Raw genomic sequence first — 199,357 nt, 5'->3', positions numbered from 1 at the left:
CAAGCAGCCCCCGAAGATTCGGGGGGAGGTGCAGAAGCCGTGGCAAAGGGCCGTAAGGAGAGGGTGCTGATACTCCGCCCTCTTTACGCAACCCTTCTCACACTCACCGCTTTCGGCTTTGCCGCGGATGCCCCGCCTGCCAAGCCCGTGCTCAAGATCACGCCGGGGAAGGTCATCGTGCCTTTTGACAAGATGCAGCGCCCCTGGGGAGAACTGATCAGCCTCGATCCCGTGACACGCACGGGGAAGTTCCGTCGCGAGAGCACTGACGAGATCGTGAGCTTCACGGTCATGCCTTATGCGGAGCTTCTGCATCACGCGACGTATGGCGATCTGCAGGACTTCCGAGTCGGCGAGCGTGCCATCTTCCGCCTGCATGAGAATGAGAAGGGCGAGTGGGTCTGGCTCACCTACATCCAGGACCAGATGAACATGATGAACGGCCACAAGGAGTACTTCTATGTGGATAGCATCGATCCCTCGAAAGGCGTGCTGACTTGCACGCAGGCAAACTTCGACAAGAGCTTCATCCGCGAGAAAGGCATCCTCATCTCCACGGATGCCGAGACACGCTACTGGAAGGATGGTCAGCCCGCGAAATTCAGCGACGTCCATGTCGGCGACAAGATCCGCACGAAGACCCACGGCATCGGCAAGGGCAAGGTGCAGATGTGCTGGGAGGTCTTTCTGGATGATGCCAGCCTGCAGAAATTCCAAGCCGAACAAAAAGCAGTGCATGAAGAGCGCATGCGCCAGGACGGAGCACCGGGTTACATCGATGAAGCCAAGGACGGCAAGGTGACCCTCACGCTCTTCCAGGAAGGTGAGATCGTGATCAAGCAGCTCAAGGCTGGCGGTAAGGCCTTCATCGCCCCGGCAGGTGTGGATCGCAAAGCCACCGCAGAGGTCATTGAAGCCAAAGTGAATGCCGTGAAGATGACCGGAAAGCTTTGTCAGGTCATCTTGAACACCAGCGCCTCCATCTCTGGATTCAAGCCGACGGGACTAGTCAGGCTTTGGGCGCATTATCCCTCTCATTCCGTTATCTCGACGAAGTGAGACAAAGGAGAGGCAGGCACCTCCCCCGAATCCTCGGGGGATCGATCCTGATAGGAAGAGGCGCGGCACGGCTTAGTCTGTGTTGTCCAATGCGTTTCCTTCCTGCCTATCTCAGCATCCCTGCCCTAGCTGCACTCACGCTCGGCACCTTTCACGGTGCTGTGGCTGCCGCGCCGGGATCAGCAGCGGACATGAACAAGCTGGTGAAACCCTTCTTTGCCGAGCACTGCACGAACTGCCATGGCGAGAAGAAGCAGAAGGGCGATCTGCGTGTGGATGATCTGGTGGTGAACTTCAAGTCGCCAAAGATCATGATGCACTGGGAGGAGATTATGAACCGCATCAACAGCGGCGACATGCCCCCGGATGACGAGCCGCGTCCGAAGCCCGAGGAGATCTCAAAGGTGGCGGATTGGATCGCGGACCAACTTCACGAAGCCGAAGCCGCGAAACAGTCCTCCGGCAGTGATCGTGTAAGCTTTCATAAACTCACGCGCGAAGAGTATGCAAACACCGTCCGCGATCTGCTCGGTGTAACCTTTGATGTCAGCTCACCTTCTGGCCTTCCCGAAGACCCGGATTGGAAAGGCTTTGAGCGCATCGGCTCCGTGCTCACGCTGTCACCCGCGCATGTGGAAAAGTATCTCGCCGCCGCAGATGCCATCCTCGATGAGGCCTTGTCCATCCGTCCCGAGCCAAAGCGTGAGGTGATTCACTGGGGTCCTTACGACATGCGCTGGAAAGGTTTCAAAGAGGAGTATGAGGCGCGTGGCATCGCCGATCAGGTGCGCATTGAGATCGTGCCTAACAACTACACAACCGACACCTGGAACGTCGATATCAAGACCACGGGTGACTACCTGCTGCGCGTGAAGCTCAGCGGGCTGCGCCCGGAAGGCGGCCGGCCTCCGCGCCTGAAGATGTACATGTCCAGCATCAACGAGACGCTGATCGAGCAGGATGTGGATGCACCCGAGGACCAACCCATCATCATCGAGAAGCGTGTGCATCTCATCGCGGGCAAGTATCCCATCCGAGTCATTAATTCCGTGCCTGGGCCGAATCCGGAAGGACGTCGATCACGTCACAGCGGCACACCGAACGCCTTCACCACCATGAAGAGCCGTGTGCCCTGGCAGATCAAGCTCACGGACGATGACTTCAAGCCCATCCAGCCCACGCTGATCATTGACTCCATCGACTGGGACGGCCCCATCGTGGACTCCTGGCCCACAGGTGCACACAAGCGCATCTTTGCCAGCAAGGATGCGAAAGAGATCGTGGCACAGTTTGCCGAGCGCGCCTGGCGTCGCCCGGTGCAGCCAGGCGAGCTGACAGCCTTGATGAAGCCTTTCGAGCAATCGCAGAAGCTCGGCGACAGCTTTGAACTCTCCGTCAAAAGCTCGCTGGTGGCCGTGATGTGCGCGAAGAGCTTTCTGTATCTTGAAGAAGGCAAGGCCAAGCAATCTGAGGCGCGACTCAGTGATTATGAGCTCGCTTCACGCCTCTCCTACTTCCTCTGGAGCAGCATGCCGGATCAGCGGCTAATGGATCTCGCACGCGATGGCAAGCTGCATGAAAGTGCCACGCTGCGAGCGGAGGTCAGTCGCATGCTGAAGGATGATAAGGCTGCTGCCTTTGCCGAAAGCTTCCCGCGTCAGTGGTTGCAACTGCGCAAGGTCGGCATGTTCCCACCAGACAAGGAATTGTATCCTGAATACGATGAGAACCTCGAGCAAAGCATGGTGGCGGAAACCGTGGGCTTCTTCCGCGAGGTCTTGAAGACCAACGGCAGCATCAGCGAGTTCCTGAACTCTGACTGGACCATGGTAAATGAGCGTCTGGCCATGCACTATGGCATGACAGGCATCATTGGCGATCATGTGCAGCGTGTGTCTTTGAAGCCGGAAGATCATCGTGGAGGTCTGCTCACCCAGGCATCCATCCTTTCCCTCACTTCCGATGGCACACGGCATCGCCCGGTGCATCGCGGTGTGTGGATGCTGGAGTCCATCATCGGCAAGCCGCCACCTCCGCCGCCGGCGAATGTGCCTGCGCTAAGCACCCCCGATGCCAAGGCGAAGAAGACCACCGTGCGCGAGAAGCTTGAGCAACATCGCTCCGATCCGAACTGCACCGCCTGCCACAACAAGATCGACCCCCTCGGCATCGCCTTTGACAACTACGATGCCATCGGCCGCTGGCGCCTCGTCGAAACCATCAAGGACGGCACGGGTGACAATCCCGCCCTCGATCCAAGTGGCAAGCTGCCCGATGGACGCGCCTTCAAAGACAGCCAGGAACTGCGCCACCTTCTGCAAGACGACACGGACAAATTCGCCACCGCCTTCACCGAAAAGCTCGCCACCTACGCGCTACGTCGTGGCATGACCTTCGTGGATCGTGAAGAACTGAAAATCATCACGGAGAACTCGAAGAAGGATCACTATCGCCTCCCTGCCTTGATCGAAGCCCTGGTCACATCACCGTTGTTTCAGAAACGCTAACTGCACTCATCATGTCCAACATCCAATCCCAACGCTGGCTTCTCAACCGCCGTCACTTCCTGCGGGGTCTCGGCACCACCATGGCGCTGCCGTTTCTGGATGCGATGATGCCGCTGCATGTGCGTGCGGCTGCCGCGGCAGCTTCCAAGCCACGACGCAGTGTGTTTGTCTACATCCCAAACGGGGTGAACGGCATGACCTGGCAGTGCAAGAACTCGGGGCGTGACTATGAGCTGTCCCCTTCCCTACAGCCGCTGGCAAAGCATCGCGATGATTTTACCGTTTTCAGCGGCCTGCATCATCCAAACGGACTCGGTCAGGCGCATGTGTGCGCGGACACCTGGCTCACGGGCGCGAAGATCGATGCGCAAAGCGGGCGCAAGTATGAGAACAGTGTGTCGTGTGATCAGTTGATGGCGGAGGTGGTGGGACAGCAGACACGCTTTTCCTCCCTGGAGCTGTCCATCTCGGCGGGCACAGGACATCCCTTCGGCGCGAGCACGCTGGCCTTCTCGCGCGATGGCGTGCCGCTGCCTGCGGAGGACAACCCGAAAACCATTTTCAATCGTTTGTTCGGCGAAGAGGCGGTTGGTGTCGCTGCGCAACGCGCACGCCTCACGAAGCGCCGCAGCGTGCTGGATGCGGTGTTTGATGATGCGAAGTCGCTCCGCCGTGATCTCGGCAATGATGACCGCACCAAGCTGGACGAGTATCTGCATGCCGTGCGGGATGTGGAGCAACGCGCGGAGCGTCTGGATGCCTGGCTGGATGTGCCGAAGCCTGAGGTGGATCCCAAGCTGGCCGCGCCCTTCCAGCGGGATGTGCCGAAGGCTCAGGCGGGTGAATACTGGCGAACCATGTTTGACATCATTGTGCTGGCACTGCGCACGGACATGACGCGCGTGGTGACCTACATGAACGGCAGCGAGGGCAATGGCCTGGCCATTCCGGAGATCGGCATCACCCAGGCACGGCATAATCTTTCTCATCACAATGGCGATCAACTCATCCTCGATCGTCTGGCGAAGAGCGATGAGTTTATCATGCAGCAGTTCGCGCATTTTCTGGATGAGCTTCGCGGCATCAAGGATGGCGAGGAAGCGCTGCTGGACCGCACGATGGTCATGTTTGGCAGCGGCATGAGCTACGGCCACAGCCACTGCAACAGCAACCTGCCCATCCTGCTCGCTGGGGGCAAGGGACTCGGCCTCAAGCACGGCCAGCACATCGACTACAACCGTCCGCATCTCAAAGAGGACTACACGCTGAGCTATGATGAGTGGCGCAGCCTCTGCGGCAAGCCGAAAGACGGCAACGCCCGCCTGAACAACGTGCTGCTGACCATGATGCAAAAGATGGAAGTGAATGCCGAAACCTTCGTGGACAGTCTTGGGCCTGTCAGTGAACTGATTTGAACGAGATGAATGCCACTATGATCACCAACTTGCTCTTCCGCCATATCCGAATTCTCCTGCCAATCTCGCTGAGCATAGGCAGCGCCACGGCTGCTGACATCGAGATCAGCGAGACATTGCAGCTTCCGGAGTGTCATAGCATCGGGTGGGTGCGGGCGAATGCGGGGGTGAAGGGGCAGCATCAGGGGACGGACATCATTCTCGATGAAGCGAAGTGGGGTACGCCGAAGGCGGGTCAGGCGGTGGAACAGCATTGGGACTGGAAGCTCACGGATGCGCAGTGGGCCGAGGCGGTGAAGCTGAAGGGCGAGGGCAAGAAGGAGGAGGTGAAGTTTGACCTGTGGATGCCGGATGGCATCGACACCGCGCGTGGCATTGTAGTGATGTCCGGTCATGGCAGTGGCGAGGGGCTGTACAAGCATGTGGAGCTGCGGAAGATCGCCCGGGAGCTGAAGCTGGCGCTCTTCAAGTTTGTCGGGAACCCGATGCAGCGAGGGTTCTGGCCGCGCAGTTTGCTGGATGAGCGGTTGAAAGCGTTTGCGCAAAGCTCGCAGCATCCGGAACTGGTGAATGCGCCGCTGTTTCTTTACGGGCACTCAAATGGCACGGGCTTCTCGGCGATCTATCCGGCAGTGGAGGGCTCGCGTGTGTGGGCCTGGATCTCGATGAGGCCGGGGACGACGTTTCAGGTGTATCAGCCTGCGGCAGCGCGCATTCCTGGCATGGTGATCTTTGGTGAGGCTGACGACTTTTTCGCGCGGCCTTCCAAGGAGGAGAACATGGGGGTCATCGAGGCCATGCGGAAGAAGCACAACGCGCTGTGGCACTATGCGGTGGAACCGAAGACGGGACATGGTCCGGGAGACAAGACCTGGCCGCTGGTGTTCTCCTTTCTGCGGCATAGCTTTGCCGCGCGTGTGCCTGCGGATGCTGATGCGAGCAAGGGTTCTGTGAAGCTCACGGAGGTGAATGCTGAGAGCGGATACCTCGGCAAGAACTGGGATGCAAAGGCGGGTGGCTATCAAACACTGCCGATCTCTCCCTCCGCTGCTTTCGCTGGTGACAAGGCCACTGCCTCCTGGCTGCTGAACTCCGCCTATGCCGCTGACTGGCAGACCTTCCAGCGGGATGGTCAGCTCAAGAAGTAAACCCATTTACCCCAACCAACTATGAAACTCGCACTCGCTGCCGCCTTCTCATCCCTTGTTGTCTCTGCTTTCGCGCTCGATCCGCATGTCGAGGCGGTCATCCGCGCCGTCGAGAGCGCCAAGGGGAAGGTGGAGAAGACGGAAGATGGGCAAAGTTTAAAGCTTGTGGATCTGTCAGTGCCAGGGGCCGGGCCGCATGATCATCGCAAGGAAGATCCGTATGACGCGGCGTTCTTTGAGCATCTCGGGCACATCAGCACGCTGGAGTCGCTGAATGTCATCTCCACGAAGGTAAACGACGAATGGATCGCACCGCTTGGGAAGCTCTCTAATCTCAAGTCACTGAAGTTTACCAACAACGGTCCGCTGACCGATGCGGGCATGGCACAGTTTGCCGGGCTCAAGAACCTTGAAGCCTTCTCCTTTGTCGGCACCAAGATCACCGGGCGTGCTTATGCGAAGTTCGACGGCTTCACCAAACTCATCAAGGTCAGCCATCGCGGCAGCAGCATTGATGATGAAGGTCTGAAGGAGCTTTGCGATCACCTGCCGAACCTCGAAGGCATCAGCCTGGCTCACGCGAAGTTCACGGATGCAGGCGCACCGCACCTCGCGAAGCTCACCAAGCTCAAGGGCCTTGAACTCGGCACCTCGAAGGCAACGCCACAAGCCCTGGTTCATCTCACGAAGCTCCCGCTGGAGTCATTGCAGCTCGGCGAGGGCTTTGAGTCCGTCGACTGCATTCCCTTGATCAAAGGCATCGCCACACTGCGCCGGCTCACCTTGACCAACGCGACAAAGCTGACCGATGCCGAACTGAAGACTGTCGCCAGCCTCACTCAGCTGGAACATCTCGAACTCGGCAAGGTGCCGTTCCCTGATGAGCGCCTTCCTGTCCTCAAAGACTTCGCTTTCCTCAAGTCCATGCGCCTCGTGCCAGCCAAGGAACCGTTCAGCGCGGAAGCACAAACGAAGATCCAAGCGCTGCTGCCCAAGACCACACTCACCTTTAAGTGAGCCAACCTGCATGCGTATTCGCTCCCTCGCTCTACTTACAACTCTAAGCCTGCTCATTCCGCGAACTAACTTTGCCATTGAAGCAGCGCTTCTCGACAAGGCGGCCTTTGCTCAATGGGTGGGAGGCAGCGAGACGCCCATGGCTGAAGAGCCCAAGTCCGTGGTGTGGACAGAGCAGGGCAAGCCCGACTGGCGCGGGGCCAAGTTTGGTGCGGGTCGTGAAGGCGGTGCGCGGCATCTGCGCATCGCTTTCAATCAGCCGGTCAAGGTGGGCAGCGTGCTTGTCAGTGGCGGTGGCACTTTGAGTGTGCTGAAAGCGGAGGCAACGTATCCAGGCGACCTGGCTGATGATTCACAATGGCTGCCCGCCGAACGATTGGTCGAGGGCGCGCCAACACGCGCCGAGGTGCTCGATGGAAACTATGGCCTCTGGGTGCTGCCATCTGGCACGCAGACTCGCGCACTGCGCTTCAGCCACCAGCCAGCGCCAGGCGATCGTGAGATGACAGGCGTGCTCAATGGCATGTGGCTGACGGATGAACGCATGGCCAATGTGGCCCCGCAGGCTCTGGTGCAGTCGCGAGCACGCGATGACGTCTCCGCGAAGGTCGTGGACGAGTCCAGCAACCGCCTGTGGCAGTCCTGGGACAATGGTGAGAACGGCGCTGCCTTGCCTGTCTCGGCCGAGCATCCGGAGATCGTAACGCTGACCTGGCCAAAAGTCGTGACGATGCGTGATGTCTGTCTGCTCTGGACCGGATTCCAATCTTGCGAGATCGATGCCTTTACGGGCGCAGACGATGCAAGCATCCGTGAGGCACCCGATGCAAGCTGGAAGCGTGTGGGCAAGGGCGAGCGATTGGAAGCCCTGTATCCCATGCCGCTCGGGCCACAGTGGATACCTTTGGACGGTGCGGTCACCACTCGTGCCCTTCGGCTGCGCATGACGAGCGGCGTCAAATCCACCCACCCGCATCTTGATTCCAAAGTCAAAGATGGGCGACGTGTTTGGTTAGGCGAGCTAATGGCGCTGGTGCCGCTCGGAGATACGGCGCTCACCAGCATCGTCCTGCCGAAGGCGAGTGAGGAACCACCGCCGATCCCGGTGAAGTTCACTTTGCCAGAGGCGGGACTGGTGACGCTGGTCATTGAAGACATGACGAATCATCGTGTGCGAAACCTGGTCAGCGAGGCGCCCTTCCCTGCGGGTGAGAACATCGCATGGTGGGATGGCAGTGATGATCTGCTCCGCGATCCCGAGGCCGCAAACCATGGCGTGTATCACATCCCCACGCGGCCCGTGGCACCTGGCAGCTACAAGGTGCGCGGCCTCTGGCACAAGCCCGTGAAGCTGCACTATGAGTTTAGCATCTACAGCGCCGGCAAACCTGCCTGGCCTACCGCTGACAACACGGGCTGCTGGATGACGACCCACACGCCACCCTCCAGCATGGCCTTCGTGTCAGGCAAGCGCACCGCTGATGGCCAGCCGCTCGTTTTCATGGGCGCGTATGTGGCAGAGGGCGGGCACGGCCTGCAGTGGCTGCGCGAAGATGGCACGAAGATCGGCGGACAGCATTGGGTGGGCGGCACATGGACTGGCGCGCCGACACTCGCCGTCGATTCAGGTGAGCAACACATCGCCGATCACCTTTGCTACGTCGGCTCTGTTTGGGATGGCGAACTGCGGCTCACTGCGAAGACGAAGAAGCTGGAAGACAAGCCCATCTTCAAAGTTCAGCTCGGGCCTGATCCACGCATCAAGAAGCCTAGTGATGGTGTGAAGCCTCCTGAGCTTGAAGGCTTTGATGGCGGCGACAAGGTCTATGTGCTCGCGGGCATCGCCGTGCGTGATGGCATCATCGTCTGCTCAATGATCCGCCAAAATGAACTCATCTTTGTCGATGCCAAAGCGGGCAGTATCACGGGCCGTTTGCCTGTGGAGAATCCACGTGGTGTGACCTTTGATGCCTCCGGCAGAATGCTTGTGCTCAGCGAAACAAACCTGCTCAGCCTGACAAGTTATGACTCTAAGCCTGAAACACTGATCACAGGCTTGGAAGATCCCCGGCATGTCACCACCGGTGCGAATGGCAACATCTTCATCACGGATCGCGGCACATCACATCAGGTGAAGGTCTTTGACCGAACCGGCAAGTCTTTGCGCAGCATCGGCAAGGCTGGCGCTCCGGCGATTGGCGACTACGACCCGCTGCACATCAACAATCCGAACGGGCTCGCGCAAGATTCACAAGGTCGGGTATGGGTCGTCGAGTCTGACAACTTCCCGCGTCGTGTGTCCGTGTGGAATGGACACGGTGAGCTGGTCCACACTTTCTACGGTCCCACCGAGTATGGCGGAGGTGGCGTGCTTGATCCGCAGGATGAGAAGAGGTTCTTCTACAAAGGCCTCGAATTCGCACTCGATTGGAAAACGGGCGCGGATCAACTGAAGCGCGTCTTTGCGCGTCCTGATCCTCTGCTCGAAGCCCACGGTGGTCACTTTTCACCGGACACGCCGCTGTATCCTTCCGCTCATAAGGGTGAGCGCTACTTCACCAGCTGCTACACGCACAATCCCACGGGCGGTGATAATGCGGCCTTCATCTGGCACGACGATGGCAAGGTCGTGCATCTTGTGGCCGGGCTCGGCAGTGCTCATGCCTGGGAATGGCTGCGCAGGCCGGAGTTTCGCTCCGCATGGCCGCAAGGCACGAAGCCTGAAGAGGATAATCCGCCACCCGACAAGCATGCGACCTTCGCGTGGTCTGACACGAGTGGTGATGGCAAGCCGCAGCCTGACGAAGTGCGCATGATCAAGGCGCCCTCGCGTGGCGTGACCGTGACACGTGACCTCGCGTTTCTCGTCGCTCGCTTTGAGGACATGACGGCCAGATTTGCACCGAAGGGCTTCGATACACATGGTGTGCCGCTCTATGAGCTGAAGGCCGAGAAGGTCGGTCCCGCAGGCGGCGCACCACCCTCGAGCGGCGGCAATCAAGCTCTGCAAACTCAAGAGTGGACACTCACCACGAATGCCACCGCTCCGTTCTCTCCTCATGGCATCGGCGGCATGTTCAAGGCTGAGCCGCGCTGGAGTTACCCCAGCGCCTGGCCGGGTCTGCATGCGAGTCATGAGGCTGCAGTGCCGGATCGTCCTGGCATGGTGGTGGGACACACTCGCTTGTTAGGCGACTTCATCCAAGGCAAGGCCGGACCGATGTTTTGCATCAATGGCAACATGGGGAACATGTATCTGTTCACGGCTGACGGATTGTTCGTCAGCACTTTCTTCAACGACATCCGTTTGCGGCCTAACTGGGGCGCACCTGTCGCCACGCGGAACATGGATGTGACGGAGGTCTCCCTGCACGACGAGAATTTCTGGCCCAGCATCACCCAGACACCGAACGGCAAGGTGTTCCTCATTGATGGTGGCCGCACCAGCCTTGTGCGGGTGGATGGGCTTGATTCCATTCAGCGGCTTCCCGATCAAACCATCACCGTGACTGCGGAGGATCTCGAAAAATCGCGTGACTGGTTTGCCCGTGCTGAGATCGCCCGGCAGAAGGCTCGCGGCACCGGCATCCTCAATGTGATGATGCGCCAGCAAGCTCCGAAGGTGGACGGCAAGCTCGATGACTGGCCCGCCACCACGGACTGGGCATCGATTGATCGCCGTGGCATCAAGGCCAACTTCAACAGCAACTCCAAGCCTTATGAGGTCAGCGCTGCGGTCACCCTCAGTGGAGATCGTTTGTTTGCTGCCTGGCGCACGAGTGAAAAGGAACTGCTGAACAACAGCGGAGAAACACCCAACGCGCTCTTCAAGACCGGAGGCTGCCTGGATCTCATGCTGCAGGCGGACACGGATCAGCGGCTTCTCGTCACGTTCATCAAGGGCAAACCACGCGCGATTCTCTATCGAGCCAAAGTGGCCGGCACGAAGGAACCTGTGAGCTTTGGCAGTCCATGGCGCAGCATCAGCATTGATGTGGTTGAGGATGTGACGGCCCAGTTGTCCTTCGCCGCTGATGGCGCTGGCAACTATGAGATCAGCATGCCTCTCGCTGCCTTGCATTGGCAGCCGAAGAGTGGCGATGAAGTGCGCGCTGATCTCGGCGTGCTGCGCGGCTCGAACTTCCAGACCACGCAACGCATCTACTGGTCTAACAAGGCCACCGCCATCACCGCCGATGTGCCCAGCGAGGCCGAACTGACGCCGAAGCTCTGGGGCAAGTGGCGCCTGACTTCTGAATGATTATTGTTTTATGAATTGCACGTCTGTCTCACGCCTCCTCGGCACTTTATTGCTACTGCTTTCTTCGTCACTCAGCGCCGTTGAGCAGACTTTTCCCAAGCTCACGGATGCCCAACGCATGCATGGGGAGCTGGTGAATGTGGATTTCATTCGTCGTGCGGGGCAGTTCCGCACGGACAAGGGGGAGTTGGTGGACTTCACGATGCCGCCCTATGCGATCATGAAGTATCGCGGCAGCGAGGCGGATTTGCGCGAGGTGCCGCTGGGAGCGAAGATGGACTTTCTGGTGCTGCCGGGTGAGACGGATCGGCCGGTGAAGCTGATCACGACGGATGATGGTGAGACGAAGCCGGATGCGGAGCTGCAGAAGAAGTTTCGTGAATTCACGGAGAAGCGTGGTGTGGCTGGATGGATCACGAAGACGGAGGGCAAAGCGGTCACGGTGGCTTTGTTCAGCGGTGATCCGGCTTTCTATGAAGCGGCTTATGGTCAGCTTCTCGTGAAGGGCAAGACCACGAAGACCTGTGTGGCGAATGATGAGCTGCGCACGTGGAATCCGGGGGTGGATGGTGAGAACGGGGCCGTGCTCGAGGTGCAGAAGCTGCCGGTGGATGGCTTTGGGTTCAGCGGGTATCAGGTCACGCTGAGTGTGTCCAACATGCTCGAGGGGTTTCGCAAAGGGCGTGTGGTGCGTGTGTTCCTGCAAGGGTGGAAGGCGCAGGACCAGTACTATGGTGAGAGTCTGATGGGCTATGGGTTTGGGCGCCTGCTGAATCAGGAGCTGGTGCAGAATGTGGCGAAGGAGTATCCGGAGCAGTTTCCCTTCCGTACGGACTACAGCAACGAGCATCTGCCGTGGTATCAGCTCAAGGAAGGGGTGAAGGCACCGCCTTTCTCCGAGCATCTGGTGTTTGGTGAGCTGGTGTCTGCGGATGCAAAGACAGGCACGGGCCAGTTTCTAGCGGAGAGGACGGGTGAGGCGGTGAATTTTACGTTGATCAAGAAGCACACGGTCAAGCATCTCGGAAAGGACACGCAGTTGGTTAAACTGCCAACAGGCCAGCGCTATCGTTTCCACTGCTATCAGGATGACAAGGGGGCCTTCACGCGTGTGACGATCATCAGTGACGAGGTCAGCCACTTGATGGCGAATGCCACGACGGGGCGTGTGGCGGCCATTCATCCGGACAGGCTGCACATCGCATGGCAGCTGCCGATGGTGAAGGACTACAATGGGGACATGCAGCGGCCGCAGGACATTGCGCAGCGGATTCTTCCGGTGAGTGAGGCGACGAAGGTTTGGAAGGGGGACAAGGCGATGACGCTGGGTGATCTGAAAGTTGGCGATGATGTGCGGGTGAATCTGACGGCAGAGCTGCCTAACAAGCGTTTGAGTTGTGCGGAGGTTTGGTTGGTGGAGGCGCCAGTGAAGTGAGTTCGGAAGGCGGAGGTCGGAGTTAGGAAGAGGGCGCCTTGTGGGGCGAAAGGCGACGCGCGTGGGCACACGCAACTGTGCGTCCTCGATGTTTTAGGCAACGGGATGTGCGGGGTGCGCACGAGAGCGGTGTCGACGATGCACGGTGGCCCGTACATCTCTGCCACCGCACTCCGGGACGCTTCGCGACTTCGCGGGCGCTTAGCCTGGGTAGCCGCCGGCGATGTAGGCTTCGAGCTGCTCGATGGTCATGCGCTGGGTGGCGATGGTCCAGCGGACGAGGTCGCCGATGGAAATGATGCCGACGAGCTGGGTGCCATCGACCACCGGGAGGTGGCGGACGCGGTTCTCGGTGATGATGGACATGCACTCGGAGACGCTTTGATCCGGGGAGACGGTGACGAGGTCACGAGACATGATGTCACCCACCGGCGTGTCCTTGGAGGAGCGGCCTTTAAGCATGACTTTGCGGGTGTAGTCGCGCTCGGAAATCATGCCGACGAGCTTGCCACCCTCCACCACGGGCAGGGCGCCGACGTTGTTCTCCGCCATGGTCTTGATGGCTTCCAGCACGGTGACGTTCGGGGAGATGGTCCAGACTTCCCGGTTCTTGTGCTCCAGCAGGGTTTTGGCAGCGGTTTTGATTTCCATATGGCTGGATTATCCAAAAATGCTGCAAGGATGGCAAGGTGGTTCTGGCCCTGATCCGGGAATCGGGGATGCCCTGACAGACAGTGAATCCTTTGGCGGAGCTGACTTTTGGGATGTCCGCGGGCTTTTTATTACAGGATTAACAAGATGGCAGGATTCACAGGATTTTATTTTTGGTTAATCCTGTGAAACATGTCTCCGGCGGTGCGGATGTTTTCTTTTAATGGTTAGGCCAGGTTGAGGAGGCCGCCTTCGCAGAGCTCGGCTTTGCCGAAGGTCTTGAGACCTTTGTGACCCATGGCGTGGGCGATGGTCATCCAGAGGCGGTTGTGGGCGGCTTTGTCGAACTTCAGGCTGCGGCCCATCTTGAAGCCGAAACCGCCGCCAAGCATCACGTAAGGAATGTTGTCGAGCGTGTGGTTGTTGCCTTTGCCGAGCTCGTTGGTCCAGACGAGGAGGGTGTTGTCCAGCATGCTGCCTTCGCCGCCAGGCTCGGGCGTTTCGCTGAGGCGCTTGGCCATGTAGGCGAACTCGCCGGCGAACCAAGTATTGATCTTCAGGAGCTTCTCGTAGCTCTCCTTCTTGTCGTCGGGATCGTGAGAGAGGCTGTGGTGGCCTTCCTCGACACCGAGCCAGCGCATCTGCGCCATGCCGACGCTGCGCATGAACTGCAGGGTGGCCACGCGGGCCATGTCGTTGGCGAGGGAGTTCACCAGCAGGTCGATCTGGATGCGGCTGATCTGCGGAGTGTTGTCGTTCACGAGCTCGATGCTCGGGTCGACCTTGGGCACGGGGTGAGCGAGCTTGCCCTGCTTGTCAGCATCGGCGAGGTCCTGCTCAAAGCCACGAACGAGGGTCATGTGCTGCTCGAGGAGGGCCTTGTCACGGGCGCTGAGCTTGGCGGAGATGCGCTTCAGGTCATCGCGCACGTCATCGAGAATGCTCACAAGGCTCTCCTTGTCCTTCATCTGACCGTAGAGCTTTTTCAGCATCTGGTGCGGGTCATCGATGGGAGCGATGGGCTGATTGCCGCCGGCATAGCTCATGCGGGTCCAGGGGTCGGCGCGCTCAGGGACGGCGACACCGAACTCGAGGGAGCCGAAGCGGGTCTTCGTGGCGACCTGGCTCTGGAGGAAGTTTTTGATCTCCTGGTCGATGGAGATGCTGCTGGCCCAGCCGGCGGGGTTGCCGCCACCGCCCATGATGTTGCCCTTCAGCAGCTCATCGCAGGTCAGGAGGCAGCTCATGCCGCGCATGTGGCTGTCTCCATCGCCACGCACCTTGTTGGCGATGCCGTGAAGGATGAGCATCTGCTTCTTGAAGGGCTCGAGAGGCTTCAGGATGCTTTTGAAGCTGAAATCCGCGCCTTCCTGGTCCGGCCAGAACTCATTCGGCAGGGTGCCATTGGGCGAGAACATGATGACCAGCCGCTGGCGCTTCTGAGGAGCAGGCGCGCCCGTGATGCTCGGCAGTCCGGAGAGGAACGGCAAGGTTCCGGCGGAGATGCCGAGGTCGCGGAGGAATTGGCGGCGGTGGAGGTGCTTCATGGGGGGGAAGGGCTACGCTCTTAGAAGGCCGCAATTTGCAGGGTCTGGACAAGAAATGTGGGCGCGCGGGAGGCAGAGGGCGCGCTCTGCGCCAGAAAACGAACTGGAAAGTTCGTTTTACGTTACGTCTTTGAGCAGTCCGGGCACTGGCCGTAGAAGGCGAGCTCGTGGTAGATGCCTTTGAAGCCGGAGGACTTGGCGATCGTTTCCTCCAAGGTCTGCACGGGACAGGCGATGTCCAGGCGCTCGATGCGGCCGCAGTCGTTGCAGATGAGGTAGTCGTGGTGCTCGCCGGGGAGATTGATGATGTAGTAGGCGGCGCGGTCGTGCAGGCCCAGGCGACGGATGAGGCCGTGCTGCTCCAGTTTGACGAGCAGGCGGTAGACGGTGGCGCGGTCGGCCTCGCTGACGAGGGCCTCGGACTCGGAGATGTCTGCCAGGGTGAGCGGCTGGCAGGCCTGGATGAGGATGGAGAGCACGTCACTCAGCGCCTTGGTGCGGCGCAGTCCCTTGCCACGGGCACGGGCCAGGGAGTCCTCCAGGAGCTTTTCAGGCTCCGGGCGGTGACAGCCGTCGTGGTGGTGATGGTGGTGCTTGCTCATGACTGGCCCTCCTTATTGCATACGCCATCGGCCCATGCACCCGGTCGGTTTTTCAGAGCCTGGATTTCGAGCGCCAAGTCACGCATACGCAGGGAGGCTGCGGCTGCGTATGCGCAGAAGATGACGAGGCTTGCGATGATGATCCAGACCACGCTAAGGGCGGACATGCTGCTTTCCAGCAGATCTGCTGCGACGCGGAAGGACGAACTCAACTGCTGCCTGGACGCTACATCGACGGAGAGGGCTCGAGCTTCCTCCCGAAGATAGGACACATGATCCCCCACTCCGGCGTTGAGTCTTACATTCACCATGTAATAAACACCGACCGCCGCGCTGAGAAAGAGCACGACACCCCCGAGACTCATCCAGAAGGACAGGTACCCGTTCCGGATCAGCTGATCCTCACGAAGCCCGAAAAGAGTCTGAATCCAGCGCGGCATGGATGAAGATCACTGCTCTACCCGGAAGATGTGCATGGAGGTGCCGGCGGGGTTGAGCTCGACGTAGTTTTCGGAGCCGCTCCACTCGTAGCTGTGGCCGTGCATGAGGTCGTTCACGCGGTAGGGCTTGCTGGCATCGAGGCCGAGCGCGCCGAGATCCAGATGGACGGTGCCGGCGGCATTGCCGATGCCATCGAGACTGATGATGCAGAGGATGCGGTTGCGCTTGTCCGGGGTGACCTTGCTGTAGCAGATGATCTGGCTATGCGAGGCGTGGTGGAACGTGAGGTTGTCGTAAAGATGCAGCGCGGCGTTGTCGCGACGGATGTTGTTCAGACGAGCGATGAAGCCTTTGATGTTGCCTGGGGCGTTGTGGTCGCGGTTGCGGAGCTGGAACTTTTCCGAATCGAGATACTCCTCCTTGCCGGGGAGCGGCTGGTTTTCGCAGAGCTCATAGCCGGAGTACATGCCCCAGGTGGGGGTGAGCGTGGAGGCAAGCGCGGCGCGCAGGCGGAAGATGCTGCTCGGGGCGTTCTGCAGGTAGAAAGGCAGGATGTCCGGTGTGTTCGGCCAGAAGTTAGCGCGGTAGTACCAGCGCATGTCGCCCTCGGTCAATTCTTTGGCATATTCGGTTAGGCCAGCCTTGTCCTCACGCCAGGTGAAGTAGGTGTAGCTCTGGGTGAAGCCGATCTTGCCCAGCACCTGCATCATCTTCGGCTTGGTGAAGGCCTCGGCGAGGAAGATGATGTCCGGGTGCTTGCGATGCACGCTGCTGATCAGCTCTTCCCAAAAGGAGACGGGCTTCGTGTGCGGATTGTCGACGCGGAAGATCTTCACGCCTTTGTCGACCCAGAAGAGGACGACGTCGATGAGCTCGCGCCAGAGGTTTTTCCAGTCGGCGCAATGGAAGTTCAGGGGGTAGATATCCTGATACTTCTTCGGCGGGTTTTCGGCATAACGAATACTGCCGTCAGGACGCTGGTAGAACCAATCCGGATGCGCTTTGACATAGGGATGGTCCGGGGAGCAGTTGATGGCGAAGTCGAGCGCGATCTCGAGGCCGCGTTTCTGTGCCTCGCCGACCAGCCAAACAAAATCTTCGACCGTGCCAAGCGCAGGCTCGACATCGCGGTGGCCGCCGGCAGGTCCGCCGATGGCCCAAGGGCTGCCGACATCACCGTCATAGGCGATGAGGGTGTTGTTCTTGCCCTTGCGCGCTGTGACGCCGATCGGATGGATGGGCGGGAAGTAGATGGTGTCAAAGCCCATGGCCTTCGCATCATCCAGGCGCGGGAGGCAGTCGCGGAAGGTGCTGTGCTTGTCGGCACGGCCCTCGGCATTGCGCGGGAAGAACTCATACCAGGCGGAGAAGCGGGCGCGCTCACGCTCGACGATGACCTTCAGCGGCTCGCTGGTGGTGGAGAGGGCGCGGTCAGCGTAGACATCCATGAGCTTCTGCAGCTCGGCGGAAAGGAGCACCTCCATGACTTCCTGAGGTGGCAAGGAGGTCAGCAGATCGGCGACGTCCTCAATCTGCGTGGCGCAGTCTGGCGCGCCGGCCGCGCGGGCGCGCTGGGCGGCCTCACGGAGGAGGCGGGCGCCGTCCAGGGCTTCCACGGGCACATCCGGGTCATGGGCCTGCACACGCACGGGGAAGGTCTTTTTCCAGCCCTTGAAGGTGTCTGACCAGGCCTCGACGGCATACTCCCAGCGGCCAGGGGATTCAAAGCTGCACTGGCCGTGCCAGCGGTCGTTTTCCACAAGCTGCATGGGGGCCTCAAACCAGCGCTTGGTGCCGATGAGGCGCCATTTGAGCACGGCGGACATGACGACGTGGCCGTCCGTGAAGATATCGCACCAGAGCTCGAGAGGCTCGCCGACGATGCGCTTGATGGCGTGGCGGCCACCCTCGATGCAAGGGTAGAAGTTCTCGATGACGACAGTGGGGGCGTAGACGGCGGCTGCGGGCATGGCGTGAAGGTATTGTATACAGCGGAGGGAGGGCCGTGAGGCAAGAGCGGATGTTGGGGCCAAGCCGTTTACGGTTCTCAGTTCACGGTTCGCGGTTTTCCGTTGTCGGGAGCTTTGGGCGGCCCTGCCCCTGCGCAGAATTGAACTGGCGGAGGCCAGAAAGCCCATGGTACGAAGGTGCAGCCTCGTCTCCCTATTCTTCCAGTCCCAATAGGTAATGTATCACACCAGCGATGAAGGGTAAGAAGACCAAAAAGGACATGCTGAACCACATCGCCGTGACGCCCCAGAACAGCATGTAGCTTTCCTCCCTTTGAAAACGATAGCCTTTGATGGCGGCTACACCGGTGCGCAATGCGCGAAGGCCCATGTAAGCGAACAGCGAACCAACGCTTAAGATGGCGATCACTTCAAGCACGGCAGGTCAGAGCGAGGTTTTGAATTAGAAGGCTGGTCAGTTCCATGCTGGTGACCAAGGTCAGAGCCTCCATAACACCAGGCTAACCTGCCTGTGATTTACTGGCAACTACGCAGCCGTGCCCGCCTGCGTCAGCGCGGCGATGGTGCGGAGGAGGGACTGAAAGACGATGGGTTTGGTCAGGTGGGCTTCGAAACCGGCGTCGGTGCTCTTTTGGACGTCACTCTCCATGCCGTAGCCGCTGAGGGCGATGGCCGGGGTGGTGCGGGACTTGCGGATCTCGCGGATCAGGTCGAGGCCGGAGCCATCAGGCAGGCCGAGGTCGCTGATGATGAGATCAAAGACAGTCTGGCCGGAATGCTCCAGGGCTTCGGCACAGTTGGAAGCGGTGGTGACGGTGTGGCCGTGGCGCTTGAGCAGGCGGCTCAGGCTCCAGAGCGTGTCCGTGTGGTCATCAATCAACAGGATGCTCAGGGAGGACGGCTGCTGCACGGATGACTGGGGCGCTGCGGGAGCGCGAGCCACCTCAGGAGCTTCCGTTTCGGCGAGCGGGAGATGGATGTTAATTGAGGTGCCGTGCCCGCGACCTAGGCTGTGGGCCATGACACTGCCCTCATGCTTATCAATGAAAGCCTTAGTGATGGCGAGGCCGAGACCGAGACCGCCAAACTGCGTGATGCCTTCCACGCTGCCCTGCTCAAAGGCACCGAAGATGCCCTGAAGCAGCTCGGGCTCGATGCCGCGACCATTGTCCGTGACGGAGATGTGCAGCGTGGCGGGTTCCTGAATCCCTGTCCTGACGATGATGCGTCCGCCGCGAGGGGTGAACTTGATGGCGTTCTTCAGCACATTCCACAGCACCTGCTGAAGACGGGCAGGATCTCCAAGCACCGTATGCCGGGATGATTCCAGGTGAAGCTGCAGATCATGGGAGAAGCTGGTCGCATCCGAGGTGCAGATCTCCATGACGTTGTGAATCATGGCGTGCACATCCACGAGCTCACGGGCAAAACTGAGATTCCCCTTGATGATGCGGTGGAAGTCTAACAAATCATCAATCAAGCGGGCCTCGAGCTGCACGTTGCGCAGGACGACGGCCATGTCCTCGCGAACAGTCGGTGGCAGGCTGGCATCCTGATGCAGGCTGGAAACAATGTTCAGCACGGGAGTCAGCGGCGTACGGAGCTCATGGCTGATCATGGCCAGGAACTTGTCCTTGGCCTCGCTCGCGGCCTTCACGCTGTCATAGAGGCGAGCCTTGTCGATGGCCACCGCAGCCTGGACGGCGATGCTGGCGACGATGCGCTCACTACGCTCGGAAAAGATGCAGGGCTCCGCGCTGCCAAACACCAGCGCGCCGATAACGGCAAGGTCACTGTCCACCAAGGGGACGGTGAGACAGCTCCGCAGTGTGACGCCGGGGAACAGGGCCTTTGCAAACCTGGAACAGCAGCACGGCTCCGCATGGATGCTGTGGTCTGGAATGTGCTCGAGGGCACCGGAGCCAAAATCAGGGCCGAAGAAATCTGGATGCTCGATCTCCGGCAGGCATTGAAGCAAAGCCTGCTGCGGCCCCGCACTGGCATAACGTGTCCAGTCTTCCTGAACACCGCCGCGCAGATAGCACGTACCAAACTCTGCGCCCGTCAGATCCGTCGTGGCTTCGATCAGCGCCTGAATGACGGCCCGCTGATCAATCTTGGATGCGAGCAGCAAGCCGACACGGTGGAGTGTCTCCAGTTCATCATACAAAGCCAGGACGCCGGAGTTGGTCTGTTCCAGCTCCTTGTTCAATTGAGTGAGTTCTTCCTGACGCGCACGCACTTCCTCCATCACACCCAGCAGCTCCTGGTTTTGAAGCTGCACCTCGGTGATGATATGGTCATTGGACGGCGGCTTGGGCGCTTGCTCGACGACCAGCTTCTTCAGTTCATCGGAAGTTTTGCGGGAGGCCTTGGCCGGCAGATTTTTCCGCAAGGTGATGACGGTGCCTGCGGAAGAGCTATCGATCTCCACGGCATCCATGAGGCGGCGTGCACCGATGAGGCCCACGCCCATGCCGGTGGTGGAGCGGTAGTTTCCAGACAGGACGGTGGCCAGATCCTTGATGCCCGGGCCTTGATCACGAAGGATGATGACCAGGGCCTGACGGCGCTGATCGAAACGGTGGAGGCCATCATACTCAGACTCGACCTGAAACTCGGCATCACCGCCGCCTGCATATTGATAGGCATTGCGGGCGACCTCGGAAACAGCGGTGGAGATGCGAGTCTGAGATTGCAGATCAAAACCGAGTCCTGCGGCGAACTGACGCGCGTGCTGCCTGCAGGTCACGATGTCCGGCTCAGTGCGGAGATCGAGCTTCAGCAGGGGAACGATTTCGAGATCGCTGCTCATGTCAGGTCAGGTGCAGATACGGAAAACGGCGGCGGTGGTGTCATCCGTCTTTCGTGAGTGATCACGAAATAGGACGCCTGCAATCAAGCTTGGATGCCGATTCATCAGACCCGCATACTTGTCGAGCCGCCAATGGTTTTTGACGCCATCAGAGGTCATGACGAGCAGCGTTTCCGCTGACCACGTATAGCTAAAGGGCTGCAATCTCGGCAGCACGACACCCACGGTGCCATTGCTTGAGACCAGATGCGATGCGCTCCCGTCATGCCGGACCAGCGAACTGGCGATGTTTCCCACCCCGAGATAAGAAACCGTGCCAGCACTGGAGTCCACCTCCACAAGCGCGACGGCGGCGCCGCGAGTGGCGCGCAGAGCGCCGTGGATGTTTTGCATGAGAGTTGGAAGGTCCGCCTTGGGATGCTCTTTAAAGACCTTGAGAGCTGCCTGCGAAGCATCTGCGGCGCATGGGCCGTGACCCAGGCCGTCCGCGACAATGAAACGGAAACGACCGCCACCGAGATCGAGATAACCACCAGCATCTCCACAGACCACTTCTCCTTTGATGGGAACATTCGTCAGGCCAAACTGATGGCGCCTGATGCCCATAGGTTTGTTAGGGCAGAGCTGGCTGAGGATGACCGTGCCGGTGCCAAGCTGGGAGAAGGTCTCAAAATACTCTGAAGCGCGCTGGACAGCTCCCAAGCCCGTGCCGGCCGTGCCCGCAGTGGAGTAGCCATCCCGCATGCAGGCTCCAAAATTCGCGCTACCGGGACCTTGGTCCAGGGAAAGGATCTCGACCGCATCCGGCCCGCCATCGTCCAGCATGCGGAGCAGGAGATGCCCGCCGTCTGTCGTGTGCAGGGCGAGATTGTTTGCGAGCTCAGAGATCACGAGAGCTACCTTGGCCTGCTGATCCGGTGAGCAGCCATTGTCAGCAGCCCACGAAAGGGCGAGACGCCTGGCTTCTCCGGCCTGGGACCGTTCGCGGACGGTGAGGTGAAGGGAGTCAGGCATGAGTGACAGGAAGTGTGTCACCGCCATTTGGTGATGGTGATTCGCGTGCCCTTGTTCACCTCAGACTCGATATCGAATTCATTGACCAGTCGTTTGGCACCGCCCAGGCCAAGGCCCATGCCTTTGCCACTGGTGAAGCCATCTTTGAGAGCCTGCTCGATGTCCGGGATGCCCGGCCCCTGGTCGGCAAAGATGACGCGGAGACCATTTCGGATGCCTTCCTGCAGATGCACCAGTGTCACTTCACCACCACCGCCGTAGATCAGCAGATTGCGGGCAAGCTCACTGGCGGCTGTGACGACCTTGGTCTGGTCTACAAGAGAGCACTTGATCTCGATGGCCCACTTGCGCACGGCCTGCCGCACATAGACGATGTCGTTTTCAGAAACGACCGGCAGGACTTCGCTTTTAAGAGTGGGCATAAAAGACCGGTCAGGCGTTGGCGAGCAGTTTCATACCCTTCTCCACATTCAGCGCCGTGGAGACGCCGACGAGGGAGAGGCCCAGTTCCACCAAAGTGATGGCGACCGCCGGCTGCATGCCGACGACGACAGTTTTGGCATCCAGAACGCGGGCCATGGAAGAGATGTTTCCGAGCACACGGCCGATGAAGGAGTCCACCATTTCCAGGCTGGAAATGTCAATGAGGACTCCCTTGGCGCCCGTGCTGCTGATCCTTTCGGTAAGGTCATCTTGCAACTGCAAGGCCAGACGGTCGTGCATGTCCACCTGGATGGTCACGAGCAAGCAACTGCCCATATGCAAAATTGGAATGCGGTCCTGCATGATCTGTAGAAAATTTTTCCGCTACCTTACTTAACGTCAACGTCGCGAACCACACGATGGCCCGTGCGCTGCAGAGCCACCTTAAGGGCCTCCGCGAGGCTTGCCTTCGTCGTCACAGCGCTCAGGTCAATGGCCAGATGCACCATGGTCTGGGCGATCTGCGGACGGATGCCGCTGATGATGCAGTCCGCGCCCATGAGACGGGCGGCGGCGACGGTCTTCAGCAAATGCTGGGCCACCAGGGTGTCCACGGTAGGCACGCCAGTGATATCGATGATGGCGATCTCAGAGCCTGTCTCGACAATTCGCTGGAGCAGGGACTCCATGACGACACTGGTGCGTGCGCTGTCCAGCGTGCCGATCAGCGGCAGGGCCACGATGCCATCCCACATCTTCACGACTGGGGTGGAGAGTTCCAGCATCTCCTCCTGCTGGCGCTTGATCACATCTTCACGGGCCGACTGGAAGACCTCGGTGACGTAGAGGCCGAGCTTGTCCAGGAGAGCCGTGGCGCTGTTCATCTCCTCGATCAGTTCGTCGGGAGAGCCTTTCAAATCCGTGCGCAACTGGGCGAAAAGAGGTTCCTTGAGGGAAAATACGAACTGGGCGGTTTCCGAAGGCGAAAAGCCCATGCGCTCACGCTGACGGGAAATGGTGTTCAGGAACTCCAGGGCAGGTGCCCAGGCAGGGGATTTGATATCAACCATGTTACCGCTTTCGACCCCGGCGAGAAATTGATTCAAAAAGTCACCGGACTGTTTGGTGAGCTCATCGGTCTTGATGAGGTCACGGCGCATGCCTACCGCGTCGAATTGCTGCTGCACCCAATTCGCCTGGAGCTTGTCCTTGGCTTTCTTGATGATTCCGGGAAGTTGGGTCTTGCTCATAAAATGTTAAGGATGAAGGCTGAAATCAGCATCGGGACAGTTCGTAACACAGCTTTAGATCCAGGAGATGTAAAGACTCATTTTGAAAGATCAGGTTTTCCCTGATGAGGAGACTGTGCCTGGCTGCTAATACCTCATTTCTTGTGCTTTGTTCAGCGTTTTTTGTTATGTGGTGGGGAGATTGAGGCAACGAAAAGATCCCAAATGTCCGAGCCAATGATGAGAGCGCGCCCATCGTGACCTAGCTCATTTTGCTTCACGGCGGGCTGATAGGCTCGGCAGGGGCAGGCACAAGTACGTTGTTCACGCTTCAGCGTGTGGCTCGGAGGTTCATTGAACACGCTGAAGCGTGAACGACGTACGGGCAGAGCACGGGCACAAAAAAAGCGCGGATGCCTTTGGGGGCATCCGCGCTGGGGAATCAGGAGACTAGCTCCAGATGATTATTCCTCGGTCTTGGCCTTGGCCTTCTTCGTGGCGCGCTTCTTGGGAGCGGCTGCTTCAGCAGCAGGAGCCTCAGGCTCGGCGGTCGCGACTTCGACTTCGGCTTCTTCAGCGGCCTTGGCAGCCTTCTTCTTCGGCACGTAGGCGTCGACCCACTCGATGAAAGCCATCGGGGCGGAGTCGCTGCGGCGCTGGCCGAGCTTGGTGATGCGGGTATAACCACCTTTGCGCTCCTTGGAGGCGACGGCGATCTCTTCAAACAGCTTCTTCACAGCGGTCTTGCTGTGGATGGAGCCGATGGCGAGACGGCGGGCGTGCAGGTCGCCGCGCTTGCCGAGGGTGACGAGCTTCTCAGCGACGGGGCGGAGAGCCTTGGCCTTGGCCAGGGTGGTGCGGATGCGGGTGTGCTCGATCAGGGAGCAAACGAGGTTGGCCAGGAGCGCTTTACGATGGGAGGCGTCACGCTGGAGCTTTGGAACTTTTCTACCGTGGTTCATGTCTTCTTCTCTTTCTCAATCAATATGGGTTTAAAAAATGCGGGAACGGATCGGGACGGACGAATGACTACTCGTCGTCTTCGTCACCGAGGTTGCTGTCGATCAGCTTGGTGAAGTCCATGGCGTCAGCCTCATCGTCGTCAGCGAGCAGGGCGCTGCGGGCGAGGAGGGAGACACCGCCTGGGTTGGCTTCAAGCAGCGCGGCGTCGAACTTCATGCCGAGAGAGAGGCCCAGCTCGGCGAGCTTTTCCTTGATCTCGGTGAGGGACTTCTTGCCGAAGTTGCGGTAACGCAGCATCTCGGCCTCGGTCTTCATGGCCAGCTGGCCGACAGAGGTGATGTTGGCGTTGTTCAGGCAGTTCGCGGCGCGGACGGAAAGCTCGATCTCGTTGACGCTCATGTTGAGCAGCTTGCGGAGTTCGGCGTTTTCCTCGCTCTGGGCTTCTGGTGCGGCTTCGAATTCCACGGCCTTGTCGTCGTAGTTCACGAAGACGTCCAGGTGGTGGCGAAGGATGGCAGCGGACTGGAGAAGGGCATCATGCGGGCTGATGCGGCCGTCTGTCCAGATGTCGAGCACGAGCTTGTCGTAGTCGGTGTTCTGGCCGACGCGGGTGTTTTCCACACCATACTTCACGCGGGTGACGGGGCTGTAGATGGAGTCGATCGGGATGACGCCGATAGGCATGTCCGGACGCTTGTTTTCCTCCCAGGAGGCGAAACCACGACCGACGCGCACTTCGAACTCGCAATCAAATTTGATCTTGCGGTCGAGGTGACAGATCACGAGGTCCTTGTTGATGACTTCGTAATGGTTGTCTTCCTTGATGTCACCAGCGGTGATGGTGCCGTCTTTTTCCACCGCGATGGAAAGGAGACGTGGCTCCTTGCTTTCGCTGTGGTGAAGGAAGCGGACTTTCTTCAGGTTCAGGATGATCTGCACCACGTCTTCGACGACGCCGGGGATGGTGGAGAACTCATGCTCAACTCCGCGGATTTTCACGGAGGTGATGGCGGCTCCCTCAAGAGAGGAGAGCAGGACGCGGCGGAGGCTGTTGCCAATGGTGTGACCGTAGCCCTTATCAAAGGGTTCGGCGACAAACTGCGCGTAGGTATCGGTGGCCGTGGCCTCGTTTTTGACGAGACGGCTAGGCATTTCGAATCGGGCGAGACGAGCTGACATGTGTGGGGTATGTAGTGCCGGGTTACCTCCAGACGAGCCATCCATACCCCACGAGTGGGGTGGATCTGGAAACCAACGGCGAGTTGTAACAGGGGGTCTGGCTCGCGAGGGGCGGGAGTATGGGGGCGACTGCCCAGTGTGCAAGCGGGTTTTTGACCTGCCTTTGGTTAGCAGGGCTTAACTATTGCCGCGGAAACAGGCTATTTTTGACAGGATTCACAAGATTTCAGGATTCCAGGATTGGGAAACAGAGGTTCCAATCTTGTGAATCCTGTGACCTTGGCCCCGAACGCAGATCAAAGGCGGCGCAGGTAGCCGTCGCAGCGGTTGTGCCAGCCGGAGAGCCAGCGCTGCTCTTTGCGGGCAGGCGGGGCATTTTGCACTCGGCGGCTGAGGACGGCCTTGGCAGAGGATCCGAAGGCCGCAGGGGTGGGAGAGGCCATGCCCTCCAGGACCTGGAGGAGGCCCCAGCCCTGCCCGGCGTAGCGCTCGGTCTTGGCGGTGCCTTCACCTTTGAAATTCACGTAGTCGATGAGGCAGAAGGCGCCCTCGGGGGTGGCGGAGAGGCCGTCGAAGTTTGCCTGCACGCGCTTTTTCAGCTTGGTCTCGGCGAGCATCTTCGGGAGAGCGCGCTGGAGACGCACCATGATGAACTCGGTCTGCAAGGAGACGGTCTGGGAGAGGAGGGTGCGCAGTTCTTTCTGGCGGGCACCACCTTTGTCAGCCTCGAAAGCGGACTTGGTGTTCCAGGGGCATGGGCCTTTGGTGTAGGCCGGGACTTTGACACCACGGGACTCGAGGAAGGCGGCCAGGGGTGGAAAGCTCTCTTCAAAAGGGCCGCGCTTTCCGGCGGGATACCAGATGAAGTGACCGATGCCGAGAGAGGCGAAATCTTCACCGGAATTCCAGCTGGTGAGGCCGGAGATGGTGCCGGCACATTCGTTTTGCCAGATGCGCTGGCCCACCCGTGAGAGCTGGGCCTGGCTGAGGGAGACAGCCGCGCTGGCCGTGACGGCGGAAAGGAGCAGGAGGCAGAGAAGGCGTGAAATCATCATTGCTCGCAGGATAGCGGGAGCCTCTTGTTTGCAAAGGCTCTTCCCAAAACAAACAAGACCGCCTCCCCTGCTACCTCACGGCGTAGCAAAGGGAGGCGGCTGTGGTTCCTGAAATGCATCAGGGAACCAAATCGACGCTGCCGGACAGGATCGGCGAATTAGCCGCTGTCTCAGCGCCCACCGGGATCTGCGGCAGGAGGAAGTAACCGTTGGCCGTGGTACTGCCATCCGCTCGGCGGATGATCATGCCCTGGAATTTATAGATGGCGTTACGACCGGCATCACTGAGCTTGAACGTGCCAGTCACACTTCCCGTGGCAGCATTGATGGTTAGGGCCACACGACCTGGATTCTGCAGGCTGCCCGCGACCGGCACGCCCACCTTCAACGATGGAATGGCCAGGGTGACGGAATCCACCAGATCAGGATTGATGGCAGCGAGGGAGATGCCGCCATCATAGAAGTCCAGCGTGGAGGGATCTTCCGTGGAGGGCAGGCCGAGCACGATGGCGCCCTTGGCAGCATAGGCCAGATATTTCCCTGCCGTCTCCAGTTCGAGCACGTTCAGCGCGGCAGGGTAGGTGCGTCCCGTGGTCGCAGGTTTGGTTAGGTAGAGGCTGCCAGTGATGGTGTTCTCTGCGTAGTTGTCACCGGGGTCGTTCGTTTGGCCAAGGATGCCGAGGACAGCGCCGAGCTTCGTATACGTCTGCGCATGGACGAGGATCTCGCCATTGGGTCCCATGAATCCGCCGCTGGTCAGCGGCATGCCATCCGCTGACTGGCCGGCGAAGGTGGCGCTGCCATCCTCTCCGATGAGGACGGAAGCAAAGCCGCTGCCCTGAGGCACGATCACATTCCCCGCATTCACCGGCGTGCGCTTCATGCTGACGGAGTAGTAGCCCATCTCCGGATTCGCCGGATAGAAAACCTTGTCGTAAATTTTGCGCCAGCCTGAGATGGCGACAGAGTCAGCTCCCACCGTCAGGGTGCCCGTCACGGTGTCATTGGGGAAGAGAGTGAGGTTCACCGTGATGCCGCCGGTAAAGGTGACTGTGAGGGTGGGATTGGCACCCACAGAAGTCGTCAGGAAGCTGTTAGCAGGTGAGCTGTAGCTTTTCGTGCGCTGGGTCAGCTTGAGGGTGTAGCTGCCTTTGTTCGTAGTGGTGAGATCGATGCGGCCGCCGGCATTGCCATTCAGATTCACATCAGGAAGAACAAGGCCGATGAAGGCACCCACGGCGCTGCGCGGCAGAGCCTGCACGATGAGGGTGTTTGAATACGTGATGGTCGCACCGCCAGCCCCCTTCGCCGTGATGGTGAACACATAGGAGCCTGGCGTGGCAGGACGGCCTTTGATGACACCGGTCTTGGCATCCAGCTTCAGGCCCGCAGGCAGGAGGCTGGAGGTGAAGGTGGTGCCAGGGGCAAAGTTCAAAGTGACCATGTAGTCCTGGCTGACGATGGTGGTCGGGAAGACAGGCTGGGCCAGGATGGGCGGCGTGAAGGTGCGCACGGCCGAGTAGGTCGTGCCCAGCGCATTGGTGACATAGGCACGGAAGCTGTAGCTGGCGCTGGTGGTGAGGCCTGGGGCTCCCACGGTGAACGTGCTGGCGGTGCCTCCAGCCGGAAGATTCGTCACTCCCGTGCCGCCGAGCGAAGGTGTCGGACTGGCACTCGTCAGTGCGAGCACGATGCCACGCTGAGTGACGGCGCTGCCGCCATCATCTGACACAGTGCCGCCCAGGACGGCCGAGGTGGGGGTCAGATTGGCCACCGTCGGTGTGGTCACTGTGGCAACGGTGGGCATAGAGATGATGCTGAAACTGGAAAGGTTCACACCAGGGGTGCCGAGGAGTGTCGCGGCACCGGTGGCCAGATTGATGCGATAGACACCACCTGTCGCACCCACGCTGGTGACGAAGAAGCCATCGCCCGTGGCGGCAATATTGCTGGTGGCCACGGTCACGGAGCCGAGGATGTCAAACCCGACCGGCGATGCGAAATCAAGAGTGGAACCAGCCAGGGTCACCGGCAGGCCATTGGTCTGAGTGCCATTGTTAGGCGGGTTCTGGATGTAGAGAGAGTTTGTGACGGCATCCAGAGTGTACTGAGTGGTGGCCGTGGCTCCACCAAAGCTGTTGGTGTAGGCCGTGCCGTTCACGCCTGTGGTCGGGCCATTGATGGAGCCATCCGTGTTTGTGCCTCCGGTGACTGCATTGCCATCCACAGCGGCCCCTGTATCAGGACGGACGCGGAAGTTCAGCCCACTGCCAGAGACGACACGCACACGATCCACCGTGGGATTGAAATCAATGTCATAACCCACGCTGGCGGGCGGCAGAGGCACGGCCATGCCCATGGCATCGACAAATGCGACCTGGCCCGCAACACCCACCGTGGCCAGAGCACCTGTCTGAGGGTCCAGCAGGTAGAGCGAACCTGTGTTCAGCGTGGTATCAATGCCGAGGGCGTAAAACTGACCGGTGGCCGGGCGCATGTCGACACCCACGATGACCTCGCCCGAGGTGATGCCGCTGAGAGCCACGCTAGTGGTGGTGCTGGGGTTCAGCGGAGAAAAGCGCACGAGAGAAGTGCCGGTGTCATTCAGAGCGATGCTCACGGGCAGGCGATGGCGGATGGTAAAACTGCGCGGGGCGAAGTTCGCGATCACGGTGGCCGCGCCGGTGGTGAGATCGATCTGATACAGATTCGAGGTGGAGGCCGCTGTCAGCACCGCATAGCCCACTCCCGAGCTGACGGCCATGGCAGACCCTGCTGCATTCACACCGGGTTCGATGTCAAAACCGCTGACCGAGGTGAAGTCCAGGGGCGAGCCAGCCACTGTGATGATCAGTTGATTGGTCAGAGTGCCATTGTTAGGCGGATTCTGAATGTAGAGGGCATTGGTGGCGGCATCCAGCGTGTACTGCGTGGTGATGTTGCCATTGTTAGGCTGGTTGTTCGTGTAAGCCGTGGCACTGGCCACGGTGGAGAAGCCATTGAAAGAGCCGTCCGCATTATTACCGGGCATCCCCGCGTTGCCGTCGACAGGGGTGCCATTGTTGGGGTTGGCACGCAGATTCAAAGATCCCGCCACCAGGCGCAGGCGGTCCACGGCTGGATTGAAGTCAATGTCCCAGCCTGCAGGCGGAAGATCCACCTTCGTGACACCATCCACGAGGGTGTAGAAAAACGGCGTGCCGACAGCGACAGCAGCACCTGTCTGAGGAGTGATGTGGTAGATCTGCACGGTCTCCGCGACCGGGTCCACACCGACACCATACAGCGCTGAGTTTTGCGGACGAACATCAATGCCCACCAAGGTCTCTCCGGCGGCGATGCCAGTGATGGCGATAGGTGTGCTGGTGGTTCCTGGCGCGCTCAGAGTGGCGGTGGCGAGAGCGCCGGTATCCGTCAAAACATAGATCGGTGTCGGCGCAACCTGCGCGATGGTGATCTGTGTGAGCGCCAGCAAAAGCAATGCTGCGGCATGCCAGGACCAGGAAGAGGACGCTCGCCACTTCCGTGCTGAGGATGATCTTCCGGCAGGACTAACAAAGAGGTGTTGGTGAATGTTCATGGCAGATAGGGTCGGGGTTCCAATGAGAAAGCCGACCTCTGCGGGAGCATCCGAACCCAGCCTTCTGCATGCGGGGTGTTATCCGCAGCGGGATGGAAACTGGATTCATCCTTTTTTCTAAAGCGCCGTTTTATCGCTTCATCATCGCCTCACCAATGCGGGTGGAGCAGTTGCCAAGGATGAAGTTATGGTCCTGGCCTAACTCCTCATGCAGCGTGACGGACTCAGGATGCGCGGCTGCCAGTTCACGGCTCATTGAGACAGGAATGATCTCATCTGCGGTGCCGTGGAAGATCACCACTTTGGCGCCTTGTTTTACCACGGCAGCGAGGTGCTTGCGGTTGTCAAACCGATGAATGTTTAAATAGCACAGCGGCCAGCCGAGAACGCGCCGGCCCATCTCCGTCATGGTGGTGAAGGGAGCCACGAGCACAATGCGCTTCACCTGCTGATCCTCCGCTGCCATGAGCCCCGCGGCACAGCCGATGGAGTGAGCGAGAACGGCGAGCCGAGGCTGCAGATCCTGCGGAGTGAGCTTTAAATGCGCGGCGAGGGCCGTGACAGCCGCTTTGGACGATTCACGAATCGTGGCAGGACTGGGCTTGCCCTGGCAGTCGCCATAACCGGGGTAGTCCACGAGGAGGTAGCCGAAGGAAGGATCCCACTCGCGCAGCAGGCTCAGCCAGTGCAGCGCAAGAGAGCCATTGCCCGCGAAGCATAACCAGATGGTGTCTGGCGTGCCCGGAGCGCCGCTGCGAGGCGGGATGTAGAAGGCCACCTGCCTGCCCTGCGGTGTCTGATACTCCACGGGCTGGCCCTTCTGCTTTGCCAGGGTCTTGTGCAAGCCTTCGTGGTTAGGCTGCGGATAGTAGATGAGACGGGACTGGCATCCGAGCAGCAGGAGCACCGGGATGAGAAGCAGGAGGAAGATCACTCGGAGAATGCGGCGGAGGGACATCAAGGCGGGTGTGACAGAGACCGGGAGGCAGGTGCTCAATGCGGCTGCCTCTGAAATCCATGATTGCAGATAACGGACGATCATGAGCCGTCACAAGACTGGAGCGACAATCTTTTTTACACCCCTTGTCATAGGTCTTGCAGACAGGGCCGCAGATTGAGTAGCTTGGTTTCCAGCGGTCTGCCAAATTCATGCAGTCATGCTCTGACACCCTTTATGTTTGCGCGGCTTTTGAGATCTTGGTTCTGCACACTGGCCATCCTGCCTTCGCTGAACTCCATGGCAACAGAGGTGACTCTCGATTCAGCACATTTTGTGACAACCGTCGGCCAGCCAATCATGCTGACGGTGAATGATCCGTCTGACGACGGAACTCTCCGCTACGAGTGGTGGAAGGATGGCAAGGTTATCCCAAGCCAGCGCGGGTCCAGTCTGGAGATTCGTGTGGGCCGCCCGCTGCATGCAGGGAACTATCAAGCCCGTGTCATCGGACCGAATGGAGTTTCAGGATTCAGCCCAAAGACTCCGGTGGTGATCCTGGAGAGCCAGGACGCCAAACAGATCACCATCTCCAGTCCATCCCTGACGATGGAGCCTGCGTTCTGGGGCCCGGTGGACCGCATTTATTGGACGAGCCAGTCACCACCGTTCCAACGAGAGGTGTTAAAAGATTGCTGGTGGGCGAGAGGGACGCAGACATCCCGTCTGCGCATTCTCTCTTACTTCATGCTTCGTGGAAACGTCGACTGCATAGGCATCGTGGGTGGTGAGGAAATCCTGCTGGGAAGCTTTGTGTTTGAGTATGATTTCTCAAGGCCCTTCGCGCGGGCGAGCTTCCACTATGCGCCTTGGGACATTGAGGCCAACGTGGGTGAGGAAATCGGGCAAGCTACCTTGCAAACGGACGGTGGGATGCTGGAGGTCTCAGGGATGCCTCCAGGCGTGACGGCGTCTGATGGAATGCTCTCCGGCACGCCCACCAAGGCTGGCAACTATCAACTACAGTGGAAGCTGCTGGATATGGACGGACGAGTCATGGACACCTCTCAAAGCAGGATCTTTGTCAAAGATCCTGAGAAGCCTGCAGTCGCCGTCATTCCCGGTCTGTGGGCCGGCCAGGTGACGGGCTTTACCAACGACATTCCTGTGCGCGGAGTTTCTGCGGGCATGATTGAGCTTCAGGCCTCCGCCCAAGGCACTTTCTCAGGCTTGCTGCGGCTGGGACATCGACGCTGGCCGCTAGCAGGCACCCTGCGCTGGGATGGCGAGGCTTTTCGCTGCCGAATGGCGTTAGCGCCGCCGGCAGGGCTCAAGCGTCTGGTCTGCATCGTGAATTGCTTCGCAGGCGGTCCCTATCTCGATGTCACCTTTGAAGTTGAATTCACCCATCCTGAGATTTTGGGAGAGCATGCTGAAGACTGGAATCTGGTCGGCGGCCTGGAGGTTCCCCGTGCACCTGATTCAGCAGATGTGCTCAGACCTAGCGGCATGGGACGCATCACCGCCCTCATGCCGGTTGATCCGACCGAGGATGGTTATGCGGTTGGCACTGGATATATGAGCGCAGTTCCCGTGCAAAAGCTGCAAAGAGTGGATGTTGCTGGCATGCTTCCAGATGGCAGCGGAATAACGGGCTCCATGCCAGTGGTGTCCGGCCAGCCTTTCTCAGTCGTCTTTTACAGTCCACTCAGGCAGGACGGTGAGAATCTGCTGGGACAACTGGAAATGGTCGGCGTTCCCTGGTACAGTGAAGATCGGCCCGTTTTGAGTGGAATCCTGAACTGGCTGCGAATCCCTGTCCCAGGCAAAGGATGGCTGGCCGGAACGCTGAAGGAATGGGTGGTGAACGTCAGCGGTGAGTTGTACTTCCGACCGGAAACAGGCCCGTTGCTGCCATCGACCTTGCCGGGGACGGAGGCCTTCATCCAGTTAAATGGGGGCAGCGCCTTTGCGGATCTCATCGTTGCTGATCACCTTCCTTTTGACCTCCTGCCTAACGACCGGGCGGTGTTTCCGAAGCCGGATCCTCGCAGCTTCAAAATCGATATCTATGCCGCCACAGGCTTTTTCACGGGAAGCTTCAAGCTTTTCGATGGGGGGGAGGACACAAGCACAAAATCCCAGACGGTGAGCTTTCGCGGCATGATGGCGCCGGGGCTGAGTCGTGGAGGGGGTTACTTTCATTTCAAGGCACCTGCTTCATTTCCTGGAGGAAGCTCTGCTTTCTACTCGGGAGCCTTGGATATCTTCAGGCCGGATGACAAGCTCATCTTCGGCCCGCCAGCGCCTGCGCAGCCTCACAAGCGGTGATCAACGCGATGGCGAATGCTAGAGAGCGAGGATTTCCGCCGGTTGAAGCGCGGCTCTTCCAGGACTACAGGCGTTTATACTACCTCCTATGAGTCAGACTGCCAATCTCCACATCGCCTCGAATGTCGCGCTGCCTTCACCGCGCTCGATGGTGGCCGAAATCGCTCCCACTGAGGCGCAGACCGCCTTCATGGCGCAATCCCGCCGCGAGATCCGCGAGATCATCTTTGGCAGTGATTCACGCTTCCTGGTGGTGCTGGGGCCGTGCTCGATCCACGATCCGGAAGCGGGCCTGGAGTATGCGAGGAAGCTGGCCGCGCTTTCCAAAGAGCTCAGCGACCGGCTGTGCATCGTGATGCGTGTGTATTTTGAAAAGCCGCGCACCACAGTGGGCTGGAAGGGTTTGATCATGGATCCTCGGCTGGATGGTAGCTGTGACATTCCGGCGGGCCTGAAACTCGCGAGGAAGATCCTGCGTGATGTGCTGGACCTTGGTTTGCCGACGGCGACGGAGCTGCTGGATCCGATCACGCCGCAGTACATTGCGGATCTCATTAGCTGGAGCGCCATTGGCGCGCGCACGACGGAATCACAAACGCACCGGCAAATGGCTTCCGGCCTTTCCATGCCGCTGGGTTTCAAGAACGGCACCTTTGGGCATATCTCACCTGCGGTGAACGCCATCAAGGCGGGGATGCAGCCGCAGACCTTCCTCGGTGTGAGTGAGGATGGCGTGGCCTCTGCGGTGACGACGAGCGGCAATCCGGACTGCCATATCATCCTGCGCGGTGGTGAGGACGGCCCGAACTTTGGCGCGGATGATGTGCAGGAAACCATCGATGCGCTGGAAGCCGCGAAGCTGAAGCCCGCGATCATGATCGACGCCAGCCATGGCAACTGCGCGAAGGATCACCGCCGCATGCCGGATGTGTTTCGTGAGATCGTGCGCCAGCGCGTGGCCGGCCAGAAGGCGATCATCGGCGCGATGCTGGAGAGCAATCTCGTGGCCGGGAACCAGAAATTCCCGCAGCCGCTGGACCAGCTCACACGCGGCCAGTCGATCACCGATGCTTGTATTGATTGGGAGACGACGGAGAGTTTGCTGAGGGAGACGCACCGGGTTTTGGGGTGAGTGCCTAACTAAAGAAAAGGTTACATTCTGGAATAGAGCATCGATTAGCGAATCGGGGCACCACCCCATTGGAATGGGGTGGTACGATGCGGGCCAGACGTAGAACCCCATTCCAATGGGGTTCCATTCGCGATTCACGGATGAGTTTGAAGGCTGTTCAAAATCCTGCTCCAGATGGTCGCCCTCCTATCGCTGACTAGATCTTCACCCAGCCTTGGCTCTTGCTGCTCTGGAGGATGGCTTCGCAGAGTTTGACTTCGTGGTGGCCGTCTTCGGCGGTGGCGAACAAGGCAGGCGTCTTCTTGCCGCTGGCGATGTGCTCGTAGACGGCGCGGTAGTGCATCTTGTGCGCGTCGCTGAAGCCTTCGGGGTGGCCGCCGGGGTAGTCGGTGAAGTTGGCCACGTCCTCCATGAAACCGGGAGTGCCGCGCTGGAGGATTTGGTTAGGCTCATCGCGACGACCGACCTGGATTTCGTTCGGCTGCTGGAGGTCCCAGCGCACGCTGCCTTTCGTGCCGTAGATGCCGAGTGCGAGGCTGCATTTCCAACCGGCGGCGACCTGGGAGATGCTGGCATTGGCATGCACGGCATCGGCATTGCCATGCTTGGCCTTGCCGAACTTCAGGAGCACGCTGCCGAAGTCTTCCGTGTCCACTTTATAGGGCACCATGGTCTTGGGATCGACCTTGGCGAAGGTCTGGACCTCGCCTTTCGGGCGCAGGCGCTGTTTGTGGAAGGTTTCGATGTGGGCAAAGACGTTCGTGGCCTTGGCGCCGAGGATGAAGCTGACGGCATCAATCCAATGGGTGCCGATATCACCGACGGCGCGGAGCTTGCCGCCCTCGCTGGCAAGGACGCGCCAGTTGTAGTCGGTCTGATGCAGGAGCCAGTCCTGGAAGAAATGGCCCTGCACGTGGATGATCTTGCCGAGGTCTCCGCGCTCCACCATGGCACGCATCTGCAGCACGGCGGGGAAGAAGCGGCACATGTAGTTCACCGCGAAGACGGGGCCTTTTTTTCCACCCTTCTTCACCGCATCCACCACGAGCGCGGTTTCATCGGTGGTCATGCCGAGCGGCTTTTCACAGATGACGTGCTTGCCCACCTCCAGCGCCTTCAGGCACTGCTCAACATGCGCTTTGTTAGGCGAGGTGATGTGCACCACGTCCACGTTCGGGCTGGCATACATGGCCTCGAAGTCGTAGTCGCCATACACCTCGGGGATGCCCCACATCTCGGCGGTCTTCCTGGCGCTCTTGCTGGAACCGCAGATGGCGGTGACCTGGATGCCGAGGCGCTTCAGCGCCTCAATGTGGACGGGACCGATGAAGCCTGTGCCGATGATGCCTGCGCGGAGATGGTGGAGTGGGGTCATGTGAGTATGCTGAAGGAAGCTCAAGAAGAGCGCTGCATGCCAGCACATTCTTCAAAAAGAACCTGCGCGCAGCAAAAGCTCACGCAGCAGCACCATGTCTGGATCATTCATCTCCAGTACCGTGACTGTGGTGCGTCCGATGTCTGTCAGCCCATGAAGCCACGCTCCCTGCCAGCGAAAATGATCCGTCCAAATATCCTGATGGGGACGAAATAGTCTGACGACCTCATCTGTCACGGGATCAATCCCGGCGATATTTGATCCCTTATGCATGTTGCAGGAAAAACATGCCCAAACCAGATTCTCAAGCACCGTCAAACCGCGATGTTTCTCGGCGATGACTGGTCAACGTGGAATGGCAGATCCGAGACTTTTTCAGGCAGCTGGCAGTATTCACAGCGGCCTGCTGCTCGAGCGATGACTGCACGTTCAAGCTCGCGTGAAGGTCTGGGCATGACTCAGGCGGCGGACTGCTGGAGAGAAATGCGCGCACGAGCTTTCATGAGCTCGAGCATGCGTCCGGCTTTGTGGAAGCTGGCCAGCTCCTGACGTCCATCGGCATCCAAGGCGTCCGTCTTGGCCATTTCCAACAGTGTATTCATGCGCTCACGATCAGCATCCGAGAAGGCAAAGCCCAAGATCGCATTAGCGACACCTTTGTCCCAGCCACCCTTATCAGGCTGGATGACACGGCTGAGAATGCCTGCCTCGGTGATGGTGCTCATGATAAGCAGTTTAGACTCTGAAGGTGGGGTTTCAAGGCCCATTCGATACCCGCCTCACCGTCTCATCAAGAACTCATCCAGGTTCATGACGACATTCGCGACGGTGGTCCAGGCGGCGAGTTCGGCAATGTCGGAGCCTTCGGGAGCGGGGCCGATGGGGTCGGTGGCCATCTGGGTGGCGGCTTCCTTGTCCTGCTGATAGGCGGCGAGGCTCTCATCATGCAGACGAGTGAGGGTGGCGATCTCGGGGGCGGTGGGTTCGCGGGAGACGCAGAGCTTGAACATGCGGACGAGCTTGTCCTTCACACTGGGGAGGGCTTTGGCATCACCGAGCACCATGCGGCGGGCCATGGCTTGATTCGTTTCGATGAAGACGGGATCGTTCAGGGTGACGAAGGCCTGCAGCGGGGTGTTGGTGCGGTTGCGGCGGACCATGCAGACCTCGCGGTTGCCGGCATCAAAGGTGGTGAAGCTGGCATAGGGCGAGTTGCGGCGGATCTCGGTGTAGACGCTGCGGCGATGCTTGTCTTCACCCTCACTCGTGACCCAGTCGTTGCTGCGGCCGAAGGCGGTGGTGAGGCCCATGTTTGGTGCGACGGGGCGCACGCTGGGGCCATACATTTTGGCGCTGAGCAAGCCGCTGACGGCGAGGGCTTGATCGCGAAGCATCTCGCCAGTGGGGCGGAAGCGCGGGCCGCGGGCGATGAGGCGGTTGTCGGGGTCGCGTTCGACAAGTGAACTTCCAAGTTCACTCTCTGAACTGGCTGCTGAACGAACTGGAAAGTTCGTTCTACGGTCCTGAACTGGAAAGTTCGTTGTACTGTTCTGACGATAGGCCTGGGTCATGAGCATGAGCTTGAGCATGTGCTTCACGTCCCAGCCGCTGTCCATGAACTCGGCGGCGAGCCAGTCGAGCAACTCAGGATGATATGGGAGATCGCCCTGGCTGCCGAACTCCTCGCTGGTGCGGACGATGCCGGTGCCGAAGAGGGTTTCCCACAGGCGGTTTACTTGCACGCGGGCGGTGAGTGGATTGTCACGACTAACGAGCCACTGGGCCAACGTGAGGCGGTTCATCGGCGCATCCTTGGGCAGAGGCGGGAAGATGGCGGGGGTGCCTTCAGCCACTTGATCACCGAGGTCCTGCCAATTACCGCGAAGCTGGATCTTGGTGACGCGGCGATCTTTGCCGCTAAGATCCTTCATGATGGGCACGGTGACAGGCTTCAAGGCGGTGAGCTGCTTCTGCAAGGCGGCCAGTTTCTTGCGCTCAGGCGCGGCTTCCTTGGCGACGGTGCGGATGTAGTGATCCTGAATCACGGACTGCTGCGCAGGCGTGCGCTTGTCAGGCGCGATGGTGACGGCAGCGAGGATGTTTGAGGGCAGTGCGGTGACACTCTGCACGCGTGGATCATCGGTGAGGCTGAGCTTGAACTTGCCTAACGTATGTTGCTTATGACTCGACTGGTGCTCCAGGGTCACGCGGAGAGTGGAGCCTGCGGGCGCCATGACGGGCGAGGCACAGAGAAGAGTGAGGGTGTGAGGCTTGTCGATTTGTGGAGCGACGGCCCAGCCTTGGTTGTTTTTGTCTTTTGGCAGGATGACGGAGGCGGCGGTGAAGCCGTTTTGCTCATGATCGGCCAGCGCAGCGGAGAAGGTGACGCTGACAGGGCCGCCGATGGCGAAGGTTTTGTCCTTGGCGGGAGCGGCGGTGGACTCGCTCTTCCACACGGTCTGGCGCTTGGCATCGAGCAGCACGACGCGGAAGCCTTCGAGACGCTTGCCGACATCACCATCCGTGCGGTTCCAAACCACGACGCGCTCAATGGAGGAGTCGTCTTTGAGCTCCACTTCCCACCAAGGATCAGTGTCCTGGCCGCTGGTGTGGGCGACGCTGCCTTTGGCGTAGTCTCCCTCGGTGGTGCCATCGACGGCGCGACGTGCATCAGCATCCGCATAGTTGCTGCTCTGCTTCGCCGGACGGCGGAAGGCGAGGTTATCACCCGCGCCAAAGACCTGCACCTCGGCGAGTTGGAGTGGCTGGTCTTTGCCGGGGAGTTCCACACGTACAAAGCGGGCTTTCGGAGCTGGCAGATTTGCGGGCGGGATGATCAGCGCTTTGAGGCTGGTGAGGACGAAGTTGCCGAAGCCCGGCGTGGGCATGGTTTCCAAGCGCAGCGCGGTGATCCTTTCTGATTTCACGGGCAGCTCCAGGGTATAACCATCTGTGTCGCGACGCTCTGGGACGGAAACGATGGCATCTGTGCCGACCACGGCCTTCTGCTCGCTTTGGGTGGTGACTTTTGTTGGTGGCTCCGCTTTCCAGGGAAGCTCCTGGCGGAACTGCTTTTCCCAGCCTTCGAGGCCTGCAAGCCATTTGGCGTCAGGCTTGGCGAAGCGGGACTCGAGTGCGGCGATCTCGGTTTCGAGATTTTCGCGCTGCTTCTTGAGCTCGGGGGTGACGAAGGAGTGCAGCGGTGACTCGTCTTTCTTGTCGGCATCCGCGCTTTGATTCAGGAAGGCATAGATCTGGAAGTACTCTTTGTGGGTCAGCGGATCATACTTGTGCGTGTGACACTGCGCGCATGCCATGGTGGTGCCCATCCACACGGCGAAGGTCGTGTTCACGCGGTCGATCACGGCCGCATTACGGAACTCTTCATCGCTCGTGCCACCTTCGTTTTGCGTCATCGTGTTGCGATGAAAAGCGGTGGCGATGAGACGGTCATCGTTCGGGTTCGGCAGGAGATCGCCGGCAAGCTGCTCGAGGGTGAACTGGTCGAACGGCATGTTCGCATTCAGCGCGCGGATGACCCAATCACGATAGGCCCAGATCTCGCGGGGTTGATCGCTGGGATAACCGGAGCTGTCGGCATAGCGCGCGAGGTCGAGCCATTGCGAGGCCCAGTGTTCGCCGAAGGTGGTCTTGGCGAGGTAGTGATCGACCATGCTTTCATAGGATGCCGATGGGGCCGCAAACTTCTCCAGTTCCTCCAAGGTTGGCGGCAGGCCCGTGAGGTCGAGGGACACGCGACGGACGAGAGTAGCAGCATCGGCTTCGGGGGAGAAGGCGAGGCCTTCCTTTTTCAAACGCTGAACCAAAAAGGCGTCAATGGGCTGCTTTGCTTCACCGGGGACTTCGGAGCGCTTGACCTTCTCATAGCTCCAGTGCTTGCCCCAGGTGGCGCCTTGCTTGATCCATTCTTTGATCAGGGCGATCTGGGCAGCGGGGATGATTTTGTGCTGCTTCGGCGGAGGCATGACCTCATCCGGATCGGTGGAAAGGATGCGCTGGAGGAGGGCGCTCTTTTCGGGATTCCCAGGCACCACGGCGATGACGCCGTCGTTGTCTTTTTTGGCGGAGAGTTCTTCATCGAGGCGCAGGCCGGCCTCGCGCTTCTTTTCATCGGGGCCGTGGCAGAAGAAGCAGTTCTCCGAGAGGATGGGCCGGATCTCGCGCGAAAAATCCACGGCGCTGGCAGCGACGGGCAAAGAGATCAAGATGGCGAACAGCGAACGCATGAGTGGGGGTGGGAGAGGGGAATACGCGCATCCCCTGCCCTTCCTCGCCATGGGAGCGGAATCTGACATGGAATGGCGGAGTCTTTGGACTGCGGCAGCCTTGCTGCCGCTTTCTCCAGGCCAGCCTTGCTGGCCGTCTCGAACTCAAACAACCTCAGGGGTCTATGCTAGGCTCTCCTCCCGGCAGCAAGGCTGCCAAACCTCAAAGCGGCAGCAGGGCTGCCGCAGTCCAAGGGAAGAGTGCTTCGTCACTTCGCCAGACAGCGGGCGAAGAAGCGGAGGGAGTCGGCAAGGTGGGTATGCCAGTAGTCCCAGGTGTGGGCGCCGGGGAATTCCTCATACGTGTGGGGGATGCCGGCGAGGTCGAGCTCGCGGTGGAGGGTGCGGTTGTGCTCGATGAGGATGTCATCGCTGCCGCAGTCAAAGCGCACGGGAGGCAGGCGGTGGGCGTTCAGCTTCATGCAGTCGAGCACGTGGGAAGGGTGATCATCCGCAAGATCAAACTGGGCGGTGGTTTCCTCAATGAAGCCCTGCATCTGGGCGGCATCTGAGATGCTGCTGTGGGCGCTGATGCCGGCGAACTGCTCAGGATGCAAGGCACCGAGGCGGAGGGCGCCGTAACCGCCCATGGAAAGGCCGGCGATGAAGCGGGGCGAGTGCACGCAGCGGGAGTCGATCTCGGCGGCAGCGGCGGGGACTTCGTCGATGATCCAGCGCGTGTAGTCGGCGGTGGCGTGGCGGAGGTAGCCGCTGCCGTCTCCCCAAAGGCCATCCGAAGGCATGGCGAGCATTATGGGTGGGAGGTTTTCCTCACGGATGAGGCGGTCGAGCACGTGATGTGCGGCACCTTTGAAAAGCCAGGCCCAATGGCTGCCATAGACGCCGTGAAGGAGGGTGACGAGGGGGAGGCTCTCGGTCTCCGGCTTCGTGCCCGGTGGAAGATAGACGGTGATGTCTGCCCGACGACGGAGCGCGGCGGATTTCACCGTGATGAAATGCACGCCTGCCGGTGTTAGGGCGGGATCGGAGAGCTCGATGGTGCGGAAAGCTGTGGGATTCATGATTTTAGATTCATGACTCCTGATTCAGGGTTTGTGAAGCGAATCAGGAAGGAGGAGTGTCCGCGCTGTCCAAAGGGGCCGCTTGGGTCACTTGGAGGGTTGGGGGACGTGGTGGAGCGTGAGGAGCTATGAATGGCTTTTTCACAGGAGAGTTGGAGGCAGAGAGGGAGAAGATTTGCCGACGGAACACGCGGAAGACGCGGAAAAGGGATGGGAGCCGGGGATGTTTACGGTGGTTTACAGTGGTTGACGGCTGTTTACGATAGTTTCAGAAAGGGGAGGCCGATCCGGGTCAATCCGACTGGATCCGACCTTGTTAAAGGCGGGTGGTGGCCAGAGCACTCCTTGGGAAGGCAGGGCTGGCGCGAGCTTTCGAGGCTGGCTCACCTTTCGGAGAAAGGTGGCCACTTTAGCCGATCCTGGTGGATCAAGGTTCATCAAGGTAGGTTGCGGAGAGCACGGAATGGATTGGGTGGCTCAGGGACCTCGAAAGTGCCAGCAAAGTGCCAAGTGCCAGGGTCTAAAATGACCAATTGTGCCATAAATGGCACTTTTAAGGCGGATTGAGCGGGGGATTAAAAATATTAAATCCCTCACAATCAACGGTTTACAACTCCAAATCGTGTCCTGGCACGCTGCGTGCCCTATAGAGAGCACATTTTAGATTCGTCCCCATCCCTTTTTCCCAACCCACACAACATGAGCAAAATCCTCGGTATTGACCTCGGCACCACGAACTCCTGCATGGCCGTCCTTGAAGGCGGAAAGGCCACGGTGCTGGAAAACAGCGAAGGCGCACGCACGACCCCTTCGGTCGTGGCCTTTACGAAGAGCGGTGAGCGTGTCGTCGGCCAGGCTGCAAAGCGTCAGGCAGTGACGAATCCCCGCAACACGGTGTTCTCCGTGAAGCGTCTCATGGGCCGCAAGTTTGCTGAGCTCACAGATGCTGACAAACGCATGCCTTACAAGATCGTGGCCGCCGCGAACGGCGATGCCCACGTGCAGGTGGAAGTCGGCGGCGAAACCAAGACCTACAGCCCGCAGGAAGTCAGCGCGATGATCCTGGGCAAGCTGAAGGCTGACGCGGAAGCCAAGCTCGGCGAAAGCATCACGGAAGCCGTGATCACGGTGCCTGCCTATTTCAATGACAGCCAGCGCAATGCCACGAAGGCCGCCGGTGAGATCGCCGGCCTGAATGTGCGCCGCATCATCAACGAGCCGACCGCAGCCGCCCTGGCCTATGGTCTGGACAGCAAATCTGACGAGAAGGTGGCCGTGTATGACCTCGGTGGTGGTACCTTTGACATCAGCGTGCTGGAGATCGGCGACGGTGTGTTTGAAGTGCTCGCGACCGATGGCGACACACACCTGGGCGGTGATGACTGGGACAACACCCTGATCTCCTGGATCGTGAGTGAATTCAAAACGGACAGCGGCATCGATCTCAGCCAGCAGGCTGACGCTCTGCAGCGCATCAAGGAAGAGGCTGAAAAGGCGAAGATCGCCCTCAGCTCCACGCAGAGCTTTGACATCAGCCTGCCATTCATCACCATGGATGCCACGGGTCCGAAGCACATCATGAAGACGCTGACGCGTGCGAAGATGGAGCAGCTCACGGACAGCCTCTTTGAGCGCACCATCAAGCCGGTGAAGGACTGCCTTGCTGCCGCGAAGCTGGATGCCTCCAAGATCGACGAGCTCGTGCTCGTCGGTGGCATGACCCGCATGCCCAAGGTGGTGGAAACCGCCCGCAAGCTGGCCGGCAAAGATCCGCATCAGGGCGTGAACCCGGATGAAGTGGTGGCCATCGGCGCTGCGATCCAGGGTGGTGTTTTGAAGGGTGATGTGAAGGACGTGCTCCTCCTGGATGTGACTCCGCTCACGCTCGCCATCGAAACCGCAGGCGGTGTCGCCACGCCGATGATCGCGCGTAACACGACGATTCCGAAGAAGCACAGCCAGATCTTCTCCACCTATGCTGACCAGCAGCCTGGCGTTGAGATTGTGGTGCTCCAGGGCGAACGCCCGATGAGCCGCGATAACAAGACGCTCGGCACCTTCAAGCTCGATGGCATCCCGCCGATGCCACGTGGCGTGCCACAGATCGAGGTGACCTTTGACATCGATGCGAACGGCATCCTGCACGTCTCCGCGAAGGAGAAGACCACGGGCAAGGAGCAGCGCATCTCCATCCAGGGCAGCTCCGGCCTCAGCAATGAGGAGATCGAGAAAGCCAAGCGCGATGCTGAAGAGCACGCCGAGGAAGACCGCAAGCGCAAGGAAGGCGTGGAAGTGAAGAACAAGGCCGACAGCCTGACCTATGAGATCGAGAAGACGCTGAAGGAGTGGGGCGACAAAGTCCCTGCTGACCAGACGGCTCCGATCACGGACAAGCTGGCCTCTCTGAAGTCCGCCATCGAAGCGAACGACATCGACAAGATGAAGGCGCAGACGGAGGAGATCGAGAAGCTGTTCGCTGCTGCTTACCAGACCGCTGCAGCCGCAGGAGCCGGTGCTCCAGGCGCAGGTGGCATGCCCGACATGGGAGGTGCCGCTGGTGATCCAGACGTGGCCGCTGCCGAGCCGAAGTCCCAGGACAAGGGCAAGGTCGTGGACGCTGACTTCGAAGTCGTGGACAAGGACAAGTAAAACGGACTGACGACGGACTCCTCCCGAACCGCGATCGATCATGCTTAAAGCGATCATCCAGAACATTCATCATGGAATGTCGGCCAAACGGCCGGCATTCCTGATGCTGTCTGCGTGCCTGCTGCTTTCCGCCTGTGGCAAGAAGGAGGCTGTGAAGACGGCGGCTGAAGCGCCGAAGCCCGCTGCGGTTTCGGATGCGAAGATTGATGCGGAGATCACGGATGCGCTGAATGCGCCCACGCCTAACCAAACGGATGTCCAGGCTGAGCTGGAAGGTGAAGCCGAGGACATCCTTGCCAAATATCCGAACAAGACGGCCAATGAGCTGCTGAATGTGCCAGAGGTGAATGCCGCGCTGAAAGTGGGACTGACGAAGCTGGGCCAGGAAAAGCGGCTGCAGGACCAGATCAACAACAGCGCTCAGATGGTGGCCAAGATGAAAGGCCTCTCTGGCGATCCCGGCACGGTGGGGATCGACATGGACATCAAGAACTACAACCATGACCAGAAGTCCCGCATGCTGCAGGCGGTGCTGTCTGAAGACCCGAAACAGATCGTGAGCTTCATCACCGGTGAAGTCGGCGAGGCCGTGCCTGAGCTGACGCTCGAAGGCGCCGCACGCGCGAGCAATGGCGTGGCGATCCGAGAGAACCCGGCCCCTGCCAAATAACCTTTCCCCAAACCGAGACCTCTGAACTGAGACCCTCCCATAAATTTCCGCCCGACCACCGTCCCTGCATTCCCCGCAGGGCGGCGGTCGGGCAGACAAACCAAACCAGAACCACAACCCGATAAGCAATAACCAGACCAATATGGCTACCGCAATCACCCCGCTCGGACGTCGTGTCCTCGTGAAGCGCTCCCTCAGCGAAGAAAAAACCGCTGGAGGCATCTTCCTCCCTGACACCGCCAAAGAAAAACCCCAGGAAGCTGAAGTGATCGCGCTCGGCACCGGCAAGGACGACGAAGGCAAGGACGTGTCCACTCTCTTCACTGTGAAGAAGGGCGACAAGGTCCTCATCTCCAAGTACGGCGGCACCGAAGTCAAAGTGAATGGCGAGGACCACCTCATCATCAACGAGACCGACATCCTGGGCATCATTGCCTAATTGAAAGTGAAGGTGGTTCCACCTTCTCCAAACCATTCCCCACTCTAATACCACACATCTAGTTATGGCTAAACAACTCCACTTCGACGAATCCGCCCGTCAGGCCCTCCTCCGCGGCGTCACCAAACTGGCTCGCGCCGTGAAGGCCACCCTTGGCCCTTCCGGTCGCAACGTCATCCTCGAGAAGAAATTCGGCTCCCCCACGATCACCAAGGACGGTGTCACCGTGGCCAAGGAAATCGAGCTTCCAGACCCCTATGAAAACATGGGCGCCCAGCTGATCAAGGAAGTGTCCTCCAAGACCTCCGACATCGCAGGTGACGGCACCACCACCGCCACCGTGCTGGCCGAAGCCATCTACTCCGAAGGTCTCCGCAACGTGACCGCCGGCGCCAACCCAACCTCCCTGCAGCGCGGCATCCTCAAGGCTACTGAAGCCATCGTGGCCAAGCTGAAGGAAATCTCCACTCCGGTGAAGGACAGCAAGGAAGTGGCCCAGGTCGCCACCGTGTCCGCCAACTGGGACGCCAGCATCGGCGAGATCATCGCTGAAGCCATGGACAAAGTGGGCAAGGAAGGCACGATCACTGTCGAAGAAGCCAAGAGCATCGAAACGACTCTGGAAGTCGTGGAAGGCATGCAGTTCGACAAGGGCTACCTCTCCCCTTACTTCGTCACCAATCCTGAGACGATGGAAGCCAACCTCGAGAACGCCTTCATCCTCATCAACGAGAAGAAGGTCAGCTCCCTGAAGGACATGCTGCCTCTGCTTGAGAAGGTCGCTCGCTCCGGCAAGCCCCTCCTCATCATCGCTGAAGACGTGGAAGGTGAAGCCCTGGCCACCCTCGTGGTGAACAAGCTTCGCGGCACTCTGAACATCGTGGCCGTCAAGGCTCCTGGCTTCGGCGACCGCCGCAAGGCCATGCTGGAAGACATCGCCATCCTCACCGGCGGCCGCTGCATCACCGAAGACCTCGGCATCAAGCTTGAGAACATCGAGCTTTCCGACCTCGGCCGTGCCAAGCGCATCACCATCGGCAAGGAAAACACCGTCATCGTTGAAGGTGAAGGCTCCTCCGACGCCATCGCCGGACGCGTGCAGCAGATCAAGAACCAGATCGCCGAGACCACCAGCGACTACGATCGTGAGAAGCTCCAGGAGCGCCTTGCGAAGCTGGCTGGCGGCGTGGCCGTCATCAACGTCGGTGCTGCCACTGAAACCGAGATGAAAGAGAAGAAGGCCCGCGTGGAAGACGCCCTGCACGCCACCCGCGCTGCAGTGGAAGAAGGCATCGTCCCTGGCGGTGGTGTGGCTCTCATCCGTGCCCAGGCCGCCGTTGGCGACCTTGGCCTGACGGGTGACGAGAAGACCGGTGCTGAAATCATCGCCCGTGCGATCGAAGCTCCTCTCCGTCAGCTGGCTGCCAACGCCGGTGTCGAAGGCGCGCTGATCGTGGCCGAAGTCAAGAAGGGCAAAGGCAACCACGGTTACAACGTGGCCACTGGCGAATACACCGACCTGATCAAGGCAGGTGTCGTTGACCCAGCCAAGGTGACCCGCAGCGCTCTCCAAAACGCCGCTTCCATCTCCGGCCTGCTCCTGACGACTGAGTGCCTCATCGCCGACATCCCGAAAGAGGAAAAGGCAGACGGCGGTCACAGCCACGACCACGGCGGCATGATGTAATTTGAATAAAGGACGCTTTCGGGCGTCCAATGACGGCGGTCTGTGCGATTCAAAGTTGCCAGGCCGCTTTCCCAGCGAACCTTTTTTGACCCGAGGCCTCCCCACTTGCCGGGAGCCTGTGTGAAGGCCGAGGACAAAAAACCCGCAAAGGAACCCCAAAAAAGACCGGGCTGGAGAGCAATCTCCAGCCCGGTTTTACTTTATATAGTTAGGCCCATGAGGATGATCGGGGTGTACGTTGTTCACGCTTTAGCGTGTCTTCGAACGTCATTGAACACGCTGAAGCGTGAACAACGTACTCGAGGCAACGAGTCACAAATCAGCTGATGATTGTCACGTGGCATCTCACAAAGGATTGGCGCAGGAGGCCTGGCCTTCTCATCGTATGTCTCCCTCATCACCATGAAACTTGGATTCGTCTCCGCCGTCCTTCCTGAGCTGCCGTTTGAGAACGTGCTCGCCTTTGCCCAGCATGAGGGCTTTCCCACCATCGAGGTCATGTGCTGGCCGGTGGGCAAGGCGGAGCGCAAGTATGCGGGTGTGACGCATATTGATGTCACCTCCCTGACGAAGACGAGGGCGGAGGACATCCTGGCGCAGTGTCAGGATCATGGCACGGAGATCACGGCGCTGGGTTATTACCCGAACATGCTGGACCCGAATCCGGAGACCTCTCGTGTGGCCGTGGCGCACTTCAAGAAGGTCATCGCGGCCGCGCCGAAGCTGGGCTTGAAGCTGGCCACGGGCTTCGTGGGCCGTGACTGGACAAAAACCGTGGATGACAACTGGCCACGCTTTCTAAAGATCTGGAAGCCCATCATCGCCTTTGCAGAAGATCATGGCGTGAGAGTCGGCATCGAGAACTGCCCCATGTCCTTCACGAAGGATGAATGGCCCGCGGGCAAGAACCTGCTCACGACTCCCGCGATCTGGCGCAGGGCCTTTAACGACATCGATTCACCTAACTTTGGATTGAACTACGACCCGAGTCATTTCATCCTTCAGGACATGGATCCGCTGAGCCCGCTGCAGGAGTTCAAGAGCAAGCTCTTCCACGTGCATGCGAAGGATGTGAAGATCGACCGCAAGGCACTGAACGAGGTGGGCCGCTTTGACTTCCCGCTGAAATGGCACCAGCCGCGCCTGCCTGGCTATGGCGAGATCAACTGGGGGCAGTTCATGGGCGAGCTCATGCGCATCGGCTATGACGGCCCCTTCTGCATCGAGGTGGAGGACGGCACTTTTGGCAACACGCTTGATGGCCGCATGAAGGCGCTCAAAGTCGCGCGCAATGTGCTGGCACCTTATTTTGGCTGATCACTATGATGCGGCTCATCACCCTCTTCTGTCTCATGCTGGGCGTGGCTTCGGCCCAGCCTGCGCATGAGGTAGTGGCTGACTGGCTGAAGCTGCCGGAAGGGCATGTGCTGGGACTCTGCGCGGGTGTGGGTGTGGATGCGCAGAACCGCGTGTTTGTGTTTCACCGCAGCGGCAGGAAGTGGTCGAACCCGTTTCCGAAGGAGCCCATCGCCGAACCAACGATCAGTGTGATCGATGGTGCGACGGGCAAGCTGCTCTATTCATGGGGTGCTGGGCTTTTCATCATGCCGCATGGGCTGACAGCGGATCATGAGGGCAACCTCTGGCTCACCGATGTGGGGCTGCATCAGGTCTTCAAGTTCAAGCCGGAGGGCAAGCAACTGCTGGTGCTGGGTGAGGCTGGCAAGCCGGGCGCAGATCAGGGGCACTTCAATCTGCCGACGGATGTGGCGGTGCTGAAGGATGGCTCCTTTTACGTGAGCGATGGGTATAAGAACACGCGCGTGATGAAGTTTAACGCGGAGGGCAAGTTTGAGTTCGAATGGGGCGCGAAGGGTGAGGGGCCGGGGCAGTTCAATCTGCCGCATGGGATCGCGATGGATGCCCAAGGGCGAGTGATCGTTTGTGATCGTGAGAATGAGCGGCTGCAGGTGTTTGATGCCAGAGGCGTGTTTATCGAAGAGTGGAAAGGGTCGCAGATTGGCAAGCCGTATGGCGTGGATGTGTCTGCGAATAACAGTGTCTTTATCATTGATGGCGGGTCACCATCCGTGAAGGCTGCGAACCGGGGCAAGGCGGTGGAGCTGGATACGAAAGGGAATGTTATTGATACCTTTGGTTCGGCCGGAAGTGAGCCGGGGCAGTTTCGTCTGGGGCATGACATCGCTATCGGTCCAGATGGTGCGGTGTATGTGGCGGAGGGGACGGGTGCCCGGGTGCAGAAGTTTGTACGGAAGGGTGTGGGAAGGTGAAAGTGCTTCCAGCGTCCCTCCGGGACACGTGATCGAGAGATGTGTGGGATGGGATGGACCGGCGGTTCTCGTTCGCTGCGCTCACTTCACCACCGGCTACAGGCCGCCGAGCCTCCGGCTCGGAGAAGCGGTGCTAGACACAAGCTTTTCGTTAGGTCTACTGTGCCATTCGGGGCATGCCGGAGCATCGGGACTCAACCCCATTGGAATGGGGTTGTACGTTTGTAGCCTGTGACTACAAGAAGTCTTCCCAAGGCAGGAGGCGGAGAATCCAGCATTGGAGGCGGCGGCCGAAGGTGACGCCAGGATCTGAATGATGAACGGCGGGCGGCTTTCCCGGCTTCTGGCCGGTCCAGATGATGACCCCGTCTTGATCACGGGTGACGTGCCAGCTGTTCTCCTTCTTGAAGTCCTCCTCCAGAGAGGCTTTCAAGCGAGCGGCGAAGGCTGGGCTGCGGACGATGACACCGGTCTCCGTGTTGATGTACTTGGAGCGCGGATCCATGTTGTAGGAGCCGATGAAGGAGACGGTATTGTCCGCAACAAAGCCCTTCGTGTGCATGCCCATGCGGGTGGGCTTCGGAGCCATGACATAAGTCTTCCGGCTTGGTGCTTTGGCATTCAGCTCATAAAGGCTGACACCGCTGTCCACGATGCCCTCTCGACGATTGGCGATGCCTGACATGGCGGTGATGCCATCGATGGAAGCGAGCGAGTTCGTCAGCACGCGGACCTCGACATCGCGATCGGTGATGCCTTTGAACAAGGTGAGCATCTCATCACCCGGGATAAAGTAGGCGGCATGCATCACCACTTCAGAGTCGGCTTCCTTCATGGCTTTCTCGACGCTGTGAGAGGTCGGTGAGGCTGTCCTCGTCTGCCGCAGCATGCGCTCGGGTGGATCGGCCACAAACTCATACGGAGCCCAGACCATGCGGCCAGCCAGCTGGCGCAGTGTCTGCAGGGCCTCTCCGCGACTCATGGAGTGGGGGAGATGGGTGCCGTTCTTCTTCGCCAGCGAGCGCATCTTGCGTCCCACTTTTCCGCGCAGTTCACGAAGCTCCTCGTGATCATGCTTCGTGAGCTTTTGGGGATCGCCCACCTGCGTGAGTGGTGAACGCCAGAAGAGCTCATAAGACTTTGCCGAGTCCTCCACCACGGATCCTGAGGCGATGAAGTCGAGATCCCGCATGTTGTAGTGACGGTGGGCGCCAAAATAGCCATCCGCCAGATTGCGCCCGCCACCAATGACGATGGAACCATCTGCGATCATGACCTTGTTATGCATGCGGCATTGCATGCGGTCGATCTCGCCGATGACAGGCACTGGATTGCCGGCAAAGATGCCCTTCATATCCGTCATGGGATTGAAAAAGGCGACGGTGATGTTCGGGTGCGCGGCGAGCACGGCAGAGCGCACTTCCGACTGCGCGCCCAGGGTCACGTCCAGCATCAGGCGCACCTTCACACCGCGATCCGCGGCGGCCAGCAGACGGTCCACCATGAGGGTGCCGATCAGGTCATCCCTCCAGATGAAGTACTGAAGATCCAGCGTCTTCTGCGCGGCCTCGATCACGGCCAGGCGGGCGAGATAGGCATCACGTCCCTCATACAAGACTTCAAAGCCGGAGGTGCCGCGCCGGCGCACCGTGCGCACCTGGCAGGCATGGTCGATGGTCTCCTCACTGACAAAGCCGGTTGTGGGCAAAGCTGCGGGTGACGCCTTGTGAGTGACGCATGAGACAAGCGTCACCGACAGCAGTCCACCAAACACAAAGCAGAGCCGGGCATTCATTGAGCGGATCATTCTTATGGGGCCGTGGTCTTGAAAGCCGGTCTGCCCAACAAGAAAGACGGAGTCCCTCCTCCTCTACGTGACAGTGGGATCAACCGGCCGTGAGCTTTTGCAGGACCAGACGCAGGTTAGCCGCATCCATCCAGGGCTCGGCTTCGATGACCTTGCCGTCCTTGCCAATGATGTAGGCGCAGTTCGGCGCGCTGCCGTAGGCTTTCCAAACCGTGTTTGCCATGCTGTCCACGACGACCGGCACGGTCATTTTCTCACGCTCGGAACAGGCCTTCGCACGCTCCATGCGCTCTGCATCCGTGGTGGGCTGGCGGAAGAGGATGCCTTCCTTCTCGTTCTTCGGCGTGACCCACTCCTCACCACTGTAGGGGCTGGGATCTCCCTGCGGATGGGCTTCGAGGGTGTAGACGACGATGAAGTTCGCGCGATCACCAAAGTCCTTCCGCAAGGACTCGATGGCGAGCGCCTTGCCACGGAAAACGGGACAGGTGTGGCTGGCCGTGATGATGACGGTGGGCTTCTCCTTCCACAGCGCTGAAGCCTGGATGCTCTTCCCCTCTACGCTGGTGAGCGTGAAGTCAGGTGCCTCAGTGCCTGGCTTGGGGCCACTCACACCGATGTCACCACGCTTCGGCCGGCCCTGCGCCCCGGCACTGGTGACAGCGCCGAGCAAACAGGCCAGGCAGAGAAGATGGATGAGATGTTTCATGCTCTTCAATTTCACCTAACTAGTAATAACTACTCCAGGCGTGACAGCTCGCCGACGCGGAAGGCGCCGTTGAGGAGCTGCATGTTGTCACGCTCCACGCGGAGGGCATCAAGGTAGAGGAGGTAGGGGAACTCGCGCAGCTTGATGGTGTGCACGCCATCCTTCGGCTCCTTCAGGGCTGCCGCCACGTCCTTGAGCTCGGTGATCTTGTGGCTGTTCACCTCCAGCACCATCTGGCCGCTCATGCGCTCATAACCCTGCGTGCTCTGAGTCGGCAGCACGGCACCGATGAAGACGATCTTCTTGCGGCCGTCCTTCTCAAACTCCTCAGGATTCGAGGCGATGCGCTGAAGGCGAAGAAGAGCTCCGCTGCGGCTTTCGCCACCGAAGGAGTTCAGGTAGGAACTGGTCAGCTCCTGGAAGAGCACACCACCGCTCAGCACATACTTTGGACCGTGATCAAAGAGGTACGGACGCACAAGATAGTCGTCCGGCTGCTTGCGGGTGAGCTTGCCTTTGAGCAGCACTTCCTTGCCATCACGCAGCACTTTGATCTCCACCTCGTCACCCACAAAGCCGCGGCCGCGGATGAGGTGGCTGGCGCTCACGGCGCCGAACTGCTTGTCCTGATAGTCACCGCGGGCGTCGACATCGTTGCCATTGATGGAGAGCATGATGTCCCCCTTCTGCATGCGCGCCTCGTCAGCCGTGCCGCCCTTCATCACCTTGCTGATAAAGACGCCCGGGGTGCCGCTCTTCATGCCGAGATACTCGCGGAACTGCTCGTCCTGCGTGACCTGAAGCTCGATGCCCAAGGAGGGGAAGCCATCGTATTTGCCATCTCCCACATCCTTGAGGAAGTGCTCGATGATCGGGGCCGGGAGCAGCGTGGCGACCTGGTTCTTCGAGTCATAGCGAAGCAGCAATCCGGCGAGCTTGCCGCCTTTCACGACGGGCAGCGTGAAGCTGTTCGACTCACTGCGGATGATGCCGGTGGCCTCATAGACGAGGAAGGCGGCATTCTCGACGAAGTAACCCTGAGTCATCACCTTGCTGATGCGCATGGGAGTGACAATCAGGTCACCCACGCGACCAGACTGCCAGACGGAGAGCGCATCACCGATGCGCGCGGAGGGGTCCAGCTCCACACCGGTGAGACCGAGGAAGAAGTCCTTCTCCTTGTTAGGCGAGTTTGGCGCCAGCAGGGCGAGGTTGGCCTCATAGTCGACGGCCTCGACCTTCGCAGGCAGCTTCTGGCCGCTGTCCGGCAGCTCAAATTCGATGTAGGTGGAGTCCGCCACCATCTGCGCGGTGACGAGCACACGGTTCTTCGCGAGCACGATGCCGAGACCACGACGGCCACCGGCGCTTTCCTTCTGCCAGGGGATCTGCAGGTTAAAGCTCTGGTAGGTCACGTTGACCTTCAGCAGCGAGCTGGTGTTGATCACCGGCTGCATCATCTGCGGAGGCGGGATGATGGTGCCGATGGGTTTGCGGACGATGCCCGGAGGCTGGCCCGGAGCCATGGGCGGCGGACGCAGCGGGGCATCCCCCGGAGGCAGGTCGGCAATCGGCGGCTTGGCAGCAGCGCTGCCGCCTTTTTGATTAGGCGCTTCAGGCGGCTGCTCCTGGGCCAGGGCAAGGCCGGCGGCGAGAACGAGGCTGAGAGTGAGGAAAGGCTTCATGTCAGATTCAAAAAATGGAGTTTCAGTCTCAGCGGGATCATTCGTTGCCCAGGTAGGAATCCGCAGGGATGCCATAGGTCTGCATGATGTGGGGATGCGCAGCGTCAGCGAGGTCGCGCTTTAGCACCACCGGGCGGCCTTTCTCCAGCAGCGTGATGACGACAAAGTCCTTCTTTTTGTCCTGCTTCTTCAGCGCCTCGGCCACATCATTGAGCTCGCGGATCTTCACGCCGTTGATCTCGTCCACCACGCTCTGCGCATAGACGGTGAGATGCGCGTTCACCTCATCAGAAAGCACGGTGGTGAGCATCACGGGCTCAGGACGCTCCACGTAGAGCTTGTCCGTGAGGTAGTTGTCAAACACATAGCTGGCCACCGGATCACGCACGCCGTGCGCATCGATGAGGTTGCGATCCATGGGCTGGAAGACAAGGCCGGCATACACAAGGTAGCGCGGACGCATGTTATACTGGCTGCCAAGCTTCACGTAAGGTGCGAAGCGCTTCAGCTCGACCTCCTTCTCAAACTTCTTGCCCTGGCGCATGAAGGCGACCTTCAGCTTGTCACCGGCGAACTTGCGCTCCACCACCTCGCTCATGTCCATGAGCTCGCCTTCGAAGCGGATGAGGCCGTTGTTGAGCACGGGATTATCATCGAGCGCGAGGAGTACATCACCACGCTGCAAGGTGCCGCCGGCGCTGCCCGCAGGCTCCACCTCTGCCACCATCACGCCCACGCCATCGTCACTGATGTTGAGCGCCTTCTTTTGCGCGCTGTTTTCCACCGGGAAGTCAGTGATGGCGAGGTCCACGTAGTAGTCATACTTGCCGTCTTCCACATCCTTGAGGAAGCGCTGGATCACCGGCACCGGAATCATGTAGCCCACATTCTGCGCCACGCGGCCGCTGTATCCCTGGAAGGCCACCCCCACGACCTTGCCATTCTGCAGCACAGGACCGCCGGAGTTGCCGGGATTGATGGCCGCATCCACCTGGATGGAGAGGTGGGAGTCAACCTCGCTATGGCTGTAGGTGTTGAAGTCGATACGAGAAACCACGCCGCGTGTCACCGAAATGCGCTCACCACCGATGGGGTAACCCACGGCGATGACTTCTGTGTTCAGCTTTGGAATGCCGCCGAAGGTCAGCTGCTTCATCTTCTCAAAAGGGGCTCCATCCTCCGCCTCGATGATGGCCAGGTCACAATCATGCGCCACAAACACGACACGCGCCGGGTGCGGACGCGGATCATTCGTGGTTCGGATGACCAGCTTCGTGGCATTGCTGACGACGTGCGCATTCGTCAGGAAGCGGTTTTTGCCGATCATGAAGCCGGTGCCGCTGCCGCTGGAGGGCGCTCCGGCATTCCAGGGCTCGCGGAAATCCGGGAAGAGTACGGACACGTCGATGTTCACCACACCCTCCCAGTCACCGGAGCTGAGATCGATCGCCTGGCTGGCACCAGAGTTTTCTTGGGCGGGGGCCGGGGTGAGACCAGCCCCGCAGAGCAGGGCCAGGACTGGCAGGAGGAGACGTGGCTTCATGATTAAATTGGCTCGTGACGGGAAAGATACGCAGCGGCGCGGGACTATGACAAGGGGTTCGTCGAAACGTTGGGGTTTACTGCCGGGAGGCTTGCATTCAACGTCGCCTGCCCGACTATTCGCGCCCGCAATCTCTCCCCCTGCCCTTTTTCCGCCCTCATGCCCGACTGGCTCGCCGTCATCATCCTTGGAATCATTGAAGGGGTCACTGAGTTCCTGCCCATCTCCTCCACGGGGCATTTGCTGATCCCGCAGAACCTGGGCTGGCTGCCGAAGCAGGGGGACCTCTTTGACGTGGTGATCCAGAGCGGTGCTGTGCTGGCGGTGCTGGCCGTTTTCATGCAGCGGGTGAAGCAGTTGGCCACCACTCTGAGAGATCCGGCCACACGGGACTACCTGCTGAAGCTTGCCGTCTCTTTTGGCATCACCGCCGCAGGTGGTCTGGTGATCAAGAAACTGGGTGTCGAGCTGCCGGAGACCATCCAGCCGGTGGCCTGGGCCACGCTGATCGGCGGCATCATCATCCTGATTTTGGAGAGGCAGTATCGCGGCAAGGAAGGGCTTTCAGAGATCACCTGGGCCGTGGTGGTGGCCGTGGCAGCGGCGCAGTTGCTCGCGGCCGTCTGTCCTGGCACCTCCCGCTCCGGAGCCAGCATCCTCATGGCCATGGCCTTCGGCATCGCCCGGCCTGCGGCCACGGAGTTTTCCTTCCTGCTCGGCATCCCCACGCTGATGGCGGCGGGAGGCCTGAAGATCGTCTCTTCCATTTTGGAAGGGGAGGCCGCGAAGGAGCACTGGGGTCTCATTGCCCTCGGCACCCTGGTCTCCGCCATCTCCGCCTTTGTCGTGGTAAAGTGGCTGATCCGTTTTGTGCAAAGCCATACCTTCAATGGCTTTGCCTGGTATCGTATTGTACTCGGTGTGATCCTGCTCATCATGGCAGCGACCCTCCACACCCACTGATTTCCACGCGCTCATGCTCGATCACGTCAGAGGCTATTTCCGCCGCACCGTCTTTAAAACGATCCGCTTTCTCAAGCATCCGAGAAAGCTGAAGCGGAGCGGGGTCATGCGCTGGTTCGCGCTGCACTTTCTGAACAAGCGGGTGTGGAAGCCCACGCAGCACACCTTTTCCGGCGGTCTGGCCATCGGCATGTTCATCACGCTGCAGCTGCTGCCCATCCAGATGCCTGCGGCCACCATCGTGGCGGCCATCTTCCGGGTGAACATCCCCATCGCGCTAGTCATGTGCTGGCTGAGCAATCCGGTGACCATGGCCGCGCTCGTGCCGCTGGAGTATGCGGTGGGAAAATGGGCGCTGGCCTTTTTCACCCAGGTGCCCAGCACTCCCTTTCCGGACAAACTGCCGGAAGATGTGGCCGGCATGTGGATGGCACTGAGGGAGCATGCGCCCGTCATGCTCTTTGGCGGCGTGGTGCTCGGCGCTGTGCTCACCCCCATCTCCTATGCTGTGTCCTACGTCACCTGGGGCTGGCTGGAGCACTGGCGCGACCGGCGCAAGGAGCCCGAGCTGCCGCTGAAAAGCGGGGATGATCCGCTTTAAGTGGTCTAGGTGTTTGCCGGGCGATTAGCTTTCATCCGAATATCTCGTCCGGCGCTCTCGTCACAGACCGGCCATGAAGCTCTCTCTCCCTGTTCTTCTGCTCGCCAGTTTGCTACTCATGACCAGTGGTATCCTCCCTGGTTTTTCCCAAGCGCCTTCAGCACCGGTCGTGCCTCCCGTTAAAAGGCGTGCCTTGATCGCAGCCCCGGGTTCACAGGCTCCAGCGAAGCCCGACACGCTGAGCAAAAACTACCTCATCACCTTCTCCACCACGACGAATGGCAAGCCGGTCGGCGAACTGACCATGCTGACCTGCTCCCCTCAAGTCTCCGTCTCGGGCCCGCTGGACAGCGGTCCTTCGCCCACAAGCTTCGGAGTCGCGGGAGAACTGGCGGAAGACGAAGGCCTCCTGCTCTTCACCTACAACATCGACTTCAGCTACCCGGTGGTTACGGCTGTGGCAACGGGAGCAGTGGCTCCCCCGCAAGCCGTGCCAGCACCGGGCTTTGCCCAGCCCATGTCCGCAAGCGTGCAGTATCAACAGCACCGTTCCCAGGGCATGCTGCGCATGAAGATCGGCACACCCTATGAAGTGCTGAAAGCTGCGGGTGTCACTTACACCGTCGTCATTTCTGCACCTGTCGAGAAGTAGCGCTTACTTCGCCCGTGTCTGGAAGGTTCGCGTGTGTTTTTGGGAAGGCACCTCGAGGGTGTAGCTCTTCGCATCCGTGCTGACCGTGCAGTGGATGTGATTCGCCGCACAACCTTCCGCGAGATCACCGTGATTCGCGATCATGCTCTTGTCCGCGGTGTTCTCGTGATCGTCGCGCACGTTTTCATGCACCTGATACATGGCCTGAAGGGTCGGTGTGGACTTCAGCGCATCCATGGCGGATTTGCTGGTGCCTTTCTTCGGGCCGTTGTTCATCACGGAAACCGTCGGCTGCAGGCTACGGATGAGGATGGGGTTGTTGCTCACTTCCAGACCGTGATGGTTGGCCTGATACAGGTCCACGGTGCCGACGAGGTTGAAGGGTGACACCAGCTTGTCCTCCACATTCCAGCTCAGGTCACCGCCATCGAAGAAACGGAAGCCGCCGTATTCGAGCACGAGCACCACGCTGTTCGCATTGTCGGTCGGATCGACCTCCTTCGGAGGCACGGAACCTTTGAGCGGGTTCTCCGGCTGGTCGGGATACGGTGGAATAAACTTTTGGTTAGCCCCCAGGCAGCGGAGGACGAGCTTCGGACTGCCTTCCGCCTGCTTCAGCGGCACTTCTACACCGGCGCCAATCGTCGCGCGCTTCTCCACCTTCGCATCGAGATAAGGACGACGCATCAGCGCCCAGCGTGCATCCTGCGGCTTGCCATCGGGACTGCCTTCCGGCACACCTTTGTCATGCAGCGTGCCAATGGGCATCAAGGCCGCGAGCTCGGCCAGACCGCCGAAGTGATCCGCATGAAAATGCGTGATGATGACGTGGTCAATGCGTTCCAGGCCTGCGACCTCCTTCGCAATCTTCTGGATGCGCTGCGGATCACGTCCGCCAGGGTTGCCGGTGTCCACCAGCACGGATTCACCCGCAGGTGTGACGATGAGCGTGGAGCCTCCGCCTTCGGAGTCGATCCAGTAGATGTCCAGCGTCTTGTCCCGGGCTGAAGCAGCGAGTGTGAGGGCGAAAAAGGCGGCGAGGAGGGGTTTCATGCAGAGGTTGGAAACGAGGAAAAGCATAACGCGCGCATTTGCCCGCACCATGCTGGAATTTCCCAGCGCGGAAAAATCTGGCGGCGGACTGCAACGTCGGGCCGGGAGTTGTTCATCGGAGGGAAGAGCCCCATGAAAACTCCCCCCGTTTTATTTCTCATCCTGCCGCTGGCTCTGATGCTGGGCCGTGGCACCTCATCAGCCGGTGAACCGGGTGACTATTGGCTGAAACGCTACAACCTGCACACCTATGAGTGGGACTGGGATCATGATGCGGATGGCTTCACCACGTGGGAGGAATATTTGTTCGGCACGCATCCACGTCAGGCCACGTCCATCCCGCCCTCGCTCATCTCAGCAGGAGCCCCAGGTTCCATCACGATCTCCTGGCCCTCCAGTCTGGGCGCGCGCTATGAGATCGAACAAACAGTGTCGCTGGTGTCGTGGACTTCCCTCAGCCCGACGCTGAACGGCACGGGAGCACTCATGTCGCAAAACTTCACCCTGAGTGGTGGGCGAGGCTTCTACCGCCTCGGAGCCCTGGAACCGCTGGATGTGGATGGCGATGGCCTCTCATCGTTGGAAGAAGGCATTCTCGGCACCAATGTGCTGCTCGCGGATACGGATGGCGACACCCTGAGTGATGGCGCGGAGATCTACCAGACCTTCACCAATCCTCTCGTGGCGAATCCGCAGGGCGGCACCATCCGCGGCGTGGTGAAGACCGATCCCAATGGCGATGGCAACACGGCGGACGGGCAGGCCTTGCAAGGCACCTCCGTCTATCTCGACACTAACTTCAATGGCGAGTTCGACAGCGATGAACCCGTGACTGAAACAAATGTCTCCGGCCAGTATGAGTTCACGCATCTCCTGCCTGGTGTGTATCCCGTGCGGCAGGTTCTGGCAGCGGGACAACTGCAGACACTGCCAGCACCCGGCGCTTCACCGGTGCTGAATCGTCTGCCTGATGAAGTGGTGAACTACACGCATGGTGTGGGGGGTGATTTTGCCGTGCCTTACGGCATTCCGGAAGACACCTCCGTGGTGGTGCCGCAGATCGCCTTTCGTGCCAATCAACCTCTCGATCCCGCGATCACGCTCAAGCCCATCGGTCGGCGTGGCAACCTGCCGCCGACGGCGGTGTGGAGCTACAATGAGTACCTCTCGATTCCCGAGACCGGCTCCATCACCTGGCGGTTTGATGAGCGCATCATCGACAGGCCGGGCACGGATCTGATCATCCACGTCATCACCCAGGGAGTGAATGAAGAAGCGACGATCCAGCTCGGCCTAACCAACGGCACGCTGCAAAACGCAGGCACGATCATCGAGCAGCTAGGCGCGAGCTCCACCGCCATCCCGATCGATCTCGGTACGCGCGGTGTGACCGGCGTGGTGCAGTATGTGAAGATCACCTCCACGAGCAGCCAGGGTGCTTCACAGGGCTTTGATCTGGTCGGCGCGGAAGCGGTGAACTTCGCTCGGCCGAGGGCGGGCTCCATCGAGCTCGTGATCGCGGGCAATGAAGTGTATGAGAACCAGAACTTCGGCAGGCATTTCCGTGATGATCCGCCGGATGTGTTTCTGTTTGTGGATGGCGCGGAGTTCCGGGCCGGACAAAGCGCGCCCGTGCAGGTGCTGACAGCGGATGACATCGGCATCGCATCGAGAGGCCTCACCGCCAATGGCGCGGCGATCTCCCTCAATGCTGAAGGTGAGGGCACAGTGCCGCTGCCCACCGCAGGCGCCGTGCAGTTAGTGGCGACCGTGACGGACACCGGCGGGCATACGACGACCGAGGAAGCCACTGTCTATGTGCTCAACGCGGACGGCTCGTCTCCCTTCAATCTCAACCTCACGGGCGCTGGTGTGGAAGGAACCTTGGATGCGCGTGTCATCACGCCTTACTCGGGAGCGATCCTAACCAACAACACACCCGTGGTGGTCACCATCGAAGGCCTGGCCACACCACACTGGGTGCTCGACTATGCACCCGTCGCGCTGATTGATCCCTACAACATGCCTGCCGCGGATCCAGACTGGGTCAGCATTGCCAGCGGCACGGGTTATCTGGCGAATCAAAGCGCGGGCACGTTGCCTATCGCGACCTTGCCTAACGGCATTTACTTTCTCCGGCTGCGTGCCACGCCCACGGGTGGTGGTGCCACGGTGTATCGCGGGCAGGTCTTCGCCAAAGGCGTGAATGCGGAGGACATCCAGCCACGTGTGACCATCACCTCGCCTGCGCAAGGCAGCACGGCCGGACTTGTCACACCCATCATGGGCAGTATCACCAGCACAAGGCCGCTGGTGGAATGGTTCGCGGAGTATGCGCCTGCAAACATGGTGGATCTGAATGACCTCGGATCTAGTGAGCCGCCGTGGAAGCGCATTGCCCAAGGCACGACCACCATCACGAACAATGTCATCGCCCGCCTGGACACTTCGTTGATCCCGGATGGCTCCTACATCGTGCGCATCACGGCCTGGAATGACATCCGTCTCGGCTGGGCAGAGCCGCTGCCTATTGAAGTCGCGGGCACGGTGAAGCTAGGACGTCTGCGCCGTGAGTTCACGGACCTCTCGCTGCCTGTGGGTGGCATCCCGTTTGTGATCCGGCGTGTCTATGATTCACTCGATGCGGAGAGAGACCAGGGGCTCGGGCATGGCTGGAGCCTCGCCTTCCTCAATCCGGATGTGAAGGAGACTGTGGCGGACACCGGCAGCGGCATGTTTGGCAACACGCCCTTCCGTGAAGGCACCCGCGTGTATGTGAACACACCCGGCGGCAAGCGCGCAGGCTTCACCTTTCACGCGGAGTTCGGTGTCGGCGGCCTGTTTGGTGCCGTGTATAAAGCGGAGTTCATCGCCGATCCCGGCGTGTATGAAACCCTGGAGGTGCCGGAAGGAAACAATCCCTTTCTCGCCATCGACAGCAACGGTGATGTCTTCCTCTCCTTCCTCGGCACGGCCTGGAATCCCTCCGTCTACATCCTCACCACGCCGGATGGCACGCGCTACACTTATGATGAAGACAGCGGCTTCCGCGAGGCACGCGACCGCAATGGCAACGTGCTTTCCGCCACGGCCAGCGGTCTTCGTCACAGCACCGGAGCCGCCATCACCTTCACGCGTGATGGCAACAACCGCATCACGCAGATCCAGGCTCCGGATGGTGTGATCATTAGTTATGGCTATGATGCCGCAGGAGATCTCGTGACTGTGACGGATGATGACAACCGCGTGACCGAGATGAGTTATCATGCGAATCCCGCGCACTTCCTGAAGGATGTGAGTGATCCTCTGGGCCGCGTGGGTGTGACCTATGAATATGACGCCGGAGGCAAGCTTGTGGCGATCATTGATGCCAATGGCGAGCGCTCCGAGCTGGATCTGGATCCAGGAGCCTTCACCGGCACGCTCACGGATCGTCGCGGCAACGTGACGAGCCTGGTCTATGACGAACGCGGCAATGTGACGAGCGAGACTAATGCGCTGAACCAGACCACCACCTTTGAGTTCAATGACCCGGCCAATCCTGACAGGCAAACCAAGCGCACCGATGCACGCGGGAATGTGCAGACCTGGCAGTACAATGCCCATGGTCATGTGACTCAGATGATCCGGCCCAGCTCACACTTCAACGCGACTTACAATGCGGATGGCAAGATGCTCACACGGCGCACCTTCAACGGCGAGACCGCGACTTACACCTACGATGCGAAGGGCAATCTGGCCACGGCCTCTGAACCCGGCAAACCGGCGGGAACCTACAGCTACACGCCGGAGGGAAAGCTGGCCACCTTGGCGAGTCCGAATCCCGCGGGAGGGCCGGATCTGGTGACCACCTATGAGCACAATGCGCAGGGCCGTCTCAGCGCCGTGAGAAGTCCCTTCGGATTCGCCGCGCAGACCATTTTTACGGGCGACGGAAACATGACAAACGCCACGCTGGCAGGTGGCCGCACCTTCAGCTTCGCCTATGATGCGCAGGGCGTACCGACCCAGCAGACGGATCCGTATAACCACAGCAAGAGCAGCACCCTGCTGCCAAATGGCACACGCCGTGACACCGACCGCCTCGGCCGCACCACGGACTATCTCACCACTGAAGACGGCAGGATCGACAAGATCACGCTGCCCGGCGGATCCAGCACCTCCGTCCTACGTGATGAGGAACGCAATGTGACCAGCATCACCGATGCCGCGAACAACACCACCAGCTGGCAGTATGATGCGCTGAACCGCCTCACAAGATTCACGGATCCCACGGGAGCCTTTGCCACCATCGCCTACGACACGGCAGGCAACGTGACGGAGATCATCAACCGCAACGGCAAGCGCCGTACCTTTACCTATGACAGCAGCAACCGTGTCACGCATGAGCGCTGGCATGATGGAACGGGCGCGGTGATCCGCGACATCACGGTGACGTATCAATTCGATGACTCCATCTCCGTGATCACGGACAGCGGCGGCACCTGGGATTTTGCCGGTCCTTTGCCAAGACCTGGTGCGATCGGAGTGACCTATCCTGGACAGGTGCGGAAGCAGATCGCCTACTCCTGGGGTGCGAATGATGCCGGCGGATCCGGTGGCTGCTGCGGGGCTGAGACCGTGTCAGACAACCCCGCTCCAACGCAGATGCTGGTCACCGGAGGCGCGGACTTCTTCCGCATCATCGCGGAGTACAAGGGCCCGAACCTGCAGCGCCTGCTTTGGTCACCGCCTAACAATTTCTTTGGACCGACGCTGGACTTCTATCGCAATGCGAACAACGCGCTCACCGAGATCCGCCGCTATCACAATGGCGGGCCGATGAAGTCACGAACAAGCTACACCTGGGATCTGCTGGGCCGGCTGACGAACATCACTCACACGGATGGCGCGGGCGTGCCGCTGAATCCGGAAGCCCCGGCGGTGCTCACACGCGATGCGGAAAGCCGGATCACGAGCATCGCCCGAGCCAGCGATACCGCGACGCATACCTTTGATCCGCTGGACCAGCTCACCGCAGTGACCCATACCGGTGGAGTTGCGGAGAGCTACACCTACAACACCATGGGCGTGCGCACGTCTTCGCATCTCATTCCAGGTCCCTCGACAGTCGGCACTGGCAACCGCCTGCTCACCACGGGCACGCTTTCCTTCACGCATGATGCCGAGGGCAATGTCACCGAGAAGACGGACAGCGCCAGCGGGCAGGTCACACGCTACAGTTATGACCACCGGAGCCAGCTCGTGCAGGCCACGCTACATGCCAACGCCGTCGCACCTGCCAGCACCACGGTCGAGTTTGCCTATGACTATGCGGGCCGCATGATCAGCCGCAGCCTGAACGGCGCGAAGACCTGGATTCTCTATGATCGCGAGATGCCGCTGGCTGAGTTTGCAGATGGTGCGAACGCGGTGAATGCCGCCTTCCTCTATGATCCGAGCAAGCTCGACACCTTTTACGGAGTATGGCGTCAGGGCTCCAGTGAGCGCCTCCTGTTCACCGACCACATCGGCACCGTGCAGGGAGCCATGTCCGCCGAGGGCAGCATGGTCTTCTGGGCTTCGTATGATGCGTTTGGCAATCTCATCGGTGCCGCGCCTCCGGGCATCGACACCCTGCGTTTCGCAGGTCGTTTCTACAACGAGGCCCTCGGACTCTATGAGATGCGCTCGCGCTACTATGATCCGCGTCTGGGCCGCTTCACCCAGGAGGATCCGCTCGGCCTCAAGGGCGGTGACATGAACCTCTACCGCTATGCGGGAAACAATCCGGTGATGTTCCGGGATCCCACCGGCCAGAATGCCGCGCTGGAGTACATCGAGCTGATCGTCGGCATCGTGCGGCCTGGTGCGCTCTGCTCTTATGCGAGCTGTGTTTCCAATCTCTGGGCTGGTGTGGCCAATGCGGTGATCTTCCAGGTCGGGAGCACCGGCAAGCCGAAGAACTGCGCCCTTGAGCTCTTCGGCATTCCCACCAGCCTTCCACGGCCTCTTGGCGCAGCCACCCTGGGCTTTGGCTATGGGTCTAACTTCGGAGTCTCCGCACCACCCGGCACGGGGCTGGCCGTGGAGGCGCTTTCGGTGATGGACTGTCTTCTCATGTTTGGCCAATGACAGGCCGTGCGTCACATACCGCTGCTTGCCCGCAGGCCGGAGATGACGTTTGGTGCCGCGTGTCATCCGCCCGTCCCATCACCGCGAATCCTGATGACCGGGGCTTTCCACCCACGGCATGGACGGTGCTGCTGGCGGCATGTGATCCGGCCGCGCCGGAGACCATCGCCGCGCGTGAGGAGCTGTGCCGCGCCTACTGGCGGCCGGTGGTGAACTACCTGCGCGCGCTTGGCCTGAACATCCCGGATGCGGAAGATGGTGCGCAGGAGATCATGTCGCAATTGTTAGGCAAGGACGGGCTGCGGCAGTTTGACCGTGCGCGCGGGCGGCTGCGGCATTACCTGAAATCCAGCGCGCGGCATCACTGCTACAATCTGTATCGGGATGCGCAGGCACAGAAGCGCGGAGGCGGGGCCGCCACGCTGTCTTTGGATGAAGTGCCGGAGTCTGCCCAGGGCACTCACGAAGCCGAGCCGGAGTCCGTCTTCGACCGTGAATGGGCGCTGACGCTGTGTGGCCGTGCGATGCGGCAACTGGAAGAGAGCTATGCGCGACGCAACAAGTCCGCGCTGCTCAACCAACTGAAGCCGGTGCTCATTTCCAATGAGGGCGTGCAACCTTATGCTGACATTGGTTTAATGTTCGGCGTGAGTGAAGCCCAAATCCGCATTGAAGTGCATCGCATGAGAAAGCGCTTGGCCGAGTTTCTGCGCGCGGAAGCAGCGGGCACGCTCGGGCCGGAGGCTTCGCAGCAGGAGATCGAGGAGGAGACACGTTATCTCGTGAAGGCACTCGCCCATGAAAGCCGCGCCTGAACCAGCTCAAGAAGCCAGCACCGAGCATTCCTGCCCGCGCTGTGGTTCGTCGACGGTCTCGATCGATCTCGGCGGACTGTGCGCGCCGTGCTTTTCCCGCAGCGCGCTGGATGCGGACACCGGATGGCTGGTGACCTCAGGCCATGAATCTGAAGCGGATGACTCATTACCCACGGTGCCCGGATGGACCATCACGGGCATTCTAGGTGCTGGCGGCATGGGGCGTGTGTTCCGTGCCGAATCTGCAAGAGATGGCAGTCCGGGAGCCGTGAAGGTGCTGGAGTCCAGATGGTCTCGTGATCCGCTGATGGCGGCGCGCTTTGAAGCCGAGGCTCATGCGCTGATGAAACTGCATCATCCGCACATCGTGCGCGTGCTGGAAACCAATGAGACGGATGACGGCCGCTTCTGCCTGGTGATGGAACTGGTCGAAGGCTGCGATCTCGAGCGGTTGCTGCGCGCGGAGAAACTGGCAAGTGAACGTGCGGTCGACATTTTTGGCAAAGTATGTTCGGCGGTGGCTCATGCGCATGAGCAGGGCTTCGCGCATCGTGACATCAAGCCCGCGAACATCCTCACCGCGCATGATGGGATGGTGAAGCTGGCAGACTTCGGACTCGCGAAGGACATCGGTCCTGGCTCGGGTTCCACCATCGGCGCCTTCACGGGCACCACGGAGAACTTTGGTACCGCCTACTACCTCGCGCCGGAGCGCATCCTCTCGCCGAAGAGCGCGGGACCACCTGCGGACATCTATGCGCTCGGCGTGCTGCTTTATCATCTGCTGGCCGGTCAGATGCCGCTGGGAAACTACACGCCTGTTTCACGGATCACCGGGCTGCCCGCAGCTTTTGATCGGAGCATCGCGAATGCGTTGGAGGCGGATCCCGTGAAGCGCACGGCGAGCGCCAACACGCTGGCCCATGAGGTGAGGGCGGCCTGGCAGCAACACCTGCATGGCGCGCATCGCACGCAGAAGTGGCGGCGCATCCGGATTGTGGCCGCAGGCATCGTGCTCGCTGCCATCACGGCCACGGCAGGGGCGATCTGGCAGAAGCAGCACATGGCTCCGCCACCACCGCCCGTGTTTGCCAAGCCCATGAATGCCACGAGGGAGCAGCCCTGGGAGAACAGTCTCGGCATGAGGTTTGTGCCCGTGCCAGGAACGCGTGTGCTTTTCTCCATCTGGGAGGCGCGACGTCGTGACGTGGAGCCTTTCATCATGGCGGAAAGGAGCCTGCTGAACTCGGCCTGGCGCGCGGCGAGCGCGAAACGCGCCAAGGAAACGGTGCTGAGTAATTTCTACATCCTCGATGTCGGCGGCAAGCTGGCTCCCGTCGGTGGTTGGAACAATCTTGGTTATGCCGTGAGTCCGGATCATCCGGCCTGCTTCTTCACCGTGTTTGAAGCGAGGCGTTTCTGCGACTGGCTGACCTGGAAGGAAGTGACGGAGGGCCGGCTCAAACCCTGGCAGCGCTATCGCCTGCCGGAGAATGCCGAATGGCAGACCGCTGCCGGAGGTCCGGGCGCGCAGCCCCGCGCAGGAAACGTGGCCGGACCCGAGGCCCGGGATGATCGATGGCCACAGGCATGGCGGACCTTTGAAGAGCGTGACCCCTTCCCACGCTCCGCGCCGGTGGGCTCTTTTCCGGCAGAGCCGTTTGGTCTGTATGACATCTCCGGAAACATGGCCGAATGGGTTTCCGATGACGCGGAAAACGACAACGAGGCCAAGGTGCGCCTGCGTGGCGCGGCCTACCACGATGGCACGCCGGCGGCCGTGAACTTTGGCTTTCCTCGTGCCCTGCCTAACAAGATGCGTCTTCCGGTCATTGGCTTTCGCATCGTGCTGGACTGGCAGGAGGATGAGGAGGAGAAGGATGAGTAGAGCGCGCCAGACTCGTACGTTGTTCACGCTTTAGCGTGTCAATGACGATCGAAGAACACGCTCAAGCGTGAACAACGTACATCTGCAATCACGCCACGGTGTTCGCCTTCAGCACGCGGAGCATGTTGCCGCCGATGACCTGACGGATGGTGTCATCACTGTGACCGCGCATGATCATGCCGAGAGTGAAGAGCGGCCAGTTGGACCAGGCCACGCTTTGCTCGGCTTCGAGCGTGGTCACATACTCATCCTTCGGCCAGAGATGCTCCCATCGGCCCGAGCTTCCAGCAGGCGCTTTCATCAGCTTCGCGCGCTCTTCTTTGTCGTAGCGCGAGATGTAGGCGGTGTCACAACCGATGGCGGCATGCTTGGCGCCGAACTTTTTGATGACGTGATCCAGATGATCCATCAAGGCGGTGATATCGCCTTTGCCGCCGAGGAAACGTGGGATGCAGCACATGCCCACAAGGCCGTCGGTATCACAGATGGCCTTGATGGTGTCATCGGGCTTGCCACGGAAGTGCTCATACACACCGCAGCAGGTGGTGTGACTGGCGACCATGGGTTTCTTTGAAGCCTTCGCCGCATCAAAGGCCGTCTTCCAACCACTGTGCGCGACATCGATAATGACGCCGAGCTTGTTCATCTCCGCCACGGCGGCATGACCGAAGTCACTCAGGCCACCGTCATGTGGCTCGCCTGCGCCATCGCCGATCGGGTTCCGACGATTGTAGGTGAGATGCATCATGCGCGTGCCGAGCTCATGGAAGATGCGCACGAAGCGCAACTCATCCGACACGCTTTCCCAGTCCTGCATCAAAGGCACGCCATTGATGGTGAAGCAGAGGCCCACATGACCGGCTTTCTTCAAGCCTTCGATCTCTTCCGCGGTCGTCACCTTGGTAAGCGCAGGCTTCAAGAGATCCGTCGCCTTGGTGAAATGTGCGAGACGTTTGATGAGGCGCATGGGATCACTGCCCTCCTCACCGGTGTTTTGGAAGATGCAGGTCACGCCAGCGGCATGGAAAGCATCCAGGAACTCTTTTCGCTCGCGCTCGTTCGTGGCGTTGCGATTCATGGACATGGACTCGCGCAGGTCGGTGATCTCAGCAGCCGAGGCACCTGACTTGATGGCCTCGTTCATGGCTTCTGCATCGATGGCGCAGCGCGGGGCAAAGCCATAGCTCTCAAACACCACGGAATTGAAATGCAGCTCCCAGGCATGCTCGATCTGCGCCTGCGTGGGCTTCAGGAGGTTCACCGCGATCTCGCGGGCTTTGTCCATGTTCGGATTCCCGGTGACCCAGAGCTGCTTCGACTCCTGCGAGCGCGCATGAATGTGAAAACCACCGGCGAGTGCGGCGAGCGGGAGCTGGCGGAGAAGATGGCGGCGGGAGAGAGCGGAACTCATGCGAGAGAACAAACGCATCTCGCGGCGCATTTCATCGCAGTGATGATGCCGCCTTCTCTGCGGCATCGGCAAATTCAGCCGTGGCGGCATCGATGAGCATCACACCCTGACCACCATGGGTGCTGAGGATCCTCACGTGACGGTCATCGGCTTTCAAAGTGACCTTGCCCGGCTCATCGACCTCCGGCTTGGCATCATAGCGCTGAGTGACGCAGGAGCGCATGGCTTTGAAAAAGGCGGTGCTGTTTTCAAAGGTCATGAAGAGGCTCTGCCAAACGGCATGGTCACGCTTATGGTTCGGCGCGGCATAGGCCAGCAGGCGGTCGCCCTTCTGGCCGCGGGTCGCGAGTCCGGCTTCCTCATCGCTATTGTAGGTGCGGAGCGCGGTGAAGGTGGCGAAACGGCCGAGACGGTCATCCCAGTAGGGTGTCTCGCCACCAATCTCAATGTTAGGCAAGTCCACGCGGGCCGGCGGCAGGCGCTCCGGATCGAGAAAGCGCTCAGGCTCGATGATCTCGCCACACGAGGTGGGCGGACGCGAGTAGGAGGCATTCAACTGCGGATACAGTCCTGCGCTGTGCAGTGCCTGCGCGAACTCCAGACCTTTCGCGAAGGGAAACAGCGACAGTTCCTTCAGATACATCGGCATGGGGATCTGGTTCAGCGGATGATCCGGATCTTCAGCGGGCAGGTCCGTGGGACTCTGCGGGATGGGATTCTGAATGCTGTAGAGGAAGCGGGTGAGCGCTGCATCTCCCGTGATCAGCGCTAGACGCGCGAGGCGCTCGTCCGTGGTCAACGGTGGCCTGCCCGGCGCCGGATACAGCGTGCTGCCATACTCACGGAGCAACTGGCCGAAGGCCACGGCCATGGGTCGATCAGGCGCGGGTTTGCCAGGCACGGCTTTTTCATCCACGACCAGCAGTGTGCCGGAGGCAGTGTCATACCAGCCGCCGAGGTTCAGGGCCAGCACGGAGGCCTGGAGAGGCAGGGGGTCGACAGGCTTCGGAATCCAGCCCAAGGCAGCGAGGGCGAGGGCAAAGCGCGGACCTTCATCCTCCGGCTGCTGCTGGCGCAACCAGGCGAGGATGGCCTTTTCCACCTCGGCCTGGCTCACACCCGTGGTGGGGATGGGCAGGGCCTGGATTTGGCGGAACTTCATGAGCTCGATGCCGAGGCCGACGAAGTCCGGCGGCTCGTCCATGGGCAGAGGCGGCAAGGGATCCAGCTTCGCCACTCCCTTCATACCGAGGGTGCCGAGCTTTTGCAGGAGCTGGGCATTTTCATCCTGGAGAGCGCCGACCTGGCCCTGAAGATACTCCACCTGCCCCTCCAGCAGGGCTATCTGCTGACGAAGACCCTCCATCGTTGCCGGTTTGGGCGGGGCGGATGGCTTCGGCTCCACCAAAATGTTGATCTGAGGAGCCGTGTCCGGCTGATCCGTGGGCAGGGTTGCCTCCAGGAGAGGGCTCGGCTCCACCGGGGCCACCGGAGCGGTTTTGACCTCTACCGGCGCGCCGTTCTTCGGCGACATCCACACCGCCGCGCCAGCCCCTGCCAAGACAAGGAGGGTAAGCAGGAGCGCAGGGGAGGATTTTGGCATCAGGAAGAAGAGGCTAGGCTACGATTGGGAACTGGCAAGGATGTGTCGAAACTGCGAATAACTTCATCCCGGCCATAGGGGCTAATTTTTCCAGAAAAAGCGTGGCGTTTTGGAACGAAATTGTTTATTAAGGGATATTAACGATCTGCCGGGAAGTCTCGGCTGTGTTGCACGCCTTCGACTTTGTCATGCCCGCGCGTTTAACCATTCCTGCCAAAACCCTCAAGGCCTCTCCCGTGCCAAGAGCCCCCTCCGAGGTGGCTCCTGCGTCTGCGGGCAAGAAGCGCCGCAAGGTGGGTGGCATGACGCTGGACGTGAACCTGAAGGTGGACTCCCCGAAGATCCGCGAGATGGAGCGCGCCGCCTTCAAGCGCCGTGGCTTCAAGTGGGCCATGGGCCTGATCCTCTTCATCTGCCTGGGTGCCCTGCTGAAGATCACGGTGCGTGAGGCTTTTCTAAAGAACCCGCAGTTCAGCCTGAAGCAGGTGGTGGTGCGCACGGAAGGTCCGGTAACGGCTGAGCGCATCGTCCGCACCAGCGCCCTGACGCATGGCATGAACCTGCTGACCGTGAACATGCGGGAAATCCAGGGCCGCATCATGACGCTGCCCGCCGTGCGCTCCGTGAAGATCAACCGCGACTACGAGGGCCGCCTGACCATCGTGGTCAAGCAGCGCCAGCCAGTGGCCTGGATCGAGCTGCCAAAGCTCGGCATGAAGTCACGCCAGCCTGAGATCGGCCACTTCATTGATGCCGAAGGGGTGACCTTCCCCTGCGAGGTGGTGACAGAGGCTTATGACGCTTTGCCCGTGATCCGTCATGAGACACTGGCGCACAACACCTCTGGCGAAGCGATGACCGACCTTTCCATCAAGTCCGCGCTCCACCTCCTGGGCGAGCTGCAGCAGCGCGAGGAGAAGCAAGGCCTGCTGAAGCTCTACCAGATCGACATCCAGAAGCCCTGGTCCCTCACCGCCAGCATGGGTGCCGTGGATCCGAAGCTTCGCAGCCAGTTCATTTTCGGCGTGGATGATCTGGACGATCAACTCGCCCGCCTGGACCGTATCTGGCTTGAAGCCCTTCATCGCGAGTGGAAGATCGAGACGCTGAACCTGCTGGTGCAGAAGAACCTGCCCATCATTTTCCGCGAGCCGCCGAATCTCGAAGGCCTCCAGGATCCCGTCACTGCCTCCCTTTCTCCACACCCCAGCTCTCCAGCAGCCCCAACATCCGTTCGTTAATAGAATAGAATAGCGCCATGGCCAAAAGCACCATCTACGCAGGACTCGAAATCGGCACGAGCAAGATTTGCGTCGTCGTCGGCGAGGCCAAGCGTGACGGCACCATCAAGATTCTCGGTGTCGGCACCGCACCCTCTCGCGGCGTGCGCAAAGGGGAGATCGTGGACTTTCAAAAGGTGCAGACCGTCCTCAATGACGCTCTCGTGCGTGCCGAGGAACCGAGTGATGTCATGATCCGCACCGTCTTCCTCGGCGTCACCGGCGGCCACATCAAAAGCCTGAACAGCCGCGGCGCCTGGCGCCTCCAGGAGGACCAGGGCGAGATCACCGAGGACGATGTCGAGGAGGCGAAGGAGATCGCCCGCAATGTCGAGATCCCTCAGGATCATGTGTTTCTGCACAGCATCACCCGCCAGTACATCGTGGATGGCCAGGAAGGTGTGCGCCAGCCCATCGGCCGTGAAGGCCGCGTGCTGGAGGCGGATTACCACATCATCCACGGCGTGCGTGGTCGTATTCAAAACGCTGTGAAGTGCGTGCGCGAAGTGCCGCTGGAGGTGGAGGACGTGGTCTTCACCGCCATCGCCGCGGCCCAGGTGGTGCTGAACCGCGAGGCCAAAGCCCAGGGCGCCCTGATGATCGATATCGGCGGTGGCACGGCGGATTACGTTCTCTATGAAGACGGTATGATCGCCGCCTCCGGCTGCGTGCCGCTCGGGGGTGACCACATCACCCAGGACATCGCCATGGCAGTGCAGATCCCGGACCGCCGCGCCGAGGAGCTGAAAGTCACCGAAGGCTCCTGCATCTTTGACGATCTCTCACCGGAGGACATCGTCCGCGTGGAGGACGACAACGGCTTCATGATCGCCGAGTGCGAGCGCAGTTTCCTCAACGAAGTCATCCACCTCCGTGTGCGTGAAATCTTCGAGCAGGTCAAAACTCGCTGCGAGGGACACATCGGTCATCTGGCCGCCGGGATCTACCTAACAGGTGGCACGAGCCTGCTGAAAGGAATTGACGTGGTGGCACAAGATGTGTTTGAAAGGAAAGTGACGCGCGCAGGCTCGGCTCCCGTCAGTGGCGTGACCGCCACTTTCGAGAAACCGCAGTTCTCAGCGCCCATCGGCCTGATACGTTATGCTCAGATCCTGGATCAAGAGAAACCGTTCATGTCACCGCTCCGCAAGCTGGGGCGGAAGATGGCCGACCTCCTCTCGGTCGTGCCATAAAGCCATTTCATCCTTTTAGTTAGTTCCGCCCGTCCATCCTCAACACCCCCACCGACATGGTCGAATATGATCGCAAAGCCCTGAAGGAAACCATCGAGCCCGGCTCGCTGAAAACCTGCATCGTCGGCGTCGGCGGAGCCGGTGGCAATGTGCTGGACCGCATCACGCTGGACCGCACCGTGGAGGCCAAGCTGGTCACCGTGCACACGGACATCCGCGTGCTCAGCCACTCGATGTCTCCGCACAAGGTGCAGCTCGGGGTGGAGCTCATGCGCGGCATCGGCGCCGGTGGTGATCCGGAGCTCGGCCGCGAGGCCGCCGTCTTCTCCCGCGAGCAGATCCGCGAGGCCGTGGACGGCCATGACATCGTCTTCATCTGCACCGGTCTCGGTGGCGGCACTGGTTCCGGCGCTGCTCCCGTCATCGCAGAGATTGCCAAAGGCACCGGCGCCCTCGTCTTTCTCACCGCCACCATGCCCTTCAGCTTTGAAGGCAAGCGCCGCCTCAAGCAGGCCGAGGAATCTCTGGACCAGCTCCAGAAGCGCGCAGATGCGCTGATCCTCTTTGAAAACAACCGCATGGGCGAGCTCACGCTGCCCAAGGACGGTATCCAGAAGGCATTCACGCAGGCGGACCAGCTCATTGCCCAGTCCCTGCGTGCGGTGTCCACCATCCTTTCTACGCCAGGCCTGGTGAAGCTGGGCCTCGATGACCTCACCGCCGCTCTCAACACCTCCAACGGACGCTGCCTCTTCGGCTTCGGCGAAGCCCGCGGCCAGAACCGCGGCAGCGAGGCCGTGAAGCGCGCACTGAAGTCTCCGCTTATCGATCAAGGTCGTCTTCTTCACCAGACGAAGACCCTGCTCGTCCACATCGCCGGCGGTGAGTCCCTCACCCTGCTCGAGGTGGATGCCATCATGAAGCTGCTCGGCAAGAACGTGCCGGACCAGACGCACATCTTGTTCGGCGTCGCCGTGGATGCAAAGCTCGGAGACTCCGTCTGCGTCACGCTGCTCAGCTCGCTCGGTCTCGCTCAACTGAATACCGTCGCGGCTGCCGCACCTCCGGTGGACATGCTGCCGGTCAAGGATCGCCCGATGCCCTCCATCATGGACAATCTGGGCGCGCCTGCCGCACACGCCCCAGCTCCAGCATCAGCACCATCACCTACTCTCATCCCTGCCACAGCGGCCGCCCCTGCGCCCCGCGCCTCCAAATCATCCCTGAGAGCTGAGCTCGCCAAGTCTGCACCTGCCACAGAGCCGATGGACTTGCTTTTCAGGAGCGAGGAGATCGCCGCTCCTGCGGCTCCGACCTCCATCACCTCCGCACCGCTTCCGCTTTCCGTGGAGGAAGTCAGCGCGCCAGAGTTTGAACCCGAGCCCGAGCCTGAGTCCTTCCTGGAGGAAGAGCCGCAAGCTGAGGCTGAGGCCGTGGCTGAGGCGACCTTCGAAGAAGAGCCTTCTCCGTTCGCGGATGAGATCATCATCGAGCAGCCGATGGCCGCCGCTCACATCCCAGAGCCAGAGCCCGAGCCGGAACCCGTGCAGCCAGTGCGCCCTCCACGGCCGCGCATTGAGGACTTCATCACCCAGCCTGCTCCGCGCCCCGCACCTCTGCCCACCACCTCGCTCGCCGCTGTGGTCGGCCGCGCACCCGCGCCTGCGGCGGAAGACGCCCCTTACATGCCCGGTTCCCGTCTCGCCTCCAAGGTGAGCGAGGACGACGAGCAGATCGCCTTCCGCTTCGGTTCTGAAGAAGACCGCGGCCGCTTTCAGAAGACCGAGCCCGTCCTTGCCGATGGCGGCGAAGACCTCGATGTCCCCACCTGGATGCGTCTCAAGCGCAAGCTGAAGAGGTAATCCATCGCCATAAGCAGGTGCGAAGTTCGTTAGACTTCGCGCCCTCATGCCTTGCCGCTGTCGCGAAGCGTCCTGGAGTGCTCCAGTCCTCTGGAGCTTTCCGACGGAGCGGGTGGCTTGCGGATTTCACAACGCGTAAAGCCCCGCATGACCTTCGCATTCACCATGCGCGAAGATTCTCGCCAGGACTTCCAGAGCGCCAGAGGCCAGGCGCAGTCCAGGACGCTATCGCGACACTCAAGATGCTGCGTGGTGAAGTCCGTTGATGGCTAAGCCGCCCGCTTCCTCCTCCAAAGCCCCAACAACCCCGCCACGCCTAACAACAAGCATGACCCTGGCTCCGGCACGGCCGCGAGCTGCAGCCAGGCCGCACCACCGCCGGGATTGCCGATCGGTGTGTAGTCACCAGGGCCCATGACGCCGTTCACCATGCCGAGGATGGCCTGGTTCGCCTGCAGCAGGTCCCAATCCGTGGAGTCGACAGCGTTGTCATCGGCGGTCGGCATCAGCCAGCTCCCGCTGCCGGGGCCATTGGTCGAGTCACGCACCAGAGCCCACTGCGAGGTCGGCACAAGGTCGAGCGCATTGTACACCCAGAGGTAGGCCACCTCCCCTGACTGAAAGGTTTCCGCACTGAACGAGCTCTGGCCAAGGCCCGGCGTTCCCGTCTCGCTCAACTGGGCAAAGCTTGTGAAGTAACCCTCGGCCGGATTCCAGCCGTCACCGATCACCGCACGGTCAAACACCTTCCAGTTGGCGGCCCATTGGTCGAGATTGTTGTCCGTGGGCACAAAGCTTCCAAACGTGCCGATCTCAAAGATGAAGGATGAATCCAGCGCTGTGCCGGTGGGATTGACGATGACGTCCCCGCTGCCATCAAACCAGGAGATGGACGTGCCCAGCGCCGGCTGCAGCAGCAGGAGCGAGGCAGCGAGGATGCGTAGTGAATGCTTCATTGGTTAGGCTCAGGAGGTTCTTGATCCCACAGGAACGGGGTCGTTTGATGAATGATGAAGATGCCTTCAAAGGCAGGCACCAGGGGGGTGTCGTTCACGTTCCCGAGATTCTGGTCGCCCTCGAGCACCCACTTCTCGGGGTTCGATCCGCTGCGCTGGAGATAGTAGGCCGTGTAAGGCGCCGCCGGTGGCAGGGCCGTGTTGTTCCAGACACGCAGGCGGTCCGCCTGGGTGAGACGATTGCTCGCCACAAAGCCGCGCGCGACTTTCATGCTCAGCGCGTTCGGGCTGGTGATGGTGGTGAGGCCGGAGCTGACAAAGTTGTTCCCCACAGCCAGTGTCACCCGCAGATCCGTCTCACGCACAAGCCCAACCAAAGGTATGTTCGCGTTCGTTGTCCTCGGATTCACAAACAGGCCTTCACCGGGGGTGATCACACGCCCGGCACGATCGAGAGAGTTCTCATCGCCCGCGAGCACCCAGCGGCGCTCATTGCCACTGCGCAGAGACAGCCAGTGCTCATGGTAGTTGTTGCCCGCGCGATTGAAAAACAGCACGCGATCCGCGCTCGACTGCCGGTTCGAGGGATGCAGGGCCGTGGTGCCGATGACACTGCCCAGCGTCTGATGCTGGCGCACCACGATGGTCGATCCTGTCAGGTCTGGCAGCGTGTCCGTGGTGGAAAGCAGCGACCCGAGATCCAGCGTCACCGTTGCCGCTGCGGTCGCCACTTCCTCGATCTCAAAACGATTGCCGGAGTGGCCGCCGCTGATGACCTCGACATAATAACTTTCTCCCGGCACCAGCGCCGCGGCGAGATTGCCTCCAGGACCCACCGCATCGCTCAGATCCAAAGCAGCGCCAATGACACCCGTCACCACACCTCGCAGCACTTCCTGCCGAACCAAAGGCATGGCAAAAGCGCGTGAGGCGCCAGCAGCCACCGCATGACGGCGCCAGCACCAGGTCGGTGTGTGAGCAGTGACTTCGGGCTCAGGTGAGGCATCCAGGCTCAGCTCAGAGCGAAGACGCACATAACCTTGTGTCTTGCCGTTGAAGGCCGGATCACTTTCCACGTCAGGATAGGTCACGGTTTCAAAACCATTGCCCGCGGACACCACGGCAGGAACCAGGCTCGAAAGCGTTTCCAAGCCCTGGCCATCCGAAAGCATCAGTGAAACACTCGTTCCCTCAGTGCCGCCGGCGCGCCGCTGGAATTCGAAGTCAAACTTGCCGGTCACGCTGTTCAGCTTCAGGCGTGGTGGGAAGGTCACGCTGCTCAGGAGACCTGTGCTGGCATCCTGCCCCAGTGTGAACTCGAGCGCGTTGTTCAGCGCATCGCCCTCTGGGTTGTCCTCGGCACCATTCAGTCCGTTGAGCGGATTCTCCACCTGCCATTGCGCAAAATTGCGCGGCAGCACATTCGTGAAACCGAAGTCCAGGGTGAGATCCGTGAAGGCATCACGCACATCATCCAGGGCTGATCCAAGACCAGTCTCGCCATTCTCGGAAGTCGGCGCGCTTCCAAGCTCCAGCGTAAAATCAGCCGTGCGCACGCCTGTGATGGAAGCATTCGGCACATCGATGCCGTCTTCACTGATGTCATCATCACTCAGGGCCGTGCCGGGCATCGACTTCATGCCCGCGAGAGGTGCTGAGGCAGCAAACATGTCCGCGGAGATCTGCAGGAAGTAAGTGCCATCCTCCACATTGACGAACTCATAGAGGCCGCCATTGGCCGTCACTGTCTGAGCGACCTGTCCGCCAGCATTCATCAGCTTCACCGTCACACCGTTCACGCCTTCGCCATTCTGCGCTTTGCCGTCTCCGTTCTCATCGATGAAGATCAGGTTCCCCACGCTCGTGCCTGGAGGCGCGGCGTTCGTGGTGAAGGTGATGGGAGCGCTCAGCGTGCATCCCAGGGAATCCACTGCACGCAGGGTGAAGCTGATCTCGCCCGGCGTTGTAGGCTTGCCAGAGAGCACACCTTCCGCACTCAAAGTTAGGCCACCTGGCAGCGTGCCGATGGCGCTAAAGACATACGGCGCCACACCACCGGAGACGCTAAAGCTCTGCGTGAAGTTCAGCGCCTGCATGGCCGTGTAGCTGTCACCGTTCGGCGTGAGCATGAGGTCCGGACACTGAACGCGGAAGCCCAGGTCGATGGTCATGTTGCCATTCGCATCATCACTGTCATCCATGTCTGTGCCCGCGCCTGTTTCACCGTTGAGACTGGTCGGCCCGCCGTAATAGTCCAGGGTGATGAGAGTCGTTGAGATGCCCGTGCTGATCGGATTCGGCGAGTCCACACCGTTTTCATCCGCATCATCGTCCACCGGCATGTCATAACCATGACCGGTGAGGCTGAGACTATGGTAGAGCGGCGCGCCTGCCTGGAACTGCGACGCCGGCACATGCACAAAGTACCCTCCAGGCTCCAGGCCGGCGAACAGATAGTGCCCGCCATCGGCGGTCACCACGTTGCGCGTGGGTTCAGCAAAGGCAGGATTGTCACCTTCGCGGTAGAGCAGCACGGTCACACCATCCACGCCTTCATTCGCATCCGGGCGGTCATCAAGATCACGATCGATGTAGATCAGATTGCCCATGCGCAGACCGGCCGGTGGCAGCGGCAGGAAGCCGAGGTCGATGGTCATGTCACCATCGTTGTCAGAATAATTCTCCTCATCGGGATCCTCATCATCAGCATCTGCGCCCAGGCCGGTCTCTGTGTAGTCGTTCATCGGCTCCGTGTTTTCAGCCAGCTCAAACTCCGTGCTGGAGATGCCAAAACTGGCCGGCAGCGCATTGTCCACGCCGTTCTCGCCGGCGTCGTCATCTTCACCATCATCGATGCCGGCTCCAAGCATGGAGACGTATTGATGCAAGGGCGCGCCATTGGCAAACTGGCTCGCTGGCACATGCACAAAGTAGCGGCCAGCCCCCAGCCCGGTGAAGCGATAGTGACCATTCGCGTCCGTGGTCACCGGAGTCACCAGAGGACTGGTGTTGGCCGGATTCGCTCCTTGATTGAAAAGCTGCACCACCACATTTGGCACACCTTCACCAGCGTCCGCATGACCATCGCGGTCCTGGTCGATGAAGATGAGATTTCCGACCGAGAGCGGCTGCGGGGCTTTGACGACCAGCGTGAAAGTGCTCGTCCCAGCGCACAGTTGGGTATCCGTCGCTTTCACGTGGATCACGTATTCGCCTGGGAGTGTGACCGAACCCGTGAGCTCGCCAGCCGCGCTCAGGCTCAGGCCGGAAGGCAGAGGCTGTGCGGCACTCCAGGTGTGGGGTTCCACGCCTCCTGAGGCCATGAAGATGAGATTCACGGCACTCCCGGCCACCACGGGACGCAGGCGCTCGCGCATGATATCGATCTCAGGACACACCTGGGTGAAGCCGAAGTCGATCGTCAGGTCATAGTGTGCATCCACCAGTGCATCCTGCTCAGCACCGCGGCCAAACTCACCGGACTGCGTTCCTTCCTGAGAGTCATCCGTCGGCTCATTGCCCACGGAAAGCTCGAACACATTCGATGCCACACCGGTGCTATCAGGCTCAGGGGCATCCTCACCGTTCTCATCCAGATGATCATCCAGGCCATCGTCATCACCTCCGCCCAGGATGGAGGTCTTGGCATAAAGATGCCCACCCAGTTGAAACTCCTCCTTCGGAATATGCGCGAAGTAGCGGCCCGGCTCCAGCGCGCTGAAGAGATAGTAACCACCGTTTGCCGTCAGCGTGCTCGCCACCGGTGTGGCCGTCTCTGGATCCGCGCCTTCGTTGAAGAGCCTAACCATCACTTCGTTCACGCCTTCACCGGCATCCGCCGTGTTGTCGTTGTCCGCATCCAGGAAGACCAGGTTGCCCACGCCGAGACCCGGCTGCGCATTCACCGTCAGCGTCACACGTGTGACGCACTCGTTCGCACCTGTCACATCCACCTGGAAGCTCGCACTACCGGCAAAGGCAGGCGTGCCGGAAAGCAGACCAGACGAGCTCAGGAGCAGGCCCGCGGGCAACTCGCCTACGGAGGTATACACATAAGGGCCCATGGCGCCTGATGCCTCGAGCTGGACTGAGTATTCCTTCAGATACATCGCATCTGGCAGAGGCCCTGGCGTGACCACGATGGTGGAGCAGGCAGCCACGAAACCGAAGTCGCGGGTCAGGTCTCCGTTGCTGTCATCACCACTGTCCAAGTTGCTGCCCAGACCGGTCTCGCTGCTGGTCGGCGCATCATCGGTCGTCAGTGTGAAGTCACTGCTGCGCACACCATTCAGGTGAGGGGTCAGCAAGTCTTCGCCATTCTCATCCGCATCATCATCGGAATCATCCACGCCCTGGCCAGAGATGGAAAGCGTGCCCAGAAGCTGTCCACCTGCCTGAAACTCCTCCGCAGGAATGTAGAGGTAGTAGCTGCCGGGATCGAGATTGGAGAAAAGGAAGAAGCCACCGTCCTGCGTCTGCGTCGTGGCCAGCGGTGTGCTGAGCTCCGGATCACCACCGGCGAGGTAAAGCTTCACCGTCACGCCATCCCTGCCTTCATCCGCATCGGCATGGTCATCGCCATCCTCATCCACATACACGAGGTTCCCCACCTTCATCACGCCCAGCGGACTGAAGATCTGCAAGGTCAGCGTGGTCTCGGTGAAGCAGCCTTCGGCATCCGTGGCGCGGATCTTGAGCGAATGCGTCGCCGAGTTCACGGGCGTGCCGGAGATGAGGCCGGCGTTATCCAAGGTTAGGCCGCTTGGCAGTCCTGACAGGTTCGTGGCGCTCCAACTCCACACATAGGGTCCGGTGCCGCCCGTCGCATTGAGCTGAAGCTCATAGGGCTCTCCCACGCGGGCAGTCGGCACAAGGATTGCCTGGAAAGTGATCGCAGGACAACCGCCGCTAAAGCCAAAGTCGACCGTGAGATCCACGTTGTCGTCATCACCCACGTCATCCGCAGCGCGGAAGCCTGTCTCACCAGAGAGACCCGTGGGCTCGCTGTCCGCCGCGAGTTGAATCACCCGTGAACCAATGCCTTCCAGCGCGAGCGAGGTGCCGTCCTCACCGTTTTCATCCGCATTGTCATCCAGCCCATTGTCCAGGCCATAACCTGGAAGCGAGGTCACATTTTGCAGCGGTCCCCCGGGATTGAATTCAGATGCGGGGATGTGAATGAAGTAGCTGCCAGGAAGCAAACCATCGAAAAGGTAGCTGCCGTTTTCATCCGTGAGCCGTGAACCCAGCGGCGTATCCGTCATGGGATCATTCCCCTCAGCAAAGAGCATCACCATCACATCCGGCACGCCTTCGCTGGCCTCCATGTGCAGGCTGCCATTGCTATCTTTGAAGACCGCATTGCCGATGCCTACCGGCTCATACGACGGTACGAAGAATCCCAGGTCGCGCGTGAGATCCACATCCGCGTCACGGAAGCTGTCACTACCTGCATGCAGACCGGATTCGCCAGTGGCCGAGGTCGGAGCACTGCCCACCGCCAGCGTGAAGACCGCCGTGCGCACACCCGTGCTGAGAGGCGAGCCTGCATCCAGGCCATCCTGACCCAGCTGATCATCACCTGCGATATTTCCGGAGATGGACTGCGCCGCATAGAGCTGCTTGAAGAGCCTGAATTCGCTCGGCGGGATGTGCAGAAAATAGTCACCCGGAGCCAGATCCTCGAAGAAGTAGAAACCACCATCGCTGGTTAGGCGCTGCGCCACTGGAGAATCCGTCAACGGATCATCACCCGCGGCAAAAAGACGCACCACGATGTCGTCACGGCCTTCGCCTTCATCGGCGATGCCATCGCCATCTTGATCAACGAAGACCAGATTTCCCACCGCCACGCGGCCTGCGGGGAAGGCGAAGCCGATGTCGTGGGTGAGATCGCTGCTGACATCATTCACACCATCATCCGCATCACTGAAGAGACCGGTTTCATAGGTCGCCGCTGTGGGTGCAAAACCAGCAGACAGGACAAAATTGTCAGTCCGAACGCCGATGCCCGGCGCCACGAAGGCAGAGTCGGCATCACCACCCGTGTCATCATCACCCATGGGTGTAGAAGGAGTCAGCGGCACGGCGGTGGAAAGCACTTTGCCTGGCTCAAACTCGGTTGCAGGAATCTGTAGATGGTAGCTGCCATCGACCAAATTAGTGAAGAGAAAACGGCCCGAGGCATCCGTCGTGGTCGTGCGCAGCGGCTCCGGTCCCATGCCAAAGAGATAAAGATTCACCCGCACGCCAGGGATGCCCTCGCCGGCATCTGCCATGCCATCGCCATCCATGTCAGCAAACACCAAGTCGCCCAGGCTCACGGGGCGATAGAAGCCAAAGTCGATCGTCAGGTTGCCGTTCCCGTCATCCGCATCGTCGGAGTTTTGTCGGAACCCCGTTTCGAAGGTCGCTGAGGTCGGCGCCTCTCCCTGCTGCAGTCCGAAGACAGGCGACTGGATCCCATTCATGGCAGGCTCGGGATCGTCCAGACCATCCTCGCCCACATCATCATCTGCATCCTCTCCCTGCACTTCAGGCAGGCTCAGCATGCCCTGCAGCGCCCCGCTGCTGAACTCCGAAGCCGGGATCTTCACATAGTAGTAGCCGCCGGTGATAGACGTGAATTGATAGCTACCCTCCGCATCGGTCGTCGTGATGCTCACTGGCTCGATGCCTCCCGCTTCCCAAAGCTCCACGATCACGCCCTGGATGCCCACGTCCTCTCCTGGATCAAAAATCTGATTCCCATTTGAATCCCGGAATACCAGATTCCCCACCGTGAAGGTGCCCTGCGCAGAGGCCAGGGTCGAACTAAAGACGAGGAGACAGACCAGGCTGGCCCAGACTTTAGCCAAAGCCCCTCGCGTCCGTAGCCCAAGGCCGTTGCCACGAAGTGACGGCAACGGAGAGGGGCAGGGAGGGGATAATGAGGGCATTTTGAGATTATTTTAATGAATATTATAATAATTACAACTTCTCGGTGAAATTATTTCAGGAGTCTTTATTTCTTACCCAGGCTTTATGCCTCCCTCTAAGCCCGCCCCTGAGCCGCTTGTGGCACCTCCCCCGGCCCCACATTCGCCAGCCAGCCCCCCTCGAACCTGGATTTGGCTGGATTCACTTGGATCGCCTCAAAGTGGCCTCGAAGGCAGCCCCCCAGGTTGGATCCAGTCGGATCGACTCGGATTCTGCCATCTCGCAGCCTCAGCGAACCGCGCCAGCATAGTAGCCATCTCGCTCCGCGAGATGCGCCCACGACCTTGCCTTCTTTCGGCACCCTCGCCCCCACCCAGGTCGGATCTGGTCGAATTGACTCGGATCGCTCTGGTTCCTGTTCTTTCCGCGTTTTCCGCAGGCACTCCTTCTCCCCTTTCTCCAAATCTCCTGTGAAAAAAGCCATTCATCGCCCCTCACGCTCCACCACCCTGTCCACCCTGAAAACTGACCCAAGCGGACCCTTTGGACAGCGCCAACTCCCCTTCTGAAATCATCGATCAAAAATCTTTCCCTCCAGCGCTCCCGTCCCCTACCCTGCTCACCATGGACTCCACTTCTCTGCCCCGCCGCGCCTTCCTCTCCCGCAGTCTCGCCGCCAGCACCAGCGTGGCCGCCGTCACCACCATGCTCCGCCAGCAGCTAAGTGCTGCCGACGACAAGGCCGGAGCCGCCGCGGGCAAGGTCCGCCACTCCGTCTGCAAATGGTGTTACAAGGACATCCCGCTTGAGACCATGTGTGAAGCCGCGAAGGAGATTGGCCTGGAGTCCATTGAACTGCTGGATCCGCCCGACTTCCCCACGCTGAAAAAGCATGGCTTGCATTGTGCCATGGTCAGTTTCCCCACCGCCCTCAGCCCCGATGGTAAAAAGATCGGCAGCATCCCGCACGCCTTCAATCGTCTGGAGCATCACGACCTGCTCATCGGCGCTTATGAACCGCTTCTCAAAGCCAGCGCAGAAGCCGGTTTCAAACAAGTCATCTGCTTCAGCGGCAACCGCGATGGCATGAGCGATGAACAAGGCCTGGAGAATTGCGCCGTGGGTCTCAAGCGACTCCTCCCCACCGCCGAAAAACTCGGCGTGAAGCTCGTCATGGAACTCCTCAACAGCAAGGTCAACCACCCCGACTACATGTGCGACCACAGCGCCTGGGGCGTGGCCCTCTGCGAGAAACTCGGCTCGGCGAATTTCGGTCTGCTCTACGACATCTACCACATGCAGATCATGGAGGGAGACGTCATCGCCACCATCCGCAAGCAGCACAAGCACTTCGCTCACTACCATACCGGCGGCGTTCCCGGTCGTGCGGAGATCGATGACTCCCAGGAACTGCACTACCCGGCCATCATCAAGGCCATCCAGGAGACGGGTTACACCGGTTATCTCGGCCAGGAATTCATCCCCAAGCGTCCGGACAAGCTCGCCTCGCTCAAACAAGCCGTGGGCATCTGCTCCGTGGCGTGAGTGATCCTCGCCGGATCCCCGTATTCTGTGCTCCCGATTTCGCGTGACCGCTAAAAGGCGGTCCGCTTTCGTGTCCTCACGCCTTTCGTTGCTCAACTAATTGTATGTCTAAATTCCTCTCCTGCTTCAGCGCCTCTCTCTTTGCCCTCACCAGTCTTCTCCTCGCCGCTGATGCTCCGAAAACCAAGCTGCCCGAAGCCGTCGAGACCGATCCGCGACTGCACTCCGATGGCAAAGGCTGGAAGCTCGACCAGGCAAAGATCGTCGACCCCAAGCGCCCGCGCGTGCTGCTCATCGGCGATTCCATCCTCGGCGGCTACTTGAAGCAAACCATCGCCGCTCTCGATGGCAAAGCCTATGTCGATGGCTGGATGAACCCCTACAACCAGTCCGAGCACCTGAACAAAAACATCCTCCCCACCGTGCTCGCGAATGGTCCCTACGACATCGTACATTTCAACATGGGCCTGCACGGCTGGCAAGAAGGTCGCATCAAGCCCGGCACCTTTGAGCCGCTGACCAAAGCCTATGTGGAAGTCATCAAGGCCAAGCTCCCGAATGCCAAGATCATCTGGGCCAGCAGCACGCCCGTGACCGTGAAGGACAAACCCACGGAACTCGACGCTGAGGTCAATCCCACCATCATCGAGCACAACCGCATGGCCGCCAAAGTCATGGCCGAGATGAACGTCCCGGTGAACGACTTCTACACTCTGCTCGTGGACAAGCGCAGCCTCGCCCGCGGTGACCGTTTCCACTGGACCGCGCCTGCTTATCAACTGCTCGCTGACATGACCGTTGAGTCCATCCTCAAAGCCCTGCCTCCCGCCAAGTGATGCGCAAGACACTGGTCATCTCTCTTCTCTCCGCAGCCTGCATCGCTCACGCGCAGGACATCCCCGCCCTGCCTGAATCCGCCAAGCTAGCTCTGGAGGAAGACTGGTCCTCCGGCCAGATCGATCCCGCCCGCTGGTATGCCCTGCGCAAGCAATGGGGCGGTGGCAACCATGGCGTGGTGCCGGAGAATGTCTCCGTCGTGGAAGACAAGGAGTTAGGCCAGTTCGTGCTGCAGTGTGAGGCGCATGGCGATCAGTATGACGGCCCCGTCACCGGTCAGTGGGGCAAGAAAACCCGTGTCGGAGGTGTGCTCGTTTCGAAGCAGTATTTTGCTTCAGGCCGTTTCGAGGTGCGCATGCAGATCGGCACGCCGGAAAGCCCCACGCCTTCAGGTACCGTCCCCGCCATCTGGACCTATGGTTACCGCATGGTGAAGGTGGATGAATCCCTCGCGGATAACTTCACGAACACCCAGCCGCTCTACCATCCCTACCTGCAGGAGTGGGGCAAGGGCAGCGCCTTCTACTGGTCCGAGATCGACTTCCCCGAATATGGCAAGGCTGGCCAGTTCAAGACCCCGATGTTCAACACCTTCCTGAACAAGCAGCACGACAGCCGCACCTACGATGTGTTTGGCGCTGCCGATGGAAGATGGCACACCTACACCACCGACTGGCACACCGACCTCGTCCCTATCGAAGGTGTCACGGATGCCCAGGTCGCCGAGGCCGAAGGCTTCTTCTGGGTGCAGGACAAGGCCGTGCCCTACAAGGAGCATTGGGGCAATCCCTTGAAGCGTCTCGGCAAAGATCGTTATGCCGTCTGTGCCGGAAAAATCGCCCGGCATTGGGTCGATGGCAAATTCGCCGGTGAGAACACCAAATTCGTCCCCAGCATGACCGGCCAGCTCAATCTCGGTGTCTGGCTTCCCGACTGGGCCGGCCCCGCCGACTGGAAAACCGCCTCCATCCGCTTCGCTCAGATCAAGATCTGGCAGTTCAACGACCCCGGCGACGTCAAGGGCATCCTCACCGAAGACATCACCGACAGTTTCGATGCTGAAGGGAAGCCGGTGAAGAAGCCTTGAACCGTACCACCCCATTCCAATGGGGTGGAGCGTAGGAGTCCACCCGGGCCAGACAGCCCCCACGACTTCCAAGTCTGCCAGCGGCTTCAAACTCACCCGCACATCGCGAATTGAACCCCATTGGAATGGGGTTCTACGCCCAGACCCAAACGTACCACCCCATTCCAATGGGGGTGGAGCTTGGGAGACCAATCGATCAGGAAACCACTGGCATCCCGCCCCTTCCCATTCAAACATCCCTCACTCCGTTTTCCCCAACCGCCATGCCCGTCCCCCTTCTCGACGTCAACGCCCAGAACTCCCCCCTCGAATCCGAACTCCAGGCCGCCTTCACCCAGGTGCTGAAGCATGGCCGGTTCATCATGGGACCGGAGATGGAGACCTTTGAAAAAGAGATCGCCGCCATGACCGGTGCCAAGCACGCGCTGGCCGTGTCTTCCGGCACGGATGCCCTGCTCCTGGCCCTCATGGCCCTGGACATCAAGCCGGGCGATGAAGTGCTCTGCCCTGCCTTCACCTTTTTCGCCACCGCCGGTGCCGTCTCGCGCCTCGGCGCCGTTCCTGTTTTCACGGACATCTGCCCTGTCTGCTTCAACCTCGACGTGAACGACGCGAAGGCCAAGATCACCCCGAAAACGAAGGCCATCATCCCCGTGCATCTCTTCGGCCAGTGCGCCGATATGGATCCCATCCTGGCCCTCGCCAAAGAGCACAATCTGCGCGTCATCGAAGACGCCGCGCAGTCCATCGGTTCCCAATACAAAGGCCGCCAGTCCGGCACCATGGGCGACTTCGGCACTTACAGCTTCTTCCCCAGCAAGAACCTCGGTGGCTTCGGTGATGGCGGCATGCTCGTCACCAATGACGACGGCCTCGCCGAGTTCGCCCGCGTGCTGCGCAATCACGGCGCGAAGCCCAAATACTACCACCAATACGTCGGCGGCAATTTCCGCATGGACACCCTGCAGTGCGCCCTGCTCAGCGTGAAGGTGAAGCGCTATGCGCAATACACCTCCGAGCGCCAGCGCAACGCCACCCACTACACCGCCGAGCTGCTGAAGCTCCCGGGCGTGGTCCAGGCTGATCCCGCGCACTGCAAATGCACCGCCACGCAGGATGCCTGGCTCGCCGCCAATAACGCAAAGATTGTCCTGCCCGTCAGCTACGCGCACAACGACCATATCTGGAACCAGTTCACCCTGCGTGTCATCGGTGAAGGCAAACGCGACTCCCTCCTGGCACATCTCCAGGCCCACAAGATCGGCTGCGAAGTGTATTACCCCGTCACGCTCGACCAGCAGCAGTGCTTCGCCGATCTCCCCGCCACCTCCCGTGCCGGCTGCGAGATCTCGCACCGCCTCGCTGGTGAAGTGCTCAGCATCCCAATCTACGGCGAGCTCACCGAGGCCCAGCGCCTGGAGGTCGTCGCCGCCATCGCGAGCTGGCTTTGATCCTTCATGTCATCTCACACCGCCATCATCCGCTGGCAAAACACCGGCCCTGATTTCCTTCAGCGCCGATACTCCCGCGAGCACACGTGGGAGTTCGATGGCGGTGCCGTGGTTCCCGGCTCGCCGTCTCCGAATATCGTCCCTGCCCCGTGGTCCAATCCCGCAGGTGTCGATCCCGAAGAAGCCTTCGTTGCCTCCGTCTCGAGCTGCCACATGCTCTGGTTCCTTCACGTCTCCCTTGATGCTGGCTTCGAGCCTCAAAGCTACGAAGACCACGCCGAAGGTGAGATGACCAAGAACGAGCGCGGCAAGCTCTGGATCAGCCGCGTGAATTTGCATCCGAAAATTGTGTGGAAGGGTTCGAAGCCACCTTCTGCTGAAGAGGTAGCCCATCTGCATCACAAGGCCCACGAAGAGTGCTTCATCGCGAATTCAATCAAGACTGAAGTCGTCGTGGCCGCGTAGCACTCGCGGCAGCATCCGTGGAGCGCGGATCTCCGAATCCGCAGCCGGTGAGCACGCAGCCAGCGTCCTGAGCATCACCACATACTGACGAAACAGCGCATCTGCTAGGGCGCACGCAAACGCCCCAGGCCTAACCAATTTCGAAGGAGGCACTGGAGAAGGGTTTCAACCTTCCCTGCGTTCGACCCTGCTGCGGATTCGGAGATCCGCGCTCCATGGGATCACACCCTCTGTCCCATCTCTGCCAGCTTCTTCGCGCCTTCGCTCCACTCGACATCATGCGGCAGTCGCCTCGACTTCGCCGCAAGCGCCGCGACGACACCCGCCGCCTCACCCATCGCCACGGAGTTGCCGGTCACGCGATAGCTCGCATGCGCAATGAAATCTCCGCTGATGCAGCGACCTGCCATCATCAACCCATCCACATCTTTCGCGATCAAGGCACGCAGCGGGATGTCATAGGGTTTCATCTTGAAATCACTGTGGCTGATGGGCTCGGACTCATTGGTCTTCTTGGAATCCGCATGGATGTCCACGCCAAAGGTCACGCGTGCCACGGCATCCTCCTGCCGTGCGCCTTCGATCAGATCCTGCCGCGTCACAGCGTAGCGACCATGGATTCGGCGGCCATCACGCACGCCGATCTGCTCCGCCGTGGCGGCGATCTGCAGATCTTCCCACACGCCACCAAGCTTCCGCAAAGCGCGCATGACGCGGAACACTTCCGCGCGTGAACGCACCGTGGCCTCGCTGATCGCAGCGGCATCCCAGGGCTTGATGCCATACTCATGGTTAAGCATGAGCATCACCAGATCATCCCTGACCGGAAAGATGGTTGGGTGACCATAGGAGGTCTCGATGCCCGCGCGCTTGAGCTCTTGCTTGAAGGCTTCCACGCAGGTGAGATGGCCGCTGGGACCGTTGAATTCATCCGTGCCATTGAAGGAGGTGAACTGCGCGATTGCCTTCGCATCCTTCACCACGGCGAGCGCATTCATCGTCATCGGCTGGCAGGGACATTCCTTCGCCTGCCCCACATCCCAGCCGCATCCTGCTTGAGCACCAAGATCACCATCACCGGTGGTGTCGATGAAGATCGGCGCACGCCAGGCTTGACGACCGGCCTTCGACTCGGTAATGATAGTGCGCAGTCTGTTTCCTTCACGGAACGCTGCGGAGACACGCGTATGCATTTGAAATTTCACGCCTGCCTCCACACACATCTCCTCTAGCAGCACTTTCATTTCTTCCGGCTCATAGACAAAGCGGCTCGGATTCTGGTTTCGTCGGGCATCCCGTTCATCCAGGCGCTTTGTGAGTTCACGCGTGAGTCCCGGTTTGTCGAAATCAAAGATGTAGGTCAGCAATCCTGCTGTCCACACGCCGCCGAGGCACCCATGCACCTCAAACAACCGTGTGCGTGCGCCAGCATGTGCCGCTGTGATGGCTGCGGCGATCCCCGCGGGTCCCGCGCCACACACAATCACATCCGCATCATCATTCAGCTCCAGCTTCTGCGCAGGCTCATCGAAGTAATGTTCGTTCGCCAAGGCCGCAGGCGCGGCATTCAGGCCGGACACAGCAGTGCCGGCGAGCGCGGAATGAAGGAAGGAACGGCGGTTGAAGGAAGGTGCGGCCATGCCTCAACAAACCCACGCGGCCTCGCCACGCCAGCAGGAGATGCGATAACTCGAACTAGAACCAACCCCAGACCCATTCAGGTCTAACTCAAACCATTCACTGACACAGTATTGGATGCGCAAAGCACCGGGCAGTGTCATATTCCCAACCATATATATGGAACAAACCATTCTCCGACTGCTCGGGCACCCCGATTACACGCCGTCGAACGTCCCGCAGTTGATCCGCCTTCTGGAACTTCAACCCGGACAGCAACAAGAACTCCAGCACCACCTCAAGAGCATGGTGCAGCGCGGCCTCATCGTGCGAACGAAGGGCAACCGCTTCATCGTCTCCAGCGAGGCCGACCTCATCCCAGGTGTGATTCAGATCACCCGCGGCGGCCGCGGCTTCGTGCAGCCAGACAAACCCGGCATTGGCGAAATCGGCATCCCCGAGAGCGCCACTGATACCGCCCTTCATGGAGATCGTGTGCTCGTCCGCATCGATGTCCGCCCACGCGGCTTTTTGAAGAAGGACAGCCCGCAGGATCAAACCGGCGCGGTCGTGCGCATCCTCGAGAGAGGTCGCAAACAGTTCGTTGGCACGCTGAACAAGGGACGCCAGTTCCTCTTCGTCACACCGGATGATCCGCGTCTTCCCAGCGCTGTGCATGTGCCGCCACCACGCGATGTCGGCCGCCAGGCCAATATCGGTGACAAGGTCGTCGTGGAGATTCTCGAATGGGAATCCCGCCATGTGCCACCAGAGGGCGAAATCATCGAGGTGCTCGGATCGCCCGATGCCGAGGGTGTGGACATGCTCTCGGTGATCCGTCACTACGATCTGAACCTGCACTTCCCGAAAAACGTGCTCGCCGAGGCGAACGCCATCGCGAAATCACGGCCTGACAACCAGCCGAGTGCTGACGAATGCCGTGATCGTGTGGACTGCCGGTCCCACAATGTGATCACCATCGACCCCGATGATGCCCGAGACTTCGATGATGCCATCTGCCTGCAACGACAGGGCCGCGACTGGCGCCTCTGGGTGCACATCGCCGATGTCTCGCATTACGTAAAGCCCGGCAGCCCGCTGGACATCGAGGCGAAGAAGCGCGGCAACTCGACCTACCTCGTGGATCGGGTGATCCCGATGCTGCCTGAAGCCTTGAGCAACGAGCTCTGCTCGCTGAAGCCAGGCATCGACCGCTTAACCAAATGCGTGGAATTTGTGCTGAGTGATGCTGGCAAGGTCATCAGCTCGAAGTTCTACCCTTCCGTGATTCACTCGAAGCGCCGCTTCACCTACAAGGAAGCCTTCGCCGCGCTGCAACGTCCGCCTCAGGGCGAGATCGAGCAGATGCTGCATGATGCCAATGCCATGGCGCAGAAGATCCGCGAGCATCGCTTCGCCAACGGTTCATTGGATCTCGACTTCCCGGAGAACAAGATCCGCCTGGATGAAACGGGCAAGGTCATTCGCATTGAGCGCATCGAGAACGATATCTCCCACCAGTTGATCGAGGAGTACATGCTGCTCGCGAACGAGGCCGTGGCGGGGCGTCTGATGCAGCTCGACATCCCGGCGGTGTATCGCGTGCATGAGTCACCGAAGGAGAAGCGCTTGAATGACTACCGCGAAGATGTCCTCAGCCACCGCATCCAGTGCGGTGACCTGAATCATCGCCCCGAAGTGCAGAAGCTGCTGGCCAAGCTGGGCACCCTGCCCATTGGCGATGCGCTGAAGATCGGCTTCCTGAAGTCCATGATGCGCGCCCGCTATGCGGTCGAGCCGCTCGGGCACTATGGCCTAGCCAAAAAGAAGTACACGCACTTCACCTCTCCGATCCGCCGCTATGCGGATCTCGTGGTGCATCGTGCGCTCTTTGACAAGGTGCCGCTGCAAGTCAGCGTGGCCAAGGAGATCGCCGAGCATATCAGCCTCACGGAGAAGAACAGCTCGGATGCCGAGCGCGACAGCAAGGAGGTCAAGCTCTACGCTTACCTCGAATCTCAGATGAATTCGAAGAAGCCGCAGCCCTACTCCGCCCTGGTGACGGATGTGCGGAACTTCGGGTTCTTCGTGGATGTGTCAGATCTGGGCATGAGCGGTCTCGTGCCGCTCTCCGCCATTCCGGATGACTTCTTCACCCTCGATCAATCCCGCGGTTATCTGGTGGGCCGGCATTCACGCCGCATCATCAAGCTCGGGGATCGTGTGACCGTGCAGATCTATCGAATCGACCGTCTGAAGAAGCAGGTGGACTTCAGCCTGACGAATCGTCCTGTGTCAACGCAGGCGTCACCTCCCGCAAGGTCGACCCAGTCAGCTGCCCTGCACAGCACGCAGCCAGCGAGGTCTGGTCCGCCTGCCAGGTCAAACGCACCCTCCCGGAGGTTCAGCGAACCCGTTGCCAGGCCTAACCAATCCCATGGCAAGGTAGGTGCGCCACCCGCCAAGGCAGGTCGCGCTCCAGCCAAGACCAACCCAGCCCCAGCCAGGTCTGGCCCACCACCCGAGAGGACCAGTGACCGGCGCGGGAAAGCCGCACCGCCGCCTTCCAAGCCCGGCAAAGCTCCGCAGCCAGGACCTCCACCAGAATCTCCCTCCGAGTCTGCACCACCCAGAAAACTCCGCTTCTACGAGAAGCCACCGTTCCGCAGGCGCAAGAAGCCCACAGACACCTAGTGGGCCCTCGCGAAGGCAACGGCCACCGCCGTGGCCTAGCCAAAAGCCCGACCTCTAAAACGTCTTCAGTCCAGGAGGTGTTCCCCCACCTCCCTGATAGGCAGGCGCAGAGGGTGTGCCTCCGCGCAGCCGCTGGAAGAACGAGGGCTTGGCCTGCTGCTGCACGGGTGCCATCATTTGAGACTGCTGGGCGGGATAACCCTGCACGCCATACGCCGCCTGCTGCTGTGGATAATAGGGCTGCTGGGCCACGGCCTGCGGCTGATACTGATAGCTCTGCTGTTGCTGCGCATACGCCTGCTGTTGCTGGGGGTAGTAAGGCTGTTGCTGCGCATATCCCTGCTGCTGCTGAGGGTAATACTGCCGCTGTGTCTGATAGCCTGGCTGCTGCTGCCCATGGCCAGGGGTTGCATAATTGGTTGGCGGTGTCTTGTACGCGACCACCTTCACCTGGGCCAGCTGCATGCGCGGCATGCCGATGGCCTGTGCCGCGGCGCTGGAGAGATTGACCACACGGCCTGGATAATACGGGAAGCGGTCCGTCACCACGGCCTTCACGCTTTGCTTGGTGTAGAGGTTTTGGACCGTAACCTCCGTGCCGAAAGGCAGCGTGTTATGTGCCGCCGTGTAATAGTTCGGGTAATAGACCTGACCTGAGGAGGTCATGCGCCCGATGTAACTGTCGGCAATGTAGGAAGCCCAGCCCTGCTCTTGATAGATAGGCGTCTGGCAGCTTGTCAGCGTCAGGACAGAAAGGAGAACCGCAACGAACCGGGAGAACTTCATGCTGGCATATATTACACCTATCTTACCTATGTAGGAGAATTTTTTTACATGAAGCAGCAAAAGGTGCCGTTGCAGAATCGCGGCGTTTTAGAGCGCTAGCCCTCCCACCGCCCCAAGCGGATGGCCAAGTCTAGAGCGCTGAGAACCAGCCTGTGCGCCTATGTGCAGTCCGGGGAATTGTTCTTTGCGCGGCCAATCCCCCAAAGAGCGGAGGGGCCCCTGATCATTCTCCACGCTGTTACCGACGATCCACAGGAAACATGAAGGCTCACTGGAGAGGCCATTCTCATGCCCCCCGACCAGCTCGCCTTCTGCGCCATGTTACGGACGATACACGCGGGCCTTGCCCGTGTAGGCATCAATCTGGATGCAATAGTAGTTCGGCGGCGGAATGGTGCCGGAGCCCACGAACTGGGTTTCCACCAAGGTCAGAAAGCTGTTGGCCAGAGGTGGCACCGTGTAAGCGAGAGCTGTGGCAGTGGCCGTGTTGCCCGGCGTGTTGCTGTTCAGCAGACGGCAGCTGCCATCTGGGTAGTAACGAAGCGCTGCGTATTGCACGTCACTGCCAGTGCCACCCGAGCCGGGAACAAACACATACTGCTGGGTCAGCACTCCCTGGGTCTGCGCAGGTGTGGTCTGAAGCAGCGGTGAAAGGGACATTTCAGGTGCGAGGACCACGCCTGACTCCAGATAGAAAGGTTCCGAAATTGCGCGTGCATCCTGGCCGCTGGGCGTCTCCACCACCTGATAGGCATAAAACAGAGCCTGAGAGGGACGGTCAGAGTTAGGATTGACGTATTTGTAAAAGCGAAACTCCACCTCCTTGCTTCGGGCGATGGCCTCCTGCTGGGCAAGGCTGAGACGATTCAGCAAGCTGTCCCCCGCAGAACTCAGACGCGTGGAGCGGATCACATCCACCAAGGTGGGCGTGGCTAGAGCGATGAGCAGCGTGATGATGCCAACCACTGTCAGCAACTCGACAAGGGTAAAGGCGCCGGATTTCGCAAAGCGTGAGGGGCTTTTCGCGTGCATGGCAGAAAAATGGAAGGGGGCCGACGGACGGTACTCAAATTAGATGCTCCACTTGGCACCGCGGAGAGCGATAGTGGCGGAGAAGACTCGGTAGTTGAGGCGCATAGTCTGCAGGATGGAGACGATTTGCTTCAGCTCCTGATCAAGCTGGTGGGCATTGGCAATGATCGGAGTAAGCTGGTCTCCGAGCGGAGGGGTGGTGGTGCTGCCGCTCAGTTCTCCCATGCGGATGGCGGATTTTTCATCGACAGCGACGAGCACGACGCGAACCAGCGGCGGCAGCAGGTGCTGCGTGTTGCCAGGCTTGCTGGAGTCATAGACATAATCCTGGGCGATCTGGGTCGGGCCGTCGGCGGATTCCTGCTCAGTATCACTCGTCGCCTCGCGACGAGGGGAAATGATGAGAGCGACGATGTTGTCAGCCACCGGGCGGGTGGTAGGCACGGTATTGGCCCTGTTACCACTAGCGCTGCCAGCGGCTGAGAACCAAGTGTTGGCGATGGAACCATTGGGCGAGTGAACAGCCGCGTAAATGGAATTCATTTCAGCGGGAGGGGAGTACTCCATCAGACGGTAGCGGAATTTAAAATCACCGGAAGGGATGAAATCCGGGATCCAGGATTCGTCCGAGGAATACTGCACAAAATAACCACGTGCACAGAGGAGGCGGTCCAGGCCCACCAAGGTGGGATCATTGGAAACACCCAGCGGAGCCTGGAAGAAGACGGCATGACCAGGTGTGAAGCTGGAACTACCGGCATTTTGGACCAGTGAACTGGCCGGCCCACAGCGGAAATGGAGATCAGACTTGCGAATATAGCTGCTGGGCGCCGCCGCAGCTGCGGTGCCGCCTGCGGTGGCCAGATAGTTGGTGTCGTAGTCAATGAACGTGTTGAGCGTGGCCTGACTGAGGTTTCGCGACAAAATATCAAACGCAGTTCGAGCTTCCTTGAACTGGGTGGTTCTCGCGTTGGACGCGGACCACGTGGACTGCACCTGGCCGATAACCTGGGCACTCACGAGGAGAAGGATGGTCAGAACCGCGAGGGAGACCATAATCTCCACCAAGGTGAAAGCCGCAGGCTGCCTGGAGCTGATCGAAAAACGGGGGTGATTTTTCATAGCGTGAAGAGTGTCTTTCCAATGCGTGGATCAAGGAGCGAAGCGCTTGGATTCGATGATACGGAAACGATAATAGGAGTCGAGCGGAGGATGTTCTGCATCACTGAGGGGGTTACCCACGGTGAAATCTGCCTTGGTGCTGACCTTGCTAGGGTCGAGATCAGTCATGTCGATGTAGCGCTCCAGGAGGAAGGATCCGCGGTACTCGCCCGTGACCTCATCCTCACCCGGCACCCATTTCTGGATGTTGTCAGGCTTTTCTCCACGGAGGGCCTTTTTCAAGGTCTGGGCACGCACATGAACACGGAAGGTGTTGGAGCGGGTGGTCAGCTTTGCGTAAAGATTGGCGTAAGGTGCTTCACGAGTGTTGTCACCCGTGGCGGAGTGGCTGTTCCAGAAGTTCTTCATGGCGCCCTCACGATCAGAATAAAGATCCAGCTCCGTGTCCTTAACGTTTTCGTTGGAGTCATTGGTTGCCCCCAGGACGGTGCCGCGATAGTTGCCCTCGCTCACAGGAACATTTCCCTGGTTGCCTGAAACCAGGATGCGTGAAGGGATCAAATGCAACTCGCAGATCTGGGAGGCGCTGCGGAACAGCCCGGAGCGGAAATTGGCAGGTAGACCTGCGTTTGTGCCCGTACCACCAACACCTGCAGGACCGTTGGACACATCAGTGGCCCCGAAATTGAAACGCTCTTCAAACTGGCGCAGGGTGCCGACAACGCGCCGCGAGGATGCTTTGTTGACCCACCACTGTGCGTCAGCCGAACCGTTCGGATTATTCAGGCGGTCCACCACAATCGAGCGATACCACTTGGCGGCGGGGTCCGTCGTCCCATCTAGTTTTCGAGCGCTGGTCTCGTCCCTGAAGCGAGGTGCGCTGCTGCCAAAGTTGCCGAAGCCATCTCTGGTGCCGCGGGCACGAGAGTAGTCCACATTAGGCAGCGCGGCGAAGAGTTCTCCCTTCATCACCGCATGCAGGGCCGTGGCCCGGCGGATATGAGTGAAGGGAAGCATCTGGTAGTTCATGTTGACCTTGCCAGCGGTGGAAAGCGGTTCGCTGATGGCATAAGGTTCCACCACGGGCATCCAGAACATGTCCAGGAGATAGTGGTCAGGCGGTGTTGCCTGGCCAGGGTGACGAAGCGCACCACCCGTCATCTGGATATGCGGACGGAAAAGCAAGTTCGTCCATGCGCCATTACCACCGTTAGATGCGTCACCACCCGTTTTGTTCTGATAGAAGACGCGGCTCGGCAGAGATCCCATCATCACAGGCGAGGAGATCATGCGATTGGGCGTGAAGAACGATCGAGCTCCCGCCGCGAACTGGGCACCGAAGGAGCTGGCACGAAAATACGACGCGCGCCATTCGACCGCCTGTGGCCAGCCGCTGCCTTTGTATGATCCGACCGCGAAGTTACCTTCATCCGGCTTATTGATAAACGTTCCCACGCGACCGCCCGGGTCCGAATCGTCAAAGTCAAAGTAGCGCTGCGCCAGATAAGCAGGTGACAGGCTGCCAGTGATGGGGTTGACCGCGTTGGAGTTGTCTCCGGTGTAAGGGGCATCCGGGGTCAGGCCAGAGGACACGTTGATCGCCGCAGGAAGTGCCCGCTTGGTGGGATCAGGCGTGCCCTGGATTTGAAGACTGGCGCTGCCACTACGATCGAAACCAACCTCGGAACCCGAATTGTAGTTGGAGAAGTTATGAGCCAGGAAAGCCGTTTCACTGTCCCACAAAGGATGTGGAGACCAGTCAGTGTCCAGAACCTTGGTTTTCACATAGAGCATGCGGGCGTCACCATGACCTGGCTGCAGAGAACGCACGACATCAGAACCCACATGATTGGCAAGCATGTTGTAAGCGTTGCCTTGAGTGTCTGTCTTGTAAGCGATACGAGAGAAACGAACGCGCTGGCGGTCCGCAGCGCCTCCCGCCTGGTTGTCGTGACGCAGGGCCTGCTTGTAATTGTTTGTATTGTCAAAGCCGTAAATGACGGCTGTGGAGCCCGGCAGACGCTGCAGCGTAGGCTCCAGGCGGTTTGGCGCGCCCGATGCTGCGGTATCGCCATCACGGTTTTTACGCGTTAGCTGTGGCACCGAATAGGGTTCGAAGAGACGGCCCGGGAGGTCGATAGACGTTGCTGGGCGCCCGAGAGCTCCACCGCGATGGAAGGCCCACCAATGAGGAGCCTGAACGGTGGGGTGCGCGTACTCAATGCCTGCCGTGTCCACCCACTGCTCGAGGTGTGTGGGCTGCACCACCAGATCCGGTGCCGGAGCGCGGCCCGAGGGGATCTTGAAGTTGATCGTCTGAATCGGTGAGGCGTTCTTATAGTCGTGCGTGTTAAAAATCTGGATTTGGATGGAGCCGTTGGACTGGAACTTCATCGGCTGGTCACTGTAGATCGTGAAGAATTTCGAAATCAGCTCCATGTTCACCAAACCTGCATGGATGTTTCCGGTGGCACCCGAGACATAACCCGCGTCTGCCGGCATGTCACCGCGCGCTGGAAGCAGTCTGCCACGTGCCAGACGGCGGAAGCTGCAGTAACCGCCCACCTGCGGCGTTGCATCCTGGTCATAAATGGGGGACGAGCTCTTCAAGACCACGTCCTCACCCGGGAAGAGAGAGGTGAAGCCCTGAATAGAATCAGCCTCGATGCTCGGCAGCTTGTCTCCCTTCACCACCACGGTGAACTCCGGGAAGATGGTGGTATAACCGACTGAAGGGCAGAAGAACTCCAGGTGAAGCATGGCCTGAACGCGCTTCTGGTTAGAAAGCAGGGCGTCCTGCCCGGCGTCCAGAGTATAGTTCCAGTTCGCCGGCTCGAAGCCCGGATGGTTGTTTTCGTGGCGCCCGCGGTTCGCATCCGTCTCAGGGCCCGTTTCTGTTCCATAGGAACCCCCTGGCGGGTTCGGCGGATAGTTGGAATAATACCTGTCTTTCAGCATGCGCGGAGACGCCTGGCCATTGTCTGCCCAATGCTGGGCCTTCGCATTGGTGAATGAATACTGGCCAAAACCATCTGGAATGCGGTGTTCAATCAGATACTGATCCGGGACGTTCTGGATTTTCAGGGCTGTTCTGCCGCCGGAGATGCTGCCATCTGCGACTCCTGCTTCCAAAACGGCCATGCTTGCCTGCGTGATGCCGCTGTCCTCTTCCTGAATCATCGGCACCTCGGGGATCTTATAGGCCACCTTGCCAGGATCCGCCGAGGGGTCCTGGATAGGATTTCTCCAGCTGTACATATCCGGCTGTCCGTCAGCCGTGCAGATGAACTGGAGACCGATCTCGCTGATGCTAACGGAACGGCCAAAACCACGGTAGTCCTGCCCGCCTGCATTCCAAATGATGGGCGTGACCTGACCATGTCCCGGCAGGGCACGGTCGCTGTAAGGATCGCTATCCGAAGGAATGCCACGTGCGCTGTTGGCGTTATTGGGGTTGCGCGCGATGGTGGAGGTGTAAGTCTTCATGGCGCCAGAAGTCACCAGGAAGTCACGTTTCACATAGGTCTGCTCCCAGTTGATGGAGCCCTCGTTGCCCGAGGCCACATAGGTGGGCCAGCTGTTGCGCTCGTTGGAGATGAGGAAACTGTCGTGCAGATTGGTGCTGCGGATGTAGTCGAACATTTCGACAATCACTTGACGATAGTTTTCCATGCCGTTGGCATTGCGCATCTTCGTCTTGAAGGTATTGCCCGCACCGCTGGTGGACGAATCCGCAGGGAACACCGCGTTCGCGAGCACCTTGTCCATCATGTCCAGCAGGGCGCGGTTGCGCTGGATGTTGTTGATGTCGCTGTAGGGGTCACGCGAGTTGGCGCGCTGGAAGATGTATTGGTTGGTGCTGTTACCAGGCCCGAGGCGCGAACAGAAGGCGATCAGATTGTCAAAGCCGGTGCGGTTAGCGGCCGTGGTGCTGATGGGCCACATGGCGATACGCGGAAGACCGAGCATGCTGATCTCACTGGCGCGGCTGTGGGCGCTGAGGAACGCGGAAGCGCGCTCGAGGGTGGTTTTCGAGAAAAGCTGGCCACCATCAATGGAGACATCCGTGCGGGCGCGGCCGGTGGCACCGCCACCCACGCCGGAAAAGATCAGTTCATCCATGCTGGCATAGAGGCGCTCCTTCAACGCGTCTGTCAGCACCACATCCGTAGTCAGACCGCCAGCACCACCAGCATTGTAAGTATCAGCGGCAAACAGTTTGGTGCCGCCTTCACTACCGCCTCGGGCCAGCCTGGGGACGACGTCATAGATACGGTTCTTCACGCTGAGAACGCGGTTCAGGGCAGCACTTCCAGTGGTCTTGCCGTAGGTCTCCATGTCCCGGTCTGATTGCTGGGTGGCGTTCGGGTAGAGCACGCTGCTCAAGGCCACTGTGGCAGGATGCCCCGAGAAACGCTGATACTCACCACGTGCCGCCGGATAGTCTGCCCAGCGGTGATCGCGCTCATGGAAGTAGGTAGGCTTGCCCTGGAAGGTGGGCTCAGCGGCCGTGTTCACATTGATTTTGCAGGTCTCATCGTCCGCCCAAAAGGCCAGTCTGGCGACGATCGGATTCACGGCTGAAGCCGTCACTTGTCCGGGGCCTTCGAACTTGAGGTTCGCATTCAGCGCGCCCACGGTGCCGTCCTTCAGCATGTAGAGCCACTTCACTGGCATGGCGAGACGAAGCCGGTCAATGTCAGCAGGTGGCTGCACAATAGGCACATTGTCCGCAGCATCTGGTCCGCTGATGTCATTGCCACCCAGCGCTGTGGTGGTGGAGTATTGAAATCCTTCCACAGGATTAAAACCGGTGCCCGGGTCCATGTCATAAGCGGCGCGGGGATCGATGATGGGGAAGAAAACCTGGGCGGAATCCACATCCCCCTGGGCATCAGCCACGCCCTTGATCACGGGCTCGTTCATGTCGACATAACGCACGGCGTTTTCCGCCTTGTTCCAGCCGTTGACGGGTTCGGACTTCTTCACGAAGTCATATTCTTCCGCTGCCGCCGCGCTGCCATTGGCGGCTCCAATGCCTTTGTAGATCATCTGATCATCCGAGAACAGCTTGTATCCAGCGAGGAAGGCACCGTCCTGCGTGTACTTGCGCACCGCACCTGGCTGGGTGGCATGGAATTCACGACCAGGGCTGGTTTCATCCTGATCAGATCCACCACGGATCTGGCCGATGACAATATTCACGGCCGTATCCGCAAGGCGGCGGGCCGTTTGGGAGGACGAATACCCCATCGTCCCTTTATGCTCAGTGTCCGCCACACTCAGGAAGGCCAGCATGACGATCGTAGCCAGGGCGAGCATCGAAAGAACGATGATCAAGGCGAGACCGCGATGACGACGGGCGTCACGGAAGAAGGTGCGCAGTGATTTCATAACCGGAAAAGAGAGGAATTAATTTTGAATTTAGGCTATTAAATCGAATTGGACTTCGGTTTTCAAGCTATCAAGTCAATGCGGAGTATTTACTTGGTTATTACAGCCTGAATTTGGGCGGAGGGATTCTCATTTTTGAGATGAGAACCCCCGGTCTGTTTAGTCCGTGAAGCTGAAAATTCCGGTCCGCTGCGGCGCAGTGGTGCCACCGGGCAACTGGTCGAGGACGAAGTATCCAACGCCGTAAGTCGCTGTGGTGCGAGGCAGGACACCGAAGGCGCTGGTGCGCACCCGGATGGTGAGACCCAGGATGCTGCTCTTCCGGATCACTGGCTTGGTGCCTGGATCTGTCAGAGTGAAGCTACCCCCCAGGATGCCGGTCTTGTGAGCGACGGTCAGGGCCGTCTGGCCTGGATTCGTGGCGCCCTTGGGCGGCATGGTCACCTTGCTGAGTGCGGCGAGCGTGATGTTGTCGATGCAGTTCGGGTTCGTGGCCGTGTTCACGTTTGAGCTGAGATCAGCATTCTCGCTGAACACCAGGCTGGCTGTGGTGGTGGGCGCAGCACCCAGGACAGTGCCGGTTGCCGGAGGTTCCACGAAACGACCGCCCACGGCCACCAGGCCCACTGGCGTGGTCACCGGTGTGTTTGGCAGGCCGAATCCAAGCTTGTAGAGGCGACCCTTCGGATTCGCCTGACGGACCAAGGTCAAAGCACCGGTGAGGTCGTTTTCGTCCTGGGTGGTGCCCAGTTCGATCTGAAGCTGGCCGTGGATGGAACCTTTGGTCGGAACAGCGCCGGTCACTGGCGTGTGAAGCGTCTGGTAGATGAACAGCTCACCTTCCGGTCCGACCCAGTAAGAGCCCGTCAGAGACTCATTGTCAGGCGTGCGGCCCGCAAGAGTGTAGGCGCCAGCAGCGCTGACCGTGAAGGTGCCATAGCCGGAGCCTTGGGGCACGTTCACATTACCTTCCAGAGGATCACCCTCAGGGAGCATGATGGCGAAGTTATAGAGAGCTGGGATGAAGGATCCTGGCTTCTTCGGATCAGGAGCCAGATAGGCCGTTGGCAGCTTGGCAACTCCAGTGACCGCCTTGGCGGCATAATTGTTACGCCACGCGCTGAAGTTCACACTGTCTGTGCGGTAGAAGATGCTGGCCGGGGTCAGCCTGGTGACTGGCGGATCTCCAGGAGTGATCGGAGCGGTGATGTTCAGTGTGAAGCTGATCGTCAGCGGCGGAGAGGTCTTGGTGCCCAGGATGGTCACCGAGGTCGAAGCCGAGCCGATCAAGTTACCAGCACTGTCGAGGTTCATGGTGAAGGCACCAGCGAACGGACGTGCGGCATCTGTGCCCAGAATGATCTTACCAGAGTAAGCCCCCGCCGTGGTGACGGTCATGTCAAAGCGGCCGCCCAGACGAGAGTTGAGCGTGGCGCTGCGTTCGATCGGGCCGGCGTAGACACCAGCGATGCCGAGTGGCAGCGCATTGATGTCGATCGTGGTGTTCCAGATCGTGGCCTCGGTGGCAGCACCGACTGCTGGCTTGATGGCATTGACCACGGTGAGCTTCACCGCATAAGGCACCTCGGTATCAACATTGCTGATTTTGACAATTTTGTTAGGCGCGGTCGGACGACCGGTGATCATGCCGGTGGTCGCATCCAGCTTCAGGCCGGCAGGCAGGCCGGTGGCCGTGTAGGTGACAGGAGCTTTCTTCCAGTCCTCTGGATCCGCCGAATCACTGATGGACGGGATCTTCCAGGAATAGTAGCTGCCTACCATGCCCGCAGGCGGTGGCGGCATGTCCTTGTCGATCGCAGGCGCGGCATTGAAGACGCGGACGAAGTGCGTGGCACCGACCACAGGGAGCACAGAGGGATCACCCGTGACGCGGCAGGTGTAGGTGGCGGCGTCATCCAGAGCCAGGCTGTTGATGGTCAGCTTGTTCGCGGCCAGCACATACTTCTTCGCGACGTTGGAGGCAGGCAGCGGCTGGCCGTTCTTCAACCACACAAAGGTGGGCTTCACTTTCGCGGGTGAGCCGACCACTGCGGTCAGCGTCACCGACTTGCCGAGCTGCCCGGCGACAGTGCGGTTCGGATTCTCCACCACCACGATGTTGGCAGGATCACTGGTGGCCGTGGTGGTTTTGCTGTTGAACTTGTTTTCCACCTTGAACTTGTAGTCACCCGCCTGGGCGACGGTGATGTTCGGCAGGATCAAGGTCTCTGTGAACTCACCGAGGATCGGTGCCGCACCTTTCAACCAGCTTGTGACACGGCCGTTGGCATCGCCACCTGCCATGGAGGTGAGCGTGACGGTGGAACCCGCCAGCACGGTCTGGGATTCTGGCATGAGGACAACCACGGCCTGACCCACGGTCACCGTGACCGTGCAGGTCACACTGGTGATGCCCGTGGTGGCGTTCAGAGGATTTCTGACCACCACGCGATACTGGCCGGCAGATTGCAGGGTGACCAGATGGCCAGGAATGGTGAGAGTGTTCGCGCCAGGTGCGGAACTTGGCGGGGCGAGAGACTGCCCGTCTTTCATCCATTCAAAGGTCGGATCCTCACCTGCCACGACGACGCTGAGGATGAGCGGAGAGCCCACCGAAGCCACACGAGTGGGGGAAAGGTTCTTCACGAAGGAGAGCGGCCAGTTGACGATGAGGGTGGCGCTATTGCTTTCCACGGTACCCACCACGTTGGTCAGCCTGACGCGATAACGAGCTTCATGATCGTCGTCTGTGACACTTGGGATGGTGTAGCTGGTTCCGGTGGCGCCAGGGATGTTCTGCCAGGCGTCTGGTCCGGTGATGGGGGTCTTCTGCCACTGGATCGTGACTGGGCCAGAGCCTGTGTAAGCAACGGTGAAGGTATGCTCCTGGCCCTGCTGCCTGGTCGCGTCATCAGGCTGGTCAGTGATGGAGAGCGCCGTTGGGTCACCCACGACTTTGAGGATGCCATCGGAGATGAAGCGGTTGGTATCCCACACCTTGTTCACGGGCAGCTGCAGTAGGTTCAGCAGGTTCTGCGCTCCGCCGAAGACGATCAGGTCGTTCACCAGATTGAGGATCTGGAACTCCGTGCCATCCGCTGGCAGGAAGCTGCCTGCGAACTGCACCACGATCTTGGAGGTATCAGTGCTCAGGTTCATGCTGGTGCCGACCAGCTGGGTGAAGTTGTTCACGCCCAGCGTGAATTCGACCACCGAGTTCGCTCCAACCACGAGCGGAGCATTGATGGTCAAGGCTTCCACAGGTGTGTTGTTGGTGGTGGGGTCTCCAGGACGGAGGATGGCCGGCGAACCGACCGTGCCATTCAGAGTCACTGGACCGTTGATGGAGCCAATGCCGCCCAGCACAGTACCTGCATTCACGGTGACTGCACCGGTGCCTGTCCCGGACTGGCCAGTCAGCGCGGTGGCAGGATTGTTCATCACCAGCAGGCTGCCCTGATTGATGGTGATGCCACCCTTGAAGCTGCTGTTGCCAGCCAGCGTGACGGTGCCAGAACCAGTCTTGATCAAAGTGAGGCGGTCCAGGGTATCAGCCTCAGTGATGGCACCATTAAACCTGACGCCGAAGCCTTCAGAAGTGAAGGAGCGGAGTTCGACCGTCTCGAGGTCCTGGGCGGCCTGTGCCTGATTCTGCAGGGTGATGGGTCCGTTGAAGAAGACCTGACCCGAGGTGACCGTGGAGTTGGCGCCCAGGATGGTGGAAACGCTGCCCGGAATGGCATTGATATCAATGGCATTTCCAACGGTGGTGTTTCCAGCATTCGCCAGCAGGGCCACGTCTGAGGCAGCCGTGTCCAGGATCCAGTGGACGGCGGAGACATTCAGATCCGTGACGGTGCTGCCAATGTAGTAGGACTGACCCTGATGGGTGCCTGCGGCAACGTTGGCGCGCACTCCAAAGTCCATCTCCGCCACCGAGTCCAGAGCTGCCACGCGCACAAGATTGATCTCATTGACGGCAATCGACTCATTGTCCGTGGTGATGAGCACACGATAGATGCCATTGCGTTCCGGATTGGCGGCTTCGTCCTTCACCAGGATCTGCGCCGTCAGAGAACTCTCGAGGATGTAGAACATGTTGCTGCCATCATCAAAGAAGTTCACGAAATTGCCGCCCTGCGTTTCGGACACCTGGAACTGGCCTCCGGAGCTGCCACGGACATAGTAGGTGGTGTTGGCTGCGATGCCGGTGGGCAGCAGGCTGGCACGGAAGCGGATGGCAGTGCCGTTTGGCAGATTGCCGGTGAACTGGTCTGCGTTGGAGTCCGCCGTGGTGGCGAGCAAGCCATAGTAGCCACCGTCGATGGTCGCGCTGACGTCCACGAAAGCACCCGGACCATCAGCGTTGACACTGATGCCGTCATGATTGGCATTGAAGCTGCCGCCATGGTTCAGGATGGAGATGGAATTCGTCGCACGCCCGACATTGATCTCCTGGGAGATCTGGTCACCCATCTCGATGGTGGCGGAACTCAGCGGGTTGACGCCGCTGAACAGAATGGTTCCGGAACGGATGACGACGCCGCCGTTGACAGCCCTGCCAGACCCTGTGGTCATGCGCGGGCCGCCCAGTGCGGATGCGAAGCTGTTTCCGACGAGCACGGTGCCCACGATGTTACGCGGATTGTTTTGATCGTCTCCCGGTGGCGGCGAAAGCGTGTAGGTGGCCGTGCGTGAGATGCCATCATGATCACGATCCAGGGTGACCATGCGGTTGAAGGTATCCACGAAGGCGAGCGTGGTGCCGGCTGTGAGGCCAGGGCCGGAAATGCCCCATCCTGGAGTCAAGGCAGTGGTGTCCTCCAGAAGGATCTGACGTTGGTTAGGCGAGATGTTCAGCGTGCCTCCCCCTGCCAGGCGGAAACCAGCGGCACCCGAGATCAGGCCCGTGAACTGGGTCACGGTGCCGAGCGCTGGAGCCAGGGTGGTCATGCCATTGAGGGTCACGTTGCCGCTCCAGGCCGTGTTGCCATTCAGAGCGATGCGCGAGTAACCGCTGGCATTGTTGAGGATGACAAACTCAAGGTCGGCCGTCGTGGCGTTGTAGTAGGAGACAGCGGGCAGGCCATCGGCGACCAGCAGAGTGTTCGCACGTCCGACATCATCGACAGACACCAGGGTGGTGGGCTGATTCCAAGAAGCACCTGTGGAATCCGCGCCCGTCACATACTTCAGATCTCCATTGGTGGCATCATAGTAGGAGATGGCAGGACGGTTTTTGAGGGTGGTAGGCTGGCCATTGACCGAACCCAGCGATGGGTAGGCGCCCACGTCACCCGCGCTGTCGAGCACGACCGGCGTGCCCCAGGAGCTGGCGATGGTGAAGTTCAACTGGCTGACGAGGATCCGGAGAACCTCGAACGTGACAGGATCACGAAGGTTATGAGTGAGACCAGCCGCGTTGAGGGCGCGGATGTATTTCAGGTCTTTCGTGTCACTGGTCTGGTAGACAAGGGCCGGGAAGCCATCCACGACACCGAGGGTGAAGTGAGTGCCGACCGTGCCATCCAGGCCGGGAATATCTTTCGGCAGAGACCAGTTGGTCATCGCCTCTCCCAGGCCGACGCCGGCATTGCCCGAACCGTTGACGTTATTGGCCACAACGTAGCGGACGCGTCCGTTCCCAGCATCTCCATAGGCGATGACAGGAGTGCCGCTGGTGGCCACTGTGCCGGAGATGGTCACTTCATCGTCAGCGGTGGTTTCCGTGCCGCGATTGTCCTTCGTCAGGAGGTCACCGCCGATGTTGGCGACGGTCATCGAAATGCCCACGCCGACATTGCCGTCATCCTTGATCAGCTCTGGGTTTGGCCAGCCGCCGCCGTTCACATCGGAGGAGCGAATGTAATAGATGTCACCTTTGGCCAAGATGGAATTGTTATAATAGTAGGCGATGGCCGGGTTGCCGTTGACGTTGCAGAGGGACGAATACAAGCCGGCGTTGACGATGGAGCGGGTGAAACCAGAATCGCTGGCACCCGTGCCGAGAATGCGGGCCACAAGCTGCTGGGTCACTCCGCTGACGTTGTTGAAGGTGCCGGCCATGACGATCTTGCCATCCGCCATGGTCGCGATCTGCCGGACTTCATTGTCCGGCTCCGGAGCAAAGGAAGCGTCCACGTTACCATTCACCAGCACACGACCGATGAAGTTGCGTGTGAAGTCTCCCAACTGGCTGAAGATACCGCTGACGAGGACATCCCCGTTCGCTTCAAGGTGGAGGTCCCGGACCTCGCCATTCACTTCCTGACCGAAGGTTTCATCCACAGAACCATTGTCATTAATACGGGCGAGACGTGTGCGGGCGATGACACCACCCGCGAAGGCAGTGAAGGTGCCGCCCACCAGGAACTTGCCGCTCGGCAGACGCACCATGTCCTGCACGGCGTTGTTGGCGTCAGGGTTGAACGCGGCCAGGCTGGCGTCCGCATTGATACGGGCCAGGCGGTTGCGGTTACCACTGCCACGGATGTCAGTGAAGGTACCGGCGATGGCATAGCTTTCAAATCCGGGCGTGTCTGTGTCCCTGTCTTCCGGAATGATGGCGCGCACTTCACCGTTGCGGATGTCCGTGTTGCCGAAGCTAGTGTCGAGGGTGATGTTGGCGTTCAAGCGTGCCATGCGCGTGCGACCGACGCCAGACATGGTGGAGAATGAGCCACCGACCATGATTTTGCCATCAGACTGACGGACGAAGACACGCACGTCACTGTTGGCGTTCGGGTTGACCGACAAGTCGAGGGTGCCGTTGGCATTGAAGACCGCGATGCGGTTGCGCGTGGTGTCAACCGTGGCGGCGCCATTTTCACGGACAGCGGTGAAGGTGCCCCCCACCAGGATGCGGCCATCCGGCAGCACCAGGATGGCGCGCACCTCACCGTTCATGATGTTGGCGTTGAATTGGAGGGGGTCAGTGTCCAGCTTGTAGGACGTGCCGTCTGGGACAAGACGCACCAGGCGGTTGCGGATCTGACCGTCAAAGCGGGTGAAAGAACCGCCGACGAGGATCTTGCCATCAGGCAGCACTGCCACAGCCGCAGGAGATGTCTGGGCAACTGAGATCGGGGTGCCCCAGACGACGCCTTGAGCGTCCGTGGAGCGCACGAACATGACCATGCCATTCGTCTCATCATAGTAGCTGATGCCCGGATTCCCATTAATGATTTGAAGCGATGGGTTGCGGCCCACATTGCCGCGGGAGGAAATTGTGACCGGAGCGCCCCAGGCCGCGCCGCGTGTATCCAAGGCACGGACATATTTCAGATCCTGGTTGGTGGAGTCGTAGTAAGCGACGGCTGGATATCCGCTCACGATCATAGCGGAAGCTTCTGTGCCCACCTGCGGGTCATTCTGGGAAGCATCCATGACACCACCCAGCGTCCACTGGGCACCGCGGGCGTTGACAGCACCCACCAGGAGCGGATTACCAACTGCCCCACCCTCGACCACAAGGTCGAGACCTGCCTGAGCGGTGGTATTGGTCAGGCTGGAACCCAGACGCACTGCGCCGGTGGCAGTTCCGAAGACGTTTGGAACGTTGGCGGCGATGATCCTGCCTTCCGCGATTTCGACACCGCCCTGGTTGGCATTGCTGACTCCGAGGCGCAGGGTGCCGAGACCAAACTTGATCATACGGCCAAGGCCCGAGAGGCTGCCGGAAAGCTCAGCCTCGACGGCGATCTGACTGTTCTCCACACGGATGGCCTGGCTGAATGCGCTGAGGTCAATCGGGTTGGCAAAGGTGATCTTGTGAGTGGCATCCCGGCTGCCAAGGATGAGGGAAGAACCATCCGGCACGAAGTTATTATTGCCGAAGCGCAGAACATCCGGCACGGCCCCGCCGCCCAGATTCACCGTGCGGTCAGCGCCATAGGCTGCAAAGCCGCCGTTTCCAGTGAACAGGATGTCGGAGATGCCTGTGCCAAGCCCGCGGGTGAAGTCACTGGAACCGAGGCCGATGATGCCGTCTTCGACGATGAGAGCGCTGGTGCCACCTGTGGCGCCGATGCCGCCGGGGACAGCATTGGCAGAATTCAGACGCAGGACACCGCCATGCACATACGTGTTGCCGCTATAGGTGTTGTTCCCGGAAAGGATGGTGGTGCCGGTCCCCGTCTGGATGAAGTTGGTGGTGTCTGTGAAGGTGAAGGCCGTGTTGATGTGGTCTTCCGTGGCAGGCAGGGAAAGAATCAGACGCAGGAAGTTCACTTCCACCGCCACGACCGTGGTGCCAGGCTGGATGCCCGGGCCGGAAACTTCCATGCCGGAACGCACACGGGTGAAGAAGTCCGTGGGCAGTCCGGAGAGGGTGATCTTCATCTGGGTTTCACCCGTTTTGATCTGGCCCTTGCCAATGGTGCCCGCATTGTTGGCCGACTTCACAGACCGGTCGACGATGTTCGCCCCGATGGTGAACGGAGTGATCGGGTTGTAGTTGTGCATGATGAAGTCGCTATTGACGTCATTCAGTGCTCCACCGGTGATGTTGCCAGGTCCGTTGATGGCTTTCTGTCCGCCAAACACGTTGGTGCCGGCCAGGATGGCACCGCCCACAAGTTCCAGCGTCCGTGAAGCGGCGATGTTGATAGAACCATCCACAGCCGTTGAAAAGCGGATCGTGCGGGCGAAGCGGTCTCCATCACCGACGTCAATGTTGCCATTGAAAGCCAAAGGCAGGCCTTCCGGGCTCAAAGCGCCCTCGGATACGTCAAAGGATCCGGCACCACTGCGCGTCGACATCCAGTTGCCGGGATCGATCAGACCGGAGCCAATGTCATAGAGACCAATGGATCCAGCGGACACAATTTCACCACCCGTGGTTTCCGAGGCCGAGGTGGCCTGCAGCACCGTGGCGAACTGATTGATGCCGCCACCGTTGGTGGTGTCCTGATAGGTGGCCCAAGGCAGCACCTTCTGGCGTTCCTCAATAGGCAGATAGAGGAAGATGTCCGCACTGCCATTACCCTGAGGGTTCTCAACAAAGCTCACGGTGCCACCTGGCTGACGGATGACCGGGGTGATCTCTTCCTGGCCCATGATGTTCAGGCGTGTGAAGGGTGTGGTCAGCGCCTCCAGGCTCGATGCAGGCACGCTGGTGACTTTCAGGATGGTCGCGCCAGCCTCGATGGTGAGCTGGGAACCAAAGTTCTGGGTCACGTTTCCTTCCGGGGTGCCCCTGAGTTCCATGGTGCCGCCGCCCAGCATCAGGCTGGTCAGAGCACTCTGGGAGAAGTTGGTGGGGCTGAAAGCTCCCGGGGCCGGGTTGGTGTCCACCGTCTGCAGCAGCAGTCTGCCCTGCTGCACGCGCATGGCGGCCAGGTTGGCATTACCGTTCAGTTCCAGGGTGCCAGGCCCGCTCTTGTTCAACCGGTCGGTGCCCGAGGAGACGGCACCGGAGAAGGTCGCTGTCGTGCGCTCATGACCGACATTGATGGTGGCGAAGTCCGCCACTGTGAAGCCGCGGTTCGTCTGTCCGTTCTCGCCGACATACTGCAGTTCACCGCCATTAAACACGAGGTTGCCGGAACCACCGTTGGAGGCGCCCAGGCTGCCGGGAACACCACCGTCCGTCAGCAGGTTGGCGCGCACGGCACCATCTGCGATGAAGGTCACGCCGGTGTAGTCACTGGCACCGTTGAGGACCAGGGTGCCTGCACCGAGTTTTTCAACACCTGTGGTTGGTGTGAAGGTCAGTGTGGTGCTTTCCGCCGTGAAGAAGTGGTTCGTGCTAACCTGGATGTCGCTGTCGTTGTAGATGAAAGTGATCGTGCTTCCGAAAGGAATGCCCGGGCCTGAGATCGGCATGCCGACGTAAAGGTCGTTCGTTGAAACGATTCCCTGGGCATTGTTCACAATGCCCATGACGATGCGGCGATCCGCATTCGGCACGCTGGCCGTAAGCACCACGCCCACAGAAGGCAGGCTGCCGCCCGTGAAGGTGTAGTTGGCACGGCGGAAGGCGCCATCATGGTTCTGGCTCAGATAGAGGGTGTGAGCATCCAGAATGAGCTCGACCGTGGTGCTGGCAGGGATGCCCGCGCCTACGACAGTCACACCGGGTGTAAGGCCAGCGGTGGTCGTCACACCGTCAAGAATGCGACGGTTAGGGTCGGCGGAAGCGTCACGGATCACCACAGCCACCGGCAGAGTGGCCGTTTTGTTGATGCCGCCGTTGAAGGTGTAGGTCACACCGGTGCGGTACACGCCATCATGAATCTGGCTCAGGCGGACGTAGGCAGGATTGGCGGACTTCTCAACAATCGTCGTGCCAGGGGTGATGCCAGGGCCCGTGACCGTCATGCCCACGGTGAGGTCTGCCGTAGTGGCCATGCCCGTGATCAAATAATGGTTAGGCTCGTTGACCATGCCTGAGCGGCTGATCGGCGTCACGCCATCCGTGAACAGGTAAGCGCCTGAATGGAAGGTCGTGTCATTCTCCTGGCTCAAGAGAACCGTGCTACCATTGACGATGCCTGTGACCGTGGTGCTGGCGAGAATGCCAGGGCCGGTGACGCTCATGCCCACCGTGATGTCTGCGGTGGTGGTGAGGCCGGTGATCTGGGTCCTGCCGGGATGACCGGCAACAAGCGCCAGGTCGGCATTGATGTTGATGGCACCAGGGCTGGAGAACACATACTGCTGGTCACGCAGGGTTCCGTCATGGTTGGAGCTGAGGATGATGAGACGGTTCTGAACGATGCTTTCGATCTTGCTGCCGACCGAAATGCCCGTGTTCAAACCCGTGCTCACCGGCAGGCTCCAGTCTGGAGCCACCTGAAGGGAGCTGACGTTGACACTCATCGTCAGGTAGCGGCTGCTGGTGCCCGTGAGACGAGCCGTGCGTGTGATGGCCTGCCTGTTGGTGATTTTGTTGTCGATGATCAGGGAACCCAGGGTGTTGTGCTGGTGGAACAGGAAGTTCTGCAGGTTCCCCTGGTTTTCAGTGGTCAACACGCCCAAGCCGTTGAAGGTGGAATCATTGGCACCGACAGTGGGTGAAACGAGCACACCGCCCGTGCGGATCGGATAAAGTCCTGTGCCAACCAGGGAGACCGTGGACGCAGTCTTGTTGGCAAAGCGGACGGAGAAGGTGCTGGATGGGTTTTTGATACCAGAGCTGCCCGTCACACCGGTATTCACCCCGCTGGCCCAAGCGGAGTTGTACGAACCGTTTGGCATCATGAAGCCGTCATTGGGGTTCGTTTCATTGCCCGGAGTGCCCGCATTACGTGCCCAGTCGAGCTCGACGCTGCCATTGTCATAGGCGCCGTTCGACAGCGTGAAGCCGGCAGGCATGCCGTAACTGTTCAGGTCCGTAAAGGTGGCAAACTGCGGGAAGAACAGGACCACCCTCGGAGTGCTGGTGGAGCTTTCAACCTTCAAAACATTCGCCATTTTGACCGCGCCCTTCTGGTCGCCAAGAACGAAGCCGACAATGGCCTGGTTGCTGTTGTTCGCCGTCGTGGTTTTGAGGGTGTAGATGTAAGGATCAGCTCCAGTCCCCTGGCCTGTTAGGGTGGAGTAGATGCTGTTGACGTTGTAGCTCTCACCCACCTCTAGTGGATCCTGAGCTCCCACCTGCTGGATGATGACCTTGACGCGGTCATTGCCATCCGAGCCTGGAGCGAAGTCTGGCTGGACGGAGAAAGTCAGGGCTGCGGGGCCCTGGCGGCGCTCAGCGCCCTGAGTTTCCAGCACGTGGATGCCTGAACCGTTGTTGCTGAAGTCCACGGGAGGACCATCAAGCGTCAGGCTCAGCCGGAAGCCTCTGAATTCACTTGAGACGACGTAGTAGTCCGTGGCAGCGCTCAGCCCGGCGGGGAGCTGGCCATAGGAACTGAGGCGGACGCGGACACCGTTGGCCAGACCATGGCCTTCATAGGTGGTAAAGTAGTCGGTCCCTGCATCTGGGATGAAGCCTTGCTGACCCGTCACCGTGAGGGTTCCGGTGCCTGCGCTGGTGATGTTCACGCGCGTGCCAACGGGTGCCCCCGAGCTTGGTGGTGGTCCGAGAAGCGTGGTCACCTCAAGGTTCGAGAAGGATCCCTGGGTGTTTTGGGCATAATAGGGAACGCCTGCTGTCAGACCGCCAGGCATGGTGCCGGTGGTGGAGAAGGTGACGACCATGCCATCCCGGATGAAATGAGACCCTGTGGTGTTGATCTTGTCAGTGGCGGCATTGACCGTGGCCGTGTAGCTGAACGTGCTGGTGCCCGGAATGACATGGAACGCATTGGTAAGCGCGTCACGAATGATGGCCCACGCACCGAGGATGCCGTTGAAGTTGGGGTTGTCGATCTTGGCGATCCGGCTTGTGTCCACATACAGCGAGCTGCCGGTGGAGCGGAAGGCTGTGTTCAGACGGATGGTGCTGGAGCTGCCTTCCTCACGGTAGATCTTGCTGGCACCAGCCTCCAGGTTTAGCTGGCTGACGATTTCCTCATGCGAGCCGCCTCTGAGCACCACGGTGCCACCACGGCGTGTGCCGCCCAGCCTGAGCAAGGCATTGTCCACGAGTTTGGACGCATTGTTCAGAGTGTAGTCTAGCACGAGGGTGCCGGCGCGCACAGCGTACTCACGCACGCTGTTGGCGACGTTGGTCGTGGGAGCGATGGTCTCCCCGCGCATGATAAGCGTTCCCTCACCTTCCTGGTTGAGACCGCGGGAACCAAGGATGTTGCCGTTCAGCGTCAGCGTTCCATTGGCACCAACAGTGATTCGGGAGTTGGCATTGACCAGAACATCACCGGACCAGGAAGCGCTCCTTCCGGTGGGCACCGAGAGAGCACCACCTTCAAAGATCAACTGCTCCGGGGTGACGTAGTCCACGTCACGAAGCTCCAAGGTTCCACCGTTCAGGTTCACACCAGCCCCGGCATTGCCCACGGCATTCGAGGTGTAGTAGAGCGAGTCAGGCGTGGATGTGCCACTGAAGCTGATCGGCGCGCCGCCCGGAGTGAGGGAAACCGTGAAGGAGCCGTTGTCCGAGCTCACCACATAGTAGGGGGTGTTGGTGTCGAGACCGGTGGGCAGGACGATGGTCGTAGGACTAAGCTTGGTATTGAAGGTCACGACTGAACCGACTGGGGCATAACCCGTGAAGACACCCGTGCCGACATTCAGGTTGGTCGAGCGCACCGAGTCGATTTTCGGCACAAACTGGACGTTGGCGCCATTGGTAGTGATGGTCAGTGGCGCGCCGTTCGGAGTGGTGGAAATCTGGAAGGTGTTTCCTGAGGAGCCGACGACGTAGTACTGAGTGTCTGCCTTGATGCCGCCCGGCAAGGTGGTGGCCGCGAACAGCGGGAAGGTGATCGGGGTGCCGTTCGGCAGGTTCGAGCTGGAGGTGAAGACTCCGTTCGACGAATTGGCGATGACAGAGCGTCCTTTAGTGCCAAGCGCATCGTTGCGTGTCACCACCAGACTGCCTTCCTGAACGGTGGTGAGACCTGAGTAAGGGTTGGACTTGCCAAGCACCCAGGTGCCCGAGCTAGTTTTGAAGAGACTGGTGAGCCCGGACGCACTGGCGTCTCCCAGCTCCAGCAGGAACTGGTTGTCACCGCGACCGATGCCAGAGAGCGTGAGCGTGCGGGTGTCAGTGCCGAGGAAAGCAACCGGCTGGCTGATGCTAGTGGTGCCGGTGATGGCGTCCCGGAGCTCAAGGCCAAACGTGACCGAGGCTTCCTGGACGCCCCCATTGGCCACCAGCGTTGCGCCATAGGGACCGGAGCCCATGGTGAAGGAACGGTCCGTGGTCTGAGCTGTGATGGGGGTGACAGAAAGCACCGACTTATCGATCACCAGCAGACCAGGATCCGAGGTGAAAATTCTGCCGAGGGCCGAGGAACTGCCGACATTGGAGATCGTGGTCACGTTGAGAGCACCTTCCAGGATGCGGACGCCGCCGCTGAACGCATTGTTGGCGTTCGTCAGGGTGAGGGTGGCCGGACCGATCTTGTCGAGTCTCAGCGCTGCATCCTGATTGCCATCGATGGTCAGGCCATCCTTGACAATGCCGTTGAAATTCTGGTTGCGGTCCATGTCAAAGACCACAGGAGTGGATCCGACGAAATTGTTCGGGGCATCGTCATTACTGATCACGGACAGCGCCGTGCTGGTGAAGGTCGTCAGACGCTGGCTGATGCCTGCCAAGGCCAGTTCAGCAGCATCTCCCATGATCAGGTTCAGGCCATTGGTACCCAGAGCATTCGCAGAGCTGAGGACCAGCTTGCCGCTTCTGAAGTCGACTGGCTCCGACCAGGTGGTGCTACCATTGAAAGTGTTGCTGCCATTGATGCGGATGTTGCCTTTGAGGGAGCGGATGGAAGCGGTGAAATTGTTGTTCCCATCCACAGTCAGATTACCACCCTCGGAGAAGATGCCCCCGATCAGGTTGTTACCGCGGATGAACATGTCACCTTCGAAGGTCGCCTCAGTCTTGATGCCGGCACGATAGACATTGGTGCTGGAAGCGGTACCCAACGTGATGCTGTTGGCCTGAGAAGGGTTGAGTCCGGCGTTGGAACGGACGGCCAGTTCCAAGACGCCGATGGCGTTGATGGCGTTGGTGATGGTCAGGTTGATCTCCGGTGCCTTGTTGCCTGGGCCCGTGCCTTCGTTGTTCGGATTGTCCACACCGACTTCCAGACGTCCGCCAGCGATGCCGATGGTGAGGCCGCGGAGACCATCATTGAGGTTCACGTTGTAGTCTGGTTCCACCGTCTGACCGGTCAGCACATGGTTGATCTGCAGAGTGCCGCCGTTGAGCTGGATGTGGTCAGGCACAAAGCTCGCCGGAGCCGTTCCAAGGGCATCAAAGTTGGTCATCCGGATGGCGCCAGCGTTGACGTAAGTTTTGCCCGTGTAGGAGCTGGGACCGCCCAGGACCAGGAGACCCGGGCCAGATTTAGCCAGACTCACCGAGCCACCGGAGAATGAAAGCACGGTGTTAGCCGCGAAACCCTGGGCAAGCGGAACACTCAGCGTGACGGTGTTGCCACTGATGGACTGGATGCGGGTGCCGGGAGGGATGGCAGCGCCACCGCCCGCCACTTCCATGCCCACCACCAAGCCGACCATGGCAGGCGCTGGCAAGGTAATGGTGCTCACCCCCTGCGCATGGGCGGTAGTCACTGTGGCCGAGGTCAGGAAATCCACAATGGGCGCGTTCAGCGTGAGCTGAATTACGGAGGTCGGCGAGGCGACATTGGAAGTGATGATGTTTACAACGGCATCCACGTCCTTCCCAGCGCCACGTGTGATGGAACCCGCAAACACGTTGGAGGAAGTTCCCTGAATCACCGAGTTGGCCGTGACCAGGAGGCCACCGGACTCAATGCTGATGCGCTTACTGTCCAGATTCAGAGTTTGTCCCACCATCAACAGCGAGTTCATGGCACGGGCAATCATCGTGGCTGGCACGGAGCCGGTCGGAGACGTGATGGTTCGGCCAGCCGTCATCTTCACGTTGTCCGTGGCGCTCCAGTTGGGCTGGTCAGTCGTGTCATAGTCGCCAGCTGCCAGACGGGTGATGCCGTTCGTCGCATCGTAGGTGGCCCATTCATTGTCGATGGTCACATAACCACCGATGATTTTACGCACAGGATCAATCACAGGGGCCTGCGTCAGCATGATGCGGTTACGATCATTGGAGCCGATGCTTCCCAACGCGTTGACCGCAGAACCGCTGGATTTATCACGGCTGAGCAATTCAAGGACCGCTCCCGGCTTGGCTTCCAGGGAACCAAAGGTCAGGGTGGTTTTACCCCCGATCCCAGCCTGGAAGCTCTGCAAACGCAGGTTCCCCTGGTCCAGCAGAAGCTTGCCGATGGTCTCCTTGAACTCCACTCCGGCGGCCGCGTTGTTTTCAAAGATCATCTCACCACCGCGGGACTGGAGGGTGAGACCATCGTCGATGCGGTTGGTGTTGTTCGCGTTCACCACAGTGCCACCCGAAGGGCTGGTGGTGGACGTCGTTGTAACATCATTACTCAAGGTCAGCCCACCGCCCGCATTGGGGCGACCGGCGACGGTCAGGAAAGTCTGCGTACCGCTGAAAGTATCATTCAAGGAGCTGGACCAAGTGGTGCCGTTCGCGGAACTCAAGCCGCCGCTGCCCAGGGCCAAAGTCGTGGAAGTGGTGCCCACCAAGGCCTGGATGTCACGGATCTGACGGGCATCCACGAAGGATGGATTGTCAGGGGTGCGTGCCGTCGTCCAGGCGGTGCCGTTGGTCGACTGAAGGATCAGGCCGTCCTCACCTGCAGCCAGAATCTGGGCTCCGGAAAGACCCACGGTGAAGAGGTCATGGCCTGTGCCAGCATTCTGGGGGAACCAGGTGGTGCCGTCGTCGGAAGTCAAAACAGCTCCGTAATTACCCACGCTGACAAATTTGCTGCCAGTCCAGATCACGTCCTGCAGGTCTGGCTGGGCAAGGATTGGCGGAGCCACCCCCAGGCGGTTGCTGAGGTTGCGCACCACGTTGTCTCCAGCGGTCACCAAACCTGTGAAAACACCCATGTACACTTCCACAGGGTCAGCTGTTTCATTCAAGGAAGGCGGAGAGGAGAGAACGATCTCATGATTGGTCATGTCCACGCTGGTGATCGTGAAGACACTGAAGGTGTCCGCCGCCTCGGCAGTCCCGGTCACATAGATCAGCTGACCGGCCGCCAAGCCAGTGAGATGGGCGGTGGAGACATCGGTGATCAGGTTCGAGCCATTGGTGGTCGTCCCAAGGATCGAATACAAGGGAATATAACCTGTGCCGATGGCAGGTGCCGAAAGGGTGACCGTGTTGGCACCACTGCTGAAGGAAGAGATGGTGACACCATTGCTGATGCGGTCAGGGTAGGCGCCGATGGATTTGCCTACAGTGCCCAGCTGGCTCGTCCGTCCGCTCATCGCCACGATGCTTGGGAAGATGCGGATGTTGGTCACCGTGTCACTGCCATTCACGAAGTTGCCATACAACACGCCGAACCCGAGGCGGCCGCTGGCGGTCGGTGAGGATGCCAGCGTGATGGTGCGTGCCACCCGGTCCATGGCGATGATGGCCGTGGGGGCAGGCAAGGCCGAGCCGTGCAGAAGCATGCCGGGCATCAGACCTTTGAAGTCAGTCACTTCCCGAAGAACATTCGGATTCGGCGAAACCACGACACCGGTGCGATTGGTCGTCACATTGACGGCAGAGCCAAACTCAGCATCCGCAGGACTGATGGCGAGCTTGAAGGTGTCATCGCTAACCCGGATCACGAAGTAGTTGCTTCCCTGTTTGAGACCCGCGCCATTGGTAATGGTCGTCAGGGTGACGCTGTCACCAGTGAAGAGGCCGTGATCCACCTTCGTGAAAAGATCCGTGGCAGCCGAGATGGTCACACCCGTCAGTGCAATAATGCGGGTGCTGGCAAGCGCTGTGAAAGTCTGGATGGGCGCGGCGGTGATGGTAGCCGTGGCAGGTGACCACATTCTCATGGTGTTGGCCGCCGTGTCCACACTCCGCACCGTGACACCCGCCTGCAGGCCGTTGAGTGAGAAGATCTGGAGGTTGGGGCGCAGAATGTGAATTCCCGTGATGCCGCCGATCACTGCGGTTGCAGTATTATTCTGACCCGCCTGGTTGATCGAACCCACCGTGTTCCCTTTGTAGCCCGCAAAGCTTCCTCCTGTGGAAGTAACCGTGGAACTGTTGTTCAAGCTGATGGTATTGTTTACCGAATCCTGGCTGATGATGACGTTCTCAGAAGTGGCCAGCGGAGGTGTCTGGCGTGCCCAGGTCAGGCCGGTGGTGGAGACGAGGATCTCACTGTTGTCACCCACGGCGGCAAAGCGTGTGCCGTTCCAGGTGATGGCATTGAGATCACGGGTGATTCCTGAGGTCAGAGGCACCCATGTGTCCGTGGCTCCCGTGGCAGAGGCCAGGATACGGCCGTCATCACCCACGGCGATCAGGTCAAACCCAGCATTGAAAGACTGTATCACCGGGCTGGCAATGGCCGCCTGGGAAAGCGTGATGGAATTTGCCGAAACCGTCTGGATCACCGTGCCCGCAGGAATGACGTTCGGAGCAGAAACCGGCATGCCCTGAACGAGACCCGTGGTGTCCGAGACGTTGTTGACCGTCACACTGCCGGAGGAGAAGTCACCTGTGCGTGCCATCACCGTCTTCACGGCCTGCAGGGAGGCGGGAGTCGCCGTGGCAGAGGCATTGTTGTTGAGGGTGAGGGTGCTGGCGGTGCTGGCGACCACGCGGGTGTTCGCAGGAAGCAGGCGGCCACGAGCAGTCATGTTAGCCGTGAAAGCGGTAGCTGAGGTCACGTCTTCAATCACCGCGCTGCCGCTCACAAGACGACCAGTGAAAATACTGAGCGCCGTGGCCGGGCGGGTGACCGGGAGCTTGATGTTCACCGTGATGGTGCCCGCAGTGGCATTGAAAGCGGTCACCCGTGTGTTGGAAGGAATACCTGTGCCTTTGATGACCATCCCCACGGCCAGACCCGAGGTGTTGGAAACGTTGGTGATGACTTCTGAGCCCAGGGTGGTGTCACCGATCATGGTGAAAAGGTCCACTGGAGACGACGAACTGGCGGTGATGTTCTGGCTCATGGTGACCCTGCTGGTGGGGCCATTGACAGACAGGACCGTCGCGCCGTTGGGAATGGCGTTGTTCTGGCTGCTGGTCAGCACGATTCCGGTGGGCACAAACTGAGCCGTGCGGACATTAGTGACGGTGCTGGCACTGGCTGCCGGGGTGATCACCGTGGTGCCGCGGAAGTAGCTGAAATCCACTTCCGTTCCCGCTGCCACGGCAGGACCATCCAGGACGACGGACACATTGGCACCTGTGACCGTGGCAGAAAGGATGCGGGAGTCCGGAGCTGTGGCATTGCCGATGATGGTCATGCCGGGGAGGAAGCTGGCGCCGTTCGCCACGTTGGTGACTGTGGAGGATCCATTGACGAGGTTCCCTGTGAACGCGACGTCGGTGCCAGTGACACCACGCAGCGCGGTGGAGACTCCGGTGCTTTGAACAGTCCAGGCATTACCTGCGCCGGAAGTCACGACACGCCCCAGCACACCCACCGCCACATAACGCTCACCCGTCCAGGAGAGGCTTTCCAGAGGCTGTCCAAGCGGGTCCTCATACACCTGGGTCCAGATGCTGCCGTTCAGGGATGAATGAATCGTGCCTTTCGAGGTCACGGCCAGGAACCGGCGGCCGTCGAAGACCACGTCCGCAAAGTTGAGCGACTCACCGCGGACCGCGCCATCGGTATTGCTCGAGTAAACGAAGGACACGTTCGTGCCGGCGACCAGCTTCACGCTTTTGGTCAAGGTAACCGTGCGGGTCACCAAGTTCACCGACTCAATGCGGGTGTCCTGGGGGATGTTGCGCAGGTTTGCCTCCGGAGACTCAGTGCTGGCGAGAATGAGAACAGAACCCACCAGCAGGTTGTTGACGTCATTCAGCGTGAGACTTGTGCTGCCAGTCGTGGTATTGGCCACCACACGGTTGTCCGTGATGTTGGAGGGCACCAGACGAAGCAGCATGTTGGAGATCTCAATGGCGCCCGAGGACTCGATCACACCTTCACGATAGTAGCCGCGGTTGCTCACCCCCAGACGCTCACCAAACACGTTGAACTGGCTGCCAGCCTGACCAAAGCGGCCTTCAGCCTGCACAAAGCCCACCGAAAGGCTGTCGGCGATGCGCACGGACTTGTCAGCGCCATTGTCTCCCCGGACGACGAGGCCTTTCTCAATGATGTTCTCACCGCCACGCAGGCTGGAAGCACCGCCACGCATGGTCACCGAACCGGCGGTCATGAAAAAGTCGTCCAGGGACATCTGACCGCTGTTGAAACTCAGGGAGCTGGCTCCCAGCTTGCGGAAGGATGAATCACCATTCACATCGTTGTCGAAATTGACGCCCGTGGTGGTTTCGACCTCGATCTTGGTTCCCGTGACCGAGACAATGCGGCTGTTGAAATTCGTGGTGTTGATCAGACGAAGAATGCCGTCGTTGAGAACGGTGTCTCCCGTGTAGGTGATGTTCCCGCCGAGCAGGGTCAGACTTCCGGTACCGTTCTTGGTCAGGCCCAGCGTGCCAGCCCCGCTGCCTCCGGAGCGGTTGCGGATGAAGCCGCCAATGAAGGAGTCCAGGTTGTCTCCGCCCAAGGTCAGGACGGCGTCGGTGTTGATGGTCTCACCTTCCATGTTTTCCAGCACGAGAGCATTGCCGACATCCTGAATGCTGCCGATGGTTTCATCACCACCCATGAGCTTGAAGTAGCCCCAGCGGTTCGTGACAGCGTCAACAACGATGCGGGCATTGTCGTTGATCTGGTCCAGGAAAGGCGAAGGATCGGCGAGACCGGAGCCGCGGTTCTCCAGCAATTGCAGCACCGCGTGACCTCCCGTTCCCATGCTGGCATTACCCAGGCGGATGGTGTCAAAACCAGGACCACCCTGGACGCCCAGCTCAATCTGCGCACCCGCGTTGGTGGTGCTGCGGTTCCAGAGCCAGAGATCCACAAGATTACTTGTGGGAGCCACACCGCGGACCGTGAGGACGGAGTTGCCTGAAAGCACCAGGGATCCGGAACCTGTGACGCCACCTGCCAGGGTCAGACGGCCGGCGTTGATACGGGCATTCAATTCATCCATCAGGATGAGCGGCGCATTGATGACATCCTGGTCACCCTGGATCTTGGTGAGGAAGGATTTACCACCCCCGATGGCTCCCATGCTGAAAGCGAGGAAGCTGTCAGAACCACCGGTGCCGGCATTGAAAATGTAGTCTTCAGCGCCCGTGTCACCCACGGACAACGAACCGACAACTCGCGCATCTTCCAGAGTGATCGTGCTGTTGCCGCCAATATCACGGTTGAACTGCACGAACGAACCCTGGCCGCCCGGTGCCAGCATCACCGGCGTGTTGACGCCTGTAGGATCGGCAATCGTGACCAGCGGAGCACTCAGGTAACCGCTGCCGCCACTGGTGAGATTGATGGAGTCCACCGTGCCATTGGGTGCCATCACCGCAGTGGCCAGCGCAGGATCAGCGCCGCCCGGTGTCACGATGGTGATAGCGTCGTTGACCTTGCCCCCCGTAATGGTGGTGGCGGCGGTGCCCTGCACGCCCCCGGTGATCGTTCCCCCTGTCATGTTCGGGACTGGAGGTGTGCTGTGGCCGCTGCCTGGATAAGTCAGGGTGATGCGGCTGAGGCGGCCAGCGGCCACGGTGGCTGCGGCGGTGGGGAAAGTCACGCCTCCCGTGGTGAAGACCACAGTCGGTGTGCCTGTGTAACCCGAGCCGCCATACGTCAGGTTCAGTGCGGTCACGCGTCCGCCAGTGATGCTGGCCGTGGCGGTGGCAGGATCTGCCACGTCCCCGGCGATGATGCCCACACTGGGTGCCGAGGTGTACCCAGATCCAGGACTGGTCAGCGTGATGGAGATCACACGACCACCCACAATATTGGCCGTGCCCTTGGCGCCAGTGCCTCCACCGCCGGTAAAGATCACCGTCGGCGCCACGCCATACGAGCTACCTTGGTTGGACACGATCACATTGGTAACCACCCCACCAGCAACGGTAGTCGTGGCTGCGGCACCCGTACCATTGCCACCGACGATGGTAACCGTGGGAGCGGAGGGATATCCCGAACCGTTGTCATTGATGGCGAGGGAGGTAATGGCGTTGGTGGTCGTGTTGCGGGTGGCCGTGGCCACCGCGCCCATCACGCCATTGTTGACGAACCGGACTCGAGGGGCGCTGGTGTAACCCAGCCAGCGCACCGTGCTGAAAGACACCGAAGGTGTGGCAATATAACCACTGCCGTGGTTGCCAATATTCACCGCAGTCACCGTGCCAGAGCTGACCACCGACGTGGCAGTCGCTGTACGACGCAGGGTGGCACCGATCGCCACGGTCGGAATAGATGTGTAACCCTGACCGCTGTTCACCAGCGTGACGGAGCTAACAGCACCAAATTTAGCCACCTCAGGATCAGGTGAGAAAGCCGTCACAGCCGCTGCTCCGCCAGCACCACCGCCGGAAGGCACGGACGGATGAGCCGCGCTCATCGTCACCGAGGTGACTTCACCACCTGCGATGGCAGCGGTGGCATAGACACCACCATTGCCAACCACGCCCGCTGGATTTGGGTTGGGTAATCCAAAAATAACCTGGGGAGCTGTGGTGTAGCCAATGCCGCCATCATTGATTTCCACGGCCACCACACGGCCGTCTTCGACAATCGCCGTGCCGGCGGCCACGTTGTCCGGAGCAGGCTGAGTGAACAGGATGGCCACAGGGTTCACCACCACATTGCTGTAGCCGGAGCCAGCAGCCGTGCGGATCAGGTCACCGATCACAAACTGATTGTCGACACCCGTGCCGGTAGGATTCGTGCCTGGAGTCAAAACCGTGCCGCCTGTGAAGCTGATGGTGGGGGCTCCGGTATAACTTCTACCAGGGTTGGTGATGGTGACGCCTGTCACGACGCCATTGCCATCCAGGTTCGCCGTGGCTGTGGCCGTGATGGGGCTGCCGCCCGCAGGGGCGCTGATGGTGACTGTAGGAGCCACGGAATAACGGGTGGTGCCGCCATTGATGACAAAGCTGGCTGCAGAAACACCCAGATGCACCGACGCGGTGGCACCCGAACCACCCGAGGTGGTGACAAACGACACCGTGGGTGGCTTGAGGCTGGAATAACCACTGCCGCGATTGTTGATGGTGATGGGCGTCTGGACGGTTCCGCCACTCACGGTGGCCGTCGCCAAAGCACCGCCCCCCAGACCACCGCGGAAAGCCACGGCAGGGGGAGAGTTGGAAGCATAACCGCCGCCGCCGTTGAACTCGATGAGAGGTGGCTTGGTGTAGCCTGATCCTGCGTCTGTCACGACCAGTCCAGAAATCTCACGGGTGATGGTCACCGTGGGCGTGGCAGTGTAGCCATAGCCCTCATCGACCACGGTGAAACTGACGATCTTCCCGGTATCGCCAGGCTGCACGCCGTCATCAATGTCCAGGTTGGCCTTGACCACGGCAGGGCGGCCGTTGGCACCAGGATCCGAAACGATCACGGTGGGGGTCTTGGTGAAACCGGAGCCGCCAGCTCCCTGCACGTTCTGCAGCTCGACAGCATCCAGTTTGTCGTTCTTTCGGATCACAGTGACCAAGACGCCCGGGTTCAGGGACACGGTCATCAAAGTCGGCCGCATGGGCTGCGCGTAAGACCAGTTTGCCAGGGTGCCCCAGGAGCCGCCGTTGACATTCCAGGACCCATTGATCGTGCTTTGGGCCATGGAGGAGTCCACCAGCAGCAGGCCTGCGCCGGCAACGGAGACAAATACAGCTCCCATTAAAGCCTGGGAGGCTAGTGCTCGCAGAATTGGCTTCATATTACGTAGGGGGAAAAAGGGAAAAGGCTCTGAAAAGGGGGCACAAACTCACACTCACGGACGCATCTTGGCGATCAGGCTGGTGAAGCGCTTGACCGGGGCTGCGGGGGGCGGGTTGCTGAAATTGAAATTTGGATCCTGAGAGGTCGCGACCTCGATTCTCACGCGACGCAGATTGGGGTTCGTCGGGGCTCCGGTATTGCCTGGCATCTGCATGCCTGTGGTGCTTTCCTGGGGATCCTGAAGGCTCACGCGGGCGATGTAGGTGGCCAGGGCAGAGTCCCGTGTGCGCAGGCCTTGGTCATCATATTGCAGCACCATGGAGCTGCCACCTCCCTGGCCGATGAGGCCCCCCAAGGTGGCCCAGCTTGAAGCCTGCAGCTCACCGGTGATCTGGTCTACAATTCGCGTCTGCGCCTGCTCGTTGGCGGTCTTGCGTGACATCTCCAGACCATGCGGGAGCAGGCCCAGAATGGTGACCACGCCAAGAGCCATGATGCCCACGGCCAGAACGACCTCCACCAGAGAGAAACCGGCTTTCAAAGAGGAAAACCGACGCGAAAACGCAGGGAAAGAAGGGGTTTTCATGGGACGTTGAGAAGGAGAGGTTGGCTTGGTGGGTGTTGGACCTAATTCCGGATTTTGTGTTGAGAATACCAAGACGGCGCAGGTATCGTCAATTTAAATACATGGTAAATACGCACTCAGAAGCACTCTGGCCGCTTTCGTGAGAGGTTTTAAATGTTCTAATGAGCATAAATCATCTACTTCGGAGCATGGCGCCCACCGGTAGAATGAAGGTCAAAGCCTCTCAAAAATATGTATCTGGGCATGCTTAGCCACCCCCAATTTAGGCCCACGGAAGCCTCGTTTCCGAAGTTCCCGGCTTAAAAAAAGCATCATGCCGGCGTGGGAAATGACCAAAATATCTTCCTTATCAGACTCAATAAGGTCTGCTACTGCCAGCACCCGTCCGCGAAAGTCATCGCGAAGCGAGCGCTGAGACGAATGCCCCGTCAGCCACGCTAACTGGACCAGCCGGCTCCAGAGCCAGACTGGCAGACGCAGCCCGCCTGTCGCGAAAGGCGCAAACTCTACCTCCCGAAGTTCATGACGGGTGATGGCCTCGCCGGACCACATGGCGCGGGCAGTCGCCTGGGCACGGGTCATGCTGCTGACATAGCAGCGGGACCAGCGGGTGCTTTCGTCCTCCACAGCCGCAGGGCGCACGTCCGCCTCGTCATATCTCTGGCGCCATACGTGCAGGTCGCCAGCCGTCATCCACCCCGTGGGAAGGGGCTCTAAGACTGGAAAATGGCGGACAAGACCGACTCGCATGGTGATGCACCAATTCAACGCTTGAAGCATGACGCGGTCAATCCGAGGCGGTCCTCAGCTCCGGGAAAAAAGCTCCATCGGGAAAAATTTTCGCCTTCCCTATCGAATCAATCCGCCAGCGCCGCGTCTGAAAGCTGTTCCTCCCCTTTTTTGCCCTCCTAACTCTCTCTTTGCCATGACCTCTCTCCGCCTCCTCACGATGATCCCGCTGGCTTCGGCCCTGCTGCTGAGTTCCTGCGTTGTCGCTCCTTACGGTCCGGGCTGCGCCTACCATCAGCCCTGCGGTTATCCGGGCGGTGGTTATGGAGGTGGGGGCTATGCACCTCCAGCGCAGGGGACGGTGGGCGGTGCGCTGCTGGGTGCGGCCGCGGGCGGCATCATCGGTCACCAAAGCGGTCGCGGCCTGGAAGGGGCGGCGCTCGGCGGCGTGCTGGGCGCCCTGGCAGGCCGGGTCATGGAAACCAGCCGCCAGGACAGCTACTACCAGCCCGCTTACTATAACCCGCCGCAGCCAGCGTATCAGCCGGACTACGACGACGATTACGATTACGGCTACAACGACTCGTATGCGTATTGATCCATGATCTCCGGGAAGCGCCCCGGAGAATCCTGAAGATCAGTTCGTGAGCTTGTGGAGGAGTTCTTGGACATCCTTTTTTCGCGGACGACCGCTGAGAATCGCCGCGAAGTCGCTGATTTCATCCCGGCTCGGTCCGGTGCTGTCTGACCTCACCTGGCTGGGATCACGGAGATCGACGTAGTTCAGATCGTCGTAATGCTCCGGCGGTTTGGCGAGCTCGTCCTCCACGCTGTAGGTGTGGGAAAGATCCTCCTGCACATCGTCATTGATGCCGTCCGGCTTGATCGTGTCGATGTGGCTCTCCTCCTGCTCGCCCGTCTGCTGCAGGCCTAGCGAACTTTGATCCACGGTTTCATGATCTTCCTCGGGCTCGATGCCATCGGGAGCGATCTCCTTTAGCACGCTCATGAGCTGATTGATCTGTGTCTCGTTCAGCTCGGTTTCTGAAGCACTCACGTCGTCCCCGCCTTCTTCCAGAAGGACTTCGTCGAGCACCTTCATCAGCTTGTCTTTTTCACCCTGGGTGATGGTGGGGGAGCTTTGCTTGGCTCCGTCAAATCCGGGTGAGCCTGACAAACCTTGGTCGATGCGCTGGCGGCGCGGCTCCACCTTTTTCTGGAGTTCTTTGAGGAACTCATTCTCGCCTTTCGGAGTCGGCGGCTCCTGGTCCATCACGATCTCCTCGAGTTCCATCTCCTGCGGAGGTGCCTGCACGTCGTTGTTATTATTGTTGTTATTCTCCTCACCGACTCCCTTGAGCTTTTTCTGGGCCACCGCGTATTCCGTCTTGGACTGGCCTTTGCTGATGCGATGGATCTCGTTGGCCTTGCTGCCATCCTCGTCACGTCCCAGGTTGCCTCCGAGCACGGCCTTGGTGAAGCGCGCGACCTTCAGCAAGGGATTGGTCGTGTTTGTGCCGAGCGCTTTCCACACACCTTTGGCGCTGTTGTTCTGGATACCGCGCAGGTTGTCCGCCAGCAGTTGAGCCACTTTCACCGTCACAGGCTTGTTGCCGATCGTCCGGATCAACTGCTCCGCCTTCGGGGAATCCACGGTGACACCTCTTTTGTTGATGGAGGGATCCGACAGAAGAGTGTGAACAAGTTGCTTGGCCGTCGCCCGGTTCTGCTGCTCGGCCTGCCGGGAGCTGAAGCCTTTGGACTTGGACCAGGACACGCCGCTCTGCGATTTGGAGCGGACCACAAAGTCGCCCTGATCTCCCTGCCTCAACCCGACGATGTCAGATTTTGAGCCCTCGCTCAACTGGGTCAAAAACTGACGTGAATTGTAGTTAGGCGCAATTTGAACGTTGCTCATGACGGTGGCGGAAAGAGATTTTAGATTCGGACCATGGCAGCAAGGCTCGTGCCCTGCTCATCGGCGGATTCCAGCTCTGGATTGCCGGCGTCATCCAAAGCATCGCGCCAGGCGCGCACATGATGCACCGCACGATCAAAGGCCACCTGGAGGCTGTCGATGCTCAGGGACTCTGCCAGCAAGCGGTCTGACCACACCAGCGTGTTCGTGTCTGGAACCAGCGTCGCCACCCCTGCCCCGATGCGGAAGCCGGCGCCATTCATGGCATTGAGCCAGCGCATCATGTACACCTCATCCTCCAAATCCACGGGACCCACCACAGCCTGCAAAATCAGTCCGACCGTATCATTGATGAACTCGATCGTGATCTCGATGTCGTCAAAGGTCAGATGAATCTGATTCTGCTCATCAAAAGCCAGGCCTTCAAGTCCGGCATAATTTCCAAAATCTGCGATGATGTAAGCCAGTGCTGCGGGGACTTCAGCGAGGGGAGTTTCAATATCGGGAGAGGAATGCATCGTTATCAAAATGCCGGAGGGAGTTCGGGAGTCTCCGGCATTCCATACTTAATTAGGCAATCCATCTCCACACGTTACAGGAAATGTGTTTCCCTTTTCATTTTCGCAAACCTGAGAGGTGTCATCAACATGTGAAAACACTCACTGTTAGGCCAGCGCTGCAATTTCCGTCACCTTGAGCCGATCCAGGTCGAGCCAGAAAAATGCGTGGCATCAACTTTGTGCGCACTCCCCAAGGTCATCCCCCTCGGACACTGCAGAAGAGAGATGCCCACCATCATTAGCTATGCCGCCAAACTCATTCCACCACCGCTTGCGCTGCACCTTCGAGAAGTTCGACGCGGAGGCTTTGCATGTCGGTGGCTTCTTTGGAGATGATGATGCTGACGGGGGTCACACCGGCGGGGAGGTCGAGGGTGATCTCGGGGGTGATCTCTTGAAGGGCTTTGTCGCCGACGACGACGTTGACGTTCTTCACGGCGTTGAGGCCGAGTTTGACTTTGCCGGGGGCTTCGAGCTTGAGGGCGAACCGGGCGATTTTTGGGAACCAGGGATACATCTTCTGCGCGTTCACGAGCTCGGAGAGCGGGAGGTTGCCGCTGACTTCGGAGACACGGAGTTCCCAGGGATAGACGGTCTCTTTATCATGCACGGCATGCAGGCCGACGTGGCGGATGTGATCATTCAAGGCCTGGTCCATGGGACCCATGACCTTCCAGGTGCGGACGTAGCGGTTCGGGGCGATCTTATAGGCACCTTCGCGGCCAAGCTCGGAGAGGAAGCGGACGAGGTCGACGAACTCGTCTTCGCGCAAACTTGCGGTTAGGCCGGGAGGCATCATGCTCGCGGGGCTCATCTGGCGGCTGGCGATCTGCGCTTTCGGGATTTTCTGAAGCTGGTTGGCGGGGTCGCGGATGATGACCTCGTCACCGCCGTCCTGCACGAGACCGCCGCTGAAGACCTTGCCGTCCTTGGTGCTGATGATGATCATGTGGTAACCCTCTTTGATTTTCTTGGAGGGTTCGAGAAGGCTCTCGATGAGGTAATCCACCGGGGCGCTGCCGCCGATGCTGACGAGGTTCGGGCCGAGCACACCGCCGGCATCACCGATGGCGTGGCAGCTCATGCAGAGCAGCTGCTGGCGACGATAGACAGACTCGCCACGCGCGGCATCCCCCTGCGACTTCACTTTCTCGACGAGCGCGGTCATCTGCTCAGGTGTGAGGGCCTGGTTCATCTGCTTCACACCACCGGCGGCGCGCAGCGCATCTTCCAGCGGGCCTTTGATGCCGCGAGTGGAGACCATGCGGATGCCTTCGACGGCGACGAAGTCAGGGATGGTCTTGTCTTTGAGTTCATTCGCGAGCACGCCGGGGAGCTGCTTGTTCTTCAGGAAGGCAGTGAGGATGGGCGCGGCTTCAGCGGCCGTCTTCGCCGTGGCGAAGAACTCGATGGCACGCTTGGCGGCAATCTGCGGGCCGACATCCGTCAAACCCTGCACGGCGAGGCTGCGCAGCTCAGCATGTTCCGCGAAGACCTGGTCAAAGAAGTCACGGGACTTGGTGCCGCCGAGCTTGGCGAGACCTTGCACAGCACCATCGCGCACAGGAGGCAGGGTGTTGGCAGCGGTGAGGATGGTTTCAAGCGTGGCACGAGCGGCCTCGACCTTCCAGGCACCGGCGAGGATGGTGGCGCGATGCACGATCTCCGCACGCGGGCTGGCAAGCCAGGCCTGCACAAGTTCCTGCGCACCTTCAGGCTTCACACCACGGGTCATGCCGGCCTTTACCAGGGCATCCATGAGGCCCACGACCTGCGCGCTCATGGCGGGATCGTTGACGAGATTGCTCATCTCCAGCACCTGAGCGGCATCGGCAGCGTCACCAGCCATGGTGAGCACGGCGGTGGCATCATCGGCGGCGAGCTTTCCGGCCTTGAAAGAGTCTAACAAAGGTTTCAGACCTTCGCTGCGGCCCGTGGCCTTCATGGCGTAGACGAGGTGCTTGGGATTGTCGTCGAGCTTGAGGTCACCTTTGATGACGAGCGGAAGCCAAACATCCGTCTGCTCACGCGCGATCAGTTCCAGCAGGAAGTCGAGGGACTCATCCATGGGTTTGTCGAGAGCGCGCAAGGCGAGCTCGAAAGAGCGAGGCTGGCGAAGCTCATGCAGCACGCCCATGGCCCAGAGACGGACCTGTGCGTTTTCATCGCCAATGCCTTTGGTGAGGACTTCCAGGGCGTCTGGCAGTTCGCGCCAGCGATGCGTGAGAAGACGATAGGCAGCGGCACGCACGCGGGCATCCGGGCTGGCCACCAGATCACGCCAGAGCTTCGGCGAGAACTTGTTCACGCCTTCACGCACCCAGGCGGCCTCAAGCAGGTTGTGCCAGTAGTTCGCGTCGTTCTTGTCGAGGCCGTCGACCCAGGTTTTGAGAGCAGGGATCACCTGCTCGGCACCGCGTGAACGCAATTCTTGTTTGGCGAAATGACGGGTCCATTTGCGCTGGGCCTTGAGCATTTCCAGCAGCTCCGGCACGGGTGCGCCGACGATTTTTGGCATCTCGCTCAGCGGGCGGCCTTTCGCCGTCAGGCGCCAGATGCGGCCATGGACGAGGTCACGACGAGGGTCGCGGAAGTCCACCTCACCGTGCTGGATGATGGGGTTGTACCAGTCGGCGATGTAGAGGGCGCCATCAGGTCCGAGGCGCACATCAATGGGGCGGAAGGCGCGGTGATTGGAGGCGAGCACGTCTGCCTCCTGCTTGGCGATGTAGCTGCTGCCGTTCGGCGTGACGTGGAAGCGGTTCGTGCGGTTGCCACGGAAGTCATTCGTGACCCAGGTGCCCTGCCATTCATCCGGCCAGTGCGGATCGTCGATGTATTCCAGGCCGCACTGTTTCGGCTGGCCCGGATTCAGTCCGCTGAGGGTGCGCTTGGCATTCGGGGAGGTCTTGAAAACGCTGCCCAGGAAGATGTAGTTCAGGCCCTCACCACCGGCGCCATCTGTGGCGAAGGACTGGCCCCAGCGGTCGAACTCATAACCCCAGGGATTGATGAGGCCTTTGCTGATGACTTCCAGACGGCGTGTCTCCGGACGGAACTCCCACACACCACCGCCCATGAGACGGCGCACGCCATACGGAGTTTCGACATGGCTGTGGATGTAGATGGACTGCAGGAAGGACAGCAGGCCCTCCGGCGTGTAGCGCATGGTGTGCAGCAGGTGATGCGTGTCCTCCGTGCCAAAGCCGCTGAGCATGACGGTGCGCTCATCCGCCTTCAGGTCACCATTCGTGTCCTTGAGGAAAAGCACCTCGGTGGAGTTCGCCACGTACGCCCCGCCATCACCGGGAATAACAGCCGTGGGGATGTGCAGGTTCTCAGCGAAAACGGTGGACTTGTCCGCCTTGCCATCGTGATCGGTGTCTTCCAGCACCACGACCTGGTCCTTGGTGCCATCACCCGGCTTGATCTGCGGATAGGTGGTGCTGCTGACGACCCAGAGACGGCCCTGCGCGTCCCAGTTCATCTGCACGGGCTTGGCGATCATGGGCTCCTGCGCCCAGAGGGAAATCTCAATGCCTTCCGGCACCACGAAGCCGGCCTTCTGCACTTCCGGATTTGGATCCGGCAGATCCGCCGTGGACTTGGGCTGGGAGGCCTGCACGGCGGTGCTCAGCAGCGAAAGGGAGACAAGGAGACGCAGGGACATGGGAAACGAGGGGAGCATCCTACGATGCTGGGCGGGTGGTTTTGAGAAGAGATGAATCAGTGACTGGCAGGCTGGTCGTCCCTGGCACGCATCCAGACCAAGGCGGCGCTGAGAAAACCGAAGGCAGAACCTATCAATCCAAACTGAAAAGGGACGGCGATCTCAGCCATGGCCGAGCAAAACTTCGCCATATCACTCAGGCCGCTTTTACCCAGAGTGGCGAACGCACTCATCATGATGGAGGTGCTGTCAGCGAGTCCTGCGAGCAAGGGCAGCATGGCGGCGACGGTGTAAGCGCGGCACAGGGTCGGCCTCGGCCGGAGAAAAACCAGGACGATGGCAGCGATGACCAGCGCCACGGAAATCGCAAAACCTATCCTGCCTGTGGAACCCATGAAGCTGAGCATGTCCACCAAGCTGTATTCCACCACGATGGTTGTCTCGTTTGGATTCATGACACGGCCTTCCCAGAAGTGACGGTTGAGGTTGGCTTGGGCTTGTAGATCAGCAGGCCGATAGCTGTGATCACTACCAGTTTGATGACGGTGTGAGTGGCTATGCCTCCCACGATGAGGGAGTCTCCCATAAGACTCGACAGTCGTGAAGGATCACCCACACCGACCCTACCCATGTAGTTTCCAAATTCCCGGAGGAGGCTGCAAGCGATGCCCATGCCAAGCAGCCAAATTCCCAGCGAGGCACAGATCATGGCATAGTGGAATTTGAGAGGCGCCTTGCGGATGACAAAGATCAGCCAAAGGACAAAGATGCCGGCATCTGCGGCAAGAATGAAGAGGGCTGGAATCGGGAAATCTGGCATGATGACAGAATCTTAAAGCTGCTTCTTCCCGGCCAGCAGGGCGGCCTTGGCGGCCTGGATCTTGCCGTCTGCCTGGTCGATGAGGGGGTCGAACATGGGGATCTCCTTGGCGTTCTGCCCCTGCTCATGTTTGCGGAAGCCGAAGAGGTAGGTCTCGTTCTGCGGACGGAAACGGTTGAAGAACAGCTCGTCCTTGGCCAGCACCTCGCGGCGGATGGGGTCCAGCTCGGCTGGTGCGACGGTGGGGATGGCGAGGCCGAGGCCTTCGACGAGCTTCGTGCTGAGCTTGTCATACCCCTCGCGGGTGTAGTGCACGCCGTTTTCGGTCAGAGGTTTTACGATCACGCCGGGCTTCGGCACACCGCCCATGAGCTCGAAGAGGTCAATGAAGTAGGTGTTCTGGCTGAGGGCGAACTTGCGCAGGGCATCGCGGAAGCTGGAGAGGCTCTTGTTGGCATCCGTCTGGTCCGGGAGTGGCGGTGGCAGGGTCTCCAGCGGTGGAGGGCTGACGATGATGATGCGCGCGCCGGGAGCGTGTTTGCGGATGAGCTCGAGCAGATTGCGATAACCGGTGAGGAAGTCTGGGAGGCCGCCGAGTTTCTCAAAGGCGAGCTCAGACCCGTAGCAGAGCATGACCACGCTGGGCTTCAGCAGTTCCAGATGACCGGTGAGACGCTGCAGGCCTTCCTCTGGCGGGCCAAAGTAGGAGCGGGCATGACCAAAGACGGTGTCGGCGCTCCAGGCGAGATTGCGCATGCTGACCTTTGTATCCCCGAGAGCCAGGGCGAGGCGGGGCTCCAAGGAGCCGAAACGCTGCTCGCGCTCAAAGACGGTGTTTCCCAGCAGCACCACCTTGTCGCCGTCATGAAATTCAAAAGCGGCCTTCTCCGCAGGCTTGGCCGCAGGCGGGGAGACCTGGGTGACCTCCTGGGCCAGGAGAGGCAGGGCGATCCAACCGAGAGCGAGAATGAGGGGCGAGGCTTTGGCAGACATGCGGGAGCCGCCAAGCTAACGGAGAAAGGTGCGGAGGGTCAAGCGGAGTCCACCCGGGGCGGGGAGAAGTCGTGTCACGTGTTCCCGGGGCAGCGATCGCACGGGGAAGCACCTGATCAGATCTGTCCACCTGCCCTGACTTGTGTGTTGGCAGGCTTCATTGAAGGCATGCTTACGCCTGCCTCTGCATCCGGTTCAGCGTGGGATCTCGACTATAACCTTGTGACCATCACGCGCATGAAACGGCGCACGCCGGGGCCGGCGGGCACGTTGTCACGCACGATGAGCTGGGTGCTGGTGTTGGTCTCGATGACGAGGCCGGCACTGCTCCAGCTGGCGGGGTTGGTGATGTCACTGGTGGCCTGGACGGTGAAGGTCACGTCCGTGGCCGCAGGGTTTTTCGGGATGGAGATGCGCAGGTATTGGGAACTGCTGACGGGTGCCAGCGTGACGACCTGCGGGTTGCTGGAGGCGACGGTACCATTCGTGCCGACGGCATACTCAAAAAGATTCACGAGGCCGTCACGATCCGCGTCGGCCTCAGCCTCGATGGCTGTGTTGTTCTCGTCGCCCACATTGTTTTGATCCAGCCAACGTGCGAAAAGGGTGGCATAGCCAGTGAAGTCGAGGTCTGAGAAGCTCTTGGTGCCGGTGTCGTCAGCCGTGAGGCGCAGCTTGAACAGGCCGCTCTCGAGGAGCGTGGCCGCGGTGTCGACAGACGATGCATTACCCAGCGTGATGCCGGCAGAACCACTGCGCACTGACCAAAGAGAGGTGGGTGCGGCGGGGAGATCGTCGTCCGTGATCGTGCCGTCGAGACTGACGGGTGAGACGTTCCCGGACAGCGAGGCGGCGACAACGGGAGCTTTATTAACGGCGCTGATGCTCAGATTGGTGAAAGTGCAGGTGTTCAGGCCGACACCGCTGGCATTGTCCACATAGAAACCGACCCAGACGGGCGTGGTCATGATGATCGTCTGCGGCTGGCCGACTTGTGTCCATGAATTTGGGCCGCCGCTGGTGCCGTTGTGCGTGGCACGGTAGCCAGTGACCGTGTTGCCCCGGCGCACTATGCGAATCCAGCTACCCACGGTACCTGCGCCACTGGGAATGCCGCTGCTGCCGCCTCCAGCGATGCTCACCCAGTAGTAGCCGTTGAAGGCATCGGTGGGCTTTTTGCCAAAGTGCGAGTAAGCGCCGGCCTCGATGCTTTCCGTGATGCGCAGACCGCCGCTGCTGCTGCCCGCGCCGGAGCTGTAGCCGGTGAGACGGCAGCGGACGTCGATGTCGCCATAGTACTGCCAGCCGTAGTAGTAGCCGTTTGTACCGCCTGTGATGGTATAGGTGTTCGTGCCATCGAAACTGCCACTGCCAGCCGGATTCGGCGAGGTGCCGCTGTCTTCGTTATACAATGCCGGGCCGCTGGGTGCGGGTGTGAGCGCCACATTATCAAACACACCGGTGGCGGTGCTGCTGGAGCTGTTGCTGGTGGTGGTGAGTCCGTATTGTGCTTCGCTGTTGAGCAATGTGAGCGCGACGGTGGTGCCGACGGTGGTCCACGTGGTGCCATTCGTGCTGTAGCTGCCGGTGATGACGTCGGTGGTGGTGTCGCGTTCGAGTTTGAGCCACAAAGGCAGGGTGAGGCCGGTGGTGGTGACGACGGTATCACTCGATCCGTTGGCCCCGAGAGCGGTGCGTGTGCGCATTTGCAAGCCAGTGCCGGGCACATAGCCGAGCACGACTCGCTTGCAGCCGCGTGCGAGCGAATCTCGAATGGTGACACCACTGAGTGCTCCAGCGGTGGGCTGACTGGTCAAGCGCGCGACAACGCTGCCATTGCCTGTGATGGGGCGCACCATGACGTGTGCGGAGTCGAGGGCAGAAGCGGCGTAGCCTACGCCAGTGCCTGTGACAGTGGCGATGCCGTTGTACTCCAATGACTGGCCGCGACGCGCAGACGAAGGCGTCATGTCCTGGGTGATCCAAGTCGAGGCGATGGGTGCGCTACCGACGACGATGGTGACCTGATCGCTCACGGTGAATTGGGTGTCTGTGGCGGTGATGCGCATCAAGTAAGTGCCCGGAGCCGAAAAGGTCACAGCGGTGGTCGTTGCTCCCGGTGACTCGATGGTCGCTGTGCCGGGTCCGCTGACGAGGCTCCAGGTTTGCGTGACTGCGGCGGGCAATCCGTCGTCGGTGACGCTGGCGCTGAGGATGATGCCGTTCGTAGCAGCGATCACGGGGCCTTGTCCCGTGGGACTGGTGATGAAGATGGAAGGCGCGTTGTCGTTGTCGGCAATGGTGACGTTGGCAAACGATGGATCACCGATGTCATAGGTGCCGCTGCCGAGCGAGATGGTCACGTCTTCGGGGCCTTCGATACTACCATCGTCCACGGGTGTGATGGTGATGGTCTTCGATGCCTCGCCGATGGCAAAGGCCAGCGTGCCCGCCACCGTGGCGTAGTCGGTGGTGTTCGTGGCCGTGCCAGAGATGGCGACGTTCACGGTGAGGGTGACATTGGTAGGCGCGGTACGCGTGACGGTGAACTGGCCGGAGTTACCCGGCGTCTCGGAGGCGCTCGCATCATTCGAAGTGATGGTGACCGTGCTGCGGTCGTCATCGGCGATCGAGACTGTGGCGCTGCTGGGCGTGCCAGGAACATAGCCGCTACCAGCAACGACATCCGCGATCACGGTCTTCGTGCCCTCATTGAGCGCGTTCTGAATCGGGGCGACGTTGATAGCAAGGCCACTCTGGCCCGCAGGAATGATCTGCGTGGTGCTGATGGTGGTGTAGTCCGTGCCATTCACAGCGAGGCCGCCAAGCGCGATGGTGACCGACAACGCCGAGGTCGTGGGGCCCGTGCGCGTGAGGGTCAATTGTCCCGGATCTCCGCTTTCGTTGGCGCTCGCATCAGTGGCAGCGATGCTCACAGCCGGGGCGTCGTCATCGTTGATGGTCAAGGTGTGCACGGACTGCGAACCGAGTGCGAGGCCGCTGCTGGGGCTGGAGAGCGTGAGGGTCAAGGCTTCCGCTGCTTCCAAAGTAGTGTCGTTTGTGATCGGCACGGAAATGAACTTCACAGTGTCACCCGCGGCAAAGTTCAGCGTGCCGCTCGTAGTCGCGTAGTCGCCAGGATTCAAAGCAGTGCCATCGGTGGTCACGTAGTTGACCGAGCATGCAGTGGTGGCCGTACTGCTGAGGCTGACAGCGATCTGGGCGGTGCCCGCGCTTTCACTGACGCTGCTGCTGATGGTGGTGAAGCCCGCGTAGAGATTGGTCGGTGGAGCGTCGTTATCCACGATGGTGTAAATGTGCTGCGAAACCGTGCCGATGACCGCGCTGCTCGCATTGCGCAGGGAGATGCAGAGATTATCCGTGCCTTCATCGATCGTGTCGTTGATGATGCTGAGCGGCACATACTTGAACTGCTCGCCAATCGCGAAGTTCAGCACGCCGTCGGGCAACAAGAAATCCACACCCGCACCGTAGCCGGTGGTGACACTCGTCGTGCGATAGATGAACTCTACGCCAGAGTTCGCGACGCTGCCGAGGTATAGACTCCGCGTGCGGTAGTTCGCCGTCTCGCGCACCATCACGCCAGCCTGCGCATTCGATGCTCCCCCCGTCTGCGTGAGCACGCGTGCGATGAGCGTGAAGTCGCCACTGACCGGTGCGGCTACGAAATGGCATTCATCCTCTGTGCTGCCGATCTGTGCGCCCGCGGCGCTGACCGTGTAAGTACCGGTGGTGAGAGTGTCCGTGCCCTGTGCATTCACAAAGCCGACGGTGCGTCCGAGCAGCCCCGGCGAGCCAGACAGCGATACATTGTCAAAGGTGGCTGTGGTCAGATTCGTGGCGCTATCGGAACGGGCACTGACGGCAAGACCGGCCAGCACTTCTGGCGCGAGGGCCATCGTCTGAGGCGTGCCGACGGTGGTCCACGTGCTGCCATCAGGCGACCACGAACTGGTGAACACCTCACCGGCGCGCTGCAGACGAACCCAGCGTGGGCGGAGCATGGACGCCGCACTCACGGAGGAAGTTGATCCGGCGACCGTCGTGCGGCGCGCTGACACGCGGCCTGTGGATGGCACATGCATGGCAGCGAACGAGCGCACGTTCGCCGTGGTGGACTCACGGATCATGATGCCGGCCTGGGCCGTGTTTTGGGAGCCTGGGCTTTGTGTGAGCACACGAGCGACGATGGTGCAGTTCGATGAACTGTTCACCGGGAACCACACATAGCGGAACGCATCCGCCGTACTGCCGATGCTGCCCGAGCCGATCACTGTGTAAGTCCCGGATGCCTCCGCATAGCTGCCCGCAGCTCCGACCGTGCCGACATCAGCGCTGGTGATGGTGCCGAGCGATCCACCGCTGAGGCCATTGACCGTGAAGCTGTCAAACGTGGCAGTATTGAGCGCGGGATTCGCCGCTGAAGCGACGCAGAGTCCAGCCAGATAACTCGTGGCAGTGAAGCCGGTGATGCTTTGCGAATCCAACTGCGTCCAGGTCACCCCATCGTTCGACGCGGAAGATACAAACGTCGTGCCGGTCTTCACGATGCGCAGCCAGTAGGCCAGGGTTTGCGTGTTGTTGCTGGCGGACGATGAAGTGCGCGAGCCGCTGTCGACATAGTATTCCACGGAAGCGGCCGTGGTGGCAGGTGCGGCCAGACCGACCTCGACCACCGGCGATGCCACGTTTTCCAAACCACGGCTGCTGTTCGCGGTGAAGGCAACGGTTTGCGCCGGAGCTTCATTGTCCGTGATATACATCGTGGCGCCGGTGCCGCGCGCATACGAGCCTGGGTCAATGTTGAGCACGATGGTCTCGGTGCCTTCGATGTCGACATCGTTCGTGATAGTCACAGGCACGTCCACGCCGAGCGCGCCCGCGGGAATGGTGACGCTTGCGGGCGCAGTGTAATCGGTGCCGTTCGTTGCCGTGCCGCTGTAGCTGAGGTTCACGGTCAATGCCGCTGTCGTGCTGCCCGTGCGATTGAGGTAAAACTTCACCGGCGTGGTGGCGCCTCCTTCTACGATGTTGGAGACAACGCTGCTACCGCTACCCACCTGCACGTCAGCGACGACAGTGCTCACATTGTCGTTGTCAATCATCCACGCCGTCGCGCTGCCGCTGGATACAAAGGTCTGATAATTGGAGGAGGTGTCGATCGAGAGCGTGATCGTCTCACGATCCTCCGTCAAGACATCGTCCTTCGTGCGCAAGGTCAGGTCAAAGGTCGTAACGCCGGAGGAGATGACGAGGGAGGACGGGACGTTCACACCGGTACTGGTGTCGCGTTTGAAAATCGCACCGTTCGCACCCACCGACCAGGCGAGCGTGGTGCCGGTGCCATTGACCGCATTGAACGAGCCGAGTGCGGAGAGATTGACGTAGGTCAGGTTGGTGGACCCTGTCGTCAGCATCTGCGAACTACTCGCGCCCGAGATGAAAACATTGGATGCGCCGCTGCCCCACACGCCATTGAGATCGAAACTGTTGAGCGACGACTGCTGCGTCCAGGTTCCAGTGCTGCCGCCCCTTCTGATCATGCCGCCCGCGCCTACGACCACCGTGGCGTTCGTGCCCGTGGAGTAAACTCCATTGAGCTGCGCAGTCGTGCCGGAAGTGATCGGCGTCACCGTTGTGTTGTTGTAGAACAACACGGTGCCAGCTGCGCCGACGAACCAAATGTTGGTGCTGGCCGAGCCATGCACTGCGCGGAGCTGATTCGTGGTGCCGCTGGCCAAGGTGGTCCAGGACGTGCCGTTGGTGCTGCGCAAAATCACGCCGCCATCACCCACGGCAAAAATGTTTGTGGTGCCGCTGCCCCAGATGCCGCGAAGGTTGTTCGTAGTGCCGCTGGTCATGGCGCTCCATGACGTGCCGTTCGTGCTGCGCAAAACCACGCCGCCATCGCCAACGGCATAGAGATTGGTGGTGCTGGTTCCCCAGATGCCGCGCAAATTGTTAGTCGTGCCACTGGTTTGTGCGGTCCAGTTTGTGCCATCACCTTTCAAGATGACACCGCCCTCGCCCACGACCCACTGCGCGGTACTGCTCACGGCGAAGACCGCGTTGAGATTTGCGGAACTGCCCGAAGTCTGCGGCAACCACCAGCTGACGGTGTCGTAGTCCGTGCCATTCGTGGTTGTCCCTGCGAGGGTGTAGTTCATCAGGAACGGGAAGGCGCTGGTGCTGCCACGCGGTGTGAAACGGAACGTCGCATTCGTGCTCGGTTCGGTCGCGTTCGACGTGTTCACCACATCCATAAACGCCTTGTCAGCGGGATTGTCATTGATGGTCACCGTCGCGCTGCTGGCGCTGCCAACGACATAGTTGGTCGAGTTCGCGCCGATGGTGATCACGCAATCTTCCGGCCCTTCCCCCACGTCATCGAAGCGCGGGATGATCGTGATCGAAGCCGTGGTTTGACTGGCAGGAATCACCACCGAGCCCGGCATCAATTCAAAGTCCACGCCATGCAGCGCGGTGGCGCTTGCGCTGCTGCCGCCGGAGAAGGCGTAATACACCGTCAAGGGAGCAGATACGTCACCACTGCGGGTCAGGACAAAGGTGCCCGTGTCCGCGGCCGCACCTGGTGTAGCCAGATTCACCTCGGTCGCCACGGGATCCGTCACGCTCACGGTCACCGTTTGCAAGTCATCATCGTAGATGTTGGCCGTGGTGGTGCTGGCCAATGAATCCAGCAGGTAAGAACCGGATAACAGATTAAGGATCACGGTCTCCACTTGCTCGGAGATGGAGTCGTTCAGCGTTGTGATGTTGAGAGTGGTGGAAGCAGCTCCGATGGGTATCGTCACAGTGCTGCCCAGCGCTGGATGATCACTTCCCACGGCGGACGTGCTGGCCACGTTGCGCCCAAAATTCACCGTCAAAGCAGCGGCGGTGCTGCCGGTGCGGCTGAATGTGACGACCGCAGGCGAAGCGCTGCCCTCCGTCGTGTCCGGGGTCGTCGCAATCATGCTTACCTTCGGTAAAACCGTGTCATCATCCGTGATCGTCACCGTGGCATTGGCCGCAGCTCCCAGCAGATAGCCGCTGCCCGAGCCAAGCTGAAGAACCACGGTCTCAGCCCCCTCGCTGATGGCATCTGCCGCTGGCGTCACTGATATGTCCAGCGTGCTTGCATCGGCAGGAATGGTCCAAGAGTTGAACGGTGACGCTGACGTGTAAGCCGGGCTCAATGTGTAGTCCGTGGTGAGGGTGGCACTGCCGGACGGATTGCTCAGGCTGACGGTCAACGGCTGCGAGTTGTCACCTGTGCGGGTGAGACGGAAGACACCAGGGCTGAGCGTGCCTTCATTGGCAGTCGGCGTTACGGCTGCGATCGTCACCACGCTGGACGCCGTGGCCTCAAAGTCCGCACCGCTGAAGCTTGGTCCCACGGTGATGCTGTTGTTGAACAACTCGCCAAAGCTGTAGCCGTAGAGCAGCGGCGTGATCGTGTAGGTGTTCGCGGCGAGATTGGGAATCGTGTAGTAGCCGTCCGCGTCGGTGATCACGCCGTTCGCTCCGTTCGCGGTCACGGCCACATCAGACAAGCCCGCGCCGAGCAACGTGATGCGTCCGCTGATGGTGAACGTGCTTGGCGATCCCACGGTGATAAGCTGATTGCGGGTGACCGTGCCGCCTTTCATATCGCTCACCGTGCACGTGACAATGTAGGTGCCCGCCGAGGCAAACTGCCGCGTGATCACGTTCGCATTCGGCGAGACGATCTGCGAACCGCCGCCGAAGTGCTGCCAGTTGTAGGCCAGCGTATCGCCGTCGGTATCGCTCGCTGTCGCGGTGAAAGTGACCGAGCCATTGGTTGGCACCACGGTCGCATTCGCCGCCAGCGAAAGCGTGGGCGGATGATTGCCGGGGAAGGATCCCATATTGACCTGCACATCCACGTATCGCGGATTGTCATTCGCCGCCACGGTGGTCATGAAGATGCCGCTCTCCACGTCTGCGAACGTGGCACCGAGGGAGATGGGAGCATCCGTTTTCGCATAAGGCGAGCCCGGCGTGGTATCGATGAGCTGGAAGTTGCTGCCGCCGCCATTCGGGAACTTCCAACCGAGCACCATGCCGCTTTTGGCAAAAGGATTGGAATCCATCTGCGCGCGCACCATGCCCCAGTAAGTGCGCTGCACATCCTTCACCACCGTCATCGCGTAGCGGCGCGAAGCATCCAGCACGCCCTGGTCATAAGCATAGATACGATACACACCCGGCTGCGTCACCGGCTGGACGAACTCCGAGGGCAGCCAGCGGATCTGATTCTTGCCCGCCGCGTTGTAGTGGCCGCCAGGGAAAGGACCGCCGCCCATGATATCGTAGCTGTCGCCATATTCCTGGTTCGCGCCATTGCCGATGCTGCTCGTGCCTGCCGTGTCCCAGAAGTTTGAGTGCAGCAAACCAAAGGAGTGCCCGATCTCGTGCGCCCACAAACCGGCACTATCACCACGCACCCACACCGTACTGCCTGGCACCGAGGCCAGTCCTCCGTAGCTGCCCGGCCCGCCATTGTGCCGCATGACAAGGCTGTCGTAATCATTTGTGTCGTAGCCCAGTTTCCGCGCTTCCGCCCGCGCATCCGCGTGCTCCTGGCCCGTGCCGCCGAGATCGCCACCATTGCTGGTGTCGCGATTCACATACCACGCTTCATTGTGCGGCAGCTTGAGCACCGGCGTCACCACACCCACCAGCGAAAGCCGGCCATACGAAGCCTTGGCGTAGTAGTCGCCCACATCGCGCAGCGTTTTGTACAGAGCCGCCTCCGTGGTCGGCGCGGCATTTTGATCCGCATATGTCGTATGCATCACAAGCACCTTGATATTGCCCAGCGAAGGCGTGGAGGTGGCAGGTAAAATCCCCGAGAACGGCAGCGCCCCACCCGTCACACCTTCACCCATCAGCAAGGTCTGGTTCTGCACCGCGATGTGTGAGCCATCACAGAAGAAGATCACCTCCGTGGGCGACTCAACCGCATTCGAAGCTTCCGTCGCCTGCGCTGGCACGTCCTTGGCATCGACCGTTGACTTGCCCGACACGGGACACTCCGACACCACCGGCTTGTCCTTCGGCAGAGTTTCTCCCACCTCCAATCGCCGCGTCGGCTCTTCACTCACCGCAAACTCGGAGTCTATCGCCACGCCATTCACCAAAACACCCGGCGTGCTGAGCTGATTCTCGCGCCTGCCATAAAGATAAGCGCGATACGTCCCGCCGCCCTTCAGTTCGACCTCTCGCGTCGTCGGAACCGGAGGATCGTTCGGATCGAGCGGCACTCCCATCATCACCCGCAGCGCCCCGACGTCATTGATGCGCCTTTCCAGTTCACCCAGAATCTGTGGCGGCAAGGCCTGACGCACCACCATGGGCACGGCCTGGGCGAGTGCAGAGCGGGGATCTTCCTTGATCAGCTCTTTGAAAACAGGGCGCCGTGCTTTGGCCAGACGGACACCTTCATCCACCATGCGCTCCCTTTGCTCCGGCGAGAGGCTGAGATAGTCCCGGCTCCAGTCATCAAAGCCTGTCAGGGGATCGGCGGGAGCTAAAGGCTCGGCGGTGATGTTTTCTGCCTTTGATTTGTGGCCAGACTTCAAGACATCGACCGGCGCGATCTTGTCTTCCCGAGCTGACAATGCTGTGCCGCTTACCGCCACAGGTGATATCGTCTCTTGTTTAGAGAGGTAAATGCCTGCTGAAACGGCAATGACGACGAGAGCAGCGAGCCCGGAAGCGGTCCTGAAGCGCATGAAAACTGGTTGGTGGTTGTGAACCAGACGATTGTGAATCCGCTTTATTAGAACTGAATTCGGTATCTTGGATCAATTACGTCCAGGTTACCTCAAAAAAACCTCTATGGTCAATCCTGGAGCTAGTCTCCGAGATGCACGATTCCGCGCTCGATGGCCTTGGCGACGGCATTGGTGCGGTCGAAGGCGTCCAGCTTGTCCAGAATGATGCTGATGTGCAGGCGGATGGTGCCCATGCTGAGGCTGAGCTGGTGAACGATGTCCTTGGTGGAATGTCCCTTCACGAGGAGTTTTAGAATCTCCAGCTCACGCGACGTGAGCGGACGGCGCTTCTCACGCTCTTTGATCTTGGCACTGATGGTGGGCGGAAAGCAGGCCGCGCCTGCGTGAATGCGCCGAATGGCTTTCAGCACTTCCTCACACTCGGCGGACTTGGTGAGGTAGCCTTTGGCTCCAGCAGTCACGGCGCGGTAGATATCTTCCTCACCATCAAAGATGGTGAGCATGAGCACACGGGCTTCGGGGAACTCGGCGCGGATGGCTTCGAGAGTCTCGACGCCGCTTTTGTCCGGCAGATGGTAGTCCATGGTGACCACGTCCGGTTTATGCTCACGGTAGGTTTCCACCGCTCTGGCGCTGGTGCCGGCCTCGGCCACCACCTTCATGTCCGGCTCGTTATTGATCGGCACAGAGAGGCCCAGGCGTGTGGCGAAGTGATCATCGACGATCATGACACGGATGGGGCTGGCATTTTTCATGGTTGTCCGGCTGATTACAACGGGTCGGCGGCTCGGGATCAAGCACTGGCTGGTGCGGGAAACTCAACACAGGGCACGCTGACCTCCACCTCGGTCCCCTGCCCTGGCACGCTGTGGATGCGCAAACGTCCGGAGATCTTCTCCGCACGCTCACGCATGCCGCTGAGGCCAAAGTGACCGTCCAGCGCAGTCATGGCCGCAGGATCAAAGCCGCAGCCGTTGTCACGCACACTGAGGCGCACGCTCTCGTCATGATACTCGAGCCGGACATCGATGCGCTTCGCGCCGGAATGATGGGCGGCATTGGCGACGGCTTCCTGAGTGAAGCGGAGGAGGTTTGTCTCCACGGTGCCTGCAAGACGAACGGGGATGCCGACCACGCTCACCACAAACTCCGCGCCACCGACGGCCGCCAGCGGACGAAGCAGCTCCTCGATGGCGGCGGGCAGGCCGCGCTGCTCCAGGGCCACGCTGCGCAGCTCGCGAATGGTGGTGCGCGAGTCATCACGCGCACGGCGTAACAAACGGCGTGCCAGATCCAGCGGCTGGGTGGCGGAAGATTCCGCGCCCTGCATGCGGCGCGCGGTGTCATCGAGCAGCATGTTCACGCCCACAAGCTCCTGCTCCAGGGTGTCATGCAGATCCTGGGCGATGCGCTGCCGTTCCTCAAGGGTTGCCTGCTGCTGGGCCTGCTCGCGAATGACGTTCTTCTGCTTGTTCACCATGAACTGCAGAGAGACGGCCCAGCCACCCACCGCCATGGCGAGGATGAGCAGTGAGCCTAACAACCAACGTGCCCGCTGCTCATCCCACCACGGTGCGCGTGCGGTGATGGCGATGTCCTCCGGCGCGCGCAGGATGAGACGGAAGCCGGTGGCATTGCGCGGAATAACCAACGGTTTGTCCGAGATGAACTCGCAGATGCCGGTGAGGCGCAGCTTCATGCCGGGAAGAAGTTTTTCCGCAGGCTGCATGGGCCAGCCGAGGGTGGCTTCAAAGGGCTGTCCATCGGCACGGCAGACCAGATTGATGCCGGTGCGGTCACGGTTCACTTCCAGCAGATCAGCGGCGAGGGTGACGAGCTCGCACTGCTCACGGCTGTGCCGCGTGTCTGCCGCATGAAACTCCACGGGGCCTGGTGGTGCGGGAGCTGTGCCGGTCTTCTTCACGTCCACGGCGCTGAGGCTGGGACGGAAGGCGGTGACGACGGGATAGCCTTCGACCTCCACATCATCGCCTGCCTTAAGGTCCATGGACTGAGCGGTCTGCACAAACATGCTGCCGCCCTGGCCGCGAAGATAGAGGCCGCGTCCGGCGACGACATGCGTGGTGACGCCACGCACACGCACTCTCTGGCGCAGGGGGGCATCGACACGCAGGAGGCCATCCACGGGCACCTCGGGCACGGGGCCGGAGGGCTTGGCTTCCTCGATCAGATTGAAGGCTTCGAGGTTCTGCACAAAGAGCAGGCGGCCGCTCATCTGGCGCTGGTCATTGAAATGCGTGCCCGCCACGCCGCGCACGCTGACCTGCTCCTCCACGAGCTGCCAGGGCAGGCGCTTCAAGGGTTCCGTCTGGGGCACGATGGCGCGGATGAGACGGCCTTCGACCTCCACCTCCACCACAAGGCTGTCCTCGGCAAACCAGGTGCCTTTGACGATGGCGCGCACCTGCACGGGCCGCGCATCCATGGCTGGCGAGAAGAGCTGCTCTGCATTCACTGATGGATACGCGGGCAAGGTGCCAGTACCGGCAGTCTGCATGGTCCAGGGGATGACCACGGGCAGGAACTCACCGGGATTCACGCTGCCTTCCACCTTCAAAAGCACGCCAGGCTGATAAGGAGGCGAGGGGCGCTTGTCTTCCCCGACGCCGACACAGATGCCGTCTGTGCCATCATGCACAAAGAGCACGCCCCAGGCGGGGTGATAGTAGGTCACGGTGGCCTGGAGTTTCACCGGCAGGTTCTGGCCGCGGCGCTGGTCATCCAGCTCACGCACGGCGCGCACGCTGCCCAGGGGATCCTCCCCATGAGCCAGCGTGAGCCAGACCAGACTGAGCAGCAGAAGTGCGCGCATGATTTATCGGTGGTGATGCTAGCGAAGTCATGTGGGGCTGCCGAGCCTTCATTTGGGGGACATGAAGAGACCAGGAGGATGGAGGTAGAAAAATGAAGGGTAGAAAGATTTTCTGAATCTGTTGGGTCTTGAATTTTTTTACCCTCAATCTTTCTACCAAACCTCTAGTTCGTGACTTGGCATCAGCGGTTAGAATTGCTGGAATGAGTTCGCTGTGAGAAAGACGATCATCTTACATGGTGGTGGGAGGAGATTCCTTGAACTTTGCGGCTCAGCCGCCACCCTCGGGGCATGTCGTCCCCCCGTCGTCTGCTGCTTCTGCTTCCCCTGGTGCTTTGCCTCACGCAATGCCAGAACGGTCAAAACCCCGGCAACACCGCCTTTCGTTATGGGCACAAGTTTCTGACGGGCGACATTCCGCGCGTGTCCCGCTATCTCACGGACCGGGTGAAGAGTCTGATGCGCAATGACGGCTCCTTTTGGGAGGCGGACGGTGTGCCTGGAAAGCCGCGCATCCTCATCGTGCTCGGCGAACAAAAAGTGTATCTGCTGAAGCAGGGCAAGATCGTCGGTGGCTCACCGATCTCCTCCGGCCAGGAAGGCTATGACACGCGCCCGGGCAAGTACAGCGTGATCGAAAAGGACATCGACCACAAGTCCTCCATCTACGGCGACTACGAGGACTACAACGGCAACGTCATCGCGCAGAACATCGACAACCGCAAAGACCGCCGTCCGCCGGGCACGCGCTTTGAAGGGGCGAAGATGTTTTACTTCATGCGCATCTACGGTGGTGTGGGCATGCACCAGGGCTACCTCCCCGGCTACGCCGCCTCCCACGGCTGCATCCGCCTGCCTGCCCGCATGGCGGAGAAGTTTTTCCATGCCTGCCCGATGGGAACGCCGGTGGAGATTGTGCCGTGAGGCAACGGCTGTTGATCACTTCTTATCGACACTAGGCTCGTAGCGCCAGACCCAGTCGCCTTCATATCGCGTATTGGTGAGGGACTTTGGTGAACCTGGAACCACTTCCTCGCCAAACTTCCCACCATCATCCACTCCATCGAGACCGGGGGACCAGAGCTGGAAGCGGCCATCGGACGACTGCACATAATGCATGGGCAGTCCGTCCACATCCAGAAGGCTTGCGCCTGCCTTGAATTCGGCATCCAGCTTCTCCAGGCTGGCTGGATAGGAACGATGCCGGAGATAATGACGCTCCAAGGCACAGGCCAGAATGGCTTGAAGCCGCCAGCTAGCCCCCAGAGCGACACCACGACGAAGCGGAGCCAACGGTGGAAAACCCATTTTAGTCAGGAACAAATCGGGGCGCTGCCAGTCGCTGATATTCGCCAACTGATCTTCAACATAACCTATCCTGGCCTCCGCTTTTTCGAGGCCGCCTTGCTTGATCGGTGCAATCGCGCGGTCAAAGAAAAATGCTGTACCCGAGGCTTTGCTCAGAGAGAAGTAACCCTTTGGAGCCACGGCGACCCAGGCAGGAGCTATTCCTGACGCCACACTCGATGACCCAATCATGGGAAGGTTGCGCAAAGTGCCCCAGCGTTGTTCTCGGTGCGCGTAAAGATAGTCGATGCAGTTCGCCCGCCAGATCATCTCAGCCCTCAAGCCGAGAAGATGTTGTGCAGCAGGGTCCATCTCCTGAAGGTCCTGCTGGATCAAGGCCAGGTCTGTTTCCTCAAGAAACCTTTCACGAAGGTAGACCTTGATGACCCGGATAAAGGAGGTCTGCTGGTTGCTGCAAGTCAGGCTTCCCACCAAGGTAGCATCCATGTTCGCAGCCTGGGCCAGACGCAAAGACACGAGGGCAGCATCCAGGCTGGCCGCTTTGTCACCCGCTTTCATGCAGACGAGGCTGTAAAAGATGCACAGCTCTCCTAGGCCCTGGCCCGCTTGAAGGTGCTTCAAGGGTTTACTGTAGAGCAGCTCAGGCAAGTTCTCCCGGGTGGGACGCGGGAGGTATTCTGCTTTTCGACGCTGTCTGGTGGCCTGGGTGAGCAGCGGGAGCAGCGGGGCATGTTTTTCCAGCAGCAACCTCGCTTCCTTCCACGTCACCGCGACGGTTGCCGGCTGGCTGGCCTCAGGTGTGGAAGGTGGAGAAGAGCCCGCTGAAGGGAGACCCGGAAGCCCTGGAAGAGGCGCGCCATTGATCGCTGCTGGAACCACCTTGCGAGTCCGCTTGCCTGGTTGAGCCAAGTGTTCGGCCCAGAGGCTCAAGGCCTGCAAAAAGGCTTGATCATTCGTGGTCGCGGCCTGCCCCAAACCTGGGAGAGGCATCGCCTCTTTGATCTGCGGAGTGATCAAAGCCGCTTGACGTTCGATCTCGGTTCTCAAAGCTTCATTCTCAGGGTCTCTCAAACCCAGCAGTCCCTCAATGGCGCAGAAATTCTGCTCATCGGAAATGGAGGCAGGCAACAGGGAGAAGTAGTCCAAGGTCTCTCCCTCGGCCTCGAGGCGGGCTTTGACCTGCTGCCAGCGTCTTTCTCCGACGTAGTTCAGGATCAGGCAGATACAGCACCAAGACAAGGCGATGGAAGCGACGGGCGTGAAGGTCCAGCGGAACCATCGCCGACGCCAGAGATCTACCCAAAGTGCACGCATGAGGGGGTAGCCTTCCACAAACGAGGGTTCCGAGGCAAGCTCCGGGACTGGTTTTTACCTTCTTGAGTGATTCTCATCTCTAATAATCTCCTCGCGGGGACGTTTCAGGAGACGCACAGTGAACTCATGCCGCCCAGCCAACCCCAGCCCGAAGAAGCCAGCCTGCTCGTCAGGCGGGCGCTGGATCAGCATGAGAGCAATCTCATCGCCTACACGGCGGGAATCCTGCACGGGGATGTGGAGAGGGCTCGCGAGGTCGTCCAGGACGCTCTGCTCAAGCTCTATCTCACCGACCCGGACAAGGTGCGGGACAACCTCAAGGCCTGGCTCTTCACCGTCTGCCGAAACCGGGCGCTGGATGTGCTGCGCAAGGACCACCGGCTGGAACTGGGCAATGAGGATGCCATGGGGATGGCGGTCAGTTTTGACCCGGACCCCAGCGAAAACGCCGTCTCCCATGAGCTCTACGAACGTATCTGGGACCTCGTGGACAAGCTGCGCCCCAACCAGAAAGAAGTCATCCGCCTCAAGTTCACCCACGACTGCTCCTACCAGCAGATCGCAGACATCACCGGCCTCAGTGTGGGCAATGTGGGCTTCATCATGCACATGGCCATCAAGAAGCTGCGCGAGCTCCTGAACCGCGAGCTCGCCAGCAGCCCTGCCAACTGACCCCTTTTCTTTTTTTCCCCTTTTTCGATTATGACAAGCCCAGCCAACGATACCTCCGAGCTCACCGCCTACTCCCTGGGTGAGCTGCACGCGCATCAGGCCACGGACATCCACCGCCTGCTCAGTGACTGCCCGGCCGCGACGTCGGAGCTGGAGCAGATCGAGGCGGTGACGGATGCGCTGCGCCAGTTCGCGCCCATGCCGCAGGATCGTCTGAACCCTGAGCAGCGTCATGCGGTGCTGCGCCCGGTGAACATGCCGCGCCGCGTGGCTCCGATGCAGCCGCGCCAGCCGGTGAAGAAGCCCGCCGCCTTCTGGCCGGTGATGCGCACGGTGATGAAGGCCGCCGCGGTGGTGACGGTGACGGGCGCTGCCTACTGGATGGGCCGCCAGACGGATCTGAATGGTGGCTCGACCCTGGCGGGAGTTTCCCCGGCTGAATCTGCCCCGGTGGTGACGACTCCAGCCAACTCTGAGAAGGCTGAGCTGGTGGTGCATGCCGCCCCTGATCCGGTCACGAAGCCCGAGGTGCTGGTCCAGGCTCCTGTGCCTGCGCCGGTGGTCAACCCTGCTCCAGCGCCTGCGGCGCCGATGGTGACTGAGCTGAAGCCCGCTCCGGCTCCTGAGAAGGCTCCGGTCGTGGTGGTGGCTGCCCTGCCTGAGGTGACCAAGCCTGCCGCGCAGCAGTCTGAACCCGCGAAGAATGAGCCCGTGGTCGTTTCGGCCCCGAAGCCGCCTGTGCTGCTGCCCGTGGCGGTGACGCACACGAACGCCGCACTGACTTTTGTGGCGACTGGCAAGGATGAGACCGATCAGGTGAGCATCCGCCCCGCGAATTTCCGCCCTCTGCCTGCGAAGGTGAACGCGAAGGAGATACTGGCCTCCCCTGCCCCGGTGCAGGCTCCGAAATCCACCGCTGATGGCAAGCCCCGCACGGCCTCCGAGGTGTACATCCACTCCTGGCGCGGCGAGGTGGCCTCCTGCCCGTGGAATCCTTCCACCCGTCTCCTCCGTGTGACGCTGCAGGTGCCGCCAAACCAGCCTGCGGCGGACAGCGTGTCCACCTTCCCTCTCCAGGTCTCCTTTGACCGCCGCTATGTGCGTGAGTTCCGCCGCCTGTGCGAGCGCCACACGCCTGCCGCCGAGATGAACACTTCCGGCACGCAGACGGTGTGGTATGAGTTCCTGCCTGTGAGTGACGAGGCTGTGCGCACGGGCCGCCCTGTGGCCACGGTGACGCTGGACAAAGCCCGCTTCACCACGCCGAGCGTGGGTCCCTTCGACAGCACGAAGATGGGCGTTCTGGATCGCGGCATGGGCTGGACATCGGCGCGTGAGGATTTCCTTTTCGAAACCGCGGTCGTGGGTTTTGGCATGCTGCTGAAGGGTGATCACCACAGCCCTGCGCTGAATCATGAGATCGTGCTTTCCCTCGCTGAAAAGGGCAAGGGTACAGATGCGAATGGTGAGCGCGGCCGGTTCATCCGCGAGGTGAATGATGCGCGTCGTGCAGCGGGGCTGTGAGCCTGATTGCTGATTTTTGACTCATGAATCCTGATTCATGAGTCGTGAGGGATGAGGCAGGTGCAGAGAAAACGTACGGCCTCCCTGGCGCGTGATCATGTGATCCCTTTGGGGTAGGCGAATGGGGACCGACGAATCATGAGGCTGCTCTTTGAAAGAGCTGCTCATCTGCGATGACTGTCTCACTCCGAGCTTCGTGGAAAGTCTGCTGCCCCCTGCCTCTACAGGGAGTGCTGGCGCAACAAATCTCTCTCTCAAGACGTTTCTATTCGATGCAGACACGACGGGCTTTCATCCAGCGGGCGGCCACTCTGGCGGGAGGGCTTGGGGCGTTCTCGCTTCCAGAATCGATCTTGAAAGCGCTGAGCATCGAGCCGGCGGAAGGCAGCTCGTTTGAAGATGCGGAGCATGTGGTGATTCTGATGCAGGAGAACCGCTCTTTTGACCATGTCTATGGGTCGATGCGCGGGGTGCGGGGTTTTGATGATCCACGGGCCATCGAGACACCGGGTGGAAATCCGGTGTGGCTTCAGACGGACTCGCACGGCAAGACGTATGCGCCTTTTGGACTCAAGATCCATGAGTCGAGATCCACCTGGATGAGAGACCTGCCGCATGACCGCAAGTCCCAGGTGGCGGCGACGAACCAGGGGAAGCATGACCAGTGGCTGGTCCAGAAGAAATCACATGTGAAGGACTACGCCGACATGCCGCTGACGCTGGGATTCTATGACCGGCAGGATGTGCCGTTTTACTATGCGTTCGCGGATGCCTTCACGGTGTGTGACCAGCACTTCTGCTCCATCCAGTCCTGCACCACGCCCAACCGGCTGTTCCTCTGGTCCGGGACGAATCGCGATCCGCGTGATGCCTCCGCCAATGCGCGGCTGGAGAACCACCAGATCGATCATGATTCGCCGGCGGACTGGACCACCTTTCCGGAGCGGCTGGAGGAGCAGGGGATCTCCTGGAAGTTTTATCAAAACGAGCTCTACATCTCCACCGGCCTGGACCGTGAAGCAGACTCTTGGTTAGGCAACTATGGAGACAATCCTCTGGAGTACTTCTTGCAATATCATCTGCGCTTTCACCCGGCGCGCATGACGTATGCCAGGAAGCGCGCGGAGGAGCTGCGCGGCCTGCTAGCTGATGAAACTGACAAGTCTAACAAGGAGGTTGCGCGGAGCCGTGATGAGCTGGCCAGGCTGGAGAAGGAGATGGCGGAATACACGCCGGAGCGCTATGCGGCGCTGCCAGCCAAGGAGCGGAGTCTTCATGAGCGTGCCTTCGCGACAAACACGGGAGATCCGAAGCACCGTGAGATGGAGACTCTGCGCTACCGCGATGGCGAGATGGAGCGTGAGGTGAAAGTGCCGGCGGGTGATGTGCTGTTCCAATTCCGCAAAGATGTGACGGAGGGGAAGCTGCCCGCGGTGTCCTGGCTGGCTGCTCCGGAGGTGTTTTCCGATCATCCGTCCGCCCCATGGTATGGGGCTTGGTATGTCTCGGAGGTGCTGGACATCCTGACTCAGAACCCGGAGGTGTGGAAAAAGACGGTGTTCATCCTCACCTATGATGAGAACGACGGATACTACGATCATGTGCCGCCCTTTGTGCCTCCGCACACCCAGCAGCCTGCCACGGGCGCGGCATCAAAGGGGATCGATACCACTTTGGACTTCGATGAGCATGGGCATGCCCTGGGGCTGGGCTACCGTGTGCCGATGGTGATCGCCTCGCCGTGGTCGCGCGGTGGGAATGTCTGCTCCCAAGTGTTTGACCATACCTCGGTCCTTCAGTTTCTGGAGGTGTTCGTGCGCAACCGGTCAGGGCATGAGATCAAGGAGACGAACATCAGCCCATGGCGGCGGACCGTGTGTGGCGATCTCACGGCGGCGTTTCAGAAACGACCTCCTGAGAAGTCGGTGCATCCCGAAGCGCTGAAGCGGGATCGTGTGGTGGAGCAGATCCATCGCAGCCAGTTTCAGGGACTGCCGGAGAGCTTTCGCAGCCTGCAGCCTGACGAGATCGAAGCGATCCGGCTGGCCCCTGAGGAGTCGCGGTTTCTCCCGCAGCAGGAGGCAGGGCAGCGAGTGTCCTGTGCCCTGCCCTACGAGCTGAAAGTGGATGGACGGCTGAAGGTGAAGGACGGGGCTTTTGAAATGACCTTCGAAGCAGGCCATCAGGATTTTGGTGCCAAGTCGGCTGGAGCCCCGTTTCAGGTGTATGCTCCCGGCAAATTTGGTTCGGCGGACGGAGGAGCCGGGACGTCGCTGGAATCATGCCGGCGCTGGTCATTTGCGGTGAGCGCGGGTGATCGAGTGTCCCACGCCTGGAAGGTGGGTGACTTTGAGTCCGGGCGCTATCATCTCCGTGCCTATGGCCCGAATGGATTCTATCGGGAGTTCCGAGGGGCCCTGGACGGGCCTGCCCTGGAGGTCAGTTTTGATTCAGAGCGCACGGGTCCAAACGCGGGCCGTCTCACCGGAAAGGGAGTGCTGAACCTGCTCAACCGTGACTCGTCCCGGAGCATGAAGGTGATGGTGACGCATCATGTGGGCTCGGGCGTAGCGAGCGGCCACTTGCTGGCTCCAGGAGAAGGGGTGCGTGTGGTGCTCGACTTTGCCTCCAGTCACCGGTGGTATGACTTCAGCATTGTGGTGGAGGGGAACCAAGGGTTTGGCAGGCGCTGTGCAGGCCGGATTGAAAATGGAGAAGCTGGGCTGAGCGATCCGACGCTGGGCCGGAGACATTCATAAATCGTGATTCGGGGGGCGGACCGGCCGCGCCAGGCGGATCATATGTCGAGGAAGATGTGAATCTTCCTTCTGGGGCTGAGATCACACCATCAGTCTGGCAGGCGAATAGGGGCAGACGAATGATGAAGGTTTCTTCTCTGGTGGAGAGCCATTTGCCTGTACGCATTTGTCTGCCATCCACCTCCCGTGAAGGCATGCTCACGCCTTACCTCCACACCCAATCGTTGGTTAGCCGATTTGAGCGAGGATCGCGGAGGCGATTTTGTCGGCCTGGGCTTCGAGGTATTCGACGTCGCGGCCTTCGATGAGGAGGCGGATGAGGGGCTCGGTGCCGGAGTAGCGGAGGAGGACGCGGCCGTAGTCGCCGAGCTTCTTCTCGGTCTCTTTGATGATCTTCTGGGCTTCCTTCAGATCGTCTGCCGGTGGCTTGGACCGCACGCGGAGGTTGCGCGCGGCCTGGGGGAACTTCTTCAGGCACTTGCGGAGCTGGCTGAGAGGCTCGCCAGTCTCCTTCATGATCTTGAGGACCTGCAGGCCGGCGACGAGACCATCGCCCGTGGTGGCCCAATCGCCAAAGATGATGTGGCCGCTCTGCTCGCCGCCGAAGTTGAGGCCACGGGCATGCATTTCTTCGAGCACGTAGCGGTCGCCGACGTTCGTGCGGATGACACGGCCGCCGAGACGCGAGACGAGGTCATCGAGACCGTAATTGCTCATGATGGTGACGGCCACGGTGTTTTGCTTCAGCGTGCCTTTGCGCAGCATGGATTCGGCGGCGATGGCCATGAGCTCATCACCATCCAGCGCAATGGCTTCCTCATCGCAAAGGGCGATGCGGTCTGCATCACCATCATGGGCGATGCCGGCCTGGGCCTGGCTCTGACGGACGAGTCGCTCCAGCTCATCACTGTGCGTGCAGCCGCACTCTTCGTTGATGTTGAAACCGTCCGGCTCGCTGTGGAAGACCTGCACGTCTGCGCCGAGTTTTTCCAAGGCGGCGGCGCTGGTGTAAGAAGCAGCACCGTGAGCGTTATCAAGAGCGACGCGCATGCCATCGAGACGCACACCGCCCATGCTGGCGACGGCGTGGGCGACGTAGAGGTCGACGGCTTCCTTCATGCGGCTGACGCGGCCGATGCCACGGCCTTCGAGGCGCGGGGCCTCGTCGCTGGTGCCGAGGACAATCTTCTCGATGGCGATCTCGGTCTTGTCGCTGAGCTTGCGGCCGTTGCCATGAACGAACTTGATGCCGTTGTCGTGGAAGGGATTGTGCGAGGCGCTGACAACGATGCCGAAGTCGGCACCCGTCTTGTCCGCGAGCATGGCCACGGCGGGGGTGGGCACCATGCCGGCGAGGACGACATCGACCCCGGCGGAGTTCAGGCCGGCGATGAGGGCGGCCTCAAACATCTCGCCCGAGGCGCGGGTATCGCGGCCGATGATGCAGCGGGGGCGCTCGCCGACGTCGGGCTTTTTCCCGAGCACGACGGCAGCGGCCTGTCCGAGACGCATCACGAACTCGGGGGTCATGGGATGGCGATTGGCCACGGCGCGGACGCCGTCGGTGCCGAAGAACTGGCGCTTTTCAGACATAGATAGGGCGGCGGTTCTACCGCAGGAGAAGCGGGGTGTCAAAGGCGGGGAGGGCCAGACGTGATGCAGGTGGGCCATCCTGTTGAAGCCTCGAAGAGGCGGCACTCCTCAGCCCAGGGCGAGAGCCCTGGGGATGTGCGAACGCTGATCCATGGACCGACACAGAGGCTGAAGGGCCGACACTCGACTCCTGGAGCTGTGGCGGTGAATGGACCCGAGGAGTCGAGTGTCGCACCTTCGGCGCTCTGATTGCAGGGGGAGGGGAATGCAACGAATTCCCTGGGCGTTGCCCAGGGCTAAGGAGTGACGGGCCTTCGGCCCTCAAGCCGTCCATCAATCGTCGCTCGCAGAATTGCTCAGCGGCGTGGGAACTATGGACCGGCGCTAAAAGCTGTCGCTCAAGAACCCGGTCTAACGCCGCACGGCCGTCATGAAGCCGCGGTCGCCGATGGTGTCCTGGTAGGAACCGGGCTCGAAACCGACCTCGCGGAGCACGGCGCCGTATTCGGCGGGGCTGTAGCACTTACCCTGGGTGATGTTCATGAGCAGGGCGGAGTACTCGGCCACGGCCATGGGGCCGGTTTTGCCATCCTGGATGAAGGCATCATGGATGATGAGCAGGCCGCCGGGTTTCAGAGTTTCAGCGGCTTTGACCAGGAGGGCGCGCACCTCGGGGAGGTCCCAGTCATGCAGCACGTTGGAAAGCAGGATGATGTCCGTCTCCGGCCAGGTGACCTTGAACATGTCTCCGGTGGCCACTTTGACGCGGGACTCGAGACCATGACGGGCGATCTCTTTTTTCACGATGGCATCGACCGGCGACTGCTCCAGCACGGTGGCGCTGAGCTGCGGATGCGCAGCGACCATGGTGGAGGAGTAGATGCCGGAACCACCGCCGACATCGAGAAGATGACAGCGATCGCCTAACAAGGGTTTGATGGCCTTGGCCAGGAACTGTCCGAAGATCATGCCGCGGCAGTTCATGAGATCCGTGAAGCTGCGGGCGAACTCGGGATCGAGCATGGACTCATGCCAGTCTTTCGCATCGGACTTTGCCTGCCAGTTGCCGGGCTTGCCGGTGGTGAGCACGCTGAGGAAACCTTTGACGATAGGGGTGTCTTTGACCGGCGCATAGTACGGTCCGAGATACCAGGGCGAACCCTTCACCAGATGCTCCTGCGCATGCGCGGTGAGGTGATGACCACCTGCGGCATCTGTGGTCACCAGACCGCTGGCGCGGCACAGGGTGAGCAGCACATCCAGAGGACGGGCGATGAAGCCGAAGTGCTTTGAGATGAGGTCCGATGAAGCGCCCGCATTCAGGCCTAACCAACTGAAGAAATCATAGTGCAGCAGCGCCGTGGCGAGGAGCTCCGCCGAATACTGGCGGTCGCGAAAACGCAGGATCTGCGCCGGATCCGTGGAGGGCAGCGTGGTGAGGGCGGGATTCATGGCAGAGCTGGAAAGGGGATGTTTTTCCAACTCGATCAGCTCAGTGCCTTGCCCTTTGTCTCTGGGGCGAACCAGACGAGCACCATGCCGACGATGTAGATGCAGGAGAGGACGGTGAAGGCATTCGCCTCGACCTGGAGCTGCATGAGGCGGCGGGCCTCGCCCTCGAGCTCGGTCACTTTGGCCGAACCAAACATGCTCATGAGATTGACAAACTGGAGGGAGCCGATGGCGGCGATGAGGCGGCCAAAATTGAAACAGAAGCCCTGGCCGGTGGCGCGCACGCTGGTGGGGAAGAGCTCGGGGAAATAGAGCGGGAAGAAGCCGTAGAACGAGGCCGTGAGACCGCCGATGAGGAAGGCGGTGATCATGAGCCAGACAGGCATGTCGGCGCCGGTGTAGGAGTGATTGGTCTTGAAGAAGACGAAGGACGAACCCATGGCCAGCACGCAGAGAAGGAAGTAGGTGATGCGGCGGCCCAGCTTGTCAGCCACCAGCGGGGTGATGAGCGTGATGAGGATGGCGCCCAGCGCGGTGGCGATGACGACGTACTCGATGATGTTCGACTTCGTGCCATCCGCAGAGAGGAAGGAGGCCCACTTCGCAGCCTGCTGGGCTGAGCCCCAGGTGCCCATGAGGGCCACGGCGGCGAGGCTGGCGCCGATGATCAGGTTCTTCATGATGAACGCGCGATCGGAGGTCTGCACGCTGCCACCTGCCTGCGCGCGGGTCATGTAACGGCGCACGGGGAGCAGATAACCCCAGAGGGCGATGCCGAGGCCGACGATGGTCACGGGCACGGCGACAACGTTGCCGACATCTTTCAGCACTTGCGGTGTCCAGACGGTGATGATGCCAAGCGCAGCGATGGCGGCGACCAGGACGCCGAGGAGGTCTTTCGTGGCCCAATGCGAGGTGCTGCCGGACTTCTTCTCGGCTTCCCATTTGTGGGATTCTGGCACGAAGATGAGGATGAAGAAATTGATCAGGGCAGGTGCGGCACCACTGACGGCAAGGAAGCGCCAGCCGCGGTTATGCATCAAGTAATCCGCCGTCTCCTGGCTGATGCCGATGCTGCTGATCCAGTGGGTGATCGACTCCAGGCTGGCATTCAAATAGAGGCTGAGCACGCCCGTGAGCAGGAAGCCGACATTGGAGGCCGCACCGATCATGCCGGCCACCCAGGCGCGGTTTTTGCCGCCCCAGATTTCATTCACAAGAGCCACGCCGAGTGCCCACTCGCCACCCATGCCGAGGGAGGCCACGAAACGCAGGCCAGCGAACTGCCAGGCCTCGGTGGCGAAGGCGCAGAGGCCGGTGAAGATGGCGAAGGTGAAGATGGCCAGCGCCATGGCCTTCACGCGGCCGAGTTTGTCTCCCAGCCAGCCGAAGAGCACGCCACCTGTGGCCGCCCCGACGAGGAAGATGGCGATAATCACCGTGAACCATTGCCCCCGCACGGCGTCGTCCGCCGCAGGCAGCATGTCCTGGAGCGCGGGCTTGCCGATCAGCGGGAAGAGACCCATCTCAAAGCCATCAAACATCCAACCGAGGAAGGCGGCGACAAGTGCGGCGACGTAACCGCGTTGTTTTGCGGCAGGAGGGGCGGGAGTGGCGGTGGTAGACATGAGGGGCGGGAAGGAACGGACGGGGAAGCGGGTTTTTACGAGATTCTCAGCGGAGGTGGCAATGACTCATTTCCATACTCCCAGGGCGGTGAGCTGCTTCGTGGCGGCTCCGGCCCAGTCCCGGTTCGCGGCGGGGCTGGCAGGGCTGGGGTGCAAGACACGTCCCACTTTGAAGCTGCCCTTCATGGCCTCGCGGGCACGGCTCGCACGCTCCTCGGCAAAGCCGCCGACACCGATGACCCACTCGGGATCCAGCGCGGCGATGACGGAGCGCAGGTGCTCATCACAGAGCTTTTCCATGGCTTCTGTTTCCTCGACGGGGAGTTTGTCCGGGGTGCGATTGCGGCCGCTGTCCTCCATGAACACGAGCGGGCAGTAGTTGGCGACGAAGTGGTCCTTGAAGAAATTTTCCGCCTTGCCAAAGCGCTGCGCAAACAGGCCCCAGAGACGACGTCCGCTCACTTCAGAGTTCGGGCAGTCGAAGCCCACGACTTTGCGCTTCGGGTGCTCGTGATCCGGTTTGCCCACAGGTTCGCAGATGCCCATCCAGTCGCGCACGGCGGCGATCTCGCCAAAGGGCACGCCGGTCTGGGTCATGCCAAAGGGGCCGGGGTTCATGCCGACGAGCACGACCTTTTTCTTCGTGCTGCCGAAGCGTGTCAGATAAGCCTCATGCGGTGCCCAGGCGTAGTCGAGCGGGTTGTAGATGAACTCCGTCGGCGGCGCAAACCGCAGCGGGCGCAGCGCTTCGCGGAGTTTCTGGGCAGCGGCGATGAGGAGAGAGGACGGGGAAGACACGAGGGCGGAGTCGTGAAGCAGGGTGAGGATGGGGTCAAGGGTGGGGTGAGCAGGAAGGCTGTGTTGGCATACCTGAGGACTTGCGCGCAGATGAGTGACCGGGATTGAAGGCCAACGGCCTTCCGCATCATAGCGAAGGGTTGCCGAGCCTTAGCGAGCGCTACCCTGGTATGCGAGATTCCGTCCCGCACCTCAAAGCGCGAACCCGGAACGGGTTCCGCATCGGCTTCACGCATCACGCCTGCCTCAATCCCAAACATAGCGTTCATCCCACTCGATGCAGTGTTTGCGCAACATGGCCCGGAATTCGTCTTTGAAGGTGATTTTCTGATGATGCTCGGCCTGAGTCTGCACATACTCCACCACTGCATCGGTGTTGGACTGGCTCACAGAAAAGGCCCCATAGCCAGCCTGCCAATGAAAGGTGGCGAAATCAGACCACTCCTCATGCATCCATACCGTGCTGGCACGTTTCAACTCCTTGACCCAGTCCGACAAGCAGATGGTCCGGCTCATGCGAGCGAGGAGATGCACATGATCCGCCACACCACCAACGGCGATGGTGGGGCATTCCAATCTCGCTGACACACCGCCTAAGTAGGCGTGCACCGAGTTCATCTTCGCCGGGTCCACAAACCAAGGCTCCCGGCCCTTGGTTGAGAAGACCAGGTGGGTGATCATGTTGGAAAGCGATTGAGGCATGGCCCGGCATCGTTCGACATCCTACGTGTTAGGTAAATGCCAATTCGCGAAGCCGATGCGGAACCACCTTCGGGGTTCCGCTCTGACCGGAATGTCGTGGGCGCTGTTTCCAGGGGAGCACTCGCCAAGGCTCGGCACCCCTTCGCTATGATGCGCAAGCCCTTTGGGCTTGGGATTCAGAAAGACCACGCAGAGCCCTTAGAGCCGGATAAAATCCCCAATGGAAACAAAGCCCGATGGGTAAAGAAACACATCGCTCTCCTGCGAGGCATCAAACTCATACTCCTCGTGGCCAAAGGTGTACAGCCCTTTCTCCAGCATTCCGGACTCGGACACCAAATAGCCCGTGTAGTCTCCACACCCCCAGTCAATGAAAGGGAAGAAGCGTGCCGCCAGTTCGGAATGCGTCTCCGAGAACCAGTTCCGCGCAAGCTGTATCACCTGGGGAACGTGCTCGACAGGCACCAGGAGCCAATTGTCCTGGCCCGAATGGCATCCAAAACCATTGACCTCCAAGTAGAGCTCCTTGAATTCCGAAGGCATCTTCAAGCCAATTGTTGCCTCAAGGCGCGCGATATCTTCCTGGGTGCAAGGAGCCCCTTGAATGAGCTTCACGCTGTCATTCTTGTGGTTACGCTCGTGTTGCTCGATGATAATTTTCTTCCAATCAGGCATAGTGCGGAATAATCACACCCACCCCTTCCTCAGCTCTCCGCCCACGCGCTCATGGGGCAGCCAGAGGATGCCGATGGCATCGGGTTGGATGCGGGTTTTGACGGGGGTGAGCTTGAAGGTTTCGAGGACCAGGGTGGTGGGGTCGTATTGGTCGCGGAGTTTCTGGATCTCGGTCTCGAGGGTCTTCGCCAGCTCGGCTTCGTCTTGATTCAGCGACTCCAGCTCGGCCTCGGCGGCAGCGGCTTCCTGGCCTTCGCGCATGACGCGGGAGGCGCTGGTGACGGTGCTGCCTTTCATGAGGGAACCAACGGCACCCATCTTGCTCTTGCGGCCAAAGAAGGCGCCGAGGATGCTGGAGCCGATGCTGACAGCGGCGGAGAGCTTGGCGCTGCTGGCCTGCTGCTTCTGGGTGTCCACCTTGAGCTGGGCCTTGGCCTGCTTGTCATCGAGAGACTTCAAAGTCTTGGCGGCTTTGGCGCGAAGCTCTTCGATGGCTTTGTCACGCAGTTCGCGAGCCGTTTGCGTGATGCGGGCTTTGAACTCATCGACCTTCTCACCGGGGTTCGAATAAGCTTCGAGCAGGGGACTGAAGCTCACTTCCATGAAGTGGTTGGCATACACCCAGTCGGCGTAGTCTTTCTTGATGCTGGTGTAGGTGCTGGACTTCTGCGCGGCGCCGGGAAGCTCGGCGTATTCAGAGCCCTCTGTCGGATCAGAACTCCATTTGGTTAGGTCGATATCGCGCGGGATGTCGACGAACTTGTCCCAGAGCACGCGCTGGCCGTTGGCATCAATGGGGTTCACGAGGGTGACACGGCTGATGCCGGTGATCTTGCGGCGGGCATCGTCAAAGTTTACCACGGCGCTGCGCAGGATGGCAGGCACGTAGCAGAGCGTGTCCGGGCTGACATCACTGGAAATGAAATACTCGGCGGTGCCTTCTGGCAGCTTGGGTTTGATGGTGTTGCGATCGGCAGCGGGCGCAGCGGTGGCACCGGGTGGCAGGAAGCCATCGTCCTCGGAAGCGGCAGCGGCGCTTTTCTTGGCAGGACGAATGGGGTCCATGAGGCGCTTCACCTGCTCCTTGGCCAGCGGGCCGCTGAGGTAACTCATGATCCAGCGCACGTGGAAGATGCAGGGGCCGTCCTCATGCACGTTGTTCATGAGGAAGACACGGTTGCCAAGACCGGACATGGCGGTCTCCATCTCGCCACGCTCAAACTTGCCGCCGCTGCTGCTGACGGCGCCCTCGAGACCATCGAGGAGGCGGGCTTTATCGCGCTCGGTCTGCAGGCGGCCGATCCACCACGTGCCGATGTTCGCCAGCGCCTTGTAGTCGAGGTCCACGGGGTTCTGCGTGGCGAGCAGCAGGCCGAGACCGAAGGCGCGCGCCTGCTTGAGCAGGATCATCATGGGCTTCTTCGAGGGCGGCATGGCCGTGGGCGGCAGGTAGCCGTAGATCTCGTCCATGTAGAAGATGGCGCGGAGGGAGGTGGTGCCCTGCTGAGAGCGCATCCAGCCTAACAGTTGATTCATCAACAAGGCCACGAAGAACATGCGCTCGCTGTCGCTGAGGTGCGCGATGTTGAAGATGGTCACGCGTGGCTTGCCTTCCGGCGTGTAGTACATGCGCTGGATGTCCAGCGGCTCGCCCTCCAGCCATGAGGCGAAGCCCGGTGAGGCGATGAGGTTGTTCAGCTTCATCGCCAGCGCGGTGCGCTTGGCCTCGGGGAAGAAGGACTCGATGTCCACCACACCGACCTTGCGGATCGGCGGCTGCTGGATGTGGCGCACGAGGTTTTCGAGCGTGACGTTCTGACCTTTCTTCCAGCAATGACCGACGATGTTGCTCAGCAGGATGTGCTCGGGGGATTGCACGGGATCGGCCTCGACACCCATGAGGCCGAGGAGGGAGGAGACGGTGCTCTCGATGCGGTCCGCGAGTGTTTCCGCATCGTCCATCACAGCGGCGGGAGGACAGTCGAGGGAACTGAGAATGCTCACCGGCAGACCCGCGCTGCTGCCGGGGGTGTAGATGGCCATGTCCACGGTCTCGCGCAGTTTCTGGATGCGTGAGGGGCTTTGGCCCCAGTCGCCAAGGCCTTTTTGCCAGAGGCCGGCCTGCTGCTGGGCGAACTCATCCACGCTCACGCCTTTGCGACGGGCATCGTCGGTGTTCACCCAGGGCTTGAATTCTTCAGCGCTGAGATTCGGGAAGGTGAGGAGGGCATTGCCGATGTCGCCTTTGGGATCGATGGCGATGACGGGCACACCATCGATCGCGGCTTCTTCGAGCAAGGCGAGGCAGAGGCCGGTCTTGCCGGAGCCGGTCATGCCGAGGACGACGCCATGCGTGACGAGGTCCTTGGAGTCATACATCACCAGATCGTCCTGGAGCTGTTTGGTTTCCAAGTCGTAACCGCGTCCGAGGTAGAAGGCACCGAGCTTTTCGTATTGGTCAGGAGTGATGGTCATGGCGATGCGTGAGAGTAGAGAAGAGCGCGTTGATTTGGCAAGAAGAGTGATGGGGAGAGGTGGAGAATTGGGAGACGGGAATGTGACAGGCTAGGTGGGTGGGGATTGGCGTGGGCTCGGTCCATATGGACTGCGGCAGCCCTGCTGCCGCTTTCTCCAGGCCAGCCCTGCTGGCCGTCGCCAACACGGACATGTCAGGCGTGCAATCGAGGCTGTTCTCCCGGCAGCAGGGCTGCCCAACACTAAAGCGGCAGCAGGCTGCCGCAGTCCATGTCGCTGGCGCGACTTCAACGGGCCGTGTGCTGGCGAAGATTCGAAGATCAACCCCAGTGGGATGGGGTTGTACGTCTAGCCGACGATCTCCACCGGGCAATCCGGCAGGCTGGCCATGAAGGCGCGGCCGTAGGGCTTGGTGAGGATGCGGGGGTCGAGGATGGCGACCATGCCTTTGTCCTTCTGGGTGCGGATGAGTCGGCCGACGCCCTGGCGCAGTTTGAGGATGGCCTCGGGGACGCTGTATTCGCTGAAGCTGTTGAGGCCTTGCTCTTCCAGATGCTCGAGGCGGCTGGCGACGACGGGGTGATCCGGAACGGCGAAGGGGAGGCGGGTGATGATGACGTTGCTCAGGGCCTCGCCGGGGACGTCGACGCCGGTCCAGAAGCTGTCCGTGCCGAACAAAATGCTGTGTACATCCCGCTTGAACTCGGCGAGCATCTGATGACGAGGCATGCCCCTGCCCTGCACGAGCAGACGCCAGTCGTGATCATCACAAAAGTCCTCCAGCAGGTCTGCCATGGTGGTGAGCTGCGAGTAGCTGGTGAAGAGCACGAAGGCGCGGCCCTGCGAGAGTTTGAGGAAGTGCTCGATCTTCTCCTTCATGGCCTCCGCGTAGGTGGCGTCCTTTGGCTCCGGCATCTTCTTCACCAGATAGAGCTTCATCTGCTTCTGGAAGTTAAACGGGCTCTCGATGCTGGTCGCGCGGGCCTTTTGCGCACCGACACGTTTGCGGAAATAACCAAGCTGCTCGTCATCACCGACACCAAGGGTGGCGCTGGTGAAGACGCAGGCTTTGCCACCGGCGAAGAAGATCTCCTCGAGTTTCGGTGAGACATCAATGGGCGCGCTGTGCAGGGAGAGATTGCGCGTGTCACCGGTGCTGCGCTCGGCCCAGTAGACGTGACCATCCTCGCTTTGATCGAGGAAAGCTCCGAGGCCGGTGCGCAAGGCGGTGAGACGTTTGGCGATGTCGTGCAACTCGAGCTTCTGGCCTTCGCTCTTGGCTGCATCGCCCGCTTTGAGAGCAAAGTTGGCTACGCGCTGAAGGGGAAGGGCCAACGTGTTTTCGACGAGGTCGGCATCGCGGATGCGGAACTCTTTGCCATAAGGGCCGGTGAATTTACAGCGGTCCTCGGCCTCGCGGAAAAAGGCCTCCGCCGCGCCGATGCTTTGCGCGACCTCGCGGATGGCATCACTGTCACCCACGCTCTGGAAGAAACCTTTGCGGGTCTTCGGATTGTAGAGCCGGCCGAGCTCAAAGCGCACGCTGGACTCACTAACGTGAATGCCAAAGGCTTGCGCGGCGATGTTTTCGATGGTGTGGGCCTCGTCGATGATGACGAAGTCACGCGGGAAGATGAAGTTCGCGTCATCGGCGAGCACTTCCTCCGCCGAAGCGAGCAAGGTGAAGAAGAGCGTGTGGTTCAGCACCAGTACATCCGCGGCGGCCATGCGGCGGCGGACGTCTTGATACACACAGCCGCTGCCGGGAGGGCAGCGGCGTGGCGTGCAGGCATGCGCCTCGCTGCGTACCATGGACCACAAGCGTGCGCCGGGGGTGAAATCCATCTCGCTCAGAGTACCGTGCGGATGCTCGCGCTGCCACTCCATGATGAGCTGAAGCTCGGCGGCCTCGCTAGTGCTGAAGAGATCTCCGGTGTTGGAGAAGGCATTCTTCAGGCGCGTGGGACAGAGGTAGTTGTTCCGACCCTTCAGCAACTCCGCATGAAAATCGCCCACGATCTTTTTCACGATGGGGATGTCCTTGTGAATGAGCTGCTCCTGCAGGTTGATCGTGTGCGTGCAGATGATGGCCTTGCGGCCCTGCTCTTTGGCATACGTGGCGGCAGGCACGAGATAGGCGAGGGACTTGCCGACACCCGTGGCGGCTTCGCAAATCAGCGCGCGGTTCTTTTCCAAGGCATCACCGACAAGCTGCGCCATCTGCTGCTGCTGCGGACGGAACTCAAACTGCGGTGACTCCGCGAGCTTTCCATCTTCCGAGAAGGCCAGATGCATCCGGTCGGCGAGCGACGGGCCGGTGGCGCCGGGTGTGGCTTCGAGGATGCTGATCATGGAGAGGTTGAGAATGGCCGGGGCGCACGCTGGCGCAATGCCAGACATGGTGTTCGCTGACGATGAGTGAGTTCACACTCAGTTCTGCCATCGGGGATGCAACCCCATCGGAATGGGGTTGTACGTCCGGGCAGCCGGACATTCTTTTCAACCACAGAGAACACGGAGGGACACAGAGGACTGAGGAGAGCCCTGAGGTCCCCTCGAGTTAGCCTGCGATGACGGCGGCGCGGGCGTTTTCCTCGGCGCCGGTTTTCTCGAGGTAGTAGTCGTAACCGCCGCTGTAAGGTGTGACGACACCGCTGTTGATGTGCAGGACCTTGGTGGCGATGCTGCGGATGAAGTGCACGTCATGAGAGATGAAGACGAGGGTGCCTTCAAACTTTTGCAGGGCGAGGATGAGGCCCTCGATGGCCCAGATGTCCAAGTGGGTCGTCGGCTCATCCATGAGGAGGAGGTTCGGCGGATCGACGAGGAATTTGACGAGGTTCAGACGGCTTTTCTCACCACCGCTGAGGACCTTGCACTTCTTGTACACGTCCTCACGCTTGAAGAGGAAGCTGCCGAGAATGCTGCGGACATCGTCCTCACGCAGTTCAGGGGCGCAGCGTTTGATCTCCTCCAGCACGCTGCACTCGGGATCGAGCGTGTCAGCGCGGTGCTGGCTGAAGTAACCCATCTTGACATTGGTGCCGAAGCGGCGCTCGCCCTTCTGGAAGGGGACCACGCCGGCCATGATCTTGATGAGGGTAGATTTGCCGGAGCCGTTCGGGCCGACAAGCACGGTGCGCTCGCCTTTTTCGACCTCGAGATCGAGACCCGTGTAGATCTTCTTCTCGCCGTAGGCCTGGTGGATATCTGTCAAAGCGATGACACGCTGACCACTGCGCTGAGGCTGGGGGAAATTGAAGCGGAAGGCCTTTTTGAGGGCGCGGGGCTTGTCCAGCTTCTCCATCTTCTCGAGCTGGCGCTCGCGGCTCTGGGCCTGTGCGGCCTTGGAGGCGACGGAACGGAAGCGGTCGATGAACTCCTGGATGTCCTCGATCTCCTTCTGCTGGTTTTTCCAGGCTTGGTAGGAGCGGTCCCAGGCTTCTTCCTTCTGCTTCAGGAACTCGCTGTAGTTCCCCTGGTAGGAGACGAGCTTGCCTTCATCAATGTCGTAGACGCTTTCGATGAGCTCATCCATGAAGTCGCGGTCATGGGAGATGAGCAGGATGGCACCGGGGTAGTTCTTCAGGTAGTTGCGGAACCACATGAGCGACAGGAGGTCGAGATGGTTCGTCGGCTCATCGAGCAGGAGGAGGTCGGGCTCGATGACGAGAAGACGGGCCAGGTGGGCACGCATGACCCAGCCACCGGAGTACTCACGGGCGGGACGGTCGAAGTCGGTTTCCTTGAAGCCGAAGCCTTTGAGGATCTTTTTGCTCTTGGCCTCGGCCTGGGGGTCATTCAGGGCCTCGTGGAGGGAGTGGGCCTGGTTGTACTCAGGGGCGGCCACATCACCGCGAGATTCATATTCCTTCAAGATGCCTTCCAGGCGCTGCATCTCTCCCACGCGACCGGTGGCGACATCAAGGATGGTCTCCTCGCCCACGGGCTCGCTCTCCTGGGGCAGGAAGCCCAGGGTGGTCCACTCATCACGCACGACCTCGCCAGAGTCCGGGGTGTCCAGACCGAGGATCAGGGAGAAGAGGGTGGACTTGCCCGCACCATTCGGGCCGACGAGGGCCACGCGCTCAGAGTAGTTCACGGTCATCTTGGCGCCGGTGAACAGCGGGCGGGCATTGAAGGACTTGGAGACGTCGCGGAGGGTGAGCATGGGGGCGGTGCGTGTAGCATGAAACGGGCGGAATGCAGCCGGTTTCTTTCTTTCGCCGGGAAGGGAGCACCCAGTCTGAGGCCTAAATCAGGGAGTTCCGCGCCAAAAAAGATTGCCATACAAGGGTGGTCCGCCTTGAGTCCGGCCCCTCCCCCCCCACCTGCCCACTCATGAAACGTCTCCTGCTCGCCTCTGCCCTGCTTGTGCAAACCGCTTTTGCGGCTGAACCGAACTTCGCCATCCAGCCCGTGCCACGTGATGCAGGATGGGTGACCAAGAGCTCCGCCTTCAACGAGATCTCCAAGAAGGGCGAGGCACCGCTGGTTTTTCTGGGCGACTCCATCACCCAGGGCTGGAGCAACAATGGCAAGGCTGCCTGGAACAGGTATTATACATCCCGCAAGGCGGCGAACTTCGGGATCGGCGGTGACCGCACGGAACATGTGCTTTGGCGCCTGGAGAACGGCAACTTTGATGGTCTTTCACCGAAGCTGATCGTGCTCATGATCGGCACAAACAACACAGGTCATGTGGGTCGTGAGCAGAAGGAACTGCAGGGTGCCAAGTACCACTGCAGCGCCGAGCAGACCGCCGAAGGCGTGAAACTGATCCTCGAAAATCTGAAGAAGAAGTGCCCGAAGTCGAAGATCCTGCTCCTGGGCATCTTCCCGCGCGGCGAGAAGCCCACGGATGCAATGCGCCAGCAGAACGAGGCCACGAATGCGATCATCTCCAAGTATGCGGACGGCGAGACCGTGCAGTACCTGGACATCGGCAAGACCTTCCTGGAAGCCGATGGCACCCTCACCCGTGAAGTCATGCCCGACCTCCTGCACCTCTCCGAAAAAGGCTATGACCTGTGGGCTGCGGCGATCGAGCCGAAGGTGAAGGAACTGCTGGGGGAGTGAGATGACGAACCCCAGGAGTCGAGTGTCGCACCTTCGGCGCTCGGGCTCCGATGTGAGTGCTGGCTTTCGTGAACCCCAGGGCGTTGCCCTGGGCTGAGGAGTGCCGGGCCCTTGGCCCTCCAATCCTGGAGGACTTGTCTCGACCAGGTTGAGTCTGAGGGTGCCACGCGCTTGCACTTGAAGAGATTCGCAGTGTCGGCGAGGGGGAGGGTGACATGCCCTCCCTCCAAGCCTTCATCTTCGACCTTGATGGAACTTTGATTGATTCGCTCGCCGATCTCGCGGCGGCGGTGAACCGCATGCTCGTGGAGCACAGCTATCCGGAGCGTGAGCTGGCCGTGTTTCCCGAGTACATCGGCGATGGCGTGCGGCAGCTCGTGTGGCGTGCGCTGCCCGAGTATGCGCGCACGGACGAGATCATCGACAACTGCCTGCGCGACTACCAGAAGCACTACGCCGACAACTGGCGCGACAAGACGGTGGTCTATGATGGCATGCTGGAGACGCTCTCCGCGCTGCGTGCCCGTGGCATGAAGCTGGGCTGCATTTCCAACAAGCCGCACCGCTTCACCACGCTGTGCTGCGAGCATTTCTTCCCGCTGGGCACCTTTGATTTCGTGTTTGGCCAGCGGGAGCATGTGGAGCGCAAACCGGATCCCGCAGGTGCCATCGAGGCTGCGGCGCTTTTGAATATCGATATCTCCGCCTGCGCCTATGTGGGGGATTCAGGCATCGACATGAGCTTTGCCAAAAACTCCGGCATGTATGGCATCGGCGTGAGCTGGGGCTTCCGCAGCGTGGAAGAGCTCAAGGAACACGGCGCGAAGGTGATCGTGGACAAGCCGGCGGAGTTGCTGGAGGTCTAACAGAATCAGTTAGAGAACACTGATGACTAAACTATAGGCGTTCGGTTAGAATCCTTGTGAACTTGGTCAAGGGGATAACTAATGCGCTCGTAGCTTGTATATCGCGATCCCGAAAAGGCAGGAATTCGGTCAAATTCCCTTGAGGATGCCATCGTTGAATTCTAGCAAGCGGCAATATTCTGTTGCTAAACGCTAGTTTATTAGGCGACAATTAAGCGGTTATCTCAACAGATTATGGGACACGTTCGCCTCGGCGCCCTACCAATGACTCGTCGTTGGAAGGAGGTTATCAGCCTCATTGCTGAAGGTGGTGAAGTGGCGAAAATCGCGAATGCCACGATGTCCGCTGCCGACAAGGCACTGGAACGATTAAGCAATGACCCTGGATTCGCTCAAGCTGCTTGGCTGCTCACAAGATTGGGAATTGCTGGCAAACAGGCTAACCCAAAAGCATGCCTGGAAGAAGCTGGCATACGTCTACCGCAACACGCTTCCTTAGCCGATGTCGCCGTGGCGTTAGCACTCGCGGTTGATATGAGTAATACTCGCACCTCAGACATTGGCCTTATAGCCAAAGAATCTCTTATCGCCGCTGTAGTTGAACGCCTTCACGAGAAAGCTGGACTGTTTGAGGCCTCGTCAGACTTTATCCACGCCGAACTTGGTGCACTTGGACGGGACAAGGCATTTGGGGAGCTATCTAGAGTGTTTTTCGCCCAGGTCACAAACCGCAGTATCGGCTATTTTTTGGACCGAACGCTTCCCCTCCAAATGGGACCAGATCAAAAATTTAAGTCTAGAGCGGAGGTGATGCGGTTCCGAGTAGCTATGGACAAACACTGTCATGAAACAGCCGAGATCGTTGAGAAGTACGCATCTGAATGGTTCTCAAAGAATCGCTTTCAAGGCGATGGGGACATCGGTCGGGATAAGAGTGAAGGATTTGGCTGGTACGGCATTCAAAAAATCAGAGCGGAATTAATGGCCCGTGCAAAAGATCATGCAGACTGAACATCACATCTTTTGTGGAGGTCTCGATAGGCCCAGGGCAACTCCAGGAACATCTCTCAATCTCAATATCTTGGGGGCGAAAGAAGACGAGAATGTTCTTTTGCGTATCGAGGATTTAAAGCGATCTTTTTACCGGGACATCGAGCCACAGTACCTCGATTTGGTCGAGATTGCCGCTTACGTCTATGCCGCCGACCAAGCCACTACCCGTTGCTTCTCTGATGCCGATCGCTTTGGCGAAGATTGGCGGCGCGATTTTCATTTTCACATTCCGGTCAGGGCCACAGGGTTGTGGAAATCGCAAGAAGTCATATCGGCATTGACCAACCTGCTGACCTTTCTCTCGGACGACTATTTTACCTTTCATTTTTCGCAGTCCACGAAGCCGAATGATCTAGAGCAACAGTATTTAGAGTTCGACAATGAGTCTCACGATGGCCGGCCAATTGACAAAGTCGTGATGTTCTCTGGAGGGCTGGATTCTCTCGCAGGTGCGATGGAAGAGATTTTGACTGAGAAGAATCGCATCGTGCTCGTCACACATTTGTCTACGCCGAAGAACAATGGATTTCTGGCCAGTTTAAAATCTCAAATCGCCGACAAGGCTGGGCAAGCCAAGCCTCATCACGTCCGCGTTCGGGCTAACAAGCAAAAACGACTCGGGAAAGAATACACTCAGAGGACCCGGTCGTTTCTCTTCGCATCGTTCGGGGCAACCATCGCCCGCATGCTCAATATTGATAGCTTGAGATTTTACGAGAATGGCGTGGTAAGCCTTAATCTTCCCCTGAGTGCACAAGTAGTAGGGTCAAGAGCAACGCGAACGACACATCCCAAGGTGCTGTCCTGCTTTGAGCGGTTGTTCTCCGCCATCGGCGGAGGCGGTTTCAAAGTCGAGAATCCGTTTTTTCAAGACACTAAGGCAGGGGTTATTCGGAGACTCGTTGCTCTTGGATGCTCAGACATGCTGCAAACTTCCATCAGTTGCGCACACACTTGGGAGCGCACTAAACAGCATACTCACTGCGGCCTGTGCTCCCAATGTATTGATCGACGAATAGCCATGGTGGCAGCGGCGGCGGTGGAATATGATCCTCTGGATCGCTACGCGCGCAACATCTTCATAGATGATCGACCAAAGGATGAGGACAAGATGATGCTCGCGGGATACTTGGACAGGGCGACTAAAGCAGCGGGCTTAAAAGGCGTTGCCGATCTTTTGATAGCATTCCCACAAGTGGTTGATGCGCTTCCACACATTCCAGGCGGCAACACCAAAGCGGCGGAGAGGGTGTTCGACCTTCACAAGCGGCATGCCGAGGAAGTGGGTCTTGCACTCGGTCGACTGGTGGCGGCGCATTGCACTGATGTAGCCTATGGGAGACTGGGACGTGGCAGCTTGCTGCGAGCTATGACTGATAATGTTGGTATCGATGCCGCTGTCGAACTTAAAGCAAAGGAGACGACTGTTGCCCAAACTCAGCTGGAACCTTCAAATGCAGAGTTGAGTATTCAGATGAACGAGGGATTTAAATCCGTGCTGGCGCACACGACGACCCAGCAACAACTTCTTGATGAAGTATCAAGTGGTGCGCTAGCATTTCTCAAGAGCCTGAGTCAGAAACTGACATCTAAACAACATCAGCTCTTTGTGCTGCTTGTCGAGACCGTGAGCGGAGGAGGCGCTGAAAGGCATCTGAGTTACGACGAGATTGCCATGAAACTCTGCAAGAAAGGGAAAAAGCCCATCTCTAAACAAGCCGTGTGGAAGCAGGTAGAGGCGTTGAAAGCTCAGAATCCCAGACTGAAGTTGTTCATTGAAAATGCCAGACAACGCGAAACGAGCTCCAATTTTTCGGAGCTGTCTCCGACGCAGCGGAGAAAATCCGGCATAGATGAGAGTTACGACCACCGCCCCATCTGGGAGCTAGCTCGGTTGACGGCTTGGTTGACGAGGTTGACGCCCTGAATTCAAGACAAATCAAAGGCGTCAGAGGAATCAGTCCGCGTCTAGGTTGACTCGGGGGCAAATGCAAAGCGGATCACTATCCAGGTGGACGCATTGCATTAACAATGTCCAGATCTCATCCAGAATCACGAAACGAAGAGAATTCTTCAGCGCTCGAATCCTCGAACGAGATAGACTTTTGGTTACACGCGAGCGCATCGATGTGCGACCGCGAGAGAGCGTTGGCTGATATCGCTACAAGCGGGGATGAAGACAACGCTGAGGTCGCCGCAGCCGACCTCGCTCGGGAGTTTCCTCACTCTCAGCGATTCCAAAACCATTGGACGGCATGGGGCACTTGCGTGCGATCCACATACACAAAGATGGTGCCATCTGAGCCCAGATTGGTGAATTCGGCGGAGTAGTAGTCAGATCCGACTTCATGAATGATACTCCACGGAGCACCTAATTTGGTGGCGACTGGAAGGGCGTTGGACTGATGCGATGAGCCAGACTCAAAGGTCGTCACAACACATCCCACAGCGTCAACATCCGGCGAAACGCCTTCAAGAATCAGGCTGTTGTCGATCTGGAACAGAAACTCAAATGGAGGCGGCGGGACAACAAGCGGACCATTGCCCGTCCATCTGGGTGAACCACCGAATCGAGTCCGGCCAAGGAAGTCATAAAAGTCGATCTCCGAAAACTCGTCTTGAAGAGCCCAGTACGAACTCTCCACAAAGAACTCGGAAAGGCGCTCGTCTGGGATGCCGTCATCTTTCTCGAGCCACTCATCGATCCAGAATTCTCCGATGAGAGGTGGCTCTCCCAAGCCACAAGAGTGGTCCCAGCCTGGGACGCGGGTGAGGCCATCACCCATCGACGATTGATCAATCACGACCACATCCCTTCCACACTCATCAATGCCACCACATTCCAAGCATTGGAAGAGATGCAGCACCAAACCTTCCTTCCCCAGGTCGAGCATCGGCGACTCATGACGGAGTTGAGCGAGGAGCTTCTGGGGACACCCGCAGCAGTGCGGCCAGAGGTCCGCAGGCATTCCCCAAGGCAAGCCGCCGATTTTGCTGATCAACCTATCTTGCTCACCTGCCAGAACTGCCATGCGGAAACGAGGCTCGTAGTAGCGCATGTCTGGAAGAGTGTGCCGTAGGTTAAGCTAACAAACCTGTGACAGCCGCCACGATCTCTTCCACCGGGGCCAACCTTCCGACGCCCTCGTAGCCGCAGGCGAGGAGGCCTTCGGCGGGTTCGACGAATCTCACGCCCCAGGATTTGAGGGTTTCGACGTTTCGTTGGGTCGCAGGGTGCTGCCACATCTTGCCGTTCATGGCGGGGGCGATGAGGATGGGCGCTCTTGTGGCCAGGGCGATGGCGGTGAGGGCGTCATTGGCGAAGCCGTGGGCCAGGGAGGCGAGGACATTCGCGGTGGCAGGGGCGATGAGGAGGAGGTTGGCATCATCCGCGAGCTGGATGTGGCCGGGCTGCCAGCCTTCTTTTTCGGCGAAGAGGTCCGACACCACAGGACGGCGGGAGAGGGTGGCGAGGGTGAGGGGGGTGACGAACTCCTCCGCAGCCTTGGTGAGCACGCAGGTGACGGTGTGGCCGGCCTTCGTCAACTGGCTGGCGATGTCCGCCGCCTTGTAGGCTGCGATGGAGCCGGTGATGCCGAGGACGATGTTTGCCATGGGTGGGGTGCTGCCGGGGAATGAACCACGGATTCCCCCGGGGCGCAAAGAGGAGTGTTTTGACCCCGCATTTCCATTTGCCCAACGGCCCGGCCTCCCTTGACTGCGCGCCCGCATGAAGACCACGCCTGTCAACGCTCCCGCCGACCTCCGCCGTTCCGTCATCGCCGTCCCGCCCCTGTGCCGGAAGGCGGACCTCAGCCTCGACCGCGAGGAGAATGCCAAGCTGGTGCAGCACATGTATGCTGGTGGCATCACGACGATGCTATATGGCGGCAATGCGAACCTTTATAACATCGCTCCGTCCGAGTATCCGGCGCTGCTGACGATGCTGCGCGAGATCTCCCCGGAAGATGTGTGGATGGTGCCGAGCGTGGGCCCGATGTATGGCACGGCGATGGACCAGGCGGCGATGCTGAAGGATCATGAGTTCCCGACGGCGATGCTGCTGCCGACGCTGTTCCCCTCCAAGCCAGCGGGCGTGGCCACGGCGATCCGCAAGTTTGTGGAGAAGTCCGGCCTGAAGGCGGTGCTCTACATGAAGGATGAGGGCTACATCACCCCGGAGCTGGCGCAGTCCCTGGTGAATGACGGTCTGATCTCCTGGATCAAGTATGCGGTGGTGAAGGAAGATCCGGCCGAGGACGCCTTTTTGAGCAAGCTGGTCTCCCTGGTGAATCCGGAACTCATCGTGTCCGGCATCGGCGAGCAGCCGGCAATCGTGCATCTGCGCGATTTCGGCATCACGGGCTTCACCGCAGGCTGCGTGTGTGTGCAGCCGAAGCTGAGCATGGACATGATGCATGCCATCCACGCGGGTGACTATGCGAAGGCCGAGGAGATCCGCGAGGTCTTCAAGCCGCTGGAAGATCTGCGTAACAAGCACAGCCCGATCCTGGTGCTGCATCACGCCGTGGCGCTGGCGGGCATCGCCCAGACGGGTCCGGCTCTGCCGCTGATGACCGAGCTGCCGGATGAACTGCTGCCGGAAATCGAGAAGGCGGCGAAGGAGCTGCTGGCGCGCTGATTTCCACGTGATGCGGCCTTTTTGAAAAAGGAGGGCCGCCGCGACACTCCACCTTTCCATCTCTCCCGAATGGACCTCACCTTTGTCTTTCCCTGCCTCAACGAAAGCCGCACGATCGCGCTCTGCATCGATGCGGTGCGCAAGTCGCTCGAGGTCGATCCGGCGCTGAACTACGAGATCGTGGTGGCAGACAACGGCAGCACTGATGACTCGCGGCAGATTGCCACGGCTCATGGCGCGCGGGTGGTGCCGGTGCCGCAGCGTGGCTATGGTGCGGCGCTGCGTGGCGGCATCGAGGCTGCGGAAGGGAAGTATGTGATGTTCGCGGATGCGGACGGGACGTATTTTTACGAGAACTCGCTGGAGCTGTACAAGACGACGGCGAAGGCGGATGCGGACATGGGCATCGCGTCACGCATGAAGGGTGTGATTGAACCTGGGGCGATGCCGACGCTGCACCGCGTCCTGGGCACGCCGGTGCTGACAGGGCTGATCAATCTACTTTTCAAAGGCAAGCTGAGCGACTGCAACTCGGGCTTCCGCTGCCTGAAAAAGACGGCTTACAAGACCTGGGACATCCGCGCGAGCGGCATGGAATTCGCTTCCGAGCTGCTGATCAAGGCGCTGAAGAAGAAGGCCAGCACGGTGGAGATCGTTTCGGGTCTGCGCCCGGCGCCGGTGGACCGCACGCCGCATCTGCGCACGTGGCGGGATGGCATGCGGCATCTGCTTTTCATTCTTTCGGAACGGCCGCGCATGTTTGAGCTGGGCGGGCTGGTGCTGATCATTGTGGCGAGTCTGCTGCAGGCGATCTCGGCGGTCACGGGTCTGGTCAATGTGGCGGGACTGACCTTTCTGGGCGTGCACAGCCAGGTGCTGCTGCTGCTGGCGGCGCTGGTGGGCACGCAGATCTACATGCTTTCCGCGGCGATGTTCCTGCAACAGAGTGAGAAGCCGCGCGCGATCACGCGCAAGCTGATCGAGATGGACGAAGGCAGCCTGTTTTTCCTGCTGGTGACGCTGCTGGGCAGCATCAGCCTGGTGATCGGCTGGCTGGTGATCCAGTGGGCGAGGTCGAGCTTTGCAGGGCTGGATTATGCGAGCACGCTGATCGTGTGGCTGCATTTCCTGGCAGTGCCTTCCATGATCACGTTTGGGATGCTGGGGGTTCACATCCTTCGCAAAGGCAAACTGTAGGCTGCGCTGGAGTAGGGGAGTGATTGATTGGTGGATTGAGCCAATACTCCAGCACTCCAGGACTCCATTGCCGCATCAACGACGTCAGAATGATGCATTTGCATTCCGGGCGGGCGCGGCGATTCTCCGCGCCCCATGTCCGCCGCCCCCCCAGACACGCGCGAAGTCATCCTCGAGGCCCGTGAGCTCACCCGTGAGTTCGATGGCGTGAAGGCGCTCGATCGCTTTTCCTTCAAGCTGCACCGTGGCGAGGTGCTGGGTCTACTGGGCGCGAATGGCGCAGGCAAGACGACGGCGATGAACTGCCTGCTCGGTCTCACGCTGCCTACGGGTGGTGATCTTTTTGCCTTTGGTCTGCCACTGCATCAGCACCGGATCAAGATCCTGCAAAGGTCGAACTTTTCCTCCGCTTACACTGCACTGCCGGGTAATCTTTTGGTTCGGCAAAACTTGATCGTGTTTGCACGCATCTATGGCTTGAAGGAGCCGAAGAAGAAGATCGCGGAACTGATGGAGCTTTTGGAAATCACGCATCTGGCGGATCGCGTGACGGGGCAGCTTTCCGCCGGTGAATCGACACGCGTGAACCTGGTGAAGGCCTTTCTCAATGATCCGGAACTGCTGATGCTGGATGAACCGACGGCGAGCCTGGATCCAGACATCGCGGACAAGGTGCGCAAGGTGGTCCGCAAGGTGCAGAAGGAGCGCAACATCGGCATTCTTTACACCTCGCATAACATGCGTGACATCGAGGAGGTGTGTGATCGCGTGATCTTCCTGCACAAGGGGAAGATCGTGTGCGAAGGGACGCCGACCGACATCGTGGCGCAGTCCAGCAGCGCGACCTTGGAAGATGTCTTCATCAAGATCGCCCGTGATGGCGAAGTCATCGACGAACCTGCCAAACAGCCATGAATTTCAACACCATCAGCGCGCTGGTTTTGCGCTATCTGTTTCTCTACACACGCACGCCGATGCGCATGGTCGAGCTGGTCTTCTGGCCGGTGGTGGATCTGGTGGTGTGGGGAAATGTGACCGTGTTCATCCAAAAGAACACGAACCCTGAGTTCGGCAGCTTTGTACTGTTCTTCCTGGGCGGGATGATCCTTTGGGACATCCTTTTCCGCGCGCAGCAAGGCGTGGCGATCTCCTTCCTCGAGGATGTGTGGACGCGCAATCTGCTGAATGTGTTCGTGGCGCCGGTGCGCACGTTTGAGTATGTGGGCGCGACGTTCATCGTGGGCTTCCTACGCATCCTGGTGACGGCAGTGGTCCTGGGCCTGATCTCGTGGGTGGGCTACTCGTACAATATCTTCTCGCTGCACTGGTGGCTCATTCCGTTCTTCGCGAACCTGATGCTGTTTGGCTGGTCGCTGGGGATGATCTCGACGGCGCTGATCCTGCGCTGGGGACAGGCGGCGGAGTCACTGGCGTGGGCCATCCCGTTCTTCTTCCAGCCAGCGGTGGCGGTGTTTTATCCGGTGGAGGACATGCCCGCTTGGTCCCAGCCGATCGCGTGGAGCTTTCCGCCGACGTACATCTTTGAAGGCATGCGCGAGGTGATGAAGACGGGGACGATGAACTGGAACTACCTGTGGTATTCCGCGGCCCTGAATGTGGTTTATCTGGCCCTGGCAGGTGGTTTGTTCGCGTGGATTCTGAATTTGACGCGGAAGCGCGGGCTGCTGACGAAGTTTGCGACGCAGTGAGGTGAGATAGCGGAGCCCTTTTTTAACCGCAGATAACGCAGAGGGCACAGATGAGGCAGAATTAAGAGATGCCTTTGAGGGCTGGTTTGGCGTAGCACTTGATGGTGGCCCGACGATCTCCAGCCAAGTCCCCTGCCCTGCCGTCTGATGAGACGGCGGGGGCGGAGCTGCATCCGCGGGTGCGGCGGTGGATCAAGAAGGCGTTTGGGAAGCTCACACAGGCTCAGGAGCTGACGCTGCCGCATATTTTGGCAGGCCGGTCGGTGCTGCTGTCATCGCCCACGGGGAGCGGGAAGACGCTGGCGGGGTTTTTGGGGGTGCTGGATCATCTGCAGAGGGCGCATGAGGCGGGGACGCTGAAGCCGCGCATCCAGTGCGTGTATGTGTCGCCGCTGCGGGCTCTGACCTATGACATTCAGAAGAACCTGCTGCCGGCACTGAAGGGCATCGGGCTGGAGGACATTGTGCGTGTGGGGACGCGGACGGGGGACACGACCGCGTCGGAGCGTGCGGCGCTGAAGAGGAAGCCGCCGCATATTTTGCTGACGACGCCGGAGAGCCTGGCGATTTTGCTGCCGCAGGCGGGGTGGGCGGAGGCGCTGAGCGAGGTGCGGTTTGTGATTGTGGATGAGCTGCATGCGCTGGCGGAGAACAAGCGCGGGGCGCATCTGATGCTCTGTTTGGAGAGGTTGCAGAGACGAGTGCCGGAAGGGCTGACGCGCATCGGACTTTCCGCCACGGCGGCGCCGTTGCCGCTGCTTGCCGAGCTTTTGGTTGGGCAAGGGAGGGTGTGTGAGATCGTCGAGGCGCGGATGGAGCGGCGAAGGAGGGTGGAGGTTCTTTCGCCGATCCGGCGGGATCCGTATCCTCCGTCTGGATATACCGCGCACCGGGTGATGCAGGACATCGCAGGCATTGTGGAGCGGAGCCGGAATGTGATCGTGTTTTGCAACACGCGCAGCGGCACGGAGAGCATCACGCTGCGTTTGAAAAATGCGCTGCCGAAGCTGGCGGCGAAGATCGAGGCGCATCATGCGTCCCTGGATCGTGATGTGCGGCTGGAGGTGGAGGACAAGCTGAAGAATGGGGAGCTGCGCGCGGTGGTGTGCAGCACGAGTCTGGAGCTGGGTGTGGACATCGGCAGTGTGGACTGTGTGGTGATGATCTCGACGCCAAAGGGGATCAGCCGTGCGCTGCAGAGGATCGGGCGCAGCGGGCACAGCATTCACACGGAGAGTCATGGCATCCTGGTGGCGACGAATGTGAACGATCTCATGGAATGCATTGTGTGCGCGGAGATGACGCGGGCGGTGCGGCTAGATGCGGTGCGGCCGCTGGAACGGCCGCTGGATGTGCTGGCGCAGCATCTGGTGGGGATGGCGATGGAGGGTGGCTACACGCGGGAAGATGTGGTGGAGACGGTGCGCGCGGCGTTTGCATTTCGGGATCTGACGGAGGCGGAGCTGGACCGGGTGCTGAACTATCTGGAAGGTGGCGGGAGGTCGCTGGAGAGGCAGTATCGGGAGAACTTCGGCAAGATCCTGTGGGTGGATGACAAGCTGGCGATTCCTAACAAAAAGGTGGAACGAGAGTATCTGGTGAACATCGGGGTGATTCACACGGAGGGGACGATCAGCGTGATCCTGGGCAAGCGCCGGCTGGGGCAGGTCGAGGAGAGTTTTGTGAAGCGGCTGAAGGTGGGGGACATCTTTGTTTTAGCCGGGCGCATGGTGCGGCTGGTGGAGACGGGGGTGGCGGAGATCCGGGTGGAGGATGCGACGGGGAAGCTGCCGACGGTGCCTTCGTGGAATGCCAACAAGATGCCACTGGCTTCCGGGCTGGCGCATGAGGTGGCGCTATTGAGGACGGAGCTGGCGAGGAGGATGATGGGGGAGCTGGAGGCTGGCGGGATGCTGGCGGGAGCTTTGAAAGGCCCTGAGGCAACCGGGACGGTTGCACCACATTTAAGAGGGCCAGAAGCAGGCGGGACGCCTGTGCTACTTTCGGACTGGCTGGTGGAACGGTTTGAGATCTCGCAGACGAATGCGGAGGCAATTTTGCGGCATTGCCGGAACCAGTTGCGGGTCTCGCGCATTCCGACTTTTGACACGTTTTTGGTTGAGCGGTTTGTGGATGAGAGCCCGGGGGCGGATCCGGAGCTGGTGCACTTCTTTTTTCACAGTCTCATCGGCCGCAGTGCGAATGATGCGCTGAGCCGGATCATCTCACATCGGCTCAAGGAGGCGGTGGGCGGGAACACGATGGTGACGATCGATGACTATGGTTTTCTACTGACGGTGAAGAGCTTTCAGGACCTGGAGCTGGAGGCGTGGAAGGAGCTGTTTCTGCCAGAGCATGCGGAGCGTGACATGCACGCGGCGCTGGAGCATAGCGAGCTGGTGAAGTGGAACTTCCGGGGAGTGGCGCAGACGGGGCTGATGGTGCCGCGGAACAGGCCCGGGAAGGAACGGCGGCTGAAGGAGCTGCGCTGGAATGCGGAGATTCTGTTTCGTGTGCTGACGGAGCATGAGCCAGATCATCCGATGCTGGTGCAGTCGTATCGTGAGGCGACGCACACGTATCTGGATCTGCCGCGTGCGGTGGAGTTTCTGCAGCGGACCGCGGGGCTGGAGTGGCATTTGATTCCGGTGCCGGTGGTGACACCCTTTTCGTTCGGCATCTTTGCCAGCAAGATCAAGGAAGGGATGATGATGGAGGATCCGGAGGAGGCGATCGAGAGGCTTTGGCGGGAGTTTGAGAGGAAGACGGGGCCGGAGAGGTAGGGTAGAAAAATTGGGGTAGAAAGATTGTCTTATGCGGGATTGGGGGTCACTTCCAACAGAGAGGGGTATTCAGTTTGTTCTTGTTAGGTGGGACGGGAGTTGAGTAAGGTGCTTTGTCATGACCTTCTCCCTATCGCAGCCTTGGTTGCTTGTGCTTGCTCTCGTAGTCTGGTTCGGGGCGGGTGTGGCGCAGGCGGAGATCCGGGAGTTCAAGGACAATACGGGCCGGAAGGTGCGGGCGGAGCTGGTGTCTCATGATGGGGCTGGGCAGATCACCCTGAAGATGGAGAGCGGGACGGTTTTTCAGAAGGTGGCCAACCAGTTCAGTGCGGAGGACCAGCTCGTCATCGCTGAATGGATGAAGCGGACTCCGGCCTCGCTGAACTATCGCTTTGAGGTCAAAGCGGTGGCCGGGAAGGTGTCGGGCGAGCGCAAGAACATGGGTTACAAGACGGTGAAAAATGAACTCTGGGCTTACAAGGTGGAGATCCGGAACACGGCGAGGACCGTGGTGAAGAACCTGAAGGTCGAGTACCGGGTGTTTGTGCAGGAGGGGGCTGAGGGCTCCTTTGCCAGCGATGGCAACAGCGGCTATCACGCCGGTGAGACCACGGTGGCCGGGCCGCTGCGCTACAATGATGCGGGCACCTTCAGCACACGCGAAGTTCCTATCGATGTGGTGGACTACCGCTACTCCACGACCCGGCAGGACCGCCATGTGGATGCCCTGAGAGGCCTGATGCTGCGCATCCTGGATCCGCAGGGAAAGGTGGTGCATGAATGGGTTTCGCCGATCACCTCCCTGCGCGGCAAGACCTGGGACAGCGTGCCGAAGTCCCTGGAGCTCAAGTAGTGCACCGGGCAGATTTTCATGAATGAGCGGGGAGTTGAGGCGTTTAATGAGGTGTTGGGCTCAACCATCGATCCGCCATGAAACGTTTCTCTTTCCTTGTTGTGCTGCCGCTGGTGGCGCTCTCGCTTTTTCTGGGTCAGCAGGTGCTGGCCACGGCTTCGAAGTCGAATGTAGGCACGGTGATCAAGGATCTGAAGGTGCGATTTTCAGGCAAGTCCCCGGAGCTGGCGGGCAAACCTTATGTCCTGGAGTTCTGGGCCACCTGGTGCCCGCCCTGCCGCCAGAGTATTCCGCACCTGAACGCGGTGTACAAGAAGTATAAGGACAGGGGGCTGGAGATCATCGGCGTGACGGATGAGGACAAGCAAACGGTGCGAACTTTTGAGAAGACGGTGCCGATCGAGTACACGGTGGGCTATGACCCCTACAAGAAGGTGAACGAGGACTTTGGCATCCAGGGGATTCCGCATGCGATGATCGTGGACAGCACGGGCAAGATCGTGTGGGAGGGGCATCCGATGAGCATGAAGGACAGTGACATCGAGGCGGTTTTGAAGAAGTGAGTTTTTTGTTCCAGGTTCGCAGTTCGCTGTTCCCGGTTGGTTGAAGGCGGACTTGGGGGATGTTTGTGGCTTTTTCACGCGAAGAGGTTCCGGACACGTTGAAGCGTGAACAACGTACGGCAGGGTAATGGCTCTGATGAGCAGGTCAGGGATGGGGTGCGGTGAAAGGCGTGCTTCGGGCAGACGTTTCGGAAGGTATGATCTTTTCTCGTGCTCGTTCTTTGAGTTTGATGACTTCGTTTTCGGTGCTGGCGGCTACTTCGCTGAGCCTGGCGGACTGGCCGCAGTGGCGGGGGCCGAACAGGGATGGGGTATCGACGGATACCACGCCGATCGCGGAGAGCTTTCCGGAGACGGGGCTGAAGAAGGTGTGGGAGAGTGACTACATCCCGAGTGATCACTACGGTGGTCATGGCAGCCCTGTGGTGTCAGGGGAGCAGGTGATCATGTCGGTGGTGTGGCATGATCGCGTGGCATCCGAGCAGCGGGAGATCGACACGGAGGTGATGCAGCAACTGAACTATCGTGGAGTGTCACCAGAGCTGATGAAGAAGCTGGAAGAGACACGCCTGAACCTGCCGAAACTGCGCGGAGCGAAAATGGATGAATGGATGCTGGAATGGCGGAAGGCGAACCTGACGCCGAAGGAGGACATCAGCCTGGGCAAATGGGTGGAGTCCCGCTTCAAGGCCGGAGCCACCGCGCTGCCGCTGGAGGAAATTTCCCGGGCGGCGAAGCGTGAAGGCAAGCCCTTTGCCACGGCGGACGAATTCAAGAAATGGATGGAGGAGGAGAAGTTCTCCCAACCGATGAAGGACAAGCTGCTCTCCGCGGTGCCGAACACCATCAAGGTGGGCAAGGATGTGGTGGTGTGCCTGGACATCAACACGGGCAAGCAGGTGTGGAAGTTTGAAGCGGAAGGCAAGCCAACCGGCCGTGGCAGCAGCAGCACAGCCGCCGCCGTGGATGGAAAGGTTTATGCGGCCTGCAGCACGCACTTTTACTGTCTGGACCAGAAGGATGGAAAGCAGCTGTGGAAGGTGGCGCTGCCCGCGCAAGGGCCGGCGGCCTCACCGCTAATTGTGGATGGTGTGGTGTATCTGGCGGCAGGTCATGCGCAGGCGTATTCAGCGCAGGATGGCAAGCTGCTCTGGGAGCAGAAGAAGGTGAAGAGCAGCACAGGCAGCCCGGCGCTGTGGCAGCCCTCCTCGGGCGATCCGGTGCTGGTGATGGTAGGCAACAACAGCGTGCATGGTGTCTCGCCGAAGGATGGAGCCATGCTCTGGGAGATCGAAGGCGGCGGTCAGTCCACCCCCGTGACGCAGGGTGACTGGCTGGTGATTTACAGCGGCACGAAGGATGTGGGCCTGCGGGCTTATCAATGGCAGAAGGAAGGTCCGCCGAAGGCCGCGTGGTCACACTTTTGGGTCACCATGCGCTACAGCGGCAGCCCGATCATTCATGAAGGTCATGTGTATCTGATGTGCGGTGGCAAGCACCAGTGCGTGGAGCTGGCGACGGGCAAGGTGAGCTGGCTGGAGAACGAGGTGCAGAGCACGATCACGTCTCCGATCCTGGCGGATGGAAAGCTCATGGTCTTCGAAAACAACGGCACGCATCTGCGCGTGGTGAAAGCGGCAGCGGATGGATATCACCAGATCGCGCGGCCGAAGATCGAGGGCATGGGCTGCACCTCACCTGCGCTGAGCAATGGCAAGCTGATCGTGCGGCAGCGGGAGAAGCTGGTGTGCTTTGATCTGCGGCCGGAGAAGTGAGGTGGGGAATGACGAAATCCGATCCGTTCTCCGTAACAAGACTGCGAAGGATGAACCTGCGAGATTCGTCGGGCTGGATTTTTAACCACGAATGGACACGAAGAGACACGAATGTTTCAGAGAGGGGCTTGCGAGGCGGGGTGGCGCAAGTGACCTTCACGTCTCTCCGTTATAGGCAATTTCCTTGAATTGGGGAGCATCTTGGAAGACTCTGATGGACAGAGGGTTTTGGGCTAACCAATGTTGATGAATGACATTGTAACTACAATGACTTCACCATGCGAGATTCGAAAAGAAGGTGAGTGGGTGAATGAGGCCTGACTTTCAATGAATGGTTTTCTTTGCAGTTAGGCAAAAGGACGAATCATATCACATTGTAAATACGCAAAAATGGATGTGCTGAACGGTCATGCCATTGAGTCTGCCCACTGACGACTTTATCTCGTTGATTGTTAGTCTTTTGCGTGATCACTGGCGCAAACCATGATGGCTTGGTGATGCTTATCACAAGCAGGAGTTATGTGCTCCTACTGCGCCCAAGATCCGAAGAAAGCAGAGTTTCTATATTTTGAGATAAACGGTTCATCGTAGCCAACTCTGCGCCTCTCGATCAAGACTAAATCACGTTCGAATATAATTTGTCATTTGATTAAGTTTTTATCTTGTTTCCTAAAGATTAATCATGGCAGGCTGTGTCCACCTCACCCGAGGTCTTCATTTTCAATGAACCCCCTATTTTCCGCCATATCGACAGTCAGACGTTCCCTGGCTGCCATGGCAATGCTCGCGGCTTCCTCGCTTTCACTGGCTCAGGACCAGGACATCTCTGGCTCGGCCCACGGCGCTTTTACCGAGCTGCCTAACGGTGCCTTCTCGACCCCCATTTCGGCGGAGGAAAACCGCCGAGGTGCGATCGGCCGCATGGAGATCACTCCCAGCGGGGCGCTTTCCCTCACGATTCGGTTTGCGGACCATGTGCACCACCAAACCGGGGTGTTCACGGTGGATGAGAACAGTCCGCCGGATGATCCTCTGTATGTGGCTGATCTGGGAGAGACCAGCGGCGGGCTTTACCTGAAGGCCTATCGCGATGGCACGGGCGAGATCGCCCTGGAATGGAGAGATGGCGACGGGAACTATGTGTATGCGGGTTTCCTGATGCCAGCAATCAGCCGCGACGAACCTCTGGCAACGGAGCCCTCCACCAAGCCGGAAGCCTACAGCACGGTGACTCTGCCCACGGATGGACTGACACCGGATGACCCGAGCAAGCCCCAGGTGCAGACCGGAGCGGGCTACGGCATCTTGCTGATCAGCACCTCAGGCGCGTCCGTCTTTGCGGGGGCGCTGCCGGATGGTCAGAGCGTGACAGGTGGCGGGCAGTTGGTGAATGGCAGCTGGCCTCTGAATGTGCCGATGATGCTGCGCACATCCTCAGGCCGGGACACGGCGACGGGCCATGTGGCAGCGGTGGACAACTTCCTGGGCGGTCCGGTGGATGGCTTCATGCTGTGGGTGAAGGGGGCTTCCCCTCACGACCCACTGCTCCCTTCCGGAGGACAGACCTACATCGGGACGCGGACGGCGGCCTACACGCCGCCCGCCCGGGGTGAACGGATTCTCCTGGGCAGCCAAGGCGGGCCGCTGAACGCGCGGATCTGGCTGCGCAGCCCGGACCGGCCTGAGACGAACGACTATGGTTTCCTGGAAAAGCTCTTCACCCTGACGAGCGGCAACCAGGCGGTGTTCCCGGCTCCAAACACGGACAAACTGCAGGTGAACTTCCTGCCCACGCTGGGCCTCTTCACTGGGAAGGTGAAGCTGTCCTACATACCGCCGCTACAGTCGAAAACGGTGCACTTCTCAGGCGTGGTGCTGCAGCACCGCTACCTGGATCCGGTGAGTGGCGAGCCCTACTTCGAGGAGGGTGAGGCGAAGGGCTTTTTCCTGGCCGAGCCGCAGCCCGGCACGCTGGATGTGCCGAAGGTCTCCGGCGGTGTGCGCATGGCGCCCTACTACGAGTGACCTCTGGCACGACACGACTTCTGGCGCTCTCCGCCCTCACCGGAGGGCAGTGCCTCTCAGATCCCCCCAAACCAAGACAACGCAAGGTTAGCTCACTCCAATCAACTCAAGGCAACAATCCACCCATCGTGAAAATCCAATCTCTCCCGAAAACCTCCGTCAAACGTTCTCTGGCTGCCCTGGCGCTCATGGCGGCTTCGTCCGCGGTGCCTGCCGGTGCCCTGGACCTGTCTGCCACGCTCGCCACTGCGATCAATACCACGATCGACTTCGCGCCGGCTGACCTGCCGATTCCCGCCTCCCAGGCCCCGCATGGAGCCGTCATGGAGATGAGCATCACCGAAAGCGGCGCTTTCACGCTGCGGGTGCAATTTCCCAAGTTCACGTATCGCAAGACCGGAGTCCTCATTGAGCACGAATCGAGCACGCCTGAAGAGCCATTTTATACCGCTGACATCCCGGGATCTGGCGGAGTGGCCGGCATCCATGTGGAGCGCTACGTGAATGGCATCGTGGGTGTGTGGTGGGACATCTCCGACGAAAACGGCGGGGGCCTCCTGGGAGGCTATGCGCTGGCTCCGACGATCCGCCGGGACGGCAATGCGAACTACACCCCTGCCGCCTACAACACGGTGTTCCTCAGAGCGGGCCCCATCCTCCAGGATGGTGAGAACTCCACCCCTGATGACCCAAAGCTGGGAACCGGCCATGGGTCCCTGATCGTCCTGCCTTCTGGAAGATCCATCTTTGCGGGGGTGCTGCCAGATGGCAAACACGTGGTGGGCAGCGGTCCGCTGACGGACTTTCTGAGCGTGCCGATCATGCTGGAGGCCTCAGGGGGCAAGGATTCGCTGGTGTGCAACATGCCGACGATGGTGATCGAAGACACGTTCCAGTGGTACAAGAGCCCCTCGACCCATGACCCGATCTGGCCGGCGGGAGGACAGCTGGGCGGATGGGTCTCCACGGCTCCCTACACGCCGCCTGCCTCCGGCGAATATGCTGTGCGCGGTGTCTATGACCAGCCGCTGAACGCGACGCTGGAGTTCCTGGCGGCCGATCGCCCAGGCGCTGGAACGTCGAGAGATCCGGTGCCGTTTCTGAGCCAGCCCTTCCGGCTGAAGCTCAATCACCAGGCGGTGTTCCCGGCTCCGAACGCGGCGAAGCTGGATGTGAACTTTCACCCGCAGACGGGCTTCTTCACCGGAAGCGTGAAGCTGCCAGCGACGCCTCCGCTGAAACCCAAGAAGGTGAGCTTTAGCGGCGTGGTGAAGCAGTATGAAAACGATAGCGAAGCGGAAGGCTTCTATCTGGCGGATCCGCTGCCAGGCACGCTGGACGTGCCCCAGGTTTCCGGGCTGGTGCGGATCCTGCCCTATGTTCTCCCCGGTGAGTGACCGGAGGGCTGACCCTGCATAAGGGACTAAGCGCCTCCTGCCTTTGGTGTTGGCAGGGGGCGCTTTTTTGTTTTTCTTTTTGTTAGGTGGATGAGGTGGAGCGATTTACGATTTTTGATTGATGATTTGAGGAGGGGCGCGGTGTCCAAAGGGTCCGCTTGGGACCGTTGGAGAATGAGGGGAGGTGGTGGAGAGTGCGGGGCTATGAGTGCGCTTTTTTCACAGGAGATTTGGAGGTCGGGAGAGGATGGCAGGGGAGCCGTTGACGATCGTTTACGGTGGTTGACCGTTGTTTACGGTTGTTTTGATGAAGGGGTGATCCGACTCAATCCGACTGGATCCAAGCTCGATGGGTTGGACGGGAGGGCGAGGCTGGCCAAGCATGAAACGCGCTTTCAGCGCTTGGCGCTGTACGGCTCAGGGAACCTAGGGCTAATCGCCCTAGGCTGGTATAGGACGCGCCGTTGGCGCTGGAGAGTTTCGGGGAGTGAGGCGCCCGCGCTCCTGGGGAGAGTCTGGGTGATCCAGGCTAATCCAGGTGGATCCAGGTTGTTTTTATTTCACGAGAAGCGTTTGCGAGTGGGGACACTTGCGCTCCGCGAGGTCGATCCAGGTCAATCAAGGTAGATCAAGGCTGGAATGGGATTGGGGGAGGACGCGGCGGCTGTCGCAGGAGGCTCAACTTTCGGAGAAAGTTGGCCACGCTGGGGCGGATCCAGGTCAATCGCACCTAATCCGACCTGTTCGCGATTGACCTGAGGGGCTGGATTCGTTTTTCCTGTCCGTTTTACTTTCTCTTTTTGATCTGATTCGATTCGTTTTTTATGACCTCCCGACGCTCTTTTATTTCCTCGGCTTCTGCTGTCTCATTCTCGATTGCTGCGCTGCCATTGGCGGCGGCGGACGGGAAGAAGTACCGGACGGCGCTCATCGGCAGCGGTTGGTGGGGGATGAACATCCTCCGGGAGGCAATGGCCTCCGGGCGCATCCAGGTGGTGGCGCTGTGTGATGTGGATGCGAAGGTGCTGGAGAACGGGATCGAGGATGTGAAGTCCGAGAGCGGTGGTGATGCGCCGAAGGGGTATAAGGACTACCGCGAGCTGCTGAACGAGGCGAAGCCGGAGATCGTGATCATCGGCACGCCGGACCACTGGCATGCGCTGCAGAGCATCGCGGCCTGTGAAGCGGGAGCGCATGTGTATGTGGAGAAGCCGACGGGGCACACGATCGGCGAGAGCCGGGCGATGGTGAACGCGGCGAAGAAGTCTGGCGTGGTGGTGCAGGTGGGACTGCACCGGCGGATAGGCCCGCATCATGTGGCGGCGATGGACTTTCTAAAATCTGGCAAGGTGGGGAAGGTGGGCATGGTGCGGCTCTTTGCGCACAGCCGTGGTGGTGCTGAGATGCCGAAGCCGAACAGCAAGGTGCCGGAGACGATGGACTGGGAGATGTGGTGCGGGCCTGCGCCGATGCGCCCCTTCAACACGAAGCTGCATCCTGGCGGATGGCGCGGCTTTCTGGACTATGCGAACGGGACGATGGGTGACTGGGGTGTGCACTGGCTGGACCAGGTGCTGTGGTGGAGCGGTGAGAAGGGTCCGAAGAAGGTCTTTTGTACCGGTGGGAGGCCGATCGCCGGTGCGCCCGTTTTAAATGACAAGGAGCAGACAACGGACGCGCCGGATCATCAGGTGGCGACGTTTGAGTTCGAGAATTTCACGGCGGTGTGGGAGCACCGGAAGTTCGCTGGCAACGGGCCGGAGAAGCACAATGTGGGTGCCTATTTCTATGGTGACAAAGGCACGCTGCACATCGGCTGGAAGGATGGCTGGACCTTTTACCCCGCCGACGGGAAAGGCGAGGTGACGCATGGTGACAGCCAGCTCCAGGAACCTGAGGGTGACAGCCACAACATCGGCGCGCTGTGGGCGGACTTCATCGATGCGATCGACAAGAAGCGTCAGCCGGTGGCGGACATTGAGAGCGCGCACCGATCCAGCTGCCTGCCGCTGCTGGGGATGATCTCCTGGCGCTGCGGAAGGAGCATCCAGTGGGATGCGGAGAAGGAGGAGATCATTGGTGATGCGGAGGCCTCCAAGCTGCTGAAGCGGGAGTACCGGGCGCCTTGGAAATATCCGGTGTGAGGACGGGGATTTTTGACCGCAGATAACGCAGAGGGCACAGATGGTCTGGAGCCATGCAGGGTGTGATTTCCACACCTCGTGGTGGCTCCAATATCTCCTCAGCTCACTTCACTTTTTGATCTTCACGAGGACGGCGGGCTCGGTCCACTTCCAGAATTTCGGTGAAAGCAATTTTGGATAGTCCGCAGGATCATCGCCGAGGGCGCTTTGCGGATTCTTGTCTTTATCACGTTTGGTTAGGCCCTGGATCTCGCCGCTGGTGATGGCGGCACTGACGGCCTCGTGATCAATGCCCCAGAGGATGCAGACTCCATCCTGCGGATAGCGGACGAGATAGAGGGTGCCGTTGCCGGGCTTGGCGGTGTCCTTGACGATGGCGAAGTGGAGTTTTTCTTCGGTGGTCACGCCGGTGTCACGCAGCATGAGGGTGTAGATGTTGGGCGGCTTCGGAGGATCCTGCGGGCTGGCGGCGGGATCTGGCACGGGAACGTCACGGATCTCCATGAGGCCTTTCGGGGCATCGGTGACATGGAAGACGAAGACTTCCTTTGGGTCATCCACGGGGTGCCAGGAGCCTTCCCATTCCTCGGCATTCTCAGGCTTCAGACCGATGGTGGTGGCGCCGAAATTATCCGGCACGGTGGTCTCCGGGCAGGAGGTGAGGAGGGCAGCCATCGCCACACAGGCGAGGACCTGGAAGAGCTTCGTTTTCATAGCGCGGAGGTGATACGACACTCGACGCCACCTTTGCCGCCGTGTAAATGGCTGATTCATGTGGTGGCAATATGAAGATGCGCAGGAGCGCAAAGAGAAGATCCAGAAGCAGATCGCGAAGCGGAAGAAGCGTGGCGAGCGGTTCGAGGCGCTGGCGGCGCCTGCGGGCAAGCAGAAGCTGTGCACCACTTTCTGGGGGCAGGCGTGGTGCCGGAATCTGGAGTCGTATCAGGACTATGAGACGCGCCTGCCACGGGGTCGCAGCTACCTGCGGCAGGGGAATGTGTACAATCTGGAGATGGAGCCGCAGAGCATCCGTGCGGTGGTGGCGGGATCCGAGCTGTATGAGACGAGCGTGAGCATCCAGGCGCTGCCGAAGGCGCGCTGGCAGGAGATCGTGGAGGCGAGCGCGGGGGAGGTGGGATCCATGCTGGACCTGCTGGCCGGGAGACTGGGCGATGGGCTGATGCGGGTGCTGACGGACACGGAGCGGGGGCTTTTCCCGAAGCCGAAGGAGATCCGCTTTGACTGCTCATGCCCGGACCATGCGGACATGTGCAAGCATGTGGCGGCAGTGCTGTATGGGGTGGGAGTGCTGCTGGACACGAAGCCGGAGCTGCTCTTTACCCTGCGCGGGGTGGATCAGGCGGAGCTGCTGTCTCATGCGAGCAGTGCGACGATCACGGATCTGTCCGTGGGAGATGGAGACCTGGCAGGGACGGATCTCTCGGCGCTGTTTGGAATTGAGCTGGGTGATCTGGAAGTGCCGGTGGAGGAGGTGGTGCCAACGCCGACACCAGAGGCTCCTGCGCCGCCTGCCAAGAAGCGGGCGACGAAGAAAGCCGTAGGACAAAAACGACGGAAGGGACCTGAGGCAGGCTGAGGACTTGATCAGCCGAGGCCTTCGATCTTCCAGCCATCGCGGTAGTCGCGCTTCACGAGCTTGTTGGCGGCTTCGTGGTTGCTGATTTTGCAGGTCTCGCGATCAAACTCGAGCCACTGGCCGGGGAAGCGATCCGTGATGGTTCCGACGAGCACACTTTCGGTTAGGGGGCCGCCATGGGTGAAGTCGCCGCAGCTCTTGCGACCTTCGAGGATGGCATCCACCCAGTCATGGTAGTGGTCCTGGCCTTTGAGCTTCGGATACTTGTCGGCGGTGAAGCTTTCCTCAGGCAGCACGAAGGGGCGCTGGCCGTAGGGCTTGAAGATGGCGCCCTCCGTGCCGACGAAGAAGGTGCCGGAGGCGGGGAACATCGTGAGAACTTTTGGCATCTTGACCTTGGTCATGTCGGGGTCGACCCCGCCATCGTTCCAGGTGAGGCGGAAGGTGTCCTCGGCAGTGAAGTCCGTGCCTTCGAAGTCGATCTCGACGATGCGCTTTTCACCCCAGAGCGGTCCGCTGCTGCCGCCATGGGTGAGGCGGGCACGGGTGGGCTGGGCAAGCTTCAGCGCATCAAAGGTGGTATCGAAGTGGTGGCAGCCCATGTCTCCCATCTCGCCGCAGCCGAAGTCAAACCAGGCACGCCAGTTTTGCGGATGATAGGTGTCCGCGAGGTAGGGCACAGGGGCGCGCACGCCGCACCAGAGGTCCCAGTCGAGCCCTTCGGGGATGGCATCGCCCTGCGGGCGGAGGGTGGTGTTTTTGGGCCACCAGTTCAGCGGCTTGTTCTCCCACATGATGACCTCTTTTACTTTGCCGATGGCGCCGCTGCGGATGATCTCCACGGTCATCCGGGCCTCAATGCTGGAGCGGCCCTGATTGCCGAGCTGGGTGACGACGCCGGCTTTTTTGGCCTCCTCGGTGATGACGCGGCACTCGTGGAGGGTCGGCGCCATGGGCTTCTGGAGATAGACGTGCTTCTTCGCCCGCAAGGCAGTCACGCAGGGTCCAGCATGGCTGTGGTCCGGGGTGCCGATGGTGACGGCATCGAACTTGTCCGCCGATTTGGCCAAGAGTTCGCGCCAGTCTTTGTGCTGGGAAGCCTCCGGGAAGTCTTTCGCGGCCAGGCCGAGGTGCTTGGCATCCACATCGCAGATGGAGACGATCTTCACCTTCTTGTGGGAGGCCACGCTGCGCATGGTGTTTCCGCCCATGCGGTGCACGCCAATACTGGCGACCTGGAGCATGGAGTTCGGCGAGGCGCTGCTCAGGATGGCAGGAAAGCCAAAGGAGGCGGCGATAGCGGAGGTGGACTGGAGAAAGTGGCGGCGATTCATAGCGGAGGAGGAGAAACGGAGGCCAAAGCCGGTTCTTCACCCCGGAATCAACCCGCTTTTTCGATTGCGCACCGGCTCAGGGGCACGATCCTCGCCGCCCTTATGCTCCAAGCTGGAATCGTCGGCCTGCCCAACGTAGGCAAATCCACTCTCTTCAATGCTGTCACCCGCACCCGCAAGGCGGAGGCAGCCAACTACCCTTTCTGCACCATCGAGCCCAACCAGGGCGTCGTCATCGTGCCGGATGAGCGCCTCGCGGTGCTCTCCAAGCTCAGCGGCTCCCAGAAACTGGTGCCTGCGGCCATCGAGTTCGTGGACATCGCCGGACTGGTGAAAGGCGCCAGCCAGGGTGAGGGTCTTGGGAACAAGTTCCTCAGCCACATCCGCGAGGTGGACGCCATCGTGCACGTGGTGCGCTGCTTTGAGAGCGGTGACATCACCCACGTGGACGGCAGCGTGGACCCGATCCGTGACATCGAGGTAATCAACACGGAGCTCATCCTGGCGGACATGGACAGCGTGGGCAAGCGCCTCAACAAGTCTGAAAAAGACGCCAAGCGCGGCATCAAAGAAGCCCAGGCTGAGCACGCGCTCTGCCAGAAGCTCATGCCGCATCTGGATGCCATGAAGCCTGCGGTCACGCTCGACCTCAATGATGAGGAAAAGAAGCTGCTCAAATCCTTCTTCCTACTCAGCGGCAAGCCTTGCATCTATGCCTGCAACGTCGCCGAGGCCGATCTCGCCACGGCCTCCAAGGAGCCGGACAAGCACGCCTTCGTCGCCAAGGTGCGTGAGTATGTGAGCCACGCCCATGCGGCCAGTGCCTGCGTCGTTAGCGCTGCTATTGAGAACGAGCTCGTCGACCTTCCTGAAGAAGACGCGAAAGCCTACCTCGCCGATCTCGGCGTGACGGACAGCGGCGTGAACCAGCTCATCAAGAGTGTGTATTCGCTGCTCGGCCTCCAGACCTACCTGACCACCGGTGAGAAAGAAACCCGTGCCTGGACCATCACGAAAGGCATGAAGGCCCCGCAGGCTGCCGGCGTCATTCATGGCGACTTCGAGCGCGGTTTCATCGCAGCGCAGATCGTTCATTACGATGACCTCACCACCCTCGGCTCTGAAGCCAAGGCCCGCGAGGCCGGCAAGCTCCGCATCGAAGGCAAGGAATACGTCATGCGCGACGGCGACGTCGTCGAGTGGCGCTTCAATGTCTAAGCCACTTTCTGCGAAATAGTCTGGCACTCTCCGAGTTGAGGCAGGGATACAAGGGATGATACCCTGCCCTGCCTCACTTTCATGAGTGCCGAACCTCCCAGCTCCACGGAGAGCCTCATCCTGCTGCTCACCCAGCATCAGGACCAGCTCTTCCGCTACATCTTCAGCCTCGTGCCCTGCGAGGCCGATGCGCGTGACATCCTGCAGGAGACCAGCGTGGCGCTGTTTCGGAAGTTCGATCAATACGATGCCACGCGGCCCTTCCTCCCCTGGGCCTACCGCTTCGCCTACCTGCAAGTGCAGAAGCACCGCGAGAAGTCCGCTCGCTCTCCCCTGCTCTTCAGCGAGGACGTGATGGACCTCATCGCGAATGAGCGCACGCACATTGAACCGCAGCTCGATGAGCGCCTGCGTGTGCTCGACGGATGTCTGAGCAAACTCACCCCGCAGGACAAGGAACTCGTCACCAGCCGCTACGCTCTGCGCCAGGGCGCGGAGGAGATGATGCAGCGCTTCGACATGAGCCGCCGCACGCTCTTTCGCAATCTGGAGCTGCTGCGCCAGCGCCTGCATGACTGCGTCAGCCGCCAGCTTCAATCGGAGGGTCTAGCATGAACCTCGAATCCCTCATCCACGCCCAGCTCGATGGCGAGATCACACCCGAGCAACACGCCCAGCTCGAAGCCATCCTGCGCGAAGATTGGCAGGCACGTCGCTTCTACCTCGAGCTCGCGGATCAACACGCACGATTACTTCAGCAACCTCAGATCAGCACCGGCAAGCTGTCAGGCGAATCTAAACACCCTCATAGCCTAACCAATCATTCGCCTGTCCCTATTCGTCTGCCGATCAAATCCCTTCTCGCTGCCGCAGCCGCCATCGCACTGGGTTTTGCTCTCTGGACCCGTGAAGCTCCCGCCGAAGTGGAAGCGACCTCCAACGGCGTCGCGATGCTCAGCCAGACCATGAATGCCGAGTTTGCGCAAAGCCCGCTGCGCAGTGGCGACACGATCACGCCCGGTATCATCAAGCTCAGCAAGGGTCTCGCGCAGATCGAGTTCTTCAGCGGTGCTACAGCCTTGGTCGAAGGCGCTGCTGAGATCGAGGTCATCTCCGCCTGGGAAGCCCGCTGCAAAAGCGGCCGCGTGCGCGTGCATGTGCCACCTGCGGCCAAAGGCTTCCTCATGCATGCCCCCGGCATGAAGCTGGAAGATCTCGGCACCGAATTTGCGCTGAATGTGAAGGACGACACCAGCGCCGTGCATGTCTTCGATGGGGAAGTCATCGCCCACACCTCCGAATCCAAGCGCGAAAGCCTGAAGCAGGGCATGTCCCTCACCTCCGCTAAGCTCACCGTCACGCCACAGGACTTCCTTCCCATCAGCGAACTACAGGGCCTCATGAAACAGCGCCAGGAGCAGCGGTTTGCCGAATGGCAATCATGGTCTCAGCAGATGGGCAAAGATCCGCGCCTCATCGCCTACTACCCCTTCAAGCACTGGGAAAACGACCGCTGGGATCGCATGGTGAACAACTTTGCCGAACCGCGCCAACCCCGTAGTGATGGAGGTGCCGTGGGCGCGCAGTGGACCCAGGGCCGCTGGCCGGAAAAGGCCGCGCTCGAGTTCAAGCGCCCTGGCGATCGCGTGCGCCTGAACCTCGACGGTACCTACTCCGCCATCACGCTCGCCTGCTGGGTGAAGGTGGACAGCGTGGACAAGAAGTACAACTCGCTGCTGCTCACGGATGGCTATGACAACGGTGAGCCTCACTGGCAGATCCACGAGGATGGCAGCCTCATGTTCTCCATCATGTATCGCCCTGCCGATGCGCCAAAGAGTGTGAAGTATAATCAAATGTATTACAGCAAACCTGTTTTCGCCGCGGACAGTCTCGGCCGCTGGCATCATCTCGCCGTCACCTACGACAATGAAAGCGGCAAGGTCACCCAGTACTTCGATGGGCAAGAGGTCGGTCGTCAGGTTTCCAAGATCCATGTGCCGGGTCGCGACATCACCTTCGGCCCTTGTGAAATCGGTAACTGGGGCCTGCCCACTGCCGGACATCTCTTCCCCATTCGCAACCTCAATGGTGCCATCGATGAGTTCGCCATCTACAAGTCCGTGCTCACCGCGGACGAGGTGCGGAGCGTCTTTGAACACGGCAGACCCGAATGAAAGCCCTGCTCCTCTCTTTGCTCGCCGCCAGCGCCTTGGCTGACACGCCAGTCGAGTGCAACGTCCCCGGCATCTTCGCTCCAGGTGCCTCCTGGAAGACCCTCGGCAGCGGTTACGCGGGTTGTGAAGGTGCGCAGTGGATCGGCGATACCCTGCACTATGCCGCGCATCACGATCACCTCGCCTTCAAGTGGTCGGAAAAGACCGGTCTCGTCACGTGGCGCAGCGACTCACCAGAGGCCACCTCCTTCCGACCTGATGGCAAAGGCGGATTCTACGTCGTCGAGCAGACTCATCGCTGCCTCACACGCTGGGATGAAAGCAGTAAGATGGTCGAGATCCTCGCCGACAAGTTCGAAGGCAAGCGCCTGAACCGGCCTAACGACGTGATCGTCAAAAGTGACGGCACGCTCTGGCTCACCGATCCTGATTTCCTCTTCAAGCAACGCCCAGAGGATGTGAAGGAACTCGACGGCCAGTTTGTCTTCCGCTTCGATCCCGCCACCAAGAAGCTCAGCAAGGCCGCAGATGGCTTCGACAAGCCAAATGGAATCGCTCTCTCACCCGATGAAAAGCACCTCTTCATCACCGACAGCGGCACGCCGAACATGTTCCGCCTTCCCGTGAATGCCGATGGCGCCCTCGGCCCGCGTGAGGTCTTCGCCACCTTCCTAGAGAAAGGTCTCGATGGTCTCGCCTTTGATCCCCAAGACCGCCTCTGGTGCTGCATGCGAGATGGCATCCGCATCATCTCCTTAGATGGCAAAGTGCTCGGCTTCGTGAACACGCTCGGCAAGCCCACCAGCATCTCCTTTGGCACGGCTGGCAAGCTCGCTGTGACCACCAAAGACGCCTGCCACATCACCCAGTGCCAGCCATGATCCGCATTCACATCATCCTCTTCCTCGCGTTGTGCGCGAGCATCGCCACGGCGAAGCCCAATGTGCTTTTCATCGCCGTGGATGACCTGCGCCCGCAGCTCGGCTGCTATGGCGTGGACTTCATGAAGACACCGCACATGGACAGCCTCGCCTCACGCGGCGTGCGCTTTGATCATCACTACGTGCAATTCGCCGTCTGCATCCCTTCACGCGTGGCCTTGCTCACCTCTCTGCGTAGCGAGCGCACCCAGCAGGTCTATGGTCCGCATGTCTGGCAGAAGGTCGCGAATGCCTCGACTATGGGTAAAGCATTTCATGAAGGTGGTTATGCCACCGTCTCGCTCGGCAAGATCTGGCACGGCAAATCCGAGGACGGCAGTGGTGGCGACACCTGGGATGAAGAGTGGCATCCGAAAGCCCCTGAGTATCACACCGAGGCCAAAACCGCCGACTCCACCAAATCTAAGTTCGAGCAGCGCCAGGAACTGAAAGCTCTCAAGAAGGCGGCGAAGTCCGATGAAGACGGAGGAGGCCCTTTCTTCGAGATGCTGGACGTTCCCGATGAAAGCTATCGCGATGGCGAGCTGGCAAACACCGCTGTGGATCGCTTGAAGAAGCTCGCTGCCGACAAGGACAAGCCATTTCTGCTCGCCGTCGGCTTTCACAAACCTCACCTGCCCTTCGTCGCGCCGAAGAAATACTGGGGCCTCTACGACCGCGCTTCCCTCCCCCTGCCACCGCAACCTGAGTTCCCCGCCAAGGCACCTGAGCTGGCCCGCAATCACGGCCTCAAAGGCTGGTCCAATATCCCCACCGGTCCCGGCGCTGACTATGATGAAGCCACCGTGCGTCATCTCATTCACGGCTACTGCGCCGCCACGAGCTACACCGATGCGCAGATCGGCAAGGTGCTGGCAACCCTGCGCGAGCTCGATCTCGAAAAGAACACCATCGTCGTGCTTTGGGGCGATCACGGCTGGCATCTCGGCGATCTCGATCAGTGGGCCAAGTCCACCAACTACGAACGCGCCACGCGCAGTCCGCTCATCGTCTGCGCTCCTGGCAAGCAGGCGAACGTCGGATGCTCCGCTCTGGCGGAGACTGTGGATGTCTTTCCCACCTTGTTAGACCTCTGTGGCCTGCCAGCGATGCCCCTCACCGATGGCCGCAGCTTCGCACCTTTGCTCACGGATCCATCTCAACCCTGGAAAGAAGCTGCTTATCACGTCTTCAATCGCGGCACGAAGAAGAGCCCGATCATTGGTTATGCCGTGCGCACCGCCAAGGCACGTTATGTGGAATGGCATGAAGGCTGGAGCCTCGATGGCAAGCTCATCGATCGCGAGTTCTACCGCTATTTCCAGAACAAGCCTGACGAGCTCTTCAACACCGTCTCCAAACCCGATCACGCCGAGATGGTAGAGCAGCACACCAAACTCCTGCGTGCCAATCCCGCTTATCGTCATCCTTGATACTTCACGCATCGCTCTACCTCACCTGCTACCATGATCTCGCCCACCTCACGCCGTTCCTTCATCAAGATCGCTGCTCCCGCCATCATCGGCCTCAATGCTCTGGTTCGTGCCCAAAGCGCCCGCGAGGGCAAGCTCGGCGTGGCTCTTTGCGGCCTCGGCGGCTTCAGCAAACAGAGCATCGCCCCTGAGTTGCCGACGGCGAAGAACGTCTACTTCGCCGGAGCGATCACAGGTGACGCTGCCAAAGGCCGTGAGTGGGCACAGCAATACGGATTCTCCGAGAAGAACATCTTTGGTTATGCCGACATGGCGAAGCTCGCTGACAACGCCGACATCCAGATCGTGCACGTCGTCACGCCTAACAGCCTCCACGCTGAGCACAGCATCGCGGCGGCGAAGGCAGGCAAGCACGTCATGTGCGAAAAGCCCATGGCCACCAACAGCGAGCGGTGCGAGGCCATGATCGCGGCAGCGAAAGCAGCCAACGTGCTCCTCGGCGTGAACTACCGCCTGCATTGGGAGCCGCATCACATCAAGGCCATCGAAGCCCTGCGCAACGGTGCCGTGGGCGACCTCTCCAATGGCAACTACGAGTTCTCCTGGGGCTATGCCAACGGCCTCGCAGATCCGGAGAAGCGCAAGAACATCAAGCAATGGCTGCTTGATCCCAAGATGGCGGGCGGCGGTGCCATGTTTGACACCGGCGTGTATCCCGTGCAGGCCGCCTGCTACCTCACCGGCAAGGTTCCCGTATCCGTTCGCGGCTTCCCCACCACACGTCATAAAGACTTCTTCCCCGAAGGCGTGGAGGAAACCATGAGCTTCGAACTGCTCTTTGATGATGGTTTCCAGGCCCTTTGCCGTGCCAGCTACAGCAACAACTTCCACCAATGCACCACACTTGGCCCCAAAGGCAGTGTCGAGGTGCTGCCAGGCCTCCCGCAAGGCAGTGTCTATGGTCAGAGCGGCGCAGGCAAACCCAACGCCAAACGTCTCGTCATCAACAAAAAAGAAGTCGAAGCCGAGAACACGCTTCAGCTCGCCACACTGCTGGACGAGTTCGCCAAATCCATCACCACCAAGACACCCTTCAAAGCCGATGGAGCCATGGGCCTGCGCGACATCCGCATCGTCGAAGCCATCTATGCATCTGCGAAGCAAGGTGGTGCGAAGGTGGACGTTAAAGTCTGATCCTCATGCGACCTCTCACCTGCCTCTTCGCCCTCGTTCTTGCTTCCACCGTCGCTGCTCAGCAGCCAGCGAAAGCGAAGCCAGAACCCACCAAGCTTTCCTCCGAGCTCACTTCTTCGCTCGATGCTCATCCAGCCCTCGTCTACGCTACCTATGGTGAGCGCGAGATGCTACTGGACCTCTGGCGGCCCAAAGCGGCAGGCAACCCGCTGCCTGCCATCATCTGCATCCATGGCGGCGGCTGGTTCAAAGGCGATCGCAACTCCATGGCAAACCTCGCGCAGGCCTTGGCCGCGAAAGGTTATGTGACTGCGACCATCAGCTATCGCCTTAGTGGCGAGGCGAAGTTTCCCGCTGCGATCCAGGACTGCAAAGCAGCTGTGCGCTTTCTCCGCGCCAACGCCGAGAAGTTCGGCATTCTGTCAGACTCCATCGGTGTCACCGGCTTGTCCGCAGGCGGTCATCTCGCAGCGCTGCTCAGCACAAGTGGCGGAGTGAAAGAACTCGAAGGCGAAGGTGGCAATGCGGATCAATCCAGCGCCGTGCAGGCCTGCGTGGCCATGGGTGCCCAGAGTGATCTGGAAAGCGCACGCATCGGTGAACTCAGCAGCAAGGCCGATGATCCCTTCTACCGCACCTTCCTCGGTGATTCGCAGAAGAAGATTCCACAAACCTACGCGCTTGCTTCGCCACGTCATCATCTAGAGAAGACCGATCCTCCTCTCGCCTTCATGGCCGGCGAACTCGATGATGCCAGCACTCATGCGGACGATGCCCGCGTTGATCTGGAAAAACTCGGCATTCCCACCGGCCTCACGCTCATCCCGCAGGCACCCCACGCCTTCCTCGGCCAGCAAAAGGCCTTTGATACCTGCGTGTCCGCCTGCGATACCTTCTTCAACCACCACCTGAAGAAGACGAAGTGATCCATCATCGTACGCTGGACTGGGATGACGCCC

General features: G+C 60.1%; 119 protein-coding genes. 58 read left to right on the top strand and 61 right to left on the bottom strand.

What is annotated here, in order from left to right; genetic code table 11:
* From BGE01nite_RS07750 to BGE01nite_RS07720, 7 genes are all read left to right on the top strand, one after another.
* Positions 1-1,059 (top strand): hypothetical protein (locus BGE01nite_RS07750; RefSeq protein ID WP_218032928.1); only part of this gene is annotated, 1,059 nt, incomplete at its 5' end.
* A gap of 89 nt (positions 1,060-1,148) precedes the next feature.
* The gene (locus tag BGE01nite_RS07745; protein WP_146849861.1) at positions 1,149-3,566 is read left to right on the top strand and encodes a DUF1592 domain-containing protein; all 2,418 of its coding nucleotides are present in this window, start codon (positions 1,149-1,151) and stop codon (positions 3,564-3,566) included.
* 11 nt (positions 3,567-3,577) lie between these two features.
* Positions 3,578-4,981 carry a DUF1552 domain-containing protein gene (locus BGE01nite_RS07740; protein WP_146849860.1) on the top strand — a complete coding sequence of 468 codons (1,404 nt, stop codon included), beginning with the start codon at positions 3,578-3,580 and terminating at the stop codon, positions 4,979-4,981.
* 17 nt (positions 4,982-4,998) lie between these two features.
* A complete protein-coding gene (locus tag BGE01nite_RS07735; RefSeq protein WP_218032927.1) occupies positions 4,999-6,129 on the top strand; it encodes a dienelactone hydrolase family protein in 1,131 nt (376 codons plus the stop codon).
* Positions 6,130-6,150: 21 nt separating this feature from the next.
* A complete protein-coding gene (locus BGE01nite_RS07730; protein WP_146849858.1) occupies positions 6,151-7,146 on the top strand; it encodes a leucine-rich repeat domain-containing protein in 996 nt (331 codons plus the stop codon).
* A 10-nt stretch (positions 7,147-7,156) separates the two neighbouring features.
* Complete coding sequence (locus BGE01nite_RS07725) at positions 7,157-11,407, top strand: NHL repeat-containing protein (RefSeq protein ID WP_174770040.1); 4,251 nt, start codon at positions 7,157-7,159, stop codon at positions 11,405-11,407.
* Positions 11,408-11,417: 10 nt separating this feature from the next.
* A complete protein-coding gene (locus tag BGE01nite_RS07720; protein WP_146849857.1) occupies positions 11,418-12,842 on the top strand; it encodes a hypothetical protein in 1,425 nt (474 codons plus the stop codon).
* Positions 12,843-13,043: 201 nt separating this feature from the next.
* Here the strand turns inward: BGE01nite_RS07720 and BGE01nite_RS07715 are convergent, their stop codons facing one another.
* The 16 genes from BGE01nite_RS07715 to BGE01nite_RS07640 form a co-directional block, all read right to left on the bottom strand.
* A complete protein-coding gene (locus tag BGE01nite_RS07715) occupies positions 13,044-13,487 on the bottom strand; it encodes a CBS domain-containing protein (protein WP_146849867.1) in 444 nt (147 codons plus the stop codon).
* 233 nt (positions 13,488-13,720) lie between these two features.
* Positions 13,721-15,040: a DUF1552 domain-containing protein gene (locus tag BGE01nite_RS07710; protein ID WP_146849856.1), complete on the bottom strand. Its 1,320-nt coding sequence runs from the start codon at positions 15,038-15,040 to the stop codon at positions 13,721-13,723.
* A 122-nt stretch (positions 15,041-15,162) separates the two neighbouring features.
* Entirely contained in the window at positions 15,163-15,642 is a 480-nt protein-coding gene (locus BGE01nite_RS07705) for a Fur family transcriptional regulator (RefSeq protein WP_146849855.1), read from the bottom strand.
* The gene (locus BGE01nite_RS07700) at positions 15,639-16,082 is read right to left on the bottom strand and encodes a hypothetical protein (protein ID WP_146849854.1); all 444 of its coding nucleotides are present in this window, start codon (positions 16,080-16,082) and stop codon (positions 15,639-15,641) included. Before BGE01nite_RS07700 ends, BGE01nite_RS07705 begins: the two co-directional genes overlap by 4 nt.
* A 9-nt stretch (positions 16,083-16,091) precedes the next feature.
* Positions 16,092-18,053, bottom strand: a complete 1,962-nt coding sequence (locus tag BGE01nite_RS07695) for an alpha-1,4-glucan--maltose-1-phosphate maltosyltransferase (RefSeq protein WP_146849853.1) — start codon at positions 18,051-18,053, stop codon at positions 16,092-16,094.
* Positions 18,054-18,246: 193 nt separating this feature from the next.
* Positions 18,247-18,471, bottom strand: a complete 225-nt coding sequence (locus tag BGE01nite_RS07690; RefSeq protein ID WP_146849852.1) for a hypothetical protein — start codon at positions 18,469-18,471, stop codon at positions 18,247-18,249.
* A gap of 108 nt (positions 18,472-18,579) precedes the next feature.
* Positions 18,580-20,868 carry an ATP-binding protein gene (locus BGE01nite_RS07685; RefSeq protein WP_146849851.1) on the bottom strand — a complete coding sequence of 763 codons (2,289 nt, stop codon included), beginning with the start codon at positions 20,866-20,868 and terminating at the stop codon, positions 18,580-18,582.
* A gap of 6 nt (positions 20,869-20,874) precedes the next feature.
* Positions 20,875-21,882, bottom strand: coding sequence for a SpoIIE family protein phosphatase (locus BGE01nite_RS07680; RefSeq protein WP_146849850.1), 1,008 nt, complete (start codon positions 21,880-21,882; stop codon positions 20,875-20,877).
* A 17-nt stretch (positions 21,883-21,899) separates the two neighbouring features.
* Positions 21,900-22,304 carry an anti-sigma regulatory factor gene (locus tag BGE01nite_RS07675; protein WP_146849849.1) on the bottom strand — a complete coding sequence of 135 codons (405 nt, stop codon included), beginning with the start codon at positions 22,302-22,304 and terminating at the stop codon, positions 21,900-21,902.
* 10 nt (positions 22,305-22,314) lie between these two features.
* Positions 22,315-22,668 (bottom strand): STAS domain-containing protein, encoded by a 354-nt coding sequence (locus BGE01nite_RS07670; protein ID WP_146849848.1) that lies wholly within the window; start codon positions 22,666-22,668, stop codon positions 22,315-22,317.
* Positions 22,669-22,694: 26 nt separating this feature from the next.
* Entirely contained in the window at positions 22,695-23,555 is an 861-nt protein-coding gene (locus tag BGE01nite_RS07665; RefSeq protein ID WP_146849847.1) for an STAS domain-containing protein, read from the bottom strand.
* A gap of 443 nt (positions 23,556-23,998) precedes the next feature.
* On the bottom strand, positions 23,999-24,496 hold the full coding sequence (gene rplQ / locus BGE01nite_RS07660; protein WP_146849846.1) for a 50S ribosomal protein L17: 498 nt from the start codon (positions 24,494-24,496) through the stop codon (positions 23,999-24,001).
* A gap of 67 nt (positions 24,497-24,563) precedes the next feature.
* Positions 24,564-25,676, bottom strand: coding sequence for a DNA-directed RNA polymerase subunit alpha (locus BGE01nite_RS07655; RefSeq protein ID WP_146849845.1), 1,113 nt, complete (start codon positions 25,674-25,676; stop codon positions 24,564-24,566).
* A gap of 296 nt (positions 25,677-25,972) precedes the next feature.
* On the bottom strand, positions 25,973-26,728 hold the full coding sequence (locus BGE01nite_RS07650; RefSeq protein WP_146849866.1) for a hypothetical protein: 756 nt from the start codon (positions 26,726-26,728) through the stop codon (positions 25,973-25,975).
* A 121-nt stretch (positions 26,729-26,849) separates the two neighbouring features.
* On the bottom strand, positions 26,850-30,311 hold the full coding sequence (locus BGE01nite_RS07645; protein WP_146849844.1) for a DUF4394 domain-containing protein: 3,462 nt from the start codon (positions 30,309-30,311) through the stop codon (positions 26,850-26,852).
* A 130-nt stretch (positions 30,312-30,441) separates the two neighbouring features.
* Entirely contained in the window at positions 30,442-31,353 is a 912-nt protein-coding gene (locus BGE01nite_RS07640) for an alpha/beta hydrolase (RefSeq protein ID WP_146849843.1), read from the bottom strand.
* Positions 31,354-31,485: 132 nt separating this feature from the next.
* On the opposite strand from BGE01nite_RS07640, the gene BGE01nite_RS07635 reads away from it, so the two are divergent.
* Both BGE01nite_RS07635 and BGE01nite_RS07630 read left to right on the top strand, forming a co-directional pair.
* Positions 31,486-33,579, top strand: coding sequence for an immunoglobulin domain-containing protein (locus tag BGE01nite_RS07635; protein ID WP_146849842.1), 2,094 nt, complete (start codon positions 31,486-31,488; stop codon positions 33,577-33,579).
* A gap of 88 nt (positions 33,580-33,667) precedes the next feature.
* Positions 33,668-34,711, top strand: a complete 1,044-nt coding sequence (locus BGE01nite_RS07630) for a 3-deoxy-7-phosphoheptulonate synthase (RefSeq protein ID WP_146849841.1) — start codon at positions 33,668-33,670, stop codon at positions 34,709-34,711.
* 196 nt (positions 34,712-34,907) lie between these two features.
* Here BGE01nite_RS07630 and BGE01nite_RS07625 read toward each other — a convergent pair whose 3' ends face one another.
* From BGE01nite_RS07625 to BGE01nite_RS07605, 5 genes are all read right to left on the bottom strand, one after another.
* On the bottom strand, positions 34,908-36,086 hold the full coding sequence (locus BGE01nite_RS07625; protein ID WP_146849840.1) for a Gfo/Idh/MocA family protein: 1,179 nt from the start codon (positions 36,084-36,086) through the stop codon (positions 34,908-34,910).
* A 51-nt stretch (positions 36,087-36,137) separates the two neighbouring features.
* Positions 36,138-36,398 carry a hypothetical protein gene (locus BGE01nite_RS07620; protein WP_218032925.1) on the bottom strand — a complete coding sequence of 87 codons (261 nt, stop codon included), beginning with the start codon at positions 36,396-36,398 and terminating at the stop codon, positions 36,138-36,140.
* 146 nt (positions 36,399-36,544) lie between these two features.
* Positions 36,545-36,811 (bottom strand): hypothetical protein, encoded by a 267-nt coding sequence (locus tag BGE01nite_RS07615; protein ID WP_146849838.1) that lies wholly within the window; start codon positions 36,809-36,811, stop codon positions 36,545-36,547.
* A 54-nt stretch (positions 36,812-36,865) separates the two neighbouring features.
* Positions 36,866-40,333 (bottom strand): DUF1553 domain-containing protein, encoded by a 3,468-nt coding sequence (locus BGE01nite_RS29555; protein ID WP_146849837.1) that lies wholly within the window; start codon positions 40,331-40,333, stop codon positions 36,866-36,868.
* A 248-nt stretch (positions 40,334-40,581) separates the two neighbouring features.
* Positions 40,582-41,394, bottom strand: a complete 813-nt coding sequence (locus BGE01nite_RS07605; RefSeq protein WP_146849836.1) for an alpha/beta hydrolase — start codon at positions 41,392-41,394, stop codon at positions 40,582-40,584.
* Between the two features lie 699 nt (positions 41,395-42,093).
* Here BGE01nite_RS07605 and dnaK point away from each other — a divergent pair.
* The 6 genes from dnaK to BGE01nite_RS07575 all read left to right on the top strand — a co-directional run bounded on the left by dnaK (position 42,094) and on the right by BGE01nite_RS07575 (position 49,130).
* Positions 42,094-44,043, top strand: a complete 1,950-nt coding sequence (dnaK, locus tag BGE01nite_RS07600) for a molecular chaperone DnaK (protein WP_146849835.1) — start codon at positions 42,094-42,096, stop codon at positions 44,041-44,043.
* 40 nt (positions 44,044-44,083) lie between these two features.
* A complete protein-coding gene (locus BGE01nite_RS07595) occupies positions 44,084-44,713 on the top strand; it encodes a hypothetical protein (RefSeq protein WP_146849834.1) in 630 nt (209 codons plus the stop codon).
* 142 nt (positions 44,714-44,855) lie between these two features.
* Positions 44,856-45,152: a co-chaperone GroES gene (locus BGE01nite_RS07590; protein WP_146849833.1), complete on the top strand. Its 297-nt coding sequence runs from the start codon at positions 44,856-44,858 to the stop codon at positions 45,150-45,152.
* Between the two features lie 64 nt (positions 45,153-45,216).
* The gene (groL, locus tag BGE01nite_RS07585; RefSeq protein WP_146849832.1) at positions 45,217-46,839 is read left to right on the top strand and encodes a chaperonin GroEL; all 1,623 of its coding nucleotides are present in this window, start codon (positions 45,217-45,219) and stop codon (positions 46,837-46,839) included.
* A gap of 402 nt (positions 46,840-47,241) precedes the next feature.
* Complete coding sequence (locus BGE01nite_RS07580) at positions 47,242-48,156, top strand: sugar phosphate isomerase/epimerase family protein (protein WP_146849831.1); 915 nt, start codon at positions 47,242-47,244, stop codon at positions 48,154-48,156.
* 5 nt (positions 48,157-48,161) lie between these two features.
* The gene (locus BGE01nite_RS07575; RefSeq protein ID WP_146849830.1) at positions 48,162-49,130 is read left to right on the top strand and encodes a peptidyl-alpha-hydroxyglycine alpha-amidating lyase family protein; all 969 of its coding nucleotides are present in this window, start codon (positions 48,162-48,164) and stop codon (positions 49,128-49,130) included.
* A gap of 235 nt (positions 49,131-49,365) precedes the next feature.
* On the opposite strand, the gene BGE01nite_RS07570 is transcribed toward BGE01nite_RS07575, so the two are convergent.
* From BGE01nite_RS07570 to BGE01nite_RS07555, 4 genes are all read right to left on the bottom strand, one after another.
* A complete protein-coding gene (locus BGE01nite_RS07570) occupies positions 49,366-50,925 on the bottom strand; it encodes a phospholipase D family protein (RefSeq protein ID WP_170266663.1) in 1,560 nt (519 codons plus the stop codon).
* A 91-nt stretch (positions 50,926-51,016) separates the two neighbouring features.
* On the bottom strand, positions 51,017-51,646 hold the full coding sequence (locus BGE01nite_RS07565) for a deiodinase-like protein (protein WP_146849828.1): 630 nt from the start codon (positions 51,644-51,646) through the stop codon (positions 51,017-51,019).
* Positions 51,647-51,675: 29 nt separating this feature from the next.
* The gene (locus BGE01nite_RS07560; protein WP_170266662.1) at positions 51,676-53,331 is read right to left on the bottom strand and encodes a PDZ domain-containing protein; all 1,656 of its coding nucleotides are present in this window, start codon (positions 53,329-53,331) and stop codon (positions 51,676-51,678) included.
* 37 nt (positions 53,332-53,368) lie between these two features.
* Positions 53,369-54,874, bottom strand: coding sequence for a S1C family serine protease (locus BGE01nite_RS07555; protein ID WP_146849826.1), 1,506 nt, complete (start codon positions 54,872-54,874; stop codon positions 53,369-53,371).
* Between the two features lie 159 nt (positions 54,875-55,033).
* Here BGE01nite_RS07555 and BGE01nite_RS07550 point away from each other — a divergent pair, with 159 nt between their 5' ends.
* From BGE01nite_RS07550 to BGE01nite_RS07540, 3 genes are all read left to right on the top strand, one after another.
* The gene (locus BGE01nite_RS07550; protein ID WP_146849825.1) at positions 55,034-55,837 is read left to right on the top strand and encodes an undecaprenyl-diphosphate phosphatase; all 804 of its coding nucleotides are present in this window, start codon (positions 55,034-55,036) and stop codon (positions 55,835-55,837) included.
* A 13-nt stretch (positions 55,838-55,850) separates the two neighbouring features.
* Entirely contained in the window at positions 55,851-56,438 is a 588-nt protein-coding gene (locus tag BGE01nite_RS07545; RefSeq protein WP_146849824.1) for a DUF2062 domain-containing protein, read from the top strand.
* A 73-nt stretch (positions 56,439-56,511) separates the two neighbouring features.
* Complete coding sequence (locus BGE01nite_RS07540; RefSeq protein WP_146849823.1) at positions 56,512-57,090, top strand: hypothetical protein; 579 nt, start codon at positions 56,512-56,514, stop codon at positions 57,088-57,090.
* Between the two features lie 3 nt (positions 57,091-57,093).
* On the opposite strand, the gene BGE01nite_RS07535 is transcribed toward BGE01nite_RS07540, so the two are convergent.
* On the bottom strand, positions 57,094-58,143 hold the full coding sequence (locus BGE01nite_RS07535) for a ComEC/Rec2 family competence protein (protein WP_170266661.1): 1,050 nt from the start codon (positions 58,141-58,143) through the stop codon (positions 57,094-57,096).
* 132 nt (positions 58,144-58,275) lie between these two features.
* Here BGE01nite_RS07535 and BGE01nite_RS07530 point away from each other — a divergent pair, with 132 nt between their 5' ends.
* From BGE01nite_RS07530 to BGE01nite_RS07520, 3 genes are read left to right on the top strand one after another with little or no spacing between them, the layout of a single operon-like run.
* The gene (locus BGE01nite_RS07530; RefSeq protein ID WP_146849821.1) at positions 58,276-64,257 is read left to right on the top strand and encodes an RHS repeat domain-containing protein; all 5,982 of its coding nucleotides are present in this window, start codon (positions 58,276-58,278) and stop codon (positions 64,255-64,257) included.
* A gap of 59 nt (positions 64,258-64,316) precedes the next feature.
* Complete coding sequence (locus tag BGE01nite_RS07525; RefSeq protein ID WP_170266660.1) at positions 64,317-65,072, top strand: RNA polymerase sigma factor; 756 nt, start codon at positions 64,317-64,319, stop codon at positions 65,070-65,072.
* On the top strand, positions 65,056-66,960 hold the full coding sequence (locus tag BGE01nite_RS07520) for a bifunctional serine/threonine-protein kinase/formylglycine-generating enzyme family protein (RefSeq protein WP_146849819.1): 1,905 nt from the start codon (positions 65,056-65,058) through the stop codon (positions 66,958-66,960). Before BGE01nite_RS07525 ends, BGE01nite_RS07520 begins: the two co-directional genes overlap by 17 nt.
* Before the next feature lie 88 nt (positions 66,961-67,048).
* On the opposite strand, the gene BGE01nite_RS07515 is transcribed toward BGE01nite_RS07520, so the two are convergent.
* Together BGE01nite_RS07515 and BGE01nite_RS07510 are read right to left on the bottom strand one after the other, a co-directional pair.
* On the bottom strand, positions 67,049-68,371 hold the full coding sequence (locus tag BGE01nite_RS07515; protein WP_146849818.1) for a dipeptidase: 1,323 nt from the start codon (positions 68,369-68,371) through the stop codon (positions 67,049-67,051).
* A gap of 31 nt (positions 68,372-68,402) precedes the next feature.
* Entirely contained in the window at positions 68,403-69,974 is a 1,572-nt protein-coding gene (locus tag BGE01nite_RS07510) for a hypothetical protein (RefSeq protein WP_146849817.1), read from the bottom strand.
* A 188-nt stretch (positions 69,975-70,162) separates the two neighbouring features.
* Between BGE01nite_RS07510 and BGE01nite_RS07505 the strand changes: the two genes are divergently transcribed.
* The 3 genes from BGE01nite_RS07505 to BGE01nite_RS07495 are packed head-to-tail and all read left to right on the top strand — an operon-like array spanning position 70,163 to position 74,309.
* On the top strand, positions 70,163-71,215 hold the full coding sequence (locus BGE01nite_RS07505) for a cell division protein FtsQ/DivIB (protein ID WP_146849816.1): 1,053 nt from the start codon (positions 70,163-70,165) through the stop codon (positions 71,213-71,215).
* 17 nt (positions 71,216-71,232) lie between these two features.
* On the top strand, positions 71,233-72,447 hold the full coding sequence (ftsA, locus tag BGE01nite_RS07500; RefSeq protein ID WP_146849815.1) for a cell division protein FtsA: 1,215 nt from the start codon (positions 71,233-71,235) through the stop codon (positions 72,445-72,447).
* 56 nt (positions 72,448-72,503) lie between these two features.
* Complete coding sequence (locus BGE01nite_RS07495) at positions 72,504-74,309, top strand: cell division protein FtsZ (RefSeq protein ID WP_146849814.1); 1,806 nt, start codon at positions 72,504-72,506, stop codon at positions 74,307-74,309.
* A gap of 269 nt (positions 74,310-74,578) precedes the next feature.
* On the opposite strand, the gene BGE01nite_RS07490 is transcribed toward BGE01nite_RS07495, so the two are convergent.
* Positions 74,579-75,265, bottom strand: coding sequence for a PEP-CTERM sorting domain-containing protein (locus tag BGE01nite_RS07490; protein WP_146849813.1), 687 nt, complete (start codon positions 75,263-75,265; stop codon positions 74,579-74,581).
* Complete coding sequence (locus BGE01nite_RS07485; RefSeq protein ID WP_170266659.1) at positions 75,262-82,122, bottom strand: SdrD B-like domain-containing protein; 6,861 nt, start codon at positions 82,120-82,122, stop codon at positions 75,262-75,264. The genes BGE01nite_RS07490 and BGE01nite_RS07485 overlap by 4 nt, the downstream gene beginning before the upstream one ends.
* A gap of 685 nt (positions 82,123-82,807) precedes the next feature.
* Here BGE01nite_RS07485 and BGE01nite_RS07480 point away from each other — a divergent pair.
* The 5 genes from BGE01nite_RS07480 (at position 82,808) to BGE01nite_RS07460 (ending at position 87,568) form a co-directional block, all read left to right on the top strand.
* The gene (locus BGE01nite_RS07480) at positions 82,808-83,728 is read left to right on the top strand and encodes a hydroxypyruvate isomerase family protein (protein ID WP_146849811.1); all 921 of its coding nucleotides are present in this window, start codon (positions 82,808-82,810) and stop codon (positions 83,726-83,728) included.
* A gap of 104 nt (positions 83,729-83,832) precedes the next feature.
* Entirely contained in the window at positions 83,833-84,564 is a 732-nt protein-coding gene (locus BGE01nite_RS07475) for an SGNH/GDSL hydrolase family protein (RefSeq protein WP_146849810.1), read from the top strand.
* Positions 84,564-85,652, top strand: coding sequence for a glycoside hydrolase family 16 protein (locus BGE01nite_RS07470; protein WP_218032924.1), 1,089 nt, complete (start codon positions 84,564-84,566; stop codon positions 85,650-85,652). Before BGE01nite_RS07475 ends, BGE01nite_RS07470 begins: the two co-directional genes overlap by 1 nt.
* A 263-nt stretch (positions 85,653-85,915) precedes the next feature.
* Positions 85,916-87,103: a DegT/DnrJ/EryC1/StrS family aminotransferase gene (locus tag BGE01nite_RS07465; RefSeq protein WP_146849809.1), complete on the top strand. Its 1,188-nt coding sequence runs from the start codon at positions 85,916-85,918 to the stop codon at positions 87,101-87,103.
* Positions 87,104-87,109: 6 nt separating this feature from the next.
* Complete coding sequence (locus BGE01nite_RS07460) at positions 87,110-87,568, top strand: OsmC family protein (protein ID WP_146849808.1); 459 nt, start codon at positions 87,110-87,112, stop codon at positions 87,566-87,568.
* A gap of 221 nt (positions 87,569-87,789) precedes the next feature.
* Here the strand turns inward: BGE01nite_RS07460 and BGE01nite_RS07455 are convergent, their stop codons facing one another.
* A complete protein-coding gene (locus BGE01nite_RS07455; protein ID WP_146849807.1) occupies positions 87,790-89,208 on the bottom strand; it encodes an FAD-dependent oxidoreductase in 1,419 nt (472 codons plus the stop codon).
* A 157-nt stretch (positions 89,209-89,365) separates the two neighbouring features.
* Between BGE01nite_RS07455 and rnr the strand changes: the two genes are divergently transcribed.
* On the top strand, positions 89,366-91,879 hold the full coding sequence (gene rnr, locus BGE01nite_RS07450) for a ribonuclease R (RefSeq protein WP_146849806.1): 2,514 nt from the start codon (positions 89,366-89,368) through the stop codon (positions 91,877-91,879).
* A 54-nt stretch (positions 91,880-91,933) separates the two neighbouring features.
* Here the strand turns inward: rnr and BGE01nite_RS07445 are convergent, their stop codons facing one another.
* From BGE01nite_RS07445 to BGE01nite_RS07415, 7 genes are all read right to left on the bottom strand, one after another.
* On the bottom strand, positions 91,934-92,665 hold the full coding sequence (locus tag BGE01nite_RS07445; protein WP_146849805.1) for a septal ring lytic transglycosylase RlpA family protein: 732 nt from the start codon (positions 92,663-92,665) through the stop codon (positions 91,934-91,936).
* A 321-nt stretch (positions 92,666-92,986) separates the two neighbouring features.
* The gene (gene vccD / locus BGE01nite_RS07440; RefSeq protein ID WP_146849804.1) at positions 92,987-93,697 is read right to left on the bottom strand and encodes a Verru_Chthon cassette protein D; all 711 of its coding nucleotides are present in this window, start codon (positions 93,695-93,697) and stop codon (positions 92,987-92,989) included.
* A 39-nt stretch (positions 93,698-93,736) separates the two neighbouring features.
* Positions 93,737-94,819, bottom strand: coding sequence for a Verru_Chthon cassette protein C (gene vccC / locus BGE01nite_RS07435; protein ID WP_146849803.1), 1,083 nt, complete (start codon positions 94,817-94,819; stop codon positions 93,737-93,739).
* Between the two features lie 30 nt (positions 94,820-94,849).
* A complete protein-coding gene (gene vccA, locus BGE01nite_RS07430) occupies positions 94,850-100,213 on the bottom strand; it encodes a Verru_Chthon cassette protein A (protein ID WP_146849802.1) in 5,364 nt (1,787 codons plus the stop codon).
* A gap of 159 nt (positions 100,214-100,372) precedes the next feature.
* Positions 100,373-123,604 carry an autotransporter-associated beta strand repeat-containing protein gene (locus BGE01nite_RS07425; RefSeq protein WP_170266658.1) on the bottom strand — a complete coding sequence of 7,744 codons (23,232 nt, stop codon included), beginning with the start codon at positions 123,602-123,604 and terminating at the stop codon, positions 100,373-100,375.
* A gap of 93 nt (positions 123,605-123,697) precedes the next feature.
* Positions 123,698-124,231, bottom strand: coding sequence for a Verru_Chthon cassette protein B (gene vccB, locus BGE01nite_RS07420; RefSeq protein ID WP_146849800.1), 534 nt, complete (start codon positions 124,229-124,231; stop codon positions 123,698-123,700).
* A 213-nt stretch (positions 124,232-124,444) separates the two neighbouring features.
* A complete protein-coding gene (locus tag BGE01nite_RS07415; RefSeq protein WP_281292040.1) occupies positions 124,445-124,924 on the bottom strand; it encodes a histidine phosphatase family protein in 480 nt (159 codons plus the stop codon).
* Between the two features lie 232 nt (positions 124,925-125,156).
* Between BGE01nite_RS07415 and BGE01nite_RS07410 the strand changes: the two genes are divergently transcribed.
* Positions 125,157-125,558 carry a glycine zipper 2TM domain-containing protein gene (locus BGE01nite_RS07410; protein ID WP_146849798.1) on the top strand — a complete coding sequence of 134 codons (402 nt, stop codon included), beginning with the start codon at positions 125,157-125,159 and terminating at the stop codon, positions 125,556-125,558.
* A 39-nt stretch (positions 125,559-125,597) separates the two neighbouring features.
* On the opposite strand, the gene BGE01nite_RS07405 is transcribed toward BGE01nite_RS07410, so the two are convergent.
* From BGE01nite_RS07405 to BGE01nite_RS07365, 9 genes are all read right to left on the bottom strand, one after another.
* Entirely contained in the window at positions 125,598-126,878 is a 1,281-nt protein-coding gene (locus tag BGE01nite_RS07405) for a hypothetical protein (RefSeq protein ID WP_146849797.1), read from the bottom strand.
* A gap of 20 nt (positions 126,879-126,898) precedes the next feature.
* Entirely contained in the window at positions 126,899-127,396 is a 498-nt protein-coding gene (locus tag BGE01nite_RS07400) for a type III secretion system chaperone (RefSeq protein ID WP_146849796.1), read from the bottom strand.
* A 298-nt stretch (positions 127,397-127,694) separates the two neighbouring features.
* The gene (locus tag BGE01nite_RS07395) at positions 127,695-131,108 is read right to left on the bottom strand and encodes a PVC-type heme-binding CxxCH protein (protein WP_170266656.1); all 3,414 of its coding nucleotides are present in this window, start codon (positions 131,106-131,108) and stop codon (positions 127,695-127,697) included.
* Between the two features lie 56 nt (positions 131,109-131,164).
* Entirely contained in the window at positions 131,165-131,563 is a 399-nt protein-coding gene (locus BGE01nite_RS07390) for a hypothetical protein (RefSeq protein WP_146849794.1), read from the bottom strand.
* Positions 131,560-131,928: a hypothetical protein gene (locus BGE01nite_RS07385; RefSeq protein ID WP_146849793.1), complete on the bottom strand. Its 369-nt coding sequence runs from the start codon at positions 131,926-131,928 to the stop codon at positions 131,560-131,562. The genes BGE01nite_RS07390 and BGE01nite_RS07385 overlap by 4 nt, the downstream gene beginning before the upstream one ends.
* 12 nt (positions 131,929-131,940) lie before the next feature.
* Complete coding sequence (locus tag BGE01nite_RS07380; RefSeq protein ID WP_146849792.1) at positions 131,941-132,921, bottom strand: GDSL-type esterase/lipase family protein; 981 nt, start codon at positions 132,919-132,921, stop codon at positions 131,941-131,943.
* Positions 132,922-133,133: 212 nt separating this feature from the next.
* Positions 133,134-142,703, bottom strand: a complete 9,570-nt coding sequence (locus BGE01nite_RS07375) for a Calx-beta domain-containing protein (RefSeq protein ID WP_146849791.1) — start codon at positions 142,701-142,703, stop codon at positions 133,134-133,136.
* 122 nt (positions 142,704-142,825) lie between these two features.
* Positions 142,826-143,461 (bottom strand): response regulator, encoded by a 636-nt coding sequence (locus tag BGE01nite_RS07370; protein WP_146849790.1) that lies wholly within the window; start codon positions 143,459-143,461, stop codon positions 142,826-142,828.
* A gap of 38 nt (positions 143,462-143,499) precedes the next feature.
* Positions 143,500-145,539 (bottom strand): sensor histidine kinase, encoded by a 2,040-nt coding sequence (locus BGE01nite_RS07365; protein ID WP_146849789.1) that lies wholly within the window; start codon positions 145,537-145,539, stop codon positions 143,500-143,502.
* A 291-nt stretch (positions 145,540-145,830) separates the two neighbouring features.
* On the opposite strand from BGE01nite_RS07365, the gene BGE01nite_RS07360 reads away from it, so the two are divergent.
* Positions 145,831-146,463 carry a L,D-transpeptidase family protein gene (locus BGE01nite_RS07360; protein ID WP_146849788.1) on the top strand — a complete coding sequence of 211 codons (633 nt, stop codon included), beginning with the start codon at positions 145,831-145,833 and terminating at the stop codon, positions 146,461-146,463.
* A gap of 15 nt (positions 146,464-146,478) precedes the next feature.
* On the opposite strand, the gene BGE01nite_RS07355 is transcribed toward BGE01nite_RS07360, so the two are convergent.
* Positions 146,479-148,161: a hypothetical protein gene (locus BGE01nite_RS07355; RefSeq protein ID WP_146849787.1), complete on the bottom strand. Its 1,683-nt coding sequence runs from the start codon at positions 148,159-148,161 to the stop codon at positions 146,479-146,481.
* Positions 148,162-148,287: 126 nt separating this feature from the next.
* Between BGE01nite_RS07355 and BGE01nite_RS07350 the strand changes: the two genes are divergently transcribed.
* From BGE01nite_RS07350 to BGE01nite_RS07340, 3 genes are all read left to right on the top strand, one after another.
* Complete coding sequence (locus tag BGE01nite_RS07350) at positions 148,288-148,833, top strand: RNA polymerase sigma factor (RefSeq protein ID WP_146849786.1); 546 nt, start codon at positions 148,288-148,290, stop codon at positions 148,831-148,833.
* A 30-nt stretch (positions 148,834-148,863) separates the two neighbouring features.
* Positions 148,864-150,357: a YfbK domain-containing protein gene (locus BGE01nite_RS07345; protein WP_146849785.1), complete on the top strand. Its 1,494-nt coding sequence runs from the start codon at positions 148,864-148,866 to the stop codon at positions 150,355-150,357.
* Positions 150,358-150,629: 272 nt separating this feature from the next.
* Positions 150,630-153,116: a phosphocholine-specific phospholipase C gene (locus tag BGE01nite_RS07340; protein ID WP_146849784.1), complete on the top strand. Its 2,487-nt coding sequence runs from the start codon at positions 150,630-150,632 to the stop codon at positions 153,114-153,116.
* Between the two features lie 228 nt (positions 153,117-153,344).
* Here the strand turns inward: BGE01nite_RS07340 and glmM are convergent, their stop codons facing one another.
* The 9 genes from glmM to BGE01nite_RS07295 form a co-directional block, all read right to left on the bottom strand.
* Positions 153,345-154,709, bottom strand: coding sequence for a phosphoglucosamine mutase (gene glmM, locus BGE01nite_RS07335; protein WP_146849783.1), 1,365 nt, complete (start codon positions 154,707-154,709; stop codon positions 153,345-153,347).
* 411 nt (positions 154,710-155,120) lie between these two features.
* Complete coding sequence (locus BGE01nite_RS07330; protein WP_146849782.1) at positions 155,121-156,161, bottom strand: methyltransferase; 1,041 nt, start codon at positions 156,159-156,161, stop codon at positions 155,121-155,123.
* Positions 156,162-156,196: 35 nt separating this feature from the next.
* The gene (locus BGE01nite_RS07325; protein ID WP_146849781.1) at positions 156,197-157,789 is read right to left on the bottom strand and encodes an MFS transporter; all 1,593 of its coding nucleotides are present in this window, start codon (positions 157,787-157,789) and stop codon (positions 156,197-156,199) included.
* 66 nt (positions 157,790-157,855) lie between these two features.
* Positions 157,856-158,587, bottom strand: a complete 732-nt coding sequence (locus tag BGE01nite_RS07320; protein WP_146849780.1) for a uracil-DNA glycosylase family protein — start codon at positions 158,585-158,587, stop codon at positions 157,856-157,858.
* Between the two features lie 246 nt (positions 158,588-158,833).
* Positions 158,834-159,268: a transposase gene (locus tag BGE01nite_RS07315; RefSeq protein ID WP_246145679.1), complete on the bottom strand. Its 435-nt coding sequence runs from the start codon at positions 159,266-159,268 to the stop codon at positions 158,834-158,836.
* 219 nt (positions 159,269-159,487) lie between these two features.
* The gene (locus BGE01nite_RS07310) at positions 159,488-159,964 is read right to left on the bottom strand and encodes an SMI1/KNR4 family protein (protein ID WP_146849778.1); all 477 of its coding nucleotides are present in this window, start codon (positions 159,962-159,964) and stop codon (positions 159,488-159,490) included.
* A gap of 12 nt (positions 159,965-159,976) precedes the next feature.
* The gene (locus BGE01nite_RS07305) at positions 159,977-162,439 is read right to left on the bottom strand and encodes an ATP-binding protein (RefSeq protein WP_146849777.1); all 2,463 of its coding nucleotides are present in this window, start codon (positions 162,437-162,439) and stop codon (positions 159,977-159,979) included.
* Positions 162,440-162,787: 348 nt separating this feature from the next.
* Positions 162,788-164,791, bottom strand: coding sequence for an ATP-dependent DNA helicase (locus tag BGE01nite_RS07300; RefSeq protein WP_146849864.1), 2,004 nt, complete (start codon positions 164,789-164,791; stop codon positions 162,788-162,790).
* Between the two features lie 208 nt (positions 164,792-164,999).
* Positions 165,000-166,610, bottom strand: coding sequence for an ABC-F family ATP-binding cassette domain-containing protein (locus BGE01nite_RS07295; protein ID WP_146849776.1), 1,611 nt, complete (start codon positions 166,608-166,610; stop codon positions 165,000-165,002).
* A 170-nt stretch (positions 166,611-166,780) separates the two neighbouring features.
* On the opposite strand from BGE01nite_RS07295, the gene BGE01nite_RS07290 reads away from it, so the two are divergent.
* From BGE01nite_RS07290 to BGE01nite_RS07275, 4 genes are all read left to right on the top strand, one after another.
* Positions 166,781-167,518: a platelet-activating factor acetylhydrolase IB subunit gene (locus BGE01nite_RS07290; RefSeq protein ID WP_146849775.1), complete on the top strand. Its 738-nt coding sequence runs from the start codon at positions 166,781-166,783 to the stop codon at positions 167,516-167,518.
* Positions 167,519-167,733: 215 nt separating this feature from the next.
* Complete coding sequence (locus tag BGE01nite_RS07285; RefSeq protein WP_146849774.1) at positions 167,734-168,384, top strand: HAD family hydrolase; 651 nt, start codon at positions 167,734-167,736, stop codon at positions 168,382-168,384.
* A gap of 264 nt (positions 168,385-168,648) precedes the next feature.
* Positions 168,649-169,395 carry a hypothetical protein gene (locus BGE01nite_RS07280; protein WP_146849773.1) on the top strand — a complete coding sequence of 249 codons (747 nt, stop codon included), beginning with the start codon at positions 168,649-168,651 and terminating at the stop codon, positions 169,393-169,395.
* On the top strand, positions 169,385-171,364 hold the full coding sequence (locus BGE01nite_RS07275; protein ID WP_146849772.1) for an adenine nucleotide alpha hydrolase family protein: 1,980 nt from the start codon (positions 169,385-169,387) through the stop codon (positions 171,362-171,364). Before BGE01nite_RS07280 ends, BGE01nite_RS07275 begins: the two co-directional genes overlap by 11 nt.
* Before the next feature lie 301 nt (positions 171,365-171,665).
* Here BGE01nite_RS07275 and BGE01nite_RS07270 read toward each other — a convergent pair whose 3' ends face one another.
* Together BGE01nite_RS07270 and BGE01nite_RS07265 are read right to left on the bottom strand one after the other, a co-directional pair.
* Positions 171,666-172,304, bottom strand: coding sequence for a hypothetical protein (locus BGE01nite_RS07270; RefSeq protein WP_146849771.1), 639 nt, complete (start codon positions 172,302-172,304; stop codon positions 171,666-171,668).
* A gap of 214 nt (positions 172,305-172,518) precedes the next feature.
* Positions 172,519-173,052, bottom strand: a complete 534-nt coding sequence (locus tag BGE01nite_RS07265; RefSeq protein ID WP_146849770.1) for a flavoprotein — start codon at positions 173,050-173,052, stop codon at positions 172,519-172,521.
* 115 nt (positions 173,053-173,167) lie between these two features.
* Here BGE01nite_RS07265 and BGE01nite_RS07260 point away from each other — a divergent pair, with 115 nt between their 5' ends.
* The 11 genes from BGE01nite_RS07260 to BGE01nite_RS07210 all read left to right on the top strand — a co-directional run bounded on the left by BGE01nite_RS07260 (position 173,168) and on the right by BGE01nite_RS07210 (position 188,525).
* The gene (locus tag BGE01nite_RS07260) at positions 173,168-174,079 is read left to right on the top strand and encodes a dihydrodipicolinate synthase family protein (RefSeq protein WP_146849769.1); all 912 of its coding nucleotides are present in this window, start codon (positions 173,168-173,170) and stop codon (positions 174,077-174,079) included.
* Between the two features lie 69 nt (positions 174,080-174,148).
* Positions 174,149-175,276: a glycosyltransferase family 2 protein gene (locus tag BGE01nite_RS07255; RefSeq protein WP_146849768.1), complete on the top strand. Its 1,128-nt coding sequence runs from the start codon at positions 174,149-174,151 to the stop codon at positions 175,274-175,276.
* A 135-nt stretch (positions 175,277-175,411) separates the two neighbouring features.
* On the top strand, positions 175,412-176,191 hold the full coding sequence (locus BGE01nite_RS07250; RefSeq protein ID WP_146849767.1) for an ABC transporter ATP-binding protein: 780 nt from the start codon (positions 175,412-175,414) through the stop codon (positions 176,189-176,191).
* Positions 176,188-176,985 (top strand): ABC transporter permease, encoded by a 798-nt coding sequence (locus BGE01nite_RS07245; protein WP_146849766.1) that lies wholly within the window; start codon positions 176,188-176,190, stop codon positions 176,983-176,985. Before BGE01nite_RS07250 ends, BGE01nite_RS07245 begins: the two co-directional genes overlap by 4 nt.
* A 101-nt stretch (positions 176,986-177,086) precedes the next feature.
* Positions 177,087-179,768, top strand: coding sequence for a DEAD/DEAH box helicase (locus BGE01nite_RS07240; RefSeq protein ID WP_146849765.1), 2,682 nt, complete (start codon positions 177,087-177,089; stop codon positions 179,766-179,768).
* A 118-nt stretch (positions 179,769-179,886) separates the two neighbouring features.
* On the top strand, positions 179,887-180,621 hold the full coding sequence (locus BGE01nite_RS07235) for a hypothetical protein (protein ID WP_146849764.1): 735 nt from the start codon (positions 179,887-179,889) through the stop codon (positions 180,619-180,621).
* A 77-nt stretch (positions 180,622-180,698) separates the two neighbouring features.
* Positions 180,699-181,184: a TlpA disulfide reductase family protein gene (locus BGE01nite_RS07230; protein ID WP_146849763.1), complete on the top strand. Its 486-nt coding sequence runs from the start codon at positions 180,699-180,701 to the stop codon at positions 181,182-181,184.
* 230 nt (positions 181,185-181,414) lie between these two features.
* Positions 181,415-182,959 (top strand): PQQ-binding-like beta-propeller repeat protein, encoded by a 1,545-nt coding sequence (locus BGE01nite_RS07225; RefSeq protein ID WP_146849762.1) that lies wholly within the window; start codon positions 181,415-181,417, stop codon positions 182,957-182,959.
* Between the two features lie 774 nt (positions 182,960-183,733).
* Complete coding sequence (locus BGE01nite_RS07220) at positions 183,734-184,984, top strand: hypothetical protein (RefSeq protein WP_146849761.1); 1,251 nt, start codon at positions 183,734-183,736, stop codon at positions 184,982-184,984.
* A gap of 128 nt (positions 184,985-185,112) precedes the next feature.
* On the top strand, positions 185,113-186,381 hold the full coding sequence (locus tag BGE01nite_RS07215; protein WP_146849760.1) for a hypothetical protein: 1,269 nt from the start codon (positions 185,113-185,115) through the stop codon (positions 186,379-186,381).
* An 824-nt stretch (positions 186,382-187,205) separates the two neighbouring features.
* A complete protein-coding gene (locus BGE01nite_RS07210; protein ID WP_146849759.1) occupies positions 187,206-188,525 on the top strand; it encodes a Gfo/Idh/MocA family protein in 1,320 nt (439 codons plus the stop codon).
* 108 nt (positions 188,526-188,633) lie between these two features.
* Here BGE01nite_RS07210 and BGE01nite_RS07205 read toward each other — a convergent pair whose 3' ends face one another.
* Complete coding sequence (locus tag BGE01nite_RS07205; protein WP_146849758.1) at positions 188,634-189,239, bottom strand: hypothetical protein; 606 nt, start codon at positions 189,237-189,239, stop codon at positions 188,634-188,636.
* A gap of 58 nt (positions 189,240-189,297) precedes the next feature.
* On the opposite strand from BGE01nite_RS07205, the gene BGE01nite_RS07200 reads away from it, so the two are divergent.
* Positions 189,298-190,122 (top strand): SWIM zinc finger family protein, encoded by an 825-nt coding sequence (locus tag BGE01nite_RS07200; RefSeq protein WP_146849757.1) that lies wholly within the window; start codon positions 189,298-189,300, stop codon positions 190,120-190,122.
* Positions 190,123-190,130: 8 nt separating this feature from the next.
* Here the strand turns inward: BGE01nite_RS07200 and BGE01nite_RS07195 are convergent, their stop codons facing one another.
* Positions 190,131-191,456, bottom strand: a complete 1,326-nt coding sequence (locus tag BGE01nite_RS07195) for a Gfo/Idh/MocA family protein (RefSeq protein ID WP_146849756.1) — start codon at positions 191,454-191,456, stop codon at positions 190,131-190,133.
* Between the two features lie 102 nt (positions 191,457-191,558).
* On the opposite strand from BGE01nite_RS07195, the gene ychF reads away from it, so the two are divergent.
* From ychF to BGE01nite_RS07160, 7 genes are all read left to right on the top strand, one after another.
* Positions 191,559-192,674: a redox-regulated ATPase YchF gene (gene ychF, locus BGE01nite_RS07190; protein ID WP_146849755.1), complete on the top strand. Its 1,116-nt coding sequence runs from the start codon at positions 191,559-191,561 to the stop codon at positions 192,672-192,674.
* A gap of 81 nt (positions 192,675-192,755) precedes the next feature.
* Positions 192,756-193,289: a sigma-70 family RNA polymerase sigma factor gene (locus tag BGE01nite_RS07185; protein ID WP_218032923.1), complete on the top strand. Its 534-nt coding sequence runs from the start codon at positions 192,756-192,758 to the stop codon at positions 193,287-193,289.
* Positions 193,286-194,851: a LamG-like jellyroll fold domain-containing protein gene (locus BGE01nite_RS07180; RefSeq protein WP_146849754.1), complete on the top strand. Its 1,566-nt coding sequence runs from the start codon at positions 193,286-193,288 to the stop codon at positions 194,849-194,851. Before BGE01nite_RS07185 ends, BGE01nite_RS07180 begins: the two co-directional genes overlap by 4 nt.
* Complete coding sequence (locus tag BGE01nite_RS07175) at positions 194,848-195,732, top strand: SMP-30/gluconolactonase/LRE family protein (RefSeq protein ID WP_146849753.1); 885 nt, start codon at positions 194,848-194,850, stop codon at positions 195,730-195,732. The genes BGE01nite_RS07180 and BGE01nite_RS07175 overlap by 4 nt, the downstream gene beginning before the upstream one ends.
* Positions 195,729-197,204 carry a sulfatase gene (locus BGE01nite_RS07170; protein WP_146849752.1) on the top strand — a complete coding sequence of 492 codons (1,476 nt, stop codon included), beginning with the start codon at positions 195,729-195,731 and terminating at the stop codon, positions 197,202-197,204. Before BGE01nite_RS07175 ends, BGE01nite_RS07170 begins: the two co-directional genes overlap by 4 nt.
* Before the next feature lie 33 nt (positions 197,205-197,237).
* Positions 197,238-198,398 (top strand): Gfo/Idh/MocA family protein, encoded by a 1,161-nt coding sequence (locus BGE01nite_RS07165; RefSeq protein WP_146849751.1) that lies wholly within the window; start codon positions 197,238-197,240, stop codon positions 198,396-198,398.
* Between the two features lie 5 nt (positions 198,399-198,403).
* Positions 198,404-199,324 carry an alpha/beta hydrolase gene (locus BGE01nite_RS07160; RefSeq protein ID WP_146849750.1) on the top strand — a complete coding sequence of 307 codons (921 nt, stop codon included), beginning with the start codon at positions 198,404-198,406 and terminating at the stop codon, positions 199,322-199,324.
* The last annotated feature ends 33 nt before the right edge of the window (positions 199,325-199,357 follow it).

Origin of the sequence: Prosthecobacter gellanilyticus (assembly GCF_007992435.1) — a bacterium.
GTDB lineage: Bacteria > Verrucomicrobiota > Verrucomicrobiia > Verrucomicrobiales > Verrucomicrobiaceae > Prosthecobacter > Prosthecobacter gellanilyticus.
This window is presented reverse-complemented; position numbering and strand designations above follow the sequence as displayed.

Bases quoted from the DNA above. Each gene is read 5' to 3' on its own strand.
- BGE01nite_RS07745 (WP_146849861.1), top strand. From the start codon at position 1,149: ATGCGTTTCCTTCCTGCCTATCTCAGCATCCCTGCCCTAGCTGCACTC.
- BGE01nite_RS07740 (WP_146849860.1), top strand. From the start codon at position 3,578: ATGTCCAACATCCAATCCCAACGCTGGCTTCTCAACCGCCGTCACTTC.
- BGE01nite_RS07735 (WP_218032927.1), top strand. From the start codon at position 4,999: ATGATCACCAACTTGCTCTTCCGCCATATCCGAATTCTCCTGCCAATC.
- BGE01nite_RS07730 (WP_146849858.1), top strand. From the start codon at position 6,151: ATGAAACTCGCACTCGCTGCCGCCTTCTCATCCCTTGTTGTCTCTGCT.
- BGE01nite_RS07725 (WP_174770040.1), top strand. From the start codon at position 7,157: ATGCGTATTCGCTCCCTCGCTCTACTTACAACTCTAAGCCTGCTCATT.
- BGE01nite_RS07720 (WP_146849857.1), top strand. From the start codon at position 11,418: ATGAATTGCACGTCTGTCTCACGCCTCCTCGGCACTTTATTGCTACTG.
- BGE01nite_RS07710 (WP_146849856.1), bottom strand. From the start codon at position 15,040: ATGAAGCACCTCCACCGCCGCCAATTCCTCCGCGACCTCGGCATCTCC.
- BGE01nite_RS07705 (WP_146849855.1), bottom strand. From the start codon at position 15,642: ATGAGCAAGCACCACCATCACCACCACGACGGCTGTCACCGCCCGGAG.
- BGE01nite_RS07700 (WP_146849854.1), bottom strand. From the start codon at position 16,082: ATGCCGCGCTGGATTCAGACTCTTTTCGGGCTTCGTGAGGATCAGCTG.
- BGE01nite_RS07695 (WP_146849853.1), bottom strand. From the start codon at position 18,053: ATGCCCGCAGCCGCCGTCTACGCCCCCACTGTCGTCATCGAGAACTTC.
- BGE01nite_RS07685 (WP_146849851.1), bottom strand. From the start codon at position 20,868: ATGAGCAGCGATCTCGAAATCGTTCCCCTGCTGAAGCTCGATCTCCGC.
- BGE01nite_RS07680 (WP_146849850.1), bottom strand. From the start codon at position 21,882: ATGCCTGACTCCCTTCACCTCACCGTCCGCGAACGGTCCCAGGCCGGA.
- BGE01nite_RS07675 (WP_146849849.1), bottom strand. From the start codon at position 22,304: ATGCCCACTCTTAAAAGCGAAGTCCTGCCGGTCGTTTCTGAAAACGAC.
- BGE01nite_RS07670 (WP_146849848.1), bottom strand. From the start codon at position 22,668: ATGCAGGACCGCATTCCAATTTTGCATATGGGCAGTTGCTTGCTCGTG.
- BGE01nite_RS07665 (WP_146849847.1), bottom strand. From the start codon at position 23,555: ATGAGCAAGACCCAACTTCCCGGAATCATCAAGAAAGCCAAGGACAAG.
- rplQ (WP_146849846.1), bottom strand. From the start codon at position 24,496: ATGAACCACGGTAGAAAAGTTCCAAAGCTCCAGCGTGACGCCTCCCAT.
- BGE01nite_RS07655 (WP_146849845.1), bottom strand. From the start codon at position 25,676: ATGTCAGCTCGTCTCGCCCGATTCGAAATGCCTAGCCGTCTCGTCAAA.
- BGE01nite_RS07650 (WP_146849866.1), bottom strand. From the start codon at position 26,728: ATGATTTCACGCCTTCTCTGCCTCCTGCTCCTTTCCGCCGTCACGGCC.
- BGE01nite_RS07645 (WP_146849844.1), bottom strand. From the start codon at position 30,311: ATGAACATTCACCAACACCTCTTTGTTAGTCCTGCCGGAAGATCATCC.
- BGE01nite_RS07640 (WP_146849843.1), bottom strand. From the start codon at position 31,353: ATGATCGTCCGTTATCTGCAATCATGGATTTCAGAGGCAGCCGCATTG.
- BGE01nite_RS07635 (WP_146849842.1), top strand. From the start codon at position 31,486: ATGTTTGCGCGGCTTTTGAGATCTTGGTTCTGCACACTGGCCATCCTG.
- BGE01nite_RS07630 (WP_146849841.1), top strand. From the start codon at position 33,668: ATGAGTCAGACTGCCAATCTCCACATCGCCTCGAATGTCGCGCTGCCT.
- BGE01nite_RS07625 (WP_146849840.1), bottom strand. From the start codon at position 36,086: ATGACCCCACTCCACCATCTCCGCGCAGGCATCATCGGCACAGGCTTC.
- BGE01nite_RS07615 (WP_146849838.1), bottom strand. From the start codon at position 36,811: ATGAGCACCATCACCGAGGCAGGCATTCTCAGCCGTGTCATCCAGCCT.
- BGE01nite_RS29555 (WP_146849837.1), bottom strand. From the start codon at position 40,333: ATGCGTTCGCTGTTCGCCATCTTGATCTCTTTGCCCGTCGCTGCCAGC.
- BGE01nite_RS07605 (WP_146849836.1), bottom strand. From the start codon at position 41,394: ATGAATCCCACAGCTTTCCGCACCATCGAGCTCTCCGATCCCGCCCTA.
- dnaK (WP_146849835.1), top strand. From the start codon at position 42,094: ATGAGCAAAATCCTCGGTATTGACCTCGGCACCACGAACTCCTGCATG.
- BGE01nite_RS07595 (WP_146849834.1), top strand. From the start codon at position 44,084: ATGCTTAAAGCGATCATCCAGAACATTCATCATGGAATGTCGGCCAAA.
- BGE01nite_RS07590 (WP_146849833.1), top strand. From the start codon at position 44,856: ATGGCTACCGCAATCACCCCGCTCGGACGTCGTGTCCTCGTGAAGCGC.
- groL (WP_146849832.1), top strand. From the start codon at position 45,217: ATGGCTAAACAACTCCACTTCGACGAATCCGCCCGTCAGGCCCTCCTC.
- BGE01nite_RS07580 (WP_146849831.1), top strand. From the start codon at position 47,242: ATGAAACTTGGATTCGTCTCCGCCGTCCTTCCTGAGCTGCCGTTTGAG.
- BGE01nite_RS07575 (WP_146849830.1), top strand. From the start codon at position 48,162: ATGATGCGGCTCATCACCCTCTTCTGTCTCATGCTGGGCGTGGCTTCG.
- BGE01nite_RS07570 (WP_170266663.1), bottom strand. From the start codon at position 50,925: ATGAATGCCCGGCTCTGCTTTGTGTTTGGTGGACTGCTGTCGGTGACG.
- BGE01nite_RS07565 (WP_146849828.1), bottom strand. From the start codon at position 51,646: ATGAAACATCTCATCCATCTTCTCTGCCTGGCCTGTTTGCTCGGCGCT.
- BGE01nite_RS07560 (WP_170266662.1), bottom strand. From the start codon at position 53,331: ATGAAGCCTTTCCTCACTCTCAGCCTCGTTCTCGCCGCCGGCCTTGCC.
- BGE01nite_RS07555 (WP_146849826.1), bottom strand. From the start codon at position 54,874: ATGAAGCCACGTCTCCTCCTGCCAGTCCTGGCCCTGCTCTGCGGGGCT.
- BGE01nite_RS07550 (WP_146849825.1), top strand. From the start codon at position 55,034: ATGCCCGACTGGCTCGCCGTCATCATCCTTGGAATCATTGAAGGGGTC.
- BGE01nite_RS07545 (WP_146849824.1), top strand. From the start codon at position 55,851: ATGCTCGATCACGTCAGAGGCTATTTCCGCCGCACCGTCTTTAAAACG.
- BGE01nite_RS07540 (WP_146849823.1), top strand. From the start codon at position 56,512: ATGAAGCTCTCTCTCCCTGTTCTTCTGCTCGCCAGTTTGCTACTCATG.
- BGE01nite_RS07535 (WP_170266661.1), bottom strand. From the start codon at position 58,143: ATGAAACCCCTCCTCGCCGCCTTTTTCGCCCTCACACTCGCTGCTTCA.
- BGE01nite_RS07530 (WP_146849821.1), top strand. From the start codon at position 58,276: ATGAAAACTCCCCCCGTTTTATTTCTCATCCTGCCGCTGGCTCTGATG.
- BGE01nite_RS07520 (WP_146849819.1), top strand. From the start codon at position 65,056: ATGAAAGCCGCGCCTGAACCAGCTCAAGAAGCCAGCACCGAGCATTCC.
- BGE01nite_RS07515 (WP_146849818.1), bottom strand. From the start codon at position 68,371: ATGAGTTCCGCTCTCTCCCGCCGCCATCTTCTCCGCCAGCTCCCGCTC.
- BGE01nite_RS07510 (WP_146849817.1), bottom strand. From the start codon at position 69,974: ATGCCAAAATCCTCCCCTGCGCTCCTGCTTACCCTCCTTGTCTTGGCA.
- BGE01nite_RS07505 (WP_146849816.1), top strand. From the start codon at position 70,163: ATGCCCGCGCGTTTAACCATTCCTGCCAAAACCCTCAAGGCCTCTCCC.
- ftsA (WP_146849815.1), top strand. From the start codon at position 71,233: ATGGCCAAAAGCACCATCTACGCAGGACTCGAAATCGGCACGAGCAAG.
- BGE01nite_RS07495 (WP_146849814.1), top strand. From the start codon at position 72,504: ATGGTCGAATATGATCGCAAAGCCCTGAAGGAAACCATCGAGCCCGGC.
- BGE01nite_RS07490 (WP_146849813.1), bottom strand. From the start codon at position 75,265: ATGAAGCATTCACTACGCATCCTCGCTGCCTCGCTCCTGCTGCTGCAG.
- BGE01nite_RS07480 (WP_146849811.1), top strand. From the start codon at position 82,808: ATGGACTCCACTTCTCTGCCCCGCCGCGCCTTCCTCTCCCGCAGTCTC.
- BGE01nite_RS07475 (WP_146849810.1), top strand. From the start codon at position 83,833: ATGTCTAAATTCCTCTCCTGCTTCAGCGCCTCTCTCTTTGCCCTCACC.
- BGE01nite_RS07470 (WP_218032924.1), top strand. From the start codon at position 84,564: ATGCGCAAGACACTGGTCATCTCTCTTCTCTCCGCAGCCTGCATCGCT.
- BGE01nite_RS07465 (WP_146849809.1), top strand. From the start codon at position 85,916: ATGCCCGTCCCCCTTCTCGACGTCAACGCCCAGAACTCCCCCCTCGAA.
- BGE01nite_RS07460 (WP_146849808.1), top strand. From the start codon at position 87,110: ATGTCATCTCACACCGCCATCATCCGCTGGCAAAACACCGGCCCTGAT.
- BGE01nite_RS07455 (WP_146849807.1), bottom strand. From the start codon at position 89,208: ATGGCCGCACCTTCCTTCAACCGCCGTTCCTTCCTTCATTCCGCGCTC.
- rnr (WP_146849806.1), top strand. From the start codon at position 89,366: ATGGAACAAACCATTCTCCGACTGCTCGGGCACCCCGATTACACGCCG.
- BGE01nite_RS07445 (WP_146849805.1), bottom strand. From the start codon at position 92,665: ATGAAGTTCTCCCGGTTCGTTGCGGTTCTCCTTTCTGTCCTGACGCTG.
- vccD (WP_146849804.1), bottom strand. From the start codon at position 93,697: ATGCACGCGAAAAGCCCCTCACGCTTTGCGAAATCCGGCGCCTTTACC.
- vccC (WP_146849803.1), bottom strand. From the start codon at position 94,819: ATGAAAAATCACCCCCGTTTTTCGATCAGCTCCAGGCAGCCTGCGGCT.
- vccA (WP_146849802.1), bottom strand. From the start codon at position 100,213: ATGAAATCACTGCGCACCTTCTTCCGTGACGCCCGTCGTCATCGCGGT.
- BGE01nite_RS07425 (WP_170266658.1), bottom strand. From the start codon at position 123,604: ATGGGAGCTGTATTTGTCTCCGTTGCCGGCGCAGGCCTGCTGCTGGTG.
- vccB (WP_146849800.1), bottom strand. From the start codon at position 124,231: ATGAAAACCCCTTCTTTCCCTGCGTTTTCGCGTCGGTTTTCCTCTTTG.
- BGE01nite_RS07415 (WP_281292040.1), bottom strand. From the start codon at position 124,924: ATGACGGCTGGCGACCTGCACGTATGGCGCCAGAGATATGACGAGGCG.
- BGE01nite_RS07410 (WP_146849798.1), top strand. From the start codon at position 125,157: ATGACCTCTCTCCGCCTCCTCACGATGATCCCGCTGGCTTCGGCCCTG.
- BGE01nite_RS07405 (WP_146849797.1), bottom strand. From the start codon at position 126,878: ATGAGCAACGTTCAAATTGCGCCTAACTACAATTCACGTCAGTTTTTG.
- BGE01nite_RS07400 (WP_146849796.1), bottom strand. From the start codon at position 127,396: ATGCATTCCTCTCCCGATATTGAAACTCCCCTCGCTGAAGTCCCCGCA.
- BGE01nite_RS07395 (WP_170266656.1), bottom strand. From the start codon at position 131,108: ATGTCCCTGCGTCTCCTTGTCTCCCTTTCGCTGCTGAGCACCGCCGTG.
- BGE01nite_RS07390 (WP_146849794.1), bottom strand. From the start codon at position 131,563: ATGAATCCAAACGAGACAACCATCGTGGTGGAATACAGCTTGGTGGAC.
- BGE01nite_RS07385 (WP_146849793.1), bottom strand. From the start codon at position 131,928: ATGCCAGATTTCCCGATTCCAGCCCTCTTCATTCTTGCCGCAGATGCC.
- BGE01nite_RS07380 (WP_146849792.1), bottom strand. From the start codon at position 132,921: ATGTCTGCCAAAGCCTCGCCCCTCATTCTCGCTCTCGGTTGGATCGCC.
- BGE01nite_RS07375 (WP_146849791.1), bottom strand. From the start codon at position 142,703: ATGCGCTTCAGGACCGCTTCCGGGCTCGCTGCTCTCGTCGTCATTGCC.
- BGE01nite_RS07370 (WP_146849790.1), bottom strand. From the start codon at position 143,461: ATGAAAAATGCCAGCCCCATCCGTGTCATGATCGTCGATGATCACTTC.
- BGE01nite_RS07365 (WP_146849789.1), bottom strand. From the start codon at position 145,539: ATGCGCGCACTTCTGCTGCTCAGTCTGGTCTGGCTCACGCTGGCTCAT.
- BGE01nite_RS07360 (WP_146849788.1), top strand. From the start codon at position 145,831: ATGTCGTCCCCCCGTCGTCTGCTGCTTCTGCTTCCCCTGGTGCTTTGC.
- BGE01nite_RS07355 (WP_146849787.1), bottom strand. From the start codon at position 148,161: ATGCGTGCACTTTGGGTAGATCTCTGGCGTCGGCGATGGTTCCGCTGG.
- BGE01nite_RS07350 (WP_146849786.1), top strand. From the start codon at position 148,288: ATGCCGCCCAGCCAACCCCAGCCCGAAGAAGCCAGCCTGCTCGTCAGG.
- BGE01nite_RS07345 (WP_146849785.1), top strand. From the start codon at position 148,864: ATGACAAGCCCAGCCAACGATACCTCCGAGCTCACCGCCTACTCCCTG.
- BGE01nite_RS07340 (WP_146849784.1), top strand. From the start codon at position 150,630: ATGCAGACACGACGGGCTTTCATCCAGCGGGCGGCCACTCTGGCGGGA.
- glmM (WP_146849783.1), bottom strand. From the start codon at position 154,709: ATGTCTGAAAAGCGCCAGTTCTTCGGCACCGACGGCGTCCGCGCCGTG.
- BGE01nite_RS07330 (WP_146849782.1), bottom strand. From the start codon at position 156,161: ATGAATCCCGCCCTCACCACGCTGCCCTCCACGGATCCGGCGCAGATC.
- BGE01nite_RS07325 (WP_146849781.1), bottom strand. From the start codon at position 157,789: ATGTCTACCACCGCCACTCCCGCCCCTCCTGCCGCAAAACAACGCGGT.
- BGE01nite_RS07315 (WP_246145679.1), bottom strand. From the start codon at position 159,268: ATGATCACCCACCTGGTCTTCTCAACCAAGGGCCGGGAGCCTTGGTTT.
- BGE01nite_RS07310 (WP_146849778.1), bottom strand. From the start codon at position 159,964: ATGCCTGATTGGAAGAAAATTATCATCGAGCAACACGAGCGTAACCAC.
- BGE01nite_RS07305 (WP_146849777.1), bottom strand. From the start codon at position 162,439: ATGACCATCACTCCTGACCAATACGAAAAGCTCGGTGCCTTCTACCTC.
- BGE01nite_RS07300 (WP_146849864.1), bottom strand. From the start codon at position 164,791: ATGATCAGCATCCTCGAAGCCACACCCGGCGCCACCGGCCCGTCGCTC.
- BGE01nite_RS07295 (WP_146849776.1), bottom strand. From the start codon at position 166,610: ATGCTCACCCTCCGCGACGTCTCCAAGTCCTTCAATGCCCGCCCGCTG.
- BGE01nite_RS07290 (WP_146849775.1), top strand. From the start codon at position 166,781: ATGAAACGTCTCCTGCTCGCCTCTGCCCTGCTTGTGCAAACCGCTTTT.
- BGE01nite_RS07285 (WP_146849774.1), top strand. From the start codon at position 167,734: ATGCCCTCCCTCCAAGCCTTCATCTTCGACCTTGATGGAACTTTGATT.
- BGE01nite_RS07280 (WP_146849773.1), top strand. From the start codon at position 168,649: ATGACTCGTCGTTGGAAGGAGGTTATCAGCCTCATTGCTGAAGGTGGT.
- BGE01nite_RS07275 (WP_146849772.1), top strand. From the start codon at position 169,385: ATGCAGACTGAACATCACATCTTTTGTGGAGGTCTCGATAGGCCCAGG.
- BGE01nite_RS07265 (WP_146849770.1), bottom strand. From the start codon at position 173,052: ATGGCAAACATCGTCCTCGGCATCACCGGCTCCATCGCAGCCTACAAG.
- BGE01nite_RS07260 (WP_146849769.1), top strand. From the start codon at position 173,168: ATGAAGACCACGCCTGTCAACGCTCCCGCCGACCTCCGCCGTTCCGTC.
- BGE01nite_RS07255 (WP_146849768.1), top strand. From the start codon at position 174,149: ATGGACCTCACCTTTGTCTTTCCCTGCCTCAACGAAAGCCGCACGATC.
- BGE01nite_RS07250 (WP_146849767.1), top strand. From the start codon at position 175,412: ATGTCCGCCGCCCCCCCAGACACGCGCGAAGTCATCCTCGAGGCCCGT.
- BGE01nite_RS07245 (WP_146849766.1), top strand. From the start codon at position 176,188: ATGAATTTCAACACCATCAGCGCGCTGGTTTTGCGCTATCTGTTTCTC.
- BGE01nite_RS07240 (WP_146849765.1), top strand. From the start codon at position 177,087: ATGGTGGCCCGACGATCTCCAGCCAAGTCCCCTGCCCTGCCGTCTGAT.
- BGE01nite_RS07235 (WP_146849764.1), top strand. From the start codon at position 179,887: ATGACCTTCTCCCTATCGCAGCCTTGGTTGCTTGTGCTTGCTCTCGTA.
- BGE01nite_RS07230 (WP_146849763.1), top strand. From the start codon at position 180,699: ATGAAACGTTTCTCTTTCCTTGTTGTGCTGCCGCTGGTGGCGCTCTCG.
- BGE01nite_RS07225 (WP_146849762.1), top strand. From the start codon at position 181,415: ATGACTTCGTTTTCGGTGCTGGCGGCTACTTCGCTGAGCCTGGCGGAC.
- BGE01nite_RS07220 (WP_146849761.1), top strand. From the start codon at position 183,734: ATGGCAATGCTCGCGGCTTCCTCGCTTTCACTGGCTCAGGACCAGGAC.
- BGE01nite_RS07210 (WP_146849759.1), top strand. From the start codon at position 187,206: ATGACCTCCCGACGCTCTTTTATTTCCTCGGCTTCTGCTGTCTCATTC.
- BGE01nite_RS07205 (WP_146849758.1), bottom strand. From the start codon at position 189,239: ATGAAAACGAAGCTCTTCCAGGTCCTCGCCTGTGTGGCGATGGCTGCC.
- BGE01nite_RS07200 (WP_146849757.1), top strand. From the start codon at position 189,298: ATGTGGTGGCAATATGAAGATGCGCAGGAGCGCAAAGAGAAGATCCAG.
- BGE01nite_RS07195 (WP_146849756.1), bottom strand. From the start codon at position 191,456: ATGAATCGCCGCCACTTTCTCCAGTCCACCTCCGCTATCGCCGCCTCC.
- ychF (WP_146849755.1), top strand. From the start codon at position 191,559: ATGCTCCAAGCTGGAATCGTCGGCCTGCCCAACGTAGGCAAATCCACT.
- BGE01nite_RS07185 (WP_218032923.1), top strand. From the start codon at position 192,756: ATGAGTGCCGAACCTCCCAGCTCCACGGAGAGCCTCATCCTGCTGCTC.
- BGE01nite_RS07180 (WP_146849754.1), top strand. From the start codon at position 193,286: ATGAACCTCGAATCCCTCATCCACGCCCAGCTCGATGGCGAGATCACA.
- BGE01nite_RS07175 (WP_146849753.1), top strand. From the start codon at position 194,848: ATGAAAGCCCTGCTCCTCTCTTTGCTCGCCGCCAGCGCCTTGGCTGAC.
- BGE01nite_RS07170 (WP_146849752.1), top strand. From the start codon at position 195,729: ATGATCCGCATTCACATCATCCTCTTCCTCGCGTTGTGCGCGAGCATC.
- BGE01nite_RS07165 (WP_146849751.1), top strand. From the start codon at position 197,238: ATGATCTCGCCCACCTCACGCCGTTCCTTCATCAAGATCGCTGCTCCC.
- BGE01nite_RS07160 (WP_146849750.1), top strand. From the start codon at position 198,404: ATGCGACCTCTCACCTGCCTCTTCGCCCTCGTTCTTGCTTCCACCGTC.